Origin of the sequence: Kaistella palustris DSM 21579, from assembly GCF_000422265.1 — a bacterium.
Classification (GTDB): domain Bacteria; phylum Bacteroidota; class Bacteroidia; order Flavobacteriales; family Weeksellaceae; genus Kaistella; species Kaistella palustris.
Map to the genome: position 1 here is coordinate 200,091 of NZ_KE383812.1, position 230,686 is coordinate 430,776.

Here is a 230,686-nt window from a genome sequence, read left to right on the forward strand (position 1 = left end):
AATTCAAAAATTAATCGAAGCGAAAACCGGATAGCGCATCCCGATTTTTAATCGGGACGATCATAGGTTCGAATACTATCGCGCTCACTTAAAAGACTGAGAATTTTCCCGGTCTTTTTTTATTTAAATTTTTCCGCCATGTTTACCTGCTATTCAAAAAAGAATTGGAAAGCCTAATCTGGTTAGAAAGTTTCATCAATTTTTTCTGCTAAACCTGTTTAATGATTGAAAAATCATTAATAAGAAAAAAAGGCCACCGATATTTCAGAGGCCTTAACAATTTTATGTAAACGGATACTTTTAAAAGGTAGTATTGATATTTAGGGTAAAACCGGTATTCTCCGGAACCATTCTGCAGACTCCACCGACGCAAAGCAGACCGCCCCGCTGTCTGCCGTAAGAGGCCTGTATACGTGTTGAGTTTTTCCGAAAAACGCCGCCAAATGTGTAATAATGCATTTGTTTGTCTGCTTCTTCATTATCATAATTATACATATCACTTACAAAAACCGACCAGTTCTTTTTAAAATTATACTCGGTGAGTCCCGCAGCCCAGTTTCTGTACGAGGAATCCGCCCACTGATGCTGCAGTTCAACTTTAAGGGAACTTTTATTAATTTTAAAAATATTATCCCAAACTGCAGTTGTGGCAAACACGCGTCCGGAGGTTTCCTGAATGCGGTCGGTATTATAATCCTGATAGATGTAAATCAACGCCGTATTCCATGTACTGGAAAATCTTTTTCTGATATCTACATTGAAATCGGAATAATAACGCTCGCCCAAAGCAAATGTTTCTGTTTCTACCGTGTTATAATCCTCGTAGGTGCGGTATTTACCTTTCAGTCCGTACCAGTTCGCAAAATTAAGCGCAATATCAGTTCCGTACTTTCCGCCCAGAGCCGTACCTTTTTTCAACTGATAATTAAGGTCAAACTGCGAACCTATTTCGCCCGCTTTCCTTTGGGGGAAAAAAGTGAGTTGCGGCTGCGACTGATACACATAAATATTCGCAAGACTGTAATCATACTGTTTAGTTAACGCCGGTGTATAATTCAACAGTGCCTGATTATATTGATTGCCAACCATTTCGCGGTCTGAGTAAAAATTAAAATTCTCCAGACGTCTTAACGTACCGCTGAAGCCAAGTCCTTTTTTAGCAAAACCCAAAACCAAGTTCATGGCATTCCCCGAATACACGTTGGTTGGATCTACCAAAGTCGCCATTTTTATCACGTCTTTTGATTTGTACAGATATTCTGCATTCAGGTAAAAGTCGCGGTATTCATTATTAAGCCGTACGCCGTAAATGTTTACATCGGCAGGAGCGTTTATAAAATTGGGATCTACAGCTTCGTGCTTATTTACAAAACTCATCCCAAGATTTGATTCAAATTTGTCTGTACCCAGAGCTGTGGCCAGCTGAAACTCGGTGTCCAAAGCGGCAATATTGGCATCAGAAAAATCAAAACCCATCCCAATTCTCTGTTTTCCGTACAAAGCTTTTACATTTACAAAATGACCGGGTGTAGAATATTTTACGCGCGCTCCTACCAGCGAATTTGCAATTCCCAACTGCCGGTCTTCCCAGGTTCTAAGCGCCAAACCCGAACCGAATTGCTCATAGAAATGACCAAGCGTTACATCAAGTCCTTTGTCATTGTTGTAATTTACATAATAGGTTCCCAGATTTACATCTTTGAAACCGGGATAATAGTTTAGCAACGCTTTCGGTTCATAAGATTCTACCTGAGCGCCCACCGTAAAATGCTTATACCGGTAAGTCATGGTGAGATATGTATTGGATCGAAACCGGTCCTGCGCTTCCGTTTCGTCTAATTTAATCTTGGCATCATCTACATAATATTGGTTATTGGATTCCAGACTCGCATTAAACTGGGCGTGAATAGCTGTTTGTGCACATAAATAGACCAGAGGCAGTAAAATTTTCTTCATACGGATTATTGGATCTGTTTCAGTTTTTCAAATAATTCATCTTCATCTCCGGGTGCATAGCCCACATGGGAATACACGAGTTTGTTTTTGAAATAAACAAGTGTTGTCGGTACATTATTCACGTTAAGTTGCCGCTTGATGGTCTGCGACGGATCGAAAAGTACCTGATCAAAATTCCAGTTTTTACCGTTCACTACAGTTTTTACTTTATTCACGGTTCGGGGATCATCTGTAGAAACTGCCACAAAATCGAAATCGCGTTCCGCTTTCCAGTCATCAAGTTTTTCATTAATGCTGATAAGTTCCTCCATACATGGCAGGCACCACGTAGCCCAGAAACTGAGTACCAGGGGTTTTTCGTTACTCATCGTCTTCAAGGCAATATATTCACCCTTCAGATTTTTAGCAGAAATATTTTCAATGGATTGCGCGTTTAAGACAGCACAAAAACAAAATGCCAGAATCAGCAGCGTTTTTTTCATAGTCAGAAAATTAATTTGGATTATTCGGATTTTTAAAAACACGAAACTATTAATAATATCTTATACATTCAAAGAGAATTGCCATTTTATTTCAATTTTTAATATCAATAATAAAGTTTGCGATAATTTTATGAAATAATGTGCGGTTTTTTATAAAAATACGTATTTTTACCACAATGTTTAAAGTGCGATTTATACCATGAAGAAACTTCTACCTTTCCTATTTTTGTTTGCGTTATTGTTAAATTCCTGTGCAGGATCTGATAGTGATGAAGGACGCAATATCGTGACCTACGTGAAACTTTCGGCCGCAGAAAATTCGGTGTTGTTGGGGAATTCGGTAAAGTTTACCCTGACGGACAATTTGAATAATGATGTGACCCAGGAAGCCACTTTTTTTGTCGATGGCAGTGAACTTAGCGGCAACTATTTCGTTCCGGTGAAAACGGGCGAATATCAAATCACAGGAAAATATAAAACCTTCAGCAGTAAACCTTTAACAATAAAATCCATTGCGCTTACCGGAGTCAATTTCGTGCACCGTATACTCTATGAAGACTTTACAGGTACGTGGTGTGGCAACTGCCCCATCGCAAGTGCGCGGTTTGAGAAACTTACTGAACAGAATAACAAAGCGGTTTTCGTGGGAATTCACGGTCCGACTGTGGGAACAGATCCATTTACAAATGCTGCAGGCACTGCGATAATCAACAATTTGGGGATCTGGGCCTACCCTACTATTTTAATAAATCACAAGCAGGAGTGGAGCACAGCTAATAACAACTATACCGATGTCTCATTTGCGCTGCAATACATAAAACCTTACAGTAAGATCGGTATCGCCGTAACAACCAAGCTGGAGGGCAACACGCTTTCCGGCGAATATAATATTGCCTTTGCAGAAAACTACAGCAACCTGAAAACCATGGTTTATGTGGTAGAAGACAATATTGTGTACCCGCAGCATAATTACTTTAACGGCTCCGGTGGAAAACCCATTCTTTACGGGGGCGTTCCTATCATTGAAAACTACAGCAACCACAATGTGCTCCGCGCTCTGCTTACCGCTGCGACCGGAGATGCGATTCCTTCTGCGAACACGCAGAATAATACCACCTATCACAAAAATTTCAGCTTTGGAATACCAGGCGGTTTCAATATAGAAAACATGAAAATTATCGTCGCAGTATTTAATGATCAAAACGAAGTACTCAACGTAAGAGAAGCTTTGCCGAATACAACCAATGCACTGGAAACTTTATAAAAAACAACAGAAAAATTTGATATTATGAAAAAAGTCTTACTCCTTTCAACACTATTGGGATTTGCAGTTTTAAACGCGCAAATGCTGGTTAAGAAGCTGGATGGTACAATTATTAATGATGGCGCGGTATACTCTTATAATACCTACGATACAGACGAAAGTATGCTCAATTTTACGGTTGTAAATACTTCTGCGACACAGAATATTTCAGTAAAAGTTCTGGCAGAAACATTTAACAATACTGCTGGTGAAAACTTCGAATTCTGTTTCGGAGGAAACTGTATGCCTTTTGTAATGCTCGGTTTTAATTATCCGCCAAACGGTTATACCATTGCTCCCGGCTCCGATTCAGGTGATTCCGACCACTTCTGGAACAAAATGGATTATGCTGATCCCATGAGCATTACCTTTAAAATTTATCAGGTTGATGAATTCCAGAATGAAATTGGTACACCGGTACGTGTGACCTACGCCTACGACAAAATGTTGGCGGTAAATAATGTGAATGCTGCGAAAGAAGTTATTTTAAAGAGCACGATCGTAAATAACAGCATCGAATTATCTTCAAAAAACGACACTACTTTCCAGCTGTTTGATATGAATGGAAAACTGGTAAAAAAAGGAACCTTAAAATCCGGAGAAAATTCGATCAACGTTCAGAATTTGACAGCTGGGATTTACATCTTCAATACCCAAAACACAGGCGGCAAAAGCCAGACACAAAAAATAATTAAGAAATAGCATTCACCACCAAATCACAATGTATTAATTATGACAAAACTCTATACTATTGCGGCGGCTTTTCTGCTTGCGTCGTCACTACACGCGCAGGTGCATTATTCGCAGAATTTTGAGACAGTGGATTTTTCCACATGGACAAATTCGGATCTCGACGGCGACGGCAAGAAATTCGCTTTGGTGAATGCCAGCAGCGTTTATCCGACGGCAGGTTTTGGAACCAAAACCCTGATCTCCTATTCTTACCAGAACACTGCATTAACACCTAATAATTTAATCACCTCCACTCCGATCACCTTGCCGGCGGGCACCAACAATTTATTCTTAAAATTTCAGGTGGCCTCGTATGATGGTGATTATGGTGCGGAACATTATGCGATTTACTTATCACCTACAAATATTCCCTCAGAAGTTCTTGCAACAACTCCCGTAAAAGAAGAAACACTGCCGTTTGAAGGTGGTTTGCATGAGGCGACCGTAGATGTTTCCGCTTACGCAGGGCAAACGGTTTATCTTTCATTCCGGCATTTCAATACGGTTGATATGTATTATCTTTTGTTTGATAATGTTACCGTAGAGACATTAGCACAGAATAATTCCAAGTTAGTTTCCTCAAAAATTGACAAATACATCTTGGCCGGTTCCCAGAACGATCTGAAATATACAGTAAAAAACGCCGGTGCAAATCCAATAACCTCTGTAGAACTTAACTGGAACGATGGTACGGACCACATTGCCACCGTCGCTGCCAATATCGCACCAGGTGCCTCAGCAGTTATCACCCATCCGACTAAAGTAAGCTATACAGATATAGCTTCTAAAAATTTCAGTTTGAACATTACCAAAGTTAACAATGTGGCAGATTCCGATCCTACAGACAACATAGGTACTGCTTCAACTTCGGTAGCATCGCAAATTGTGGCCAAAAAAGTTTTGTTGGAAGAAGGAACCGGAACCTGGTGTGGATGGTGCCCAAGAGGCATGGTGGGCTTAGATAAAGTGAACCAGGATTATCCTGATGATCAGATCACAATAGCAATTCATAATAATGATCCCATGGCAGTTGCAGCGTATAATTCGGGCGCCGCATTTTCGGGCTTCCCCGGAATGAATGTGGACAGGGAAATGAAAAATGTTGACCCGGGCCCAGATGGTATCGACGGTTATGTTACAGCCAGAAAAAACCTTCCGACACCTGTAAAGTTAACGGGTGAATACAGCATAACAGGTTCAGAACTTACAGCAACTGTAAACAGTAAATTCTTCATCAATAATCCAAATGCAAATTATAAAATGGCAGTGGTTGTGGTTGAAGATGGTGTGAAAGGCACTGCGAGTTCATACAATCAACGTAACTATTATTCCGGCGGCGGCGAAGGACCTATGGGCGGTTACGAAAGCAAGCCCGATCCTGTGCCTGCGTCTCAAATGGTTTATAACCACGTTGGCAGAGCATTGCTGGGAGGATATAACGGCCAGGCCGGATCGGTACCTACTTCTATTACAGATGGTTCTACGGCGAGCTACACTTTTAATTACACCATCCCCGCCACTTCCATTGCAGATAATATGGGTGCTGTTCTGTTACTGATTGACGGCAACGACGGTACGATCGTAAACGTTGCGAAACTTACCAAAACTAACCTGGCAGCCAATGATGTCACAAAAACCGGTGCCAATATTTCCATTTACCCGAATCCTGCCAAGTCTGAATTCAATATCAAAGTCGCTGAAGACGGCAAATACGCGGTAAGTATTTACGACATGACAGGCCGCGAAATAAAAAATTACGGCACACGGACTTCAAGTTTCAAAACAATAAACCTTGGCGTAAATCTGACTCCCGGCAAATATTTGGTCAACATTACCAAAGACGGTGTCTCATTCACCAAAGAATTATTAATTAAGTAAACCAAACAAAGTATAATTATTATGAAAAAAATTTACTTTCTGGCAGCAATGTTTTTCTTCGCCAGCAATGCATCTGCCAACGTATACGCTGGAAATTCAGCCACGCCCTCTTCGGGTAAAAGCCCGCAGACCCTTGCAGGCGGCGACGTACAGCTGTTAAGCGTAAAGCTGACTAAATTTATGGTCGCAGGTGACCAAACGATGATTAAGGTTACATTAAAAAATAATGGAACCACTAACATCACTTCCGTAGAATTGAACTGGAATGATGGTACCGGAGACCACAAACAAAGAGTGGTGGCGTATTTAAATGTAGGTCAGCAAAGAGAGATTGCGCACCCCGTGCCACTCACCGCCGACGGTTCTGTAATAGAAACTAAAAATGTTACCGTCACCGTTACTCAGGTAAATGACGGTCCCGATACAAACCCTGCGGATAATACACAACAGGCTCCCATAAGTATCGTTTCCCAGTCAATTTCGAAAAAAGTTATTTTCGAGGAAGGAACAGGAACATGGTGCGGTTGGTGTCCAAGAGGAATGGTTGCGCTGGATGCTGTGAACCAACAATACCCCGATGATCAGATCAGTATTGCAGTTCACAATAACGATCCAATGGTACTGGCACCGTATAATGCAGGTGCAGCATTTTCCGGATTTCCGGGAATGAACGTTGACCGGGAATTAAAGGGTGTTGACATCAATCCAAACAGTATTGGCAATTACGTGACGACCAGAAAGCAGCTGCTTTCGCCCGCACAGCTGACCGGAGACTTCAGTATCACCGGTTCAACCCTGTCTGCGAACGTAAATGCTAAATTCCTTATCAACAACCCAAATACAAATTACAGACTTGCTGTAGTTATTGTTGAAGATGGCGTGAAAGGCACTGCAAACGGATACAGACAGAGCAATTACTACTCAGGTGGCGGAAATGGACCGATGGGTGGATTTGAAAATCTACCAAACCCGGTTCCTGCTGCGCAAATGGTTTATGATCACGTGGGACGCGCTTTACTTGGTGGGTATAACGGTGAAGTAAACTCAGTTCCGGCTGCCATTACTGATGGTCAGAATGTCGGATATACTTTCGAATATACAGTTCCAGCAGAATATATTAAAGATAATATCCACGCCGTACTCCTGCTTATCGACAGCAGCGACGGAACTATTCTGGATGGTGCTAAACTGACAAAAACCAATCTGGCTGTTAATGATACCAAAGCAAATGCAGCAGAATATACCATTTATCCAAACCCTGCTAAAACTGATTTTAATCTAAAATTCCCTGCAAACGGGACTTATACTGTTACAGTTTATGATATGAATGGTCGCGAAGTCAAGAATTCCGGTGCCGTTAATGTAATGAACAAAACAGCTCTTTTAACCATTAAACTGCTGCCGGGTAAATATTTTGTAAATATTTCCAAAGACGGAAAATCAGTAACAAAAGACTTACTGGTAAAATAATTTCTCCGGATTTAATTAAAAGCTGTCTCACACGTGCGAGGCAGCTTTTTTTCTTTTAAAGGTGACTAAACATTTCGAAACTTTTGAAAAGCTCAAAAACTGCTGCGGTCAACTATATTTCTTCATGTTCTGTTCATTGCTTAAATTTGATTCCGCATAAATCCACAATATGTCTTTAGATATACAAAATCTTACCAAAAAGTTTGGCAACCAGACTGCCCTGAACAACATTAATATAAGCATCAGCGACACCGAAATTATCGGTTTGCTGGGTCCAAACGGCGCAGGAAAATCTACGCTGATGAAATCCATTGTCGGTGCGCTGAAAATCGAGGAAGGCGCAATTATTTTTAATGGAAAGAATATTGTGGAACACGAAATTGAATGCAAAAGAAGAATGGGTTTTCTGCCCGAAAACAATCCACTTTATCCCGAAATGTACGTAAAGGAATATTTGGCATTCGTGGCCGATATTCATCAGGTTTCGAAAGAAAGGATCGATGAAGTGATAGAACTGGTTGGCATCACACCTGAAAAATCAAAAAAGATCTCTCAACTTTCCAAAGGATATAAACAGAGAGTCGGCCTCGCACAGGCAATTCTGCATGCGCCGGATTTGCTGATTCTCGATGAGCCCACTAATGGCCTGGATCCCAACCAAATCCTCGAAATAAGAAACGTGATCCGCCAGATCGGGCAGGAAAAAACGGTAATTCTTTCCACACATATCATGCAGGAAGTGGAGGCGCTTTGCTCACGCGTGATTCTCATACACGAAGGAAACATCATTCAGGATTCCCCTGTGCGTGAGTTTAAGGGAAAGTATGAGAGTCTGGAAGAAGCTTTCGCCAACTACACGCACTCATAAAAAAACCCTGCAACCAATAAGTTACAGGGCATCAAAATCGTAATCAAACTGTTACATTTTCTCAATATTGTCGGTAAGTGAGTTGAGGAAATTCTGGAGCGGTTTTTCGACCATCATTTTAATGAAAGGATTAAATTTCCCCTCAAAAAGCAACTGTACAGAAGTTTGGTTTTCGCTAACAGGTTCCATGGCGCCACGCAGAGAAAAATCCAGACTTGAGCTTGCAGATTTGAGCACCACTTCGTTTTCGGACACATTTTCGATCTGCAGTGCGATTTCGGGCATGCCTTTTAAACTGAATTTAAAACCGTTGTCCCGCGCTTCAAAACTCTGGAGTGAATCAGGCATCAAATTTTTATAATCTGAAGGATTTTTTAACATTTCTGTCAGTTCTTTGGCGGATTTATTAACAATAATTTTACGTCCTTCTAAATTCATTTTTATATTTTTGTATTAAATAAAGCGCTACAAATGTATAAAGTTTTTGTGAATGAAAAAAAATTAACTTTAAGTAAATACCCCGAAGACATTCAAAAAAACTTACGTTTCGAAGGATTTGCGACTCTGGAAATCGCCGTAGATCTGTTAGAAAACACTTCCTGTCCCGAGATGAATGTATATGGCGAAAACATAGAGGAGATTTGGGAGGATTTTACACACATGTTCAAAGTTATAGAAGCTGCCGGCGGTTTGGTCAGCAATAAAAATAACGAAATACTGTTCATACGCCGCCTGGGCAAATGGGATCTTCCGAAAGGAAAAGTAGAAAAAGGAGAATCGCTGGAACAGGCCGCACTGCGCGAAGTTGAAGAAGAAACAGGTTTGCGGGAACTTATTCTGGAGGAATTCTTAAACAATACTTTCCACATTTATAAAGAAAGAAACGGTGAAAAAATCCTGAAAACCACGTACTGGTTCCGGATGAATCATGTAGGTGACGAAACTCCCGTACCGCAGACCGAAGAGGGCATCTCCGCCGTTTGCTGGAAAGACCGGAGGACAATCACCGCCGATGTCTTACCCGAAACCTTCAACAACATTAAATTAATACTGGACGATTACTGGGATCTTGTTTAGGAAATAAACTCCAAAATCCTTTCCAGCGCGATCCCGCGGGAGCCCTTCAATAAAACATTTTCTGAATTGATTGGCTGCAGTTGAAGGAAATTTGCGAGATCTGTGGCGTTTGCAAAAGCCTGAAATTCCGAATTACACTTCTGAAAATGCGCGCCTACCGTAATAATTTCATCAAAATGCAGAGATGCTGCCAGGTTCAGAATGTCGCGGTGTTCCTTTTCGGAATCAGCTCCCAGCTCCAGCATATCGCCCATAATAACAGTTTTGGTTCCAGCGAAAGTACTGAAGTTCTTTAATGCTTCCGTCATCGAACTTGGATTGGCATTATAAGTATCCAGCACAAAGGTTTTTCCGTTTTTACGAAGGATTTGAGACCGCATATTAGTGGGTTCATAACTTTCGACCGCGTTTCTAATTTCTGTAAAATCCACGCCAAAATGCAGGCCTAAAGCGGCAGCTGCACAAAGATTAGTAAAGTTGTAATTTCCTGTGAGTCTCGACCGTGCTTTTGCTCCTTGGTAAATTAAACCCACAAAATGATCCGCTGAAAATTCCTCAAACCGGTAATCTGACGCTGCAGTACCGAAAGTTATTTTCGGACTGTAATTAATGGTCTTTTCAACCTGAACGGCATCTTTTTCGTTAACTAAAATTGTTTGCGAGTGAGTCTTCAGATAATCATATAACTCGGACTTGCCTTTAATGACTCCTTCTACACCACCAAAACCTGCAAGATGCGCTTTTCCGAAATTGGTAATGTATCCGATGTTGGGCTGTGCAAGCGCGCAAAGCTGTTCTATTTCCTGCTGATGATTGGCGCCCATTTCCACCACCGCAATTTCATGTTCCGGCTTTATAGAAAGTAAAGTCAGCGGCACACCGATGTGATTATTGAGATTTCCGAAAGTATACTGAACATTATATTTCCGGGAGAGTACAGCATGGATGAGTTCCTTGGTGGTTGTTTTACCGTTGCTTCCTGTAAGGGCGATCACGGGAATTCTCAACTGACTCCGGTGATAAAGTGCAAGCTCCTGTAAAAACTGCAGGGTGGAGGGGACGCAGAATATATTCCTGTCTATATTCTCAAATGATTTCTGCTCCACGATTACGGCAGCAGCACCATGAGCAACTGCGCTTTCGGCTTGTTCGGCCGCGTTGAAATTTTCTCCCGAAAAAGCAAAGAAGATATCGCCTTTTTCAATTTTACGGCTGTCTATTGTTACTTTCCCGGCCTGTAAAAAAAGCGGATAAAAGGTTGCTGCATTCATATTTCAAAAATAAAAAAATCCTTCTGCATAATGAGAAGGATTTACTGAATATTATATAATTTTCTTATCTCTTTGTTCTGCCTTTCGCGGTAGATTTAGCGTCCTGCGCTACACGGAAACCAACCCAGCCATAAGCTTTAGCTTCATCCCGGTATCGTCGCTGACCCGGATCCAGCCAGTAAGCTCCATCCAGCCAGGAACCGCCTTTAACCACTCTTACTTCGTTTGAAATCCTGGTTGTTCTGGATACAGGATCTTTTTGTAATACTACTCGGCCACGCTCATCTACGATAAATCTTTTCTGCTTGGAGTTGTACATATTGTATCCTGCAGTCGTGCTGTCTTCTGCCCTGCCATAACCGGCATCCAGAGAGGACTGAAAATCACCGTCGCGGAAGTTTCTGTTATCTTCTACGGTTTCTCTTTCGTAAGAGCCCGGTAGACCTTTGTAAACCAACCTTCCGTCAACAAGCGTATCGTATTTTGCAGTTTCGATTTTCTTAAAGGTACCGTCAGCATTCTTCACTACTTCCTGTGGCATATTTCCACGGTAGTAATTAAAGTCACTAGCTTCCTGATCAATGATCGGGCGGTAAATATCTGCGGTCCATTCTGCTACGTTGCCGAACATACCGTAAATTCCCAGATTGTTCGACGGATATTGTTTTACGTCGGCAGTTGTAGGCGAACCGTCATTTTTCCAGCCGGCTACACCAGAGTAGTCGCCACGTCCCTGTTTGAAATTCGCGAGATACATGCCGCGGTCTCTCCCTTTTTTACCTTTCAGTTTTTCGATTTCAGGCTGCTTGTTGGTATACAGGTTATATTCTCTTTCCTTTTGCATGCCAAGTGCGGCAAATTCCCACTCCACTTCAGTTGGAAGTCTGAATTTCTCTACAACTCCAGCCGTTGCGTTGCGGTTGGCAGCCATAATTCTTTGGTTTGAAGTTTTGATGCCGGATTTCTGCTGCAGTCTCTGCGTATTGATGTAGGCTTCCATCTCTGGATCATTCGCTTTAAATTTATCTAAATTAAAGGAATTAGGCCCCTGATTGTTGGCGTCATTGGTATAAAAATCCTTTGAAATTATACCCTGCTCCATGAGTGCTTTTTCATTTGCACGGTCGGTAAGCCAGTCACAATATCTGGAAGCCTGAAGCCACGACACTCCTACAACCGGATAATAATCATATTCCGGTCTGCGGAAATAGGTTTCAGCAAAATCGTTTCGGGAAAGTTTATTGTTCCATACAAGTGTATCAGGCAGAGCACCTGTGTAAATATCTTTAAAACTTGGATCTGATGGTGGGAAGACAAATTTCAGCCACGTTACATATTCGCGGTATTCGTAATTCGTAATTTCGGTCTCGCCTATAAAAAAAGAACTCACCTGCATTCTGCGCGGTGTATTGTTCCAGTCGTGCATTACATCATCCTTAACCAATCCCATGGTGAAGGTACCACCTTCTACATAAACCATTCCCGGCCAGCCTTTCTGTTTCTGTTGTTTTCCGGTAAAGAACCACCCTTTCTGATCGTTGGGTTTCCAGCCGGTTTTGCTTGTAAAACGCTTCGTTCCGCCGCCTTTCTTGCTGTTGCCGCCACCGCAGCTCACAAGAAAAATAGTGGTGCTTAACGCTATTAATGAAAACAACTTTATTTTATTCATAGTCTATATAGATATTCGTGGGTACAAAGAAAAAATAAAAAATTTAATAAATCAAATTAATAGATTGATTTTTTGCAAAACGTCAGCAAATTAATTTTATTGCATCATATCATTATTTATTATTTTTCGTTTAATTTGTAACCGTGAAATTTTACACCATATGAAACGCATTTTAACTATCGTTCTTTTCGGTTTATTTTTGACCTTTTCGCACGCGCAAACCATTGCTGTGAAGTGGGAAGGAACCAAAGCCATCGATTACGGAACGTATAAAGTTACCGTTCCTTATTTTAACAGTCCGGGCTTTTCTTATGAGAATGGTTCAGTTTATTACCGTGCTTCGGAAAAATATGTCGGCAGCAATCAGAAAATTACGAATCTGGTCTGGGAAAAGATTTCACCCAAAGATATTTACGATCTAAGCAGGTTCAGTATTCCCAATTCCGAAATTGCGGGAGTTGGATACTCTACAAATCCGTATACCCAGGAGAAAACCACCAACATCAGCGTATCTGCCTTAAAATTTGAAAATGATATTCTTTACCGCCTCGTTTCTTTCAGTATTGTGAAAGGCGGTCCGGAGAACGTGACGGCAAAATCCGTGTCCGAAAAACTTGGAACGACAGAAAATCCTTTAAAGTCAGGAACTTTCTATAAAATTAAGGTCGACAAATCCGGAATATTTAAAATCACCTCTAAGTTTCTGCGTGATAACGGTATTAACCCGGCGAGCATTTCCCCAAAAAATTTCCGGATTTATGGAAACGGTGGCTTAATGCTGCCTGAGCGCAATACTGATTCCCGCTATTCCGCCCTTCAGGAAGATGCAATAAAAATGCAGGGAGAAGATGACGGAGTTTGGAATGAAGATGATTACGCACTTTTCTACGCACAGGGTCCCAATGGATTTAATGTGTATAAAGCGGCCGGAAACGGCACCGGAAACCGACGGACAGAAACGCGGCTCGACACACCATCGAACTTCATCAACCTTTATGATGATTTTGCCTACTATTTTATCAATTTTGATATTGGCCCGGGCAAAAGGGTTGTAGAAGTAGATGCTGCGGCTTCCGGCCAGACCATATCCCGTTATGATGCCTATCAGTTCATTAACGAAGAAAAATACAACCTCATGAAAATCGGGCGGATCTGGACCGGTGACGCCATCAATACCACAAAAACGGTTTCATTTACCACGGGTTCAGCAATCCAGCCGACAGATATAGTACGGTTCCGCAGCAGATATGTGGCTTATCAATCGGCTGGAAATACCATGACGACTAACATTAACAATACCAATGTCCGTAATCAGGTCATTCCTTCCGCTGAAACCAACGAATATATACCGATCGTGTACAGCGGAACTACCACAGGTTTGCAGGGAAACCAGCTCACTTTCAGTTATCAGCCAAATACTGCAGCAAATCCCAATGGGAAATTTTATTTTGACTACGCCGAAGTTCAATACAAAGAAGACCTGAAATTCAACAGCAAACAAATGAATTTCCGGAGTTATGATATTGCTGAAGGAACCGGCACGACCTACACTTTTACGATGGCTGATACAAGTTCGCTGGATTATATTTGGGATGTGTCGGATGTTACAAATGCAGTGAGCAAAAAAAACAAATCCGGCAGCAGCGCGACGTTTACATTTGGCTATAATGCCAGCAGCCCGACTTTTGTAAATGAATTTGTCGCCTTCAAAAGCAGTGAAGCGTATGAACCGGCATTTGTAGGGAAAATTCCCCCACAGGATCTGTCAGGTCTGCAGAACATTGATTATGTGATGATCACGGTTCCGGAAATGATGGGACATGCACAGCGGCTTGCCACTTACTATCAGGATAAATACAGCGTGGCCGTAGTTGATGTGAATAAAATTTACAATGAGTTCAGCAGCGGCGGCAAAGACATTACAGCCATCCGCGATTTTACAACCAAACTGAATACACCAAAAGGAAAGCTGAAATATATTTTCATTTTGGGCGATGCTTCGTTTGATTACAAAGGCAAAGGAAATCCGGGATCGGATATTGTTCCGTCTTACGAAAGCGAAGAAAGCGGAAATTACTCTTCATCCTTTGTGACCGATGACTACTATGGCATGACTGCACCGCAAACCGGCGACAACCCGTCAATACTCGCAAACACACTGCCCGACGTTCCTGTGGGCCGGCTCCCAGCGGCCAATGTGTCTGAAGCAAAACTCCTCATCGATAAAACGCTTGCCTACAATAATGCGCTGCCGGGACAGTCGACACCATTTGGCGAATGGCGGATGAAACTCGATTTTGTGGTCGATGATGATGCCGATAACCAGGTGCCTTTTCATAACACGATGAACGCCTCTTTGGTCAACACGTTTGAAACAGGAACTGTACGCAACGAATATAATGTGCGGAAGTTATATCTGGATGCGTTTCCTGCGCAAACCTCTGCGGGCGGTCAGCGCTATCCGCAGGTGAACCAGGCAATTTCAAATGATGTGGGAAACAGCCTGTATCTCTTCTACTTCGGGCATGGCGGAATTAATGGTTGGGCTCAGGAAAGGGTACTTTCATCCACAGAAATCCAGAACTTTAATAATTATAACAACGTATATTCCCGTTTTCCACTGGTTTCCACCATCACCTGCGAATTTACTCTGTGGGATGATCCCAATACATTTTCTGCCGGTGAGCAGGTCATAAAATCCAAGCAGGGCGGCGCTTCGATGATGCTTACCTCCAGCCGTGCAATCGGTGTGGGTTACGGCGAGGAATTCACTACCATTTTCACCAGGAATTTATTTAAACTTGTTAATGATGACTTCGTAAATATTGGGAACGCTTTTTTACAGGCTAAATATGACAAGGGTTTACACTCCGACCACCTGAAAGTAAATTTACTTGGTGATCCTGCGACCAAATTGAGTCGCCCAAAACCGCTTCTTGTCATTGATGAAATTGAATCTCCAAATGCCGATCACCTTCAGGCGCTGGATTTTGTGAAGGTCAAAGGTCACATCAGAAAAGCAGACGGAACTGTTGACGAAAACTTTAACGGCAGAGTGGCAATAAATATTTTCGATAAAAGGATTAACAAAGAAACACTGAACAACGACAAAGACCCTAGGATGACACCTGTATTAAAATATACAGAGGAAAACGGACCTATCGTAAAGTCTTCCGGGCAGGCGGTAAACGGTGTTTTCAGCGTTGAGTTTTATGTGCCAAAAGACATCAATTATGCAGTTGGCAACGGGCGCGTTCTTGCTTACGCCGATAACAAAGTGTTCGATGTATTCGCAAACCAGGTAAAAAAAATCGGTGGTATAAATCCCGACGGGATAACCGATAACGATCCACCGAAAGTAAAACTGTATATGAACAACATCAATTTCGCCGATGGTGGAATCACGGACCAAAACCCACTTCTCCTGGCGTGTGTGACTGATGATAAAGGAATCAACTCAACCGGCTCGGGAATTGGGCACGATATTACAGTAATCCTGGATGGTAAGATCATCGATACAGTTGTTCTGAATGATTTCTACTTTTCAGGTGACGGAAACGGATGTGCAGATCCCGGCCTGAAGGATTACCAAAAAGGAAATGTGAACTACCCTTTCAGAAACCTCGCGCCCGGCGCGCACCAGCTCACATTTAAAATATGGGACATCAACAATAATTCAACAACGGCTACGTTAAACTTTATAGTTAAGGATGAGGCAGACCAGAATTTGATCGTCAATAAACTTTTAAACTGGCCCAATCCCTTCACCAATAAGACCTACGTACAGTTTGAGCACAACTGCGATGATATGCTTGATGTAAATGTGCAGATCTACACCATCACCGGTAAACTGGTAAAAACCATTACAAGTGTTGTTACCGCAGAACCTTTTTTACAGGGATACCGAACACCCAGAACAGCAATCGAATGGGACGGGAAAGATGATTTCGGAGATGCAGTGGGAAAAGGTACTTATATTTTTAAGATCTTTGCCAAAAGTCAGAATCAGGAAAAATGCAAGGGAACAGCTACAGCAGTAGAGAAAATGGTCCTGTTGAAATAAAAATATAAACGATTAAAATAGACTTTATGACATTAACTAAAAAACTTTTTTTAGGCGTAGGATTAGGAATGAGTGTAGCAGCTTATTCACAGGTTCAGCCGGTACTCACAGGCGCACCCTTCCTGAGGATTTCCCCCGATGCACGTGCAGGAGGTATGGGTGACCAGGGTGTAGCCACAACAACTGACGCTTTTTCTCAGTTCTGGAATGCGGCAAAATATCCGTTCAGCAAAACAACATCGGCGATCGGTGTTAACTATACGCCGTATTTGGGCAAACTTACCAATGACGTTTTCCTGCTTTATGGTGCGTATCACCAGTTTCTAGGTGATGAGGAAAGATCTACTATTTCCGCAAGTATCTATTATTTTAATATGGGCTCCGTAGACCTTACCGATATTGTAGGTTCGGAAGTGGTACAGCTGGGAACGGCAAAACCAAACGAGTTTTCAATTGATGTAGCTTATGGTCTGAAACTGTCGGACACCTACTCCATGGCGGTAACCGGGCGTTTTATCCGGTCGGACCTGTCCGGTGGATTTAACTCCAACAATACGCTGCAGGCGGCAAACTCTTTCGCCGTAGATGTATCCGGATATTTCATGTCTCCGAAACACGCGAGCATCAATGATTTTGAAGGTCGCGCAAAAGCAGGTTTTGCAGTGCAGAATTTAGGACCGCGGTTAGATTACACGGGAGATGATGAGTCAAGATCTTATCTGCCAACAATGGCCCGGTTAGGTGCAGGTTACGATTTGTTTATTGATGATCTGAACCGTGTGGGTGTAAACTTCGAGGCATCCAAACTTTTGGTTCCAGGTCCGGACAATACTGGTAATGTTCCCAATGTGGGTGTTATCGAAGGGATCGGAAAATCTTTCAGCAATCAGAAAAGCATGATGTTCAGCGGTGCTGTGGAATATGAATACGACAATGCATTTGCGATCCGCGGCGGTTACTTCCACGAAAGCGAGGAGCAGGGAGCAAGACAGTACGCTACAGTGGGTGTTGGCTTAAAATATCAGTCTTTTGGGCTGGATATGTCTTACCTCATCAACACATCCAAAGTAAATTCGGCACTGGACAATACCCTGAGATTTGGTTTGACCTGGAACATCGGCGAGGAATCATCGAATGCACAGGATTATTAAGCGTAAAATCTTTTATAAAATCTCGGAAAGTCTCAAGAAATTGGGACTTTTTCTTTGTTCAAAACTTGTAAATTTGTGAAATGAATTACGCCACAGAATTTAAGAAATTTGCAACGAGCCAGTACATCTTTTCAGCCGTGCGAATTACTTTGGCGATTGTAGTTCCCAGTATCATCCTTGCTCACTTTGGATTGTTAAAGGAGTATTTCCTCTTCCCGCTCGCCACCAGTTTTGTAGGACTTACCGATCAGCCGGGTCCTTTTGTACGCCGCAGAAACTCCCTGTTGCTTGCGACCGTATGTTTTCTTTTTGTTTCTGTTGTAGCAAGTCTGCTTCAAAACTTTCCCATACTTATCTATTTCGAAATCATTGTATTAGGCATGTTCTTTTCAATGCTTGGTGTTTACGGCCAGCGTTTCGCCGCGGTAGGATCCCTATCGCTTGTTGTGATGGCGATTTTTATTAATGGACATCTGACCGGTAACAATATCGTTCAGAGTTCTGTTATATTCTTTGCGGGATCGGTCTGGTATATTCTTATTTTTATGGTGGTTTCCCGGATTCAGCCTTACAAGCTCGCGGCACAGATGATCGGTGAAAACTACGTAGAACTGGCAGATTACCTCAGCATAAAATCAAAATTTTATCTGCCGGATCCCGATTTCGAAAAACTTAACATGCAACTGATCGCGCAGCAGGTAAAAATTAAAAATCTGCAGGAGGACACGCGCGAAACTGTCTTCAAAACCCGTAAAATTGTAAAGGAAGCCACCACTACCAGCCGCCTTCTTATGCTGATGTTCCTGAATTCCATAGATCTGCACGAGAAGCTGATGACCTCCGACAGTGATTACCGCAAAATTCAGAAAAACTTTGGCGACAGCGGACTGCTGATTACCTTAAGCGAATACCTGACAACTCTGGCAAATGAACTTACAAACATAGGAATCGCACTGCAGGGTGGAACAAAGGCCAAACCTCTGCGGGATATTGATGAACAGCTAGATATTGTTTTCGGGCAGTATTTCGATCTGCGAAACCGGAAACTCAACGACCAGAATCTGGAGCATTTTATGGTCCTGCGCCTCATTCTGGTGCGCATTACCGACGTGACCGAAGAACTGAAAATGATGTACAAGGTTTTCAGTTCTGACCAGAAACTCGCAAAAAGTCTTTCTACCGGTTTGGATCTCAGTGAGTTTATCCCGAGCCGCAACAAGCTTAACTTTCAGGTTTTCCGCAATAATTTTTCGCTGAAATCTTCGCAGTTCCGCCACTCGATCCGGATTGTACTTGCGCTGCTCATCGGTTATTTCATTTCAACATTTGATTTCCTGGGACTGGGACATTCCTACTGGATCCTGATTACGACCGTCGCAATTATGCGCCCGGCGTACGCAACCACCAAACACCGGAATCGGCTGCGGTTTTTCGGCACGGTTGCGGGTGCGGTATTGGCTTACGGCATGCTTATGACCATTCACAGTGGCACCTTGCTTTTTGCACTCCTCATGCTGAACATGATTTTGTGTTTCAGTTTTTTGAAGGCAAATTATTTCTGGGCGGTTTTATTTATGACCGTGTATATTTTCCTTAGTTTTAATTTTCTGCGTCCGGGAAATGTAAATATGATCTTCAAAGACCGGATCCTGGATACACTTATAGCAGGAATTGTGGTATTTGCGATTTCTTATTTTGTGCTGCCCGTCTGGGAACACACCCAAAATCTTGAGTTTATGCAGAAATCGTCAAAAAGTAATCTGCGCTATTTTGAAACTGTAATGGAGTTTTTCAAAAATAAAGATGCCTCGCTGCAGGAATATAAACTGAGCCGTAAAGATGCGATCATAGATCTGGCGAACCTTTCCGATAACTTCAACCGCATGATCTCGGATCCAAAAAATCAACAGAAAAAGATGGAGCATATTCACCAGTTCGTGAATACGGCACACCTTATTACCGCCTACACCGCCTCCTTTGCCCAATACCCCAAATCAGCCAAAGATTACCCGGAAATTGATTTTGACGGTTGGGCGCGCAAGATTTCGGCTGAACTTGGACGTACCGACAAAATCCTACATCAGGAGAAATTTGATAAAGAAATTGCAAAGGAAAGTGCGCTGCAGCCTGAGGATTCTGTGGAACGGCTGATGGAAATACGGCGCCGGGAAATCCGCGAAAACGAGATCTCGGACCGGCGCGACCAAAACCGGATCACTCACCTCACCGAGCTGAAAAACCTGCAGGAGATCCTGGAACTGATTTACGATGCCGCAAAAGAGCAGCGTAAAGGCACAGAAAAACTCGAGCCCGAAATTCAGTCTACAATAGTCAAAACGTAATTATCGAAAAATTCTACTCTCGCCGTATAAAGGTCAGAAACATTTTCATCGTGAACTCTACAAAGAATCTGGTAAGGAGAATCCAGCCGAAAAGGTTTTACTTCATAATGTTTTTTCAAAGACCAATAGTTGGAATGGTGGATTTTGTACAGACTTTCCTTTAGCGACCAGATCACCGTCAGATATGCGACTTCCTTATCTGTTTCTATAAATGCAGTTTCACTTTCCTCTACAAACTTATGCCGGATCCTTTTAATTTTTGGATTGAAGGGTTCGATATCGATTCCCACTTTATTCTTCGATATCGCCAGCGCAGCAAACGGAAAGGAATGCGTGATAGAAATTTCGAAATCATTGGGAAATAAATACGGAACTCTCTCTTTATAAAGGATCTTATGACCTGGCAATACAGATTTGAGGATTTTGCGGATGAGAAGCAATTCTTTTAGCTTTACGGGATGGTAACCTTTTACGCGTTCATGGTTTTCTTCCTCGAGCAGTGCCGCCGGATTTAAATCTTCGTGCTCATCATATTTCCAAAGCAGAATCTTCGCATTTTCATCGGAAAAATCTCTGTAAAGCGGCATATTTTGTAGTGGAGAATTTAGTTTGTAAATTTGCACAAAATTTTTGAATTAGATGAATACCACTACACAATACATTCCTTATAAAGTTAAGGACATTTCCCTCGCAGACTGGGGCAGAAAAGAAATACAGCTTGCGGAAGCTGAAATGCCCGGTTTAATGGCGATCCGCGAAGAATACGGCCCGTCTCAGCCTTTGAAGGGTGCACGGATCGCAGGCTGTCTTCACATGACGATCCAGACCGCCGTACTGATCGAAACCCTGGTTGCCCTGGGTGCCGATGTTACCTGGTCTTCCTGCAATATATTCTCCACTCAGGATCACGCAGCTGCGGCAATTGCTGCGGCAGGAATTCCTGTGTATGCCTGGAAAGGCATGAATGAAGAGGAGTTTGAGTGGTGTATCGAACAGACCATTTTCTTCGGCGAAGACAGAAAGCCATTAAACCTGATCCTGGACGATGGCGGCGACCTTACCAATATGGTTTTCGATAAATATCCGGAGCTGACGAAAGACATCAAAGGACTTTCTGAAGAAACAACCACGGGCGTTCACAGACTTTATGAAAGGATGCAGAACGGCACTTTGGTGATGCCTGCCATCAATGTAAATGATTCGGTTACAAAATCGAAATTCGATAACAAATATGGCTGTAGAGAATCCGCTGTAGATGCGGTACGTCGGGCGACTGATGTCATGTTGGCCGGTAAAAGAGTTGTTGTTTGCGGTTACGGAGATGTAGGCAAAGGTACAGCGGCGTCTTTCCGCGGCGCGGGCTCGATTGTAACGGTTACCGAGATCGATCCGATCTGCGCACTGCAGGCTGCTATGGATGGTTTTGAAGTTAAAAGACTGGAAACTGTTGTGGAAAATGCTGATATCATTATCACTACAACCGGAAACTACAATATTGTACGTGCAGAGCATTTCAGGAGAATGAAAGACAAAACCATTGTTTGTAACATCGGACACTTCGATAATGAACTTGATATGGCCTGGCTTAATGAAACTTACGGTGATACAAAAACCGAAGTGAAACCTCAGGTCGACATCTATAATATCGACGGTAAAGATATCATTATACTGGCAGAAGGCCGTTTGGTAAATTTAGGCTGTGCTACAGGACACCCTAGTTTTGTAATGAGTAACTCCTTCAGCAACCAGACCTTGGCACAAATCGAACTTTGGACCAACAGTTCGGCGTACAAAAACGAAGTGTACACATTGCCGAAAAAACTGGATGAAAAAGTAGCGATGCTCCACCTTGCGAAAATTGGTGTGGAACTGGAAACACTAAGCGACGCGCAGGCAAAATACATCGGTGTAGAAGTTGAAGGTCCGTACAAACCTGAATACTACAGATACTAAACTTTAATTTGCGAAAGCATTTTATTGATAATAAGCTTCGGATTTCCGGGGCTTTTTTTATTCCTGTTTTTAAAATTTGTCCTTTTTTAACGGAAATATAAAACAATCCTACAAGATATCTGAAATGTAGAATTCCCTCTACTGTTCAGAAAGAAAAGGTGTTTTCACGGTATTGAATAGGTGATTAAACAAGAACCATTTTTCATTAAGGAAAGTACATTTGTAATACACAAAATGAAAATGATGAAAAAAAATCTATTACTGGGATTCCTGGTATATTTTGGTATATACAATGCCCAAACAGGAATAGGCAATAACGTCACTTCAATCAGTTCCTCTGAAGCGCTCAGGATTGCATCTCCTAACAAAGGAGTTTTAGTACCGAATGTTTCAATTCCCGATTTAAATGGTCCGGCACCAGTCACCTTGCCCACAACTTCACTATTGGTATACAATACAAATACAGCTACGGGAAAGGGGTTTTACTTTTGGAATGTGACCAAATGGGAACCCTATCTGGATACCACGAATATTTATAAATATCTGAAAATACTTCGCTCCGAAAGCTTAGTATCAACCGGCGGCGTACAGGACAACACTCCAATTACAGGTGTCTCTTATACACTTGGCGAAGCACCGGCAGCACATGAGTTTCAACTGATTCCGGGACTTTCGCAAACAATCTCGCTTTATTCTCCGCAAAACTCGGTTTCTATCACGGGAAACGGCGTCGTGCAGATCAATTCCACTGCATCCGACAACACATTTATGAGTTATTCCGTAGGCCTGTTTGTAGATTCCAAGTTAGCAGGGGTCAGAAACTTTTTGATCAGCGGCAACGATACGTGCCTGTACAACGACTACAATGTCTTTTTCAATTTAAGTAATCTGTCTACCGGTGGTACTCATCTTATTGAACTTAGGGAAACACTTCGGGTTTCTGAAGTCAGCGGCCAGACGATTACCTTCGGCAGCGCACAGTCCGGATGCAGCAATCTAAGCCCACTCATGGGAAAAAGCCTGATGAATATTCAAATTTCACAACAATAAAAACACTACGATGAAAAATATATTTATCCTTTTGTTTCTGCCCGCAGCCTCCGCGCTTTTCGCGCAGGTAGGGATTAATACCACAGCGCCTGACCAGTCGGCAGCCCTGGATGTATTTGCGACAAATAAAGGCGTATCCCTTCCTTTAATCGCGCTCAGCAGTAAAACCGATGTGGCTACCGTACCTGGACCACAGGAATCCCTGCTTGTTTATAACACCAACGATGCACTTATCGGAAAAAAAGGCATTTATTTCTGGGATGGTGCAATGTGGAATTATTTCTTTAATGACCTGAACCAGATCAGTTTGTTGAATCAGACGGTATACTACTCTGCAAATTCATCCGCAGCAGAAACTTTCAGCAGATCCCCGTCCAATCAATTCTACGGATACAGCGCTCATGCGGCTGGCGAACCCCTTTCCGCACAATGGACTGTATTGGGAGGACTGACCAAAACCATCACCGTAGACCGGGCTGTAAATGATGTGCTGATGAATGCCAACGGAATGTTCCAAGCTAATAATACCTCATCTCAGAACACCAGCGGAGTCGCCACAACAGTTGGTTTTTTCGTAGATGACAAACTGGTTGATGTAAAGCCTCTTTTTCTGGATTTTCAATCTCCGTGCTCTTACAGGCAGTTTGCCACTTATGGCATCGCAAAAAATCTGAGTACAGGAACACACACCGTGAAATTCGCCATCCGGAATATTTCATCACCAGCCATCTCAACGCTGACAGTTACATATGGTGGGCCTAACCCAGGTTGCTCACCTGCCACAATTTCGAGCTTCGAAGCTGCTTTCAGCAGCACGATCATCATTAACCAACCTTATGCATTCTAAGATGAAAACACAAATATATTCAGTTTGTCTAATCCTGGCACTCAGTTTTCCGGTGAAATCACAGGTATTGATCACCTCGAACAGTTCGGGATTAACTACACCCGATGCAAGTGCAGTTCTGCAGGTGCAAGATGCAAACCGTGGTATACTTCTACCCCGAGTGCCCTTATCGGGCCCCGCGGACAACAATACAATTCTCACGCCGGTTCAGGGTCTGATCGTGTATAACACCACTCAAGGGCAACTCAACTTTCGGGATTCCAGCCAGTGGAATAAAGTATTCGAAACAGCAGACGGCCTGGCGCTCATCAAAGCAACAGAGAACTTTTCGGGAGCTTCCACGGTTAGCAATACAATCACTACATTTCCGAGCACAATGCCTTTATTTAATTTAGATGATTCCCCAACCGGCTGGACTAATCTTGGATCTGCCTCTACAATTAATGTAACAAAAGCAGTAAACACCAATTATATTATAGCAGAAGGAATGGCCCAGATTAATAATGATACGGCGACGAACCAGGAATTTCAGTTTGCCATAGGTGTATTTGTGGACGGCAAGCTAAAAATTGCCCGAAAGTATACAGCAGTAGGTAAGAATTTCGTCTGCAACTGGAAAAAATTCAGTCTGTCCGGGGTTTTCGATAACCTTTCCGTTGGTTCCCACACCGTTTCCATCTACGGCAGGAACTTACCCAAACTCACGACTGGGTACAGCTCGATTACCTACGGCGGAAATACCTCTAACTGTTCCAATATCAATAATGACATGGCCAGAATTTTTATAACAGCACAGTTAACACAATAGATTTCTCTGAACACAAATGATGATGAAACTCCGCAAACTCCTGTTTGTGGGGTTTTTTTTTCAATATCGCGAACTAACTTCTAACTCGGGACCGAACGATTTTCTTACAGAAATATTTTTGAAAATCCACCGACGAAGAAAACGCCTGATACATTTTGGAGTCAGCGATTAAATTCCTTAAATTTAGAAATGAAAAATTTCCCCGTATATTTTATTTAAAATAATTTGTTTACTGAAAAACATCTGTTTGGTGGGGGAAAATTGATAAACAAAAATAAATAAATGAAAAGACACGAAGCACTTGTACAGTTAAGCCGCGATCACCACTTTGGTCTTCTGCTATGCTGGAAATTAAAAGAAGGGTTAAAAAGGAATATTTCTCCGGAACGCATGTCGAAATATATAAACCTATTTTACCTCCAAAACTTAAAACCACATTTTACAGAAGAGGAAGAAACGATCTTCAAAGTTTTAGGTGAAGAACATCCGCTGATTAAAGAAGCTGTTTCGCAACATAACACCTTTCACGACATGGTGGAGAAAGGCTTTTTGACTCCTGAAGAAATAGAAAATTTCCGTGCTTTGCTGGAACTTCACATCAGAACCGAAGAAAGGCAGATCTTTCCCGAAATAGAAAAACAGGCGACCGATGAGCAGCTGCAAAATCTGCTAGAGCAGCACTACCCGGAACTGAAAGAACCGGATTACGATGATATATTCTGGAAAGACTGATAGACGCTACTTTTTCCGTTTGGCTTTTGACTTTGCTTTTTCCTGAGCGCGGTTTGCACCGATCTTTTTCGGAATCTTTCGGGCATGTGGACCACCCCAGTTTTCTTTTTTATTCTTGTCTTTTTTCTCGTGGAATGCACCGCCGCCTTCTTCCAGTTTTACAGTGTGGGCATTCTTCATCTGGATCTCGTCTTTTTCAGAAGCAATTTTAACCGGGTTGACCTTTACTTCGGCAGGAAAATCGCGGAAGGTCAGTTCCTTGTTCATCAGCACTTCTATTTCCAGCAACTGCGCTTCCTCTTTGCGGGTCACAAACGAAACCGCCACACCGTTTTTGTCGGCACGGCCGGTTCGCCCGATACGGTGGATATACTGTTCAGGAACATCAGGGATTTCAAAGTTAATGACATGGGTAATATCTGAAATATCCAGTCCGCGCGCCATAATATCGGTGGTGATCAGCCCGCGCACTTCGCGATTTTCAAAACTGCGCATCGCATTGAGACGGTAGTTTTGGGATTTATTGGAATGAATCACATCAAATTGTTCAGGAAAAAGTTCTTCAATTTTTGTGTGAAGTAAATCCGCGTGCTTTTTATTATTGCAAAAAATTAAAACTTTAGAAAAATCCGCATTGGTTTTCAGCAAATATTCGAGCAGATTTATTTTTGTGTTAAAGTTTTCGACTTTGTATGCGATCTGCTCAATTTTTTCCAAGGGAGTTCCTGATTTTGCGAGTGAAATTTCTACAGGTCCCGCGAAATATTCCTCCAGCAAAGCATCTACAGCTTCAGTCATTGTCGCGGAAAAAAGAATGTTCTGGCGCTTTTCCTTCATCATCTGGAAAATGTGCGTAAGCTGCGCCTTAAAACCCAAATTAAGCATTTCGTCGAATTCATCAATGATCAGTTTCTGCACTTCTTTTAGTGAAATTGCGTTATCGATGGCGAGATCCATCACGCGGCCCGGCGTGCCCACCAAAATATCGCAGCCGTCATTAAACAAAAGCTTTTGCGTATTGATGTTTTTACCGCCATAAATTCCGATAACACGCGCGGTCATATTTGCGGTTAAATTTTGCACAATTTCTGAAACCTGCACCACAAGTTCGCGCGTTGGAACCAGAATAAGAACGGTTGGATTTCCGCTTTTGTTGAATTTCCAGGATTTTAAAACAGGCAGCAGGTAGGCCAGGGTTTTTCCCGTTCCCGTTTGCGCAATTCCCATGACATCGCGCCCGGAAAGGATCGGTTTCAAACTTTTTTCCTGGATCGGAGTGGGTTCAAACAGATTTGAATCGGCGAGTACATCGAGAATTTTTTCCGGCAAACCGAAATCGGCAAAAGTCGTTTTTTCCATGGCGCAAAGATAGGTTTTTTGACAGGATTTAAATATTTTGTACTTTGGAAGCATGAGAACCTTGCTTTTTTTCGCTTTTTTTTTAATGGTTTCGTGCAACGATAAAGATAATAAAACATCAACTTCACCGGGAACGAAACCATTGCCGGATGCTGTTTCAGCTGCTAAAACACAGGACAGTTTACTGATCAAGTGGACCGATTTTTACAAAAAAGAGAATCCGGATTTTAACGCTGAGTCATTTGAACTGCAGGAAACCGTTCCTATTTCCTTCGCAGAATCATCAGTAAAAATCTTAAATGAAAAAGGGTTCAACGAAATTTACAAACCTTTTCTGATCTTTAATAAAAGCGGAAATCAGTATCTGGATTTCGACAGTTATCATTGGTTCGCAGCCAAAGACGGTTTTGCCAGCTTCAGCGCCGACCAGGAAGTTGCGCTTATCGATCTGAAAGCAAAGTCGGCAAGACAGATCGCATTCTTGGGACCATCTTATCAGGTAGAGGAAGCTTACTGGAAAGGTGATTCGGTCGCTGTAATACTTGGGAACTCATCAGAGAAAATACCTTTTAAAACCGAATTCAACTTTAATAATAATACGCGGCGATATTTTAAATATCCCGATACGCTGAATTTTGCGTCGTCTTATTATCAGTCGAGGCTAAAAGGAAAAGGGATTAAGACCGATCAGTTCTAATTATTTCTGTTCTGCCTGGTAACATTCAGATTTTATGTTACACTCATAAAAGTCCTGTTAAGATGTAACAAAAGTCTACACGGGATTGTCTTTAGAACATAAACTATTGAATGAAATTTATACTTTTTACCGCTCTATTTTTTTGCTCAGCAATCTCTACAGCACAAACGAAACACGACAGCATAAAACAAAAAAATCTGCAGGAGGTTGTTGTAATCGGTAGAAAACCGACGGTTGAAAGTAAAGCCGACCGCACGGTCTTTAATGTAGCCAACAGCTCAGTTCTGTCGGGAAACACAACATGGGAAGTGCTGAGAATGACTCCGCTGGTCAGCATCGATAATAATGACGTGATCAGGGCAGAAGGTGAAAGTGTAACAGTTTACATCAACGACAGAAAATCAATTTTCAGCGGCAAAGAATTAAAGGAGTATTTACAAACCGTTCCTGCCGAAAATCTGATGAAGATCGAAGTGATCACAAGTCCCTCTGCTAAATATGAAACTGCAGGAGAAGTGATTAATATTGTTTTGAAAAAGCTGCTGAATGAAGGCGTAAAAGGAAGTCTGACCTTCAATAATTCACAAAACGCCAAAAACTCCCAGTATTCCAACCTGAATATCAATTATCATAAAGGAAATTTCACCCAGTCCATCTCCGGCAGTTACAGCGACAATACACGGCTTTCAAAAAGTGAAAGTGAAAATTTTATTTACAACGAACGTTCATTAACCAAAATTTCAACGGAAAGCACTGAATTGGGAAAATCGCCTTCCTTTTCAACTGCCGCGGAACTTGAACTGAACGAAAAAAATACGATCGGACTCATTTCGGAATTTGCGCAAAACAACAGAAATTCTTTTGCCTCTGCTTTCGGAACTGTGTATGCAGACGGCAATCTGCAGAATTTCTATTCGCAGGAACAGAATCTCAGCGGCTATAACCGAAATCTGGGAAATAACATATTTTACAAATATTACGACAAAGAGAAAAATAAAATTTTAGATCTGAACGCGGGATTTAATTACGATTCCAATTCAGATACCAACGATCATATTTTAAACCGCAGCAATACGTTGATTCCTTCCGGAAACCGAATTATGGCCAATAATGAGAACCGGGAATATTACCTGAAAGCTGATTATTCGCAACCTTTGGGTAAATCTGAAAGTCAGTTGGAATTTGGCGGAAAAATCGATTTCAGAAATAATGTTATCCCTTACGGTTATTTTTCGCTTAGCGATAATTCGTTTGTATACGACGGAAACAGGAGCAATAACTTCCACTACAGCGAGAATCTGAATTCGGTCTATATGAACTTTTCGAAGACCTATTTTCAAAAACTCGAAACGAGAATTGGTTTGCGTTATGAGTACATTTATTATAAAATCAGGCAGGATGTTGGCGGTATTGAGAGGACAGATTCCTACGGAACATTTCTTCCCAATTTATTGCTGAAATACACATTCAGCGAAAATTACAATTTAAGTGCGACCTATAATCACAATTTGTGGCGGCCCTGGTATTCGGAATTCAATCCTTTTTTACTGCCCAATGATGACGGCACATTTTACCGCGGAAACCTGGAGCTGCAACCGAATCCAAGCGACAGGATCGGCGTGAAACTGGGATTGTTTAAAAAGTATTTTGTATCTGCCAACTATTCATTTACCGACCGGGATTATTGGGACAGTTATTTTACCGAAGACGGCAAAACCATTTCGATGCCGGTTAATTTTAATGGGAAATCCGAGCGATATTCTTTTAATCTGCATACCAACCAAACCTTCTTGAAAAATAAGCTGAACATCAATTTAAATTTCGGTCTTACTTACAGCGACAACAGTGATTTTAATAAAAGGAATGATCTGGAGATCCAAAGTTATTTTACCAATCTTAATGGCTCTTCGAATATTTCTTATACCAATCTTTTTAATAAAGACATCAACATCAACGCGTGGGTTGGCGTTTTTACACAAAACAACGGCAATACCTTCAACAATAAACCGAATGTTTTTCACAACATGTCGGCCACTAAAATATTTAAGAAACTTGGTTTAGAAACCACGCTTCGGCTGGTAAACCCTTTTGCAAAGCTGAAATTCGACAATACGACCTACGCACCGATCGGAACTTTCAGAAACCGCTCCCAACTCGACTATCACGGAATTTCGGTTTCAATCGTAAAGCGTTTCGGCAATCAGAAAGTAAAGGAAAATACAAAAACCGACGTTGAAAAAGAAAGTGGCGGCGGAAAAAATTAACAAAAAAAAAGAAGCAGAACAAGCCTGCTTCCTTATTTGTTATTTGTAATCCAGATTATTCCCACTCGATGGTTGCCGGCGGTTTGCTGGAAATATCATAGGCCACACGGTTGATGCCGCGAACTTCGTTGATGATGCGGTTCGACACATCTTCCAAAAAATCCCACGGAAGTTTACTGAATGTGGCAGTCATAAAATCGGTGGTATTTGCAGAGCGAACAACTGCGGTATATTCGTAAGTCCGCTCATCGCCCATGACGCCGACTGATTTTACAGGCAGCAAAACCACGAAAGCCTGCGAAACGGTTTCATACAGTTTGTTTTTGTACAGTTCTTCGATGAAGATGTCATCTGCCTCCTGCAGGATCCTAACTTTTTCCTCATCAACTTCTCCCAGAATCCTGATCCCCAAACCGGGACCAGGGAAAGGATGGCGGTGAACCAGATGATGCGGAATGCTGAGTTCCTCTCCTACTTTGCGAACTTCATCCTTAAAGAGTTCCCGCAAAGGTTCCAGTAACTGAAAATCCATTTCCTCGGGAAGTCCACCCACATTGTGATGCGATTTAATGACAGACGACGGTCCTTTTACGGACTGGCTTTCAATCACATCGGGGTAAATTGTTCCCTGTGCCAGGAATTTTGCACCTTCAATCTTATGTGATTCCTCATCGAAAACCGAGACAAACTCATTGCCGATGATCTTTCGTTTTTGCTCGGGATCAGAAATTCCCTGTAACTTCGACAGAAATCTTTCGGAGGCATCAATCATCTTAATCTTTAGATTGAAATGTTCGCCGTAGTTTTTCATCACCTTTTCTCCTTCCTCTTTTCGCAGAAGTCCGGTATCCACAAAAATGCACTGCAGCTGATCACCAATCGCCCTGTGAATTAAAACCGCCGCCACAGAAGAATCTACACCGCCGGAAAGTCCCAGGATCACTTTCTGGTCGCCTACTTTTGCTTTAATGGCCGCAACAGTTTCATCGATATAGTTGGTGAGTTTCCAGTTTTTGGGTGCGCTGCAAATTTGGAACACAAAATTTTCGATCATCCTTGCGCCTTCTTCGGTATGCGAAACTTCCGGGTGAAACTGTACACAGTAGATTTTTTTTGATTCATCGGAAATCGCAGATATCACATCGGTGGTTCCGTTGATCACGAATCCTTGCGGGGCGGTTTCCACTTCATCGAAATGGCTCATCCACACCGTAGAAAAACGGCTTACCCCGGAGAGTAAAGCGTTTGATTTCTGGACCTGAAGTTTGGCTTTGCCATATTCACCTTTAATTCCTTTTTTTACTTTCCCGCCTAATAAGTGCGCAGTAAGCTGCATACCGTAGCAAATTCCCAGTACAGGAATTCCCAGGTCGAAAATTGCTTTATCTACAAGATGGGCATTTTCTATATTCACCGAACTTGGTCCGCCGGAAAGAATAATTCCCGAAGGCTGCCTGGCGCTAATTTCGTCTAAAGGTGTATTAAAGGGTAATACTTCTGAGTACACGCCCAGTTCGCGAATTCGCCGGCCAATGAGCTGGTTATACTGTGATCCAAAGTCGAGGATGATGATTCCGTTTTGCATATTTTGTTATTGCTGATGAGTGGTGAGTGATGAATTATATTTAAAAGGTAAAAACGCCTTTCGGGTTGATTTAAAATGTTGTTTCTTACGTCTTTTTTTGATCTTTTCGGTTTTATTCGCAGAATTAATTCTCAGTGAAAAACCCTAGCCCTGATCGCAGCGGAAATCCCGGAAGGCCGCGCGATCCGCCGTGGCGGAGAGCGCGGACTGAGGAATTGCAGCGGAGAGCAGGAAAAAGCTCCAAAAAAAAAGACGTGAAATTTCACGCCTTCTTTTATTAAAATTTTCCGATGTCGTGGCGGTAAAAACCGTAATCGAATTTTATGGTCAGCGCATCTTTATAAACTTTGTCGCGCGCCTCCCCGTAAGTGGCGCCCGTAGCGACCAGACTTAAGACGCGGCCACCCGAGGTGAGGATCTTATCGCCAAGTGCTCTTGCGCCCGCAAACAGAACCTCACTGTTTTCTACTTTGTCGAGGTTTTTGATCTCAAATCCTGTTTCGATCACGCGCGGATATCCGCCGGAACACATCACAAGACAAACTGCTTTTTCATTTTTCCACTTAAGGTCGATCGGTTTGCCTTCCAGGCAGTCGATGATGACATCATAAAGCGAGTTTTCCATCAACGGGAAAATTACCTGCGTTTCCGGATCACCCAGGCGAAGATTATACTCCAACAGATAGGTTCCGTCAGCAGTCACCATTAATCCAAAGAAAATAAAGCCTTTGAAGTGGATGTCGGCCGCATTGAGGCCGGCAAGTGTAGGTGCCAATATGTTTTCCTGAAAATCTTTGTAATGCTCGGCCGTAAATTCCGGACTTGGTGCCACGCTTCCCATGCCGCCGGTATTTGGACCGTAGTCACCGGTCTCGGCTTTTTTGTAATCTTTTACAGGAATGCACGGAAAAAGCTCTGTTCCGTTAGCGAAAGCGATTATAGAAGCTTCAAACCCACGCAGATATTCTTCGATAACCAGCTGAATTCCGGCGTCCCCGTAAATACGCTCGATCATAAATTTGTGAATGGTGGCTTCTGCTTCGTTAAGATCCTCGGCAATCACCACGCCTTTGCCGCCGGCAAGTCCGCTGGCTTTGATCACGATTGGGAATTTCAGGTTCCTCACATAGTCGATCGCATCGTGATAAGCATCAAAAACAACCGCTTTTGCAGTTTTAATATTATTGGTCTGCATGAACTTTTTGGAGAAAGCTTTGCTGCCTTCTAAAAGTGCGGTCTTTCTGCGCGGACCGAAAATTTTGAGATTATGTTTTTTGAATTCATCTACAATCCCTTCTACCAAAGGCGCTTCGGGACCTACAATGGTAAGGTCGATCCGCTCTTTGATGGCAAAATCGCGCAGACCTTCCACACTGTCTTCATACACATTCTGTCCCAGTTTTGCAGTTGTAGGATTGCCTTTGGCAAAATACATTTTAGAAATCCGTTTATCGTCTTTCAGTTTTACAGCGATTGCTGATTCTCTACCGCCGTTTCCTACGATTAATATTTTCATGTGGTCTGTTTAATTAGAATATTACAAAATTACGAATTTGAAAACGTATTTCAAATGCAGGTCTAAATAAAAGTTATTAAATGTTGCCCTAAATACAGGTTTTCATCTACGCTCCTGCAAAGCTCCGGCCATCAGTGCAAAAAGTGGCGCATGCCGGTGAACATCATGGGAATTCCATGTTCGTTGGCGGCTTCTATGCTTTCTTCGTCACGCATGCTGCCACCGGGCTGGATGATGGCTTTTATCCCTTCCGCCGCGCAGAAATCCACCACATCACGGAACGGGAAAAACGCATCTGAAGCCAATACGAGGTCGCCGGAAAATTTTTCCTTTGCCCGTTCCACAGCCTGTTTGGTCGCCCAGATCCGGTTGACCTGACCGCCGCCGATTCCCAGTGCCTGACTGCCGTTGGAAACCACAATGGCATTTGATTTCACATATTTTACCACACGCTGCGCAAACAGCAGTGCTTTTTCCTGCTCGCCGGAAGGTTTGAAGACGGTGACCGTTTGTATATTTTCAGAAAACTGTGTATCATTATCCTGCACCAGGATTCCCCCATCGGTTTTCACCCACGTCTGACTGTCGGAAACGGGATTTTTTATTTTAATGATCCTCAGGTTTTTCTTTTTCCTTAATATTTCCAGCGCATCTTGATCAAAATCCGGTGCCATTACAATTTCCAGAAAAGTGTTATTCAGCGCTTCGGCAGTCGCGGCATCCACCGTAAAATTCATACCGATGATTCCGCCGAAAATGGATACAGGATCACACTCAAAAGTTCTTTGGTAAGTTTCCAAAGCGGAACTTCCCACGGCAACACCACACGGCGTAGAATGCTTAACCGCACAGCACGCGAGTTCTTCTTTAAACTCACTAACCACCTTCCAACACAGATCCATATCGCGCAGATTATTGAACGACAACTCTTTACCACCGAGTATCTCAAAATCTTTCATAGCGCCATTATCGGTCGTAGACACATAATATGCAGCACTCTGATGGGGATTTTCGCCGTAACGCAGATCGGAAACTTTTTTATAGGAAGCGTTCAAATATTGTGGATAAGCTTCGTCCAAAAGCATTTTGGAAATCGCCCCGTCATATGCCGAAGTCAGATTGAACACTTTTCCGGCGAGTTTCTTACGGGTTTCCAGGGTCGTATTTCCGCTTTCGGCAATTTCGTTTTGTACGGTTTCATAATCACCAACATCAGTAATGACTGTAACGGCAGTGAAATTTTTGGCTCCCGAACGCAGCATTGATGGTCCACCAATATCAATAAATTCCACTTTATCATCTAAAGAAATGTTGGAATTTGCATGTTCGAAAAAGGGGTAAAGATTCACAATGACCATATCAATCAGTCCAATTCCGTGGTCACGAACAGTTTCCATATGCTCCTCATTGGTTCGCACCGCAAGTAAACCACCGTGTACTTTTGGGTGTAAAGTTTTCACACGGCCGTCAAGCATTTCAGGGAAACCGGTGAGTTCATCGATTTGCACCGGATTTAGGCCCGCGTCTTTTAAATGTTTAAATGTTCCGCCGGTAGAAATTAATTCGTACTGGTCGGATTCTAAAAACCTTGCAAAATCTGCCAGTCCGGATTTATCGGAAACGGAGATGAGGGCTCTTTTTTTTGACATTTTCTTTCTTTTTACTTTTATTAATGGTGTTCAATTTTCTAATGACCTTCCCCTCTTTTGAAAGAGGGGTGCCGAAGGCGGGGTGTTAGTTCAATCTTTAAATAATCGGTTCCAACTTTATTTTAGTACCAGCTTTTCGTTCACGAAAAGTTTTTAATAATATAATCCTCAAGTTCTTTCATCACATTTGCTAAGTCATTCTTAATCCTGAAATCTGAAATTCTGTAAACTTTTAAATTCAAGCGCTCCAGAAAATGTCCCGCGTCACCGCAGTCTTCTTTATCGTCAACGCCTGAGCCATTGATTTCGATTACAACTCCCAAAGATTTAATATAAAAATCTACGATGTAATTCCCGATAATTCTCTGTCTGTCAAAATCAATATTATGAAATCCGCTATTCCGAACTTGTTTCCAAAATAAAACTTCCGACAGTATATAGCCTTTTCTTAGGCTTCTTGCTTTGGCCAAAAGTTCCTTATTCTTGGGAAGAACATCTATTTTTCTACGAAAAATTTCTATCCCATTAATATGCGTCAAGAGTTTTTTTTCCATAATAAAAGATACTTCCTCGGTTTAAACTTCAGCTTCTTTGGAAATTGCGGTACCGAGTGCTTGTTAAATCAGGTTACTTAGCTCAAATAATTTTCTCCCAAGTTTGTATGCAAATTTCATTTAATATACCCGGTCAAATCCAATTTCAACTTTTCACTGAATAGGATTACCGACACTTGGCGTCACATTGTTTTTATTCTTAATAGTTATCTAAATCATAAGAAGAATGTTAACATATTCCTATTAAAAAGCATACACACCCCGTCCTTCGGACACCCCTCTTTCTAGAGGGGAAATTTCAGCACTTTATCAATCGCTTCCGGAAAAATCTCAAATTCTACATCGTGCACCTTTGCCGCCAGACTTTCTATAGTTTCATCTGCTGAAACTTCAAACGATTTCTGCAGGATAATCTCGCCTTCATCAATCCCCGAAGTCACAAAGTGCACGGTAGCACCACTTTGTTTTTCCCCGCCCTCTAAAACCGCTCGGTGTACGTGCGTTCCCCACATTCCTTTCCCTCCAAATTTTGGTAATAATGCGGGGTGTATATTGATGATCTTTCCCGAAAATGATTCACAAAACTCTTTATTTAAGATCGACAGAAAACCTGCAAGAACAATAAGATCTGTATCTGGCGGCAAAATACTTTTTAAATCTGCTGAAAATGCTTCCCCACGAGGAATGAGATGTGCAGCAATCTGGTGATCTTTGGCACGCTCCAAACCCAAACACTGCCGGTCGGCAACGACCATAGAAATTTTAGCATCCCCGATTTCACCGCTATCAACGCCGTCTATTATCCTTTGCAAATTCGTTCCGGTTCCGGATACTAAAACAACAATATTTTTCATTTAAAATAATAAACCATTAATCATTATTAAAGGTCACCGCAGTATTTAAACAGTTCTTTTAAATTTGGTGAAGAAATTCAATTATTAAAAGCTAACCATTCACCAACTGGTTATCTTCGGTCATGTCAGATTAATTTTATTTTCTCTGCGTCTTCTGTAATTTCCCCTATTTCATACGCATCTGCAATCAGATCAAGCACTTTTTCGGCGCGGTGTGCATCTACAACCACCACCATTCCGACGCCCATATTGAAGGTTCCATACATTTCCGTACGGTCAATCTGCCCCCGTTTTTCAAGTTCCAGCATTACAGCGGGAATTTTAATTGTAGAAGTATTGATCTCTGCACACAGATTTTCCGGAATTATACGTGGTATATTTTCGATAATTCCGCCGCCGGTAACATGTGCGATTCCACAAACATCCATCTCTTCCAGAATTTTACGGATCGGTTGATAGTATAACTTTGTAGGCTCAAGAAGTGTTTCATACAGAGGTTTTTCTTCAAAAATTTCATTAAAATCAGTAAAAATCTTTCTAACCAGTGAAAATCCGTTGGAGTGGAAACCGGAGCTTGGCAATGCAATGATTTTACAGCCTTTTTTAATACCTGAACCGTCGATAATACGGTCTTTTTCTACAATGCCTACACAAAATCCCGCCACATCATAATCGCCTGGATTGTACATTCCCGGCATTTCCGCGGTTTCACCGCCAATCAGTGCGCAGCCGTTATCTTTGCAGGCCTCTACCATTCCAAGTACAATCTCGGCAGCAATTTCAGAATCCAGTTTTCCGCAGGCTAAATAATCCAGAAAGAACAGCGGTTTCGCACCATGACAGATAATATCATTTGCGCACATAGCAAAACAGTCGATGCCGATGGAGTCATATTTTCTGGCATCCAGCGCAATCTTCAGTTTTGTGCCTACACCGTCGGTTCCGCTTACAAGTACGGGATTCCGGTAACCGCCGATCTCGTAGAAAGCACCGAAACTTCCCAAATTATTGAGCACGTATTTGTTATGGGTCTGCGCAACGGCATTTTTTATTTTGTCAACGGTTTTGTAGCCTTCCTCTTTGTCGACTCCGGCGGATTTGTAGGTATTGCTCATCTTTGTTTTTTGTTTCAGGTTTAATCTCAATTTATTTTCGTGAACAAAAAAGCCGACAATCATTCAGAGAGTCGGCTTTTTTTTATATTTCGGCGTCAATTACATTTCCTGTTGGCAGGAATTTTTCTTGTGGTGAATGGAATTTCGACGTTTTCACTTTAAAAAATTTTGTTTTGCGAAAATAGGATTTTAAAATGACTTTCTGAAATCGTTTTTAAAAAACTTTAGTTCATTAATTTTTAAAAGAGAAAGTTTGAACTAAAAAGTTATTTTTGTGAAAATAAATAAAACAGTGTATGGCTTCAGGATTTTTTGCAATACTCGATGATATTGCTGCGTTGATGGATGATGTAGCAGTTTCGTCCAAAATCGCAACACGGCAGACCGCAGGAATTCTGGGCGATGACTTGGCAGTAAATGCCGAAAAAGCCACCGGTTTCCTGTCGTCCCGCGAAATCCCGGTGCTGATGAAGATTATGAAAGGTTCCTTCATCAATAAACTGATCATTTTACCGGTTGTTTTTCTGCTTCAGTTCCTTTTTCCGCCTGCGATCAAAGTTATACTGATTCTTGGCGGGCTTTATCTGGCGTACGAAGGTGTAGAAAAAATCGTTGAATTTCTCTTTCACCGAAAAAAAGAAGAGGCTGTCGTGGAGGAGATCACTGAGGATTTAACCGCTGAAAATACAAAAGTAAAATCTGCCGTAACCACGGATTTTATATTGTCGCTTGAAATTGTAATAATTGCACTCGGATCCGTAATGGGCAAAGAACTGCCTACACAGATCATCACCGTTTCTATAGTCGCTATTCTCGCTACAGTAGGAGTTTACGGCATTGTTGGCCTTATTGTACGGATGGATGATACAGGCTATAACCTCATGAAAAAATCCGGCTACAAAGGTCCATTAAATACACTGGGAGTTTTTCTTGTGAAAGCTTTGCCGATAATTATCAAAGGTTTAGCGGTGGTGGGAACAGTTGCGTTACTTTTGGTTTCCGGTGGAATTTTTGAACATAATATCGAAGCGGTTCACCATTTACTGCCTGCTGTTCCGGGAATGGCAAAACAGTTTATATATGGCATTATCGCGGGATTGATCATGGTGGCGCTCATTTCCGGCGGCAAAAAAATCTGGAGCGCCGTAAAGAAGTAAGGATAAAAAAAACGGGCGGACCCGTTTCATTTTTTAAATGACTTTCATTTTTTACGGCAATTCCATAGGAACCTCCATCAATAATATTTCAGAATCTTCTAAGGCTTCTAAATTGAATTTATCGGTTTCCCAAACTCCGAAGCCGTCTCTGGTTTCTAACGTTTGGTCTCCTACTTTTGCCGAACCCTTTAATACAAAAATGTAAACACCATTTTTTGGATCGTGTAATTTGTATTCCCTGGAAAATCCTTTTTCGAATTTCGCCATATTGAACCAGGCGTTCTGGTAAATCCACACTCCATCATCATCGGCATTTGGCGACAGAATCTGCTGAAAATCATTTAGTTTTTCACCTTCTTTAATGCTGATCTGATCGTAACGTGGCTCTACATTCATTTTGTTTGGAATGATCCAAATCTGAAGGAATTTTACAAGGCCATCTTTATTTTTGTTGTACTCGCTGTGCATTACGCCTGTTCCGGCGCTCATAACCTGAATTTCTCCGTTTCTGATAACGGCAGCCGTGCCCATAGAATCTTTATGCTCCAGATCACCTTCCAGCGGGATTGAAACAATCTCCATATCGCGGTGTGGGTGGGTGCCGAAACCCATTCCGGAAGCAACCTGATCATCATTAAGAACACGGAGTACACCGAAATTCATTCTTTCCGGATTGTAATAGTTGGCAAAGCTGAAAGTATGATGAGATTTTAGCCAGCCGTGATCCGCGTAACCGCGGGAATCTGCTTTGTGATAAACTGTTTTCATATTTTTTATTTAAATGTGAACTGTAACTCCTTAATTGTTAGACAAAAGTACAACGCTGCACATTAAATAACATTGATTTAAGATAAGAAACAAAGTATTGAGGTTGTGCAGAAAATGCAATGATTATTCCGCAAAAAAATCCGCCGTAAATGGCGGATACTAATGTTAATGAAGATCCTGTTTTTTAAAAATGGACCTGCTTAATTTCTTCTTCTATCTCCTGCGGAGTTTCATTCGCATCATTTTTTATGAGGAACATCGTTACGGCAGCGGCGATCAGCATACACACGCCACCAACAACCACGTAATCCATCGCCAGGTTTCCAAACAGATTTTTGACAACCGGCCCGCCAAAAATACCATTGATAATTTGCGGAACTACGATGAAAAAGTTGAAAATTCCCATGTAAACACCCATTTTTCTTTGCGGGATCGCATCAATCAACATTGCATATGGCATGGCTAAAATACTTGCCCAGGCAAATCCGAGTCCGACCATTGAGATCCATAGCATGTTAATATCTTTAATAAAAAACATAGAAATTAAGCCCAACCCTCCGCAAAATAAGGCCAGGGCATGCGTTTCCTTTTTACCGATCTTCTTTGCAATTGGTGTTAAAAGAAAGGCAAACGGAATGGCAAAAAGATTATAAAGTCCAAATAAATGTCCGGTTAAATCACCGGCTTTATTGAATTCCAGCGATTTGGTGTCTTCAGGCGAAAGACCAAACTGGTGGGTTGCCAAGGCGCTCGTTGTAAAAACCCACATGGTAAAAAGCGCAAACCAGGAAAAGAACTGCACAATTCCGAGTTTTTTCATTAATGTTGGAATTGCAGAAAAATCCCTGAACATCTGCGAAAATTTCGATGGTTCTGCAATACTTTCCTCGCCTGCGAATTCTGCAAATTCTTTGGGTGAATATTCCCTGGTCGTGAAAATAGTGTACAGAATAGAAATCATTAAAACTGCTGCGCCCACATAAAAGGCATAAATCACATTATCGGCTACATATCCTTCCGGTGCTACATTAGAAACGCCCAATTTCGTCAGCCAGTTCGGCATTTCAGAACCAATTACGGCACCAACACCAATTAGAATAGTCTGGATTGAAAAACCTAAAGTTCCCTGATGCTTCGGCAACATATCTCCAACTAAAGCACGGAAAGGTTCCATGGCGATATTGACGGAGAAATCCATCATCGCCAAGAAAATTACGGCTAACAGTAAAACATTCGCGGCAATAAGATGTGTAACCGACGCAGCATTTGGTAAAAGGACCAAACCGATTGCACACAAAACAGCACCAATTAAAAAGTAAGGTTTTCTGCGACCGAGTGGACTCCACGTATTATCGCCCATGTGCCCGATGATCGGCTGCACAATTAAGCCGGTGATCGGCGCTACCAGCCAAAACCAGGAAAGTTCATGAACATCAGCACCCAGATTTGCGAGGATTCTGCTGGCGTTTCCGTTCTGTAATCCGAAGGCCATTTGAATTCCGAGAAAACCCATGCTCATGTTGATGATCTGAGCGATGGAAAGGTTTGGTTTTATTTTATGAGCCATAATTTTAGTTGAGAGTTGACAGTTGACAGTTGACAGTTGATGGTTTGGAAGTTACCTCTTTAGGCCGGAAATGACAGCGTCTTCAATGGGCGTTTTTATTTTGATCACCGCTTCATTCACCTCATTTGGAATAGTTTGAGATAGAACGTATTGCCTGATCTTCCACTGGTTACCTATTTTTTCGAGAACGCCGCTGCCACGGCAGAGTTTCATTTGCGTTTCGAGCAGTTCGTCGAACCAGGCATATTTTCCGTCGGCGCTGAAAGTGATGTTTCTTTTCAGTGACGTAAAATTCCAGGGTTTCTTGCCGTCGAAAAAGGGTTTCGACCAATCCATAAATTCCTTTTTATTCCATACTTCTGTGGCGTCGGTCCCGATGTAAGTGGATTCTTCGGCGAAAAGGTCGAAATAATTATTAAAGTCGGCATTCGCCGCATAAGAATTCAGATCATCCAACACTTTGCTCACATTTTTTTTCTGAACGTTTTCATAAAAACCCTTTTTCTGGGAGAAAAGCGTGTTTGAGAAAAAAAACAGGAAGGTGACGATAGTAAGTGTAATATTTTTTTTGATTTTCATCCCTTTAATTATTGAAAGTGCCGCAAGTATGCCGGCGCCCGTTGACGGCAATTATTGAAGTTCTAAAATTAATGAAGATTTCGCGGAAACCGTCATTTTATTTTCTGGCGAAACCAAAAATTCCTTTCCGGAAATCACATCTTTGCCTTTTGTTACACCACTTAAAGATTCCGCAAACCGGCCCAGATCAAAGGTCTGTTCTTTGTCGTTATTATTAATGATGACCATTACCTTATCATTATCGTTGTAGCGGAAATATACATATACATTTTCCCGCGGCATATAATGTTTGGTTTTGCCGGAGTGAATCACTTCTTTTCCCTTTCGCCAGTTCAGTAATTTCTGCGTAAAACCGTGAAATTCTTTCTGTGCCGCAGTCTGGGTTTTAGGATCAAAGGCATTTTGGGCATCGCCTTTCCAGCCGCCGGGAAAATCTCTGCGGATGTCGGCATCACCGCCTTTATTTTTATCGCCCTGCATTCCGATTTCGGAACCGTAATAGATCTGTGGAATGCCGCGAACGGTTGCAATTAATGACATTGCCATTTTATAATAGCGCACATCATCTTTAAAAATTTCGTTGAATCTTTCAGTATCATGATTTTCGAAAAAGACTAAAATATTATTGATGTTTGGATACAAAAAATCATTGCCGAAAGAATTGTACAGTTTCATCATGCCACTGTCCCAACTTTCCTGCTCTTTTAATGCATTTGGCAAATCTGTATAAAGTGGAAAATCCATAACCGAGGGCAGGTAAGAGTTGTAATTTTCGATCTCTGCGATCTTGGAATCTTTCTGCCAGAAAGAAATGTGTGCGGGATTCTGCATCCAGGCTTCGCCGACAATATTAAAATTAGGGTACTCATCGGTGATTGCCTTAGCCCATTTTGCCATAGCAATCTTATCGTTGTAAGGATAAGTATCGACGCGTAAGCCGCCAAGTTCCGCATATTCGATCCACCAGATCGCATTTTGCGTGAGATATTTTAAAACCAAGGGATTGCTTTGATTAAGATCCGGCATCGTCGTATCGAACCAGCCGTTCAGAGCTTCCTTCTTATCGATTTCTGCAATGTTGGTATCGAACTGGGAAGTAATTCTGTAGTTGGATCTTTTGAAACCATACTTGCCTTCGCCATCTTTGAACTGATGGATCCAGTCCTGCGTTGGCAGATCCTGAATCATCCAGTGAGAGATTCCCCAGTGATTCGTTACGTAATCCTGTATGAGCATCATTCCTCTTTTCTGAAGGTCCCGCGAAAGTTCGAGATATTCTTCGTTGGTTCCGTAGCGGCCGTCGATTTTGTAGAGATCGGTCTGGGCGTATCCGTGGTAAGAAGTTTTCTTTTCATTGTCTTCATTGGCAGGGGTAAGCCAAAGCGCCGTGACTCCGAGATTCTGCAAATAATCCAAATTATTTATGATACCGCGCAAATCTCCACCATGTCTGCCGCTGGGTAAATTTCGGTTTACTTTTTCAGTCAAATCCGGCTGCGAGTCGTTGGAAAGATCACCATTTGCAAACCGATCGGGCATAATAAGATACATGACATCTTTTGATGAAAATGAGTTTCGGCCGGCAGAGTGGGGATTTCGCTTTTTGAGCTCGTAGGTATAAGAATCAACTGTTTTCTTTCCATTTTTGAAGTTAATTTTAAAGGAAGAATTATTTACCCCGTTCGTATTTACGGTAATGAAAACGTAATTAGGATTTTCGGTTTTTGTGAGGTCCTGCACTTTGATATTATCTGAGAGTTCGACCTGATATTTTGCGATATCCTTACCGTAAACCAAGATCTGCAGTTCAGGATTTTTCATTCCGTGCCACCAGAAGGCGGGTTCCACTTTTTGAATTTGGGCGAATGAAATCGCCGCTACTAAAAGAAGGAGAAATATTATGTGCTTTTTCATAAGTTACTTTTTAAAATAACCCTGTCAAGTTTTGAACCTTGACAAGGTTGTTCAGAACATATCTGTTATTTTTAAAACTTTGTTTTACAATATAAACTTTAATAAGCAGACCGGAATTGCCAGCCCCGATTGCAACGGTATCCTTTTGTGCAGCAACGCGGAACAAAAGATATAGTGGAAAGCGGGATTAAGCTCCTGGAAAATACTTCTAACAACCACCCCGTCAAAATTCTCCGAATTTCGCCACCCCTCCAAAGGAGGGGAATTTCTAACTCGGCCGTATTATTTCGCGGGCTCCAGGGAAATTGCATAACCGCCGCTGCGTGCCAGTTTCATGGGAAGTTTCGATTTGTTGGTCACCGTTTTTTTGTAGATTTTATAAGACTGTGGATTCTTGATGTAATCGGCATCATCGCCGTCGGCGTAAACTGTGGCTATGTATTTTTTACCTTTTGGCAGGAAGGCGAAATCTACGGTGTAATTCCTGGCATTCTCATCTGTAATTCCGCCGACAAACCACTCATCTTTTCCTTTGGTTTTGCGCGCGGTATGAATGTAATCACCCGGTTCGGCAGACAGAATTACGGTGTCATCCCAATCGAGCGCGACATCTTTGATGAACTGAAAAGCATCCATATGTCTGGCGTAATTTTCGGGCAGGTCGGCGGCCATTTGCAGCGGAGAATACATGACCACGTACAGCGCCAACTGTTTTGCCAAGGTCGTTTTCACAAATCGGGTGTCGCCCGGGAAATAGTAATCCAGTTTTGTCTGAAAAATCCCCGGCGTATAATCCATCGGGCCGCCCATAAACCTGGTAAAAGGCAAGATGGTCTGGTGATCGGGATTATTTCCGCCAAAGGCTTCGAATTCCGTTCCGCGGGCAGCTTCGGCACCGATCCAGTTCGGGTAAGTTCTGCTGAGACCTGTAGGGCGGATGGATTCGTGAGAGTTGACCATAATTTTGTAATCATTGGCTTTTTCTACAATTCTTTGGTAATGGTTGATGGTCCATTGCGAAAAATGGTGCTCGCCGCGTGGAATAATATTGCCGACATAACCTGTTTTTACAGATTCGTAACCGTATTTGTTCATGAGTTTAAAAGCATCGTCGGCCCATCTTTCATAATTGGTGGCAGAACCGGAAGTTTCGTGGTGCATCATCAGTCTGATGTTTTTTGAATGCGCGTAATCATTCAGCATTTTAATATCAAAATCCGGATAGGGTGTGATGAAATCGAAAACAAATTCTTTGCTGTGGCCGAACCAGTCTTCCCAGCCGGTGTTCCAGCCTTCCACAAGTAAAGCATCGAAACCGTTTGCAGAGGCAAAGTCGATGTATTCTTTGACCTTGGTGTTATTAGCAGCGTGTTTACCGTTGGGCGTCAGTTTAGAAAAATCAGTTTTGCCAATATGTACGTTATTCGCGGTGGAATAAGACCAGTTAGATTTTCCGATGATCATTTCCCACCAGACGCCCATGTATTTTGTCGGGTGAATGTAGGAAGTGTCTTTATATTGCGTAGGTTCGTTTAAGTTGAAGATCATTTTTGAAGCCAGAACCTCTTCCGCTTTCGGTGATACGATAATGGTTCGCCAGGGCGATACCGCAGGTGTTTGGATGTAACCTTTAGCGCCCTGGCCATCGGGAGTTAAATGGGTTTTGAATTTGAAGTTTTTGGCGTCGAGTTCCAGATTTGCGGCGGCATAGTTTATGAGAGCCGCTTCGGAAATGTTCATGTACAATTGGTCCTTACCTTCTTTTTTAAGCATTAAAGGCATTTGCACCGCGTTTTTAATTAAAGTCTGCGAGGCGTTACCATCGTAGGAAGTTGGCCATTTTGCGGGCACCTCAGAGAGATTTGAGGTTTGCGTTTGATATTCTTCGGTATCATAATCTCCGGCCATCCACCATGCTTTCATATCTGTAGGCAGGTCGATTTCGGAATCTTCCTCTTTAATGACGAAATAATTCAGATTTTTCTGTTCCGGAAATTCATACCTGAAACCTAAACCATCATTAAACAGACGGAATTTCACTACGATATACCTGTCATTTGCCGGCTGATTCAGGGTAACTGCGAGCTCATTATAATGATTGACATACGATTTCTTTTCGCCCATCACCGGTTGCCAGGTTTCATTTTTAGAATCATATTTTTCCGCTGTTTTTGTAAAACCGTTATCTAAATCTTTGCCCTGCTGATTTTTATTTTCTATTTCCGAAGCGAACTGAATATCGCCGTCTTTCAACAGTCTTAATCCTAATTTAGAATCTTCAATCACCGTTTTACCCTGATATTTTAAATCGTAATACGGAACTCCTTCCTTTAAGTGAAAGTTCATTTCAAATTTTCCGTCGGGGGATTTTAGCGCCTGTGCATTGAGAGTGAAACTTCCTAACAGAAGGAAAAGTACAGATATTTTTATATTTTTCATAATGATTTTTTCGAATCAATAAAATTAAAGAAAATGGCAGTGAAAAGCAATTATTTACAGTCTCTTTCTTATTTGCATAAAAAAAAACTGCTGCTAAAAAAGCAACAGTTTCATTTCTATCAAATTAAAAAATTCTTATTGAGGAGTTACCTTATAAGTTCCCAATTTTATGTTGGCGGTAATTTTGTACATCGCGTTACCACCGCTGTATTTTATGTTATCATTGTCGCCTTTGGGACCGAGGAAACCTGAGTTTCCGCCGGTATGGATATTCGCCCATTCCAAATCGCCCCAGGCCTGCTGACCGATAAATTTAAATTCAGAATTATCCGGAATTGCGATCGTATATTCGTATATGCCATCGCCAACCTGCTCCATTGGGATCGCAGTTGCAGCATCCCAACCCTGAAGTGAACCTACCAGATAAATATTGGTCGGTAAGGCAGGGATCGCCGAAGGAGTAACGGTAATGTCACGCGAATTCTGGTCGATTGTAATTTTGTAAAGTCCGGAATTGCCTGTGAATTTAATATTCTCGCTTCCTGAAGGTTCCAGGTTTGCTGACCATGTTGCAAAATACTTGTAAGAATCATTGATCCCAGAAGCATTTAAGCTGTAGTTAATCGGATTCCAGTCCATCTGCCCCAGAAAACGGAATTCACCGTTGTTTTCGAGGTAAGTATAGATTTCAGAAATCTCGTTATTTTGGTTCAGCAGCTGTGCATGAGGCGCATCCCAACCCACTGCAGTTCCGCCACCTACAAGATAGAAAGGTACGTATGCGGGTTGGTAAGGAGTTACCTTAAATGTTACCACGTCGGAAGTTTTGGTAATTGTTCCACCCGCGGACACAGTTGTTGCCGTCACCCGGATATCCATTTCAGATGCTACACCGACAGGCAAGCCCAGTTTCAGTACGGCGTCATTCAGATCAAAATTGGTCCAGACCAGCTCCTGTACATTCTGGGTAGTTCCGGCGGATACAAAATCACTTGAGCCTTTCGGTGCGATCTCCACATTGTAGTCTGCATTTACGCCATACATATAATCCACCCACGTTACGGTAGTTGCTGTAGCCAATGGATTCGCAGCATCCAAAACCAAATTGAGTCCTGCGGTTGGGTTGGTGATCACAGGTTTATCAACCGGATAAGGTGTGATATTAAATGAAACCGTGTTGGATACCAGTTTTGAACCATCGGTTGCGGGCACTTCAACCCTGAAATACACCTGCTTTGCTTCATAAGGTGAAAAACCTGCCTGCAGCAATGCATTATTGAGTTCACCAACAGTCACAGCGAAAGTATGGTCTTTGGTGGTACCAAATGTAACCGGAGTTTTAAAGTCTTCGGTTGCCGACATCATAATGGTATAGTTCTGGGTAGATCCCACACTTTCGTCCCATACAAGGCGGAATGTATTATTCTCCATGGTTGGATACAGCACGTTGCTTCCCAAACTCGTATCATAAAGTTTAAAGGAAGGTTCCGGTGAACCTGTGATGGCGAAATCATCATTTCTACACGAAGTTAAAAACATGGGTATCAAAAGAGATACAAGTAAAAATTTTAATATATTTTTCATAGTGGTTCGTGTTATAATTTAACGATTGAGTAAGTTCCGGCTTTCAGATTCACGGTTACTTTGTAATTGGAACCGTCGCCCTCGAAAGCTATATTTCCGTTGTCGCCTTTTGGTCCAAGGAAACCGGAATTTCCTGAGTTATCTTTCAGGATATTTCCCCATTCCAAATTACCCCAGGATTTCTGGCCAAGGAATTTAAATTCTGTACCTGCACCTAAAGTAGTGGTGTACTCAAAAACTCCTGTAGCCGTTTTGGTCATTTCCAACGGGTTGGCTTCGTTCCAGCCATTTACAGTACCTACCATATAAACTGCAGGAACATCATAATCAAATACCGGCGAAGCAGAAATATCCAAAGTCTGTTTTCCTGTTGCCGCATCAATAGTAATTTTATAAATTCCGGTCGCGCCGCTGAATTTCATATTTTCCTCGCCGTCTGCAGAAATTGTCGCCGGAACCTGCTTGAAGTATTTGTAATCATCTTTAATTCCGGGCGCATCAATACTGTAATTGATAGGATTCCAGTCCTGCTGGCCCAAAAATCTGAACGATTTACCCTGTTCCAAATAGGTATAAATATAAGAAAAGCTCGATTCCTTGTAAAGCAGCTGTGCATTCTGAGAAGTCCAGCCCACATAAGAAGCATCACCTACCAGATAGAAGGAAGGATAAACCAATTCATACGGAGTCACCATCATAGTGGTCACGTTGGATGTCGCAGTTAAAAAACGTGGAGTGGTTCCCAAAAAGGAAATCACCCGCAAATACATCTTACCGGCTACATTAGCAGGAAGACCAATCGCCTGGGCAGCTTTATTCAGCTGTTCTGCGGAATAAGTAACCGTTCTCACAGACTGGTTTACAGTTCCCAGTTCATAAGGTGCAGTAAATTCGGCATCGCCGGACGCCTGTATCGCATAACTTACTTCGGTTGGAGCCGAATAAGTTGCAGTTTGCCACGCCAGCGTAACAGCAGGGTTATTGGCAAAGTTACCGTCTAGAACAACCGATTCCGCAGAAAGGTCCAAAATCATAGGAGCTCCCTGGTTTTCGACTGTCAACATATCTCGATCCGAACACGCATAAATGCTGAAAACCGCAATTAGCGCCAGAATCATTTTTGTGAAAATATTTTTTTTCATTTTAAATTCAATTTAAATATTAATAACCGGAATTCTGCTCAAGGTTAGGATTTGCAATAATATCTTTTGCAGGGATCGGGTACAGATTGCGGTAACTTGCCACAGAAGCGCCGTCTTTTACACCTCCTTTCCAGGGCCATAAGTAATCACCTGTGGTGAATTTTCCGAAACGGATAAGATCTGTTCTTCTGGTCATTTCCCAACTAAGTTCACGTGCTCTTTCATCAAGAATATTGCTTAGCGTGATGGAAGTAAAAGGAACCGCGTGGGCTCTTGTCCGGATCGCATTCACGTAATTCAAAGCTGTAGTGGCTGAACCGTTTCCGCCGCGCAGCGTTGCCTCAGCATACATTAAATATATATCTGCCAATCGGTAAAGTGGCATATCGGCATCTACGTAGTTCCCGCCCGGATCATTTCCAGGCTGCCCGTTGCTTTTTATGTTTTTGTATTTAATGAAAGCATAACCATCGGTAAATGCGCCTAGATCATTGATCTCCAAATTCTGGCCATCGGTAAAGAATCTTCCTCTGACGTCGGAACCATCCGCAGGAAACAATCCTACAAAGGCTTTGGTCGTTCTTAAACCACCCCAACCTCCGGTAGGAATCCCGAATGCTACAGGATCCATCTTGGCACCACCAACTGCAGCGTGAACCATATAAGTAGTACCGCCATTGGTTCTGGTATTTACGCCATCAAAATTGATTGAAAGGATGTTCTCGGGATTATTAACGTCATTGTCTGCAAGGAAAAGACTTTCGTAGCTGATGTCTTTCGGGATTGTGTTATCCGGATTATTTGGGTCATCAACCTGAATAATTTTATTCTTTAAAGAATATCCGGCAGCAATAACTTTGCTGGTGTAGGTAATAACCTCATTGTTCCGGGCCTGACCTGTATAAACAGTTGAATTTAGATAAAGTCTTGACAGGAGCGACCACGCAGCGGCTTTGTCTGCTCTTCCGTACTGGTTCGTTCTGGGATCTTTTAATTCATCAGCACATGCAAGCAGTTCGGCCTCAACATATTTAAAAAGGTCAGCTCTTACGATTCGTTGCGGCGGGGTTGTAGATCCCGGCAAGAAGTTCTCGTCCACAAAAGGAACGTTCCCAAAAAGATCCAGCGCGTGATAGTACGACTGAGCCCTCAGGAATTTCGCTTCTGCACGCATATATTTGGCTTCTTTCAGATTGTCGCCGGTTATACCGTTTGCGGCAAGTTTTTCGTCGCTTGTATTTCTGATGAACTCGTTGGCAGTAGCGATTTCTGTAAAAATTCTGTAATACAGGCCACCGATGAATTCGTTGGATGAATCCCAGCTCATTTTGTGAATGGTTTGCAAAGTACCATCATTCCAGCCAATTACAGCTTCATCCGTAGGGATCACCTGCATGGTGAACAGCAGTCGTGTATATTGCGAGAAACCACCATCAATTCCATTGATATCGGAACTACCGTCGCCGCCTTCCTGTCCGCCTACAGCTAAACCGCCATAAACTTTTGCCAAAGCATTGGGATAATTTGCAAAATCTGAATAAACACTCAGGGAAGTAACATCTGTGATAGGCTCTCTGCGGAGATCATCCACACAGGATACTGCCGAAAACAACATTATGGCAGAAGCTGCTCCCGCAATAATATTTCTAAAATTTATTTTATTTGATTTCATTTTTTGTTTTAATTAAAATTGAAAATTAAGACCTAGTGAGTACACTCTCGGCATTTGATAGTAACCGTTGTCGATTCCATTGAATACTTCAGGATCAATTCCTGTGTAGTCTGTAATCACGAATACGTTCTGTGCCATGGCGTAAACTCTCAGGTTACTGCCCGCTCCCATAAACTGACCAAAGTTATAACCAAGGTTCACATTATCGAGTCTGAAGAACGAAGCGTCTTCCACAAAAATATCGGAATAATACTGTGGAACCGCAAACTTATAATTCACTGCTGATGAATAAACGTTTTGTAAATAATCATTTGTAGATGCAGACTGCAAAGAACTGTTGGCTGCAGGGTTATTGTATACATAATTGCCTAAAACCGCTCTGGCACTTAAACCAAAATCCCAGTTTTTGTGTGTGAGCTTGGTATTAAAACCCAGGATCGCATCCGGTGTGGTAGATTTGTAGTAGTACATATCATTTGCATTTACGACGCCGTCCTGGTTTCGGTCTGCATATACTCCCGACATCGGTTTGCCGCTGGAATCATAAAGCTGCTGATATACAAGGAATGAGTTTGGCGCATGACCTACTGCCTGAGCCTGGATCGTATTTCCTACCCCGCCGGAAATTCCACCGACCGGAATAAGGAATGTGTCATTGGCCTGTGCAAGAAGGTTGGTGATCTCGGGTTGGTAGTGCGTCGCATTGAAGCTTACCTCCCACGTAGTGTTCTCGTTTTTCACAGGAACTACAGTGATTGATCCTTCAATACCTTTGTTCTCCATATTACCCACGTTCAGTAAGTTGTGGTTACTTAAATCACCTGCTGCGATAGGAGAATCTACAAGAAGATCTTTAGTTTTCTTCTGGAAGATATCGATCGATCCTGTAATTCTGTTATTGATGAAACCAAAATCCAAACCTAAATTTTCGGTGGTAGTCGTTTCCCACGTGAGGTTTGGGTTGTAAATATTCGCGCGGTACATATTGTAAAAATTAGTCCCGAACTGGTAAAGTGCACCGGTTGCACTCAGGTTATAGGCAGCAAATGCCGGATAGTTGTTTGGATTATTTCCTACACCCAATTCCTGCTGACCTGTTTTACCCCAGCCCGCTCTCAGTTTAAGTGTGCTGATGGCAGAAACGTCTTTCAGGAAGTTTTCTTCGTTGATTTTCCACGCTGCAGAAACTCCTGGGAAATTTCCCCAGACATTATCTAAAGTGCCGTTGTAAAAACGTGAAGAGCCATCTCTTCTTATCGAAGCCGATACGATGTATTTGTTATCAATAGTAAAGATTGCACGGCCGTAGAACGAAAGCAGGGTATTGTTGGTTTCAAAGTCTTTACCTACCGTATTTTCGCCGGTTCCCTTAAAAGTTGCCGCACCGGGAATGCTTGTATAGAAATCCTGATAAGCGTAACCCGCGGTTAGATCAACGCCTGTATTAATTGCGTTGATGGTTTTAGTATAGTTAAAATAAGTTTCCAGCAACTTATTTTTCTTCTCCATCGTATATTGGCTAACACTGCCTTTGTCATTGAAACCTGCTCTGTAGAGGGCATTGACTTTTTTCTGACCTGTACTTTTGGTATAATCATAACCGGCATTCACATTAAAATGAAGATCCGGCAGGAAATGCAGTTTATAATCCAACTGCACATTCCCAAGTCCGCGCCATACCGAAGAAACATCATGAATTCCATTTAACAGAGAAATGGGGTTTGAATTGGAGTTCGCATTGAAACCTGAACCCAAAAGCCACTCATAGTAACCTCCGTAATTAGAATTACCCGAGTATACATCCTGCGTAGGATCGAAGTATGTCGCATTGTTGATGACTCCGCCGTCTACAAATCGGTTATCGGTAAAAGTACCTTTCAGATTTACGTTCACGGTCAAGTGGTTATCAAATAATTTTGGGCTTAAGTTTAAACCTGCAGAGCTTCTCCGGAAATTATTTGTTTTTACGATACCGTTCTGCTCATTGTACCCAAGCGACAGTCTGTACGGCAATTTTTTAATACCGCCCGAAAGCGCAATATTATTGTCAGTTCCCCAGGCAGCCTGATAGATCAGATCCTGCCAGTTCGTATTGGCAGTTCCTAAACGGTCTTTATAAGAATCAGCGGCGTAAGAATTTACGAAATCCCTGAACTGATCACCCGTCAGCACATCAGCTTCGCCCATTTTTGTGGAAACCGACGCAAGGCTTGAAAAGTTAACTTTCAGTCTTCCTGCCGAACCTTTTTTGGTAGTGATCAAAATAACACCATTGGTAGCTCTGTTACCATAAATGGCTGTAGATGACGCATCTTTCAGAATGTCGAAAGTCTCGATGTCATTTGGGTTGATCAGCGAAAGCGGATCCGAAGCACCGTTGACACCAGTAAAATCCTGTGGAACTCCATCGATAACGATCAGCGGAGAATTGCTACCGTTCAAAGAAGAAGTACCTCGCACCCGGATAGATGATCCTGCACCCGGCGCACCACTGTTTGACGTAATTTGAACACCGGGCGTTTTCCCCTGGATCAACTGCGCAGGAGAAGTGGCTCCACCGTTAAAATCTTTCGAAGAAATAGAAGAGATCGAACCGGTTACGTCGGTTTTCTTCTGTTTCCCATAACCAATCAGCACAACCTGCTCTATATCGGCGGTCTTAACTGAATCTTGGGTTTGTGCCTGTAACATTGATCCCGCGAATAGTAAAAAAGCGGGCGCAATTTTCAAAACTGTCGTATAGTTTCTCACAAAAATAAAATTTAGGATTAATATTTAGTACATATCAACTGCTCGTAAAGAAGCGTTGCAATTTAAACAATTTTCCACCCATTTTTCGAATATTGGTAATAATCTTCAGTTTTACTGACTTGAATCATATAAGGAACGTTAATTTTAAACTAAACAACGCCCTGTTTAAGAAATTTTATAACGCTGGCCGCACTTATTTATTTGATTTTATCCCGAAGTTAAACCACCGTTTAACAAATTATGATCGCTGTCCCTGGGATTTGCTCCGAATTAAAAAACAGAAACCCTTATCTTTGCAAAAATTAAGAAAAATGAGGTCAGGAAAAAAATTAATAACCGCTGCATTGCCCTACGCCAACGGTCCTGTTCATATCGGTCATTTAGCGGGAGTTTATATTCCGGCGGATGTATATGCGAGGTTTCAGCGCAGGCTCGGCAGCGAGGTTGCCTTTATCTGTGGTTCCGATGAACACGGAATTCCAATTACCATACGCGCCAAAAAGGAAAACGTAACTCCTCAGGATATTGTTGATAAATACCATGCGGTTATCAGGAAATCGTTTGCCGACCTCGGGATTTCCTTTGATGAATATTCGCGGACAACTTCTGAAAAGCATCGCGAAGTAAGTCAGGATTTCTTTACAACACTTTATAATAAAGGCAAATTCTCCGAAGAAACCTCTGAGCAGTATTTCGATGAGCAGGCCGGGGAATTTTTGGCAGACCGCTATATCGTGGGAACCTGCCCAAACTGCGGCAATGAAAACGCTTACGGTGATCAGTGCGAGAAATGTGGCACTACCCTTTCGCCATCAGAACTGATCAATCCAAAGTCGATGTTGAGCGGAAATGTTCCTGTTCTTAAGGAAACCAAGAACTGGTATCTGCCGCTTAACGAATACGAAGATTTCTTGAATGAATGGATCATCGAAGGTCATAAAAACGACTGGAAACCAAATGTATACGGTCAGGTAAAATCCTGGCTGACAGAAGGTTTGAAATCACGGGCCATGACGCGTGACCTGAACTGGGGCGTTCCCGTTCCCCTGCCTGATGCCGAAGGAAAAGTGCTTTATGTTTGGTTTGATGCGCCTATCGGATATATTTCGTTCACCCAGGAATGGGCAGAAAAGACCGGCAAAAACTGGAAAGATTACTGGCAAAATGAAGAGACGGAACTCATCCATTTCATCGGGAAAGATAATATCGTATTTCACTGTATCATTTTTCCGGCAATGATGAAAGCCCACGGCGACTATGTAATGCCGACCAATGTGCCGGCCTTTGAATTCCTGAATTTAGAAAATGAAAAAATTTCCACCTCCCGGAACTGGGCGGTTTGGGCACACGAATATATTGAAGAGTTTCCCGGCCAGCAGGATGTTTTGCGCTACACGCTGCTTTCATCGGCGCCGGAAACCAAAGACAACAATTTTACGTGGAAGGATTTCCAGACCAAAAACAATTCAGAATTGGTGGGAATTTTCGGAAACTTTATTAACAGAGTTGCCGTTTTGATCCATAAATATTACGACGGAGTTGTTCCTGCCAGTAATGAAAATGCTGAGGAATTAAATGAAATCACCAAAGCAGCGACAGAAATTGAAAATTTCCTGGAACATTATGAATTCAGAAATGCTTTAACTTCAATGATGAATCTGGCCCGTTTTGGAAACCAATACCTTCAGATCGAAGAACCCTGGAAAACAATTAAAGACAATCCGGAAAAAGCCGCAGGCTCATTATTTGTCGCAGCACAGATTGCAGTGGGATTGGCACAGATCTGTGAGCCATTCTTACCTTTCAGCGCGGAAAAATTACAGAAAATGTTTAGCGTTCCGCAATTAAGTTGGGAAGAAATTAAGAGTCAAAAAATATTGATCCCAACCGGCCATCTTATTAATCCGGCGGAATTATTATTCTCAAAAATTGAAGATGAAACCATTGAATTTCAAATTCAGAAATTAGAGAACACCAAAGAATCCAACAAAAAAACAAATCCAAAAGCCAACCCGATGAAAGAAGAAATTCAGTTTGACGATTTTACCAAAATAGATTTACGAACTGCCACTATCTTGACTGCTGAAAAAGTAGAGAAAGCAGACAAACTTTTAAAATTCTCTGTAGACACGGGCGTCGACGTGAGAACGGTAGTTTCCGGTGTTGCTGAAAGTTTCGCACCTGAAGAATGTGTGGGGAAACAGGTGATGATTTTATTAAATCTCGCACCACGCAAAATCAGGGGGATCGAGTCTCAGGGAATGCTACTTTTAACAAACAACGCCGACGGAAAATTGGTGTTTGTAACTCCTACTGAAACTGTTGAAAACGGTGTTGAGATTGGATAATCGCTTTCTCTTTACTGTATTTTTTTTTCGCAAAGGCGCAGTGAAAACTTTTCTGATTCGAAGGTTTTTGCACTGCTTTTAAGGATGCGAGGACGTTTCACTTAGCAAAAACAATAAATACAAAAAGACCCGAAATTAATTCAGGTCTTTTTTCGTTAATCTTGCCAGGAAAGAGTCATCTTGCTGCAGTATTTTTTCGATTTTAAATCCATTGTTTTCCGCGGCTTTCTTCAAAGTTTCAAAGTCCAGATAAAGCCATTTAATGGGGTTTTCTGTATCGAGTTTATAGTGTACAAAATAATCTACTTCGCCATAATAGTGATCAGCCGGAACCATAAAACCCCCGTCATCTACCCGATCGTACATATAGAGAATATCTGTGCTGTCGATTAATACTTGGCCGTAATTGTTTAATAACGAATATAATTTTTTAAGGTACACATCGATCTTGTTCAAACTCTGAAAAATACCCGTTCCATTCATTAAGAGTAGAATGGTGTCGAAAGTTCCAGCTGAAAACTGAAGGATATCCGCACACACGCTGTTTCTGACACCCCGCAGTCGGCAAACCTCAATTGATTTGCGCGAAAAATCTAACGCCAGCACATCCAGCTTTCTTTCCTTTTGAAGATACAGACTGTGTGAACCTGCGCCCGCGCCAATGTCCAGCACACTGCCGTTCGCCAATGCCAGCGCTTTCTGCTCAATTTGGTTCATCTCATTATAACTTCGGAAAAAATAGGCCACCGGCAACTCGTCAATTTCTGAGATCGAGGTTTCAGTAAGCAGATCTTCGGCAGTTCCTCCGCGGTAAAAATCCCAAATTGCCTGTCCCATCAAGTCTTTCATCATAATTATTCTTTGTGCAAAAATATACAATCTCCCAGAACCGAATTTTTTGAATATTTTTATAAAAAAAACAGCATGAGAAAGATTGAAAGTTTATTTGCAGAATATGCCGAAAGCCACCGCAACAAAACCAATAAAGCCATACACTGGCTTTGCGTTCCCCTTATTTTCTGGGCAATGCTGGGATTTGTTTCACTGATTCCTTCGCCACATTTGTACATCCGGAATTTTGGTGCGGTCAGCATTGTTTCGTTAGTGGCAGTAGCGGCAGTAACCGTTTTCTATTTCCGACTTTCGGTGAGGTTAGCCATCATTATGTTGGTGATCATGATAATTTTGGAATATTTTGTGTATTCAGTGAACGTGCATATGCAGCACAGATCCTGGATATTGTTTCTCAGTGTTTTTATTATCGCCTGGATTGGCCAGTTTTACGGACATAAAATAGAAGGTAAGAAACCGAGTTTTCTGAAAGATTTGCAGTTTCTGTTGGTGGGACCCGCCTGGTTGCTGAGTTTTATCCTGAAAAAGTGCCACATTAATCTTTAAAATAAAAAACTGATTGATATTGAAGCATCTATACAGTTGTTTTAAAAAATTTAGTGTTTAATCTAAAATTATAAGTCATGAAAAAGTTTACACAAGCACTTGGGGCAGTTTTAATTCTACTTTTGGTTTTCGTTTCCTGCAGCACCCGCGAAGATGATCAGCTCGCCAATGAGCCCTTCGTCGGTACGTGGAACTGGGTCTCTACTGATGGCGGGATCGCCAATACACACGACACGCCCGAAAGTACGGGCATCACCAGAACAATGACTTTCACTGCCGATAATCATTTTAAAGTAATGGAAAATAACGTGACTGTAAATGAAGGTACTTACCAAATTACTCGCCAGGTCACAAATACGGATCACGTAGAGCGGACTTTCATAAATTTCAGCGATTATCCCGACCTAATGGTGAAAAGTGTGGATGCAAGTGATTTATTCCTGGCGGAAGATGCCAATGATGGTTTTAGCTATCATTACAGCAAATAAAAAGAAGCGATCCGGTTTGGGGTCGCTTCTTTTATAATTTTAAGATTTACTCTTTAAAATGCGTCTTTACTTTTTCTAAAAATTGCTCGTCACTCATTTTCTGATCGGTATCCAGGGTAACTTTTAAATTTTTGAACTGTGGCGTTTCTGCCAGGTGATTTTTAAACTGTTCCTGAATTGTACCCGTACCGGTGAGATAGAGTTCTTCGGTATTGGTGAGTAAATGTTCCAGGTCCTTAAAGAATTTTGCAGTATTGGTCTGCTCCACATTGTTCGCGTTTTTTTCGCTGGAATTCCCGTGCTGCACATCTCGTTTTACCGGATCGCAAAGGAAAAATTTATAGGCACATTCTATATCGTGATTTTTAACAACCGTTGCATTTTCTGAATCCATCCAGATTCCTGCTAATTTTTTTTCTGACATAATAATTTATTTCCGGCATTAAAATCAACAATAATGCAAAAGCACTGTTAAGGGTTGTTAATGTTATTTGCCAAGCACGAAGACTGCAGGAATCTTATGCAGCTGCGGTGGATCTTTATGCCACTCCTTTATGCTTCGCGTTTTGATCATTTCATTTTCAGGATCATTGATATTGGCGGCTATACACAGCTGGGTCTGCGGTGACAGAAATTTGCACAGATCCTCGAAGAGCGGGTTGTTGCGGTAAGGCGTTTCCATAAATATCTGCGAATACCCAGTTTTTTGAACCGCTTTTTCAAGATCCATGATCCGTGCTTTCTTTTCGCTCCTGTCGATGGGCAGATAACCGTGAAAAGTAAACTCCTGTCCATTGAAACCGCTGCCGATCAGCGCAAGAATGATCGATGATGGTCCATTAACAGGAATAACCTGAACATCATTTTCGTGACACCACTTTACCATCACATTTCCGGGATCGGCTATACAGGGCAAACCGGCTTCGGAGAGTAGACCAAAATCCTGCCCCTGCTTCATCAATAGCTGCGCTTCCTGTAGATCCGCTCTTTTGGAATATTTGTCAAGAATAAACAGTTTCAGATTTGGCTGGCATTTTTCGGGGGCAAAATATTTAATGACTTTGCGCGCGGTTTTTTCATTCTCCACAAAGAAATAATCGGTCTTCAGAATATACTCTTTGATCGCCGGCGCAAAATAGCTTTGTGGTGAATTTTCCGACAGGTAAGCGGGTATTAGGAAAAGCATTTTAAATGGTTTTTAAATTAATCAACTCGCGGACTGCGAAGTAAGTTCATTAGCAATATGATCCGCACCCTTGTCGAGGAGCTGATATACGTCATCAAAATCTTTTATATCGCCCCAGTAAGGATCTGGAACTTCGCGGTCGCCCAACATTAATGAAACCTTTTTGCGCTGTTCTTCAGTTTTGGCCAGAGACAACACATCTGCAAGATTTGACCGGTCCATGCAGTAAATATAATCGTAATTATCGAAATCCGCCGCGGTGAAAGGCCTCGAAGACTGTTTTGAAATATCAATACTATATTTTTTGGCGGTCTCTACAGAACGGTGGTCAGGCGCTTTTCCGGCGTGCATATCGATTGTTCCGGCGGAGTCTACAGTAAAGTTTGCGGGAAGTTTGGATTTTAAAATTCCTTCTGCAAGCGGACTTCTGCAAATATTCCCCAGGCAGACCATTAAAATTTTCATATCAGTTTCTTATTTAGCCTTAACATACAAAATAAAAAAAGGAAATCGTAAAATTTCCTTTTTAACTTTTTTATCTCCGCAAAAACTACTGTCTTATTTTTTCGCCGAGTTCTTTCACATATTTCTTCAGTTCCTTGTCAATCTTAGAAACATCTTTTATTGTATCACACGCATACATTACGGTTGAGTGATCTTTGCCGCCCATTTCCTCGCCAATTTTTGTAAAGGTGGCGTTGGTAAGTTCCTTGGCAAAATACATAGCGAGCTGCCTTGGAAGTGCAATTTCGCGTTTCCTTGTTTTTGAAAGAAGCTGCTCGCGCTGAATACCGAAATATTCGCAAACCACATCCTGAATATAAGGAATGTTGATGACCTTTTTCTGGTTTGCTGCGATCTTGTTGATGGTTTCCTTTAAAAGCTCCAGACTTAATTCGGATTTGTAGATCGTAGAATAGGCGATCACAGAATTGATGACGCCGATCAGTTCCCGCACATTGGTTTTAACTTCCGACGCAAGAAAATCGAGCATATCTTCAGTAAGTACAATTCCGTCGCGGCTTAGTTTATCAACTATGATTTTTCTACGCGTATCAAAATCCGGTGATTTAATTTCTGCCGACAGTCCCCATTTAAAACGGGAAACAATACGGTCCTGAATATCCAGAATATCTACCGGCGCTTTATCAGACGTCAATATGATCTGTTTGCCGTTCTGGTGCAGGTAATCGAAAATATGGAAGAAACTGTCCTGCGTAGATTTTTTACCGGACAGAAACTGAATGTCATCAATAATAAGGACATCTACCATTTGATAGAAATGGGCAAATTCTGTTTGTTTATGCGCTTTTGCTGCAGACACAAACTGCTGTATGAATTTCTCGGAAGAAAGGTAAAGAACGACTTTGTCGGGATAAGAATTCTTCACTTCCAATCCTACAGCATGGCCCAAGTGGGTTTTTCCCACACCGTAGCCGCCGTACAGGAACAATGGGTTGAAAGCTGTTGCACCCGGTCTTTTTGCAATCGATTTCGCGACTGTAGATGCAAATTTGTTGCTTTCGCCTTCCACATAATTATCAAAAGAGAAATCAGCTTTCAGGTTGGAATCGATATTTACTTTCTTCATTCCCGGGATCACGAACGGATTGATCAGATTGGTTGGGAAAGAAGGCGGCATAGTTTCCTGCATTTTCGGCGTAGGAATGCTCTTGCCTTTCACGTTCACCGTGATCGGCGCTTCCTGGCCGCTCGGTTTATTTTCCATGACAGAATACCAAAGCTTCACGCCTTTTCCGATATTCTTTTTTAAAGCAGATGAAAGTAAAGAAAGATAATTGTCCTCTATATATTCTTTATAAAAATCACTCGGCACCAAAAGTGTCAAGTTGTTATCAACCAGCGAGACAGGACGCACATTATCAAAAAGTAAGTCAAAGGAGTTTTCTAATTTTTTCAGGTCTGTATTGTCCTCTGCAGCGTTTAGATTATCCCGCATAAACAGTAGACAATTTTCCCAGATAAGTGTTAAATTTTCGTTCATTTGCTTTAGTAATTTGGCCTCCAGATTTGGATTGTGGCGAGTAGACAAATATCGAGTTTATAATCCTCAAAAAAAAATAATTGCAGTATTGATTATTAACAAATATATTTGTATGATTAATTTAAAACTTAAAAATGATACACACAACTCATTCAATACGAGTACGTTATGGCGAAACAGATCCCATGAAATATGTGTACTATGGCAACTACGCAGAATATTTTGAGGTGGCCCGTGTGGAGCTTTTTCGCGGTCTCGGTATTCCGTATGATGAGATTGAAAACCAGGGAATTTGGCTGCCCGTTTCGGAGTACAGCATTAAATATCTGAAGCCTGCTTTGTATGACCAAATTCTGCAAATCCACACCTACATCAAAAAACTGCCCGGCGTGAAAATTGAGTTTGAATATGAAATTTATAACAGTTCTAAACAGAAAATCACAGAAGCAAAAACCACCTTGTTTTTTCTGGATTCTGCCAAAAATAAAATCATAAAATGCCCTGATTTTTTAATGGATCTGCTTGTTAAAAACTGGAGGACTTAGAGCAAACTTCCCGCTTCGAGTTCGTAAGGTTCTTTGTCTTTTTCAAAAATACGCGTAAGTTCACTGCCCTGTACCGTGGTTCTTTCGCCAATTTTTCGGATCCAGTTTCCTTCCCTCAGACCGACAACCCTGGTGTTATTTTGGGTAAGAAATTCCAAGATACGGGTTTCCCGCGTTTCGCCGTTGTGTTTTAATTCCGGATTTGGATCGAGGTAATGCGGATTTATATTAAAAGGAACAAGGCCCATAGTTTCAAAACTCGGCGGGTAAACGATCGGCATATCGTTGGTAGTTTTCATATTAATGCCACCAATATTGGAGCCGGCACTTGTCCCCAGATAAGGCTTCCCTTTTTCTACATTTTCTTTTAACACGCGCATCAGACCTTCTTCGTGCAGCGTTTTTACTAAGAGAAATGTATTGCCGCCACCTGTAAAATAACCTTGTGCTTCATTAAGCGCTTTCTTTTTGTCAGAAAATTCGTGCAGACCTCGAACACCGATTTCAAACTGCGCAAAAAACTCCTTAACTCTAAGTGTATAATCTTCGTGCGAAACTCCGCCCGGCCGCGCAAACGGGACGAAGATGATTTCACCAATACCGTTATAAAGTTCTGCAATCTCAGCAGTTAAATATTCCAGATATTTTCCGCCATAAAGCGTCGAGGTCGATGCAAGTATAATATTCATAAAATCTTCATTAAGAAAGAGCAAATGTATTTAAATTATTAATGATCTCTTAACTGCAGAAGTTTATTTCAGGGAAAGGAAACAGTGGTTTTTTGCTGAAGGAAAAAATCAATTCAGCAGAATATTCATTTAATAAAAAAATAGATGATTTTTGTCAATTTTTTGTTAATAAATTAAAAATATGATTTAATATCATAATTTGAATATATCTTTGCATAGAAATTAACAACAAAAAGCAATATGAAAAATTACACAGTTATCGGCCTTTTTCCAAGTCAGGAAAACGCCACAGCACTCTCTCAAAGTTTAGAAAAATCCGGAATTCAGAACGAGGATTACATTATATATAAGACCGAAAAGAAAATCATGACCGGTGAAAAACGCAATTTCTGGAAAAAACTGCTCGGCGCCCAGGAAACACCGGACCATTCACGAATCGATAAACTGATTACCAGCGTGGCTGTTCGCAGTGAAGCCGAACTGGATTCGATCAGAAAATCTTTCAGGCAAAATGAAGTGGTTCATATTTACGAGTTTCAGGACATGACTTTAGATGAAGCCAAAAACCTGGATTATGTAAAGAAAATAGTGGAACTGCGGGCAAAATCACAAATCTACGCGATGCCCCGAACAACACTTTCCAGAAAAGGAAACTCCGAAGGCATCAGCACAGAAGTAAAAGCATAATATCAATTTAATTTTTTCATTACAGAAAAATCTACGCTTTGGGTGTGGATTTTTTTGGTTAAAAACCATGGTACACGATTTTACCGGTCCACTTTTTTGCACGAACTTTTTTTAGGTTCAAAAGATTTCGCCCTCATATAATTTTATCGCCGAACCTGCCGTTCTATATATTCTTCTGCAAACTAACCGACATGAAAAAACTTTTACTGCTTACGGTACTTTCCCCGCTTTTCTCTTTTGCACAGGACATTTCATTAAACCTGAAAAGAGACATGTATCCGCTGTACATTATTAATGGGATCATTTCAAATGAGGTGCAGTCCAAACTTCTGAAACCTACTGATATTTCGTCCGTAAGCATCTATAAATCCGACAGTTTACCGGAAAATCTTACAAGTTTCAAAAATTTTGCAAGCGACGGAATTGTGGAGATTTCATTAAAGGAAAAAGAAGAAAACCCCACAGTTTCACTGGCACATCTGAATAAGAAAAACAGTCTGGATGAAATAAATCCTGTATACATCAACGGAACTTTGCTGCTGAATACCGACACCAAAGTGCTGGAAGAAGCCATCATCAAAACAGAGGTGATAGAAAATAAAGGCCAGAAATTCCTGAATATCTGGACCGTTGCACCGAAGAGCTCGAAAGCGGTTTCCTGAACAAACCGGCAGTCTATCCGATTACGGGATTTTTTCAGCTTACAAGGAAAATCAGCTATTCTTTTCTGAATTTGAGATTCTTCCCGGCGATTTTCAGGAAATATACGCCGGTCGGCAGCTCTTTCACACTGATCATATTTCCGGCTGTATATTTTCCTTTTTTAATGATTTGGCCGCTGACACTGTAAATTATAAATTCCTGATTCACAGCAATTCCTTTTAGAAGAAAGGCGTTGTGAACAGGATTGGGATAAAGTAATACTTCATCCTTCTGACCTGAAAACACCGCCAGTGCCGGATCAAAAACCACCACCGAATTCTTTTCAATGATCTGACATTCTTTATTGAATTCCACTGCCGCCACCGGAAAATTTACCGTTTTTGAAAATGCCTGACTATTGGAAGTATTTTCTAAAATAAGTTCGGCTGTTTCGCCGTTTGTGCCTGTAACAGTTACCGGCAGCGGTAATTCGAAAAAATTTACTGAAGGATCGCTCTGGCTTTGCGAAACAAGAAATTGCACATTGGGATTTCCTGCAGCTTGATTCCATTTTATAATATAACCCGGATAACCTTCGCCATAAATCCAGTCATTAAAGAATTCCGTAAAATCTTTTCCCGTGGATTGCAGGATCTGATTTTTAAAATCTTCGGTTTTTGCATATTGGTACGCAAATGCAGGATTTGCGGTGTAATCTTTTAACATCTGATAAAATGCGGCGTCGCCCAAAATCCATTTCATCATTCTAAGAACAAAACCCCCTTTCACGTAGGTCAGCCGGCCATTAAATACGGTGGAGACATTGGATAGATCACTGTCGGCTACGTAAATTCTACCATTTGGCAAACTCGTAATATTGCTTATCTGACCAGCCAGATGCGCCATAAATTCACCGTGAGTCATCAGATTTTTTTCAAAGATGAGCTGCTCTGCGAAGGTGGCAAAACCTTCGTTTAGCCAGGCATCATTCCACGCGCCGCAGGTAATTTTATCACCAAACCACTGATGGGCAAGTTCGTGCGCAATTGTCGATCTGGCGAATGAATTCATCGACGACATGGTCTGATGCTCCATGGCCGCACCATTCACAGCAAATTCCATGTGGCCGTATTTTTCCGCAGAAAAAGGATATGGCCCAAAGTAAGTTTCAAAAACAGTCATTGCTTCTTTGGTCCACTCCAGATTACTTTGCACTGCAGGCGAGGACGACGTGTCGGGATACAGGTAATTGAGATAGGGAAAAGATGAGTTGCCGATCTCGCCATTTGTTTTAATGAAATCACCAAGCGAGAAAGCAATAAGATATGCAGCAGTAGGATATTGTGTACGCCAAAAGGTAAGCTTTTTATTTCCCGGCAGCACAGTTTCAGACATGAGCTTTCCGTTTGCGCCTACACTGTATTGCGCCGGGGCCGTAATTTTAAGATCAAACGAGTCAATCTTATCATTCATGCTCTGTTTTGTAGGAAACCAGTTTTGTGCGCCGTAAGGTTCGGAGAGTGTGGACAAAACCGGACTTCCGTTGTGCGTGCCCGCGTAGAAAGAAGTTCCCGCTGAACTGTCCGGCACACCAGAATATTTTATTGTAAGCGAATCAAGCACATGGGCGGGCAACGCTGTATTAAAATTTATTTTCAGTTCTTTTGTCGGCAACTGCTCAAAAGTCAGCGCTGCACCGTGATAAGTGACCTGCGAAACTGTGAGCAAATTTGTGAGGTCGAAATAAATTTGTGAGAAGGATTCACTTGGCAGGAAATGCGAGGTTACTGTACCTGAAATAAATAGCTGTGCCGGATCCAGATCTGCCTCCAGTCGCTGGTATTTCAGATCGTAATTCAGCGTATTCGGATTGATGTTGAAATTGATCATTTTCCGGTAAGCGCCAACTTCTCTGTTGATAAGATTTTGATCTGCATGATTTTGCGCGAAAGTGAAAGCGAAACAGAAAATGCCTAAAACCGAAAAGTAAAATTTTTTCATCAGTTTAAATTTAATTTAAAGATAAAAAAAACACCTGACAATCAGCCGGATGTTATGGTTTTAATGCTGTAAAATGGTTCTCATACTGTTTGACAAGATTACTATCTGTACTTATCTTTCCACTTTTTGCGCAGTTCTTCTGCAATTTTGTTTTCTGTGCTGTTTTTTCCCGGCGTATAAAAAGTGGTTCCTTTAATGTCCTCGGGCAGAAATTCCTGGTCTACAAAATTTCCCGCTTGCGAATGCGCGTAACCGTAATCTTTGCCGTAATCCAGATCCTTCATCAGTTTCGTAGGCGCATTCCTCAGATGCAAAGGCACAGGCAGGTTCCCGGTTTTCTTTACAAAAGACATCGCTTCGTTAATTGCTGTGTAGGTGGAATTGCTTTTCGGTGATACCGCAAGATACACCGCAGTCTGACTCAATATGATCCGCGCTTCGGGATTACCGATCATATTAACCGCCTGAAAACAGTTGTTCGCCATGATCAGAGCGTTTGGATTTGCGAGACCGATATCCTCCGAGGCCAGAATTACCATTCGCCTTGCAATAAATTTTATGTCTTCGCCACCCACCAACATTCGTGCGAGCCAATACACGGCACCATTTGGATCGGAGCCGCGCATGGATTTGATGAAGGCGGAAATAATGTCGTAGTGCTGTTCGCCGTTTTTATCATACAGCGCCATTGTTTCCTGCAAGACTTCGAGCACATCTTTGTTGGTAATGGTTTTCTTTTTTAAACTCTTAAAGTGGTTCAGTACATTTTCCACTGAATTAATGAGTTTTCTCGCATCGCCACCGGAGTACTGTATAAAGGCTTCTTTGTCTTTAATGGAAAAGGCAGTTCCTTCAACTTCATTGAACTTGTTTAATGAAATTTCCGCCAGCTCCTCCAGTTTTTCGAAGCTCAGGGATTTTAACACGTACACCTGACTTCGGGAAAGCAACGCTGAAACAACCTCGAAAGAAGGATTTTCCGTAGTAGCACCAATTAGTACGATCCAGCCTTTTTCCACCGCATGCAGCAGTGAATCCTGCTGTGATTTATTAAACCGGTGAATCTCATCAATAAACAGAATCGGGGATTTCCCGGAAAAGAGGTTTTGCTTTTTGGCTTCTTCTATAACCTCACGCACATCTTTTACACCGCTCGAAACGGCCGAAAGTTTAAAGAATTTACGCCCGGATTTTTCTGATATGATTTCTGCAAGCGTGGTTTTTCCCGTTCCCGGCGGCCCCCAAAGGATGAGCGAATTGAGTGCATCATTCTCGAGCATTTTCCGCACAGTTCCGTTCTTTCCGGTGAGGTGTTCCTGGCCCAGAACCTCATCCAGCGTTTTCGGACGTAGTTTTTCAGCAAGTGGTGTATTGGAGCTCAAAATAGATTCAGATTTTTGATAGGAGGTAATTCTGTAAGCGTAAGATAAAACAGAAACTTAAAGCAAATTTAAACTATTTGGTTATTTTTGCAACTCCATGTTCAACAAAATCATCACTTTTCCACTGGTCGTTCTCATCAAAATCTATCAGTGGTTTATATCGCCGATTTTACCCAGCAGCTGCCGGTACGAGCCAACCTGCTCCAGTTATATGGTGGAAGCACTGCAGGTTCACGGCATTTTTAAAGGCTTCTGGCTGGGCCTGAAAAGAATTGGGCGCTGCCATCCGTGGGGCGGTAGCGGCGATGATCCCGTGCCTCCGAAAGCAATATAATAAAGATATTTTGCTGCTTAAAACATTAAACCGATAAATTTTAGATATTAAAATTATGCTGAATTTTTTATACACGACGTGGGATCCATCCACCGGGATTCATTTGGGACCTGTAACACTGCACTATTACAGCCTTATGTTTATTCTGGCCTTTGGTCTCGGTTATGCCATCATGACGAAGATCTACAAGATTGACAATGTAAATACCAATTATGTGGAGCCGCTTTTTACATGGACGCTGATCGGTACCATTTTCGGAGCCAGACTCGGCCACGTAATTTTTTATCAGCCCGAACTTTTTCAGCAGGATTTCTGGTCGGTTTTCCTGCCGATCCAAACGAAACCCGAATTTAAATTTACAGGTTTCTCCGGTCTGGCCAGTCATGGGGCCACCATTGCGCTGATTTTTACCACACTTTATTATTCCTATAAAATCATTAAGAAAAATCCTTTCTGGGTATACGACCGGATCGGTATTGTAGTAGCTCTCGGCGGCGCTTTTGTCCGTATCGGCAACTTTTTCAACTCCGAAATCATCGGTAAGCCGGCACCTGAAAATTCCCCTTTCGCGGTTTTATTTCCTCAGCAAAGTTCCGAATACGGCAGCATTGTTCCGCGCTACCCTACGCAACTCTTCGAGGCTGCAGGCTATTTTCTGCTTTTCGTGCTGTTGTGGATCCTTTACCGCTACACCAATAAGAAATATCAGCAGGGCTGGCTTTTTGGGCTGTTCTTCATTATTCTTTGGGCAGTAAGGTTCTTTGTGGAGTTTTTAAAAGAACCGCAGGGTGATGAATTTATTCACTTCGCCGGTTTAAATACAGGTCAGGTCCTTTCAATACCGTTTATGATTGCAGGTTTTGTAATCATGTTCACAGCTAGGAACAGACCGATTACCGCAGAAGAAAATGCAAAACCGGAATAAGCTTTAATTTATAATAAATTCATCCTTTTCATTTATTGAAAGGGATTTTTTTTGAAAGGTATTTGAAAACATTTCCGAGTTCATTTATCAGATCACCTGGCAGCATGGCTTCTTTTGAGAACTTCTCTGCTGCGAGATCACCCGCTGCGCCATGCAGCCACACACCAAACAGGGCGGCGTCGCGGGGCGAATAATCCTGCGCAAGCAGAGAGGTGATCACGCCAAGCAGCGCATCGCCGCTGCCACCTTTTGCCATTCCGGAATTTCCGGTGGTATTGTAGTAAACCTTCATTTCGGGAGTTACGACCTGCGTATGGTGATCTTTCAAAACGATGTAGATCGCAAGTTCGCAGGCTTTTTGCCGCGCCAGTTCTAAACGCTCGAAAGAATTTGCAGTCTCACCAAAAAGCCGTTGAAATTCTTTGGGATGCGGCGTAATGATTGAATCCTTCGGAACAGCTTTTAAATATTCCGGATTTTCAGCAATGATATTCAGTGCATCGGCATCAATTACCAGCGGTTTTTCATAGGTTTTTAAAAAAGATAAAAATGCGGCGACAGTTTTTTCTGATGTACCAAGTCCCGGTCCAATCCCAGCTGCAGCATTTTCTTCAACAAAAAATTCTGTGAGTTCCGTTTTACCACCCGATACGAACATCGCTTCGGGACAGGAGATCTGCAGAATTTCATATCCACAGGTTGGCGCCAGCGTTACAGTAAGACCGCTCCCCGTTTTCAGAGCGGCTTTTGTAGCCAGAACTGCGGCTCCCATTTTTCCGAAACTTCCCGCGGCTATAAGTGTTTTGCCAAATGTTCCCTTGTGCGAAAAGTCATCGCGTTTCCTGTAAATCTTCTGAATCAGGTCTTCATCAATTGTGAAATATGGCGTTTTTTCTTTATTAATGAATTCGGCACTTAGTCCAATATCCAGCAGGTGAACTTCGCCGCAGAATTTTCCGCTTTCAAAATGCAGAAAACTTCTCCTCCAGAACTGAAAGGTCAGCGTATAATCGGCTTTAAAAATAACCGCGGAATGGGACACGAGCTGATCGGCAAGCAACCCGGAGGGGATATCAACAGAAATTTTTGGTACCTGCGCCGCATTCAGCTTTTCGATCACCGTTGCCAACCAACCTTCAATCTTGCGGTTCAGGCCTGTACCTAACAATGCATCAATAATTACAGACGTTTCACTAAACTGGAAAGTCTCCGCTTCCTTAATATCCAGAAAGGCTACACCTTCCACCGCTTTTAAGCGTTTAAGATGATGGGAGGCAGAATCCGATAAGTCTGCAGCAAAATCTCCAAATACAATTACATTCCGGCATCTATCCGCAAGAATACGTGCGAGTGCAAAACCATCACCACCATTATTTCCGTTACCACAAAAAATACAGAATTTTTCATTTCCGGTAAATCTCGCAGAGATCCAGTCTGCACAGGCTGTAGCCGCGCGCTCCATTAAATCAACCTCACCAACAGGTTCGTGCTGAATGGTAGACGCATCACATTGTCGGATTTGAGCTGCCGTAAAAACTTTCATCGTAAGTGTATTTAAACATTAAATTTAAGAATAATAAAAGCCCAATTACACTTATTGTGCAGAAAATATGATTTTTAAATGAATGTTCTAAAAAATATATACATTTGTTACATAAACATTAAAATATAAAACAATGGGATTTGTAAAGGAATTTAAAGCATTTGCGTTCAAAGGTAACGTGGTGGATTTGGCTGTCGCAGTGATCATTGGTGCGGCCTTTGGAAAAATCGTAACGTCGCTGGTTGAGGATGTAATAACACCGCTGCTGCTGAATCCGGCCTTAAAAGCAGCCGGCGCCGAAAATATTGCGAAACTTTCCTGGAACGGAGTCACTTACGGCAATTTCCTCTCTGCGGTGATCAGCTTCCTCTGTATTGCAATCGTGTTGTTTATCATCGTCAAAGCGGCAAACAAAGTTACAGGTCCCGCAGAAGTTCCGGCCCCGGCCGGTCCTACAAAGGAAGAAGAACTTCTGACCGAGATCAGGGATTTATTAAAAACTAGATGATCTTATTTTAGTTCTATCACGGTACGGAACTGTGAGGTTTTTGGTATACTGCGAACTGCAGATTCCGCTTTTGCCGAAGTGTGATCTCAAAAAAAATGAACGTCTCCACAAGCGTTCATTTTTTATATTATTAAATTGTATTTAGTGAACCTGCAGAATACTGCTGATCTGTTCCGCAAGCGAAATGCCAATGCGGTCCTGCGCTTCAAGCGTCGAAGCGCCGGTATGCGGAGAAAGCGAAATTTTCGGGTGATTCAGAATTTCTTTTGAAGGCGTTGGCTCGTGACTAAAAACATCCAGACCGGCAAAAGCAACCTTCCCCGAACTGAGCGCAGAAAGTAAAGCCTCCTCATTGATCACACCGCCGCGCGAGCAGTTGATGACCGCTACCCCGTTTTTCATCAGGGCAAATTCTTTTTCTCCGATTACAGCACCATTCTTTTGTGCAGGAACGTGAAGCGTGATGAAATCGGCATGTTTCAGAACACCTTCCAGCGGCTCCGTTTCAATATCTACGTTGATGAACTGATTGTTATAGAATTTCACTTTGATGCTCGCACGGCCCACATTGCTGTCTGCAGCGATCACACGCATACCCAGTCCCAGCGCAATGCGCGCCACTTCCTGCCCAATGCGCCCCATACCGATGATACCAATGGTTTTGCCACGAAGTTCGATCCCGTTGGAATAAGATTTTTTTAACTGCGCAAACTGGCTGTCGCCAACAGCCGGCATTTTTCTGTTTGAATCCTGCAAAAATCTGGCGCCCGAAAACAAATGCGCAAACACCAGTTCGGCCACCGATTCCGATGATGCCGCGGGCGTATTGATTACATGGATATTTTTGGAGCGTGCATAATCCACGTCAATATTATCCATGCCCACTCCGCCACGGCCGATGATCTGGAGCGACGGGCACGCGTCAATGAGCTCTTTGCGCACTTCGGTAGTGCTTCTCACGAGCAGTGTTTTTATTTTATATTCGTTGATGTAGCCGATCAGAAAATCCTGAGGGACCTTTTGGGTAATCACGTTGAAACCCTTGGCGGTAAGCGCCTCTATTCCGGACTGATCTAAACCGTCATTTGCAAGTACATTCATCTTTTTAGTCTTTAAAAACTTCTATGGTTACCTGTTTCTCGACCATATCTGTAAATTTCCCTTTATATCTTGTGGCTTTTACAAGGTGGTTATCGATCCAGTGGTAGTTGCCGCCACGCGGTTTGCCGCATAAAACACTGTGGTATTTAAAACCGTGCTTATCGAGCCAGTCGATGGTGATCTGTTTTAAATTTTCGGTTCGTGAGGTAAAAAAGCAGATAATGTGACCTTGGTCGTACCAGCGGTTAATGGTTTCCAGCGCATCCGGATAAGGCTTACAGTCGATCATTCTTTCAGGTTCCTCGTTGGGAACATCGTCGGTAATGGTGCCGTCGATATCAATGAGGTAATTCTTTATATCGCCTTTCAGCAGCGGACTCATGTGGTCCTTATATTCTAACTCCATCCCAAAAATTTTAAGAGGCAAAAGTACGATATTTCACCTATCCGCTGTAAATTATTTATAACCAGCATCTTATTTTTGGGCAAGCCCGCGCCTGCGCTGTTTCCCGGGCGCGGGCCGGGCTTTCCGCTGCAATTCCTCGCCCTTGCCCTGCGGGCAAGGGCTCCGGGATTTCCGCTGCAATCCCTCTTGCAGCAATTATATAAAAATTAAATTTACGGTTCTTATAAAAATTTCAGCAGGATTCTTTTTGTTTTTTCCTTTTGAAACATGCTTCAAAATCCGCCACCTTGCCAAAGTTTTCATAAAAATTTGAGTACATGACTATTTAAACTTAATTTTGTGTACTATGGAAGAACAGGTAGTTTTAGTCTCCGAAAAGGATGAAGTTCTGGGTCTGATGGACAAAATGCAGGCACATGAAAATGGGATTCTGCACCGCGCTTTTTCGGTGTTTTTATTTAATGACAAAGGGGAAATGCTTCTGCAGAAACGCTCGGCCACCAAATACCACTCACCCAACCAATGGACCAACGCGGTCTGCTCTCACCCACGAGCACACGAAACTTATCTGGAAGGCGCCAAACGCCGCATGAAGGAGGAACTTGGCATTGAAGCAGAACTGAGTCCAAAATTCCATTTCCTGTACAAGGCAGATGTGGGCCAGAATCTTTGGGAACATGAACTAGACCATGTATTTACCGGCGATTTTAACGGAGAAGTTCAGCTGAATCCTGAAGAGGTTTCTGAAGTCCGGTTCATCACCATGCAGGACCTCGAAAACGAAATGACGCAAAATCCCGGAAATTTCACCGAGTGGTTCAAGATCATTTTAAAGGAATACAAACAACACTTATAAATAGATTTAATAGACCGGAAAAAACCTTCGGGAAAACAGGGATTGTGGTCCTAGCCCCGATTGCAACGGCATACCGCCCAAGCGGTATACAGTGGAAAGCGGGTACACACTTCGATACAGCACAAATCCCGGTGCTCCTGAAAAAACGCAATAATTAATTAAAAGATATAAAATGAACAAGACGGCTTTGTACGAAAAACACGTTTCTCTGGGTGCCAAAATGGTGCCTTTTGCAGGTTTCGATATGCCTGTGCAATATTCCGGCGTCACCGAAGAGCATTTTGCAGTGCGCGAAAAAGTGGGCATTTTTGATGTGTCGCACATGGGACAGTTTTTTGTGGAAGGCCCGGCGGCAAAAGATCTGCTGCAGTTTGTAGGCACCAATAATGTAAACACGCTGGAGGACGGTAAAGCGCAGTACACCTGTCTGCCCAACGGTAACGGCGGAATCGTAGATGATCTTATCGTGTATAAAATGTCTGATGAAAAATATTTTGTAGTGGTCAATGCCAGCAATATCGAAAAAGACTGGAACCATATTTCAAAATACAACGAAAAATTCGGTGCGAAACTCACCAATGTCTCGGACGACATGTCGCTGATTGCAATTCAGGGTCCGAAAGCTACGGAAACTTTGCAGAAACTTACAGATACTGATCTTTCCGCTCTGCCCTACTATCATTTCACCGTGGGAACGGTCGCGGGTGTGGAAGATGTTATTATTTCAAATACAGGTTACACCGGGAGCGGTGGTTTCGAGATTTACTTCAAAAATATAAGCGCCGTAAAGATCTGGGAAGCACTTACCCAAGCCGGCGAAGAATTCGGCATCATGCCCTGCGGTCTGGCCGCGCGCGATACCCTGCGACTGGAAAAAGGCTTCTGCCTCTACGGCAATGATATCGACGACACCACCTCACCACTCGAAGCCGGTTTAGGATGGATCACCAAATTTGATAAAGATTTTGTGGATAAGGAATTTCTCGCGAACCAAAAAGAAGAAGGAATAACCAGAAAGCTGGTCGGCTTCGAAATGCAGGAAAAAGCAATTCCACGGCACGATTATCTGATATTTGATGCAGAGGGTCAGGAGATTGGAAAAGTTACTTCCGGCACCATGAGTCCGATGAAAAAGATAGGGATTGGTTTGGCGTACGTTGCAAAGTCGCACATCAAGCCAGACTCCGAAATTTTCATTCAGATCAGGAATAAGAATATTCCTGCGAAAGTGGTGAAAACTCCATTTGTATAAATAAGAAATCCAGCGAGAAGCAGGCAGAACAAGTGCCTGCTTTTTTTATGTGGCATTATTTTCGCACGCCTTTTCATCAACAAAAAAAATAAATTATGTCTTATATTAACAGAAGCATTGCAGGTTTAGCCGGCTCCCTGGCGCTGACCGGCGTTCATCAGCTATTTAAAAAGTGTCTGGATGGCGCTCCCAATCTGGATCAGGTGGGTGAAAAAGCAGTTGAAGCAACACTTGAGAAACTCGACGCACCAAAAACCGATGAAGAAGAAGTCTTTGCCGCGGCGATGACGGGAAATATCCTTTCGAATGCGTTGCTGTTCTCCACACTCGCCACATCTACCAATACCACGCAGATCATTGGAAAAACACTGGGAACGGGACTTTTGGGCGCGGCCGGAACCTTAGGTCTGGCCGATCAGTTGTTGGGCAAGAATGAAGCAACCAACACCGACCAGAAAAAATGGATGACCACGGGTTATTATCTTCTCGGTGCAATCGTAAGTATCAGCGTGTACAATTTACTGGAAAGCAGAAAAAGCAAATAAGCGCACCCCATAGAAAACAAACGGCGTCAGAAAATTTCTGCCGCCGTTTTAGGTAATAATTGGAATCTTGAAGTTTACTTCACTTCAATTCTCTTCTGCATCTGGGTCTGCGTTTCTTTCTTCGGAACGGTAATCTTCAGGATCCCGTCTTCGTATGTTGCTTCTATATTTTCATGTTCAACCACATCGGGCAATGTAAATGAGCGTTGGAAAGAGCTGTAGTTGAACTCACGGCGGGAAAAGGTGCCGTTGTCATCTTTCTCTTCATTTTCAGCTTGTTTTTCGCTGGAAATGGTGAGGATATCTCTTTCAAGATTTACATTAAAGTCATCTTTTTTCATTCCCGGTGCAGCGACCTGAATTTCGAAAGCACGTTCCGTATCTTTTACATTTACTGAGGGTGCGGTAATTCCGGTATTTGAAAAACCGGAGTTGTTGAAGTCGAATAATTCTTTGGTAAAGAAATCATCAAAAAAATTATTTCTTCTCATTAAACCAGTCATAGCATTTAATTTTTAAGGTTAAACATTAGTTGATTTGTAAAAGACTTCACCAAAAAGATACCATGCGGAATATACTGACAGGATTTCATAAACAACTAAGGTTCTGGAATTTATGTCAGGAATTCACGGTTGAATTCTGTGGGAAACTGAAATTTTGACAGAAACTATTTTGGAACGTGCTGAAAGCAGAATCTATTGCCGATCTGGGTATTCCTTTTGCAACGTAAGCCTTTCTTTGTTATTCCGCGGCATTGTTCTGTTTGTCCTACGCCTGGCGTTTTCTTCGGTGGCGTAGTGCCAGGACCTGAACGGTAAGGTGGCCGGCAGATTTTACAGGGCTGCAAACCGTTTTGAACTGCCTTGTCAAAGGCTAAAGCGGAGGAAACATTTTTCACCATTCTGCAGCTGCTCAAATGATACTTCGCGCCCGAAGGTGTTTTATAAACGGTCTGCGCAGATAAACCGACCGACATTAGAAATAAGAAAAAAACTTTAAGCATTTATAAATTGTTCCAGATTTCCGACCGTTTGTTTGTCATTACCAACAAAGATGAGTTCATCTGTCAGAAAAACCGGTCTTTTCAGAAAAGAATAGTGAGTCAAAAGGAGTTTTTTATAATCCAATTCTGTTAAGTTGTTCACATCAATACTGCGGGCTTTGAGCTGCGTGGATCTTCGGCTGAAAAGTGCTTCATAGGATTTGGTGTGTGCATACATCTCCGCGAGTTCCTTTTCAGTTAAAGGTGCGCTTTTAAGTTCGCGAAATTCCCAGTCTTTAAGATCAAACCTTTTCAGGATCTTCATACAGGTGTTACACGTTTTTAAATAAAATACCTTTTGCATATTTCAAATTTACCTATAAATTCAGGATTTTGGAAATTAATATTTACCTTTAAAAAAATAAAAATCAATGCAGCAGAAAACGGTTTTCCAGTTTATATCCGAACCCAGCGACGTAAATTACGGCGGCAATGTACATGGCGGCAGCGTAATGAAGTGGATCGACCAGGCCGGTTATGCATGCGCAAGTTCCTGGAGCTCGAGCTATTGCGTGACTGTTTATGTAGGGGGAATCAGGTTTTATTCGCCCATCAAGATCGGGCATATCGTAAAAGTGGAAGCCGAAGTCATCTACACCGGAAAAACGAGCATGCACATTGCGATCAATGTATTTTCCCGCAATATCAAAAGGAAGGATTTTGAAAAGAAAACGCACTGCATCATTGTTTTTGTCGCGGTAGACGACGATGGGAATTCCGTAGAAGTTCCAAAATTCAGTCCTGAAAACGAGCAGGAAAATCAGATGGAAAAATACGCCGTGAAGTTGATGGACCTGCGGAAACAGATCGAGGAAGAGATGAAACCGTTTATGTAGGGCTAAACTTTTTCGTAAAACCCCAAAATTTTAAAGTCCATAAAAACAGAAACTCCTTTCAGCACTGAAAGGAGTTTTCTTAAATAGTTGTTTGGAGTATTTATCTCGCGATATTCACCGCTCTCGTTTCGCGGATCACGGTAACGCGAACCTGACCAGGATAAGTTAATTCGTTCTGGATTTTTTCTGAAATGTCATACGAAAGCTGAGACGACTGATCATCATTGATGCGTCCGCTCTCAACCATCACACGGAGTTCGCGCCCTGCCTGGATCGCGTAGGCACTGGAAACACCGTCGAAACTTAGCGCTGCGGCTTCCAGATCTTTCAGTCTCTGGATATAAGACTCCAACACCTGACGTCTTGCCCCCGGTCTCGCGCCGGAGATCGCATCAGCTACCTGAATGATTGGCGACAATAAAGAGATCATTTCCACTTCGTCATGGTGCGCACCAATGGCGTTAACTACCTCGGGATTCTCACCGTATTTTTCTGCCCACTGCATACCGAGTAATGCGTGTGGCAATTCAGATTCCTGTTCCGGAACTTTTCCTATATCGTGGAGTAAGCCTGCTCTTTTGGCCAGTTTCACATTCAGCCCGAGTTCTGCTGCCATCGTCGCGGCGATATTCGCTACTTCCCGGGAGTGCTGCAAAAGGTTTTGCCCATAAGAGGAACGGAATTTCATGCGTCCCACGATCTTTACCAATTCAGGGTGAAGCCCGTGAACTCCAAGGTCGATCACCGTTCTTTTTCCGACTTCTATGATTTCCTCTTCAATCTGGCGTTTGGTTTTGTCGACAACTTCCTCAATTCTTGCAGGGTGAATTCTGCCGTCGGTCACCAAACGGTGAAGTGAAAGTCTTGCAATTTCCCGTCGGACCGGATCGAAACAGGAAAGAAGGATCGCTTCCGGTGTATCATCTACGATGATCTCTACGCCTGTAGCTGCTTCTAATGCACGGATATTCCGACCTTCGCGGCCAATAATACGTCCCTTTACCTCATCGGATTCAATATTAAATACAGAAACTGAATTTTCGATTGCCTGTTCAGTTCCAATCCGCTGAATGGTCTGGATGACAATTTTCTTAGCTTCCTGCTTCGCATTGAGGTGCGCTTCCTCCATAATGCTTTGTACGTGAGCCTGGGCGCGGGTTTTGGCCTCTGCTTTCAGCGCTTCTACAAGTTCATGTTTGGCATCTTCGGCAGAATAGCCGGAGATTTTTTCAAGGATCTCCACTTTCTGCGCCACTACAGCATTCAATTCCTGCTGTTTGCGCTCTATGATTTCATTTTTCTTGCTGTAATCAGCGATCTGGCGGTCAAGATCTTTCTCAAGTTTTCCTGTTCTGCTCAGATCATCATTTAGCTTCTGCTCTTTATCTTTTACCCTTTTTTCAGCATCCAGCATTTTTTTCTCGCGCAACTGAATATCAGCATCGTGCTGGGATTTCAGTTCCATAAATTTTTCCTTGGCCTGCAGATGCTTCTCTTTTCTGATGGATTCTGCCTGGTCTTTTGCTTTTTCCAAAAGGTTATCCGCATTTTTCTTGGCATCGTCGATAATGAATTTGGCTTTTGTATTCAGCGAGCTTTTGGAAAATACCATTCCCGCGACTGCACCGATCAAAAGACAAACAATGCCGACTAAAACAGCTATCATTGTTGTTGTCATATATTTCTATTTTTAATGTTCATAATTTTATTTTATTAGGTTATTCACTATTTTTAAAGTCCTGCTTCGATATTTAAATCTATCAGGTTAATGATAAGTTTATGAAGGAACTTCAGTCAAAAAAAAAGCCCACAACAGTTCACTGATATAGAGTAAACTCCTAATCAACACGATTTGAACTGATTTTCACTTTCTGTAATCCGAGCAAGTCGGCACGCCATTAAGTGAACATTCGTCCGGTTATTGTTTAGCGTTGAGTTTACCTGTAATGTGTTAGAACCATTGTAGGCAGTTATTTTCGGAAAAGAAAAATCTACTTTTCCATTTCTTCCAGCAGGCTGTTGAGCTGTTTCAACCGCTCGCAGGAGGCATTAATATTTTTTTCGTTAGTGATCTGCGCTACTTCGGCATTGGTTCCCAGTTTCAGGGCACACATGGCCAAAGCATCCTGTTTATCTCTAACATCAAAATTTTGTTCAAAATCTTTAATCATCGCTTCAATGGTTTTACCGACTTTGCGGAGTGTTTCTTCCTCTGCGGAAGGCACATTCAGTGGGTAATTTCTGCCGGCAATGTTGATGGTAATTCTTCTTACTTCCATTACAAACCGGTGTTTTGAAGTTCTGCAATACAGTGATCCACTTCTTTTATCAACCTGTTGATGTGGTTTTTCATCAGGCGGTTATGCGCGGGATTACCGGATATTGCGGAATAAAGTTTTATATTTTTCTGTTCTTCTGCTAAAACCTGATTTTTCTTTTTCTCCTCATCATACCGCTGCTTCATTTCTTCGTGCTCCTTTGCCAGTTCCAGATATTTTTCGGTAAGATTCTGATAATTTTTCCGAATGACCAATATCTTTTTTTCTAAAACCAAAAAATTATTTTCTAAATCTGTGAGCATTTTCAGGCTTAATTAATTCTAACTAAGTAGCAAAAATATAAAATTTAAATTTGAATTTGGGACTATTGAAAAAGTAATTTTGGAAACAGGACGCAAATCACCAGCACAATTCACGCCGGAGAGTTTAAAAAGGAAAAAAACAGTGATTTACTCGAACTTTAAAACAAACATAAGTGCGCGAGTTTTTGCACCCGAAATTGCAGCAGACCAGTATGGCGGTGTATCCGGATTGTCAGCTACCATTTCATTATTCATCATAAAAGTACCGCGGAAACCGGGCGTAAGTTTAAATCGGCTGAAGTAAAACTGTATTCCTATTTCTGCAGACCATGCGAAATTGCTCGATGTGGTGCGAAACAGGCCTTGGGAATTGTCATCGGCGGCAGTGCTGTTGGACTGCAGATTCAGCAGCCAGTTCACACCCGCAGCGGCATAGGGCCGGGAATTATACCATCTGTCACCATGAATTTCGATCAGAAATGGCAGGTCCACATAAGTTGATTTTACATTTCGAACTTTATCTGCATCGGTCAGTTCTCTGGGCGTAAAAGCCGGATATTGTGTCGTACCGGCAGCGTACTTGTCGTTACTTTGCGTATCGAACATTATTTCGCGTTCCACGAACTGCAGACCTGGCTCGAAGCGGAGATCAAAATTATCATTCAACCGAAACTTTCCAATTAAACCTGCACCGAAACTGTATGAAGATTTGGTCTGAACAAGGCTTTTCTGCCGGTCCATTCCATATTTGGGATCCAGCACAAGTTTGTAATCAAAGTTGTTTCCGGCAAGGTAAAATCCGTAACTGAATTTCTGGTTATCGAAACCCTCCAGATTATCCATACGGTCTTTGGTTCGGAACAGCTGTGCACTGGCGAGGCCGGCAATACAAACTGCAGTCAGGATATTCGTCTTCAATAATGTGTTCCGCATATTACTTTGTTGCCTTATAAATGGTTGCGATTCCGAAACTTAATTTTTTGTATTCCACGTTTTTGAAACCTGTTGCCAAAAGAATGTTTTTCATTTTTTCGCCAAAAGGAAAAGCATTTACTGAATCCGGAAGATAGGTATATGCCCTGCTGTCTTTGGAGATCAGTCTGCCGATTCGCGGCAGGATATTCTTAAAATAAAACATATAAAAAGGACTCAGAATTCCTTCGACCTTAGAAAATTCAAGTATAAAAACGCTTTTATTTTCTTTCACCACACGTCTTAATTCCGCCAGACCTTTTTCCAGGTTCTCAAAATTTCTAACTCCAAATGCAACGCAAACAGCATCAAATTTATTGTTTTCGAAAGGCAAATCTTCGGCATCACCTTTCTGCATGGATATTTTATCGTTCAGTTTAAGTCTCGCAATTTTCTCAATTCCTACATTAAGCATGAGTTGTGACAGGTCGAGACCCACAACCTTCGCGCCAGTTCCTTTCTGCACGGCAACAGCGAGATCACCGGTTCCGGTGGCCACATCCAACACGATTTGCGGCTGGTCTTTATTCATCCATTTCACCAGCGTGTTCCGCCAGAGAACATCAATCTTCAAAGAAAGGACGTGGTTCAACAGATCGTACTTTGGCGCAATATTATCGAACATTTCTTCGACTTCGCGCTTTTTGCCGGCCTCTGTATTGTATGGGGTTACCTGTTTCAAGTGGTGATTTTTAAAATTTGTAATAGTCCTTATAATAATTTAAGAAATCCTGTTTTCGGAAAATCTTTTTGCGCGATTCAACCGCCTGTACATTTTTTATTACTTTGTCGTAATCTTCGTCCACATTAAAGTAAAAATCATCTGTATATAATTTATAGAAATGCTCGGGTGCATTCAGATAATTCTTCTGATCGATCACTGTGGCTTTTCTTGCGGCGAGTAAAGAATCCTTGTTGAGATTATAGCCGTAAAACTGTTCATTAATATAATAATCCTGGTGTGCAATATTGAGTAAACCTCGGTCTTTATTTACCACAAAGCCAGAATCATAAAGCGGTTTTTTCTGCGCGTCGAAAACTTTTATCTGGTTTTTTCCTTTGTTGAGATCTACTTTTACCTGTTGTCCGGACGCTATGATGTTCTCGGCGCCGTTGTTAATTTTAAAGTAGAATGTATTTTCTGTCGGATTATCGACAAGGTAATAATTCTTCTTCGCCAGAAACAGAAAGTAAATTCCAAAGGCCAGTATAACTGTTAAAACCGAAATAATCAGCCCTTTTGTGGACGCGCTTAACTTCATAAATTTATAAAAAAACTTTTGCAAATTTAATAATAATTTTGTTTTATCCCGATACAATATAATTGTTAACTTTGCGCTAAATTTTGCAATAAAATATGCCCAACACAATCATAATAGGTTCCGGAAGTTACATTCCTACACAGGTTATCGGCAAAGACCATTTCATGAATTCTGTTTTTTATACAGATGAAGGCGACAAGATTACCAAACCTAATGAAGAAGTCATTCAAAAATTCGTAGATATTACCGAAATTGAAAACCGCAGATACCTTGAAGATGACGAATTGAATTCTGATCTTGGATACCGTGCGGCAAAAGAGGCGATTTCTGATGCCAACATAGACCCTGAATCGTTGGATTACATCATTTACGCCAGCAATTTTGGTGAGGTAGGAAAGAACGGCCATTCGAATTTTATGCCTTCCATGTCTGCGAGACTTAAAAACAAACTTGGCATCACCAACAGAAAGTGTATCAATTACGACATGATCTTCGGATGTCCAGGCTGGGTTGAAGCCATGATTCTGGCCGATACTTTAATTAAAGCGCAAAAAGCAACCACAATTCTTGTCGTGGGTTCCGAAACACTGAGTCGGGTTACAGATCCTTACGACAGAAATAAAATGATCTTTGCTGATGGCGCCGGCGCTGTAGTGGTAAAGGCAACCGATGAGGAAAACGTAGGAATTATAGCAGACAACACAGTGTGCGACAACAGTGCCGAACTTAACTATCTGGAGCACGCCCCATCATTAAAAAAAGATGAAGACCGAAACGCCATGTATATCCGCATGCACGGCCGTAAGATCTATGAATATGCGCTGAAATATGTGCCCGATGCCATCAAGGAAACCATTGATAAAGCAGGATTAACATTAGATGATATCGATAAGATCCTCATCCATCAGGCCAACGCCAAAATGGATTATGCCATGATCAGCCGACTGCATAAACTGTACGGTAAAACCGGTTATGATCACGATATTGCACCAATGACGATTCAGCAGTATGGCAATTCTTCGGTAGCCACGATTCCCACTATGTTTGACTTGATCATTAAAGGAAAAATGGAAGGCCAGCAATTCAAAGAGAAGTCAAACATACTTTTTGCTTCTGTAGGTGCCGGAATGAATATTAACGCGCTTGTCTACAGATTTCCTTAATCATTAATAAAAAATAAAGAAGAAGCACAAATTTGATTTTTGTGCTTTTTTGTTGAAGATAATATATGTTAAAAAATTTTCTCATCGCGACAGGAATTCTATTCCTTCTGGAATTTTATGTCTTCGGAGCTATAAAAACTGTGACTGCCAATTCATGGATACGGGCAGGTTACTGGATTTTTACTGCGTTGATCTACGGGTTTTTCGTTTTCGAACTGTTAAATATCAGCCGCTCGGATCCACGGCCACAACGCATGCAGATCGCTGTTTCGATTTTTTTAATGTTTATACTGCCAAAACTCTTCATCGCATTTTTTATGCTTCTTGATGATTTAGGCCGCGTTTTTACTTATGCGATCCATTCTGCCTCACATGCAGAAACCGTATATCCGGGGCGGCGGAAATTTCTAAGTATCGCCGGTCTGGGGCTGGCCGCAATTTTCTCGGGGTTGATCCTGGATGGAATTGTTTTGGGTAAATACCGCCACCGCGTAAGAAAAGTAAAACTGAAGCTGGCAGGTCTTCCGTCGGCATTTAAAGGGTATAAAGTGCTGCAGATCTCCGATGTGCACAGCGGGAGTTTTCTGCATCCCGAAAAACTTCAGCACGCAGTCGACCTTATCAATGCGCAGAACGCTGATCTGGTGGTTTTCACCGGTGACATGGTCAATAACTTCGCTGAGGAATTCAGACCTTTTGTTCCGATGTTCTCGACCATTAAAGCAAAAGACGGTAAATTTTCGATTCTGGGAAATCATGATTATGGTGATTACGCAGAATGGAATTCCCCCGAAGAAAAAGCGCAGAATATTCCCAAACTTACGGCGCTGCAACAGCAGGCAGGATTTAAGATGCTTCGCAATGAGCATACTTTCATTGAAAAAAACAGCCAGAAACTTTATATTCTCGGTGTTGAAAACTGGGGCGAAAAACCATTTCCGCAGTTCGGCGATCTGAACAAGGCCTCTGCAGGCGTACCGCCGCAAGCCGCTAAAATCCTGCTGAGTCACGATCCAACCCATTTTGATGCGATCGTAAAGAAACATCCGTCGAATGTTCAGCTTACACTTTCGGGACATACACACGGCATGCAGTTCGGTCTTGATCTGAAGAATGTGCGCTGGTCGCCGGTACAGTACAGGTATAAAAAATGGGCAGACCTCTACGAAAGCGAAGGGAAATTGCTGTACGTAAACCGTGGTTTCGGCGTAATCGGTTATCCGGGTCGTGTAGGAATAGAACCGGAAATCACTTTATTTGAACTGAGTTAACGGTTTTTTAGTATGATTTCTTTTCACCAGGCCTCAGAAAATGACATTGAAACTTTGCGGGATCTTGCCGAACGATCCTGGCAAAGCGCCTATGCGGAGATACTTTCGCCACAACAGATCGCGTACATGCTCGAAAATATGTATTCACCTTCTGCCCTTTTAAATGATCTTCAGAATACGAACTACCGCTATTTTTTAATTAAAGACCACAACTCTGCTTTGGGCTTTATCGGTTTTGAATTCCATTATGAAAGAGTTACCACCAAACTTCACCGAATTTATCTACTCGCTCAAGCAAAAGGCAAAGGCATTGGAAAAAATGCGCTGGAATTTTTGAAGAACCAGGCCAGTGACGTAAACGACAGAAGGATCATACTGAATGTAAACAAGAACAATCCCGCGCAACATTTTTACAAAGCACAGGGATTCAGCGTTTATGCAGAAGGTATTTTCGATATTGGATCCGGTTTTGTGATGGATGACTATCTGATGGAACTCATTCTTTGAACCGCATTTTTCCGGCGTGCTGTTTTTTTTGGTATGATTTTAGGTTCCTCTGAATTATAACTATTAAAAAATAAAATTATGACACGCATTAATTTACTCTCAAAGATTCAAATGTTTGCCCTGGCAGCAATGGCAAATTTCGCTGTGGTTCTTGTAAAAGCGCAGGAGAAAGCACCTGATTTAAAAGTAGACCTCGATGTAAACAAAGGCGATAACATGGGCGCTGACTGGATGAGCAATCCTCTGGTTTGGGTAATCGGAGCACTTGTACTGATCATCATCATTGCAATGGTTGCCAGAGGCGGAGGAAATAAAGCGTAGTATTACACTTATATAAAGCAAATCCCGAAAATTAATTTTTTTCGGGATTTTTTGTTTTTGTTAAAGACCTGCGAACTACAGCGCCAGCGCTTTTTGATATGCATTTTCAATACCTGCGGGATTTTTACCACCCGCAGTTGCAAAACCGGCATTGCCGCCACCGCCGCCCTGAATTTCTTTTGCCAACTCCTTCACAATACTGCCGGCATTGTAGGTGTTTTCCAAATCAGCAGAAACTCCTACCGTAATCAAAGGTTTTGAATCGGCATCCGAAATTACGACAACCAAAGCGTTGTCCATTTCTTTCTTCAGTTGAAAGACAATATCCTTAACACTTGCTGCGTCCAGAGACACCTTTTTTACGAGCAGCATTTTATCACCGGACTGCACGAAATCACTTTTCCAGTTTGCAGTTTCGCCCTTTGCCTGTGCTTTTTTTAATGAGTCGATTTCGGATTTCAGCGTTGTGTTTTCGTCGAGCAGTTTCTGCACAGATTTCGCAAGATCCTTTGATTTCAAAATGATGGAAATCTCCTTCATTTGATTTTCGAGCTCACTGTAATATTCTGCAGATTTATCGCCGGAGATCGCTTCTATCCTGCGAATTCCCGCTGCCGTGGAACTTTCGTTACGGATCTTGAAATGACCAATCTCGCCGGTGGCTTTCACATGCGTTCCACCGCAAAGCTCACGCGACGAACCAAACTGTATCATGCGCACTTTATCACCGTATTTTTCACCAAACAGAGCCATTGCGCCTTTTTCCATGGCTTCAGCAATCGGAATTTCACGGAATTCTTCCAACGCTATATTTTCCTTGATCTTAGCATTCACTTTCTCTTCCACAAGCTTTAGATCCTCGTCGCTCATTTTAGAAAAATGCGAAAAATCGAAGCGCAGGTAATCGGGCCCTACAAATGAACCTTTCTGTTCCACGTGCGTGCCCAAAACCTCGCGCAGCGCCTCATGTAACAAATGCGTAACCGAGTGGTTGGCCTGTGTATTTTTCCGTTCCGAAGAATTGACTTTCGCGTAAAATACCGCACCCGCATCTTTTGGCAGATCTTTAATTAAAGAAATGATGAGATTATTTTCTTTTTTAGTTTCTAAAACTTCAATGATCTCTGCGCAGTCTGTAATATTAAATACATTTGGTGCCGAAATATCGAAACCTTCAGCATAACTTGGGATCAGTATTCCCTTGTCTCCGATCTGGCCGCCACCTTCCGGGTAAAACGGCGATTTCGATAACACGATTTGGTAAAATTCACCTTCCTTGTTTTCTATTTTTCGGTAACGCGTGATATAAGTTTCGGTTTCTGTCTGATCATAACCCACAAAGGATTCAGGTTTTTCCTCCAGAATAACCCAGTCGTGAACTTTCTGCGCCGAAGATTTTTTCGAACGCTGTTTCTGCTTTGTCATTTCTTCTTCAAAACCCTGCTCATCAACGGTCAGTTTTTTTTCTTCGGCAATGATTCGCGACAGGTCGGCCGGGAAACCATAAGTATCATAAAGTTCGAAAACGGCAGCACCCGGCAGCGTAGATTCATTCCGTGACAGTGTTTCACCGATTACGAGATCAATTCTCTTCAGGCCGTGTTCAATTGTTTTCAGGAAAGATGTTTCCTCTTCTTTAATGACTTCTGTAACGAGTTTTTCCTGCTTCACAAGCTCGGGGAAAAATCCGCCCATTTCATTTTTAAGGATGGCCACGAGTTTATAAAGAAATGCTTCTTTCATATCCAGAAAACGGTAGGAATAGGAAATCGCGCGCCGCAGGATCCTGCGGATTACATACCCTGCACCACCATTAGACGGCAACTGGCCATCGGCGATTGCAAAAGCTACTGCGCGGATATGGTCGACCACCACGCGGATGGCGATGTCTTTCTCATTTTCCAGGACCGCGGTATATTTCTTACCGGAAAGTTCCTCCACCTTAGCGATCAAAGGCGTAAAAACATCCGTATCGTAATTTGATTTTTTATTTTGAAGTGCCATGCAAAGCCGCTCGAAACCCATTCCGGTATCGACGTGCCGTTGCGGTAATTTTTCCAGACTACCATCGGCTTTACGGTTGAATTCCATAAAAACAAGATTCCAGATTTCCACAACCTGCGGATGATCGTTGTTTACAAGCTCAAGGCCCGAAACAAGTGTTTTTTCCTCATCCGAACGCAGATCGACGTGAATTTCGGAGCACGGGCCACACGGTCCGCTCTCGCCCATTTCCCAGAAATTATCTTTTTTATTTCCGTTGATGATCCGGTCTTCTGCGATATGGGATTTCCAGAAATTGTACGCTTCCTCATCGCGACCGAGATTTTCCGAAGCATCACCTTCAAAAACAGTAACATATAAATTTTCTTTCGGGATTTTATACACTTCAGTAAGCAGTTCCCAGGCAAAACCGATGGCTTCCTTTTTAAAGTAATCACCAAACGACCAGTTTCCCAGCATCTCAAACATCGTGTGGTGATAAGTGTCGCGACCTACATCATCCAGATCATTGTGTTTTCCCGAAACGCGCAGACATTTTTGCGTATCGGCGATTCTGGGCGCACGTGGCTCGCGGTATCCCAAAAAATAATCTTTAAACTGCGTCATGCCGGAATTCGAGAACATCAGTGTAGGATCATCCTTCAGCACGATGGGCGCAGACGGCACTATAAGATGTTCTTTTTCTTTAAAATAATCTAAAAACTGCTGTCTTATCTGTTGGGAAGTCATCATTAAAATAGGCTTTTATAGTTGGCATCACGGCATTTTCGTGAGCACGCAAATTTAAGGAAATAATCACAAAAATTTCAGGTAATATTTGGCGTCGTGTTTTGGATATTTTAGGTTTAAAAGCGACAGCTCCGCATGAAAAATCCGCGCTTTTAAAAAAGGACGGATTTACTGATTTTTTATTTTGCCAACCGGGATCATTTCTGTTCAAGAGCCTTTATGAAAATCTGAAGATTTACCTCATCTTTGATTATTCCGTTTGCGAGTGGCAACTGAAACTTCACTCCAAAATCTTCGCGCTTAACGTCTTTCGGCTGTGTAGCAATACTTATTTCGCCATCTTTCACCGACACATTGGCGTGGAACTGTACCGGTTTGGTGATTCCTTTTATGGTCAGATTTCCATCGAGAACTGTATTGTAATCGCTGCCTGCGGCATTTTCGGCGACGCCGGTAATCTCGTAGGAAGCGGTTGGAAATTTTTCAACCTCGAAAAAATCACCGCTTTTCAGGTGGGTGTTCAGTTTATTCAGATTTTCAGCATCATCTTTCAGGTCCACAGATGTTAAAGTCGTCATGTCAGCAACAAATTTTCCGCTCTCCAGTTTCCCGTCTTTCACAGTTACGTCGCCGCTTTCGAACCGAATTGTTCCAAAATGACTCGTATTGTCGGACTTCACCACTTTGAATCCGCGCCATTCAATCTTGCTGTTGAGCGTATCTACCGCATACACACTGCCGTCTTTGGTTACAGTAGTTTCGTTACTCTCGCTGGTCAGGGGCTTGTCCTTGCCACAGGAAATCAGGAATGCTCCTGCAAATACGGCGGCTAAAACTGTAGCTGTGAGAACTTTTTTCATCAATGAATCTTATTTAATGGTTGCCGTGCTAAAATAACAAAAAATTCAATAGTAAAGGGCAAAATCCTTATTTTTGCCGTATGCTTTTGGAAATTAAAAATTTAGATTTTTCGCACAACGAAGAGAACAGTCTTTTCCGGAATTTCAATCTGCAGATCGTTGCCGGAAAGGTAGTGGCGCTGGCCGGCGAAAGCGGCTGCGGAAAATCCACACTTCTCAATTTAATTTACGGGCTCCTTGACCGGCAGAAGGGTGAAATTATTTTCGATGGCAGGTTAATTTTCGGACCCGAAAAAAACATTGTTCCGGGCGAAAGCGACATGAAACTCGTGGCGCAGAATTACGATCTGATGCCTTACGTCACCGTTGCCGAGAATGTGGGCAAATTTATCTCCAACATTAATTTAAAGGAGAAGAAAGAAAAAGTAACTGAACTGTTGCAAGTGGTTGGCCTGGAAATGTACGCTGATGTATTGCCGAAATACCTGAGCGGTGGCCAACAGCAGCGCGTGGCGTTGGCGCGCGCACTTTCTGTTTTACCCAAACTTCTGCTGCTTGACGAACCTTTCAGCAATCTGGATTTTTCGCGAAAGATCGAACTTCGTGAGCGGCTTTTTAATTTTGTTAAAGAAAAGAACATTTCACTGCTGATTTCCACACATGAGATTCAGGAAATCATGCCGTGGCTGGATCGGATCGTGGTCTTGCAGCAAGGGCGGCTCATTCAGAACGACAGCGCCGAGGAAACGTATAAGCAGCCGTACAACGCATACGTTGCTGCATTGTTTGGTGAAATCAACATTTTCACAGATGAAGAAAAGGCCAAATTTAACCTGTCGAAAAATATTTGGTATGCGCCTGAAATAAAGATTTCTGCCGATGGTCAGGAAGCCCAGGTTCTGGAAAGCCGTTTTTCCGGCAATCATTACTGGAACAAAGTTTTGCTGGATGATAAACCACTTGTCATCTATACGCCCGGACCAATCTCCGGTCAGGTAAAACTTCAATTTTGAAGAGAAGGCAAACAAGAAATACGAATTGAAAAAGTACAGGCAATCTGTTGACAAAAGTCATTTTGCTTTTTTACTTTCGAAAATATTCTTAGCTTTGTTCTTTACAACGTAAGGAAATTTTTGGTTAATTCTCTTTCTGCCCCTGAGACGAAATTAGTGCAGTTCATCTGTACAACCAAGTCTTTGAAATGGAACACTGTCCAAATTTTTCCTTTTTCTTTTTTTGAATTATGCCTTTTTTACAAACTCAGATTTCAGTGCCATAGAACCGAAGCCATCGATTTTGCAGTCGATATTATGATCGCTGTCCGGGCGAAGTCGGATATTTTTCACTTTGGTTCCGGCTTTCACGGGTTTTGGCGCACCTTTTACGGGAAGATCCTTTACCACTACTACTGTATCGCCATCCTGCAGTTCGTTTCCGTTGGCATCTAATATTTTATCTTCTTCCGCTGTTTCGCCTGGTTTCCATTCATTGAAGCACTGGGAACAAACCATCAACCCATCCTGTTCGTAGGTGAATTCGGAATCACACTTCGGACAATTTATAGTATCGCTCATTGTATTAATTTGTGCAAAGATATTATTAATAGACACACTCTACAAGCAATACAACGCTGGTGCTTCACAAACAAAATAAACTAACTGCAATCAGGCTTTACGGGAGCAAAGGAGTCTGCGCCCCGGCTTGAACGGAAATCCACGGTGCTGCGCAAAGCGGCACCGTGATTGGGAGTGGAAGACGGAAATGTGCGCCCAAATCCCAAACATGTAATTAGGTATAAAAACCTTATTTTTGCAAAATTGTAGCCCGGAGATTCGAGGCGCATTAACCAACAAATAAATCCTAATGGAACTCATTCACAGAAACTTACTGATCGGAATTCACGACGCACTGCAGGAAACATTTTTCGAAGACCGGAAATATGCAGACAAAGTGGTGGAAAGACTACTGAAAAGCCACAAACAATGGGGCAGCGAAGACCGAAAAGTTGTTGCACAGATCTTCTACGACATCATCCGCTGGAAAAAACGGCTGGAATATTATATGGGCGAAGGCGCAAAGCCCACGAACATTTATAAAATGATCCTCGCCTATTGCCTCTGGACCAAAACACACTACAAGAAATTTGAAGAGTTCGACGGTATAAAAACCGCTGACATCATCAATAAGCTGAAGAAAAACACCGTTCCTACGAAGGCAATTGAACACTCGATCCCCGAATGGCTGGCTGAAACCCTTGAAAAAGAATTGGGCAGGAAATGGGAAAAAGAAATGAGTGCGCTGAACGAACAGGCACCGACGGTACTGCGTGTAAATACATTGAAAACAACAGCCAGAGAACTGATCTCTGATCTGCGCGATGAAAATGTGGAAGCATTCGCGGTTCACAATTATCCCGATGCCGTGCAGCTGCAGGAAAAGAAAAACGTGTTTTTAACTTCTGCCTTCAAAGACGGACTTTTTGAAGTTCAGGATGCCTCTTCACAGAAAATCGGTGAACTTCTCGACGTTAGAGAAGGCATGCGCGTGGTGGATGTCTGCGCGGGCGCAGGCGGAAAAACGCTGCATTTGGCGTCGCTGATGAAAAACAAAGGTCAGATCATCGCACTCGATATATATGAATGGAAACTCGCGGAACTGAAAAGACGCGCAAAACGAGCTGGAGCGCACAATATTGAAACGCGCTTTATCGACGACAATAAAGTCATTAAAAGACTGCATGGCACCGCCGACCGCCTGCTCATCGACTCGCCGTGTTCCGGCTTGGGTGTCTTAAAAAGAAATCCCGATTCCAAATGGAAAATCGATCAGCAATTCATCGACCGCATTAAAAAAGAACAGCAGGAAATTTTGCAGGATTATTCTAAGATTTTGAAAAAAGGCGGAAAAATGATTTACGCAACCTGTTCTATTTTGCCGAGTGAAAACAACGAACAGGTAGAACTTTTCCTGAAGAACAACGAAGGATATTCGCTCATCAAGGAGGAAAAGATGATGCCGAGCGAAGGTTTCGATGGGTTTTATATGGCGTTGATCGAGAGAAAAGCCTGATTTTTCAGGAGCAGAAAATTTTAAGATTTTCCGAAGGGTACGCCCGCTGTACGTTACAATTCCTCGGTGCGGCTGGCGCCGCGCCTGCGGGATTTTCACTGCCATCGGGGCTAGAATTGAGGTTTCATTTTATTCCGCGGGGAAGTAGAAAAACGATGCGCTATTTTCGGGCGCAGTCATTTTCAGTGGAGAATTTTATAGATAGCGTTCCTACGGAACGCCTGCGTTACCCCCTCACGCAGTTTTTTAAACACAGATAGCGTTCCTACGGAACGCGTGCGCAATTACCAATTCTTTGTTACACAGATGGCGTTTCTACGGAACGCTTTTTTACACTCATACAACTACGCTACACAGATAGCGTTCCTACGGAACGCGTGCGCAAATTGCAAATTCTTTGTTACACATATAGCGTTCCTACGGAACGCTTTATTGTACGGCGCAATCAAACAGATGCAACACAGATGGCGTTCCTACTGAACGTCTTTTGCCGAGGTAATTAAATATTTCACACAGAAAGCGTTCCTGCGAAACACCTCTTTTACACTTCAAGCAACTTCTTTATAAAGATAGCGTTCCTACGGAACGCGTGCGCAATTACCAATTCTTTGTTACACAGATGGCGTTCCTACGGAACGCCGAGCTACAGCAGCACTGTTTTCGATTACCGAACTCAACGTTCTATCGGCAATACTTAGCCGGAAAAAAAACCCAACTGTACTTTAAATTAAAAAAAAAGAGATGCCACCCACAATAGTTTTTATTTTTGTTCCCTGTTGCAGTACGCTTCTTGCTTAGAAAGGTGCATGAATCGCAAAGAATTTATACAGACAGGCAGCCTCGGCGTTGCGGCACTTTTCTTTTTGGGCAGCAGCAGTTTATTTGGAAACACTCCCCATCCGGGAAATCAGAACCGGGAAAATAAAACCATCATACTGCAAAAAGATACCGTTATCATTGGTTCCGGTTATGGCGGTTCTGTCGCAGCATTGCGTTTGTGCGAAAAAAATATTCCCGTAACACTTCTCGAAATGGGTTTAAACTGGGAAAAATCGGGTGAAAAATTTTCCACCATGATCAATCCGGGACATTCTGCAGCCTGGTTAAAATCAAAAACGATCGCGCCTTTTTTCAATCTTTTCAGTTTAGAAAAATTTACAGGAGCTTTAGACCGACTCGATTTTGAACATATCAAAATCTGGCTTGGTCGCGGAGTTGGAGGCGGTTCTCTCGTCAACGGCGGAATGGCAGTAACGCCGAAAAAAGAATATTTCCGGGAAATTTTCCCGACTTTAGATACTGAAAAATTTTACTCCACATATTTTCCTTTAGCCAATAAAGAACTCAAAACAAATGTCGCTTCGGAAGAATTTTTAGAAGATTGCGACTTTTATAAATTTACCAGAGTCGGGGAAGAAGAGGCAAAAAAAGCCGGGTTTAAAACTGTTTGTGTTCCAAATGTGTACGATTTTAAATATATGGAAAAGGAATATAAAAATGAAGTTCCACGTTCCGCTTTAGCCGGAGAAGTGATTTATGGAAATAATCACGGCAAAAATTCTCTGGACAAAACCTACCTGAAAAAAGCTTCTGACACGGGAAATTTAGAAATTCTGGATCTTCATCAGGTGAACTACATCACGCAAAATCCGGACAAAACTTATTCGCTGGATGTTTCGGTTATCAATACAAAAGGTGAGGAAATTCAGCACAAGATCATCAACACAAAAAAATTAATTCTTTCCGCCGGAACAATGGGTTCAAACGAATTGCTCCTCAAATCAAATGCGAAAACTCAGTTTCCCATCGATGAAAATGTGGGCAAAGAATGGGGAAATAATGGAAATTTTATGACGGGAAGAAATTGGGTCAAAGCATTTTCGGGCGGAACCGGATTTCAGCAATCCACCATTCCTGTTGGCGGAATTGATCATTGGGAAGATGAAAAAAAACCATTTTTTGTGGAAATCGCACCTTTACCGATGGGAATGAATGTGGCGACTTCACTTTATTTAATGGTGAATAAATTGAAAAAATTTGGCGACGTAAAATATGATCTGAAAACCGACAAGCTTCAATTAAACTGGAACGAATCGCACACTGAACATATGAAAGACAACGCAAAATATTTTCTGCGAACCATGAATAAAGCCAATGGTGGAACAAGATCGCACCTGCTTTTTGACAATGGTTTCGGTGCAGATGTTTGCTATCATCCTTTGGGTGGAATTGTTTTGGGAAAAGCGACAGACAATTTCGGAAGATTAAATGGTCATGAAAATTTTTACGTCGTGGATGGCTCTTTAATTCCGGGAACAATTGGCGTGAATCCTTTCATAACCATTACTGCCCTTGCAGAATATTGTATGGAAGAAATTCTGGAAAAGGATTTTAGTTAACTTTTTTTTAAATTTTTAGATATAAAAAACACTTCCAAATCGGAAGTGTTTTTGATTTTAAAAATAGAAGAAATCTCTAATTCTTAATAAATTTAGAGTTCACCACACCACTTTCTGTGTAGATTTTAATCAGATACATTCCTTTCATCAGATTCGAAACCGAAACGTTTTTCGCTTTACCGTCAGCAGATATTACCAGCTTCCCGCTCAGGTCAAAAATCGCTATTTTAGAAATCTTTTGCTGGGTTTCGATATTTAGAATATCGGATGTTGGGTTTGGATAAAGTGTGGTGACAAAAGCTTTTGTTTCCCCTGAAGCAAGAATCCGGGATTGTGTAACAGCGATTGTTTTAGAAGAAACACCTGTTCCGGAAATCATCACGTTGGCGGTGCGGTCCACACCCGAAACATTTGCCGTGGCCAACATGATGATTTTTGCGTCACCATTTCCGTTGATTGAATTTTTAAAATTATTTTTTTCAGTTAAACTCATGAACGAAAGATTCAGCCAGGACTGATCACTGCCGGCAATCCAATCTACGTTATTTAGAAGATCGAAACTGAAAGTGTTGCTGTTATCGGGATCGTTCCCAATGGTAATATTGTTGAGCTGTAAGTAATCTTTCGTCGGTGTTAAATAGTACGTGTCTAAATCACCAAAAGTCGCAATATACATGCTGGAAGCCCTGTTGTACGCAATCGGATAATTTAAAAGGTTATCTTGAGTGGTGAAACCGGTCACATTTATTTTATCATTACCCATAACATCAATAAAGTTGGAACCGTAGGGCGCAAAATCTACAGGTTTGAAATATTTCAGATTACCGGAAGTATCAAGTTTCATTAAAACTTTGTTTCCAGAAACCGCATCGAAAGTGTATTCTGTACCGTTAAGGTTGAGTTTATCCTTAGCGTAAAAATACGAATAGACGTTTTTATTCTCATCCAGTTCTATATTCGTATAAGCGCCCGTGTTAGCCTGGCTGGTGTGAAAGGGTTCCTGCCATATCACATTTCCTGCCGTAGAAACCTTTGCCACAAAAGGCATATATGTTACATTGGGATAAATTCTGGGTACCGGAAGTAAATCGAGTCCGACAAAATCTGTGTTTTTGTCCGCAAAATAATTTCCCATAACTACAAAATCACTGCCGTCGAAAACGACATCATTTGGCCACGCATAATTATAGTTAGCGGAATTGGCGTAGAAATTTTTGCCCCAGATCACATTTCCGGAATTATTAAATTTCAGCATAAGGTGATCTGTGTGATCCGAATTGGTAGGAATCGTAATTCCATCGAAGACATAGTCGTCACCGGAATAATTGATAGGCTCAGAGAAAACATACAAATTATTCTGTGCATCGAATACAGGAATAAAAGAGTAAATACCTACATCATAACTTTTGCCGTAAATATAATCACCGGCCGCACCAAGTTTAACCATTGAGAGATTTCCCTGCATTTGATGGCCATCTAACATAAAACCCCCATCGCCCACAATGTAAACATCGCCATTTCCATCGGTTGTAACACTTGCGCGCAGCGATTCGGAGCCTGCAAATTGTTTGGTCCACAGAAGCAGGCCCTCTTTGTCTACTTTTATCAGAACTTTTTCATTTGGTTGCATCTGCGCGGTGAAATTCACCACAGTTCCTGCAGCGTCTGTAAATGAAGAATTATAACCCCCAAGATTGGCCAGCAACAAAAGGTTATCATATTTATCAACAGCTGCAAAGTCGCCTGAAATTCCTAGTTCTCCTTTGCCGCAGTCACGCGTAAAAGTCGCGAACCACTTCGGTAAACCATCAGCCCCCAATCGGGTGACCGCACGCGAAAACATGCCCGGCTCCATACCATATTGCTTGCCAAAAAAGTTCGCGCTGCCTTCTGCGAGAGCGGTTACGAACATATCGCTTTTAGCAGAGGAGAGATGCTTCTGGAATTGATAAGAGAAAGTTCCACCCACTGCGGCATTCTTTGCTTTTGTCCACATTTGACTGCCCGTGGTCGCTTGACGTATGGATGTGACGAAAACCCTTTTGTTTAGCACGATCGTTTCCGAATATTGATTTTTATTCGAGCTCAATTTAAATCCGTAAAAAAGAGGCTGCGCTCCGCCCACATAATTTCCGGCATTATCGGACTGTAACAGAAAAGAGTAAGGCAGATTTGCCGAAGCCGGGTCAGGCGTAGTGATTGAAGAATTGGAATTAGTAAAACCGGCCGCAATTCTATTCCGGTCATTAGCGGAAATTAAAAGATTAAAGCCCGCGGAAGTCGCAATAAGTTTAGATGAAAAAAAATCCGCCCTTGGGAAAGAACCGGCATCTCTGCTAAAAGCCCCGGAGGAACGGAAAAAATCTACGGTTTGGAGGTTAGCATCTATTTTTGCCGTAAAGTAATAAAGCTTATTATAATCAAAGGAAGCATTAGGATTGTACGTATAAGACACGGTCTGGTTTCCTGCGATAAGATTTAGTGCGGATTTATTAAAACCTGTGAAAATCAACTTTTCATCGCTGCCAAAAGTGATCTCGCTAATGACGGGCGAAATGGTGTCTTCTGACGTTTTACAGGCAGCCGTGAAGTTTGCATTCTTATCACCCTTTACGATGAAAGCTGTGCGGTAGGAGATAATTTCTGAACCCAAAACTACGTCGCTGAGATTGGCTGCTCCCGAGATATATAAATCAGAATTGCGCAAAGCGACAGACTGAATCTCTGCACCATAATTTTTTTCAAAAATAAGTGTTCCTGTTTGATCATTAAGCCTCGTCAGTTTATTGTTGTTGACTATAAAAGTGTCTACACCATCACTTACCACTTTAGTTCGCGACAAAGAATTATAACCGTTCTCGAAGTATTGCACCCAGACTGCATTACCGCCCGGATTAATTTTCATTAAAAAAGCATCATTCGGATTTGCAGACGTAACCGTTTCAGCGCCCGCCGTAAGGCTTCCTTTAAATTGCCCGAAAACATATAAATTCTCAGCAGCGTCTACAGAAACATATCTCGGCGTTACGATGCCGTTTGCTCCGGCATTAAAAGTTTTAAACCATACATTGGATCCGCCTGTAGCGTCCGATTTCAAAATAAACAGGTCATCCAAACCAACAGATGTTGCAGACAAACCATCAAAGCCCACTTCCGAGGAATTCATGGTGCCGATATGGTATGCAAAGTTGTCTGAGAGTTCTACCAAAGAAAGTTCGCTGCCTCTCACCGTATTCAACTGGAATAATCTGGTATTCGACGGCGCAGTTTGCGAAAATGAAAGTGTTGAGAAAACACAGAGGAGCAGTAGGGAGAGTATATTTTTGGTCATTTTATAATTTTTAGAGCGATAATAATTTAGTTTTTCATAAATTTAGAGTTAACAACGCCCTTTTCGGTGTACAGCTTGATCAGGTACATTCCTTTAGTAAGAAGCGCTACAGAAACCTGTTTGGTACCTCCGTCGGCAGTTTTTAAAAGTTTTCCGCTTAGGTCGAAGATTTCTATTTTCGAAATTCTCTGCTGGGTTTCGATATTTAAAATGTCTGAAGTGGGATTTGGATATAAGGTGGTGACAAAAGCTTTTGTTTCTCCTGTCGCTAAAATTCCTGACTGAGTAACAGCGATTGTCTTGGCAGCCACAGCGCCGTCTCCGGAGAGTAAAACATTAGCAGTTCTCGTGGCGCCTGTATTATTTGTTTCCGCAGTTAATGAGATTTTTGCATCGCCAAAATCAGAAATTGTATTTGAAGGTGCATTTTTCTCGGCGAGTTTTATAAAAGTTAAACTCAGCCGGGACTGATCGCTTGCTGCAGTCCAGTTAACATTGTTGACTGAATCAAAAGAAAAAACATTGTTATTTTCTGGATTATTGGTTATTTCTACGTTAGATAGACTTAGGAAATTGTCTTCAGCCGTAAGATATTTTGAATCTAAATTGCCAAATGTCGCCAGATAATATTTTGGACTGGCAGTATTGGTTAGCGTATAATTTAAAAAACTGTTCTGCCACGTTACTGCGCTTACATTCAACTTGTCGTTCCCCATAACATCAATACTTCTGGAATGGTAATAGTTTACACCTGCGCCGCTTTCTCCGCCCGAATCTACCGCTCGCAGATATTTAACATTTCCGTTGGAGTCAAATTTTGTAAGTACTTTATTCCCTGCAACTGCATCGAACACATATTCTGTATTATCGAAAAATATTTTATCTTTAAAATTGAAGTAACCATAGATATTTTTATTTTCATCTACATTAATATTTGTGTAAAAACCTGAACTTGTGCTTTTCGACGTTGCTATCGCTTTCTGCCAGATCACATTGCCTGAAAAATCAATTTTAGCGATAAAACCCTGCACGTTCGAAGTCAAATATGTTGCAGGTATTAGCACATTCCCAAGTCCTACATAGTTCTCATCGGTAACCGAATCTTTAAATAAATTTCCCATTACTACGAAGTGAGTTCCATCACATACCGCATCATTCATCCAGCTGTAAGAGAATTTCGCGTTATCTGTATAGAAGTTTTTGCCCCAGATCACATTTCCATCTGCATTAAATTTCAACATAATATTATCCAGCGCATTTGGATTAGACGCGATAGTAACTCCATCAAAAACATAAGAAATTATTGTTGAATCATTCATCGGTTCTGTAAAGACATATAGATTATCCTGGGAATCGAGCACCGGGATAAACTGGAACGTCTGCAAACCGTACGATTTACTATACAGAATATTTCCAGTGTCGCCGTTCAATTTCAGAATGAATGTTTTGCCGAGATACATCCCGTCGGTCGCAGTACCTTCACCGCCCACTCCCACTACATAAATATTACCACTACTGTCGGCTATTAAGGAGGCAGCGATACAGTTGGCAATTTGTTTAGTCCAAATTTTGTTTCCGTTTTTATCTAATCTCACAATGATTTTTTGGAAATTATTTCCATTATTAAATGTAAAATTTTCGACGATTTCGGCAGCATCTGTGAACGCAGAACTGGGTGATGACGTGTTAAAAACTACTGTAATATTATCTTGCGGATCAACACAGGCGAAATCCGACCTCACATTGCTGCTGACATAATTATCATCCTGACCGATGAATTTTGCATGCCAGATCGGAATGCCGTCTTTTCCTATTCTGGTAATATATTTTGTATTAAAGATATTGGCAGCTTGCCCGTAATAATTATATCCACCATTTGAACTGACGGTTTGATAAATTTCATCTGGTGCTGAAGTAAGATGTTTTATAAAAGAATTGGCATAATATCCCTGCGTTTTAGTCGGCTGAAATAACCGCGTATTTGGCGGAGCAGTTTGCGAAAACATCAATGTTGAGAAAACACAGATGAACAGTAGGGAGAGGAAATTTCTTTTCATAAATAAATTTCGGTAAATATATTGTTTTATACCCCTCAACCTAATATTTTTCGCATCAGTCACAGGATTTACGATTCTAACTTAAAATTTTCCTTTTATAAAAATAATACGCGAAAAATATTAACCTATTTGTGTTTTTTCTTTTCTTTTGTAAAGTTTTACAATATGTTTGCAACAGAATATTAATTATTAATCATCAACCCATTATAGATATGTGTGGAATTGTATGTCTCTTCGACGCCAAACAGAAAACCGAAATTCTAAGACCGCAGGTTTTAGAAATGTCCAAGAAAATCAGACATCGCGGTCCGGACTGGAGCGGGATTTTCCAGAATGAAAAAGTAATTTTCTCCCATGAAAGATTGGCAATTGTAGATCCAACTTCCGGGAAACAGCCACTTTTTTCGAAAGACAAAAAAATCGTTTTAGCCGTTAATGGTGAAATCTATAACCACCGTGAGTTACGTCTGGAGTTCCCGGCATATGATTTTCAAACTGAATCTGATTGCGAAGTCATCATTCCTTTATTTCAGAAATATGGAAAAAATTTCGTGGATAAACTGAACGGAATTTTCGCCTTTGCGATTTACGATATCGAAAATGATGTTTATTTTGTAGCGAGAGATCATATGGGAATTTGTCCTCTTTATCAAGGTTGGGACAAAAACGGAAATTATTACGTAGCTTCAGAATTAAAAGCATTGGAAGGCGTTTGCAAAACCATCGAAAATTTTTTACCGGGACATTTTCTTTTCAGTCTTGATGGCTACGAAATGCAGCAATGGTACAAAAGAGATTGGGAAGATTTTGAAAACGTAAAAGACAATAAAACTGACATTGCAGAACTGCGAAAAGCTCTGGAAGACGCAGTTCACCGACAATTAATGAGCGATGTTCCTTATGGAGTTTTACTTTCGGGCGGTTTGGATTCGTCTATTATTTCCGCAGTTACGGCAAAATATTCCCGAAACAGAATTGAAAGTGGCGATACGCAGGAAGCTTGGTATCCACGTTTGCACAGTTTCGCAGTTGGTTTGGAAGGAAGTCCGGATTTGGCAGCGTCAAAAAAAGTTGCCGATCATATTGGTTCCATCCATCACGAAGTTCATTTCACCGTTCAGGAAGGTTTAGACGCAGTTCGCGACGTCATTTATCATTTGGAAACCTATGATGTGACGACGATTCGAGCTTCAACTCCGATGTATTTATTGGCAAGAGTCATTAAATCGATGGGTATAAAAATGGTGCTTTCGGGAGAAGGTGCTGATGAAATTTTCGGCGGCTATTTATATTTTCACAAAGCGCCAAACGCAAAAGAATTCCACGAAGAAAACGTTCGAAAACTGAACAAACTTCATCTTTATGATTGTTTAAGAGCCAACAAATCCTTGATGAGTTGGGGAATTGAAGGCAGAGTTCCTTTCTTAGATAAAGAATTTATGGATGTTGCGATGCGCCTGAATACAAAAGATAAAATGGTAGCTGCACACGAACCGAAAATTGAAAAATGGGTTCTTCGAAAAGCTTTCGAAGATCTATTGCCGGAAAATATTACGTGGCGACAAAAAGAACAGTTCTCTGATGGAGTTGGATATTCCTGGATCGATTCTTTGAAAGAAGTTGCAGACAAAGAAATTTCGGATGAAATGATGACGAATGCGAAATTCCGGTTTCCATTAAATACTCCTCAAAATAAAGAAGAATACCGTTACCGCACCATTTTTGAAGAACATTTTCCAAGTGAAACTGCGGCTGCAACTGTTCCGTCTGTTCCTTCCGTTGCGTGTTCTACGCCAATTGCTTTGGAATGGGACGAAGCTTTTAAAAATGCAAACGATCCAAGTGGAAGAGCGGTTTTATCGGTGCATGAGGATTCCTATTAGTAAAAAAGAAATCTTTTTTAAAAACCTGCCGTTGACTTCGGCAGGTTTTTTTCATGCTAAAGATTTTATCCACAAATTTTTTCTTTTTATCTAAATCTTACAGCATGTCTACAGATCTCCACATTTTCCACAAAACAATTTCACAGGAAGACTACGATGCGGCGGCGAAATTCCTGAACCTGCTTTATACGCCGGAGCGTGTCGCAAAACTCGTAGAAGGACTTAAGAAAAGTCCGGTCCAGGTGAATAAAGCAGTGGACATTCTACGCGCCGCTGAGTTGGAGCTCCTGCCCATCGAGAATCCCAACGTTCAGAAAAACCTTTTCAAAGCCAGAAAGAACGAAAAAATGGCGCCGGTCGTTTTAGTCCGAGGCGAACATAAACTAATTGTTGCCGACGGTTACCACAGGATTTGTACCGCATATTACCTGCGCGAAGATGTGGAAATTCCCTTTATTATCGCTTAAGGAATCTATAATTTTAAATTAAAGCAGTTTATTACGCAGTCAAAACTTATATATGAACTTTGCACCTTTTCCGAACGCCGATTCGCCCATTAAAAAATATCTGCCCATCATTCTGGCGACGTCCATTTTTATGCAGATGCTGGATTCTACTATTTTGAATACCTCCCTGCCCTCCATTGCGAAAGATCTGCAGGAATCTCCACTTAATATGCAGAACGCCATCATCAGTTACGTTCTTACACTCGCACTGTTTATGCCGGTCAGCGGTTTTCTGGCGGATAAGTTTGGGACCAAAAAAGTTTTTCTGTTTTCACTGGTCCTTTTTATTTTGGGTTCTCTTTTTTGTGCTTTGTCTCAAAATCTTACACAACTTGTACTCGCACGGATCGTACAGGGACTTGGCGGAAGTTTAATGACGCCTGTCGGCAGGCTTGCATTAATAAAAACGTATGAAAAGAATGAACTTGTAAAGGCGATGAATTACGCCATCATTCCGGCACTCATCGGGCCGGTGCTGGGACCGTTGGTTGGCGGATATATGGTGGATTATCTTTCCTGGCACTGGATTTTTCTGATCAATATTCCCATTGGTCTGGCCGGGATATTTCTTTCGCTGAAATTTATGCCGGACTACAAATCGAGCGAAATTTCCTTTGATTTGAAAGGCTTTCTGATTTTTGCCTCCGCCTCGCTTCTGCTGTCAGTATCGCTGGAAATGCTTGGGAATGCAAGACATACAACGCTGATCCTCCTCATATTTACTTTGGGATTTCTGATGATCTATTATTACTACAAACATGCAAAGAAAACGCGCAATCCCATCTTTCCGCTCAACCTCTTTAAAGTAAGAACTTTCCGCGTGGGAATTATAGGAAATCTGGCGACACGTCTGGGAATCAGTTCCGTACCGCTCCTGCTCCCGCTTATGGTACAGATCGCGTATGGTGAAAGTGCGGTGGTTTCGGGCTGGATCGTGGCTCCCATGGCACTCACCGCCATGGTGGGGAAATCGATTGTCATTAAGATCCTCGATTTTTTCGGCTATCGCAGTACGCTTATGACCAATACATTCATCATCGGAATATTAATTACCTGTCTGGGAATTCCGGGGATCAACACTTCCATTTACTGGTTTATACCGATCATTTCAGTACTTGGTTTTTTTAATTCCATTCAGTTTACTGCAATGAATACGATTGCGATTGCCGATCTGCGCCAGTCGCATACAAGCAGCGGAAATTCCCTGCTCGCCGTAAACCAGCAACTTGCTTTGGGTTTTGGTATTGCTTTGGGACTTATTATCTTAAAGCTTCTGGAAAATAATTCAGTATTTATTGGCGGCGATACTCATCAGGCTTTCCGTTATACATTTTATATTGTGGGATCTTTGACGGTTTTATCTGGTGTTGTTTTCCGGAGACTGCACTCCAAAGATGGCGACAATATGAAATCGCAGATCTAAATTCCGGCGGCAGTTTTTCTTCACTTTTCCTGAAGTTTCCGGCATGTTCAGAAGTCTCAAATACTTCCTGAAGAGGAAAGAATCATCCATTAAGGAGCGATATTTTAATACTAAAATATTCCTTTTTTCAAATGTTTGTTCGTGGTATAGAAACCATTAAAAGAAAATATCAAAATCATTCATTATAAATAAGATAGCCATATTAGACAGAATAAATGATAACCGTCGGTTTTAATTCCTAACTTTATTTCATTAATAAAAATAAAAATCATGGACGACAGGAAAAAACTTACGAGACAGACCGGCGCACCCGTTCCGGATAATCAGAACACGCAAACCGCAGGACCAAGAGGTCCGTTACTGATGCAGGATTTTTGGTTTTTGGAAAAAATGGCCAATTTCGACAGAGAAGTCATTCCTGAAAGAAGAATGCATGCCAAAGGTTCCGGTGCTTTCGGCACTTTTACCGTAACACATGATATTACGCAATATTCCAAAGCCAGCATCTTCAGCGAAATTGGAAAGAAAACAGATTTGTTTGCGCGCTTTTCAACAGTTGCAGGCGAAAGAGGCGCCGCCGACGCCGAAAGAGATATCCGCGGTTTTGCTTTAAAGTTTTATACCGATGAAGGAATTTGGGATATGGTCGGCAATAACACACCGGTTTTCTTTTTCCGCGATCCCATGAAATTTCCCGATCTGAACCACGCCGTAAAACGCGATCCGAAAACCAATATGCGCGATGCCAACAACAACTGGGATTTCTGGACCTTACTGCCCGAGGCGCTCCACCAGGTGACCATTCTGATGAGTGACCGCGGACTGCCGCACGGCTATCGCCACATGCACGGTTTCAGCAGCCACACTTACAGTTTCATTAATAAAGACAATGTTCGGCATTGGGCAAAATTCCATTTCAGAACCCAGCAGGGAATTGAAAACCTGACCGATGAAGAAGCCGGAAAAATAATCGCTGCAGACCGCGAATCAGCGCAGCGTGATCTCTTTGAAAATATTGAAAAAGGCAATTTTCCGAAATGGAAAATGTATGTACAGATCATGACCGAAGAACAGGCCAAAACCTACCGTTTTCACCCGTTCGATCTCACGAAAGTTTGGTCGAAAAAAGATTTCCCTTTAATTGAAGTCGGCGAATTCGAACTCAATAAAAACGCAGAAAATTATTTTGCTGATGTAGAACAGGCCGCCTTTAATCCCACCAATATTGTTACCGGCATCGGATTTTCTCCCGACAAAATGTTGCAGGGAAGACTGTTTTCCTACGGTGATGCACAAAGATATCGACTGGGTGTAAATCATTATCAAATCCCCGTAAACCAACCGAGATGTCCTTATCACGCTTTTCACCGCGACGGTCAAATGCGCGTGGATGGAAATTATGGCGCCACAAAACATTATGAACCAAACAGTTTCGGCGAATGGCAGGAACAGCCTTCCGCAAAAGAGCCGCCCCTGGAACTTTCCGGCGACGCGTATGCACATAACTTTAGAGATGATGACGACGATTATTATACCCAGCCCGGCGACCTTTACCGCATCATCAAAAAAGACGGCAAGGAACAATTGCTTTTCAACAATACCGCGGCGAATGTAGGTAATGCTGAGAAATTCATCCAGATCCGCCATATCCGGAACTGCTACAAAGCAGATCCTGAATACGGTGAAGGTGTAGCAAAAGCACTGGGAATGAGCATGGATGAAGTGAACAGTTTTGATCTGACGCCATACGATAAGTGGGCACCGAAAAAATCGATGTAATTGAAAATTTTAAAAAGTGGAAAGATATCTTTACTAATGACTTTCCACTCTTTTTTAAATTTACCCGCACTTTAAAAATAAAAATATGACAAAAGGAAGGCTCGAAGCTTTCAGCGACGGCGTTCTCGCCATCATCATCACCATCATGGTTTTGGGTTTGCAAATCCCCGGCGGCCACTCTTTTGAAGATCTGAAACCGCTGTTCTTTAAATTCCTGTCGTACCTCTTTAGTTTTATTTATGTAGGAATTTACTGGAATAATCACCACCATCTTTTTCAGGCGACCAAGCGCGTCAACGGCAAAATACTGTGGGCTAATCTGCATCTTCTGTTTTGGCTGTCGGTGCTTCCTTTTGCCACTTCGTGGATGGGCGAAAATAATTTTGCTGAAAACCCGGTGGCACTTTATGGTTTTGTATTATTAATGGCGGCTGTGGCCTTTAATATGCTCGAGAAATTCTGTGTTCAGAGCGACGGATACGATTCTGCCATCGCCAAAGCGCTTCGGTCGACACTCAAGGAAAAACTTTCGATCCTGTTCTATGCTTCGGGCGTTGGTCTGTCTTTTGTTTTTCCTGTCGTGGCCGTGATCTTGTATTATGTAGTCGCGATGATGTGGATCATTCCGGATCTTCGGATCGAAAAAACCTTAGAATAACTTTTAAAAATAGAAATATGAGCGAAGTAAAACTCAACGGAAACAACTTTGAACTTTTTGTAGATGGTGCAAAAGCGGGTGAAATGACTTTTCAGAAGAAAGATGACGGATCAATTGACATTGTCCATACCCAGGTCGATGAGAAATATTCGGGTCAGGGGTTGGGAAAAGAACTTGTAAAAGCAGGAACCGATTACGCCAAATCCCAAAATCTGAAAGTGACAGCATCCTGTCCATATGCACACAAAGTGATTTCATCGACACCAGAATTTCAGTAATTTGCAAATGTGATATTGGAATCTTTCAATAACAGCAAACCTTTCTGTCAAGCAGAAAGGTTTTTTATGTATAAATATGAAGCTAGGGCGTTTTCATACTAAAACATCCGATTCTGAAGGGATTTGTGTTTGAAATAAAGACCTTTAATGCTGTAATTAATAATCCATAAAATACTGAAAGAAGCGGCAATATTCCGACTGGCAATAAATTGTTTACGGCCGGTCGTATGGCTCCGAAATCACCTCAAAAAAACTATATTTGTCAAAATTTTTAAAAATAAATTCTATGAATCCCATCGTGTTGCTGTTGATCATCGTTGCCTATTTTGCACTTTTGCTCTGGGTAGCTTACCGAACCGGAAAAAACAGTAACAACGAGAGTTTCTTCATCGGAAACCGAAAAAGTAACTGGATGCTTGTGGCTTTTGGGATGATCGGAACTTCACTTTCGGGCGTAACATTTGTGTCGGTTCCGGGTGCGGTTGGTGCGGATTCCTTTCATTATCTGCAGATTACGATCGGTTATCTGATAGGATATGTTATTATCGCTTACGTACTTTTGCCACTGTATTACCGCCTGAAACTCACGTCAATCTACGGTTACCTGCAGGAACGAATGGGACAGATTTCCTATAAATCCGGTGCCTGGATCTTTATCGTTTCGCGTTTGGTCGGTGCAACAGCGCGGCTTTATCTCGTTGTAAATATTCTGCAGCTTGCTATTTTAGACAGTTTTGGTGTCCCATTTATCGTAACCACGCTGGTTATACTGGCAATGATCATTCTTTATACTTACGAAGGCGGCGTGAAAACCATTGTGTGGACCGATACGCTGCAAACCACCTGTATGCTGTTAGGCCTTATTATATGTTCAGTATATATGATGAATCACCTTGGATTAAATTTCACCGACAGCATCACGCAAATGCAGAAATCCGGTTACACAGAAATCTTTAACATAGATGTAAACAGTAAGGCTTTCTTCTTCAAACAGGTATTGGCAGGCGCTTTCATCACCATAACAATGACGGGGATCGATCAGGAGATGATGCAGAAATCGCTGTCGGTAACTAAACTGAAAGATTCGCAGAAAAATATGGTTACACTGGGATTTGTACTTGTGCTGGTAATTTCCCTCTTTCTTTTTATGGGTGGGCTGCTGCACCTTTACGGGCAAACTGAGCATGTGGTAAGTTCCGGCGACCAACTATTTCCCGATATTGCGCTTAACCACATGCCGCCATTTATTTCGGTAATATTTATCATCGCGCTGATCTCCGCGCTTTTTCCGAGTGCCGATGGTGCAATGACCGCTTTAACCTCATCACTCTGTATTGATATTTTCGGCTTGAAGGAGAAAAAAATTTCCGATAAAGCACAGGAGAAGTTCCGGAAACGCATTCACCTCATTGTGGCGTTTTCATTTTTAATCATGGTGATCATCTTTAAACTGATCAATGACAATTCGATGATCGGTCTGATCCTGAAGCTCGCAGGCTTCACCTACGGTCCGCTTCTTGGCTTATTTGCTTTCGGAATTTTTACAAAATTCCGTGTTCAGGACAGACTTGTGCCATATGTCTGTATTGCGGCGCCGGTGATTTCGTATTTCATCGATAAGTTTCAGGAAAATATTTTCGGTGATTTCAAGATCGGTTTGGAACTGCTCATCATTAATGGTTTGCTTACTTTTCTTGGGTTGTGGTTGATAAGGAAGAAATAAAAACTTTTAATATATAATTCACTGCTCCGTAGTACTGCTTTTGTTATATTTGTAACAAAACCAAAACACAACTATGGATTTGAAAATTAAACTCCAGCAGTTGCATCAGCGAGTAGATGCATTAAAAGACCAAATTAATACTGAGGAAGCTACAAAAAATGCTTTTGTAATGCCTTTTATCCAAATTTTAGGCTACGATATATTTAATCCTACTGAGGTAATTCCAGAATATATTTGTGACATTGGAACAAAAAAGGGTGAAAAAATTGATTATGTCATTAAAAAAGATAATGAACCGATCTTCATTATTGAATGCAAACACTGGAAAGAAAATGCCGATGCTCATAATTCCCAACTTCACAGATATTATCACGTCTCCAGAGCTAGATTCGGAGTGCTTACCAATGGGCATACATATAACTTTTATACCGATTTGGAGAAGCCTAATATCATGGACGAAAAACCGTTCTTTACTTTGGATCTAAGCGATTTGAAAGATTCATCATTAAAAATACTAGAAAACTTTACCAAGACAGACTATAACCTTGAGAGTATTTTGGATTCTGCAGAAGCAATGAAATACATTAAGGCCATTAGAAAAGAGTTCGAAAAAGAACTTGTTGAACCAAGTGATGAGTTGGTTAAATTATTGGTAAATAAATTTTACGAAAAGCCACTCACAGCCTCTAGAATGGTCACTTTCCGGGAATACACAAAAAGGGCAATCGTTAATTCCATTAATGAATCAATAAGTATACGGCTAAAATCTGCACTGAGTATTAATGATGATATTAGCAAAACACCTCCAAAACCGATTGATGAAAACATTGATTCAAACGCTGATGTACCAAAATACATTACGACTGAAGATGAACTGGAGGGATATCAAATCGTTAAAGCTATTCTCCGCGAAAAAATTTCTTCAGATCGAATCGCTTATAGAGATACTCAATCATACTTCGGTATTTTGCTGGATGATAATAACAGAAAACCAATTGCCAGGCTACATTTTAACTCTGCAAATAAATACATTGAACTTTTCCATAAAGGAAAGGATCATGGGGAAAAGATACTTTTAAATTCTCTTGATGAAATTTATGAGAGTAGAACCGAGCTTCACCTGACTCTAGCAAATTATTGATTACTTTAAATCGATCTCAAACCTTAGATCAAATCCTGCCCAAAAGCGGGATTTTTCATTTCCCAAACCCATCTAAAATCCGTAAATTCGCCTGCAAATAAATCATGATAATGAGTAAATCGATTGAAGAGCTGAAATCGCTGACAACACAGATCAGAAGAGACATTTTGCGAATGGTACACGCCGTAAATTCCGGTCATCCCGGTGGCAGTCTGGGCTGTACCGAATATTTCGCCGCCCTGTACGGCAAAGTGATGAACTACAAACTGCCCTTCACTATGAAAGGCAAAAACGAAGACCTTTTCTTCCTTTCCAACGGCCACATTTCGCCCGTCTTTTACTCCACTTTAGCCCGGTTCGGATTCTTTCCCGTTTCAGAACTCGCCACCTTCCGCAAACTCGATTCCAGACTGCAGGGTCACCCGACCACGCACGAGGGTTTACCCGGCGTTCGCGTAGCTTCAGGATCTCTGGGCCAGGGATTATCCGTCGCAATCGGTGCTGCTCTCGGAAAAAAACTCGACGGCGACAAAAGCCTCATTTATACCATGCAGGGCGATGGCGAACTTCAGGAAGGTCAGAACTGGGAAGCCTTCATGTACGCTGCAGCCAAAAAAGTCGATAACATTATTGCAACCATCGATTACAACGGCAGACAGATCGACGGCGATACCGATGATGTTTTGAATCTTGGCGACCTACACGCAAAGCTCGAAGCTTTCGGCTGGAAAGTCCTCAACGAAAAAAATGGTAACGATCTGGAAGCGGTTATCGCGATCCTGGAAAGAGCCAAAGCAGAAACCGGTCAGGGAAAACCAGTAGTGATTTTGCTCAACACAGAAATGGGATTTGGCGTTGATTATATGGTCGGAACCCACGCCTGGCACGGGAAAGCACCCAACGATGAGCAACTCGACACGGCCTTCAAACAATTATATTTAGAAGCACCGGCGGATTATTAAACTCATTTGGGCAGACATTTGACGTTGTCGAATGCGCCTTTTAAATTTTTTTATGGCAGACATTTCCGTCTGAGTTTATCCTGAGCTTGTCGAAGGACTCCCGCTTTTTTAATTGCTGGCTTCGACAGGCTCAGCCACCAATTAAAAAGAGCTCCACTCAGGCCGGGCTGCAGATCAGTTATCATAAAAAACTTGTTATTAAAAGCAAATATCTGTAATTAGCAATAGATTACATTCTTTGCGAACATTGCTAAGTGAAATTGAAGATTCGACGAAGTCAAACGCCTTTGCGAACGTAATTAAAAGCATGTAGTTAAAGAGAACTTTGCGCCCTTTGCGTTAAAATTTTTATTAGTTAAAAACGGAAATACAAATTAAAATTCGAAGAAATTCGAGAAATCAAAACATCAAAATGAAACCGCAAGGTTCCATAACAAAAAAGTAAAAATCCTCATGAAATATACTTATACAGAACAAAAAGATACAAGAAGCGGATTCGGCGCTGGATTAGCAGAATTGGCAGATAAAAACCCAAATGTCGTAGCACTTTGTGCAGACCTTATCGGATCTTTGAAAATGGAGAAATTCATTGAAAAAGCACCGGAACGTTTTTTCCAGGTCGGGATTGCTGAAGCCAACATGATGGGAATCGCAGCCGGTTTAACCATCAACGGAAAAATTCCTTTTACCGGAACTTTCGCCAACTTCTCTACTTCAAGAGTTTATGACCAGATTCGTCAGTCAATCGCTTACTCCAATAAAAATGTAAAAATTTGTGCTTCCCATGCAGGATTAACTCTGGGTGAAGATGGCGCAACACACCAGGTTTTAGAAGACATCGGAATGATGAAAATGCTTCCCGGAATGACTGTGATCAACACTTGTGATTACAACCAAACCAAAGCAGCAACATTGGCAATCGCAGATTTCGAAGGACCGGTTTATTTAAGATTCGGACGACCGGTTGTTCCGGTATTCATTCCGGAAGATATGCCTTTCGAAATCGGAAAAGGAATTATGCTTCAGGAAGGAACCGACGTCACCATCGTAGCAACCGGACATTTAGTTTGGGAATCTTTATTGGCAGCAGATGCTTTAGAGAAAGAAGGAATTTCTTGTGAAGTCATCAACATTCACACGATCAAACCTTTAGACGAAGAAATCATTTTAAAATCGGTAGAAAAAACAGGAAGAATCGTAACAGCCGAAGAACACAACTACATCGGTGGATTAGGCGAATCCGTTGCCGGAATGTTGTCCAGAAAAAGACCAACCATCCAGGAATTCGTAGCTGTAAATGACACTTTTGGAGAATCTGCAACCCCAGCAGAATTAATGAAGAAATACGGAATTGATTCGGATGCGGTACAAGCAGCGGTGAAAAGGATTATGAAGAGATAATTTCAAAAAGACGAAGAGATGATAGATCGCTACGCTTTTAGAAAATAGACCAATCCACTGATGATTTCAGTGGATTTTTTTGTAAAACATTTCCAGTTAACTATTATACCCCACGCTGCCGCACGAATCCTTTCGTGTGGTTTTTAGAATTTAAAAATTTTAAAAGGTAAATTTAGAAGTTTTGATTTTTCAAAATTTAAATTATGTAAATTTGAATTAAATATTTGGACAAAATGAATTTAGAAGCACGTAAAATATCACTGGTTCAGGAGTTTTTGAGAACTGATAACGAAAAGTTGATCGCTGCTTTAGAAAATTTACTTTACAAAACAAAAACTGAATTTTTTGAAGAGAATTTGAAACCAATGTCTTTGGCAGATTTCAATAAAGAAATTGATAAAGCCATCAATGATGACGAAAACAATCGTCTTATTCCAGCAGAAGATCTAAAGGAAAAAATCCAGAAATGGAATTAGAATTTTTATGGACTCAATTTGCAAAAGACAAACTGCAGGATATTTCTGATTACTACAAGGTAAAGTAGGAACTAAAACTTCAAGAATAGTAACTACAGAAGCGTTGACCCGCCAATCAATTTAAATAAGAATCCCAGAATTAGGCCGAAGAGGAGTTGTTGAAAGACCGCTTACCGGAATTTAGACCTTTGGTATCAACAAATTACAAAATAATCTGTTACATCAATTTTGAAACGAAGAGAATTGTTATTGCAAATGTTTTTGATGTAAGACAAAATCCTGAAAAACTACAGAAAACAAAATATTAAAACCCTGCAGCTCGAACCCGATTCCATTTAGGTTAGCCTTGTCAGGGATCCCCAATCCTTTCAAATCTGTAATTGTAAACCGAAACGCTTCGCAAAAAAGCCGACAGAATTCGAATTCAAAAATTGAATTTGATAAAATATACTTTGCCAAAGCTCATTTCTAATTTCCCGCCGTACTTTTGCTTTCTAAAACTTCTTTATGGAGCTCGCCATTCCCTTCAACTACAGCATTTGGATTTTTATTGCTTCCGTGGTTTTGCTGTGGCATTTCAGCAAAAAACTTTCTTCCGTTGTTAATTTTATCGATGATCAGTTCAGGCTGGGAAGTTCTTTTGGCGGCACCATAATTTTATCGGTCGTCACCAATCTGCCCGAAATTGCCATTACCATCAGCGGCGCTCTGAAAGGAAATATTGATCTGGCAGTGGGTAATATTCTTGGCGGTATTGTAATCCAGTCCATGCTTCTGGTTCTTTTTGATTTTGCTTCCCGCAAAGAAAAAGCGCCACTGAGTACGCTGGTAAGCAACAAAGCCAGTATTGTTCAGGGACTATTTCTGATCATCATTCTCGTGCTCGTTATTTTAGGGAAAGAGATTACATCTTCAGGTTTAATTTTCCGGACCACACCGCCGGAACTGCTGATCTTGATTTCCTGGATCACCGGCATCATCATCCTGAAAAAAGTACAGCCTAAAAAAGAACCTGCAGTAATTAAAAACGCAAAATCCAGCCAGAATAAAATGACGCGCAGATCCGCCATCGTCTGGCTCATAGGAATCTCAGCGGTCATATTGGTGTTTGGTGTTCTGCTGGAAGATACCGGAAACACCATTGCGGCAAAGTTTGGGATGAATGGTTTGATCTTCGGTGCCACCGTTCTTGCCTTCGTCACGTCGCTGCCTGAAATTTCAAGCGGACTGGCCTTCGTGAAACAGAAAACTTATCAGCCGATCATCAGTGATATATTTGGCGGAAATGCCTTTCTCCCGGTTTTATTTTTAGCCGCGACGGTGATCACCAATAAACCGATTCTGCCGAAAGCAAAAAATGTCGATCTCTATCTGACGGTGATTGCCATTCTGATTACTTCAATTTATTTGATTGGGATGGTTTTGAAAATACCGCGCCGCAAAAGGGGTTTGGGTATTGATTCCTGGATCGTTTTAGGCCTTTATATTCTCTCGGTTTTGGGGATGGTGTTTGCGCTGCGAACCTGAAAAAGCCGCCGCCAATTTTTTTTGAACATTTCTAAGAAATCAGTTCTGGAAGGTCTTCGCTAAAAAGTAATTAAATTTCTGGCCGTTTAAGCTCAGTTTCAAAAAATCACTTTTAAAAGATATATTTTAAAATCGCTAATTTTATAATCCTCAATTTCTGAAAACGCTCCTATGTCAACTCCTGAAAAACCTGTACTGTACACCATCGGTCATTCCACGCGAACGATCGAAGAATTTCTGGACCTGCTTTTTTCATTTGACATTAAAATTCTTGCCGATATACGCAGGCTGCCGGGCTCACGAAAGTTTCCACAGTTCGATCAGGATCAGCTGAAAAAATCCCTGGAGGAAAACGGGATCGAATATATTTATCTGGAAGATCTTGGTGGCCGGCGAAAACCTTCCGCAAAGTCGGTGAATACCGTTTGGCGCAACAAATCGTTTCAGGCGTACGCCGACTATATGGAAACTGATACTTTCGCCGAAGGTGCTGCAGAACTTGCGGTACTGGCTGCAGAAAAACCGACCGTCATCATGTGTTCGGAGGCGGTTTGGTGGCGTTGTCACCGCTCGATGGTGGCAGATTATTTTAAAGCAAAAGGCTGGGAAGTCCTGCACATCATGGCGCTTGGGAAAGCGACCGAGCATCCGTATACTTCACCGGCAAGAGTTGTTGGAGATCAGGTTTTTTACACTGAAAAATAGAAAAAATGGCTGCAGAACTTAAAATTGGTGATGAAGTGACCTGGAATTCCCAGTTTGGGCTCATCACTGGCAAAAGCGTTAAAAAGCATACCGCCGACTTTGAATTTATGGGTCGGCAACGTCGCGCCTCGGCAGATGATCCGCAATACGAAGTTCAAAGTTTTAAAACAGGAAAACTCGCGGCACACAAACCCTCAGCCTTAAAAAAATCAGGAGGTTCAGCGTAAACCTGCATCATCTTTATGCACTGTAACCACCGACACAAATTTATAAAACATAAGATTTAGTCCGTTTAGCAAGGTGTTTTTTAAATTTTTTTACTTATGAACTTCAAAAAATAATGCTGAATTAACCTTGACAAGGTTTTTTAAAAAGAAAGTTTCAAAAAGAAAGTTCAATAAACTCTGTAAAAGATTTAAAATTAGACAAAGTGCAAAAACCTCCTTAAAAAATAGATGATTTAAACTAAATTTAAAGTCGGCGAAAAAGTAAAATGCGATTCTGAAGCCGCAAAAGTTCAAGGAACAATCGATAACCTTGTCAAGGTTTGAAACCTTGACAAGGTTGCGCAAGAAGAAAAAGAGGTGAATTTAAAATACGAGGATTTCATAACTATGTCAGGATTTGGAACCTTGACAAGGTTGTGCAAGAAGAAACGAGATCGGCTTAAAATACGAGGATTTCAGCTCTACATTTGAATTATTAATTCAGTAAGAAATAACAAAATGGAAAAAAAATTTAAAACCGGCGACAAAGTGAGCTGGAACTCCGAAACCGGCAAAGTTTCCGGGACCATCATTAAAGTGCATACCAAAGATTTCGATTACAAAGGTTACACGCACCACGCCACAGAAGACGATCCGCAGTACGAAATCAAAAGCAGCAAAACCGATCATATCGCTGCACACAAGGGTTCGGCTTTAACGAAAACAAAAGATTAAAAAATAATATGTTCGATTACCGGCTCAAGGTTTTTTATACCGTGGCACTGCGCCTGAGTTTTACCAAAGCGGCTGAGGAACTCAGTATTTCGCAACCCGCGGTCACCCGGCACATCAGGGAAATCGAAAACCAGCTCGCCACCAAACTTTTCGACCGCAACGGCACCACCATACAGCTCACCGCCAGCGGCAATGCACTATTCGCTTACGCTGAAAAAATCCGTAATCTCAGCCGTGATCTGGAATTTACCATTTCCGAACTGAACAATAAGAAAACAGGGCGGCTCAAGATTGGCGCGAGTACCACTATTGCGCAGTATATTCTGCCCGAAATCCTCGCAAATTTTAAATCACGCTATCCGGAAATCAACCTGGAACTGGCCACACACAACACCGAAGACATAACGGCCTTGCTGAAAAATGGGCGCATCGATTTGGGCCTCGTCGAAGGTGAGTCGCAGTCGTCGCTTTTTGAATATACTGTTTTCAAAGCCGATGAGATCGTGCTCGTTTGCAAATCCGGTCATCCGCTTGCTGACCAGGAACTTTCCCTTGCCAACCTTTCCAGTATTGAATTTGTGGTTCGCGAACCCGGCTCCGGCACACAGGAGTTTATACAGAACCAACTGAAAAAATCCGGTGTCGAACTTCATCAGTTAAAAATCGCGATGCAGTTAGGCAGCAGCGAAAGCATTAAGAATTATCTGCTTCATTCGGAAAGTATGGCTTTTCTTTCTGTAAATACTGTTCTTCAGGAACTTAAAAATAAACAGCTCAGCGTGGTAAAGGTCATTGATTTTCAGATCAAACGGAATTTCCATTTTATTACTTTAAAGGGCGAACACTCAGAACTCATCAGTCTGTTTCAAAAATTCGTTGGTTATAACTAATGGTTATAGCCAAAAACAAAATATGATGAAAATATGAATAGTAAATTGTGGAAATTTGCAGAAGTAAAATCATCCAACTATGCAGTCTGCCCAATCGAATTTCAAAAAAGATCATATTTTTTGTCCTGGTTTTGTTTTGTCTCTCCCCGTTTGCGTCGTCGCCGGTTGCGCTGGCTTCGGGAATTGCCTTCACGATAATTATTGGAAATCCTTACGAGCAAAATGTTCAGAGATATATTCATCTTCTGCTGCAGATTTCGATCGTCGGTTTAGGCTTTGGCCTTAAGCTGGATGAAGCCCTGCATGCGGGAAAGACCGGCGTGATCCTCACCGTTTTAAGCATTACCACGGTAATGGTTTTAGGTTATCTGCTGGGGAAACTCTTTAAAATCGAACGGCCGCTTTCTTACCTCATTTCCGTGGGAACTGCAATCTGCGGTGGCAGCGCGATTGCTGCAGTTTCGCCCATAATCAAACCGAGCACCAAGCAGATATCGCTTGCTTTGGCAATTGTATTTACGCTGAATTCCGTGGCTCTGTTTATTTATCCGCCGCTCGGGCATCTTTTAAAACTGACTCAGGAACAGTTCGGTCTGTGGTGCGCCATCGGGATTCACGATACCAGTTCGGTGGTAGGTGCTGCCAGTAAATATGGTGATGTGGCGCTGAAGGTAGCAACTACAGTTAAACTGTCGCGCGCACTTTGGATTATTCCAATGTCGCTGCTTACCATGTTTTTTTTCAAGACTAAAGGAGCTAAAGTGAAAATCCCATATTTCATCGGCTATTTTATTCTTGCGATTCTCCTTAATACCTATGTTCCAATATTCGGCGGATTGAGTGCTGTAGCCACTACTGCGGCGAAGGCCGGTCTTAATTTAACGCTGTTCTTTATCGGTTCCACCATCTCGGTACAAACTTTAAAAACAATCAGCTGGAAACCTTTGGCTCTGGCGATGATCTTATGGATCACCATCAGTGTGGGCAGTCTGTTGCTGATTATGAAATAAATTTCTGCCGCCATCGACTTTAATTTTATTGCTTTTTATTTCCTTTAATGACTTATTTCGGATTTCAGTAAATTTGCAGTACATCTTCAGATTTTAATTTCCATCAACGGAAAAATTTCTGAAAAGCACTCCACCTTTATTTACGCAAAAAAATCCCTTTGGAAAGAAAAAAGATAGTAACCCAACATTACCTGCGTCTGATCGCTGCTTCTGCCATGGTCGGTCTTGGCAGCGCGCTGCTGGCTTTTGGCCTGAAACACCTGACCGAATATTTCGAACATCACATTTTCAATACAGTACGTTCCACCAACGCCGTGCTTTTTATAGTTCTCCCAACAATAGGAATTACAGCGATTTATTATCTGCGGAAATACGCCTTTAAAAACAGAAGGAATAAAGGAATTACCGAAATTTATAAAACCCTGGACCAGCGGAAAGATCACCTGCCGCTTTTTAAAATTCCTTCGCATTTTATCAATGGATTTCTCACGGTGATATTCGGGGGCTCTACAGGTGTTGAAGTTTCTACGGTGGTCGCTACGGCCACGCTCGGGAATTATGCCTATGAGAAGGAGTTCTCGGCGAAGATGTATAAGCGTGAACTTATTTGCGCCGGAGTTGTGGCTGGTGTCGCGGTTTTGTTTACAAGTCCTATTGCGGGCTGGCTTTTTGCTCTTGAAGTTATTGCGCGCAAGATGCGTACTTCCCTTGTCATTTCGTGCACTGCTTCTGCGGCCGTAAGCTGGATCTTCATTAAATTTTTCGATTCCGAAAGAATTCTTTCCCACGCGGTGCTCAACTGGACTTATGCCGCACTGCCCTTCTTTTTGATCCTCAGCATTTTAGGAGGTATTCTGTCTGTTTATTTTACTTTTCTGGTGACGAGAATGAAGCGCCTTTTCTCTAATATTACCAATAATTTTCTACGTGTGAATATTGGTGCGGTTGCGGTCGGAAGTCTGATCTATTTCTTTCCCGCGTTATATGGTGACAGTTATCACGGTTTGCGCGAGGTGCTGCAACATCCCACAGAACTGCCGGCAATTTCTTTTATTTTCCTGTTAACCGTCGCCATTCTGAAACCGCTGGCGGCATCTTTAACTCTCGGTGCCGGTGGGGACGGTGGTGTTTTCGCGCCGAGTATTATCGGCGGGGCTTTTTTAGGACTTGCTGTAGCGTGGATCGCGAATACCTATTTCGGCACCAACCTTATTCCGGTGAACTTTGCTTTGGTTGGTGCGGCAGTTACTTTATCGGCGTCTTTGTACGCACCATTTACGTCTGTATTTCTTATCTGCAATCTTTTGCCTGATGGTTTTGTACTGTTTCTGCCAATATTGGTTTGCTGCCTGATTTCGCACCGGTTTGCAAAGATTCTTTTGCCTTACAATGTATATACCTACGATTTCTGGCTGCAGACAAAAAACGGCACTGTCTGAAAATAGAAATCCACTCCGGCAAAAAACCGGAATGGACTTCAGTAAAAAAACAGAAAATTTAGTCTAAAATGTTTTTTCGAGTTCTATTGCTTTAGGGAAAAGGATGTTATTCTCTAAATGAATATGCTTGTGAAGATCGTTTTCAAAATCCTCGAGCATTTTGTAAGTCACCTGATAAGTTCCGCAGGCATCTTCAGGAAACTGATAGTTGTTGGTTAATTTCGCAATAACTTCAAATCTTTCACCTTCCACGGTGTGCTCATCTTTCATCATCGCTACAGGACTTTCAACAGTACCGAAATGTGGTCTGTCGATAGTTTCACCTTTCTGTTTTGCAGCTACCATTTTTTTAATGAAGGGAAATAAGATCAGTTCTTCTTTCTTCATGTGTGCAGCAAGCTCCTGTGCGCTTTCTGTAAACAGTTTCGTAATCTCGAAAAGTTCCGGATGTCTGTCGCCATGAACTTTGCACAACTTGTTCAAATACTGAATAAGTACGGTAGAATTTTCTTCTACATAACGGTGATGGGTTTTTTCTACATAATCTGCCAAAAGATCCAACGGCCAGGAATTAAAATCGATATCACCGGATTTCTCTTTTCCAATATTTTCAAGGTCGCTGTACACATCAGCAACATTGTATTTCTTGTTTTCACAAGCTTCTTCTATTGTTCTGTTGCCTTTGCAGCAGAAATCAATTTTATATTTCCGGAATACGGAGGCAGCTCTGAAATCTTCTGCTACCATCTCGCCAATTGTTCTTTCTTTCGTTAACATTGTTCTGTGATTTTATATTTATAGTACAAATGTAAACATATTTTTTAATTCGGACAATTTTATCCTATTTTAATTTAAATATTTTTTAATGATGCTTTTAATCATCATAACGGCTTAGGTTTTAAAAAAAAGGATTTGAAAAAGATTATTTGAGCCAGGCCAGGCCGCTTTCCGTTTTTTGCGCGAGGTCGTAAAATGAGTATTTCTGCGTCATGAATATCAAGTTTTCGCGCACCTTCTTAAAATCATCATGTACGGGACAGGGATTGAGTTCTGAACATTTGTGAAGCCCAAGACCACAATCGGTAAAAAGTCCTTCGCCATCAAAAATGCGAACCAGGTCGTAGATTTTGATCTGTTTCTGCTTTTCGGGATCGAATATAAAGCCACCCTGTTTACCACGGTTGGATTCCAGTATATCTTCGCGGCAGAGCTGCTGAAGAATCTTTGCAGTAAATGCAATGGGTGCAGCTACAGAAGCAGCTACATCCTTTACATTTACCCGCCGCTGCTGTAAACTTTGCTGGGCAATATAAATCGTGGCTTTTATGGCGTATTCGCAGGCTTTTGAAAACATCTTCTTTATTTAAAAAATTTCCATTTCGGAATAAACGCCAGGAGACCTACGGTGATAAAGAGGAAAAGATTTGTCACATCGGTATATAAAAATGTTGAGAGATAGTAATTGTGCAGAATATAATGCAGCAGTACAGCGGCTGGAAAAATGAAAACACCAATCCTGCGGTAGAAAAATATCAGCACCAAACCCGCGATCATGAGCGCATCAACACCATAGATCAGAAAGAAATAATTCTGCGGTATATTCAGTTCCACGCGCTGCAGAAATTCATCGGTATCAATTCCGATGCCCATTAACGTAAAAATGAGCAAGGCTGCGAGCGATAAAATAAATCCCAAATCTTTTTTGGGACTTTCGTATTTAAAGTCTTCCATAACGGTAAAAATAAAAAAAACTTTCGAAGAAATCTTCAAAAGTTTTTTGTGGCACGCTGCGGTTTCTCCTTAAATGGAAACTGCGTCGATCAATCTGTTTTTATCGGAAATATATTCTTCCATAGAAATCATACTTTCTGTGCGCATAACATCCTGTATATCATCGATCTGATAGATGATACGTTTTGCATCTTCGGTATTTTTCGCCTTGATTTTGCAGAAAATATTATATTTCCCGGAAATTACGCTCGCTTCGATCACATTTGGGATCGTGGTAAGCTCTTTCAGAACTTCCTGTGTTCTGTTTGATTTGGTAAGTAGAATTCCTATGAAAGCGGTAAAGTGATAATCCAGTTTACCGTAATCAATAGTCAGTGATGAACCCAGAATAATTCCGGCGTCCTCCATCTTTTTTACTCTCACGTGAATGGTACCTGCAGAAACATCCATCTGTTTTGCGATTTCTGTAAAGGGCATTCTGGTATTTTCGACGAGAAAATCGAGGATCTTTTTGTCGATTTCGTCTAGTTGATAATTCATTGTCGTACTTTTATAAATTTACTAATACTTACTGTATAATTTTGCAAATTTACGAAAAAATATTAAAAGTAAAAGTATTCGGTAAATATTAACAACATTTAACTAAACCTTTTACTTTTGCACCTAAATCCCTATTTTAAAGTATCTTTCTTAAAAGATTCTTTTTTAAACAGCGATTTCGTTGTATTTGAATTTTTATCTTTTTTCTTTCTTTTAAAGATGGTATTAAAACTTTTACTATACACCACTCCCACTCCATAACTCTGGTTTGCACTGGCATTGGCCGCGCCCGCTCCGTTGAGGCCTATATTGGTTGGTTTAGAGTATGCACGCAATAATCTTGTACCGTCATTCTTTTTGGACCAGTCATATTCTATAATTCCTTCGCCCGAAAGGTAATCAGCGTTTGTATTTTCCGACTTCGAGATCGGAATTCCCAAGCCCGTTTTTACCGTAACCCGTGGCGAAAGTGCAATACTTACACTCGCATTGGCCCGATCGCCCGTATTGGAATTTGCATCACCGTTCAGATAATTTAAATCCACCTGAAACTCATTGCTGATGGTATTCAGTACCGAGCCGAGTTGCTTGAAAAGCATATTATAACCAGAAGTTTCCAGCGTATTGCCAAGGTTGATATCGAAAGCGGAATTACCCACATTAAAGCTGTTCATTACAAGCACAGAGCCGAACTGAATGATCTTTTCGTCTTCATTACTCATTTTCTGGGCAAGTGTGGCTTTTAAATCACTCGACACATCCTGTGCTGATATGCCCAACTCAATTTTGGGATTATCCAGAGTTTGTGTAATATGTGTTGAAAGCAGGACATTGATGGGCTGCAGACTTCCCATATTCAGGTATTGTCCGGCATTGGTTACTGTCCGCAGATAAGTTGCGTCAATATCAAGGTCCGGGGAAATGGGATCGCCATCCCAGCGGATACTGCTGCCTTTCGATATCTGGAATGTTCTGTTGAGGATCGCTTTGGATACAAAAGTTCCGTTATCTACAAAATAATCACCGTTCATTGCCACAGCACCTGCTCTTGTCATCCGGAAGCGCAGTTTCTCGGCATTACCGCGTACGGAAATATCGCCGATATCATCGCCCACAAGCACGTTTACCGTAGTACCTTTGTCAACAGACAGGGTGAAATCTACATTGATATTGGCACTTGATTTTTTCTTTTCTTCCACCGAGATCATTCCGGATTCATCGCGTTTCAAAAAACGGAGCATCTTAAATTCCTCGACGTTTGAAGTAGAATTTGAGTTGAAGGTGAATACGCTGTTATTCAGCGCCTTCATTTCCGGAGTTGTAATATTCAGCGAGGCTACGGGTCCATCAACATACAGCGTACCGGTACCGTATACGCGACCCCAGAACAGATCCAGATCTTTCTGTGTGGTATTCAGCAGCATCAGATTATCGGCACGCATCACAAGGTTGACCCCCATTGATGATAATGTCTCAAACTGTATCGCACCGGAGATGGAACCTTTGGAATTAGACCGGCCATCGCTTACGCCAATATCATTCAGGATTGCCAATCCTTTGGAAAGTGAAACTACAGTGTCATCAAAAGAGTAATCCACTCCGGTAAAATTAAGTTTTAATCCGAAATTGCTCAACGCGATATCTCCGCTGTAATCCACATCATTAAGTTTTCCGGAAATCTTTAAGGCGCCTGAAGCTTTACCTCTGATATTTCCGAAAACGCCCTTCAGGAATTCCTGAGCGAAAGCAAGGTCGAATTCCTTCATATCGGCGACCAGGTCAAGCGTTGGAGAAGAAGTATTGTTGTTGACAGTTCCCGACAGGTACAGGCTGTTATTTCCAATTATTCCGGCTTTGATGACTTTGGCTTCAATATCAAAAATATTTGGTACCGCACTTTTCTTTGCAGAAATCACCACATCTCCCATATCATTGCCATTCATAAAAATATCGGAAACAGTAAGGTCCACGAGCGGTTCCAGATTGTTTTTATCCATTCGGATATCAAAGGTTCCATTGGCTGTTCCCTGAATATCCATGCTGTTATCATCTTTGGTAAAGGCAAATATCTTGGCGATATTCAGGTTTTTTACCTCGCCTTCTGCCGAGAAGTCTTTCGCAGATTTAAATATCGATTCTTTGAGCAGAAGTTCACTTTGATCGGAATACAGCCGCAGGTTGTGAATTAGAAAGTCGCCGGTAAGTTTGCGGTACGTGATGGAATGGTCAAGACCGGCAGAAGTATCCACACTCCACGCCACGTCATTTATTTTAATGGTCGTGGGCTCAAAACGGAAGACGTAATCGCCCGAACTGTTTGTGGTTTGGTTCAGGTTTACCGCATATTCCTTCATGGTCTGCTTCACCTCCTCTTCAGGTGTGCCGAGTTTGAAATCGGCGGCGATATGCAGCAAGCTGTTGTTCTCATTTCTGCCATGCAGTGTAACATCTTTTAAGACATTGTTGTTATATTCTGCGCGGTCTACTTTTACAAAAATTTGTTCATCCAGATTTGCAGTATTGATGCGGACCATAATATTATCGACCATGGCACTGTCGTGTGTGATCTTGTCCCGCTCAGTTATTTTATAGGCGGGATTTGCTTTGGCCAGCGCCTGATCAGCATCGGTAATTTCCTCTTTTTTGGTCATCAGATATTTCAGGGACTGCGCATCGATATTCAGAATCAGGTTATTGGAATTTCCATCATAAGCGCCACTCACGGTGGCTCCATTTGGAATCCTGACATTCGGCTCAAAATAGCTGATGAGATCCTGCTTCACATCAAAATTCATTGTAAAGTTCTGGCCGCGGTATAATTTTCTCGGTGGCGGATTCACCAGTATTTTACCTAAGCCATTTTGTATCATTCCTGCAAGGTCGCCCAGATTATATTTTCCTGAAATCTGTCCGTTGACCGCACCCGGCGCATTTACATCCACTACACGGTTACCATTTTCAAAAAAGGCTTTCACTTTTGCGTTTGGAATTAAATATTTTTGTGAGGCATTATTAAAGGTCACATTTTGCAGATCAGCGTCCAGAACCAGATCATTAAGATTTGTCATTGCGATTTTGCCGTCCACATTTCCACTGACGATCTGGCTGCCTTTGCCACCGGTGAAATAGTTCAGATTTAAATACTGCACATCTGCCTTTATATCTGCCGCAATTTTAGAGGTATGGAAATCAATGAAACCGTTTACTTTTGCCTTTGCCTGTTCGTCATTAATATTTACAATGCCACGATAGGTCTTATGATCGAGCAGCCCTTCCAGATAAACGTTGTTAATTTCCCTGTTCATGATCTCCACTTTGGAGATTTGCGAACGTGTCCGGAGCCGCATGGTATTAACGTCGAAACTCTGACCCTGCACATTGAATATCCCGGAAATCAGTCCTACTTCATTATTTTTGGTAATAACAGAAGTGTTCAGATCGTTAACCTCGGCAAAACCACGGTATTTCGGCATATTCGAACTGTAATCTTCCAGATAAAAGTTGCTGATCTTCGCCTGGCCGATTCCTGTAATCAGGCGCGCATTCGGCACATAAACCTGTTTGGGAGTTACGCGTGCGGCACCGTTGAACTTTAACCGTCCAAAATCATCAGCGAAATTTTTCATCTTTGATGAAATGAAGGTCGGCATCATCGCCTTGAGATCTTTGTATGTAAAGTCCGTAGAAATGGTATTGGATTCGATCTGGAAATTACCTTTAAGCAGGTTAGAGACCTTCATTGTATTGGTGTGGATGTTGACCTGCGGGTTTCGGACCAGGAAATTATCCAGGTAAAACTTATTTAGCGGACCGGTCATATTTCCTGAGATATTGATGGGTTTATAATTATCCCAGTCGGTTACAAAATAACTGATGTCGTAGCCGCTGATCTGGCTGCCGGGCTGCATCTTCATATCCCAGCGCACGCGGTCGGCGAACTGAGACCAGGAACCGTTATTCAGACCAAACCTTATGTTGCCCTGTAGCAAACTGTGGTCTGTATTTAAAGTAAGATCTTTCAGCGACAGATAATCGGGAGTCATGGAAAGCTCGGTCGAAAATGTATCGACATAATGTGTTTTGCCCCATCTTTCTGTGTAGAAGCTCATGTTGTTGATCTGTCCAAAGATATTGCTGCCATTAACCTTGACCTGTGGCGCATGCAAATTAAACTTCGTGGCGGTTAACCATTTCCCGTCTTCACCTTCGCTGTTTTGGTTCACGATGATCACTTTTGAATCAATGATGTCAACACGCGAATTCAGCTGGAATGGTGGTTTGTTGGGATCTCTTTTTTTTCCGGATTCAAAGTTCTGGGTGTAGCGGATGAAGTTGGAAATACTGTCGCCCCTGTAAGTAATTACCTTGATGTCGGCATTGGTAAGTGAGAGTTGGTCGAAACTCAGCGCGTTGCTTTTCCCGGTGATGGCGTTGGACGCGAGTGAAATCCAGTCGGAGTTTGCACGAAATTCCCGCGCTTTGATGAACTCCATTCCTTTATAATCTTTAATGCGGAGACCTTTGATCAGGATATCGCCAAAGTAATCTACACTAACACTTTCGGTAGACATTTCTGCTTTAAAATCCTGGTTCAGAACCTGGAGCGCCTGGTTGGCAGCCCATCTTTTCGTCACATTCAGGTTGATGGCGATAAGCGCGAGAAGAACTACGGAAAGTGCGGTCCAGAAAATGATAAGAATAAGTTTTGCCCACCATTTGTAACTGGTCACATCTTTTCTGGCCTGTTTGCCAAATTCCTTAGCTGTTTCTACAGGATGCGTAATGGCGTCGGAAGCGAGCTGCGTGGCATCTTTGAGGGTTTCCTGAACCTTGCCGCTCACCTGGTCTGCTGTATGCTGCAGCTGGTCGCCAAGGTCTTCGGCAACCGACTTTTTGTTTTCGTTATCGTTATTATTCTCTAAATTTGCCATTGTTATGAGCGACTCAATAATTTTAGGTATAGAATCATCCTGCGACGACACCTCGGCAGCTGTAATACGGGGAAATAAAATCCTTTCCAACATTGCAGCCAATCAGGAGATCCACAATGAATATGGCGGTGTAGTTCCCGAACTCGCTTCCCGTGCGCATCAGCAAAACATCATTCCCGTGGTCCAGAAGTCTGTGAGGAAAGCAAATATACAACAAAAAGATATTTGTGCTGTCGGTTTTACGCGTGGTCCGGGACTTTTGGGTTCGCTCCTTGTCGGCACTTCATTTGCAAAATCTCTGGCAATGAGTTTACAGGTTCCCTTAATTGAGGTTAACCACCTGCAAGCCCATATTTTAGCCCATTTCATCGACGATGCAAATTTAATGCCTCCCAAATTCCCTTTCCTGTGTCTCACAGTTTCCGGCGGACATACCATGATCGTACTCGTGAGAGATTATTTTGACATGGAGATCATCGGAAAAACCATCGACGATGCAGCCGGTGAAGCATTCGACAAAATCGGGAAGATCTTCGATCTTGATTATCCCGCCGGACCTATTGTCGACCGTTTGGCCAAAGAAGGAAACAGCAGTGCTTTTCAGTTCAGCAAACCCCGTATCGACAACTATAATTATTCGTTCAGCGGTGTAAAGACTTCCGTTTTATATTTTATTCAGAAAGAAATTCATAAGAATCCGGATTTTATTAAAGAAAACCTGAGAGACCTCTGTGCCTCGGTGCAGAAAACAATCGTAGAAATTCTAATGCATAAACTAGAAAAAGCGGCAAACGATCTTCAGGTCAATGAAATCGCAATCGCAGGCGGCGTGTCGGCAAATTCAGGACTGCGGCAAGCCATGAAAGACAGGGCAGAAAAACTCGGCTGGAACATTTACATCCCAAAATTCGAATACACGACTGATAATGCTGCAATGATTGCAATGGTGGCAAAACTGAAGTTTGACCGCGGTGAATTCGCAGACCTTTCGGTATCGGCCACAGCGCGGTATGATATCGAGGAAAGCTTTAAAAAGAACAGTCAAATCCTGGATTAATCAACTGAAAACATCCTGATGAAAATTTTACTGGAAGAAAAAATTCTCGGCACACACTCCAAAAAAAGTTCGCGCTATTACTGGATACTGGAAACGGTGACCGCAAAACGACCTCCTTCTGACCGGGGAAATGACTTTGAGGCGACCAGTTCTGAAAAAGGATACATTCAGGATATAAAAGCGGAAATCATCGAAAAGATGAATTCCGAAAATGTTTTCAGCTTCCCCTATACACCAAAAGAAGGCGACTATCTGGCCATCAAAAACAATTTGCGGAAATTTGAATATCTGAATCTGATTTTTATCAACGACAAATGGATTGAAGAAATATTTCCGTGCAGCTACCGGGAATGCGATACCGACATGTACAGCACACTGAAAACCGGTGTGGCCTTTTTCAGCGACAGTGTGGCATAAAAGCGCACTATGCCGAACATCTTTTATTAATAAAATCCGAAGTTCAGATGAAATTATTTTACGGAGAAATCTCAGATAACCAAGTATTTATTGACGCTGAAGAGCAAACACACATTGTGAAAGTCTTGCGCATGCGCGACGGAGAAGATATTTTTGTAACAGACGGAAAAGGTAAACTCGCAAAAGGAAATCTAAAGCTAGAAGGTAAAAAAGTCCTGCTGGAAACAAAAGAAATAAACAGCAATCTGCCGAACTTCTCGCCCCAACTTCATATTGCGATAGCGCCGACTAAAAATATAGACCGTATTGAATTTTTTCTGGAGAAAGCCACCGAAATGGGAATCTGTGAAGTTACCTTTCTACAAACCGAGCAGACCGAACGCAAAAATATCAACATCGACAAACTGCGGAAACAAAGCATTGCCGCCTCCAAGCAAAGTCTGAGATTTCACTTTCCGAAAGTTAACGGTTTGCTGAAATTTTCTGATTTTATTAAAAACGTTGATCCGGCAAATACCTTTGTGGCCCATTGTAATGAAAATCTTATAAGATTTGATCTGAAAGAACTCCAGCACAATCAAAACATGAGACAGCAGAAAATCACTTTTCTCATTGGTCCTGAAGGTGATTTTTCTGAGAAGGAAATTCAGCTGCTCGCAGAAAAAGGAGTTAAAGCCGTGTCACTCGGCAAGCAGCGCCTGCGTACCGAAACCGCGGGTATATTTGTAGCGGCCTGGAATTATGGACTGATGGACTGAGCGCATGATAAAACTTTTCATAACAAAGTTTTATGTTCACCAAGAAATTTCGCCAGGATCTGTTTTCCACTTTTGATGGAGTTTACGGCCCAGCGCACCTTCATTTCCCAAAGCTTTTCTTCCGTAAGCTTATAATTGATACCTGAAGCGATCAGTTTCTGCTTCATGGCGTACACGCAAATCGCCGCGGCGACAGATACATTGAAACTCTGTGTAAAACCGTACATCGGAATAGCCAAAGTTTCATCGGCGAAATTTAAAATCTCATCTGTTACACCTTCGGCTTCTGTACCGAATACGAGCGCCACGGGATCTGTAAGCTGAAAATCCGGTAAAAGCGTGGCATTTTTTTCGGGTGATACCGCCACAATCCTGTACCCGCGGTTTTTTATTTCCTTTAATGATTCCAGCGTGTGTGGCAGACGCTCCACTTCCACCCAGGTTTCCGCTCCTTTGGTCACGCGGAGATTGGGATTAAATTCGTGCTCACTTTCCATAGCCACGATTTTATGAAAGCCACAGGCTTCGACCGAGCGCACAATCGCCGCGGCATTACGGAACTGAAAAACATCTTCGATTACCGGCAACACGAAACCGGAACTTTCGGGCGCAATACGGTTAATCTTTTGGAGTCTTTCGTCGGTAAGGAACTGCTGAAGATAATGGAAGATTTCGCGGTTTTTCATGAGGGTAAAATTAGGGATTTATTTGGAAAGCGGGTTGGGGCGCGAGCGAAGCGAGCGCCGAAAAGTATAGCTGGAAAAAAGTGTAATTAAATAATTCTGAGAAGACTTTAAACTTGGAAGTTGTCGCGAGCGAAGCGAGCGCCGAAAAGTATAGCTGGAACAAAGTGTAATTAAATAATTCTGGGAAGACTTTAAATTTGGAAGTTGGCGCGAGCGAAGCGAGCGCCGAAAAGTATAGCTGGAACAAAGTGTAATTAAATAATTCTGGGAAGACTTTAAATTTGGAAGTTGGCGCGAGCGAAGCGAGCGCCGAAAAGTATAGCTGGAACAAAGTGTAATTAAATCATTCTGGGAAGACTTTAAACTTGGAAGTTGGCGCGAGCGAAGCGAGCGCCGAAAAGAGTGGCAACCTAAACGCGAAGTAAGATTCTGTAAAGCTTAGAGTAACGGCCGCTGTTTAATCACAAATTCAGGACCTGTGCGCGGAGCTTTTATTTGAGGTAATTGTTCAGCGCTGTTAGAGCTTCGAGCTCTAACAGCGCTCTATATGCGCTTCATTTTCGCGGGAGGGATCGCAGCGGAAATCCCGGACCCGCCCGCGGGGAGGAATTGCAGCGTAGAGCCCGGTTTTTTAGATTCTGCCGCGGCTGCCGCCGCGGCAAAATCTAAAAAACTCGCCCTAATACTACACGCCATTATTCTGCAAAATACACTATTTTTGAGCCCATGAAAAGAAAAGTACTTCTGATTTATACCGGCGGCACGATCGGCATGGAGAAGGATTATGAAACCGGCAGTCTTCAGGCTTTTGATTTTGGAAATATTTTTAAAAAAATACCCGAAATGAAACTGCTCGAATGTGAGGTTTCCGTGCACCCTTTTAAAAAACCGCTTGACTCCTCGGATATGGGTCCCGAAGAATGGAAAATTATTGCCAATTACATAGGTAAAAATTATCATAATTTTGATGGTTTCCTGATTCTGCACGGCACCGATACGATGTCTTATACCGCCTCTGCGCTGAGTTTCATGCTGAAAAATTTGGGGAAACCTGTAATACTGACCGGTTCTCAACTGCCGATCGGTGATCTGCGCACCGATGCAAAGGAAAATCTGCTCACCAGCTTGAATTACGCCAGTCTCTACGAAAACGGAAACGCTGTCATTCAGGAAGTGGCCGTCTATTTTGAATATAAACTCCTGCGCGGAAACCGTACGCTCAAATATTCAGCGGAATATTTTGACGCGTATCAGACGCCAAACTATCCGGTTTTGGGCCAATCAGGCGTGCATTTGAATATACAGAAAGATTTTTTGTGGCGAAACACGACATCTGAACCTTTCCACGTTGACAACCACATCTCCCAGGAGGTATTCTTCTGGCGCATTTTTCCCGGTATGCATTTGAATCATTTTTCAGAAATGCCAAAAGTGAAGGTACTCATCCTGCAAGTCTTTGGCTCCGGGACGATTTTCAATACGCAGAAAACGCAAACTATGCTTCAGAATCTGCGAAAACAGGGAACTGAAATCGTAGTGATCTCGCAGTGCGTTTCAGGCGGCATAACTTTTGGGAAATATTCGAATTCCAATATTTTCACAAAAATAGGTGCGATAAGCGGTCGCGACATCACGGCCGAAAGTGCACTCACCAAAGCGATGCATCTGCTTGACAATCCTAAATATGAAGGAACTTTCGCCGAAAACTTTGCCAAGAATCTCTGTGGTGAAGTATCAGTTGAAACACATGCTGAACACTATTGAAATAACTTTTTCAAAAAATCAAGATTCTGTTTTTAGAAGTCAATAAATTACGCTATTTTTGCAGTCTTCAATTAGAGAGGTGTCCGAGTGGTTGAAGGAGCTACCCTGGAAAGGTAGTATACGGGTAACTGTATCGTGGGTTCGAATCCCATCCTCTCTGCAATATTTTCAATAACCTGCTGTTTTCAGTGGGTTATTTTTTTTAGCTTTACTTAAAGTTTTCACTGATTGTCGTGGTCGTGAATCTATCATATACCGCCCCTGAATAGATGAAATAAAAATAAAATCTTTGATGATTTAAAAAAGCCCATTATTTGCGAAAGCGCGTTACATCTACTTCCGGCATTAAATCTTTCCCAAATTCGATATGTTCGAAAAGTTCACGTGCGAAATAACAGCCGTTTAAAATTCCGCGCGCACCCAGACCATTATAGACGAAATAATTGAGGTGTTCCGGATGATGACCTAAAATGGGCCGCCGGTCTTTTACAGTAGGGCGAAAACCGTAATTCACTTCCACGGTCTTAAAATCATGGAGATAAAAAGCTACCAGGCTTTCTTTCAGTTCCACTTCTTTAAAATCATCAATTTCATTTTCCCTTTCGTTCGGATCATAAGTACCACCGTAATAGTGAAAGTCATCATTTAACGGAAAAAGAAAATGCTTCTTTTTGATCGTGTATCTATTGGTTGGTTTTTGCTCAAGCTGAACTTTCAAGTGATGACCTTTATTAGGAATCACAGGTATGTCGCAGAAAAAAGGATTATCCCTGACTCCCATTCCTTCGCAAAAAACTATATTTTTAAATTTAACATCCTTATATTGATCTCCGGAAATCGATTCGTGATAAAAGCGCTCATTAATCAGAATGTACTTTTCTGAAAGATATTTCAGAAAATCAGTAAAAAAATCATCTACATTTACTCGTGCAGATTTCTGTACAGCCCCTGTTCCAAATGGATTTTCTACGACATCCAGCTGCTCGAAACATGGATCAAGAAAAGGCCGCAGTTCCTCGGTTTGTGACTTTTTCAGCCAGAGCTCTTTTTCGCTCTCATCGTGAAAAATCCGATGAATCCGCTCGTTGACAAGATAGTTTTTACCGGTATATATTGCAATTTCGGCCATAGTTTGGCTGAGAAAGTCTATCTGTTCTTCAGCGAGCCAAAACGTGGTAAATTTCTTCAGCACAACCGGATTTACAATACCTGCAGAAATATGGGAAGCACTTTTCAAACCTTCAGAATACATTATGAAAGACTTGCCATGCTGCAGCAGCTGATGCGCAAAAAAAACGCCCGCATAACCCCCGCCAACAATTATATAATCAACATTTTTCATTTTCATTTTACAAAAGTTTTCAGAAAAAAACCTGAGCAAAAATACTCAGGTTTTTATTGTTCTTGACAGGAACTCTTAGTAATTCCACATGTCATTCTCCATCTGAAGGATTTGCGCTTTGATGGCTTCACTTTCTTCAAGCTGTGCATCGGCATCGCGCGGAATGTAATCCTTGATCACGCCGTTGCCTAAACCGTTATCCGATTTATATATCACCGTTGAAAACCGGCGCGCATTGAGCAAATCATCAAAAGTAATATCGGAAGAGAGATTTTTATTATTGAAAACTACAGAATTTGCAAGAACTTCCCGCGCATCCGGATAATATACCCAGAAGAGGTCGATCAGTTCATCTTTTGAGGCTAACGGCTGACCGTCGGGTCCATACTGTCCCATTGTGGCAGGATCCTGACCCATAGCCGCAATCCCAAGAAGGCGGTATTTCATCTGGCTGTCGCGACGATCGATGTACCACATTCCCTTGATTTTCAGAACTTTTACATTTTCAGTCTTGGTTTCGTATACATTAGTATATTCCTTCTTTTCCTCTTCCGTTAATGTGCCGGTTTCGTTAAGTCTGTCAATACCGGCATCGCTCATCACCGCGTTTTTAATTCTTGCCTGGATGGCTTCGGGATCGAGACGGACAGTGAACAGTTCATCATCATAAACTTCTTTAATCCGCCCATCGTTAATGGCATCGAAAAGAATTTGATAAAGTGATTTGTTCTGAGAAACCAAACCGTCTTCATTATGGTAAAACGGCTGATTCAACTTGTCATTCATGTCGATGATCTCCCAAACGACCATACTTTTCAGAATGTCTTTGTCTTCGATGAAACCATATTTTAAAGGAGTTACCTTGGTTGAAACCATAGAGTCTCCCTGCTTGATCATACCAAGTTCGCGGTATTTTCTAAAGGATTCCGGAGATTTTGCATTCAGGATCGACATTGAGTTGATCGGAGTATCATCGACCTCACCACCTGCTGCGGGAAGTTCCTCTGCAGGAATCTCTACAACCGGAGCTTCCATTTCCGCTTTTGGAGCAGGAGCGGTAGTTTTGGCTTTCTTTCTGGGTTTTTTCTTGGTCTGTGCGCCAGCAACGCTGAAACTTAAAGCAAGAACTATTAATAAGACCTTTTTCATTCTGAATATTTTAAAAACTATAGAAGAGTTCTTCTATCGATTACCAACGTATTTATTGTACGTTTATTATCACGTTTCCGATGTTTTTTAATTGTTGGTTACCAAGCCCCGATGCGGTTGCCTGAATGTTGAACACGTATGCAATATCACCTGCGCGCAAACCTTTGGTCAGGTTTGAAACGGCACCCAAGGAATTTCCGTTTACAAGCATCGCTGCTTTGCCCGGCACTTTAAACATAAAGCTGTTCACCGTAAAACTAACCGGGAAATCAAAGTCCGGCATATCTGCTGTTACATGCTGGTTCGGAATTGAACTTGCCGGCATGGAAACCACATTTTTACCCTGAATCTCACCGATTGGCGGCGGCACGTTTTTAATTCTGAAAGGGAATGCCTGCGAAATCAGACCGCCTTTTGGATCACGTCCGGAAATGGTAAGTGTAACTGTATTACCTCCACCAGGAGTTACCGTCCATTTTCCGCCACCACCACTCACAGAAGCTCCTGCAGCAGATAAGGATATTCCCGACATGTCTGCACCTAAGATGGAACCTGAAATAGGATTCGGTAAACCACGGTACAACACATTCATTTTATCAGCGGTTAAGATTGCGCCTTTCTGAGCTTTCAGTTCCTGAGCTCCGGCGATTACTTTATAGGTATGATCGTAGGTCAAAGGTATTTCTTTTCCGTTTACATCTTTAAATGAAATTGTTCCGCGGAAACTGTGGTCACCCAGAGTTCCTGTATTTAAAGTCGTGGTTCCCTGACCATTCACTACAGTTAAGCCCGGCATCGAAAGTCCCGGAACATTGCTTGAATAATTTCCAATGGATACTTTGGCAGGTGCGCTCTCACCCTGAATTACAGTTGTAGGAGCAGAAACTATTGCCTGGTATGCGTCAAACTTGATATCCGCATCTACTTTTTCCTGAAGCATTACAGAAAGTGCATCGCCCTGAATACCTCTGGCAGACGACTGAATCACTTCCAAATTAGAAAGTGCAGCGATCAAAGGCTGGTTATAAAACTTATACTGCACCCAGTTCTTACCGTTTTTCTTTTGAGGAAATTCGGAAACCATCTGCTGGTTCGTACGTTTGATCAGTTCGTTCATTAATTTATTTCCCGCAAAAGTCTGAGTAATATAACTTTTGAAAGCGTCGATCTTTGCTTTCAGATCCTGCGCTTTTTTAGAGGGAATATTTTCATCGCCACCATTAAAGAAAAGATTTGTAGAGGGTTCTGTATTGTTCAGCGCGGCGAAACTTTCCTGGATTTCCTCTTTCTGATCGTATTCTGCCTCCTTACTTAATTCGATCTTTAAGCCTTCGATATAAGTTACAAGGTCATTAGCTTTAGCTTCAAGGCCGCGATAATTGTTCAGCGGTGTTTCAAAAGTTTCCGGTGTATTTTTAGCCTTTGCTTCTAAAGTCTGCTTGAAGATGGAGTTGTTATTTTCTGTCAGTGTTCTGGTATCTTCCAAAGATCCCGTGGTATCTTTGTAAGAGCGAATGATCTCCTGATCGATCTGCATTGCAAGCATTGCAATGAAAACCAGATACATCAAGTTGATCATCTTCTGACGAGGCGTCTGTTTTCCCTGTGCCATTTTTTAGTAAATTTTGTTAATAGTTTAAATTTTTAAATCTAAATGGTAAGGAATTAAGATTTCATCGCGCTGAGCATACCGCCGTAAACTCTGTTAAGACTGTTAAGGTTTGAAGTTAATCCGGATAATTCTTCGTTGAATTTCGCAGAGTGTGCAGCAGATTTCTGCATGTCTTCTACGTATTTTTTGCTGTATTCTGTCTGGGATTTACCGTGCTCCAACTGCAGTGCGTAGAGCGCATTCATGCTTTCGAGATGACTTGATGCCAATAAAAGCTGGTCATTGTATTTTTGGGTAGATCCTGTAACATCTACAGTTTGGTTGATCTGATCTACAGAATTGGAAAATTTGTCGATTCCTGTTCGCAGTCTTTCGAATAAGCTCACGTCGAGTTTCGCATCCTGCAACATTTTGTCTAATCTGTCTGAAAGTGAAGTTTCCAGTTCCTTAACTTCTGCAGACTGTAGTGTCATAGAAGAATGCTTTGGATTTGGATTTGCCTCCTTGTCGAGTAACTCGGGATATACATTTTCCCAGGCGTACATTTCCTCTGATTTGGGAACATCGAATGCAAAAATGGTAAAGATGATCGCTTCAGTTATTAGACCTGCGGCAAGCATCACGTTTCCGGAAAGTGGACCTATGCTCCAGTGCGTCATCTTAAAAAGAGCACCTATAATCACGATCGCAGCACCAATTGAGTAGATGAAGTTGTATGTGGCTTCTTTAGTTTTAAACATGTGTTGAAATTTGTTTGTTGGAAATTATTGTTATTTGGTTTTTTTCTGAATTTAATTCGTTCTTTTCTTGAACTTGGCGGTTCCTTCCGGAATATCCTGCACAGTACGGAAGCCAATATAACTTCGGGCAGAATCTTTTCTTTCCCAGTCACGCGAACCGTTCATCAACAGATAACCTACATCTTTCCAAGAACCTCCTCTTACAGATTTTTTTACCTCACGGTAAGCCTGGTTAGACAGATATGGATTTAAAGTAGAAGCGAACTGATAAGTGGAGTTGTTATAAGGTGACTCAGTCCATTCGGCAACATTTCCGGCCATATCATAAAGTCCAAAACCGTTTTTACCAAACTGTTTTACCGGTGCTGTATATGTATAAGTTCCTTTCTTTTCGTCTTCAATATAATTACCGCGCTTTGGTTTAAAGTTGGCAAGGTAACAGCCGCGGTCATCCTGCAGATACGGTCCGCCCCACGGATAAGTCGCATTTTCTTTTCCACCTCTGGCCGCATATTCCCATTCCGCCTCAGTTGGAAGCCTGAATGCCATTGGTTTTTGTTTTTTCTTCTTTAATGACTCGTTGTAGTCTGATTTCAGTTTGGATTTGAAATTACAGTAAGCTCTTGCCTGATCCCAAGTCACACCTACAACCGGATAATTTTTGTACGCAGTATGCCAGAAATATCCATCATATAAAGGTTCGTTATACGCATAGTTGAAATCCTTGATCCAAACTGTGGTATCCGGGTAAACAGCGATACTTTCTTTTTTCAGATATTTTTCGCCTCGGGATTTATCTTTAACTGCAGACTCAATATCTTCCCAATTATAGGCATACTTCAGTTTGCGCGTATCGATTATTCTTTCGTTATTAATTCTTTCTGCAGGTGGAATATAAACAGATTCCAGAACTTCGGCATATTGAGCGTCCGGATATTCTGAAGTTTTCCAACGGATCGGAACACTCCAGTCAAGTTTCTTGGATTCATCATAGCCGTCTCTTCCGCCCTGCGACTCCAAAAATTCCTGATAAGCAGTTTTGTCTTCACCCGCTTTTTTAGCCAGGTAGGCAAAATCTCCAATTGAACCGCCATCTCCTGTTGAACCGCCGTCTCCTGCTGCTTCGGCTAAAAGTGTACGAACGACTGAATCCCGAACATAATTTATAAATACACGGTATTCTGCATTGGTGATCTCAGTTTCATCCATAAAAAATGATGAAACAGTAACTGTTTTTAGGTTCGCTTTTTCCGGAGTGTTTGTGAAATCCTGGTCGGCAAGTCCCATTACATAGGAACCTGCAGGTATGGCAACCATGCCGTAAGGTCTAAGTGAAACGAAGGATTTGGATTTTCCTTTAGGAACGAGTTCACCTTTTATTCCGGGTTTCCCGGCTGATGAACCTCCCCTCTTGGAACAGGAAATAATAAGGGTGGCAGACATTAATACAAGAAATATTCTTTTCATGCTATTCATTGGAAATTAAGCGGTAAATATATAATTTTTTTTAAAAAACAATTATGTTTTTTTTTGCAAAACGGAAAAACGATTGGATTATTTTATCGAATTTAACATTTATTTTATTCTACAGTTACCGATTTCGCTAAGTTTCGCGGCTGATCCACATTGGCACCGCGGTAAACTGCAATGTAGTAAGCCAATAGCTGCAAAGGAACAGATGCAATAATTGGCGAGAAACATTCTGAAGTTTCCGGAATTTCAATCACGTAATCTGAAACTGAAGAAACCTGCGTATCTCCTTTATATACAACCGCAATTACTTTACCTTTTCTTGCTTTAATTTCCTGCACGTTGCTTACGATCTTATCGTAATGCCCGATTTTTGGCGCGATGATCACAATCGGCATATTCTCATCAATCAGTGCGATGGGGCCGTGTTTCATTTCCGCCGCAGGATAACCTTCAGCATGTATATAAGATATTTCTTTCAGTTTCAGGGCACCTTCCAACGCTGACGGGAAGTTATACCCTCTTCCCAAATAAAGGAAGTGCTGCGCATCGACGAAATGTTTTGCTATTTCTTTGGTGATCTCATGAGTGCTTTCCAAAACTTCCTCAACTTTTTTCGGTAAAGTATCCAATTCTGTAATTAACCTCATGAATTCCTGATTGCTCAGATTACCATTGTGTTTCCCCAATTTCAACGCGATGAGCGAAAGTACGGTAAGCTGCGAGGTAAATGCTTTTGTAGAAGCAACGCCGATCTCGGGACCAGCATGGGTATATGAACCTGCATCTGTAACTCTGGAGATCGATGAATCGACCACATTACAGATTCCGTACACAAACGCACCTTTCTCTTTTGCCATTTTAATCGCGGCCATGGTGTCGGCAGTTTCACCGGACTGGGAAATTGCAATGACCACATCTTTTTCGGTAATGATCGGATTCCGGTACCTGAATTCAGAAGCGTATTCGACCTCTACCGGAATTCGCGCGTATTCTTCAATCAGATATTCGCCGATAAGTCCAGCGTGCCACGATGTACCACAGGCAATAATTGTAATTTTCTGCGCCTGGTTCAAACGTTCCAGGTGATCCCAGATTCCCGCCATTTTTATAATTCCTTCTTCAACAAGTAAGCGTCCGCGTAAAGTATCGTGGATAGATTTTGGCTGTTCGAAGATTTCCTTCAACATGAAATGTTCGTAACCTCCTTTTTCGATCTGCTCCAAACTCAGCTTTAATTCCTGAACCTGCGGCGCAATCTTTTCATTATCCTTGATATTTCTGATGTCAACACCTTTATCCAAAGAAATGGTAGCCATATGGCCTTCTTCAAGATATACTGCTTCTTTAGTAAATTCAACAAAAGGTGATGCATCCGAAGCTATAAAATACTCGCCGTTGCCCAACCCTATTGCCAGAGGCGAACCCAGCCGCGCTACGACCAGCAGTCCCGGGAAATCTGCATGCATTACTGTAATTGCATAAGCTCCGTAAACTTCATTTAAAGCATATCGAACCGCAGTTGGAAAATCAATATCGATATTGATATCCATAAAATACTGAATAAGGTTGACCAAAATTTCGGTATCGGTTTCCGACTGAAATGTAAATCCTTTTTCAGTAAGCATTATTTTTATAGTATCATAATTTTCTATAATACCGTTGTGAACCAAAGCGATCTTACCGTTATTTGAAAGGTGCGGATGCGAGTTTCTGTCGCTGGGAACACCATGTGTCGCCCATCTGGTATGGCCCATACCGACTTGAGCTTTCCCGCGCAAATTTTCGGAAATAGCCACAAGATCATCGACCTTACCTTTGGTCTTAGCAACTTCGAACCGGCGATCCTCTCCCTCTAATACGATTCCTGCACTGTCATAACCACGATATTCCAACCTGCGAAGGCCATTGATTACAACTTCATAAGCATCCTGAAATCCCGTATATCCGACTATACCACACATATTTTAACTCTTTTTATATTATTATTTTTTTCCGTAAGTCAGAATAAGCTTTGCGCTTTTCTCGTTACCAGGTTCTGTTCCCACAAATACAACTCTGTATGGTGTATAAGTTCGGGTATTGAAATTTTGCGATCCAAGTGAAGGATAGGACGCTCCCAATAAATTTCCGTCCACATCAGTAGTGTACTGTCCTACATTAGCAATAAAATGCCCGGTTTGCGGATTTTGTAATTCTATGATGTTCTTGAAGGTCTGCGTAATGCCGATATCATAATATGCAGGATTTGCATTAAGGTCGTGACCTTTTACAAGGTTATAGACGCCGGTATAAGCAAGTGTACGCATATCATCAAGGAAAGTGTCCAGACCTTTTTGTTTCACTACGAAATAGTCTGGTTTTTTGTATGCATTGTTCCATGTGGCAACATCGGTATAGATCCGCAGTTTTGCCGAAATGATCCCGATTTTTTGAGTGTCGTACAAATCCCGCACTGCTGCAATGGTTTCACCCGGGATCCGCAGACCAATACCGGGACCGCCCATTCCCTGCATATAGAGTTTTGGCGCACCATTGATGGTATCCTGTACAAGATTTGCAGATGGCGTACCTGCTCTGTCGAAAGTAATCTGGTTGAAATGCGTATTAGAAGAACCCAAGTCAAGTATAAAATTACCTGCTTCACGGGTAGTTGTACTTCCATCAACCTTGTCTTTTTTGTAATACAGGTTAATGACTACGCTATTGGGATCAAAGCTGAAAATATAACCGTCGTTCTCGTTAACCGATAATTTAATTCCGCGGAAATAACGGATAAATGAGGCTGCATCCGTCAGGTCAGGTGAAGAACCTTTCTTAATGATCTTATTCTGAAAAAATGTAGAATCCAACGGGATCCTGATCGATGGTTCACGCTTATAAAGTTCGGTATTGTCGGCATCTTTTGTAATGACCACAGCACTGATGTCCCCTTTAAAAACCGTGGAACCGATTAAACTGCCGGTCGTTACGGATCTGTTGGATCTGATTTGGTCGGTATTTGCACCAAGAAAATCCGTTACCTCATTCACTTTTATATTGAAGACCGTTTTGGAATTAAGCTTCGTTTTACCATATTTAGTTACAGGATAAGTGCTTACTACCTTTTTCGCAGGCACTGCACCATCCGGGTATACATAATCATCAACAGTAGTGGTAGTAACAGAATCTGCCGGGTAAGTTGGCTTTAATACCAAAACAGCAGAATCCAAAACAGGGTTAGTTCCAAAATCCGGGGCGTAAGAAGACAGCCGAACCTGCGACACATACGCAGATTTCTGCAGCCCAAACTGAGGCTCATCAAAAGCACCTAAGGTCGCACTCTGCAGGCGCGCCGCATCTGTACGTATAGAATCACCATTATCTACATTATAGGCAATAACAGGATATGAACTTTCGGTACCCACAGCACCATTCTGAAAAAACTGGGATCCGAGCTGATCCGCATCCGGCTCACAACTCCACAGGATTACACTCCCAATTACCAATGCTGCGGTAATTTTGAATAATTTTTCTATCTTATTTATCATTAAAAATTAAATTGATTTGTATAATTTATCGAAAGATTCGCTATCCAGATATTCGGATTTGGCGGTTTTTGTATTGGCGAAAGCCTGGTCGAGATTATCCTGAAGGAACTCATCACCTTTATGTACCACGTCGACCAGATCCATACTTTCGATAACGAACTGCTGAAAACTTGGCTTTTTAAACGCAGCAAGACCGGTAATATTGTCGAACTTCAGTTTTTCTTCAATAGAATCCGAAAGTGGCTGATCCTCTTCATTATAAACGGAAAGTACGAGTTTGGAATCGTTGAAGTAAGAATCGTTTTTGTAGAAGGTCTTGAGGTAAATCGGGATGAAAGAAGCCATCCAGCCGTTTAAATGAATCACATCGGGCACCCAGTTCAGCTTTTTGATTGTTTCTATCACACCTCTGGCAAAGAAAATGGCGCGCTCATCATTATCTGTGAACGTTTCTCCATCGTCTTCGTTATAAAACTCTTTTCTTTTGAAATACTCTTCATTATCAATGAAATACACCTGCAGACGCTCGCCGGGAAGCGAAGCTACTTTGATGATTAACGGCTGATCAAGATCATTAATAATAATATTCATCCCCGAGAGGCGAATAACTTCGTGAAGCTGAAATTTACGTTCACTGATCTGTCCAAATTTGGGCATGAAAACCCTCACGTCATTACCGTCCTGATGCATCTTTAATGCCATTTTGTTTACCATGGCTCCGATGTTGCTTTCTTCCTGATACGGGAACATCTGGGTCGTGACATATAAAATCTTTTGATTCGGCATAAATTCTTTCGTTGTTCGTGTACTTGCAGAAAATTCTACAGCGCAAAATTACGAAATTTTAATGTAATATTTTTTAATTAACATTAATTAAGAATTATAAACGTATCACGCAAGTTGCGGGTGAAAAATATTTTTTTTCAAGCATTCTTTTTTTCCCGGAAAAACTTACTTTTACCCTGCTAATAATAAACTATGGAAATTTTCAGAAACAAAGAGCCGCTCCGTGCGTATGTGGAACGGCAGAAGGAAATGGGAAAAAAGATCGGGTTTGCACCCACCATGGGCGCTCTCCACAGAGGCCACATTTCCCTGTATGAAGTGGCGCGCAAGGAGAATGACCTGGTCATCTCATCTATATTTGTAAATCCCACACAGTTTAACAATGCCACAGATCTGGAAAAATATCCGCGCGATATCGAAAGAGATTTGAAAATATTAAAAGCAAGCGGTTTTGTAGATGCAGTTTACGTGCCGCAGACCACAGATTTATATCCCGATAAAGTGGAAAGCAAATCCTATGATTTCGAAGGACTGGAAACCGAGATGGAGGGCAAATCCCGCCCCGGGCATTTTGATGGCGTGGGAACTGTGGTAGAAGAACTTTTCCGGCAGGTGAGGCCAGACAATGCTTACTTTGGCGAAAAGGATTTTCAGCAGCTTGCGATCATCAAAAAGCTTGTTGCGATTTTAAAACTTCCGGTGAAGATCCATGGCGTATCCATTTACCGTGAAGAAAATGGTCTTGCGATGAGTTCCCGCAACCAAAGGTTAAGCAAACCACAGAAAGAAGCCGCCAAGGTGCTTCACCAGACGCTCCTGAAAGTGAATGACTGGTTTCGGATCATCACTGTTCCCGAAATTTATGACAGAGTTAAAGATATATTTGATGATCAGGCAGGAATGGCCTTGGAATATTTTGAGATTGCGGACGAGGACACCCTAAAGGAGACCGATTTTTTCTACAAAGGGCACAATTACCGCGCTTTCATCGTGGTGAACGTGGGAGATGTGCGGCTTATCGATAACCTGCATCTGGACTGATGCCGGATTGGACCTCCGTTTTTGAAACATACATTCGTTCTTTCAAAAATAGAATTTTAGAAAAAATTAAAAGTCTTCCGTTGCGGGAAGACTTTTAAACACCAAATCACAAAAATATTAATATGAAAAAAAAATTACTTCTTGCAAAGTAATTTTGTGACCCGGCTGGGATTCGAACCCAGGACCCATACATTAAAAGTGTATTGCTCTACCAGCTGAGCTACCGAGTCAAATGAAAATTTCAGATTTTAAATTATAATTTAAGTATGCAAAACAAAACTTAAAATATACCCAATCATTTAAAATTTAAAATTCAACATTTAAAATTTTTGGTGCCTGCGACTGGACTCGAACCAGCACATCCATAGGAAACCACCCCCTCAAGATGGCGTGTCTACCAATTTCACCACGCAGGCAAAAAAAAACCGTCACGTCGTTAAAAAACGAGACGGAGTTATTTTGCTTGTGACCCGGCTGGGATTCGAACCCAGGACCCATACATTAAAAGTGTATTGCTCTACCAGCTGAGCTACCGAGTCGGCCACATTTATAAAACAAATAATCCGGAGGTTGAACCTGCTTACTTTCTGTTTTTAAAGTGGTGCAAAGATAAGGATATTTTTAAATTTTCAAAATATTTTTAGTAATTTGTAGAAAAGTTTAACATGAAAATTTCTCTAATTGGATACATGGGCAGCGGTAAATCACACGTTGCCAAAATATTGAGCCGGGAAATGCAGATAAAATTAATTGATCTCGACAGGCAAATTTCTTCGAAAAATAATCTCACAATCCCCGAAATCTTCGAAAAGAGAGGCGAAATATACTTTAGAAAAGAGGAAAGGGAAACCCTGGAAGAAGTTTTGGCCGATCCCGAAGATCTTATTTTAAGTCCGGGCGGTGGTACACCTGCATACTTCAACAATATGGAACTGCTCAACCGGCACACCGAAAGTATTTTTCTGCGCACCTCGGTGATGACGCTTACCGAACGGCTGCTGCGAAATAAAGACCGGCGCCCGCTCATCGCTAAAATTCCGCCGGAAGGTCTTCCGGAATTTATTGCCAAACATTTATTCGAAAGAAATGCATTTTACGCACAGGCAAAATTTACAGTGGATACAGACCGCAAGACCATCGATCAGATTGTAGCGGAGATCAAAAAACTGTTTTAATCCTCAACTTCGCGGAAAAACAAATCCCAGTCACCGCTGTCGTCGGCCTCCGTTGGTTCACCTTCAATATAATCATCCATTGCTCTGCGGTCTTTCTTGGTAGGCCGGCCTTCACCTTTGATGCGGTAGTAATCCTGAGTCAGTTTACGCTGCTGCAGAATTTCGTACTGTTCTTTATCCGTTTTATCTTCTATAAACAGCGGTACGAGTTTTGGCCCTACTCTGCTCTTGGGAATATCTAAGATTTTTATCTGATAGTCGATCTGGTTTTTGCGCACCTTTACAACATCACCTGGATGTACCTCGCGCGATGATTTTACAACCTGTGTTCCTACTGAAACCCTGTTTTTCTTAATCTCATCAGCGGCAATACTGCGGGTTTTATAAAATCGGACACACCATAAAAATTTATCGATTCTCATATTTTATTTATACTTTTGCTGCATTAAAAATTTTAAGCAATTTAATGATAAAATTCAAAATGAAAAAGACATTCCTGTATCTTGCTTTGGCATCACTCACCATCGTGTCCTGCCGAAAGGATGTTGAAGAAATAATTCCCGAAGTAAGTATAGAAACCCAGAACACATATGATGATCAGGCCGCACAGGCTTTTTTACAAAATCATTACCTCGACGAAAAAGGAAACCTGCAGGATCTGGTTGCTACAGATACAGTGCATGTAAAGCTGGCTGATATGATTCCAGCGCCGGTAACTTTGCCTTCAGGTGTAATTTACCTCGTTCGCGCAGGTGCGCAACCCGATCCCGGCACGCCGGTCGGCACGTACGATGAACTTCATTTAATGAGTGCCTCTTATTCTTACTTAGCCGAGGAGTTCGAGGGGAAAGCACGCTTTGGTCCGCCATCCCTTTTCAGAAATACCATTTCCGGTACCGGCATCCCGGAGACTGATCCTTCGTATTACTATGTAAAGAAAAGCGTTTTGGAAAAGGCAACATACGCTCCTGCAAAAGAGCGTAAATATTACGAGATCGAAGGATTTCAGGAAGGTTTAAAGCATTTCGCCGCGTTTAACTTGCCTGATGAGAGTAACTATAACCTTCAGGGTGTGATCATTGTACCGTCCAGAGCTGCGTTTGCACGGGACGAACATTATAACTACACCGGAATCAGTTACCGAAACCGCAGTTTTGTTTTTAATTTCCAGATTTACAAAAGTATTTTTTCAGCAGAGCCGCGATAAACTATGAAACACCACAATAACTTCGATTTTCTGCGGTTTTTATTCGCGTTTTTAGTTGTTATTGGTCACACGATCATTTTAAGTGGCCGGCCGGAATTTCAAAACGATTTTTTTGCCGCTATGCCGAATTACAGTGTTTTCTGCTTTTTTATCATCAGCGGTTTTCTGATTTATTCGAGTTTCGATAAATTTAAAGATATTAGAAAATATACCATCAACAGAGCGAGAAGGATACTTCCCGCTTATTTTTTTGTGGTCATATTCTTTTCCTTCTTTCTGTATTTTTTTTCGGATCTTACTGTGAAGCAGTATTTCTCAGCTGAATGGATAAAATATCTGGCGGCGAATCTGGCTTTCATGAACTTCTTTAAACCGTGTTTAAATGATGTTTTTAATGGAAATCTCACATGCGCCGTCAATGGTTCACTTTGGACGATCAAGGTTGAACTCATGTTTTATATTTTTATACCTTTTTTGTTTTTGCTGTTACAAACAAAAAAACGGTACTCAAAAAATATAATACTTATTTCGATCTATGCACTTTCAATCACCTACTCCGCAATACTGCTGCACAACGGGAAACATGAGCTCGCCAGGCAGTTACCGGGAGTATTAAGTTATTTCTGCACCGGGATCCTGCTGTATGTGAATGCGGATTTTTTTAAAAGAAAAATTAATGTGCTGCTGCCTTTTGCAGTGCTGGCAGTTATTTTGGAAAAAGGTGTTTTCTCACAGAATTTATTCACTCCGTTTGCTTTAGGTATCTGTATATTCTGGTTCGCGTACCTGAATGTTCCGCTAAAAAAGTTCGCGAAGTATGGTGACTTTTCTTACGGCGTATATTTGGTTCACTTTCCAATTGTTCAGATCTTTGTACAGGAGAGGTTATTCGAAAAATATTCTTTCGCAGCGTTTTTTGCCTGCTTATTTCTGGTGGTGCTCTCCTCAGTTTTTATATGGAACGTTATAGAAAAACCGATGCTGAAGAGGAAGTTTAATCATAAATCTGTTGTATAACCGCTAATGAAACAGGTTCCCGAAAGCCCTCGTAATGAAGCTGGTAGTACTGCATCAGCGAATCTATCATTTTTTTTCTGATGTTTCTGGAGAGTTTTATTTGATAGATGTTTTCCTCAGCAATATAGTTTTTCCAGACACCGGAAAGTTCTTCATCAAATAACTGTGCACTCTGCACCGAGCCAAAATTTCCCTCTTCAGGATTTAAAAAAGGTAAATCAGAATGCAGCGGAGAAATGCCCTGCTTTTGCAGGATTTTGAAAACCAATCCGATATGCGCATCCAAATTTTTCCGGTAAAGCTGGCCAAGAAAGTTTGATATTTCCGTGTAAATTGCCGCATGATTCTGTTCTTCCCTCAAAACCTGGTGTAGAAAATCTGCGGCAAAAAAAAGTATGGAATTTATATTTATGTCACTGTATTCGTAGGTACTGTTTACAGTTTCTATTTTGGAAATGGTTTGCAGCGAATTTCTACTTCGCGCGGAATTGAGCGTGATCTGCATTTCGCGGAGCGGAAATAAAAAGGATTTTTTTTTATTTCGCGGCGCATAGATTTTAGAGATAAAAAAACTTTGGTAGCCATGCTTTTCTGAAAAACAGTTCACAACTGCTCCATCATCGCCATATCTTACATGCGAAAGTAAATAACAAATGAGGGTGGTCATTAATTTACGACTGCGATTTTAGCAGTGGCTGTATCGGTACCGTCTGCATTGGTCATTAAAAGGAAATAAATGCCTGAAGCTACCCGAACGCCACGGTGGTTGTTAAGATCCCACTCATAATAGCCCCCGCGCGAAACTGCCTGATGAACCAAATTACCCGCGGCATCAGTAATGCGGATATTTGTTTTCTGAGCCAGACCTCTTATGCTGACATTCCCTTTAAAGTTGGAGTACACAACGGGATTCGGATAGACCAGTACATCTCCGAAATTTTCCGTAACCTGCAGTACGTCCCCCTGGTACACCATCACACCATCCAGGGTAACAAAGTACACTTTTCCGGTTTTATTATCCACTTTAATATCTGTGACACTGTTACTTGGCAGCGGTGAATTTTCTTTGGTAAAATGCCTGATCGTCTGCTCCCCCGTGGAACTTAGATAAAACACACCGCCATCATCAATAGAAACCCATTTCTGGTTTCCGGCATCTACTTCTATCTGAAGTACATTACTGTCGCGGAAAAGTTCCTCGCCCACTCCGTTTTCCTCAATGATGATCGGCTCGGCCTGCGGATTGTCGTCACTTAGGATTGCCGATGGATTACCGATTATTCTTACGCCCACACGCGTACCGATCCAGATATTGTCATTTTTATCAATTGTTGCAGCGACTACCCCATCCGCAGGAAGATTGTTGGATTTGCGCAGAATCTTAAAACGGTCATCATTAAGTGAAGACGGCGTATTGTTATAATCATATATGATTAAACCGCCGCCAGTGAAAACGGGATCCGGAATGTATAAAATACCATTTTTTGTAAAGGGTTTTTGTGCGCGGCCTGCCGTTACAACATTTACCAAAGAAAAACTGTCTGTTGCAGCATTATAAAGATAAAAGCCTGTCTTGTTATCGTTAAGGGCTTCGGAAACAAACAGCTGATTGTTCTCATCAAAAGTTAACCCTATTGATAGGTTTAAAAATCCACCTGTACTCGCATAAATTTTAGCCAGCTGGCCATTATCCATTTTATAGATTCCTTTTGTACCGTCAAAAGAAGTATAATTTACAAAAAAAACTTCGTTGGGCTTGGCTGGATTTATAACCGCATCAAGGACATTATAATTAACGTTTGTGTTTTTAAAAAGGTCGGGGTAATTCCATTTAAGTCCATCAAAATAATAATAACCTAAATTCCGGTATACCGGCACGTTAAATGCATCTCGGCCACCCGTAGAAACCGCAAGCTTATCGCCCTGTATATCGATTTTGTAAGAGATATTACTGTATGGCCCGTCCGGTTTGATCGATTCACCATTTTCATTTTTAATGCCGGATACTTTTGTTCCTGCATAGATTTTACCGGTCGTATAAAATCCCGTGTTCACCACCTCATCGGCGCTGTATGATTTTATAAAATTTCCCGAAAGATCGAAAATGTAGACAATGCCGGAATCAGCAACAATCAGGTTTTGAAGTGTAACCACTACATCCTGCACATTTGAAAATGATTGCGGCAAAGCTGAAAATGATGCACCATCACCATATTTCACAGTATTGGCATTTGCATACGCAAGAACGGAGCCGCCGGCGATTTGGGTAAAACTCCCTGCTTCTACGGTTTTCCAGCCAATCTCAGGATTTGAATATATGGGGAAATTAATATCCATCACGTGAGATTTTAATCCTGTGGGTGTCACTACGTACACCGTGTCGCCCGTGATGGTGGCCTCGAGTGCTTTTTCGAAACCGCTGCTGACGGTAAAGAACGCAGAATCACCAAACTCCTTCCTGTCCAGATTGTATATTGAGACTCCATAGTCAACGGATATTACCGCCTTGTTTCCCGTAATTGAAATATGGTTGATCACTTTACTGCCGTTATAACCCGAAGCCAGCGGAATATCAACTACATACGTGATACCTTCCGGCGTAATTACGTCCATTGAACCATTTTGGTATCCCACGAGACCTGTTTTTGTCTCAGGATTATAATCGTACGCGGTAATCTTTACATCATGAAGACCGTTTGCTTTGGAAAGTTTTGTGAGCTCACCTGTAGCAGGTGTATAGAAAAATATTCCGCTGTCTGTTGCTGCAATAAGTTTCCCGTTATCTTCGCGGATCGCCAGAACATTGTTATAGGAGAACAGATCCGTCCATTTGCTCGATGAAATAATCTGCGCAGGAAGACTCAGCGTGAACAGCAGGAAAAGGAACGGTAATATTTTTTTCATCTTTATTAAACTATAATAGTATCATCTATAACTTGATTATGCCATGAAATATTTTTCACAGATTTATTGCGGTCAAAATAAAAATCGAGTTTCCCCAATAACAGACCTGCCCAGCCGACCTGATTTACAAGTACATTTTTACCTTTACGGTTGAGGAATGTTTGAGGTTCCGGCAGAAAAGTATGCGTGTGACCACCCAGAATCAGATCAATACCATCGGTTTTTGCGGCAAGGATCTTATCGCTGACTTTATTGGGAGCATCTTTATAATCATATCCAATATGCGAAAGGCAAATAACCAGATCGCATTTCTGTTCATTTCTTAAGAAATCTGCGTAATGCTGCGCTGTTTCGATGGGGTCGTGATAAACTGTTTCGCCATAATCTTTTTTGCCCACAAGCCCAGCCAACTCGATTCCGACACCAAAAATTCCGACTTTAATTCCGTTTTTATTAAAAACTTTATAAGGGATCGTGTGCCCGTCGAGTATGGTATTTTTAAAATCGTAGTTTGAGCAGATAAAAGGAAATTTTGCATTGGGCTGCACTTTTTTAAAACCTTCCAGACCATTGTCGAAATCGTGATTTCCCATTGTAGAGGCATCATAACCCATCATCGACATAAGTTTTAATTCCAGTTCACCACCAAAAAAATTAAAATACGGCGTTCCCTGAAATGTATCGCCGGAATCCAACAGAAGCACGTTGCTTTCTTCAGTTCTTATTTTCTGAATTAGCGCAGCGCGGCGTGCAAATCCACCCTGATTCGGGTTTCGGGTATAACTTTCATCAAACGGTTCAATTCGGCTGTGCTGGTCGTTGGTATGTAGAATGGTGAGTTTGCGTTCCGTGGGTGCATTTATCTGCGCAAGATTTTCGGCGGACAATAAACCGGGCGCCAAACTAAACGCCAGAGTGCCACCGCCAAGAGTTTTCAGAAACTGTTGTCTGTTCATCGCTTTACTGTTTTTTGTTTTTAAAGTTGATGCGCACATCTGTAGGAGCAATAATTTCCGGTGTTGCCTTAAATTTCTCCAGGAAGAGATCGCGCAGTTTAATACCGGTGGGAATCATTTCACCTTTCCCAAAGAAAGTCATATTATCACCGCCCAAAGCCAGATAATCCGACGTCGCGATGTAGTAAGCTTTCAAGGGATCAACTTCTTTCCCGTTGATGAGTTCCTTTACGGTCATGCCGTTTTCAGTTTCAATATATAAATGGGAAATTGGGTTATTCTTCTGCGTTTTCAGGTAATAATCGAAAAGTCCTTTCAGGTCAGCACCTTTCATCTTCACAATGATCACTTCATTTTCGAAAGGCATTACTTCATAAATACTTTTGGTTAGGATATCGCCCGCACCAATCGTAGAGCGGATGCCCCCAATATTTATAACCGCCGCATCCACACCGTTCGGAAGTCCGTTTGATTTCGCCCACTCATCGGCACCTTCAAAAGTATAATCTGCCAACAGATTGCCCAGATTACTGTTATCGCCGTTTTTATTTAAATCTACTGAAGTATAGGAAATCTTTTTATTCATTTTTCCTTCCAGTTCTTCTTTGTAGGGTTTTACCACTGCGGTTATATCAGAATCTTCCGGTAAAGCCGGCGCTATAGAAATATTCTTTTCGGTCTGTATATTGGCAATGTTCAGAGGAACTTTGCAAGCTGTGAGGGACAGCGCTGCCAGACCGATTAAAAGAATTTTGTTTTTCATAAAAGTAATAATCTAGTGTTGCAAATATAGAGATATGAATATAAAGTTCGGATTTTTTTTAATAATTTCTCGCATTAAATTTCGTATTTTTGAAACATTAATTTTATAAGAATGAGCAATTTAAAAGGAGTTGGCGTAGCGCTTGTAACGCCGTTTAATGAAGATTTATCTGTTGATTTTGATTCGCTGAAAAAATTGGTGGATTACAACATAGAAAACGGCACGGACTATCTTGTGGTCCTCGGAACTACTGCCGAAGCAGCTACCCTTTCGACTGAAGAAAAAGAGCAGGTGATTGCACATATCATTAAATATAACAATAAACGTGTGCCATTGGTCTTAGGAATTGGCGGTAATAATACCATGGAAGTAAAAAAGCAGATTGAAACCACTGATCTTTCTGATTTTGAAGCAGTACTTTCCGTTTCCCCTTATTATAACAGACCAAATCAGGAAGGGCTTTACCAACACTACAAAGTTCTGGCGGAAACCGGCAAAAAGATCATCATCTACAACGTTCCCTCGCGCACCGGACAAAACATTGAGGCAGCAACTACTTTGAGACTGGCAAAGGAATTCCCGAATCTGATCATGATCAAAGAAGCAGCACCAAATATTTTGCAGTATTTTGATATTTTACGTCAAAAACCAGAGAATTTCAATTTGGTTTCCGGTGATGATGAATATACGCTTCCCGTAACACTGGCGGGTGGAAACGGCGTAATTTCTGTAATTGGACAGGCTTACCCGAAAGATTTTTCAACAATGGTTCAGCTCGCTTTCGAAGGGAAAGTGAAAGAAGCGTACGAAATCCATAATAAACTGGTCGAGATTACAAGACTGATTTTTGCCGAAGGAAACCCCGCAGGAATAAAAACAGTTTTGGCGCAGAAAGGCATTGTAAAGAATTACTTGCGACTTCCCTTAGTCGTTGCCAGCGACGGTTTACAGCAAAAAATAAAATCAGAAATGGCAAATATATAAGTTGATCGCCACCAGCTAAATTAAAGGTCTTTGCAAAAAGATCTTTTTTTTATTCAATGTCTTCAGATATTAGCGCTTTAAAGTAAGCCGAACATTTGGCTAAGTGCGTGCCGTACCACGAAAACGCTTCACCATCAACAGGAATAATTTTTGCAGTCGGCAGCACATCCTGCAGCTCGCCGGCGTGCTTTTCATTAAACGGAAAAGGTTCCGAAGAAAGAAAAATGTAATCTGCACCGCTCATTTCCCCCACCGAAATTTCGGGATAACGCGTTCTGCATCCAAACATATTTTCGAAGCCAAGTTTTTCTATAATGTCGTGAATGAAAGTATCCGAACCCACGGTCATATAAGGATTTTTCCAGATGAGATAGGCTACTTTTTTAGGTTGATCAACATTAAAACCGGAAAAAACCCCGTCAATTTTTCTGTTGTAGTTTTCAGCCGTTTCCCGCTTGTTCATGAGTTTTCCTAAATGGGTAAGGAAACTCCTGTTGTCTTCCAAAGTTGCAATATCGGTTACCCAAACTTTGAAATCTCTCATAAGTTCTTCAACCTGAAACTGATCATTCTCCTCCTTACTGGCGAGAATCAGATCTGGATTCAAAGCCTTAATTTTTTCCAGATGAAGGTTTTTGGTTCCGCCAATGACCTGTACATTTTTCACCTCCTGCGCCGGATGAATACAGAATTTCGTTCTGCCCACTACATCTTCGGAAGTGAGTCCAAAATCGAAAAGTGCTTCCGTGAGACTGGGAACAAGAGAAACTATCTTCATATCAGGAATTTAGAACAGAAAAAACAAAATCAAAGCATTTTACCCGAAAGAAGTAAACCGGCAATGGTAAAATAAATGATCAATCCGGTCACATCCACCAGAGTTGCCACAAACGGCGCGGAAGAAGTTGCAGGATCCAGCTTCAGGCGTTTCAGTACAAAAGGGATCATGGAGCCCGAGAGTGTTCCCCACAAAACGATCAGCACCAAAGAAAATGAAATACTTAAGGCCACAAAAACCCAGTGTTCACCGTAATCGAAAAGCCCCGATTCCTGCCAGACCGCGATCCTTATAAACCCAATTATTCCCAGAATTCCGCCGAGGCAAAGACCGGAAACGATTTCCTTGCGCATCACATACCACCAGTCTTTCAGCGTGATTTCCTGCAGAGCCATAGCGCGGATGATTAATGTTGCGGCCTGTGAACCCGAATTTCCACCACTCGAAATAATAAGGGGTACAAAAAGTGCCAAAACCACGGCTTTCTCAATTTCTTTTTCGTAGAAACCCATCGCCGACGCCGTAAGCATTTCAGAGAAAAAAAGAATCACAAGCCAGGTAGCTCTTTTCTTGATCATTTCCGTCCATGAAGTTTGAATGTATGGCAGATCCAACGCTTCCAAACCCCCGAATTTCTGAATATCCTCGGTATTCTGTGATTCGATCTGATCCAGAATGTCATCGATCGTTACAATTCCAACGAGTACACCGGCTTCGGTAACGATGGGCAGTGCAGTGCGGTCATATTTTTCGAAGTACTGCACGGCATCTTCCTTTGATGTTTTTGTAGAAATGGCCACGAAATGATTATCCGTGATATCGGAAATCGGCGTATCTTCTTCTGCCAGCAGTAAAGCGCCAATTGCGATATCATCAATCAACTTGTTGCGCTCATCAACTACATAAAGGTGGTTCATTGTTTCCATCTTTTTCCCCACTTTTTTTATCTGCTCCAGGCACCTCTTCACCGTCCATTCCTTACGGATCTGGATGTAATAGGGCGTCATAAGACGGGCAATGGAATCGGAATCGTAACCCAAAAGCTTCAGCGCGATACGCCGTTCCTGCGGATTAAGATGATTAATGGAGTATTTGATAAGCTCGTCGGGAAAATCTTCAAACAAGGCAGTCCTGTCATCCGGAGTCATGGCGTTCAGGATCTCAGAGACCTCATCACTGCCAATGCTGCGAATGGTTTCCTCCTGAAAATCCGGATCCAGGTGCGAGAAAACATCGGCTTTATATTGCTTGGGAACCTTCAGAAACGCAAGCAGCCGCTGATCGGCGTGTAGACCGCTGAGCGTTTCGGCAATATCCGCAGGGTTGAAGATGAGTTCCTTATTTTGCAAGCCTTATTTTTTAGTACTGCAAAATTAACTCAAAAAGTGAAGATTAACGAATAATCCCCGAAAAATTAAATCAAAACAGGTTTGCATCTGCCGTGGGAGCACCGGTCTTGGTTCTGGTTCGGGCGAGATATTTAGTCATATTTTGTATGGCGCCGGCTGTTCCTATTTTAATGGAATTTTCGGCTGAACCTAAAAGTCGCGCATTCTTTTTATAGGTATCGTAACTGGTTTCGGTCAGTAAATTTCCAGAGGCATCATAAAGCTTCATGCTGATGATCACCTGATTTGAAAAAATATATTTACCGAAACCTACTTTAAAATATTTGACCTTGGGAACTACGGCAAGCTCCGCATTATTGTTTATGCAAAACTCTTTGATTACAGAAGCCTGCACAGAATCGAATGGCATCGGCGAATCTACACGAAGCATTTTGAGGTTTCGGATGTGATTTTCTTTTTCGGAAACAGCTGCGTAAAAGGCTGTGTAGGTCGGTTCGCGAATTTCGAGGATATCGGGAAAGATTTCGGGATTAAAGTACAGAATGTTCTGGATCTTCGCATTTTTTGCTGAAGCAAAGGTCGGTATAACGGCTGAGCGGCAACCTGTCAGCGAAATTATCATTAAAGAAAAAAATGATAAAAAGTAGAAATTTTTCATTATCGTGTGTGGTTACAAAAATACTGCCATTCGACGGAATATCAATAAAAATTTTAAGAAATCTTTAACATTTATAAATCATTTATTTTGAGCTGAAAATCAGGAATTTATTTTTCGCGTTAAGAAATTAGTTGTACTTTTGCAGCCGTTACATAATAATCATTAAAATAATATTGGAATGTACTTAACAACTGACAAGAAGAAAGAAATCTTCGGAAAACATGGAAAGTCTGATACAGACACCGGAAGCGCAGAGGGACAGATTGCCCTTTTTACCTTCAGAATCAACCACCTTTCAGGTCACCTGAAAAAAAACCACAAAGATTATGCGACTGAGCGTTCTTTGGTACTTTTGGTAGGTAAAAGAAAAGCACTTTTAGATTATCTTAAGAAAAAAGATATTACTCGATACAGAGCTATTATTGCAGAACTTGGTTTGAGAAAATAATCTCATTTCACCACACAAAAAAAGCAGTCCATAACGGATTGCTTTTTTTTATTCAGTTAAACGAGGTTCTTCTAAACCCTGCCCCGTGTAAAAAGATTCACAACCGCGAGCAAAACAATAGCACCGATCGTACCTGTAAGGATTTCGCCTACAACGCCGTCGCCAAGTCTGCCGCCCAGCAGCCAGTATCCGATAAAACCACCGACGATACCAACTACGATATTACCGATGAGGCCAAGACTTCCGCCTTTAAAGATTTGCGAACCCAGCCAACCTGCGATTGCTCCAATAATGAGTGTCCATAAAATTCCCATAATTTTAAATTTTTAAATGTTAATTATTTGTTGTCTGGTAACATTCCAATTTTGTGCCGAAAATTTTTCCGATTGCCCTGCGTCGCGCCTTTGCAAAGTTTATGGACATATTTTTTATTCAGAGTTTACCTTTACACTTTATAAAGACTTATTCTACTTCCGGCTGAAAACTCATTTTACAGTTAATGAATTCCGGGAAAATTAAATTGCAATACCCTATTATGCAACTTCCCGATGCACTCGCGAAAATTCCGTACATTTGCCCACGAAAATTTAAATAGATTAAATACTAACTGCACTCAATACGGAGTGCCAAAGACGAACAAATTTTATGAATGCTCCACAAGCAATTATTGAAAAAATTCAATTAAGCGATGGCAGAGAAATCACCATCGAAACGGGAAAACTGGCCAAGCAGGCCAACGGATCCGTTGTAGTAAAAATGGGTGGCACCATGCTCCTGGCCACAGTTGTAGCCAGCAAAGAGGCAAAGGAAGGTGTAGACTTTCTGCCACTGACAGTAGATTACAGAGAGAAATTTTACTCCGCAGGTAAAATTCCCGGAAATTTTTTCAGGAGAGAAGCAAGACCATCTGATGAAGAAATTTTAACAATGAGATTAGTCGACCGTGTTTTACGTCCGCTTTTCCCATCAGATTTTCATGCAGAAGTTCAGGTGATGATCTCCCTGATTTCTTATGATAAGGAATGTATGCCGGAATCTTTGGCCGGACTGGCAGCATCTGCAGCGATCGCACTCACTGATATTCCTTTCAACGGACCAATGTCTGAAGTAACTGTTGCCAGAATCGACGGAAATCTTGTTGTAAACCCAAGTATGGAAAATTTAGCGAAAGCAGATTTAAATATTATGGTTGGTGCAACAAAAGATTCTATCGTAATGGTAGAAGGTGAAATGGAAGAAATTTCTGAACAGGAAATGATCGAAGCGATTAAATTTGCACACGAAGAAATTAAAGTTCAGGTTGCCGCACAGGAAAGATTAGCCGAGAAAGTTGGCAAATCACTACCAAAAAGAGAATACAGCCACGAGAACCACAACGAAGAAATTCGTGAGAAAGTTTGGGCTCAGACTTATGATAAAGTTTATGAGGTTGCAAAATCTCCTTCAGCAAAAGAAGAAAGACATGAAAACTTCCAGGCAGTTCTGGAAGAATTCCTGGCACAATATTCCGAAGAGGAATTAGAGGAAGTGAAGCCATTCGCAAAAATCTATTTCCACGACGTGGAAAAAGAAGCGATGCGCCAAATGATCCTTAACGACAAGATCCGTCTGGACGGCAGAACACCGGAAACCATTCGCCCGATCTGGTCAGAAGTTGATTATTTACCGGGAGCACACGGTTCTGCGATCTTTACAAGAGGAGAAACTCAGTCATTGACTGCAGTAACTTTAGGTTCTGTAAAAGACGCCAACATGGTGGACACGGTTGCCATTAATTATGATCAAAAATTCTTCCTACACTATAACTTCCCACCATTCTCAACCGGTGAAGCAAGACCTTTAAGAGGAACTTCAAGAAGAGAAGTAGGTCACGGAAACTTAGCTCAAAGAGCTTTAGCGAAAATGATCCCTACAGAAAATCCTTACACCATCCGTATCGTTTCTGATATTTTAGAATCAAACGGTTCGTCTTCAATGGCGACGGTTTGTGCCGGAACTTTAGCTTTAATGGATGCCGGTGTTCAGATTTCAAAACCGGTTTCGGGAATTGCGATGGGCTTGGTAACCGATCCAAAATCCGGTAAATTCACCGTACTTTCTGATATATTAGGTGATGAAGATCACTTAGGTGATATGGACTTTAAAGTAACAGGAACTGCAGACGGAATTACGGCTTGCCAGATGGACATCAAAGTAGAAGGTCTGACCATGGACATCATGGAAAAAGCGCTACTTCAGGCGAAAGACGGAAGACTGCACATCCTTAACGAATTACTGAAAACACTTGACGCACCAAGACCGGACGTGAAACCGCACGCACCGAAAATGGAAGTTCTGGAAGTTCCAAAAGACTTCATCGGCGCCATCATCGGACCTGGAGGAAAGATCATTCAGCAGATGCAGAAAGATTTCGAAACCGTTATCGCGATTGAAGAAATCGGTGAAATCGGCAGAATCGAGATTTCAGGTGTGAACAGAGAGAACATCAACGCAACCATTGCAGCGATCAACGAGATCTGTTTCGTTCCTGTAATCGGAAGCGTGTACAACGGTAAAGTTGTGAAAGTAATGGATTTCGGTGCATTCGTAGCGATTGCGAAAGGTACCGAAGGTTTACTGCACATCTCCGAGATCGAATGGAGACGCCTCGACAATGTTCCATACAATGAAGGCGACATGGTAGAAGTAAAATTCATGGGTTACGATGACCGTAAGAAAATGAAACTTTCACGCAAGGTTTTATTGGAAAGACCTCCAAGAGAAGAACGTCCGCAAGGTGACAGACCTCAAAACAATGACCGGCCAAGACGCGATAACAGTCGTGACAACCGTGACAACCGCGGTAACCGCGACAACAACGGTCCAAGAGGCGACAAACGTGAAGGAAACCAAAATGGCGGAAATAACAGACCTCAGCAAGACTCGCAATCCAGCGAGCGTTCGGCCGGCGAAGATAATTTCAAGCCTTTAAACGAAGGTGAGAATCCAGGTAACGAGAAGCCGGAAGGTTTCTAACAAACAGAAATATAATTAGTGATCCGCTGAATTTTTTCAGCGGATTTTTTTTATGGTTTAAGCTTCCCGCGCTCGCGAAGTGCTGGCTAGAAACGGTATTTTATGATAATACAAATTTGCCCAATTCGTCATCGATGCTTAAGCCATCTATTCCTATGAAGGCACAAAGAGATTAATTCGCTGATTGTCGGCAGAAGTATTACTGGGTTTAGCGCGTTTGTTTAAAATTAATAACCTGAAAACAAGTTGTTTTTTCTAAAAATCAATTGTTCTTTTTCTTGTAGAGAATAAGATTTTCCCTAATGTAATATGCCTTTGAAGAGCCGAGATTAATCATCAAATTTAAAAACCATAAGAATTCATCCAATAATGAGTCATCTTCTTTGATGGTTTTAAACTTGTTTTTAAAACTACTCATTACTAATTTTTCTCCATAATAATAATTTATTTCAACCATCTTATTAATATCAGATTTTAAATGCTTAGTTAAAATTTTAATCCCATAAGGCATTAAACTTTGAAAACCAATACCAGATAAAAGTTGCATTAAAGAACTTATATTAACATAATTAAGTTTCTCTATTTTTTTTAAATAAATATTTGATCTTGTTTCGTCCTGTAATATTATCCAATTATCTGCGTCAGACTTCCAATTGCCATAAAATAGAAATTCTTGATTGAATAATTTTGTTTCATATTTAACTTTTGAATAAAGTATTTCCCAATAGACCCATAAATTATCTAACATTTTTTCAGAGTCGCTATTGCTATCAACTTTGTAATAGAACCATTGTATTATTTCTTTGATAAATTTTATAACATCATATTGTTCACGGTTTTCAGGTTTAAAATTAATCCCTTTATCTATTATAAACTCAACAAATAGTTTTGCATTTTCATTTGAAGGAATTTCAAAAAGAAAATCAACAATAATTCCTTTGATAGAAGATCCTATTTTATGATAAATATATCTTTCTTTTCCAAATAAATAAGATTCGATTTGGGCACTAAATACTTTCTCAAGAAAGTTGTACGAAAAATTATATTCTTTATAAATCGGGAAAATATGTAATGCTTTATCTAAATCCCAGTGAGAATATTTGAGGTAAGTTAGATCTGTAAACTCATAATCTTTATCATTCTGCTGAATAAAATCTAAAATTTCTCTTTCTTCATTTTGATTTTTTTTTATTTCTTTTTCTGAATATTGAACGTGTTTTTTATATTTTTTGTTAAATTCAGAATATAAAATTAATCCTATGAAACAATTATAAGCAAATTGGTAATCTATGTCCCAAACAACTTTATTAAATGATTTATGAAGATTTTTTAAATGATGGTCTTTTTCAGGATGAATATCTCTGAGAAACAAAAAAATAAGATTTCTAATTTCATCAATTCTTATGTCATTAAATTTATTTTTAAATAAGAGTAAATTAGGTAGTGAATGATATATCGAGTCGTTATCATAGATACTTACTTTAGAATAAAGATTTTCATAATCGCGCTCATTTGTTTTCCTTTCATATAGTTCTTTAGCAATTTTTAAAATCGTATCAATACAAAATTCAAATTCATCATCGTTTATTTTACTGCTAAACAAATCCAATCCTAATGTTGCCAAAGTACCTACTGGAAATACATTAAAAAAGTCTAATTTGGATTTGTCATAATTTTGGTAATATTTAAAACTTTCTTTCCAATATTCATAAGAAACATTTTCTTCTGACTTCTTTTGAAATGTTTGTGCAATCCATAATGTATATTTTGAATATTCATTCTGAAAATCACTTTGTATTTCATTACGCTGCATTTCCTTTTCTAAAGAAGCATCGACTGAATAATTAGGAGATATTTGTATAACTTTTTTACCTTCATGTTCAACTTCTTCTATTTTTTGTTTTCTACGATCGATTTCGGATAATAATTTTAAAAAGTAAACATCTTGTTTGTCATGTTTATATTCTAAAGTATCAATCATTTCAAAAATTCTTCCATCTAAATTTCCATAGAATAACTGATATTGAATTAAGAAGCCTGTTAAACCCTTATGATATTTTTGTCTATGCTCCCATTTCAATGCTTCTTTTCTTTCATTATCACATAAATCTGCTTCCCAAGAATAATTCGGCAATCCGAGTAATGATCCTGCCATAAATTCATTCGACCATCTATTTCTATCCCAATCGAAAATATGCTTGTCAGACAAAAGGGGTAAAAATTTATCTCCTACTTTTGTAGGATAAGCCATAGTTATACTTGAAAGAACAGAAACAAGAATTACAGAGTTAGATTTTGTGTATATATCATCAAAAAATGTCTGAATTAATTCATTAGCTTTCTCTGATTCGATCTCCCCTATTTCATGTAAATATCTTTCCAAAGCAACAACTATTGATTGCAATAAATATGGAACAGTGGTATTTCCGCCTCGATTTACAGACCACAAATAAGTAGATCCATAAATTGAATAACTTTTGTTGTTATATAAAATTTCAATTGTTTTTATATCATCTGCAGTCCTTGCAAAACCATCATCTTTTAAAAAATCTGATTTAACATAATATTCAACACAGTAATTTGTAAATTCTATAATAAAATCTAATGCTTTCCAAGGATTAGTTTTGAGAAGTTTAAAAACGAATGTTTGATAAGCGCTTTGGGGAAAATAACTAAAATCATGTCTAGTAGTTAAACCGAAATGTTGTTCTATCCCGGAATCATGATGTTCAAAGCCAAACCGACTTCTAGATTTAACTTTTATATATTTCCATTTAAAATTGGCAAGTTTTATAAGTTCATCGGGAAATAATTCTGGTAATGTACCTGAATGGAAATGAGATAAAGCATATTGCGCCTGTTTTCTCTTTCTATCTTTTATTTTGTAATTTTCTTCTGCATCTTTAATAAATAAATTATCAAGTAATACTTTTATTTCCACAGGAATGTATTTTGTCAATTTATACAGTAATTTTATTCCTTTTTCTGTTAAAGAACTGCTTTCACCTGCATTCATCCAATCTGCCCCTTCCTCAAAATTATTTAGAATCGTGTCAACAATTTTACCTACATACTTTGGTGTATCTAAATGGGTAATTGTTCCAAAATATAAAATGTTTTCCCAGTCATATAAAAATCTTAATATTTGAACGTCTATTCCTGAAATCTCGTCAATATTTTCAAACAAAAATTTTATGACAACGTCCCACCCCTTATTATTGGGACATTGATTAAAATCTTTCCCACTAATTTTAAGTAAGTGGATTACTTTTTTAAGTAGATTTAAATCATCTTCTAGAAGTTCATCTTTATTCTCAATAAAAAATTTATTACATAAGTCAGACTTAATTATTGCGATTAAAATCTCATCTTTCCAATGGTTTTCAATTGATGCATTGTTAATTGTTTCAATCACAAAGTTATAAATCCAATTTTCAGATTCTTCTACTTTAGATTCAATCCATAATCTATATCCTCTTCTGATAGCAGGTTCATTAGACAGTAAATCATAAAAAATATTAATTTTAGGATTGTTAACTTTTAAATTATTTATATACTTAATCAATCCCCAATCCTCAAATATATCGTGTGATGGAGCATATAATTCGTTTTCCTCAAACAAAATTCCATCGGATTTCAATCTATGTATAATATCTGAATCAAATTCTTTTACAGTTGTTAGTAGGGTAAGATTTTTTGCCCTCTTCACAACAACATCAATAAATGTGTTTTGTCTATTTTGTTCAAAAAGTATATTACTTCCACCAACCACATTATTCCAAAGCTGCTTTTTAAACTCGGTAATATTAATGACAGATAAATCTTCATCTGTCACTGAAATTAGTTTTTCAGCTAAGGAAAGATATTTCGGAATTCTAACAATTTCGGAAAGATGTTCATTTTTTACAATGGAATCTAGTGCAGGTATATATTTAACAAAGTGTTCCAATTCTTCGATAGTAAGTGGCGGGACTTTTATTATTGTTGAATTATTCTGTAATAATTTTTTGTCGACATAATTAAATAGTAATTTATCTAAAGCATAACTCCTACAAGAAGTAATCAATTTTACAGTCTTATTTTCTGCTAAAATTGTCATTAATTCTTTAAATGCTTCCGCATCTCCTTCCAACAATTTCTCAAAACTGTCTATATAAATTAACTTATTAGGAAACTCTTTAAACTCATTAAATATTTCTGTAATACTTATAGAAACACTTATTTCGTGCAACGTGTTTAAAAGAGAACTTCTTAAGAATTGATCTGCTGCGAAAGATATTATACAAGTGTTTTCAAGTGATTCCAGAATTTGTTTCGCATATGCAGATTTACCTGAGCCTGCTTCTCCGTCGATGAATATAAATTGGTTTTTATTCAACAACTCTGCAATAGATAACTGAGTAAGATTTCGTCCTATTTGCACGCCCGATATATCTGATTGAATTTTATTTATAACATTTTTGGTTTGTTCAATTATGCTTTTTAATTTTTCTTCCTTATTTTCAAGATTTATAATAATTTTCTGAATAAAATTATTGTCGCCATTTACAAAATCTCCACCTTCAGTTTTAATTATAGAACTATCAATTTTATTTTTGTCAACTTGCACTTTTATGATATTTGGTTATTGTCCCCAGTTATAAAATTCCCACCTCCTGTATTCACATTGCCCGTAACTACATTTTTACTATTTGCTATAACATTGCTGATTTTCGGCAAATTTTGTAAAATATCTTTTAAAAATTTTTCATTTTCCGGATTATCTTCTATCGAGTTCTCTACAATTGTTTTGACAGCATTTTGATGATCGACACTTTCAGGTTTATCTACTAAATTTTTTAAAGCATTTTTTGGTTCGCCATATTTAAAGAATAAAGATTTTAGCCAACTAATACTTCCATTTGTTAAACTTTCACTACTCGTTTCGACGATTTTCTCTGCACCTTTTTTGGCCATTTCTATTAAGAAAGGGTATAATACTGCTAATGATGAAATTGTTATTGGGTCCATAAACTTATTTTTAATTAGTTTTCTAAAATTAATAATAAAAATCAAAGTACTACCAATAAAACCAAAAAACCACCTCTCTCAAGGTGGTTTCCATTATTTTAAATTTGTTCAAATCTCGCCTGGAAAAACCGCAGGTATTTCGGTTCGTAGATCATTTTCAAACCTTTGATGGAATTTCGTCGTTCATAAACTCTGGCGGTAGATTCCGCGATCACATCCATGTGCGCCTGGGTATAGACGCGGCGGGGAACGGTAAAACGCACGAGTTCCAGTTTCGGATAGTGATTTTCGCCGTTGGATTTCCTTCCGGCTGAAACAATTCCTCTTTCCATGGTCCGTATTCCGGCATCCAGATAAATTTCCGCTGCTAAGGTCTGCGCCGGAAATTCATCCTGCGACAGATGTGGTAAAAACTGTTTCGCATCCACAAAAATCCCATGCCCGCCAATAGGTTTTACAATCGGCACACCGAATTCCCGCATTTTATCGCCCAGATAAAATACCTGACCTATTCTGGCTTTCATGTGTTCATCCTGCACACTTTCGTGAATACCAATCGCCATCGCTTCCATATCTCTTCCCGCCATACCGCCGTAGGTATGAAGTCCCTCATAAACAACGACCATATTGCGCGCTTCTTCGAAAATACCTTCATCACGCAAAGCCAGGAATCCACCAATGTTTACAAGCGCATCTTTTTTCCCGCTAAAGGTGGCGCCGTCTGTTAAACTGCAGATTTCCTTCACGATTTCCGCGATGGTTTTCAAACGGTAACCTTCTTCTTTTTGCTGGATGAAAAAAGCATTTTCCGCAATACGCGTCATATCGAGCATGACCTTAATGCCTTTCTTTTCCGTATATTTCCGGACTTCTTTCAGATTGGCCATACTTACGGGCTGCCCACCTGCCAGGTTTACGGTCACTGCCACGCAGAGATACGGAATTTTTTCCGCGCCAAATTCCTCAACAAGTTTATCTAGTTTATTAAGATCGACATTTCCTTTAAAGGGAAAATCCGACGTGGAATCATGTGCTTCATCAATAATTACATCGTGGAAAATCCCGCCCGCCAGTTCCTGGTGAAGTCTCGTAGTTGTAAAATACATATTTCCCGGCACGATATCTCCGGCTTTGATCATGATTTGTGAAAGAATATTTTCCGCACCACGACCCTGATGTGTGGGAATCAGATACGGATAACCGTAAACCTCTGCGACGGCTTTTTCGAGGTTGTAATAATTCTTACTTCCCGCATAAGCTTCGTCACCGTGCATCATGCCGCTCCACTGATCATCGCTCATTGCGTTGGTTCCGCTATCCGTGAGCAGGTCGATATATACATCTTCGGATTTTAGGAGAAAAGTGTTATAACCGGCTTCGGCCAAAGCTTTTTTCCGTTGTTCAGGTGTCGTCATTTTGAGCAGTTCCACCATTTTAATTTTATACGGTTCTGCCCAACTGTTTCTTTTTGGTACCATTTTTTAAGTTTCTTTTTAAAGTGTTTTTGTTTTTTTATTAAAGGCGTCGGCGCCTTCGGGACAAAGTGCTGAAAAAGAAACTCAGGTCGGTTTTCGAAGAAATTTTTTGTAGAGAATCATGGTAAACTGATCCCGAAAAGATTCAGAATATTTCAGGACTTTCAGTTCGGCGTCTTTCATACCACGATTATATAAACAAAGATAGCGATTGTGGGCACGCAGAAAATGTGATTATACTCATACGGAAGCCTTATACTTTCATCAAAAATTGCCTTTGATTCAGACTTACAGCTCATTCAAAAGAAGCTTCAACGCGGAAATGATCCGTCATAGTTCTACAGCTAAACTTTAAATAAAATCATAAAGCCCATTTTTCCAGCCGAGAATCTTAGAAGAATCGGCGCCCAGCCAGCTTTTCAAGACGGTCGCATATACTTTCCGGAAATCTTCAGTATAGATCAGGTCACCATCATTCAGTTTCTGAAGGTCCGGCAATGCATTAAGCAATCCTTTCTTTTTTAAACCGCCGGAAGCGAAAAACATCTGATTCGCAGTACCGTGATCCGTTCCTTTGCTCGCATTTTGGGAAACCCTTCGGCCAAATTCCGAAAAAGTCATTAATAATACATCTTCAAACCTTCCATTGGATTTCAGGTCCTGAACAAACGCTTTCACGGCCTCATTGATCTGCGTAAAAAGCTGTGTCTGTCTTTGGTTTTGATTCACATGCGTATCGAAACTCCCAATAGACAGATAGTACACTTTGGTGTTGATATCTGAATTAATAAGTGAGGAAACAGTGCGGAAATCTTTTGCCAAAGCGGAATCCGGATAAGTCGCGCTGCTGGCCTTTGCCTTGCTCTTCGCGAAAATATATCCGGCATTATCAATGGTGGAACCCATGGTCTGGTAGAGATATTCTACCGTTTCGTCGGCGTGGTTGTGGGAGTCGTAAAGTGATTTAAAATACTTTTCCTGAGAGGTTTCGTAAAGTCTTTTCGGTTCTTTGAAGGCGAAAGCTTTTTTATTTTTTCCCTTTAAGGTCAAACTCAACATGTCGTCGATTTCCAGTGCCTGCGTGGGATGTGCGCAGTCGTAGCAAGCTTCATCCAGATAGCGCCCGACCCAGCCGGTTTCCAGAAACTCATCGCTTCTGCTCGCAGACTGCCAGATATCCATACTTCGGAAATGCGATTTGTCCGGATTTGGGTAACCGACATTATTCAAAACGGCCAGTTCACCGTTATCAAAAAGCTCTTTAAAATAACTCAGCGAGGGATTAATGCCGGCTTCCTCCGTTAAAGACAGTGAATCAGTGATCGCGATTGCAGATCTTTCCCTAAAGTAAATATCATTTCGCGCCGGAATGACTGTATTCAAACCATCGTTTCCACCCGTCAATTGAAGGATAACGAGAATACGTTTTTCACGATCAACTGCCTCAGGCAGAGCCATTGCTTTTAAAAAATTCGGCATCATGAGCGAAGCTGTTGCCAACGAGGATATTTTGAGGAAGTCGCGTCTTTTAAGTAACATAACTGGAGATTTGAGATGGGAGATGTGAGATGTGAGATGGTGAGAAGTGAGATATGAGATATGAGATATGAGAAAAGTAAATTTTAAACTTGGATTTCCTTCCGTTTAACAAAGCTGATATTCCGGCGTCGACATTACGTTGATGATTTCCTGTTTCACAGAACTGTCCGAAAATTTCTGAACCGTATCCTTTGAAAGTGAGGCACTTTTCTGCAGGAGCAATTCCTCGATATTTCTGTTTTTAAAAACAGACTCAACCAAATTCCAGTCGATGGTGATATTTGGGTTCTTAAAATTTTTCGCGGAATTAATTGCGGTTTTCATGCCCATTTCTATATCGTCGTCACTTTTTGGTTCCAGTTCCAAAGGCCGCAGCCCCGACCAGATCTGCGGCATCTGAAGCCGCACCATCAATGTAGAACTGTCGATCCAGGATTTCCCCGAAGGCCAGCCCGCTACATTCGGCGGATACAGCAGCATTTGCCCCAAAAGTTTCTGGTAGACAATTAAATTTTCGGGTTTCCCAATCTTCATCGGCAGGATCCGCAGCATACCGACCATCAGTTCAACCGGCGATTTAATTTTTGCACCGATATTATCTTCTGCGTAGAACCATTTGGCCGTAAATATTTCCGAGAGCAACTTTTTAATATCGTAATTCGAGGCGTAAAATTTTTCACTCAAATCATTTATAATGGATGTGTTCAATTTTTCATTAACAAAAAATCTGTAAATTTTGGAAACGATGAACCGCGAAGTTGCTTTTTGTTCCAGGATTATTCTCAGAATATCACTGCCATCGAAATTTCCGGTTTTGCCGAGAAAGGTTTTTGGTCCGAAATCGTGCGTTTTGGGGCGCTCGAAAAAAGTTCCTTCAGGTCCGAAACTCCAGCCTGTAAAAGCTCTCGCACCTTCCTGAACATCTTTTTCTGAATAATTCCCGCGTCCCATAGTGAAAAGCTCCATGACCTCGCGCGCAAAATTTTCATTGGGATGGTCCTTTTTGTTTTGCTGATTATTCAGGAACTGAAGCATTGCCGGACTTTGCGAAACCGCCTTCAAAAGCTCACCGAAATTACCGAGCGCATTTTCGCGGATGGTATTCAGCAACTGTAAATTAAAGAGGGAATTGTTGGTGCGGCAGGCAAAATGGCCGTGCCAGAAAAAAGCCATCTTTTCGCGGAGCTGATCTTCGGACTGAACCATTTGATTGAGGAACTTCAAATTGAGTTCTATATTGCTGCGGCGGTTTTTCCTGGCGGCTTCTTTTTTCGAGGCGGCATCCAGATTACCGAACTTTTTATAATCAAGATTTTCAGTGGGTTCGCTGAGCTGCAGAGGCTGAAAAGGATAAGTTGAAGATAAACTTTTCCCGATTTCCTGCAGCGAAAGTTGCTTTGAATTTTCTATCTGCGAAAGACGCGGTCCAAAACCCGCCCGCCAAAGTAAGTGATTATTTTTCTGGAGCGCTGAAACAGTCATCGGATTATTTCAACCTTTGATGACAGGAATAAAACAAGGTTAAAGCAAAATCTCCGGATTTTAAAAACTTAAAAATCGCTTACGGAGGCGCCGTAGTATTCCTTTAAGATATTTTCGAAAACCTTTTCTACCGGAAGAATTTCCTCAATTAAAGCGGAAACCTGTCCGATCTCAAGTTCGCCTTCCTCCAGGTCGCCTTCGAACATGCCGCGTTTGGACCGCGCTCTGCCAAGTGTTTCTTTTAAGGCATCGACATTGCGACCGGTCTCATACAGTTTTTCGAGATCGTGGTAGAATTTATTTTTGACCATTCTTACGGGCGCAAGTTCCTTTAAGGTTAAATGAGTATCGCCTTCATTCAGCGAAATGATCTTATTTTTCCAGTCATGGTGTGAACTTGCTTCCTGCGTGGCAGCGAAGCGCGAACCGATCTGCACACCATCTGCGCCCAAGATCATCGCTGCTTTCATTTGCGAGCCTAAGGCAATGCCACCCGCTGCAATCAGCGGTGTTGAAATATGTTTCCGGACGTTTGGGATAAGACAAAAAGTTGTAGTCTCATCGCGCCCGTTATGGCCGCCGGCTTCAAATCCTTCCGCAACAACCGCATCTACACCTGCCTGCTCACATTTAAGGGCGAACTTTGTGGAGGAAACGACGTGAGCCACTTTCAAACCTTCTTTCTGAAGGGTTTCAGTATAGGTTTTGGGATTTCCGGCTGAAGTGAAAACGACCTTTACTTTTTCTTCAAGGATTATGTTAATGACTTCATCAAGGTTTGGGTAAAGCATAGGCACATTTACACCGAAAGGTTTATCTGTCGCGGCTTTGCATTTCTGTATATTTTCGCGTAGAGTATCGGGATACATACTTCCGGCTCCAATAAGACCTAAACCGCCGTTATTCGATACCGCTGAAGCCAGACGCCAACCGGAATGCCAGATCATGCCACCCTGAATAATTGGATATTTGATCTGAAATAAACCGGTAATCCGGTTTTGATTTTGCGACATGTCCTTCAGCTTTTTTGCAGCTCCGAAATCTATAAAACTACTCATTGGGTAAATTTAGAGAATAAATGAGAAAAAGAAAAGTGGAAGCCAAAAATTTCCCGTGCGAATACGACCTTGAATACTGGCATTTGCATTCCCGGCGAACGCCATTAAGAAAGACAAAAAAAAATCTCCGTCAAAAAAAACGGAGATCTTATATTTTAGTTTGAGGCTGATACTTTTCGCCAGTCTGTTTTAAAAGTACAGTTCTTATAACGGTCATTAATGGAGATAAAAACATTTGGCAGTTTTTCTTTCACCCATTTCTCTACCATTTCATTTTTCTTTTTATTTAAAGCCATCTGCTTGATCCTGTCATAATCGGTCGCGATATCCAGCTGGTGCGCAGCGATCACGTCATCGATCTTTACAATTGAAACTGCTTTTCTGTCCTGCGGCACGGTTTCTTCGAAAACTTCGGTGATATCACCTTTATTTAAACCTGCAATCTGATAGGCGATCGTAGGCGGAAGATTCAGTTTTTCAAGCTTATCGGAACCGTCTTCTGCGGTCAGAACGCCGGCGTTGAATTTCGTGTGTTTATCATCGGAAAAGCGGAAAGCTGCATCTTTAAAAGTCATTTTCCCTTCTGTGATCAAAGTTCGGATGCTGTCGAGTTCTTTCTTAGCCGAGGCGATCTCTTCTGCGTTGGGTTCGGCTTTTAGTAAAATATGTCGCGCATCGTACTGCTTTCCGCTTTTTTTCACGAGTTGTATAAGGTGATAGCCAAAATCGGATTCTACGGGATCAGAAATTTCACCTTCCTGCAGATTTAGGGCGGCAGCTTCGAATGGTTTTACCATTTTCCCTTTGGAAATATTGGTGTACAATCCACCTTTCGCGGCAGAACCGGGATCTTCGGAATAAATCCTTGCCTGACTTTCAAAGGATTCGCCTGCCAAGATATCGGCCTTTATTTTGTTGAGGCGTGCAATGATCTCATCTTTATGCGCATCAGTAAGTTTGGGATACATCATAATTTGCGAGAGACTCACTTCATCTTTAACTTCGGGGAGCTGTGATTTATAGGTGGTAAAGAAATCGGTTACCTCGTTTGGCGTTACGTCGGCTTTATCGGTGATACGGCCGTATTTCATCTGTCCGTAATAATTATCGGCATCAATTTTCTCGATGGCGTTTTTCATTTCAAAAGAAGTCCGGAATTTGTACGTAGCGAGCATTGTTTTCTCATCGGGGAACTGCCCCAGGATCTGATTGTACTTTAATCCTGCCTGCTCTTTGATGGCAGCCGACCGGTTTTCGATGAGGGTATCGCGCTTAGCTTCGTAGATCAACAGCTTATTGCTCACAATACTTTCTATGAATTCACATTTATCAGAAACATCTGCGCCCTGCTGCTTCGCATAATTGGCCTGGTCCTCGATATCGGATTCCAAAATAATTTCGTCGCCTACGACCACGGCAATACCGTCGACCAGATCCCCGGTTTTTAACTGGGCGTTCATCTTTACGCCAAAAAATCCAAGTATAAAAGTAAGTAGTAAAGCGAATTTTATGTTTCTGTTCATGTTCAATTTTTATCGATTTGCAAAATTATCATTCTTAGGGAGATAAGCTGCATGTTTTATTATAATTATTTCTTAAAATTAGCCTCCAGATCGCTTATAAATTCAGGCTGCACCACGATATTGGTTTTTGCCCGCTGCTGCGCGATGAGCTCCTGCAGTTTCTGTTCAGTTACCGCATCTTTCAGCATCTCGGCAGAATCACTCTCCGACATTTGTGAAGGCGTAAGAATCTTATCAATGGCGATCACAAGAGAGCGGGCTTCCATTTTGGTTTGGTGAACTCCGGTTTTAAACGGCACTTTGTATTTTGTAAATACATCGGCGTTTTCTGACATTTCACCTTTTTCAAAATGAACCAGGATCTGTTTTTTATCGTTGAGCTTACCGTAATATTTCGCATTCAGCGCGTCCCATTTCTTTGGATCTTTAATGCTTTTGGTGATTTCCGGGATCAGGCTGTCATCGGCAATTATGGCCACGCGGCCTTCTGCCCTGTTCCCCCACATAAAGTCACCTTTGTTTTTATTGTAATACGCCGTAAGCCACTCTGGATGTTTTGCAATTTCATCATTCAGATAGTTCGAGAAAACGTAGCCTGAATACAGTTCTTTTTTATATTTATTCAGTTCTGTTTTGATGGCTTTCTGATTGGTAAAATCCAAACTGTAGAAACGCATCAGATCCTGCGACTGCAAACCCGAAAGTGCATCGCTCCAGAAAGCCGGTGTCATTTTTTTGGCCTCAGCCTTTTTGTCACCGATCAGTTTTTTCACGTCGGCAATGGTGGTCTTATAATTTTTGTACTGGTAAAGAACAGCCGCATCTTTGGCCGCACTGAAAGCCTGATAAGATTTCTTGACCTGGGCAAATTCCGGAAACTCCTTATAGCTCTGGTCTTTCTTAATGTAGGCCAGCATTTTATCCTGAAGGATCTCAGCGTATAAAGAAGCGTTCAGATCGCGCAGAAAGAAATCGCGGTTTTTCTCCGTCAACACATAAGGTTCTACATTATAGATGGTGAAAATAAAGTAATTATCACCATAAAGTATGGGCTCGGGTGTATAAAATCCGCCTTTTTTACCTTTCAGCATTTCATAGACATCCTTCGGAAGTGTGGGCGAACCCATAATCATACCGCCATTTTCCTTTTCCTGCTCGTTGGCGCCATACATCTTTGCGACCTCCTGAAAGCTTTTTCCGGTTTTTAACTCGGCGTAGATTTTGTTTCTCATCTCTTCGGATTTCTCATTTTTAGGATAAGAAATTGTTCCGAAGATCATATAGCCCAAACTTGGGCGTGAATCTAAAACTTTCGCAAAGGTTGCATAAGTAGTGGCATCGGTAAGTTTAGTGAATGTATTGTTCGGCAGCGATTTCAACTCTTCGTACAGTTTACTGTCCACGCTTCCCGGTTTTATGAAAATTGGTGCAGGATCGGTTTTCGCGTACCTGGTGATCGCCTCTTCCATCGTCATTTTTCCCGATTTCACATCATTGTAGACCTGTGTGTAGTTTGTGGTGTCGCCGGCTTCCTTCCGAACCAGAAAGATCTGAACCTCCCTTTCGGTCTGGTTATCTTTCATATAGGAATTCAGAACAGGATCGATAATTTCTTTTGGAAAAAAGAATTGTTTGCGCAATTCCCTCTCCTTATCACCCATTTTTTCACGGAAAGCAGCAGTGGTATCCACTTTTTTCTCGGCAGCAAACTGCTGTAGCAGCAAAAAATCCTGCGTGGAACCGATCGTTTTTTCAATACCGTTATGATCTAATCCGTATTTATACTCTTTTTTGAAATCAGCCAGTGAAATGCTGTCTTTCCCAATGATCATATATTGTGCAGACAAAACATTGGCAACAAAAACCACCATGGCAGTGGCAAATAATCTTTTCATAAATATGTCAGGTTAGGAGTTTGAAGAGAAGTTTTCAGTTTTTGGATATTTGAGCGCAACCGGAACAGCACGGTTAAACGTTTACCTCAAACGTGGTAAGGTCCTTAAAATTATTAATCCGCGCAACTATTTCACTTTCGGTAATTTCCTGCAGCCTTTCGGTACCGAATTTTTCAACGGTGAATGAAGCCATGGCAGAACCAACGCTTAACGCAGATTTCATGGTTTCGAAACTGAAATCCTCCTTTTTAGCAAGATAAGAGGCAAAACCACCCGCAAAAGTATCGCCCGCACCGGTCGGATCAAAAACCTCTTCAAGTGGCAAAGCCGGTATTGCGAAAATTTTTCCGTCATGGAAAAGTAATGCGCCGTGCTCACCTTTTTTAATGATTACAAAATCAGGACCCATTTCGTGGATTTTTTTAGCAGCTTTTACCAAGGAATATTCACCGGAAAGCTGTCGAGCCTCTTCATCATTAATGGTGATCACATCTGTTTTTGCAATTACACGCATTAGATCATCCCATGCAGAATCCATCCAGAAATTCATGGTATCCAGGATTACGACCTGCGGGCGGTTGGTCATTCGCTCCAACACAGTCATTTGAACAGCGGGATGAAGGTTGCCCAACAACAGAATTTCCGCGTCCTGCATGGAAGCCGGAATTTTAGGATCGAAATGTTCCAGCACATTCACTTCTGTAACCAGCGTATCGCGCGAGTTGAGGTCGTTGTGATATTTACCGCTCCAGAAAAAAGTTTTTCCATCTTTCACGATTTCAATACCTTCAATATTTACCCCTCTGCGGGAAAGCATATCCAGATCAGATTGTGGAAAATCGCCACCCACAATTGAAACAATACCGGAATCTACACCCAATACGGAAGACGCCAGCGTAATATAGGTGGCGGCACCGCCAAGGATTTTATCTGTTTTTCCGAAAGGCGTTTCAATGGCATCAAAAGCGACTGAACCTACAACTAATAATTTCATTAATGATTTAATTTAAATTTAAAATTTCTAAATTCTCCGGTTTCATTTCCACTCGAATGTATCGATGAGGTGAAGGAGATCTTTTTTGATATAATCAACGGCCGGCGCCAAAGAATCAGGTTTCGGCCGTGAGTTAAAATAGAGGTTTGCGGTGACGTAATGCTTCGTGGAATCTGTCACAAAAAACTGCAGATTCGAGGCTGAGGGACCTTTCAGTTCATAGAAATTTCCGAACACTTTCCGTTCCGGATAACTGAAGGTCTTAGTATCGATCGAGCTGGCTTTTATGGTATGTTCGTACACCATTTTCTCAGATTCCTTCACATGCAGATCCAGGTCGTTATTCACGGGGAAGTAAGTGATAAATACTTTCGCCTTCATTTTCGGATAGTCAATATAATACCAGCAGGGATTTTTTGCATCTTCAATCTTTGCAAAAGTGGAATATTCAAACCCGAAATTACAGGGCGATGAAAATTTGGAATAAGTTGGTGCAGGATATTCTAACCGGAGTTCACCTGAAGGTTTCGGCTGCGTTTCCTTCGCACAGGAAAGTACAGCGAGCCCTAAAAAAGTGAAAGCGAGTTTTTTAAACATTTTGCAAAAATACGAATTAGTTTTAATTTTTAACCGACGCTTCGGGTGTGCGCGGGATATTTGTTTTAATGATTTTAATCCTGTCGGAAATGTAACGCAAGATAATCCTGAAGAGGTTTCGGGAAAGATTTACCCTGCGACTCGGAAAAACTTACTGTTTGAAAACCGTTTACTCTTTCGAAATCCTGAAACAGCGTCGCACTGGGTACACTTACGCCGGTCAGATGAATTGTAAGGTTTTTGTGCGTGAGCTTGTGGAAGATGGTTTTTCCGGTTGTGCAGAAACTTTCGAAGTCATTGGGAATCTGAGTGGGGAATTCATAGAGTTTCTTCCAGATAAAGTCTTCGCCGCGTTGCCGTATCAGGAATTTATCTTTAAAGTGAACGAAATAGTAAAACAGTTCCAGATCGCTGACTTTGGTTTTTTTTGTTTTTACAGGGAACAGCGGGATTTTCCCGAGTTGAAATGCTGCGCAGTCGTTATTTAAAGGACACTCACCACACAGTGGATTTCGCGGTTTACAGATTCCGGAGCCGAGATCCATCATGGCTTCATTAAAATGTCCGGCTTCTTCATCGGGCATCATTCGCACAGCCAGGTCCGAAAAATAATCAAATGCTTTGGAAGCTGATATATCAAAATCATCGGCAAAGACACGCGATAAAACTCTGTAGAAATTCCCGTCGACCGCTGCGATCTTCTTTCCGAAACAGATGCTTGATATTGCTGCAGCGGTATACTTGCCTACGCCTTTTAAACTTAGAATATCGTTGTAATCGGTCGGAAATTCGCCATTGAACTCATCCCTGATCTGTTGCGCTGCTTTATGCAGATTCAAAGCGCGGGAATAGTAGCCGAGACCTTTCCAATACAGTAAAACCTCATCGGTTTCAGCTTCGGCCAGGGAGCGGACTTCGGGGAAGCGCGCAATAAAATTCTGATAATGGACTAAACCCTGCTCAATGCGGGTTTGCTGAAAGATGATTTCGCAGATCCAGATATGGTAGGGATCACTGGTTTTCCGAAAGGGTAAATCGCGGCCATGGATCCGATACCAATCCAGCAGTTTCTTACCAACATAAAGAAAATCAGCATTTTGATTTTTTGTTTTCAAAAATAGTTATTATATTTGCACACCAAAAATATAAATAAAAAAAGGAAATGACAAAGGCAGAATTGGTTAACACCATCTCAAATAAATTGGGAACTGAAAAGAATGAAACTCAGAAAGTTGTAGAAGCATTCATGCAGGAAATTAGAACTGCAATGTATGGTGGGGAAAATGTTTATTTAAGAGGTTTCGGTTCGTTCGTCATCAAAACCAGAGCTGCAAAAACGGGAAGAAACATCAGCAAAAACACTGCAATCGAAATTCCTGCACACAATATTCCGGCTTTTAAACCTTCCAAGACTTTTGTGGAAAAAGTAAAAACCAAAGTAGCAGTTAAATAACAAACAACGAATATATAAGTTTACACATTAAAAATTAAATTATGCCAAGCGGAAAGAAAAGAAAGAGACACAAGGTTGCCACTCACAAAAGAAAGAAAAGAAGAAGAGCGAACAGACACAAGAAAAAATAATCTCTTCGCGATTTACAATATAACGATATAGTTGGTGTTTTTATATGTTTAAAAATTTCACCGACTATATTTTTGTTTTTAAGTAAGATGGTGTTTACCCAAATTCCTTGCCCTCCTGAGCAAACCGAAGCGGCTTACATATAATTTATAACAGCCGGAAAACTGGTCCAGAACCGCAACGCATAAAATGTATTTTATGTTTGGGAATTACTGAATCTCCGGGTTTCTACATCTTTAATTCCTTAGTAATACAATGAAGAAAGAACTGATAATTTCACATGAAGATGCAAAATCAAAAATAGCCCTTCTGGAAGACGGGCGCCTTTTCGAGCTCCATGAACAGGAGGACAAAAGCGATTTCGTAGTAGGTGATTTATTTATCGGTAAGGTAAAAAAGCTTGCACCCAACCTAAACGCTGCTTTTGTTAGCATTGGTTATGAGAAAGATGCCTTCCTGCATTACCAGGATCTTGGGCCGCAATTTCTCACTTATAAAAAGTTTCTGAAGGATACTGTTTCCAAGAAACAGCACACCTCGTCGCTGAAAAACTTCGAGATTCAACCCGAAATTCACAAAAACGGCCTCATCGATAAAGTTCTGGCGAAAGACGACAGCGTAATTCTGCAGATTACCAAAGAGCCGATTTCAACGAAAGGTCCGCGCATCTCTACACAGATCTCACTCACAGGGCGTTTCCTGGTCTTGATCCCTTTTGACAAAAGCGTTTCCATTTCCAAAAAGATCGCCAGCGCTGAAGAAAGAGAACGCCTCCGCACACTCATCGAAAGCATTAAGCCCGAAGGTTTTGGCGTGATCATACGCACGGTTGCCGAAGGAAAAAAAGTCGCCGAACTGCATAACGACATGAATCAGCTCATCCAGAAATGGGAGACTACCTTCAAGAATCTGCAGAAAAGCAAGGTCCCGAGCAAAATCCTCAGCGAGCAGGATAAAGCCTCGTCGATCCTGCGCGATAATTTTAATTCAGATTTCGTTTCAATAATTTGTGATGATGAGCAGATGGTTGATGATATGCGGAATTACCTGGAAGTAATTGCTCCTGAAAGAAAAAACATCGTTCAGTTTTACGACAAACCTATTCCGCTGATGGAATATTACAATGTCGAAAAACAGCTGAAACAAAGTTTCGGGAAACACGTAAACATCCCCAGTTCCAAAGGCGCTTACCTCGTCATCGAGCATACCGAAGCCCTACATGTGGTTGATGTAAATTCCGGTAATAATATTTCATCCGCCGGCAACAATTCCAACAAAGAACATGCGCTGCATGTGAACAAAATGGCGGCAACGGAAATTGCACGTCAGCTGCGGCTCCGCGACATGGGTGGCATCATCGTCGTGGATTTTATCGATATGTCGAATCCCGACCACCGCCGCGACCTTTATGAGCATTTAAAAGCCGAAATGGCGCGTGACAAAGCCCGCCACAAAATTTTGCCGCCAAGCAAATTTGGTCTTATACAGCTGACCAGACAAAGAACCCGGCCGGAAAACCAAATCGAAACAAAAGAAGAGAATCCGAATATCGACGGTGAAATCCTGGCGCCAATCGTAGTGGTGGAGCGTATGGAAGAAGTCATCCGCAACATCATTCAATCCGAAAAGGGAAAAATATTTCTTCACGCCCACCCTTTCGTAGAAGCGTATCTTACCAAAGGTCTTGTGAGCATTCAGACAAAATGGTATTTGAAATACAAAAAATGGGTCACCATTATCCCGCGGGATTCCTTCAAGTACCTGGAATACAAAGTGCTGAATTCCAAAAAAGAAGAATTAATGAGCTATTCCAATTAACCGGACAGCCACATTACACCAAACATCAACTCCTGAATTCTCGGGAGGTTTTTTTTTAAAGGTTTCGGGATTTATGTGGAGAATAGTTTTGGTAAATAAATTAACCTTTCTTTAAAACAGAATAAATATTCTATTTTGTAAATTTGAAAATGGAGATTTTCGGAAGAGATTTATTAAAAAAGATACAGAACGCGGAACTGCTGGGCGAAAATGCGCACTGCATATATTCGCCGCCTTACCGCCCTATTTTTTCCTATGACGAGATCCTGACACGCAACCCAAAATTTGCAGCCGTAAATATTCTGCTGTATTTAAAGGATAATGAATGGTATTTCCCCCTGATGGTAAGAAGTACGAACGAGCGCGACCGACACAGTGGACAGATCTCGCTTCCCGGTGGCAAAAAAGAGGAGTTTGATGAGAATTTTGAACAGACTGCAAAACGCGAAACTGCTGAGGAAATGGGCATCGAAGAATATTATAACAGGATCATCCGCGAGATGTCGCCCATTTATATTCCGCCAAGTAATTTCTACGTACGGACTTTTGTGTCTTACACGCGAAAAAATCCGGTTTTCACCCTGCAGAAAACCGAGGCGGTGGAACTCATAGAATTTCCTGTCACCACTTTACTCAGTCTTTCAGAAACACCGGAAATGATGGTTTTGCCGAGTTCCCGCGGTGTGGAAGTTCCGGTGATAAATTTTAACGGGTATATTATCTGGGGCGCAACTTCAATGATACTGAGTGAATTCAGTTACTTGCTGAAAAATTTGTAAATTCGCGGCTTATGGCGAAGAAAAACATTTTTACCGATGCATTCGGTAATATTTATTTCCTGAAAAGACTGATCATTTTCGTTTTGGGAATGATTTCTTACAGAAGGTTCAACGGTTTTAACAAACTTAAGATCAGCGGAACCGAAAATCTGGTAGACCTGCCGGATTCCAACGTACTCTTTGTCTCCAATCACCAAACATACTTTGCGGATGTTGCGGCCATGTACCACGCTTTCTGCGCGGTAAACAACGGTTACCTCAACACCATCAAGAATCCGATTTATCTGCTGAATCCCAAAGTGGATTTCTATTATGTTGCTGCGGAAGAAACCATGAATAAAGGGCTGATGACCAAGATATTTAAACTTGCCGGCGCAGTGACCGTAAAAAGAACATGGCGCGCTGAAGGTCACGATGTGAACAGAATGGTCGACCTGACGGAAGTAGAAAATATAATGAAAGCGCTGGATAATGGTTGGGTGATCACCTTCCCGCAGGGAACAACTTCCGCTTACGCACAAGGCCGAAAAGGAACAGCGAAACTTGTAAAAAACCAGAGACCATTAGTAATACCCATAAAGATCGACGGTTTTCGCCGTGCTTTTGATAAGAAAGGTTTGCGCGTAAAAGTGACCGGCGTAAAACCTACCATGGAGTTTAAAAAACCGCTCGACATTGATTATGACAAAGATGATGCACACAGCATCATGAAAAAAATCATGGTCGCTATAGAACAAACCGAGGAATTTAACGTTTTACATGATTACGATCTGGAGCTTAAAGCCCAGAAACAGGAGACTGAACAATAAACAACAGCAAATGAAGAACCTAATTTTTGTTTTTTTAACCTTATTATTGGCAGGTTGTACAAGTCAGAAGAAGTATTCGGATTTCGATTACAGTTATGCAAGAAGCGGCGGTATTGCACCGATCTACGAAAACCTTTACATCAAGGGAAATTCAGCGCATTATATGTTTGAAGGTCAGGGAAAGAAATACAAAAAAGATTTTAAGGTCACCGCGCAGGAACTGTCGGATATTCAGACTGCGATCAGCGCGAATAAATTCCGCAGCATTCAGGAAGATTATAAAAAGGTTTACGACAATATCTCGACGATAATTAAGGTAAAACACGGCGATAACTCTTCAGTAAAAAGCGATGCTTCATTTATCATGGAAAAGGATAAACCGCGCTGGGAAAATGTAGTTGCAGTATTCCGCCAGGTTATCGAAGCCCACGTTCCCGCTTCTGCCCAAAATAAATAACAGATTTATGGCGACGCTCTCGAACATCCTCGATTATTCTTCCGGTAAAACGCGCGTATTGATTTACAGTACGCATTCTTCCATCTCAAAGCTCGTACTTCAAACTTTAGCAGACGCCGGCCGGAACGTTGATTTTTTTTTAGCTGATGGAACTTTTAAAAAAGAGGAAAACGATTTTGTAATCCTGGAAACAGCAGATGTATATAAAGCCGCACAGTTTGAGCCCACAATTATGTTTGCGTCGAATGAAATGTCTGTTGAGGATATACTTTCGGTTTCCAGAAACATTACACCTGGTGGCGCACTTATTTTTCCACTTACGATGGAAAATGATCTGGATGATTCAGCGAATTTCTTCCGGAAACTCCCTTTTTCTGCGGCAACAGTTGAAAATAAAAACGGCCGGTTTTTTCTCAGTACCGAAATGGGTCCCGTTCCACTTGCCACAAAAGAGGAAATCCTTTTTCAAAATTTCGACGGCATACAGATATTACTCCAGCAATTTGGAGTTTTGGCCGGCGATTTTTTCGAGGTTCTGCTGACTTTCGAGTAAGACTTTAAAGCTCTTTGTAATTGTCTTATTGAAGTTTGAAATTTTCAGTAAATTTACCTTACCTCAAAATCAAACAAAATGAGATATCACCATTCCGGGAAATTTCCCCAGAAAAGACATACCATATTTAAATCCGACGACGATAAATTCTACTACGAACAGCTTTTCGGTACCGAAGGTTTCCATGGTATTTCGTCTCTGCTTTACCATATTCACAGACCTACGCAAATCAGGTCGATCAGCGAACCAAAGGATGTAACGCCCAAAATTGCAGTTGCAAAAAATGTGACGCCCCGCATGTTCAAAGGTATGAATGTGACGGCTGAAGACGATTTTCTGGAAAGCCGCAAAGTGATGATGCTGAACAGTGACCTGAAAATGGGTTTGGCAAAACCGAGAAAATCCCCTGATTACTTTTATAAAAATGCCGAGTGCGATGAGCTCTTTTTCGTGCACGAGGGAAGCGGCACCTTAAAAACTTTTGTGGGAAATCTCGAGTTTTCGGTGGGCGATTATCTGATTATTCCGCGGGGAACCATTTACCAGATGGATTTTCATACCGAGAAAAATGTATTTCTCTTTATTGAAAGTCATTCGCCGATATATACGCCAAAACGCTACAGAAATGAGTTTGGTCAGCTGCTGGAACATTCGCCCTTCTGCGAGCGGGATATTGTGCCGCCGACTTTTGTGGAACCCATCGATGAAAAAGGAAATTTCCTCATTAAAGTAAAAAAAGAAAACCAGGTCTGGGATTTTATTTATGCCACACATCCTTTTGATGTTGTCGGCTGGGACGGATATTTTTACCCGTTTAAATTCAATATCAAAAACTTCGAGCCGATCACCGGTCGCGTTCACTTACCGCCGCCGATCCACCAGACTTTTGAAGCGCACAATTTTGTGGTGTGCTCCTTCTGTGCAAGAATGTATGACTACCATCCGCAGGCAATTCCGGCGCCTTACAACCACTCCAACATCGATTCCGACGAAGTTCTCTTTTATACAGAAGGTGATTTTATGAGCCGCAATCATATTGATCTGATGGATTTTACGCTGCACCCGGGCGGTATTGTTCACGGTCCTCACCCCGGCGCTATGGAAAGAAGCATCGGCAAGAAATCCACTGAGGAATATGCGGTGATGGTCGATCCTTTCAGACCTTTTCAGTTGACGGAAGAAGCGATAAAAGTTGAAGATCCCACGTACAAGACTTCGTGGCTGGATAAGGAGGAAAATCAGCTGGAAGACCGCTCACAGGAATAAGAAAACCGAAAAACCAAAGCCGACATCTGCTGTTGGCTTTTTTTATTTTTAAAAATTTCAGGCTGAAAAATAAAGCTGAAAAGTTCGGGAAAACTGATTTTCCTCATTTCGGCTTGCGGCAATTATAAGTAAATTTGAAACTAATTAGTAAATCATTAACCTTAAAATATTACAATGAGTCAATACGTCAGTGCCGAGGAAGCTGTTTCACTTATACAAACTGGCAACCGTCTTTTTTCTCATGGCAGTGCCTGCACCCCGAATCTTTTTATAGATGAACTTGCCCGCCAGGCACCGCGCCTGCGGGACGTGGAGTTCGTTTCCATCACGCAGCAGGGAAATGTGGAGATCACAAAACCGCAGTATAAAGACAGTTTTTATATCAATTCACTTTTTGTGTCCACGCCAGTACGCGAGGCTGTAAACTCCGAACGCGGCGATTTTGTTCCGGTTTTTTTAAGTGAGATCCCTACACTTTTTAAAAAAGACATTCTTCCCTTAGACGTGGCAATGGTTACGGTTTCGCCACCAGACCAGCATGGTTACTGCACGCTCGGCACGTCCGTGGATGTAGCCCGAAGCGCTGTAGACACGGCAAAGACTGTCATTGCTCAGGTAAATCCACGCATGCCTAGGACTCATGGCGACGGTATGATTCACATTTCTAAAATTGATAAACTGGTTTGGCACGAAGAAGAACTCCTGACTGTAGACTATGGCGCAAAAGTAGGCGAAGAAGAACTGCAGATCGGCAGAAATGTAGCGGAACTCATCGACGACCGCTCAACGCTGCAAATGGGGATCGGCACTATTCCGGATGCGGTTTTGAAATGCCTGCACAATCACAAAGATCTCGGCATTCATACCGAAATGATCAGCGACGGAATTGTAGATCTTGTGGCAAAAGATATTGTAAACAATAAGTACAAGGGCACCCACAGTAACAGAACGATTACGAGTTTTGCTTTTGGCACCCGGAAATTATACGATTATATTAATGACAATCCTGCCTTTTCTTTTATGGATGTGGAGCACGTGAATTATCCCATCAACATTATGAAAAATAAAAAAATGGTGGCGATCAACTCTGCAATAGAGATCGATCTGACAGGTCAGGTTTGCGCAGATTCCATAGGAACCTTTCAGTTCAGCGGAATTGGCGGGCAAATGGATTTTATGCGTGGTGCTGCGCTTTCAGAAGGTGGAAAACCCATTATTGCGATTTCCTCCAGAACAAAAAAAGGTGTGCCGCGGATCGTACCGTTTTTAAAACCCGGCGCCGGCGTTGTAACCACAAGAGGTCATATCCACTGGGTTGTTACCGAATTTGGTGCGGTAAATCTCTACGGCAAAAGTTTAAAACAAAGAGCGAAAGCACTTATCAGCATTTCCCACCCCGATGACCGTGAAATGCTGGAGAAGGCGACTTGCGAAAGATTCAAATGCTGACCGACCAAATCCTGAACTGTTTTCAGGATTTTTTGTTTATAAAACTCAATACATTAGGTGGCACCACCTATTATTGCTGCAATCCTTTAAAGAAAAGATAACGCAAATATTTTCCCGAAGCGCGCATTTCACGGTCATCGCAAGGATGTATTTTTGGATGTACACAGTACCTTTTTCCGTGGGCGAATAGGATGTGTTTTTATAAAACCCAAAATTTTTGTACTTTGGCATATCTAAAAATATGAAAATGTCAACACTTACTTTCGCCGAAAAAATAGCACAGGCAGAGAATTTCCTTCCGATCAACGGAACAGATTATATTGAATTTTATGTAGGAAACGCCAAGCAGGCGGCTCACTTTTACAAAACCGCTTTCGGCTTTCAGTCGGTCGCTTATGCAGGTCCTGAAACGGGTGTTCGCGACAGGGCTTCCTATGTGGTACAGCAGGGCAAGATTCGGCTTGTACTCACTTCCGGTTTAAATTCTGACTCCCCGATCTGCGAACATCAGAAAAAACATGGCGATGGTGTGAAAGTTCTGGCACTTTGGGTTGATGACGCTTACTCCGCTTTTGAAGAAACCACCAGGCGCGGTGCAAAACCTTACCTTGAACCTAAAACTATTACCGACGAACACGGTGAAGTCCGTATGTCGGGGATCTATACTTACGGTGAAACCGTGCACATGTTTATCGAAAGGAAAAACTATAACGGCGAATTTATGCCGGGTTTCAGAAAGTGGGAAAGCGCATATAACCCAACCGAGGTAGGACTGCTCTACGTGGATCACTGCGTGGGAAATGTAGATTGGAACCGCATGATTCCCGTGGTGAAATGGTATGAAGACGTGATGGGATTTGTAAATATTTTAAGTTTTGATGACAAACAGATCAACACCGAATATTCTGCCCTCATGTCAAAAGTCATGAGCAACGGTAATGGTTTTGCAAAGTTCCCGATAAATGAGCCCGCGGAAGGAAAAAGAAAATCTCAGGTAGAGGAATATCTGGATTTTTACGAAGGTGAAGGCGTGCAGCACATTGCGGTAGCTACGAAAGATATCGTAAAAACCGTGACCGAACTCAAAGCCCGCGGCATAGAATTTTTACCTGCGCCGCCGGATGCATACTACGACATGGTTCCCGAGCGTGTGGGCACGATCGATGAAGATATTAAAACACTTTCCGACCTGGGAATCCTGATCGACTGTGACGAAGAAGGTTATCTGCTTCAGATCTTTACAAAACCTGTGGAGGACCGCCCCACACTTTTCTATGAGATCATCGAGCGGCATGGTGCGCAGAGTTTTGGCGCGGGAAATTTCAAGGCCTTGTTCGAAGCTTTGGAAAAAGAACAGGAACGCAGAGGGAATCTTTAATAAAAACTAACCCGCAGGTTTCGGTATCACACGACTTTCAGCTCAAATACAATTATTATGAAAAAAATACTTTCGCTAACTATATTCTGCATTTGTGCAGGAATGGCAAGTGCGCAATATGGTACCGTAAATGCGATACTGGACCGTCTGGAGGCGCGCAGAGGTATTAATCAAGATCTGAAAGATGTAAATATCGACGATGCGAAATTTGTTTTGATTAAGGATTTCGATGACCATACAGAACGGAGTTTCATCATCATCAAAGGTAATTTGGCGACGTATGTCGAAATGTTTGATGATAAGAAAACCGGTGAGAGTTCGTCGAACGTATTTTCCGGTGACGTGGTGCGCACGGAACACAATCTCATTTCACTGCGTGCAGATAAACTGGAAGGTGAGAAAATTGCGCTTCCGGTGACCAAAACGCTGCTGATGACTAAGCAGAAGAAAATCCTTTATTTAGTAGATGTTAATACAAAGGATCGCTGGGTTGAAGAAAGCGCCCTCACTAAAAAATAAAACTCTTCAATAACTAAAAAGGTTTAGATTACAATTGCATCTGTACTCTGAACCTTTACTTTTAAAAATAAAAATATCAATGAGATCATTTATAAACTACAGTTCAGACTCAGACTTTTCAATTCACAATATCCCTTTTGGCGTTGCGGTTTTCGAAAATGAATATATTGCTTGCTGTACAAGGATCGGCGATATGGTGATCGATCTGGCCACGCTTTATGATTATGGCTTTTTCGATGATATTGCAGGTTTTGATGAAAATGTTTTCGAATCATACACGCTGAATGAGTTTATAGAACTCGGAAAACCGGTGACAAACGCAGTGCGCCTTAAAATTCAGGAAATTCTGGGCGAAGACTCGAAACTCGCTTCGGATGAAAAAACCATCGCAGAATGCTTTTACAATATAAGCCAGGTAAAAATGATGATGCCGGTGCACGTACCGAATTACACCGATTTCTACAGCAGTATAGAACATGCCACCAACGTCGGTAAAATGTTTCGCGGCGAAGACAATGCGTTGCTGCCGAACTGGAAACATCTGCCGGTCGGTTATCATGGCCGTGCTTCCTCTATCGTCATTTCCGGCACGGATATCATTCGCCCAAAAGGGCAGATGAAACCACCGGAAGCCGACACGCCGGTATTTGGCGCATGCAGGCAATTGGATTTTGAACTGGAAATGGCTTTTATTGTCAACACCAATACAGAGATGGGCGACAGTATTTCGGTTGCAGACGCTGAAGATGCAATTTTCGGCATGGTTTTATTTAATGACTGGTCGGCACGCGATATCCAAAGTTGGGAATACGTTCCTTTAGGTCCGTTTCTCGGGAAAAACTTTGGCAGTTCCGTATCGCCCTGGGTAGTGACGCTGGAAGCGCTTGACCCTTTCCGCACCACATCTCCGGTTCAAAACCCCGAAGTACTGGATTACCTGAAATTTGAAGGTGACAAAAACTTCGACATCAACCTGCAGGTTTATTTACAGCCAGAAAATGGTGCAGAAACCTTGATCAGCAGCAGCAACTATAAATTTATGTACTGGAATATGGCGCAGCAACTCGCCCACCACACCGTAAATGGCTGTAATGTGGAAGTCGGTGATATGTACGCGTCGGGCACAATTTCCGGCGAAAATCCAGATTCATTTGGCTCCATGCTCGAATTAACCTGGCGCGGCACAAAACCATTGTACCTGGAAGACGGCCAGGAACGGAAATTTATCAATGACAATGATACGGTAATCATGCGCGGTTATGGAGAGAAGGAAGGCGTAAGAGTTGGTTTTGGCGAGGTTTCCGGAAAAATATTGCCGGCAAATTAAGGAAACCACAAAGGTTTTGCTTTACACATAAGTTTTTTCTAAGTTTCTATTACAGCAAACATCAGCACACATTACAATGGAGATAACTCAGAAATATATCAATGAATTAACATACAAAATCACAGGTGCCTGTATTGAAGTTCATAAAATTTTGGGTCCCGGGCTTTTCGAAAATGTATATCACGAGTGTTTAGAAAAAGAATTTGAATTACTTGGATTGGCATTTCAATCTGAACTTCAGATTCCATTAAATTATAAAGGAAAAATAATCAAATGTTTCGTAAAATGTGATTTTTTAATAGAAGGTCAAATTGTGTTAGAGATAAAATCCATTTCAGATTTAAATAATGTTCATCGTGCTCAAACAATAAATTATATGAATTTATTAAAAGTTCCCAAGTCGATCTTAGTTAATTTCAATGTTAATAATTTATATTACGAAGGTCATGAAACTTTCGTTAGTAGCTATTTCGCAAATCTAAAATGAGACTATTTTCAGTAATGTGAACTACAATATTTTCAAAGCATAAAACTAAAAGCCCTGATGTGACTCATGTGTTAAAAACAACACAATCCGTACATAATATGAAAACACTCGCTCCTGAAGATTTAAATAACTTCGACCTTCAGACTCTGCTTCAGACCGCAATTGCACCGCGCCCGATCGCGCTGGCTTCAACGGTTGGGAAAGATGGCCACATCAACCTGAGTCCGTTCAGCTTTTTCAATATGTTCAGCTCAAATCCGCCGGTAGTTATTTTTTCGCCGGCGCGCAGAGTGCGCGATAATACCACCAAACACACGCTGGAAAACGTGCTGGAGGTACCGGAAGCCGTTATAGGAATTGTAAATTACAGCATCGTACAGCAAATTTCACTGGCTTCCACCGAATATGCAAAAGAACAGAATGAATTTGTGAAAGCCGGACTTACCATGAAAGATGCGGAACTTGTAGCACCAAAGCTCATCGAAGAATGCCCTGTAAATCTGGAATGTAAGGTACTGGAAGTTAAACATCTGGGTAAAAAAGGCGGCGCAGGCAATCTGATCATCTGCGAAGTTGTGAAAATTCACGTTCGCGAAGAATACTTAGATGAAAACGGAAAACTTGACCAGATCAAACTCGATCTTGTGGCGCGCCTGGGCAGCAACTGGTACGCCCGGAATAATGAAAACAACCTGTTTGAAGTTCCAAAACCATTAATAACGAAAGGCATAGGCTTCGACAGATTGCCGCAGGAAATCAGGTTCAGTACTATTTTCACCGGAAATGACCTCGGCATGCTCGCGAATACCGAAAATCTGCCCGACGGGAAATATTCTTCGGATGAAGAAATTCACCGGGAGGCTCAAAAACTTTTGGCTGACCATAAAATCAATGAAGCCTGGCAGGCCTTAAAGCAGCAATAACAGCCAGAAGGACGGCAAATCCATTATTTAAATTAAGCAATCACGTATGAAAGACCGTCCACACCAAGCAGCGAAACACGACTTTCAGGTCGAAAGACTCATATTTTTCAGTGATGCCGTTTTTGCCATTGCGATCACATTACTGGTCATCGATCTAAAAGTCCCAAAAATCGAAGGAGCCATTTCAGACCAAAATTTCATGATTGCCTTAGCACATGAACTGCCCCAACTCAGCGGCTTTATTCTGAGTTTTTTCATCATCGGATTATATTGGACCGTGCATCACAATATTTTCGGATATGTAATTCGAAATTCTACCAAACTGGTTTGGATCAATCTGGTTTTTCTGTTTACAATAGCTTTAATGCCTTTTTCAACGGCTGTTTACAGTGAATATTCCTTTTCCGGGAAATACAATAACTTACTTGCGCCATTCGGTGTATACGTCATCAATATCGGCTTGATCGGACTGATGAATTATATTTTGAACCGCTACATTTTCGATCCAAAAAATAAAGCCGCCGAAGGATTTTCGTCCAACTATGTAAAATTCGGGAAACTGCGCGCCATCGCAATACCGGCCGTTTTTGCCTTTGCCCTGCTGGTCGGTTTCTTTGATGTAAATATAGGCCGTATGATGCTGTTTCTCATTCCTGTAGTAATGGTTATCCTGCACAGAAAGCAGAAGAAAGAGGAACAGAAGCACATCCACGGCTTTCAAAAATGACCAGCCGGATATGATTTTCGTATTCCATTTTTTCCGTGATACAATTGTAACAAACTGAATTTCAAACGGATTTGGAAATATCATAAAAATTTCGTATATTAAAAATATTACCGAAGGCGCCCGGCCAGCGGTTGAATTAAGTGAGAGACACTTGGTTCTGAATCATTTTTAAAAATTTACCGTATGAATACAAAATTTAATGAACTGCAAAATGCGAAAGCTAAAAACTGTGTCACCATAATTTTAAACACGCACCGTACTTTGCCGGACAATGAGAAAGATCCACTATTGCTTAAGAATTTACTGAAAGATGCAGAAGAGCAGCTGCTGAATTCTTTGCCTAAAAAAGACGCTGATTCAATCCTCGATAAACTCACAGATCTTGAAGCGGCGATCGATCACCGGCACAACCTGGAAAGCCTGTTGCTGTTCGTAAATGCAGAACTCGGAATTTCGGAATACGTTCGCCTGCCGTTTGGTGTAACCAACCGTGTTGTTATCGGTGACCGATTTGCAACCCGCGACCTGCTGCGTGCCCGGAATAAAACAACCGGCTACTACGTTTTGGTCTTAAGCCAGCAGAAAATACGCTTTATGGAAGCTGAGAACAGCCGGCTTGTAAAGGAGTTTACTGAACCCTTCCCTGTCATCAATACAGACTTCCAACCGGAAGTTGGGGTTGAAGGTTCAAATGCGAACCGACAGACCAATCTAATCGCAGAGTTCTTCAACCGGACAGATAAAGAAGTGAATAAGATCCGTGCAACGAAAAAGCTTCCCGTTCTTATTTGCAGCGAAGAAGAAAATTATTACGAATATTTAAAAATTGCTGATGAAAAAGACAGTATTTATCAGACTTTTGTAAAAGGTAACCGCCTTGACGAAAAAGCCGAATCACTCGTAGAAAATGCCTGGCCACTTGTAAAGGAACATATTAAGGATGCTAATCTGAAAAAGTTGCAAAATGTTAAAGATGATCCCATAGCGCACAACCTGATCACCGACATCACCGAGATTTACCGCGCCGTGCAGGAAGGCCGCGTGCAGACATTATTCGTAGAGGCGGAAAACACGCAACCCGCAAAAGTCGAAAACAGTGCTGTAACCCTGCTCAATTCAAATGACAAGCTCTCTGGCGCCACAACTGCAGATATCTACGATGATCTTCTTCAGATGAATACCGAAAAAGGTGGAGACGCAGTCTTTTTACCAGCCGGTTCCTTAAAAGACTGGAACGGTTTGGGAGCGCTCCTGAGATATTAATAAAATCCTCAACCGGTTTCCCCGCACCTGTTTAAAGATGCTTCCTCAGGAAATCTATTGAAAGCTCAGTCGCTGTCTGCAGATCTGCAGGCAGCGATTTTTCTGTCCATGGTTCCGAAGCGCCAAATGTGTGATTCGCACCTTCAATCAGTTTAAGTTCCGATGTTTTGCACCATTCGTTGAGCAGTAAAGCTTCCTTATCTTTTACAGCATCATCTTCCGTTCCCTGGATTATTAAAAAAGGTTTTTCCAGATGTTGCGCTGCGTACTGAACATCGAAACGGGTTTCATTTTGCTCAAAATCTTCAAAAAACTGAAAATAATGCGGCATCTGCTGGTGTGTTCTTTTATTTTCAGAATACATTACGCCGGAGGTTTTCCAGTCGTCAAACCGCTGCTGCGAGGGGAAACGGTAACGGAAATTACTTACGCCGGCCAGCGTTACAAGTGCTTTTACACGCTCGTCTTCAAAAGCTTTTATCACCGTTATGCCGCCGCCACGGCTGTGACCGATCACCGCGACCTTATTCCCGTCAACATTTTCTTCCTTTAAAAAGTGGTTTAGAACTGTGTCGTAATCGGACATTTCCTTACTGAAGTTATTATTTCCAAAAGCTTCAAGATCTGCAAATTCTTGGGGTTTGTCGGGCGTGGTTCCGTTGTGCGAAAAATTAAATTTCACAAAAAAGAAGCCGGCTTCCGCAAATTTTTCCGCCATCAGCTCCCAGGCTCCCCAATCTTTATATCCTTTGTAACCGTGTGCAAAAATTACGAGCGGCAGCTTTTGCTCGTTTATAGGGTAAAAAGCATCAGCCAGAAAATCGCGTGTTGCACTGTTATTGAGTTTTATATTTTTCTCCGATTTAATGTTTTCCATTTTTTAATGATTTTCAGGATTATTGGCGCCAACCAAAATTACTCAATTTATGGGCGCACAACCGCTACATATTTGTAACTTTCAATAAAGTTTGCATTTTTAAAGTTTAGTTTCTCTCAAAAACAATTTCATCAAACGCAAATACTATTACGTATTAGGTGTTGTCGTAAAAATCACATCTAATCAGCGGCAGCTTCATTTTCGAAAGCAACCAAATAAAAAAACGCCTGAAAAAAATTCAGACGTTTCAAATTTTACCAGATCTTAATTCTTTGTTCCGGTGCTTTGTAAAGCGCATCACCCGGTTTAATGTCGAAGGCGGTATAAAACGCATCCTGATTTACCAACGGTGCAAAAGCCCGGAAATATCCCGGCGAGTGTGGATCGGTTTTCACCTGGTTTACCATATATTTTTCCGTAGATTTTGTTCTCCAGACTGTGGCCCAACTCATAAAGAAGCGCTGATCCTGCGTAAATCCGCTGATCTTCCCGGGATTGCCATGATCTTTCAGGTACATCTGCAGTGCAGTATAAGCCACTGCTACACCACCAAGGTCGCCAATGTTTTCACCGCTCGTAAATTTCCCATTAATGAAACTGCCTTTTACAGGCTCATAAGCATTGTACTGGTTTGCGAGTTCACCCACTTTGGCATCGAAATTCTTACGGTCCACATCAGTCCACCAGTTATTCAGATTTCCATCACCATCGAAGCGGGAGCCGGAATCATCGAAACCGTGTGAAATTTCGTGGCCAATCACCGCACCGATCCCTCCAAAATTCACGGCCGGATCTGCCTTAAAGTTAAAGAAAGGCGGCTGTAAAATTGCGGCTGGGAAAACAATTTCGTTATTGGAACCACTGTAATACGCGTTCACTGTTTGCGGCGACATTCCCCACTCGGTTTTATCTACAGGCTGACCAACTTTCGCAAGATTTTTGGCATACTGCCACGCAGTGATATTCTGTAGGTTCTTATAGTAAGTTCCACCTTCATCTTTACCTGCAAGCGTCAGTTTAGAATAATCTTTCCACTGATCCGGATATGCAATCTTTACCGAGAATTTTGAAAGTTTTTCCTGGGCTTTCACTTTGGTTTCAGGCGACATCCAGTCATTGTCGGCAATATGTTGTTTGAAGGATTTCTTCAGATAATCGATGTAGGTTTCCATTTGCTGCTTAGCTTCGGCAGGAAAGTATTTTTCCACATATAATTTCCCGAATGCTTCGCCCAAAACGCCATTGATCACTCCCAAGCCACGTTTATTCATAGCTCGCTGCTCCTGCTGTCCCTGTAAATATTTCGAATAGAAATCAAAATAAATATCGTCCAGATCTTTGCTGAGATTCCCCGCGTTTGATGAGATCATGCGTGCCTTCATATATTCTTTAAGCAGAGGAAGCGTGCGCTCATTCATCCACGAATCCATATTTTGATAATACTTCAGTTCGCTTACGATCACTTTATCAGTTTTCACACCCGCATCGCTCAAATACGCAGGCAAATTCACATGCGTGACCAGTTTTGAAAGTTCGGTCAGCGTTTTCGGGTTATACCGAAGGTTTGCATCGCGGTTCTGCTCGTTGGTCAACAGATCCTGCGCGAGTTTTTTCTCAAAATCCACCACACGCTGGGCAGTCTGATCTGAGTTGCTGTAACCTACGGCGCCGAAAAGCTTGGCAAGGTAATTTTTATATTCGGCTAAAGTTTTGGTGTTAGCCTCGTTTTCTTTCTGATAATAGTCGCGGCCCAAACCTAGAGATGCACCGCCAAGATACACGGCGTTCATGTTTGAGTTCTTCATATCTGCGCCCACGCGCCACGCGTAAAAAGGATTATCGCCTGTTTTAGTAGCTTCGGTAAGATATTTCTGGAGTTGCGCTACATTTTTAATATCATCGATCTTTTGAAGATCAGCTTTTATAGGATTTATTCCGTCGGCATTTCTTTTGTCCCAGTCCATAAAAGTGCCGTAGAGGTTCTGGATTTTCTGCCCTTCGGAATCGGGTGCAAATTTATCCGTAAGGATCTTATTCAGGATATCAAGCGACGAGTTGTCCACGTCTTCGCGCAACGCGTTGAAGCTGCCCCAGCTTGATTTATCGGCAGGAATCTCTGCAGTTTTCATCCAGTTGCCATTAACATAATTAAAGAAATCATCTTGTGGGCGAACAGTTGTATCCATAAATGAAAGGTTCAGACCTTCATCAGCAACTTCTGCATTTCCTACGGAAGACTGCGTAGTTTCGGGTGTTGCGCTTTTAGTCGTGGTACAGGAATTAAGATATACTATTCCCGAAAAAGCGAGTACCGCCAGTGTCAGTTTTTTCATAAAGTAGTGGTTCATTTTTGATTAAAATCAAAGATAGGGAAATTTTCGGTGCAGAAAAAGGTCTGGTGGAAAGGTCTGCAGCTCAGGCGACCGATTTTCTGCTCACAAAAAATCACCCGGCAATGCGGGTGATATATTTATTAAATTAAAAAAAATTTTACCAGATCTTAACTCTGTCTTCCGGCGCTTTGTAAAGTTTATCGCCTTCCTTCACATCAAACGCTTTGTAGAAAGCATCTGTATTTACGAGCGGAACGAAAGCTCTGTATAATCCCGGTGAATGTTCATTGGTTTTGATCTGATTTACAAGTGCAGCTTCTTTTTGAAGTGTTCGCCAAACAGTAGCCCAGTTCATAAAGAAACGCTGATCCTGTGTGTAACCGCTGATCAGTCCCGGATTACCATGGTCTTTAAGATACATCTGAAGTGCATCATAAGAAATATTAACACCTCCTAAATCAGCAATATTTTCGCCATTGGTAAAAGTACCGTTCAGGAAAGTTCCTTTTACAGGTTCGTATTTGTCATACTGTGCCGCAAGGGCTTTGGTGACTTTTTCGAAATTGGTTTTATCTGCAGGCGTCCACCAGTCTACAAGGTTTCCTTCGGCATCGAACTGCGCGCCGGAATCATCGAAACCATGTGTCATCTCGTGACCGATCACTGCACCGATCCCACCAAAATTTACCGCCGCATCTGCTTTTGGATTAAAGAATGGCGGCTGAAGTATTGCGGCAGGAAAAACGATCTCGTTATTAAGCGGATTATAGTATGCATTCACCGTTTGCGGAGTCATTCCCCACTCTGTTCTGTCTACCGGTTTGCCGATCTTGTCCAGATCTTTCTGATACTGCCATGCTGCTACGTTCAGCAGGTTTTGATAAAGCGAGCCACCGTCTGCCTCGGAGTTTATGGTAAGTTTTGAGTAGTCTTTCCACTTATCCGGGTAAGCTACTTTTACGGTGAATGTATTGAGTTTTGCCAGGGCTTTTTCTTTGGTCACCGGCGACATCCATGCAAGATTGTTGATGTGCGAAGCGAAACTTTTTTTCAGGTAACCGATGAGTTCAACCATCTGCGATTTGGCTTCTGCAGGGAAATACTTCTCAACGTATAATTTCCCGAAAGCTTCGCCTAAAACGCCGTTAATGAGTTCATAACCACGCTTGTTCTGTGCTCTCTGTTCCTGCTGACCACGCAAATATTTACCGTAAAAATTAAACTTCTTCTGATCCAGGTCCTGGCTTAAATGGCTTGCACTGCCTGAAAGCTTATGAAATTTCATATAGTCTTTGATCAGCGGCAAATTTTTAGTATTCAGAAACTTATCTAAATTCTGATAATATTTCAGTTCGCCTACAATTACCCGGTCAGCATCAACGCCAACAGCCGTAAGATATTTCGGCAGGTCTACATTCTTCACCATCTTGGCAAGTTGCGCGCGGGTTTCGGGGTTGTACTGCAAGGTCGCATCACGGATCTGCTCATTGGTAAGGTAAGTCTGCGCGATGCTCTTCTCGAAGTTTACTATATTTTGTGCTGTGGCGGATGAATTTTTATAACCCAAAACATCCAGCATAGATGCTACATATTTGGCGTATTCTGCAAGAGCTTCGGTATTCTTGGTGTTCTGCTTCTGGTAATAATCCCTGCCCATTCCCAGCGTAGCATCATCCATATACACTGCATTCATTTTAGAATCTTTCAGATCACCTTGAACTTCCCAGCCATAAAAAGGGTTTTCGCCGATTTTTGTCGCCTCGATGAGATAGTTCTGCAGATCGCTCATATTTTTAATGGCGTCGATCTTTGTAAGATCCTTTTGGATTGGTGCCAGACCATCGGCATTTCGTTTATCCATGTCCATGTACGTGGCGTACAGGTCCTGAATTTTTTTACCTTCGCTGCCTTCTGCAAATTTATCATTCAGAAGAGAATTCAGAATGGTCATCGAATTATTGTCGGTGTCTTCTGCAAGTTTGTTAAAACTTCCCCAGGTTGATTTATCCGAAGGGATCACGGCTGTTTTCATCCAGTTCCCGTTCACGAAATTGTAAAAATCATCCTGCGGGCGTACAGATTTATCGAAAGTGGTAAAGTCTAAACCGTGGTCTGTAATTTCTTTTGGTGTTTCCATAGGAGTAGCCGGAGTTTCCGGTGAGGGTGGTGTTTTGGTAGCGCACGAGCTGAGTGCGACCATTCCTGCGAAGGCAAGAACACTTATATTGAATTTTTTCATAGGTGAATTTTAATGAATAGGTAGAAAAAAAAGCTAAATTGTTTCAATAGTATAAAAAATAATTCAAGTCATGCGTATTAAAAGTTATTCTTGATCATTTTATCCTGAAAACCGGAAAAGAAGATCAGAGCGCATAACCCGCCGAGGAACGCCGCAAATATATCAGTCTGGGTATCCCAGATGTAGCCCTGTGTACCGAGAAAACTGTCGCCGGAATCACCAGAAAATACAGAAACTGCCCATTCCAGCAGTTCATAAGTTCCGCTGATGGCAAGCACAATGCACATAACGAGGAACGGTAGCCAGGAGATTTTATTAAGCACTTTTTTTCGGATCAGAATTTCGCGCGCTATCAAGGCAGGCGAAAATCCCTGAACAAAATGCCCGATCTTATCGTAGTTGTTTCGGTTGCCACCCAGAAAATTATTCATCCAACGGAAACCCGGCACTTCTGCATATGTAAAATGCGCACCGAGAAGGAGCACCAGAAAATGGAGAAATATAACACAGTAAACGAAGTTGCTGAATTCAAACTTCCGGAAAATAGCAAGCGCTAAAATTCCCAGAAACACCGGAAAAGCCTCAAGCCACCAGGTGAAACTTTCCTTTGCGCCCACAAAGGAAAACAGGACTGCGACAACGGTAAGTAAGAGTAAGATATATTTGAGCCTCATTTTATGAGTTTGCCTTCACCAAAATTTCAATGAGATCCTGAAGCACCCTTTGCGAAACAAAATTCGCAAAATCATTGCGCTCGAGATGCGGCAGAAAAAGCCGGTTTGTCTTTTCAAAATCTTTGACCCGAATGGAATAATACACCAAGCCGACCTCATTTCCAAAATCATCGGGATCGGGACCTGAAACACCGGTTGTTGAAAGGGCAATATCTGTATCGAAAAGTTTGCGGCAGCCCAGCGTCATTTGCTGCGCCACTTCTGCGGACACTACGGTTTTTTCCTGCACGGTTTTTTCGGAAACGCCAAGTATTTTGATCTTTTTCTGGGTTTCATACGGAATGATGCCGCCCAGAAACAAAGCCGAAAGTCCCGGAACCGAAGTAATAAGCCGCGCGAGTTCACCACCGGTGCAACTTTCTGCCGTAGAAATGGTAAGCTTTTTGGCGAGTAAGATTTCTTTCAGGATTTCCTGGATTTCATTTCCGGTCCAGGAAATAACTTTTTCGCCGATGAGCGGTTTCAGCTTTTCTGATTCCAGATCGAGTTGTTTTTCAAGCGTCCGCGCATCGTTTCCTACGGCTGTTAAGCGAAGTTTCACGCGGTTACCGATCGGCAGGTAAGAGAGCGAAATATTTTCCGGCAGCGCAAGTTCCCAGTCTTCAATGGTTAAAGCCAAGAGACTCTCGGGGAAATGCACCACAGAAATCATACGGGAAACAATCTGGCTGAGTGAAAATTTTTCTTTAAGGTAAGGTATGATTTTATCTTTTATTAAAGGTTTTACCTCATACGGAACGCCCGGCAAACAGATGGCGATCTTACCACCTCCCTCAATAAGCTGGCAGGGTGCGGAGCCGTTTTCGTTCTGAAATATTTTTGCCCTGCTTAGAACAACCGCCTGGTTACGGTTAATTTCGAGAAGATTTTCGCGGTTGCGTTTGATTAAATAGCGGCGTAAATGCGCGAATGTCTGCCCGTCGAATTCAAGTTCATCATTAAAGAATTCGGCGAAGGCAATTTTGGTCTTGTCATCTTTTGTAGGTCCCAGACCGCCGGTTGTAATTACAATATCGCCAAGGTTAAAAGCGTGCTTTAAAGTTTTTTTAATGGTTTCGAAAGAATCGGAAACGGTAAAGATCTGTACCACGGGAATCCCGATGTTTTTTAACTGGTTGGCGATGTAATTGGAATTGGTATCCACGGTGTTCCCCGAAAGAATTTCGTCGCCAATGGTTATGAGCACTGCTTTCATTGAAATATATATCATGTAAAATTAAAGAATTATTCTACCGGTCTGCCACAAGTTTCCGAAAAAAAAGCCAACAAATTCTGTGCAGAAAAAAGAACTTTTTTCATGTGGTTCAATTATTGTTGAGATAAGGCAGGGCTTGCCGGAAAAAAACGAAACTGGATTATAGCCCCGGTTGAACGGCCTATCTGAGCTCTCCCGCTGCGCGGCAGCGCAACGGGAAGCGAGTAGTGAAAACGGGTACAGTTTTCGGAAAGTGCCCACTCCCGATGCTCCAAAAAAAACATTAAATAAAATACATATGATTACCTTAATTCCTGACGTTCCCGACAACGTAGCCGCGTTTAAAGCGACCGGCGATATTACCAAAGAAGATTTCGAAAACCTGGTGATTCCTACGGTAGAAGCCAAAACGAACACTTTCGGTGAACTTAATTACCTGTTTTATATAGATACCGACCTGGATCAGTTTACACTTGGCGCCTGGTTTCAGGATGCACTGCTGGGTTTAAAAAACCTGATCAACTGGAATCGCGCAGCAATTGTAACGGACAAGAAAAGTGTGCAGCGCTTTACAGATATCTTCAGTGTGGTGATGCCCGGCGAGTTTAAATCCTTCCCAAAAGAAGATCTGGAAAATGCCCTGTTTTGGTGCGCCAATGGAAATGAAATCAACGATTAAACCTAAATCTAAAAATATGTCAACAGAAAATTTAACCCAAACCGAAGCGGTAAAAAAACTGAAAGAACTCTCGGAAAGTGCACGCGTCTGCATGTTCTGCACAGAACTGGATACGTTACCGATCGCGGCCAGACCTATGAGTCTGCGCGAAACCGACGACGAGGGAAATATGTGGTTCATCAGCAATTCTGAGAGCAACAAAAACTTCGAGATCAGGGAGGATAACCGTGTGCAGCTGTACTTTATGAATAATGGCAGTTCAGAATATTTGTCGGTATATGGCAAAGCGTACATTTATAAAGACCAGAATATGATCGAAGATAAGTGCCCGCCTATTGCAAAAGCCTAGTTCGAAGATGGAAAAGACGATCCAAACGTTTCGGTAATCCGCGTGCAGCCGCAGGAAACGTACTACTGGGATACCAAAGCCGGAAAACTTGTTTCTATGCTGAGTTTTGCTGCAGCGGCTGTTACCGGCAACAAATCCGATAATGATGATGGTGTGGAAGGAAACCTGAATGTATAATTAAACAAATAAAAAATATTATGAAACCGGACTTAGGAATTACAGTCAAAAATTTAAATGCCGTAAATGCGTTGCTGAACAAAGTTTTGGCAGACGCAAATGTACTTTACATTAAACTCAGGAAATTTCACTGGAATCTCTCGGGTGACAATTTTATGGAACTGCACCTGCTTTTTGAAGATCAATACCAAAAAGTTGCTGAAGCCGCCGATGCCGTGGCAGAAAGAATCAGCACGCTTGGGGGCGAAGCAATTGGAACTACCACCGAATTCGCCAAGGAATCTCAGCTGCAGGAGAATCCCGGGAAACTTCCCGATACGCAGGGAATGCTGAAAGAACTTGTGAATGACCACGAATCTATCGTAAAATCACTGAGAAAATACGTGGACGATACAGAAGAGAAATATGAGGATAAAGGAACGTCTGATTTCTTAACAGCACTGATGCAGGCACATGAAAAAATGGCGTGGAAACTTCGAAAATATTTCAAAACTTCATAAGTAACTTTTTTAAAGGTAATGTTAATGAAACATCAATTCCTGATAAACAGATTCCCCGGTTTTTACCGGGGAATTTTATTGTACGAAAACGTGTTGATACTTTAGCGAAAGATTTCCTTTAGAAACGCGCTCATATCACTCCAGGATCTTTCATCAGCTGTTTTATTGTAAGCGATCTTCATATTAAATTTTCTGCCCAGCGCCGTGGAACCCGGGTTGGTAAAGGAGTGCAGGGCATTTGGGTAATTTATAAAAGTATATTTCACCTTCGCCGAATCCATTTCTTTTTTAAAGGCCGCGATTTCTTCTGCGGAAACGTAGGAATCGGCTTCGCCATTGCAGATCAGCATCGGCACGCGGTTATTCCTGGGTTTAACTCCGGTCATCAGATTTCCGTGGAAACTTACGGCACCTTTCAGATCGCTTTCCTGCCGCGCCATATTCAGCGCCTGCGAACCACCGAAACAGTATCCGATCACCGCAATTTTTCCGTAATCCGCTTCGGGATATTTTAAAAGCTGGGCACGCGCACCGTCAAAAATAAGTTTGGCATTTACTGGAATTTTATAAAACTGTTCCGATAGAGTTGCGGCCTCTTCGGGCGTTTCTACAACTTTCCCGTCGCCATAATAATCTACTGCAAGCGCAAAATAACCAAGCCCTGCCAGTTGCTCAGCGCGTTCTTTAACGTATCCGGTAAGTCCCCACCATTCCGGAATAACCATTACCACTGGTCTTGCTTCAGCCGAACTGCTGTTAAAGGCCACAAAAGATCTGTAATTTTTGCCGTCGATATTGTAGGTGATCTCTTCTGTTTTTATTCCCTTTTTTTCTTTTGCGGCTGTTGCGGCGTTACTTTTATCGCTACATGACAAAGAAACGAGGAAAAGGAAAAGTGTAAAATATGGAATTAACTTCATCTCAGGATTTTAGCTTATAAATATACTGAAAAATGACCATAAAAAAAATACAGCCGGAAGAATCCAGCTGTATCGGGTTTGAGTTTATATAAATTAATCAAAGAAAGTTATTCTTTAATAAATTTCACAGTTTGAAGCGAGCGGTCAGTTTTTACTTTAAGAATATAAAGACCTTTATCGAGTTTAGACAGATCGATCTTACCGTTTACAACGGCTGGAGCTGAATCTACGATTTGCCCTACCATATTATAGACAGCAGCAGATTGAATTTTTTCTGTAGTGTTGATGCTGACGATATCTTTCACAGGATTTGGGTAAATACTCATTTTAGCGTTTGCCGCTACATTATGAGATGACAGATTCCCATCTGGAAGTTTTATGAAAAATCCTTTGGCATCACCTTCGGTGAAGTTGGCACCAAGCCCACCAATATATTTGCCGTCTGCGGAGATCGCGGTCGGAACCGAAAAGACAATATCCAGATCATCAAAACCTAAACCGGCAATGTAATCATTAAGATCAACTTTGCCACCTTCTTTGGTCCAGATAAATCCTCTGCCCAACAAAATGCTTTGTGTAGGATCGAAAGAAAGACCGAGAGCTGTTTTGCCGTCATCGGATATCACCGACATACTGGTAATATAATCGGGATTGTCGCTGGAAAGGAAAACAGTTCCTTCGGTTTCGTTCCAGATATAGCCTTCACCGGTGGTATTTTTTATACCGATAACGGTTTTCCCGTCGGCACTAATGGCGGAAGCTGCACCGAGTATATTCCCGTCATTATCTTTCAAAAGTTCCTGCACGCCGTTTCTCCAGATCGCGCCCTGGCGTACGCCATTGCTTGCATCCTGCCAACCTGCGACAACGGAACCGTCGGCACTTACGGCATCAGCACGTGAACTTCTGGTGGCCACGGTACTGCCTAAACCTACGATTGGCGCGCCATCCTTCCAGAATACAGCTTCACCTTTTGAGGGTGTATTCCAGGCAAATCCCACGATATTTTTCCCATTAGAGGACATTCCCCACGCCGAAGAAGTATCGCTGCCGGAGGAAACACCCAGATAACCAAGGAAATTAAATTCCTGGGTGGCTACAGTATATAAAGCGGCTTCTTCTTTATCAGCATTTGCAGGATTGGGCAGCGAAAGGGAAATTACAGTGCCATCTGCAGTAATATTTGAATTTCCGGAAACACCGTTCTCACCGGATTCAGCGATAATTAAACCGCTGTCTGCCTCAGACCACATAAAAAAGGAACTCCCGTACACATTTCCTACAGCAATCCCGTTATTAGAAATATCTGTGACCTGCACGTAACTGCCAAGATCCGTAACCTGAGCATTGGTTAAGGCGAATGAGCAAACGCCAAGAGCCAGTGTGTAAATTTTTTTCATAAGACAATAAGTTTGATTTTGATTATTACAAACCTAACTGTAATATGCGCGCTAAAAAAGAAAACCACTTGCAAAATTCACGAAATAACATAATATACAAAATACAGTCAGTTGAATATCAATCCATTAATCACAAAAATTTAACAGCGGTTACTTTTTAAACGTTCCTTTAAAACAATTAAATTACCATTAAACAAAGGAAATAACAAAGACTTAAAAAGAAAGGTGCACCCAGTAAAATTCATTTAATACCACTCAAACTTGCAAACGAAATATTTATAATTGACAAAGCACGCTGTAGTTTAAATGAGCAAATATTAAAACCGACTTTTAACCGAAACGGGAATTTTGGGCAGCAAATATTGCCACCTTTAAAAAAAAAGCAGGAACTTTTATAATCAACCTGAATTTTAATTCAGACCCAACTTTTTGTTAATGGATATGTTTTCCCGCGTGGTACGAACTGCGGACGAAAGGGGAACTTTCCACATGGCGGAAGCCTAAACTGCCGGCAAATTCTTTATATTCCGCAAATTCTTCGGGATCTACAAAGCGCTTTACAGGCAGATGCTTTTTTGTCGGCTGCAGATACTGGCCGATCGTGACGACATCTACACTGGCATTCCGAATATCTTCGATGGTGCGGAACACCTCATCTTTGGATTCACCAAGACCGAGCATCAAGCCTGTTTTGGTACGGTGCTGGCCGGCTTCTTTCAGATATTTCAACACATCGAGGCTGCGCTCGTACTTCGCCTGAATACGAACTTCGCGTGTCAGGCGTTTTACGGTTTCCATATTATGAGAAATAACTTCCGGTGCCACTTCGATCATGCGGTCCAGATGTTTTGCAATTCCCTGGAAATCCGGAATCAAGGTTTCCATGGTAGTCCCGGGAGAGATCCGGCGCACGGCATTTACCGTTTCACTCCACATGACAGAACCCATATCTTTCAGATCATCACGATCTACAGAGGTGAGAACAGCATGCTTAATTTTCATTAATTTTATAGAGCGTGCAACTTTTTCGGGTTCTTCCCAGTTCACATCCAGTGGTTTGCCGGTTTTTACGCCACAGAAACCACAGCTGCGTGTGCAGATATTTCCCAGGATCATAAACGTGGCGGTTCCCTCGCCCCAACACTCGCCCATATTAGGACAGCTCCCACTTTGGCATATCGTGTTCAGCTTATATTTATCGACAAGAGTCCGCAGTTCGCGGTAGTTTTTTCCTGTCGGAAGTTTTACGCGGATCCATTTGGGTTTTTGCAAAGGAGTATCGGGAAGCGTTTCGTTCATTTCAAATAGATAAGGTACAAATTTAGGAATTTAAGCGCAGCCCGGCTAGTCATCGAACTCATTTGTTTTCAGCAGTTCGGAAAGCACTTTCTTGGCACGCATGATGCGAACTTTTGTATTGGCGACGGTAAGCTGAAGTTCTTCTGCAATTTCCTTGATGCTTTTTTCTTCAAAGAAACGCAGGCGTATAATGTCGCGGTAATTGGAATCTAAACTTTCTATTATAGAATGGATTTGCTTTTGATCCTCCTCGGAAATAAGCAGTTCTTCGGGCGAGCGGGCGAACTGATTTTTATAATCATCAAAATTATCGGTAGAATCTTCGTTTCCGCGACTTTTCTTGCGCCAATAGTCGATCACAGAATTCTGGGCAATGGTCAGAATCCAGGTTTTAAACTGGAAGTTGGGATCGTAAAGGTCGAGCTTTGCCAGTACTTTTGAGAACACAGAAACAGTGATCTCATCTGCCACATTTTCATCCTGAACTTTCTTCATCACAAAACTGAAAACATCAATCCAAAATGAATTGATGAGTCTTGTCTGCGATTTCTGATTCTTGCTTTTGGCAAGCGCGATCAGCTCCAAAAGTTCGGTTTTTCCCATTGCAGAAACAAAGGTAAGTAATTTATCACACGTTGAATATTGCGATAAAACAGCAACAGAAAACCGCAATTCAATAAAAATCCTTACTATTGCAGTAAAGAAAAATCATTAGAATGAAAACGAAGAAAAAATATAAAAAACAGCTGTTAAAATCATTGAAAGAACTTGCAGTGGCAGAAAATACACTTTTGGAAACCATGACGAATCTAATGCTTCTGAAAGAACTTAAAGACAATAACATCTCTTTTAAAGAAGGTGACACCTTTTCTTTTGAAGACAATATCTTTGATTACAGTGAAGACAAGAATATACGCAGACTGGCAAAACTGCGTCATAAGATGCTGAAAACAATGATAAAACTGGTTGATAAAAACGATTTCAAAGACAAGGAAATTGAATTTCTGGCTTAAGTAATTTTTAGAAAAATATCAGTATATAAAAAAGTGGACATTACGTTCACTTTTTTTATTTCCCCTCTTTATAATTAATGGTATCGCTGCTTAATTTATTGTACGTCAGCACCCTGGATTTCACATTTTGATGAATAAATCAGAAGAAAATGTGGCACAGCTGAATATCAATCGATATTGCAAATTACGAATATTGATAGAAACAATAATTTCCATAGAAAAATTAAAAGATAAAGAGGTCCTTTATTATTTTTACTGCATTAAATTAGCGATATGTTTTCGAAGTCCTGTGAATATGCGATACGGGCATCTATATATGTTGCCAAGCAATCTTTGAAAGGCAGAAAGGTCAGTCAGAAAGAAATTGCGAAATGTATCGACTCACCGGAAGCCTTCACCGCGAAGATCTTACAGAAACTGACAAAAACAAATGTGCTCCGTTCTGCAAAAGGACCAAACGGCGGTTTTTTTTTAAATATACCGGAACTCGACAGTATAAAGCTGTGGCATATTATTATAGCTGTTGATGGCAACAGTTTACTCGAGGACTGCAGTTTGGGACTTCAAAAATGTAATGCACTTAAGCCCTGCGCGCTGCACTTCAGTTTTGTAAACATCCGGAAGGACATTCGCAAGACTTTGGAAGGCACATCGCTCCGCTTTCTGGCCGACGGCGCCGCCGGTACGACCGCTATCTTGAAAAGATAAATTTTCTTATAATAAAGGATGAATTCGTCCGCTAACATTATCATTTATGAATAACTCATTATTTGGAGAATCCGGGATTCAGATGACCTTACTGCTGATCTTGATACCGGTATTGGTGGGGCTGCTTATTGCCGTTGTAAAGACCTATTCCACCTACAAGAACCTGCGGAACAGGCGCAAGCTGCTTGAATTTGAGAAAAGGCTGGAGAGTCTTTCGCCGGCCGAAGAAGCGGAATACGAGCGAAGGAAACTGGAGATGGATTACATCATTCCCCAGCGCGAACTTTCAGGTTCGCTGCCGCCTGCCGATCAGCGCGGCCTGATTTCCAATGTGAATAAAATAGATGAGATCCGCTTTCTGCCGCATAAAAAAAGTCCGCTGGCGCAAAATAACATTTCGCCCGAGCTTACTAAACTTGTCCTTTATTTCCTGGGATTTTCTGTTCTGTGGCTACTTGTGGGCACCACTGTGGGAGAGTATCTGGGTATAAAATTTGTTGCGCCGGATGCGGATCATGTGAGTTGGCTGAGTTTTGGGCGACTTCGCCCGGTTCACACCAATATGGTTTTCTGGGGTTGGGCATCTTTCGCAATGGTAGGTCTTGCGTATTATGTGATCCCACGTGTAAGTAATGTTGAAGTCTTCAGTCTGAAAATCGGCTGGTACTCTTTAATATTGATGAATGCAGCAGTAATTCTGGGTTCACTTTCACTGATGTACGGCATCAATAACGGCGGCGGTGAGTATCGTGAATATATCTGGCCGATCATGGCCCTGTTCGCGATTGCAATCATTATTTCGCTGTACAATTTCCTCCGTACCATTGCCCGGCGAACAACCGAAGAAATTTATGTTTCTAACTGGTATATTGTGGCTGCAACCATGTATATTATCGTCATTCTGGTAGTGGCCTATTTGCCGTTTTGGCAACATGGGCTGGGAGAAACGATCATTCAGGGTTACTATATGCACCAGGGCGTAGGAATGTGGTTCATGTTCCTGAACCTTGGTTTAATGTATTACTTTCTGCCACAACAACTTAACCGCCCAATTTACTCGTACAGTCTGGGAATCCTCGCCTTCTGGACACAGATCTTATTTTATACCCTAATCGGAAGCCACCACTTTATATTCAGCGCAATTCCGTGGTGGATGCAGACTGTAGCTATTGTTGCCAGTGTAGGAATGGTCATTCCGGTCGTCGCGGGTACCACCAATTTTATTTTAACCTTTAACGGAAATTGGTATCAGCTGAAAACGAGCTATACCTTACCTTTTTATCTGATAGGGATTATTTTTTACTTCACCGGCTCTATGCAGGGAACAGTTGAAGCTTTCCGCTTTACCAACCTCATCTGGCACTTTACAGATTTCACGGTTGCGCACTCCCACCTTACCATGTATGGTATTATCACCTTCATGCTGTGGGCATTTATTTATACGCTGGTTCCACGGCTAACCGGCAAGGAACCACCAAAAGCCCTGGTAGGTATGCATTTTTGGTTCGCACTTTTAGGTTTATTGTTCTACACCAATTCACTGATGATCGGCTCAACCGAAAGAGGACTGCTTTGGATGGCCAAAAAACCCTTCATTGAAAGCGTAGTTGCTATGGCTCCGTTCTGGCTGTGGCGGGCGATAGGCGGCACAATGATGTGGATCTCACATTTCGTATTTGCTTACAACTTTTATAAAATGGTCAATGGCAAACCGGATATAAGAATCCCAACCACACCGACTGAAATTCTGCAGGCCAAGAGACAGCTTCAGAACACCGAATCTATTCCAACCAAATAAGACTGAACATGAAATTTTATAACAATCAAAATTTGCTTTTCGGAACTGCGCTCGCGTTCTTCTTATTTCTTACGCTGAATATCGCGATCTTGCCGGCAATTCAAAATCAGCAGGTTTACAAACCGCTGCCAGATGCGAAACCTTTAACTAAAGAAGAAAGAGCCGGCAAAGCTCTGTATGTAGCCAATGGCTGTATCGCCTGCCATACACAGCAGGTACGAAGCGTGGAAATGGATAAGGTTTTCGGAAGCCGCCCCAATATTCCGGCAGATTATGCGATGAACCAACGCATGGACGTCTGGAGAAATACAGCAAACCTGTTAGGTTCTGAGCGTACGGGCCCCGATCTTACCAATATCGGTGCACGACAACCCAGTACCGACTGGCAACTTTTGCACCTGTACCAGCCACGGGCGGTAGTTGCAGAATCGATCATGCCGGCTTACCCTTACCTTTTTGAGGAAAAGGATTATCTGGCAAAGGGCGATGTAGAAGTAAAAGTACCTGAAAAATTTCTCCGCCGTAAATTCACCAAGATTGTCGCAAAAAAAGAAGCACTCGATCTTGTGGCGTATATCCTTTCTTTAAAACAAATAAAACTGCCAGACGGAGTTGTTGCGCCGGAATTCCTGTACAAACAGAAAGAAAAAGCAGATGCAGCAGTAGCTGCAGGTAAGATGCCAGATGGTGCAGAACTGTACAACGGAAACTGTGTGGCCTGTCATCAGGCTACAGGTGAAGGATTACCGGGAGCTTTCCCACCGTTAAAAGGAAGTCCTGTCGTGACTGGTGATGATCTAAAAGTGTACGTGACCATCATTATGAAGGGTTATAACGGCAGGCCGGGGTTCGGAGTTATGCCGCCCGTTGGTACCAATGCGAATTTCACACCTGAAATGGTAACCGCGCTGATGAACCACGAAAGATCCAGTTGGGGCAACTCCGCAAAACCGGTCACTTTAGAAGAAGTTAAAAAAATCTACGACGAGATCAAGTAATCTTAAAAAACAGCATTATGAAAAACTATAAAAAAGTTATTTCCATTATATTCGTTCTCGCGGCAAACTTTGCATTTGCCTGTGAAGCGTGTAAACTGCAGCAACCAAAACTCACGCAGGGCTTTACGCACGGCGGCGGCCCCGACAGCAAGTGGGACTGGCTGATCATCGCTGTCATCGCAGTAATCACGGTCTATACCCTCATCTATTCGCTGAAATATTTGATAAAACCCGGTGAAACAGACAAGAATCACATTAAGCATTCTATATTAAACTAAACTACAAAAAATGGCACAGGAGAAAACAAACGTCGTTTTATTCATTGACGATGCCGAGCAGCCGGTGGCAGAGCTGGAAACGCCGATCGTTTTCGATTTTGACACCAGGAAACTCACGGATGGCGATCATACCCTGAGGATTGTCAGCCGTGCACCAGATGGGCGCGAAGGCATCCGGCTGATCAACTTTACCGTGAGAAACGGTCCGTCAATAAGTATCGAAGGGTTGAAAGACAATGCCACAGTCGACGGCTCTTTCCCGCTGATGATCAACGCCTATGACAAAGGCAGCCACAAAGAATTTGTAATCGAAGGCTCTGAAACACCACGAACTATACCAGTGTGGATGTGGGTTATTATCCTGATCATTACCGGTTGGAGTGCCTATTATATCATTACTTATTTTAATGGTCTTCCTTATTAGACTTTTCTGTATTTTTATAATTGTTAAAGCCGGCTTCTTTATGATTAAGAGGCCGGCTTTTTTTAAGGAAAACATGATATGGTCCTAAAGATGATACATCATCAATTAAAAATTTTAGAATTGACTGCAATCTACGTCAAAACTGAAGACCTGCTCTTCATCATTGGTGGTTATAAACTGTTTCTCTAAAACATGGGTGAGGCTATAATTTCCGCCCTCAAAATAGTAAAACCTAATTAACATATCAGACGAAGGTTTTGCGAGCAGTTGCACTGCACTCGCACCATTATTTTGCACGGTAATACTGTTGAATGTCCCACTTTCACTGTTTAAAAGCGTCGATACAATAACGGGAGGCGAGGTACAGTCTGTAATATTTAAGTTAAAATTTACCTTGATTGGTTTCCATGCGTTTACGTCACGGATATTTTCTGCTCCTGCAATCAGATTTAAATTGGATACCGGTTCAGCGATATAGCCATCCGAATTTTCAGCAGATATACAATAACTGTAGTTTTCCTTTGCAGTATCTAGAATATAGTTGAAGGGTATTGTGTAATTGCCGTTCCTGTCGGTTTTAACGCTCGCGATATCTTCTGTTTTTGTGCAGCCCATATATCCACAGAAATCCCGGTAGCTGCGCTGGACGGTTACCAAATAATCCGGCACCGGAATATTGCGCTGATAATCATAAACTTTTCCGGAGACTATAGTCCTTACTTGGAACGGTGAGCCTTCGTTTGCTGTTCTGTCTGTACAGCAAATCATAACCAATGTCAATAGCAGAATCAGAAATTTGAATATGCCTGCTTTTTCTAAAGTTTTCATATTCTCATCGTTTTCTTAAAAACCTCCTGATTTCAAATATATTTTTGAACCAAAAGCCTCCCGACTGATTCGGATTCAACATTTAAAAGAACAGGATATTACTACGCTTCACAACTTGAGCAACTCACAAAATTCACCATCAATTCCTTGGAAACTGATGAGCTTCGCTGATAATATAACGTCTTCACTCCTTTTTTCCAGGCCTCGATATAAAGGTAATTCACGTCTTTCACAGGCATAGTGGAGGGAATCTGGAGATTTAGGGACTGGGCCTGGTCAATGTACTGCTGCCTTTGTGCTGCCTGAGAAATTATTTCCATCGGGGAAATCTCACGGAATGTTTTAAAGACGGCTTTTTCCTCCTCGCTCAGTTCTTTCAACTGCTGTACAGAACCGTGGTTCAACATGATGGTTCTCCAGGTATCCTCATTGTCAATACCTTTTTCCTGAAGCAATTTTGCCAGATATTTATTCTTCCGCATAAAGTTACCTTTTGCGAGACCTGCTTTATAGTAGTTGGAAGCAAAAGGCTCTATTCCCGGCGAAGTCTGGCCCAGAATCGCTGAACTTGAGGTGGTAGGAGCAATCGCCATTGTAGTCGTATTTCGCATTCCGTATCCTTTGAGCAATTCGGGCTCGCCATAGATGTTGGCAAGCTCCTGGGAGGCCGCCAATGACTGCTCTTTAATCTGACGGAAAGCTCTGGCATTAAACTGCGTCGCCTCAAAACTTTCGAAGGGAATCATGTTTTTCTGCAGGTAAGAATGGTAACCGAGAACGCCCAAACCAAGAGCTCTGTGGCGCAACGCAAAATTTCTGGCACCAGTCAAATAATAGTTGCCCTCAGTTTTTTCAATAAATTCCGACAGTACTGCATCCAAGAAATAAATGGCAAGCTTCACGGCATCAGTATCCTTCCATTCGTCATACAATTCAAGATTCATCGAGGACAGACAGCAGATGAATGATTCTTCAGCACTTGAAGGCAGCATAATTTCCGAACACAAGTTGCTGGCATTGATGGGCAATCCTAAATCTTTATAAACCTGTGGTTTGTTCCGGTTCACATTATCTGTAAAAAGGATGTAGGGCAAACCTTTCTGCTGGCGGCTTTCCAACACACGGGCCCAAATCTTGCGCTTATCCATATCGCCGTCGATCATATCCTGCATCCAATAATCCGGCACGCAAATTCCCGTAAACAGATTCTGGATCGGACTTCCGATATCTTTAATGGACAGAAATTCTTCAATATCGCCATGATCTACATCAAGGTAAGCGGCAAAAGCACCACGGCGAACGCCACCTTGTGAAACCACGTCCATCGCGGTATCATAAAGTTTCATAAAGGATACGGCGCCTGAAGATTTTCCGTTGTCCGTCACGGCCGTTCCACGGTTCCTGAGTTCCCCAAAATAGCCGGAAGTGCCGCCACCAATTTTGGTCTGCATAATGACCTCGCCAAGTTTGTGCGTAATACCTTCGATATTATCGGGCACATGCACGTTGAAACAGGAAATCGGCAGGCCGCGCTCCGTTCCCATATTCGCCCAGACCGGCGATGAGAAACTGATCCAGCCTTTTCGGATCATCTCTTCGAAGGCCGGCTGTAACTCAGGTTTATATAATCTTTTTGCTGCGGCTGTAGTTATGCGTGATATTGCGCCATCCACAGTTTCACCTTTCAGGAGGTAGCCGCGGTTAAGCATTTGTTCAGATTCTTCGTTGAGCCACCAGATTTTCGATTGTTCTTCCATATTTTTTTTCTGTAAAATGTACATTGTACATTGTGTTTTTATTTTTTTTTCAGAAGCATCACATTGCTTTCTTCTTATTAAGTAATTACCCGCTTTCCGTTGCAATCTGCCCTTGCGCGGAGGGTCTTCATTTTTAGAAGATCCGGCTGCGCAAGGTCAGGATTTCCACTGCAATCGGGGCTAGGAGCCGGGGCGTTTTGTCTTTCGAAGTTTGAAAAACTGCGGAAAGATGTCGCGCCTTCGGCGCTTTGCGGGCGGTTGCCGATGCGGGTGATTACGCCACTTCGTGGCTTCTTTTCTATTGTCTCTTAACATGTCATCGGGTTTCACCCGATGCTGGTGATTTCGCCACTTCGTGGCTATATCTTCCCTTTTATAACGAAATTATAAAATTCTTTTGGCGCTCCCTCGCTCGCGCCTTTGTTCGACAAATTATGTCCGCTCACCTTGTCATGGTTTTAGATGATAAGAATGACGCCACTTCGTGGCTTTTTTTTCTATTGCTTCTTAACATGTCATCGGGCTGCGCCCGATGCTGATGATTACGCCACTTCGTGGCTATATCTTCCCTTTTATAACGAAATTATAAAATTCTTTTCGGCGCTCGCTGCGCTCGCGCCTTTGTTTGACAAATTATGTCCGCTCACCTTGTCATGGTTTTAGAAGATAAGGATGGCGCCACTTCGTGGCTTTTTTTATATTGCTTCTTAATATGTCATCGTGCTGCGCCCGATGCTGATGATTACACCACTTCGTGGCTATATCTTCCCTTTTATAATGAAATTATAAAATTCTTTTCGGCGTTCGCTTCGCTCGCGCCTTTGTTCGACAAATTATGTTCGCTCACCTTGTCATGGTTTTAGATGATAAGGATGGCGCCACTTCGTGGCTTTTTTTATATTGCTTCTTAACATGTCATCGGGCTGCGCCCGATGCTGATGATTACGCCACTTCGTGGCTTTTTTTCTTTCACTTTCTTTTTAGAAATCCCCGCGCCCCGACTTGAACGGAGCTCTTTTTTGTTCCTGTCTGAGCACAGGGGCGAGGACAGGAACAAAAAAAGCGGGAGTGGAAGGCGGAAATGTGCGCCCAAATATAAATTTTAAAATAAATCGTTCTCCGTAATACTCTTATCGTGTTTTGTGTAATCCACCGGTCTTTTGGCAAAAAAGTCATCCATTGAATTGGCAAAAACTTCCTCCTCAAACCAAACCATTGGCCGGTATTGTTCGGGTGTAATATTGTAGCGCGTCTGCATGCCGATTTTCTTCAAACTGTCATCAACGCGGTATTTCATAAAATTGAGCAGGTCTTCCTTACCTATATTGTCGATTTCGCCAAGCTCAAAAATCCAGTCCAGAATTTCTTCTTCAACATTGATCGAGTGATCGACCAGCGTATAAATATCATCGATATCCGAATCTGTAAGCAATTCGGGTTGCTCTTCGCGGATCTTGTTGATGAGATAAATGCCGGCATTGGCGTGAATCTGCTCATCCACGGAGGTCCAGGCGATAATATTGGATACATTTTTCATGTAACCCTTAAACCTTGTAAATGATAAAATAATTGCAAACTGCGAGAAAAGTGAAACGTTTTCGATCAGGATACTGAAAAGCAAAAGTGAGGAAACGTACTCTTTTGGCGTGGTGGAATTGGCATGACGCAAAACATTGGACAGAAAATCGATCCTTTTTTTAATCGCGGGGATTTCCACAACCTGGCCGAATGAATCGTTGTAACCAAGGACCTCCAGGAGTCGCGAGTATGCTTCGGAATGACGGAATTCGCACTCTGCGAATGTGGCACCCAAACCGTTGAGTTCAGGTTTTGGCATATGACTGTAGAGATTTCCCCAAAATGTCTTCACCGAAACTTCGATCTGCGCGATCGCCAAAAGTGCATTTTTCACCGCGTTTTTTTCGTGAGGCTCCAACTGGGACTGGAAATCCTGAACATCCGCAGTAAAATCGACCTCGGAATGAACCCAAAAAGATTTATTAATGGCTTCTACAAATTGTAGAATCTCAGGATATTCAAAGGGTTTGTAACTTACTCTTTTGTCGAAAATTCCCATATTCAGGTCGTTTTAATAAATAATATGAATAATACTTTTGGAAAACACGGTGGGTAACTTTTTCATTTTCTGACATTTAAGCAAAAGAAAACGCTGCGCCCGGAATCACCTTTCAGAAGAAGGGTGAATGACAAAAATAGAGAATAGAACCTGATCTGGAAAGGCGCAATGATTAAAAGGCTGAGGATAAGATGTAAAAGTTTTCCACAAAGACACAGAAGTGCCGCCCAGATTGACTTACAGCAGTTTGCAAAGAGATATTTGCCATTTTAGGCGGTTTGCGGCTAAACAATTCTCTGTAAAACATTACATATTAGATGAGTTACAACTAAACAGCCGGATTAATATATCCAGTGAAAATGCAGTTCATAAAAAGAAAAACGACAGCCTTTATTTAAGACTGTCGCTTTTTTCATCATTGTGTGTTGAGAATCAGGATGGTTTAGAATCCCGAGGGTTTTGGTACAGAATAGGTATTTGAAGTCCCGGCTGTCCCATTGAGGTTGGTGGATTGCGTTTGACTGATTGCTTTGGTTATGAGTTTTTTATATACCAAAAGCTGAAGCTTTATGGTGTACCGGTCCGCTCTTATGGTACCGTCATTTTCTGTAAATTTAGAATCGAGGTATCGTGCACGGACCCACCATGTTTTCTGGGAATTCGCATCGCCAGGATCGGTGGGTGCCACATAGCAGACAAAGTCCGGGCTGCCCTGATAAAAATTAGCCTGTGTGTTTGATATATTCGAATTGTGTGTCAGGTAAACCTCCAGCGTGGTCGGTACACCACCGGCGAATTTTGCCAGACTGAAACTTCGTACTGCGGCCGTAAACTCACTAGCATCAATTTTTGTGTTGTACGAAACTACACCTACGTTGGATACATTATTAAAATTTAGATTCAGCAGGTTGACCAGCGAAGAACTTTCCAGAGTAGGATCATAGATATCAAGCTTCACTGCCTGCGATGCCATGAAATTAATTGGCAATTCCAGCGGTTCTCCGGGTGACCTTAAGTAAAGCAGGTCTCCATGGGCAATTCCGTTTACATCCAGCGTCTCAGTTGGCGAGTTCGTATTGATCCTACATTTCCTCCCGAAACCTGTGCGTGGGCGCCGTAGATGCCCGCAAGTATACACAGCAAAAATATTTTTTTCATCATTTGTGTGGTGTGTTTTATTGCAGGCCAATCGGCGTATTTGTAGAAACTCCGGAATAGCTGTTAGCCTGAGTTACCGAACCGGTGTAGTTGCCCCAATCCTTTACCAGTGTTTTTTCAAACACAATGAAGGAGAGATCCCAATTTCCATTGGAATTGGTTCCAGAGGTCGTGGCATTGTTAAAATTGAGGCTGATCACATACTTGCCGTTTTTCTCCTTTACAGCTGTAAAATAAGTTCCGTAAACCGGATCACCGTTGTAGTTCGAAGCACTCATTATGGTTGCTCCACTGAAAACTCCTTCTGCCAGGCCCAGGTAATATTTACTTACCTCAAGATTGGTACTAAGTTCAACGACACTCAGTTTGTTTACGTTTTGGATCTGCACACTATACTTGTTGATGGGCCCTACATTCCGCACATCTACATCAAGCCGCTTAACCTCGCCTACCGGCGAAGATTCTGTTGACCGCACCAGAAGCCTGTAATCGCCTGTGGCAGCAACCGTATTATCAAGAATAAGGTAATTTTCCAGCAGAATATTTCCTACCACATCCAGTGCGTCACGTGGCGTTGTGGTTCCTATGCCAACCTGCGCATAGCCCGCAGCTGAGCACAACACCACCAGAGTTGTAATTAGTTTTTTCATCAGTACTGTGTGTGTTTATTTGAGGATCAAAGGTGAGGGCGCTACACCAGTGGTATTACCATTGAAATCCACATTCGTGGTGAAACTCTTGGCAAATGTCTTATCAAAAACCATGAGATTGATATCCCAAACCCCGTTACTGCTGTTTGCCGGTGGAGCAAACCCATGATAATCCGCTTTAATCCACCAGGTGCCGTTTTTTTCGTAGGTAAAGACTTGCGCTGCAGGTGAGACTTTTTTCGAGGAACCAACAACAACCGGTAAGTTGAAATTAAAGTAATTGAGCACCGCGATGTATTTCGTTGCATTGATTCGGGTATCGTACTCGTTCACCCAGTCTTTATCATTGGGGTCGGTACTTATGGTAAAGCCAATTACACCAAAAGGTGCAGGGAATGAATTCCCTCCACTGGACTGCACATTGTAGGTAGTAATCCTTTTTGCACTGCGTGATTTCAGTAAAAATGAATAGTTTTCCGTAGGTCCCAGGCTGGGAATGGTCTGGAGATTTGTGTTCTGGTCCAAAAGCAGATCTTTCGCTTTCATGGAACCTTTCACGTGTAGTCTTTGCTCCGGCTGGTCGGTATTAATACCCACATTATTCTGGTATTGCCCATAGCAGAGACTAATGGCAAAAGCCATTAAAATTAATAAAGTTTTTTTCATCATTTGTGTGTTTGAGGACAGAAAAACGGTATCTGTGTAAACCCGAATTCCTGAGAGCGAAATTAGAATTCAAAACCAGACAAACAAAAATTAAGGTGGGGACAAAAGGGGGGACAAAGTATAAACAATTGATAACCAATATATTAATTTACAAAGTCCTTTTTTCAGTTCGTTCAGTGTAAATGAAAACTCATCGGCAATTAGAAAGATTGCGGCGAGATCTGATCTTTTTCAGATACTTTCATATAAAAACCATTTTATCTAAATTTGTTTAAAACCAAACACTTAAATGATCATAAAAAATTTATTCTTTCTGCTCTGCGTATTTATATCAATGCATTCTTACGCACAGCAGATAAAAATTTTCAAATCCTTTAATTCTATAAAAGACGCCGAAAGAATTCTTCTTCAGGAGAAAACTTTTGTAAAAGATACTGTTGCCTTAAAAAATTATCTGCAGCCGCTTCTCAACAGCGCCAATCAAAGCCACCGGATTTTCTATTACGGCTTGCTGGCAAATGGCTATGCAGACTATTTTGAAAGGGACAATACGCATAGTCTGATAAACTCGCGAAAAGCTATTGAATTGGCAAAAGCTGCTGCAAACCCCGCTCTCATGGTTTGGGCGGAAATGAATTACGCAAAATACAGGTACCGTTTTAATCAGTACACGCAAATGCTTCCCGTTTTCACTTCTGCGGTAAAAACCGTGGAAAGAATGAAGCGCAGCCAAATCATTCTGCCCAATGACACTTACCGGCAGATCGCCTTTGTCATGCAGACCATAGGCGCACCAGACGAAGCTATTGCTTATTTTTTGAAAGTTAAAGATTACGTTGGTTATAACACATCTGAGAATGCAGCGATTCTGGATAATATGGGAATATGTTTTCTTCAGAAAAATGAGCTGGACCGCAGTCTGAAACTTTCCAGGGAGGCAAATGCTATTGCATCTCTCGTAAAAGATTCACTGCGGCTGGCAAAAACATTTGGCAACATCGGCAACGCACTTTTCGAAAAGAAACTGTACACGGAAGCTGAAACTGCACTGCTGAAAGACATTCAGATTTCGGAAAAGCTCGGTAACCGCAAGAACGCTATGTTTGCCTACCAACTTCTGGCGAAAAATTATATTGCACAGGGTAAGATGAAGCAGGCGCTGGCATTCTTGGACCAGGCACAGGAAGTAGCTGTCTCCAGTCCCTATTTCAAAAGCGAAGAACTAAATATTTTAAAAATGCGCCTGAAAGCGCTGGATGACAACAGCCCCGATGAACTGTCGATCCGAAAAAGAATTGCTGAACTCGAAGATTATGGTAAACAAACTGATGGCGAAACCGTAGTAAATACCGCACAACTCCTAATTCAGAAAGCCAAATACGAGAGCCAGATCGACAAAGTAAACAGCGACCTGCAGGATGCGGCTTTTCAAAAGCGGGTTTTTATCGGAGTTTTGTTTGCCCTGCTTATAATTGCATTATTTCTCTACAAATTTTTTAAGATCAAACTGAAAGTCCGCAAGCTTCAGAACGAAGAAAATCTCCTGCGCTCGGAACTGGCAAAACAGGATTACGAGCGTAAACTCTCCGAAGTTGAAGAAAGCATCTCGGCGCAGATCGAACTTCTGAAATATAAAAACACACACATTTCTGCCCTTAATTCTGAGATCGGACTTTTGAAGAAACAGGAGGAACAAAGTGCACAGGAAAAACAGGATGATCTGGAGAAACTGCTTGAAAGTCACCTGATGACCGATGAAAACTGGTCGAACTTCAAGAATGCTTTCGAAAGGAAATATCCGGGATTTTATACAGACCTCAATGAAAATTTTCCGGAACTGACTGCCTCCAACCATCGTGTGATCCTGCTTCATAAACTCAACTTTAACAATACAGAAATTGCCGGTCTCCTGGGTGTTTCGCCGGAGGCTATAAAAAAATCAAAACAGCGCCTGCGCAAAAAGCTCTCGGATCGCAAAGAAATGTTTGAGGAACTCATCACACCCTTCTACTCAAATAATTGATTTTCCTGTAACAATACTTTTCCAACGCCTACTTATAAGGTAAATCAATCCGCATCTGAATGTTATTAATAAAGGATTTACACAAATCGTACGACACGGGCAAAAGTAAACTGCATGTTCTGAAAGGCATTGACCTGCAAATCGGTGCGGGCGAATTTGTCTCGATCATGGGAAGTTCCGGCTCGGGAAAATCCACGCTTCTGAATATCATTGGTATTCTGGACGAAAAAGATTCCGGCATTTATGAACTCGACGGAATTCCTATTGAACATCTTACAGAAATAAAAGCCGCCGAGTACCGAAGTAAATTTTTGGGATTTATCTTTCAGTCCTTTAACCTAATCGGGTACAAAACCGCTCTGGAAAATGTGGCACTTCCTCTCTATTATCAGAATGTTGCCCGCAAAGAGCGCAATCAGCGCGCCCTGGATTATCTTGAAAAAGTAGGCCTGGCAGACTGGGCAGCGCATATGCCGAATGAACTCTCCGGCGGACAAAAACAAAGGGTGGCAATTGCCCGCGCTCTGATCACGGACCCCAAGGTAATTCTAGCCGATGAACCTACGGGTGCACTGGATTCCAAAACGACATATGACATTATGAAATTACTGCAGGAAATTAATAACAGCGGGAAAACCGTGATCGTAGTGACACACGAACCCGATGTGGCTGCAGAAACAAAACGCAATGTTATATTAAAAGACGGTATCATCGAAAGTGATGAATTTATCACCCAAAGAGTTTTAGCCTAATAAGACCGGCGATACTGCAATACAACCTTAAAAAACACGAAAACAAATATATGTTCGATCTGGACCGCTGGCGCGAAATTTTTGAATCGATCCGAAGTAATGTTCTGCGGACCATACTTTCGGGCTTTACAGTAGCGCTTGGACTTTATATATTTATAGTGCTTTTCGGTATTGGAACAGGTTTGAAAAATGCTTTTACCGAAGGTTTTGCGCGGGACGCCACGAATTTAATTTCAATCTTTGCAGGTAAAACATCCGTGGCATATGGCGGCCTGCAGGAAAACAGACAGGTCGTTCTGAAAAATGATGACTACAGCCAGGTCATTAAAACCGATCCGGAAAAAATTGAAAGTTCTACACCGCGATACTCCACCAACATGACAGTGAAATATGGAAAAGAAAGCGGAAGTTACCAGATCAGCGGTGCAAATCCTGATGAACAGATCATCGAAAACCGAAAAGTTACCGATGGCCGTTATATTACAAACCGTGATTTGGACCTGAAACAAAATGTAGCTGTTATCGGTAGAATGGTTCAGCGCGATCTTTTAAAAACCGGCAGCCCGATTGGGCGGGATCTGGATATTAACGGTACTTTTTTTAAAGTCATTGGAGTGTTTTCAGATGACGGCGGCGATTTTGACGAACGGATGATCACTGTTCCGATCACCACCTTGCAGCAACTTAAAAAAGGTTCGGATACGGTGAGCACGATCTTCCTGACCTATAATACCGATATGACTCCCGCGCAGGCCATTGCGTACGGAGATCAACTTCAGAAAGAGCTCAAAGCCAAGAATAAAGTTTCTCCGGATGATGAAAATGCGATCGTGGTTAGGAACAATGCCAAAAATATGGACAAGACCTTTCAGTTCCTGTTTATCATCACGCTGATCGTAGGTTTCATAGGTATGGGAACTTTGCTCGCGGGCATTATTGGGATCAGCAACATCATGGTTTATATCGTAAAAGAAAGAACCCAGGAAATCGGTGTGCGCAAAGCCATTGGGGCAAAACCAAGCAGCATCGTAGGTCTCATCATGCAGGAAAGTGTAGTTATAACTGCCATATCCGGCTTAGTGGGTGTTGGGCTCGGCGTACTTACCCTGAAACTCATCGGCGACAGTTTAGAAAAGTATTTTATTATGGATCCTTCGGTTGGCTGGGGCCTGATCGCGGTAGCTTTTATTTGCCTTATCATTTCGGGTCTTGTGGCAGGATTTGTTCCGGCCTACAGGGCGAGCCGAATAAAACCGATCGAAGCGCTGCGTGCGGAATAACGGAGTTTTGGAATGACTCAGTATTTGGGTTGTGGAGTGAATAAGTGATTGAGAAATTGTGTTTGAATTAATGAATATTTGACTTAAAAAAATAAAAAACAGAATCTGCAGAGCAACTGCATTTTTACAAAGTTCGGATGAAAATAATTTTTAAAATAGATACCTGGCAGGAAATTTATCATTCTCTTCGGAATAATAAATTGCGCACCTTTCTTACCATGATCGGTGTGGGTTGGGGTATGTTTTTGTTTGTCGCACTTCTGGGCGCCGCCAAAGGTCTGGAAAATGGTTTCGACAAGGCTTTCTCCGGCTTTGCAACGAATTCTATTTTTCTGTGGGCACAAAACACAACGATTCCGTACAACGGTTTCCCAAAAGGCAGAAAAATGGACCTGCATTTATCCGACCTGGAACTGCTGCCGCGAAAGATCAGCCAGATCGACTATATTTCCCCCCAAAGTTCGCGCGGAAAATTTGGCAGTCCAGGTGAATCTTTTTCCAGAAATGGCAAAAATGCAACTTATACATTAACAGGCGATTTTCCTATCGGCAATAAAATCTCGGAGAAAAAACTGATTTTCGGCCGGTATATTAATGATGCTGACATCAACGGAAACAAAAATGTAATCGTGATTGGCGAGGAGATTTATAAAAACTTCTTCGATGCGAAAAAAAATGAAGACCCTATCGGAAAGTCAATTACTGTAAAAGGTATTTTCTTTAATGTCATCGGCGTATTCCGCGTGAAGAAAACCGGTGGGCCCGATAATGACCAGGCAGCTTTCATTCCGTTCACCACCTACTCGAAAATGTATAACGAAGGCGATAAGGTTGGCTTCTTCGCAATCGTGAGCAAACCTGATGCTGACCTGAATGTGGTAGAAGATGAAGTAAAAAGCGAACTCAAAGCAAAATATAACGTATCGCCTGATGATACCAATGCATTCGGCAGTTTTAACCTGGGCAAGGAGTTCGGTAAACTGACCGGCTTTCTTACGGGAATGCAGATTTTAACAATTGTGGTAGGAACGCTTACAATCCTGGCGGGCGTCATTGCAATTTCGAATATCCTGCTGATCACCGTAAAAGAGCGAACCAAAGAAATCGGGATCCGCCGCGCCCTGGGCGCCAAACCGGCAGAAGTACGTAACCAGATTCTTCTAGAAAGCGTGGTGATTACTTTAACCTCCGGCATACTGGGATTTATCTTTGGAATTTTCCTGCTGATGATCGTAGATATGTTTACAAGAAACCAGGATACTTTCCCTTTTTATAATCCCACGATCAATTACGGTCAGGTTTTTGGAGCAATGGCGATCATGGTGATTTTGGGCCTTATTATAGGAATGATCCCGGCGCAGCGCGCGGTAAGAATACGGCCTATTGAAGCACTTAGATCCGAGTAGATTTTGAGTGATTGAGTTCGGGTTGGGTAAAAAAGTTGATTCCGAACTTTTAAAAATTGAAAACTTTAAATGATAAGAAAGTTTGATATAAAAAACAATCTGCGACCCGACCTGAATGGAGCTCTTTTTTGGTAGTGCAAACGGCATAAATTTTCAGCCAACGCAAAATTCCCATGCACTACCAAAAAAAGCGGGAATGGAGGGCGGATGAAGTCGCCCAAAAAAAACAGAAAAAAATAAACTGATAATATGAAAAAGAAGTTCACTGTAAAAAAAGCCATTTATATATTTCTGGGTTTGCTCCTGGTAGCGGCTTTAGGCATGGGTATTTCCTACCTGATCAAATCCAACAGTTCGGAAAGTGAGGCTTTCCTTACGCGAAAACCTGTTGTGCAAAATATGGATGACAAGGTAATGGCAACAGGCGATATCGTACCGCGCGAGGAGATCGAGATCAAACCGAATATTTCCGGCATCATCGATAAGATTCTGGTCACCGAACGCGATCATGTTACTGCCGGTCAGCTGGTAGCAACCATCAGAATTGTGCCGAGCGTGCAGACCATCAATGCAGCTCAGCAGGAAATTAACAGCGCAAACCTGCAGATCAGCAACTCCAGAATTAATATGGATACGCAGCAGAAGCAGTTTGCCATGCAGAAAAGATTATACGACCAGGGCGTGATCTCGAAACAGGAGTACATTGGCGCTCAGCAGCAGTTGCAGAGTACGCAGCAACTCCTGAAAAATGCCCAGCAGCAACTGCAGACCGCGCAGAAAAATCTGCAGATCGCGCGAACGGGCGCGACACCTGAACTTGCAAGTTTAGCCACCACGCAGATTCGTTCCAAAGCGACAGGAACCGTGCTGGAAGTTCCGGTAAAAGTCGGCAGCCAGGTAATTGAAGCCAACTCATTTAATGCCGGAACCACGATCTGCTCCATCGCGGACCTTAATTCACTGATCTTTCAGGGAACAATTGATGAGGCGCAGGCGGGCAAACTGAAGGAAGGTATGGAAATGAATATTGTGATCGGTGCACTGCAGAACAAAAGTTTCCCAGGCCGCGTGACTATGATCGCACCAAAAGGAAAAGATGAAAACGGAACGATAAAATTTCCTATCGAAGGCGACGTGTTCAATAAAACCGATGAATATATACGCGCAGGTTTTTCGGCAAATGGGGAAATCATCCTGAGTTCGCAGAAAAATGCTTTGTTGCTGGATGAATCACTGATTCAGTACGAAAAGGTAAACGGCCAGGATAAATCCTTTGTAGAAGTAAAACAACCCGACGGGAAATTTAAGAAGGTCTACGTAAAACTGGGCGCGAGCGACGGAATCAATGTGCAGATCCTCTCGGGACTTACCAAGGATTCCGAGGTGAAGGTATGGAATCCCTCAGATAAAGATAAGGAAACACTAAAAGAACAGAAAGGAAAATAGCATCTTAGTTTTTAACTGTAATAAATCCTGGCTCCGGCTGGGATTTTTTTGTTGACTTACGCACCAGCAAAACAATATTCAGGAAAAGCAGCAGAAAATCGAGCGTGATCCAGATCGCAGTTTTCATATTTTCGAATTTCATAGCGGTGATCTGGGTTTTGGCAATATCGGCAAGTTTGATGCTTTGCTTGATGTAGTTGCGGACTTCTATGATCTGATCCTGGTTTTTATTCGGCACTGAATGTTGGGAAAAATACACGAGGTCTTTTTTACCCATGAGACCGGCGATCCAAAACTCATCGGAGTTTTTCATGTCTATATATTCGATCCGGTAATAATTACTGCGGATACTACCAATATGCCGGGCTTCATATTTATCATCGGGATCGGCCCCGCTGTTGATCTTCACCATATAAAAATCAATGGGAAACGGCAGTTTGTTGACGACCTGAACGGTAAGTGAATTTTTCTGAAACTGGCTGACACTTTTACGGATGAACAAAAGTGCAAAAACAACAAGTGACAGACTCACCACAGTGATTCGGAAAGCTTTGGCCCAGATAATGAACCTGCCATATTTTACAGTGGAAAGTACCAAAGCCGAAACCAGCAAAACCGCCAGCAGCACAAACAAATAATACATGGGGTAAAGTTAAATGAAATAATTAAAACTGTCGCCTACGCGGATTGTGAAAAAAAGTACTCCTGTTATTTTTGGTTCATCCTGTGCACAGCCAGGATTTGAAAAGAGATATTTCTTACGCAAAAAGCTACAGCCGCTACCGCGAAGACACAGTAAAACGGTTTTAAATAACATTAATTGAATAAGCGTTATGCACCCTAACTGCAAATTCTTGCTGTCTTATCACTTTCTTTAAATCTCTGCCTTCCATTCTTTATAGAATTCCTCCAGAAATCTCAACATAAAATCGTGTCTTTCCGACGCGATTTTTTTTGCGGTTTCTGTATGCATAAGATCTTTCAGCAAAAGCAGCTTCTCGTAAAAATGATTGATGGTGGTACCGTTGCTTTTCTTGTAAGCTTCCTTTGTCATATCCAGTTGTGGAGGCAGCCCGGGATCGTACATTATATTATTTTTGAAGCCGCCAAAATTGAAAGTTCTGGCAATTCCGATCGCGCCAACAGCATCCAAACGGTCAGCATCCTGTACGATCTTTAATTCAACCGGGATTTCTTTCGGCGTTTCGTTCCTGTTTTTAAAGGAAATATTTTTAATGATAAATAAAACCTGCCCGATAATTTCTGATGGTACATCTTGATCAGTTAAAAATTCCGAAGAGATTTCCAGCGCCAGTGACTCATTGCCGTTATGGAATTTGGGATCGGCAATGTCGTGCAGCAGTGCAGCAATTTCTACCACATCACTATTGCAGTTTTCGTTTTCAGCAATTTTTGTAGCAAGTTTCCAGACACGTTCGGTATGAAACCAGTCATGGCCCGCTTCTGCACCGCGCAGTTTTTCCTTGACGAAGTTTACGGTATTTTCAATTAAAGGAGATGGCATATAATTTCAGTGAGAATTATTAATTTTTTCAGTTCAGGTGCCTGAGCTTTTAAGGCGTGTGCCGAATGTGAGCCGGTTAAAAACTGTTTAACACTTTTTATTTCTTAACTTCTACAAACTGATACACCATTTGCGATTTTGGATTGTAGATGACTGTACTGGCGTTTGGGAAACGCTTGATCTTATAATATTCGATGTTCTTGTCATTTTTAATGTCGTCCAGAAAACTCATGTCTATGGAATTTGCGGGAAGGAATTTCTCAAAAAAGGTGATTTTCTCAATGATCATACGGCCGTCAACTTTTTGAAAGTCTTTGTTCGATTTTCCTTCATCTGTTGTGGGTTCTTCGACCAAAGTTTTCAAGAGCACATCTTTATCGGCCACTTTGTATTTGAAAACATAAAAAGGTGTTCCGTTCGGGAACGCTACTTTTTTACCGACTACATTCTCGATCTGCAATGAATTGTCGTGGGGAAATAATTGCTGAAACTCCACATTTTCTGCGTTCACAAGTTTTCCCAATTGCTCATTTACGGTTTCCTGCACGGTTTCACGGGCTTTTTGCTCGGCTTTGTTTTTGGTTGCAGTTACAACCGTGGTAATGCTTTCTTCCACTTTCTGGCAGCATATCACAGACATCAGGACAAAAGCGCTCAGTATGGTATTTTTCATATTTTCTTTAATGTTTTATAATCTGTTCCTAATTAATTTTCGCGGTAGGAACTCAGCAGTTTATCCAGATTCAGGCTTCTTGCCGACGCATCGAAAATTTCGCGGTAAGTTCCGTGCAGAGCAATAAGTTCGTCATGCGTACCACTTTCCACGACCTGTCCTTTTTTCATCACATAAATCCTGTCCGAATCCAGGATCTGCGAAAGTGAATGGGAAATGATCACCACCGTTCGGCCTTCCTTTATAGCATCCAGCGAATTTTTGATCTGTTCGGTCGCCACGGCGTCCAGACTTGCGGTAGGTTCATCCAGAAAAATGATCGGCGGATCTTTCAGGAAAAGACGCGCAATCGCAATCCGCTGTTGCTGTCCACCGGAAAGTTGCGTGGCGTCGTGCTGATATTGCAATGGCAAATCTGCAATCTGGTCGTGTAAATAGGCTTTCTTAGCAGCTGTTTCTATTTCTTCGAAAGTTGCGTTCATATTTCCGTATCGGATGTTGTCTTCAATACTACCCTGAAATATGTGATTTTTCTGCAGAACAAGCCCTATATCGCCGCGAAGTGCTGTATTTTCGAAATCGTTTAAATTGGTATTATCAAGGAAAATGGAACCCGATTCCGGCAGATAAAACTTGCAGAGCAGATTGATCACCGTGGATTTTCCCGCGCCGCTCAGCCCAACAAGCGCAGTGGTTTTGCCGCTTTCTATGGTCATCGATACATTATCTAAAGCTTTGGAACCTTTCGGATAAGTGAAACTTACATTTTTAAGTTCAAATTTTCCTTTGATGTTTTTCTCTGTATAAGTTCCGTTGGGTTCAGTTTCGTCGTCAGCATTTAAAATATCGAAATAACCTTCTGCATAGATCATGGCATCATTCATATCATCATAAATCCTGTGCAGCTGGCGTATTGGCGATGAGACATTATTAAACAGAAGAATATGCAGCATAATTGCACCAATCGTCATCTGCTGATCGAGCACCAGAAACACAGTGAGCAGAATGATCATCACCACGCCAAACTGTTCTATAAAAGTTTTCAGACCGTCGTACACAAAATTGGTGCGGCGCGTGAACATCTGGCTCGCCATCAGCTGCATCTGCAGGTCATATTGTTTCTTACCCTCAAACTTTTCGCGTATAAAGCTTTTGATCACCATGATCGAGTTGATGAGATTGAGCAGTCCAGAAGTTTTCTGCTCCCTTTGGTTTCGCAAAGTCCGCCTTACACCGGAAAGTTTTTTTGCCTGCAGCGAACTGATGGCGAAATAAATCGGCACGACTACCGTGGAAACCAATCCGACATACACATTCTGCATATACATGATTATCAATGCAATAAACGCATTTGAGAACAGCGGCAAAATATCAATGAAAAAATTCTGGACCAGTTTTGTCAGACTTTCGATGCCACGGTCGATACGGATCTGAAGTTTTCCCGATTCGTGATTCTCATCATTAAAATATGCTACTCTGTACGTAAGAATTTTATCAATCGCCGACTGCGCCAGGACTGAACTGGTACTGATGCGAATCTTTTCGCCATAAAATTTCTGACCGAACTGAATGAAGATATTTAAAAGTTCCTTGCCAAGTAAGATGGCTGAAATTATAACCAATACGTGAATTCCCTCGGTCATTGGATCGGGCAGCTGAGTAAGTTTGGTCACCTCATCTACCGTGTATTTTAAGACCAGCGGATTGACCTGCGCCATTAAAGCACCAATGAAAGTAAGGAACAGAGTGCCGTAAATCATTACGCGGTACGGTTTTATAAACGGAACGAGCTGTTTATAGATGTGATAAAGCGTGATGGTCCTGTTGAATGGTTTCGGCATATTTCAGCTAACTTTTAATTTGGTTTTAAAAGAAAATCCATACTTATCCTTCGTACGTAAAAGTGGTAAGGTAGTGCAGGCGTTCGGTGCTGTGGGTTTTGGCGTCGGCTTCAGCGATAGCGGTTGAGTAGGAATCTGAAAGTTCCTTCTTTTGAAAAACAAAAGCGTTATTGGCCGTTTTATCCACGACTTCTTTAAAAATATGTTCGATCTCAGAATTTGAAAGTGAGGCAAAACTGATATCTTCGAAACCGTACATCAAACGCAAATTATCCACGCCGCGGAAATGTTCTTCAACAAAATCTGTAAAACGCTGTTTAGTGTCGAAATTTCCTGCCCAGATATTGTAAACCAAAGACTTTTTCTTCGGCCTGTTCAGAATGTCCTGATAGACAAAGTTTTCGCCGAGGTAAGCCTCACGAACCTGTGGATCGTTGGCGAGATCGTGCGGCAGACCTTCTTTCAAAATCCGCCCTTCAAACATAATATATGTTTTGTGCGTAATGGCGAGGGTTTGCTGTACATTGTGATCAGTAATGAGAATGCCGATATTCTTATCCACAAGACTTCGCACGATTTTCTGAATATCTTCGACCGCAATCGGATCTACACCTGCAAAAGGTTCATCGAGCAAAATAAAATTCGGACTTGTCGCCAGGCAGCGTGCGATTTCGGTCCGCCGCCTCTCACCTCCTGAAAGCAGATCACCGCGGTTTTTACGCACGTGCTGCAGAGAAAATTCTTCGATGAGTTCATCGCATTTCATCCGTTGTTCACGTTTTGAAAGTTTGGTCAGCTGCAGAACGCCCAGAATATTATCCTCGACGGAAAGTTTCCGGAATACCGAGGCTTCCTGTGCAAGATAACCGATTCCCTTTTGTGCGCGGCGGTACATGGCATCGCTGGTAATCTCCTGATTATCAAGAAAAATTTTACCGGAGGTCGGCTTTACCAGTCCCACGATCATATAAAACGACGTTGTTTTGCCGGCGCCGTTCGGACCCAGCAGGCCTACGATCTCACCCTGTGCAACTTCTACTGAAACGCCTTTCACCACCCTTTTGGGGCCGTATTCTTTTATTAAATTTTCTCCGCGTAAAATCATAAGGCAAATATATCATTTTTGTGCCAAAGTTGATGTGGCAGTAACCGAACCAAAGGCCGTGTAAACTGTGGATTAACCCATTATTTTAAAGCAAAAAAACTTATCTTCGCTCCTACAAATTTCCAGAGTTTTGAGCCTGAAAGAGAAAGAGTTTGCGAAACTGATCAAGGATAATCAGGGATTGATTATCAAAGTTTCACGTCTCTACACCAATTCTCTGGAAGATGAGCAGGATCTCTTTCAGGAAATTGTGTTACAACTTTGGCGTTCTTACGACTCATTCAAAGGGAATTCGAAAATATCGACGTGGATGTACCGCGTTGCCCTGAACACGGCCATTACACTTTTCCGAAAAAAAACAAAATCACCGCAGACCGACGAGCTGAAAGACTATCACCACCAGGATTATCTGGAAGATGATGATGAAAAACAGAATCAAATTACGCTGCTCTATAAAGTGGTGAAAATGCTTCCGAAAGTGGAAAGAGCCATTGTAATGATGTATCTTGATGATCAGCCGTACCGGGAAATTTCGGAAACTCTGGGAATTACTGAAGTCAACGCGCGCGTGAAAATGAACCGGCTGAAGAAAACTTTAAAAGAATTAATGGAAAAACATGCCTGAATTCGATATAGACCATTTTAAAAAAACCTGGCAGGAACAGCAGGTTCAGCCAAAATACGACAGCGCCGAGATCGAAGGAATGCTGAATAAATCGTCACGCAACTATGTAAAATATATTCTTGGAATCAGCGCGGTTGAATTCCTGGTGATCCTCGCACTAAATTTATATTATCTTTTTCGTGGCGATGATTCCGACAGCGTGATGAACGTGCTCTCGAAACTTGGTGTCACAAGTTCCGCAGGTTTGGAACACAGCTTCAATAATCTTTATCTGGCGCTGAAAGTCGTAAGTTTAGCAATAACTGCTTTTTTCGTCTTTCTGTTTTACCGCAACTATTCCAAAATCCATGTAGAATCGAATCTGAAAAAACTTATCCTTCAGATCATTAAATTCAAGAAAACCGTCAACCTCTTCATTCTTGCAAATATCATCCTGATGGTGCTCTTTATGGTAGTTTTGGGCGCGTTTACGCTCTGGGTCATTTCACAGCAAAACATACATTTGGATCATCCAACTCTCATCGGGTTTTACGTGGGTTTCGGTGTGATGATGGTTTTGAGCGTAGTACTTATCTGGATCTACTACCGCGTGGTCTATGGAATAATTCTGAAAAGACTCGGCAAAAACCTGATGGAACTGGAGAAAATAGAAAGACAGCAATCTTAAATTGCTGTCTCATTAATTATAGTTCTTTTCGGAGCCTTGCTACCGGAATACTCAGCTGCTCGCGGTATTTCGCAATGGTCCGCCGCGCAATGTTATAGCCTTTCTCTTTCAGAAGTCCTACCAGCGCATCGTCGGTGAGTGGTTTTCTTTTATTTTCATTGTCGATGATGTCGCAAAGGTGGTTCTTGATTTCTTTGGTCGATACTTCTTCACCGTCATCATTGGTAAGTGAATCTGAAAACAGATTTTTCAGATAGATAATTCCGCTTGGCGTATCGGCATATTTGCTTTTAACAACACGTGATATTGTAGAAATATCGAAACCGGTAATGTCTGCTACATCTTTCAGGATCATTGGTTTTAATGATTTCTCATCGCCGGTGATAAAGTACTTTTTCTGCAGCTTTACAATTGCGGAGATCGTTTGCAGCAAAGTATTCTGTCGCTGGTTGATCGCATCAATATACCATTTTGCGGCATCGAGTTTTTGCTTGATGAAAAGTGCTGCCTGCTTGTGTTCCGCCGATTTCTTGTCGTGGGAATACGTTGTAAGTATATCTTTGTACTGATCAGAAACACGCAGACTTGGCGCATTTTTACTGTTAAGTAAAGGAATTACATCAACTTCACCATTCTTAGATTCCTTGATCTGAATTACAAAATCCGGAATAATTTCCTGATTGATGGTGATTGTTTGGGTATCGAAGTTACCGCCGACTTTCGGCGACAGTTTTGAGATCACTTCCAGAGCATCCTTCAGATCTTCCTCCTCAATATCATACTTTTGAATGATCTTATTATAATGCTTATTCGAAAGCGCATCGAACTGGCTTCGCAGGATGTTTGCTGCCAAAGTCACCGCTTTATCCGCGCTTACTTTCTTCTCGATCTGTAAAAGCAGGCATTCCTGCAGACCGCGTGCGCCAACTCCGGGCGGATCCAGTTTCTGCACATAGTTCTCCAGAATATCTTCTGCTTTTTCCTTTGTCGTATAAATTCCCTGGGAAAACGCAAGATCGTCCACAATCTGCTTGATCTCGCGGCGCAAATAGCCATCGTTGTCCAGATTTCCAATGATGTATTCGGCGATCTTCAGATCATCGCCATCAATATTTACAAGATATATCTGCTCCAGTAAGTAGTCGTAAAGCGATTGGCCTTCCGTCAGCAGAGATTCGTTGTCGAACTCCTCGTCATCTGCCGAAAAGTTGCTGGAAGCAGTTTTATACGCAGGTTCATCGTCGAAAATATATTCATTAACATCAAAATCGGTATCGATGGATTCGTTGCCTTCGTCTTCATACTTATCATCTGCAGCGGCATAATCTTCTTCCTGCGTGGTTTCTTCCTGCACCTTTTCCAGCGCGGGATTTTCTTCAAGTTCGCGCTCGAGTTCCTCCTCAAACTCCAGTGTATGAAGCTGTATGAGCTTCATAAGCTGAATTTGCTGAGGAGCCAGTTTCTGGCCGAGTCGCATTTGAAGGTTTTGTTTTAACATATATAGAAGCTGTTTTCTGTTTTTTTTAAAAAATTCTGTTCCGGGTTTGAGTTACCAATTTAGTGAATAATTTAGAATTCCGCGTTGTGCGGCGTTCTTGGGAAAGGTATTACATCGCGGATGTTGGTCATTCCTGTTACGAAAAGCACAAGTCTTTCTAATCCCAACCCAAAACCGGCATGCGGGACCGAGCCGAACTTCCGGGTGTCGAGATACCACCACAGTTCCTCTTCATCCACATTCATGGTTTTCATTTTATCCTTCAAAACCGAGAATTTATCCTCGCGCTGCGACCCACCGATGATTTCGCCAATGCCCGGGAAAAGCACATCCATTGCTGCAACCGTTTTTCCGTCTTCATTCAGCTTCATGTAGAACGCCTTGATCTCCTTTGGATAATCAAACAAAACTACAGGACTTTCAAAATGCTTTTCTACCAGGAAACGCTCATGCTCACTCTGCAGGTCTGCACCCCAGTCTTCGATCGGAAACTGGAATTTGCCTTTTTTGTTCTCTTTTGAATTTTTCAGGATCTCAATCGCTTCGGTATATGAAACGCGCTTGAATCTTTTCTGAATGACATTCTGCAGTTTTTCAATAAGTCCTTCCGCAGCGCGGTCTTTCTCCGGTTTCTGCTTTTGTTCGTCGGCAAATCTTTTGTCCAGAAAATCCAGATCATCTTTGCAGTTTTCCAGCACATAACCGATGACATATTTTAAGAAATCTTCGGCAAGGTCGATGTTATCTTCAAGATTATTAAAGGCGACTTCAGGCTCCACCATCCAGAATTCCGCAAGGTGGCGTGTGGTATTCGAATTTTCTGCCCGGAATGTGGGACCGAACGTATAAACGCGGCCTAAACCCATCATGGCAGTTTCTACATTGAGCTGTCCGGAAACGGTAAGATTGGTTTTCTTTCCAAAAAAATCATCCTCATAATTAATGTCTCCTTCTTCATTTCTTGGAATATTGTCGAGGTCAAAATTTGTCACGCTGAACATCTCACCCGCGCCTTCGGCATCTGCACCGGTAATTACGGGCGTATTCATGTAGAAGAACTGGTTTTGGTTAAAGAACTGGTGGATGGCAAAACTCACCGAACTGCGTACGCGGAAAACAGCACCGAAAAGATTGGTCCTGAACCGCAAATGCGCCTGCTCACGCAGAATTTCAAGTGAATGCTTTTTGGGTTGCAGGATTGTTTTGTCTCTTTCCTCAGTAAAATTGTCGCCGAGGATGATGATTTTCTTTGCAATGATTTCTATGCTTTGTCCGGCACCCTGGCTTTCTACCACTTCGCCCAAGATTTTTAAGGAAGCGGCGGTACTGATATTCTTAAGGATATTTTCGTCGAATTTTTCAAAATCTACAACGATCTGTAGGTTATTGATGGTGGAACCGTCATTCAACGCAATAAACCTGTTGGAGCGGAACGCTCTTACCCAACCTAAAACGGTAATATCGTGGTGCAGCAGTTTCTTGTAATCTGAAAGTAATTCGTTAATTGTCGTTCTCATTCGGAGGCTTTCGTTTTCTTTAATAAAAATAAGGAATTTTATTTTATTCTGGCAGGCAGAATCAGTACATGCAAACTTACTAAAAATTGGTTTAATTTTTGATGCAGGGGAATTTTTTTCAGAAAGTATTTATCCTGTAAAAAGCAGTATTTACAAGCCTGCAGGTTTTATACAGCCATTCCGAAAAAGGAATTGCTTTCTATGCAAAAAGCGTTCGAATAAGTAAAGGTGAAAATTTTAAAGAAAACTACTCGTCTCTCTTCGAGGGAATCAGAAAAACATCCATCAAACCTTCTGGTAAAGACATTCTGATAAATTTCTCCTCCCGGTTGAGTTCCAGGATCCAGTCTTTGATGATGGGAATTACGATCTGCTTGCCGGCAAGATCCAAAAGAAAATAATGCTGACCGGTTTGATCATTGATGGATTCGATGGTCCCGCAGGTTTTGCCGTCCTCTTCGCGAATCTCAAATCCGATCACTTCGTGGTAATAAAATTTATTTCCGGTAAGTTTTGGTAAGGTCGCGAGCGGCAGATATACATCTTTGCCCAAAGTCTGGTTTACGAGCGCTTCGGTAGAATTTTTGAAGGCGATGATCAGTGTTTCGCCTTTGCTCCAGGATTGTCTGGAAACAAAAAAAGGAACCAATAATCCGTTGATGTCAACGAATATTGATTCCAGTTTATTGTACATTTCGGGTTGGTCGGTATCCAGTTTAAGATACACATTCCCCTGAAGGCCGTGTCTGCGTGTGATTTTTCCTAAAAAATAGCAATCTTCTTTACGCATGCAACAGTTTTTTTTGATTAAGCTTTAGCTTCGTCTCCTTCAGCAGTTTCGTCGGTACCTGCGATTTTTTCAGTAACGTTTGCCACGGTTTCTTTTACAGAATCCACAGCTCCGGCAACTGCAGCAGCTGCGCCGCCTAAAGTTTCCGCTACTGTTTCAACTACTGTTTTATCTTCTGCAGGCGCTTCAGCAACTTCTTCTGCAGGTGCATTTGCAGCCTCCTCGGCAGCTTTTTCTTCTGCAGCTTTTGCATCAGCGGCAGCCTGAGCTTCTGCTTTTTTAGCGTCTTCTTCAGCTTTTGCATCAGCTTCAGCTTTTGCAGCAGCGTCAACTCTCGCCTGGTTTACTTTTGATTCTGCTTCGAAAGCGGCTTTCTTAGCATCTTCTTTAGATTTAGCAAGACTGTCTTTTTTCCCCAGAACCTGTTTTTCTTTACCTTCCATCCAGGTGGTAAATCTTTTCTCAGCTTCAGCTTCATCAAAAGCACCTTTGGCAACGCCTCCAAGCAAGTGTTTTTTGTAAAGCACTCCTTTGTAAGAAAGAATCGCACGGGCTGTATCAGTTGGCTGAGCTCCGTTGTTTAACCATTTTACTGCTGAATCTACGTTAAGTTCGATCACTGCAGGGTTGGTTACAGGATTGTAAGTACCGAGTTTTTCGATGAATTTACCATCTCTGCTTGCTCTTGCATCGGCAACTACGATGTGGAAAAAAGGTTTTCCTTTTTTACCGTGTCTTTGTAATCTAATTTTTACTGACATAAATGTTTGATTTTGTGGGAACTCGTCCCGATTAATTATAAGGGTGCAAAGATAATCAAAATTATGAATTCAACAATCCGTTAATGTGATTATTTTGTGTGCCAAATCTATTTTTTCAGGAGTCGGGAACCTGCTTTCACTACTCGCTTCCCGCCGCTGCTTTCCCCGGCTCGGGAGAGCTCAAACATGCCGTTCAATCAGGACTAGGGGTTTCCGTTTTGGTTAATTGAGTTATCATTAATTCAAGACCTTTAGTAAAAGAAAAAACCTTACAAGAACAGGATCGTGTTCTATCGAAATCACTGCTTTATTGAAAAAATACCATGATCAGTGCCAAAACAAATCCGACTCCGGCGTAGATCATCCCACGACGGAATGCTTTAGATTTGAAATTAAACATCCAGAAAGAAGATATCACAAAGAAAAAAAGCACCAGTCCAAATACCGTATTCAAAGAAGCATAACGATGTTTCGATGTTGATTTATGCAACTGATTGAATTTTTCTAACACCAACGGCAATTGCATTTTAGTGTATTTTGCCTCACCCGTTTTTGCATTATAAGTTCCGTCTTTAAATGTTTTCAGTTCGCCTTCGCCAGGTTCAAATTCTACATTTCGCATCTTGATTTCTTTTGCCAGTTCCTTTTCCGTCATATTGGGTTTCAATACGATCTCGGTTTTATTTTCCTTTTTCAGGAAATTGGTATCACGGTAAATGAGCAGTACGCCGCTGAGCGCATAAACTGCCATAATTCCGGCGGCGAAATAACCTAAATAGCGGTGCGTGATCCGCATGAATGATTTGGTGTCTTTGATTTTCGACATAGTTTCCTGTTTTTTGTTTTGTTTTTTCTGCTTTTTGATAAGGAATCAAAGTTTTAATATAATAAGACCTTATAACTTGGCTAAAGCCAGTAAAATATTATTTTCAGAAAACGGGCTAAAGCCCGCTTCTTCAGAACTTTAAATATATTACCAATAAATTTCCATCTTTAATAACAGAAGTGGAAACCGAAATCTCCACTGCCATTACTCTAAAATTAAGATGATCTGAATTGTATTCTTTTAAAGTTTATACGTTAACGTTACGTAGAAATTTCTTGGTGTAATTGGGTTTACCGAATAATTCTCGTGGTAGTTATAATCCACCGCATCGAATAAGTTACCCACTTTACCCATCACAGAAAATTTATCCC

202 protein-coding genes, 4 tRNA genes and 4 pseudogenes (1 of these 210 running past the window's edge) are annotated in these 230,686 nt (G+C 41.7%); 100 read left to right on the forward strand and 110 right to left on the reverse strand.

Annotated features, from left to right (window positions below; all coding sequences use genetic code 11):
• Positions 1 to 300 precede the first annotated feature (300 nt).
• Both H562_RS0110990 and H562_RS0110995 read right to left on the reverse strand, forming a co-directional pair.
• Positions 301 to 1,956: a DUF6029 family protein gene (locus H562_RS0110990; protein ID WP_027377548.1), complete on the reverse strand. Its 1,656-nt coding sequence runs from the start codon at positions 1,954 to 1,956 to the stop codon at positions 301 to 303.
• Between the two features lie 5 nt (positions 1,957 to 1,961).
• On the reverse strand, positions 1,962 to 2,438 hold the full coding sequence (locus tag H562_RS0110995; protein ID WP_027377549.1) for a TlpA family protein disulfide reductase: 477 nt from the start codon (positions 2,436 to 2,438) through the stop codon (positions 1,962 to 1,964).
• A gap of 199 nt (positions 2,439 to 2,637) precedes the next feature.
• Here H562_RS0110995 and H562_RS0111000 point away from each other — a divergent pair, with 199 nt between their 5' ends.
• From H562_RS0111000 to H562_RS0111020, 5 genes are all read left to right on the forward strand, one after another.
• The gene (locus H562_RS0111000) at positions 2,638 to 3,702 is read left to right on the forward strand and encodes an Omp28-related outer membrane protein (protein WP_084466363.1); all 1,065 of its coding nucleotides are present in this window, start codon (positions 2,638 to 2,640) and stop codon (positions 3,700 to 3,702) included.
• A gap of 24 nt (positions 3,703 to 3,726) precedes the next feature.
• Positions 3,727 to 4,443, forward strand: a complete 717-nt coding sequence (locus tag H562_RS15040; protein WP_084466364.1) for a T9SS type A sorting domain-containing protein — start codon at positions 3,727 to 3,729, stop codon at positions 4,441 to 4,443.
• A gap of 30 nt (positions 4,444 to 4,473) precedes the next feature.
• A complete protein-coding gene (locus H562_RS0111010; RefSeq protein ID WP_027377551.1) occupies positions 4,474 to 6,351 on the forward strand; it encodes a T9SS type A sorting domain-containing protein in 1,878 nt (625 codons plus the stop codon).
• Between the two features lie 21 nt (positions 6,352 to 6,372).
• The gene (locus tag H562_RS0111015; protein ID WP_027377552.1) at positions 6,373 to 7,821 is read left to right on the forward strand and encodes an Omp28-related outer membrane protein; all 1,449 of its coding nucleotides are present in this window, start codon (positions 6,373 to 6,375) and stop codon (positions 7,819 to 7,821) included.
• 169 nt (positions 7,822 to 7,990) lie between these two features.
• Positions 7,991 to 8,689, forward strand: a complete 699-nt coding sequence (locus H562_RS0111020; RefSeq protein ID WP_027377553.1) for an ABC transporter ATP-binding protein — start codon at positions 7,991 to 7,993, stop codon at positions 8,687 to 8,689.
• A gap of 51 nt (positions 8,690 to 8,740) precedes the next feature.
• Here the strand turns inward: H562_RS0111020 and H562_RS0111025 are convergent, their stop codons facing one another.
• Positions 8,741 to 9,127 carry a hypothetical protein gene (locus tag H562_RS0111025; RefSeq protein WP_027377554.1) on the reverse strand — a complete coding sequence of 129 codons (387 nt, stop codon included), beginning with the start codon at positions 9,125 to 9,127 and terminating at the stop codon, positions 8,741 to 8,743.
• 33 nt (positions 9,128 to 9,160) lie between these two features.
• Between H562_RS0111025 and H562_RS0111030 the strand changes: the two genes are divergently transcribed.
• Positions 9,161 to 9,766: an NUDIX hydrolase gene (locus H562_RS0111030; protein WP_027377555.1), complete on the forward strand. Its 606-nt coding sequence runs from the start codon at positions 9,161 to 9,163 to the stop codon at positions 9,764 to 9,766.
• Here H562_RS0111030 and H562_RS0111035 read toward each other — a convergent pair.
• Positions 9,763 to 11,037: a UDP-N-acetylmuramoyl-tripeptide--D-alanyl-D-alanine ligase gene (locus H562_RS0111035; RefSeq protein ID WP_027377556.1), complete on the reverse strand. Its 1,275-nt coding sequence runs from the start codon at positions 11,035 to 11,037 to the stop codon at positions 9,763 to 9,765. The two genes, H562_RS0111030 and H562_RS0111035, sit on opposite strands and share 4 nt — an antisense overlap.
• Positions 11,038 to 11,101: 64 nt before the next feature.
• Positions 11,102 to 12,706, reverse strand: coding sequence for a gliding motility lipoprotein GldJ (gene gldJ / locus H562_RS0111040; protein ID WP_027377557.1), 1,605 nt, complete (start codon positions 12,704 to 12,706; stop codon positions 11,102 to 11,104).
• A 160-nt stretch (positions 12,707 to 12,866) separates the two neighbouring features.
• Here gldJ and porU point away from each other — a divergent pair, with 160 nt between their 5' ends.
• The 3 genes from porU (at position 12,867) to H562_RS15045 (ending at position 20,262) form a co-directional block, all read left to right on the forward strand.
• On the forward strand, positions 12,867 to 16,769 hold the full coding sequence (gene porU, locus H562_RS0111045; RefSeq protein ID WP_027377558.1) for a type IX secretion system sortase PorU: 3,903 nt from the start codon (positions 12,867 to 12,869) through the stop codon (positions 16,767 to 16,769).
• Positions 16,770 to 16,795: 26 nt separating this feature from the next.
• Positions 16,796 to 17,920: a type IX secretion system outer membrane channel protein PorV gene (porV, locus tag H562_RS0111050; RefSeq protein ID WP_027377559.1), complete on the forward strand. Its 1,125-nt coding sequence runs from the start codon at positions 16,796 to 16,798 to the stop codon at positions 17,918 to 17,920.
• 80 nt (positions 17,921 to 18,000) lie between these two features.
• A complete protein-coding gene (locus H562_RS15045) occupies positions 18,001 to 20,262 on the forward strand; it encodes an FUSC family protein (protein ID WP_034691102.1) in 2,262 nt (753 codons plus the stop codon).
• On the opposite strand, the gene H562_RS0111060 is transcribed toward H562_RS15045, so the two are convergent.
• Positions 20,238 to 20,849, reverse strand: a complete 612-nt coding sequence (locus H562_RS0111060) for a 4'-phosphopantetheinyl transferase family protein (protein WP_027377560.1) — start codon at positions 20,847 to 20,849, stop codon at positions 20,238 to 20,240. The two genes, H562_RS15045 and H562_RS0111060, sit on opposite strands and share 25 nt — an antisense overlap.
• Positions 20,850 to 20,901: 52 nt before the next feature.
• Between H562_RS0111060 and ahcY the strand changes: the two genes are divergently transcribed.
• The 5 genes from ahcY to H562_RS0111085 all read left to right on the forward strand — a co-directional run bounded on the left by ahcY (position 20,902) and on the right by H562_RS0111085 (position 25,652).
• Positions 20,902 to 22,215 (forward strand): adenosylhomocysteinase, encoded by a 1,314-nt coding sequence (ahcY, locus tag H562_RS0111065; protein ID WP_027377561.1) that lies wholly within the window; start codon positions 20,902 to 20,904, stop codon positions 22,213 to 22,215.
• Positions 22,216 to 22,458: 243 nt separating this feature from the next.
• Entirely contained in the window at positions 22,459 to 23,265 is an 807-nt protein-coding gene (locus H562_RS0111070) for a hypothetical protein (protein ID WP_156831994.1), read from the forward strand.
• Positions 23,266 to 23,275: 10 nt separating this feature from the next.
• Positions 23,276 to 24,112: a hypothetical protein gene (locus H562_RS0111075; RefSeq protein ID WP_027377563.1), complete on the forward strand. Its 837-nt coding sequence runs from the start codon at positions 23,276 to 23,278 to the stop codon at positions 24,110 to 24,112.
• Between the two features lies 1 nt (position 24,113).
• Positions 24,114 to 24,920, forward strand: coding sequence for a hypothetical protein (locus tag H562_RS0111080; protein WP_156831995.1), 807 nt, complete (start codon positions 24,114 to 24,116; stop codon positions 24,918 to 24,920).
• A gap of 282 nt (positions 24,921 to 25,202) precedes the next feature.
• Positions 25,203 to 25,652: a hypothetical protein gene (locus H562_RS0111085; protein WP_027377565.1), complete on the forward strand. Its 450-nt coding sequence runs from the start codon at positions 25,203 to 25,205 to the stop codon at positions 25,650 to 25,652.
• Positions 25,653 to 25,658: 6 nt separating this feature from the next.
• Here the strand turns inward: H562_RS0111085 and H562_RS0111090 are convergent, their stop codons facing one another.
• Entirely contained in the window at positions 25,659 to 27,011 is a 1,353-nt protein-coding gene (locus tag H562_RS0111090; protein WP_027377566.1) for a DEAD/DEAH box helicase, read from the reverse strand.
• Between the two features lie 52 nt (positions 27,012 to 27,063).
• Between H562_RS0111090 and H562_RS0111095 the strand changes: the two genes are divergently transcribed.
• Positions 27,064 to 27,708 carry a hypothetical protein gene (locus H562_RS0111095; protein WP_027377567.1) on the forward strand — a complete coding sequence of 215 codons (645 nt, stop codon included), beginning with the start codon at positions 27,064 to 27,066 and terminating at the stop codon, positions 27,706 to 27,708.
• A gap of 110 nt (positions 27,709 to 27,818) precedes the next feature.
• Entirely contained in the window at positions 27,819 to 29,972 is a 2,154-nt protein-coding gene (locus H562_RS0111100; protein ID WP_027377568.1) for an outer membrane beta-barrel family protein, read from the forward strand.
• Between the two features lie 55 nt (positions 29,973 to 30,027).
• On the opposite strand, the gene guaA is transcribed toward H562_RS0111100, so the two are convergent.
• The 6 genes from guaA to purM all read right to left on the reverse strand — a co-directional run bounded on the left by guaA (position 30,028) and on the right by purM (position 37,245).
• Positions 30,028 to 31,557, reverse strand: coding sequence for a glutamine-hydrolyzing GMP synthase (gene guaA / locus H562_RS0111105; protein ID WP_027377569.1), 1,530 nt, complete (start codon positions 31,555 to 31,557; stop codon positions 30,028 to 30,030).
• Between the two features lie 277 nt (positions 31,558 to 31,834).
• Positions 31,835 to 33,073 carry a phosphoribosylamine--glycine ligase gene (gene purD / locus H562_RS0111115; protein WP_027377570.1) on the reverse strand — a complete coding sequence of 413 codons (1,239 nt, stop codon included), beginning with the start codon at positions 33,071 to 33,073 and terminating at the stop codon, positions 31,835 to 31,837.
• Between the two features lie 131 nt (positions 33,074 to 33,204).
• Positions 33,205 to 34,722 carry a bifunctional phosphoribosylaminoimidazolecarboxamide formyltransferase/IMP cyclohydrolase gene (gene purH / locus H562_RS0111120; RefSeq protein WP_027377571.1) on the reverse strand — a complete coding sequence of 506 codons (1,518 nt, stop codon included), beginning with the start codon at positions 34,720 to 34,722 and terminating at the stop codon, positions 33,205 to 33,207.
• Positions 34,723 to 34,862: 140 nt separating this feature from the next.
• Positions 34,863 to 35,276: an endonuclease domain-containing protein gene (locus H562_RS0111125; protein ID WP_051190488.1), complete on the reverse strand. Its 414-nt coding sequence runs from the start codon at positions 35,274 to 35,276 to the stop codon at positions 34,863 to 34,865.
• A 284-nt stretch (positions 35,277 to 35,560) separates the two neighbouring features.
• On the reverse strand, positions 35,561 to 36,130 hold the full coding sequence (gene purN, locus H562_RS0111130; protein WP_027377573.1) for a phosphoribosylglycinamide formyltransferase: 570 nt from the start codon (positions 36,128 to 36,130) through the stop codon (positions 35,561 to 35,563).
• A gap of 125 nt (positions 36,131 to 36,255) precedes the next feature.
• Entirely contained in the window at positions 36,256 to 37,245 is a 990-nt protein-coding gene (gene purM / locus H562_RS0111135; RefSeq protein ID WP_027377574.1) for a phosphoribosylformylglycinamidine cyclo-ligase, read from the reverse strand.
• A 296-nt stretch (positions 37,246 to 37,541) separates the two neighbouring features.
• Here purM and H562_RS0111140 point away from each other — a divergent pair, with 296 nt between their 5' ends.
• Entirely contained in the window at positions 37,542 to 38,402 is an 861-nt protein-coding gene (locus H562_RS0111140) for a DUF808 family protein (RefSeq protein WP_027377575.1), read from the forward strand.
• Between the two features lie 51 nt (positions 38,403 to 38,453).
• Here the strand turns inward: H562_RS0111140 and H562_RS0111145 are convergent, their stop codons facing one another.
• From H562_RS0111145 to H562_RS0111190, 9 genes are all read right to left on the reverse strand, one after another.
• Positions 38,454 to 39,170 (reverse strand): pirin family protein, encoded by a 717-nt coding sequence (locus H562_RS0111145; protein WP_027377576.1) that lies wholly within the window; start codon positions 39,168 to 39,170, stop codon positions 38,454 to 38,456.
• Between the two features lie 184 nt (positions 39,171 to 39,354).
• Complete coding sequence (locus H562_RS0111150) at positions 39,355 to 40,737, reverse strand: MFS transporter (RefSeq protein ID WP_027377577.1); 1,383 nt, start codon at positions 40,735 to 40,737, stop codon at positions 39,355 to 39,357.
• Positions 40,738 to 40,788: 51 nt separating this feature from the next.
• Entirely contained in the window at positions 40,789 to 41,316 is a 528-nt protein-coding gene (locus H562_RS0111155; protein ID WP_034691146.1) for a nuclear transport factor 2 family protein, read from the reverse strand.
• A gap of 51 nt (positions 41,317 to 41,367) precedes the next feature.
• Positions 41,368 to 43,230 carry a glycoside hydrolase family 13 protein gene (locus H562_RS0111160; protein WP_027377579.1) on the reverse strand — a complete coding sequence of 621 codons (1,863 nt, stop codon included), beginning with the start codon at positions 43,228 to 43,230 and terminating at the stop codon, positions 41,368 to 41,370.
• A 282-nt stretch (positions 43,231 to 43,512) separates the two neighbouring features.
• Entirely contained in the window at positions 43,513 to 45,669 is a 2,157-nt protein-coding gene (locus tag H562_RS0111170) for a glycoside hydrolase family 97 protein (RefSeq protein ID WP_027377580.1), read from the reverse strand.
• A 135-nt stretch (positions 45,670 to 45,804) separates the two neighbouring features.
• Positions 45,805 to 47,253 (reverse strand): SusE domain-containing protein, encoded by a 1,449-nt coding sequence (locus tag H562_RS15050; RefSeq protein ID WP_084466365.1) that lies wholly within the window; start codon positions 47,251 to 47,253, stop codon positions 45,805 to 45,807.
• 11 nt (positions 47,254 to 47,264) lie between these two features.
• Positions 47,265 to 48,395, reverse strand: a complete 1,131-nt coding sequence (locus H562_RS0111180; RefSeq protein WP_034691105.1) for a SusE domain-containing protein — start codon at positions 48,393 to 48,395, stop codon at positions 47,265 to 47,267.
• 19 nt (positions 48,396 to 48,414) lie between these two features.
• Positions 48,415 to 50,067, reverse strand: coding sequence for a RagB/SusD family nutrient uptake outer membrane protein (locus H562_RS0111185; RefSeq protein ID WP_084466366.1), 1,653 nt, complete (start codon positions 50,065 to 50,067; stop codon positions 48,415 to 48,417).
• A 12-nt stretch (positions 50,068 to 50,079) separates the two neighbouring features.
• The gene (locus H562_RS0111190; RefSeq protein WP_027377583.1) at positions 50,080 to 52,818 is read right to left on the reverse strand and encodes a SusC/RagA family TonB-linked outer membrane protein; all 2,739 of its coding nucleotides are present in this window, start codon (positions 52,816 to 52,818) and stop codon (positions 50,080 to 50,082) included.
• Positions 52,819 to 53,129: 311 nt separating this feature from the next.
• On the opposite strand from H562_RS0111190, the gene metG reads away from it, so the two are divergent.
• Positions 53,130 to 55,166, forward strand: coding sequence for a methionine--tRNA ligase (metG, locus tag H562_RS0111195; RefSeq protein ID WP_027377584.1), 2,037 nt, complete (start codon positions 53,130 to 53,132; stop codon positions 55,164 to 55,166).
• Positions 55,167 to 55,301: 135 nt separating this feature from the next.
• Here metG and H562_RS0111200 read toward each other — a convergent pair whose 3' ends face one another.
• Entirely contained in the window at positions 55,302 to 56,015 is a 714-nt protein-coding gene (locus tag H562_RS0111200; protein ID WP_027377585.1) for a class I SAM-dependent methyltransferase, read from the reverse strand.
• Positions 56,016 to 56,090: 75 nt separating this feature from the next.
• On the opposite strand from H562_RS0111200, the gene H562_RS0111205 reads away from it, so the two are divergent.
• Positions 56,091 to 56,564 (forward strand): Mpo1 family 2-hydroxy fatty acid dioxygenase, encoded by a 474-nt coding sequence (locus tag H562_RS0111205; protein WP_027377586.1) that lies wholly within the window; start codon positions 56,091 to 56,093, stop codon positions 56,562 to 56,564.
• 77 nt (positions 56,565 to 56,641) lie between these two features.
• Positions 56,642 to 57,052 (forward strand): hypothetical protein, encoded by a 411-nt coding sequence (locus H562_RS15420; protein ID WP_051190490.1) that lies wholly within the window; start codon positions 56,642 to 56,644, stop codon positions 57,050 to 57,052.
• Positions 57,053 to 57,098: 46 nt separating this feature from the next.
• Here H562_RS15420 and H562_RS0111215 read toward each other — a convergent pair whose 3' ends face one another.
• The 4 genes from H562_RS0111215 to dnaA form a co-directional block, all read right to left on the reverse strand.
• Positions 57,099 to 57,476: a hypothetical protein gene (locus H562_RS0111215; RefSeq protein WP_027377587.1), complete on the reverse strand. Its 378-nt coding sequence runs from the start codon at positions 57,474 to 57,476 to the stop codon at positions 57,099 to 57,101.
• A 63-nt stretch (positions 57,477 to 57,539) separates the two neighbouring features.
• A complete protein-coding gene (locus H562_RS0111220) occupies positions 57,540 to 58,238 on the reverse strand; it encodes an SAM-dependent methyltransferase (protein WP_027377588.1) in 699 nt (232 codons plus the stop codon).
• A gap of 21 nt (positions 58,239 to 58,259) precedes the next feature.
• Positions 58,260 to 58,703: a low molecular weight protein-tyrosine-phosphatase gene (locus tag H562_RS0111225; RefSeq protein WP_027377589.1), complete on the reverse strand. Its 444-nt coding sequence runs from the start codon at positions 58,701 to 58,703 to the stop codon at positions 58,260 to 58,262.
• Positions 58,704 to 58,788: 85 nt separating this feature from the next.
• Entirely contained in the window at positions 58,789 to 60,243 is a 1,455-nt protein-coding gene (gene dnaA / locus H562_RS0111230) for a chromosomal replication initiator protein DnaA (RefSeq protein WP_027377590.1), read from the reverse strand.
• A gap of 134 nt (positions 60,244 to 60,377) precedes the next feature.
• Between dnaA and H562_RS0111235 the strand changes: the two genes are divergently transcribed.
• Entirely contained in the window at positions 60,378 to 60,788 is a 411-nt protein-coding gene (locus tag H562_RS0111235) for an acyl-CoA thioesterase (protein ID WP_027377591.1), read from the forward strand.
• Here H562_RS0111235 and pepE read toward each other — a convergent pair.
• Complete coding sequence (gene pepE, locus H562_RS0111240) at positions 60,785 to 61,477, reverse strand: dipeptidase PepE (protein ID WP_027377592.1); 693 nt, start codon at positions 61,475 to 61,477, stop codon at positions 60,785 to 60,787. The genes H562_RS0111235 and pepE overlap by 4 nt on opposite strands.
• A 240-nt stretch (positions 61,478 to 61,717) precedes the next feature.
• Between pepE and H562_RS0111245 the strand changes: the two genes are divergently transcribed.
• Both H562_RS0111245 and H562_RS0111250 read left to right on the forward strand, forming a co-directional pair.
• Positions 61,718 to 62,164 carry a hypothetical protein gene (locus tag H562_RS0111245; protein ID WP_027377593.1) on the forward strand — a complete coding sequence of 149 codons (447 nt, stop codon included), beginning with the start codon at positions 61,718 to 61,720 and terminating at the stop codon, positions 62,162 to 62,164.
• Positions 62,165 to 62,355: 191 nt separating this feature from the next.
• Complete coding sequence (locus H562_RS0111250) at positions 62,356 to 62,826, forward strand: hypothetical protein (RefSeq protein ID WP_027377594.1); 471 nt, start codon at positions 62,356 to 62,358, stop codon at positions 62,824 to 62,826.
• 55 nt (positions 62,827 to 62,881) lie between these two features.
• Here H562_RS0111250 and H562_RS0111255 read toward each other — a convergent pair whose 3' ends face one another.
• Entirely contained in the window at positions 62,882 to 64,807 is a 1,926-nt protein-coding gene (locus H562_RS0111255) for a M1 family aminopeptidase (RefSeq protein ID WP_027377595.1), read from the reverse strand.
• A gap of 101 nt (positions 64,808 to 64,908) precedes the next feature.
• On the reverse strand, positions 64,909 to 66,189 hold the full coding sequence (locus H562_RS0111260) for a replication-associated recombination protein A (protein ID WP_027377596.1): 1,281 nt from the start codon (positions 66,187 to 66,189) through the stop codon (positions 64,909 to 64,911).
• A 97-nt stretch (positions 66,190 to 66,286) separates the two neighbouring features.
• Between H562_RS0111260 and yidD the strand changes: the two genes are divergently transcribed.
• Together yidD and lgt are read left to right on the forward strand one after the other, a co-directional pair.
• Entirely contained in the window at positions 66,287 to 66,523 is a 237-nt protein-coding gene (yidD, locus tag H562_RS0111265) for a membrane protein insertion efficiency factor YidD (protein WP_027377597.1), read from the forward strand.
• Positions 66,524 to 66,578: 55 nt separating this feature from the next.
• Positions 66,579 to 67,448: a prolipoprotein diacylglyceryl transferase gene (gene lgt, locus H562_RS0111270; protein ID WP_027377598.1), complete on the forward strand. Its 870-nt coding sequence runs from the start codon at positions 66,579 to 66,581 to the stop codon at positions 67,446 to 67,448.
• A 28-nt stretch (positions 67,449 to 67,476) separates the two neighbouring features.
• Here the strand turns inward: lgt and H562_RS0111275 are convergent, their stop codons facing one another.
• On the reverse strand, positions 67,477 to 68,991 hold the full coding sequence (locus tag H562_RS0111275; protein ID WP_027377599.1) for a bifunctional ADP-dependent NAD(P)H-hydrate dehydratase/NAD(P)H-hydrate epimerase: 1,515 nt from the start codon (positions 68,989 to 68,991) through the stop codon (positions 67,477 to 67,479).
• Between the two features lie 133 nt (positions 68,992 to 69,124).
• Between H562_RS0111275 and mscL the strand changes: the two genes are divergently transcribed.
• Positions 69,125 to 69,499 (forward strand): large conductance mechanosensitive channel protein MscL, encoded by a 375-nt coding sequence (mscL, locus tag H562_RS0111280; protein WP_027377600.1) that lies wholly within the window; start codon positions 69,125 to 69,127, stop codon positions 69,497 to 69,499.
• Positions 69,500 to 69,640: 141 nt separating this feature from the next.
• On the opposite strand, the gene H562_RS0111285 is transcribed toward mscL, so the two are convergent.
• Together H562_RS0111285 and H562_RS0111290 are read right to left on the reverse strand one after the other, a co-directional pair.
• Positions 69,641 to 70,600: a D-2-hydroxyacid dehydrogenase gene (locus H562_RS0111285; RefSeq protein WP_027377601.1), complete on the reverse strand. Its 960-nt coding sequence runs from the start codon at positions 70,598 to 70,600 to the stop codon at positions 69,641 to 69,643.
• A gap of 4 nt (positions 70,601 to 70,604) precedes the next feature.
• Positions 70,605 to 71,006 carry an LNS2 domain-containing protein gene (locus H562_RS0111290; protein ID WP_027377602.1) on the reverse strand — a complete coding sequence of 134 codons (402 nt, stop codon included), beginning with the start codon at positions 71,004 to 71,006 and terminating at the stop codon, positions 70,605 to 70,607.
• A gap of 346 nt (positions 71,007 to 71,352) precedes the next feature.
• Here H562_RS0111290 and idi point away from each other — a divergent pair, with 346 nt between their 5' ends.
• From idi to H562_RS0111315, 3 genes are all read left to right on the forward strand, one after another.
• Entirely contained in the window at positions 71,353 to 71,862 is a 510-nt protein-coding gene (idi, locus tag H562_RS0111305; RefSeq protein WP_027377603.1) for an isopentenyl-diphosphate Delta-isomerase, read from the forward strand.
• A 172-nt stretch (positions 71,863 to 72,034) separates the two neighbouring features.
• Positions 72,035 to 73,114 (forward strand): glycine cleavage system aminomethyltransferase GcvT, encoded by a 1,080-nt coding sequence (gcvT, locus tag H562_RS0111310; protein WP_027377604.1) that lies wholly within the window; start codon positions 72,035 to 72,037, stop codon positions 73,112 to 73,114.
• Between the two features lie 95 nt (positions 73,115 to 73,209).
• Complete coding sequence (locus H562_RS0111315) at positions 73,210 to 73,659, forward strand: hypothetical protein (RefSeq protein ID WP_027377605.1); 450 nt, start codon at positions 73,210 to 73,212, stop codon at positions 73,657 to 73,659.
• A 74-nt stretch (positions 73,660 to 73,733) separates the two neighbouring features.
• On the opposite strand, the gene H562_RS0111320 is transcribed toward H562_RS0111315, so the two are convergent.
• Positions 73,734 to 74,162, reverse strand: coding sequence for an Hsp20/alpha crystallin family protein (locus H562_RS0111320; protein ID WP_027377606.1), 429 nt, complete (start codon positions 74,160 to 74,162; stop codon positions 73,734 to 73,736).
• 492 nt (positions 74,163 to 74,654) lie between these two features.
• Positions 74,655 to 75,005, reverse strand: coding sequence for an arsenate reductase family protein (locus H562_RS0111330; RefSeq protein WP_027377607.1), 351 nt, complete (start codon positions 75,003 to 75,005; stop codon positions 74,655 to 74,657).
• A gap of 67 nt (positions 75,006 to 75,072) precedes the next feature.
• On the opposite strand from H562_RS0111330, the gene H562_RS0111335 reads away from it, so the two are divergent.
• Entirely contained in the window at positions 75,073 to 75,537 is a 465-nt protein-coding gene (locus H562_RS0111335; protein WP_027377608.1) for an acyl-CoA thioesterase, read from the forward strand.
• 100 nt (positions 75,538 to 75,637) lie between these two features.
• Here the strand turns inward: H562_RS0111335 and rny are convergent, their stop codons facing one another.
• The 6 genes from rny to H562_RS0111365 all read right to left on the reverse strand — a co-directional run bounded on the left by rny (position 75,638) and on the right by H562_RS0111365 (position 80,352).
• The gene (rny, locus tag H562_RS0111340; protein ID WP_027377609.1) at positions 75,638 to 77,215 is read right to left on the reverse strand and encodes a ribonuclease Y; all 1,578 of its coding nucleotides are present in this window, start codon (positions 77,213 to 77,215) and stop codon (positions 75,638 to 75,640) included.
• 313 nt (positions 77,216 to 77,528) lie between these two features.
• Entirely contained in the window at positions 77,529 to 77,816 is a 288-nt protein-coding gene (locus H562_RS0111345) for a cell division protein ZapA (protein WP_027377610.1), read from the reverse strand.
• Positions 77,816 to 78,118 carry a hypothetical protein gene (locus tag H562_RS0111350; RefSeq protein ID WP_027377611.1) on the reverse strand — a complete coding sequence of 101 codons (303 nt, stop codon included), beginning with the start codon at positions 78,116 to 78,118 and terminating at the stop codon, positions 77,816 to 77,818. The genes H562_RS0111345 and H562_RS0111350 overlap by 1 nt, the downstream gene beginning before the upstream one ends.
• Positions 78,119 to 78,265: 147 nt before the next feature.
• Complete coding sequence (porT, locus tag H562_RS0111355; protein ID WP_027377612.1) at positions 78,266 to 79,051, reverse strand: type IX secretion/gliding motility protein PorT/SprT; 786 nt, start codon at positions 79,049 to 79,051, stop codon at positions 78,266 to 78,268.
• A 1-nt stretch (position 79,052) separates the two neighbouring features.
• Positions 79,053 to 79,772, reverse strand: coding sequence for a bifunctional demethylmenaquinone methyltransferase/2-methoxy-6-polyprenyl-1,4-benzoquinol methylase UbiE (ubiE, locus tag H562_RS0111360; protein ID WP_027377613.1), 720 nt, complete (start codon positions 79,770 to 79,772; stop codon positions 79,053 to 79,055).
• Between the two features lie 10 nt (positions 79,773 to 79,782).
• Complete coding sequence (locus H562_RS0111365; protein ID WP_027377614.1) at positions 79,783 to 80,352, reverse strand: hypothetical protein; 570 nt, start codon at positions 80,350 to 80,352, stop codon at positions 79,783 to 79,785.
• A 95-nt stretch (positions 80,353 to 80,447) separates the two neighbouring features.
• On the opposite strand from H562_RS0111365, the gene H562_RS0111370 reads away from it, so the two are divergent.
• The 4 genes from H562_RS0111370 to H562_RS0111385 all read left to right on the forward strand — a co-directional run bounded on the left by H562_RS0111370 (position 80,448) and on the right by H562_RS0111385 (position 83,614).
• On the forward strand, positions 80,448 to 81,515 hold the full coding sequence (locus H562_RS0111370) for a 3-oxoacyl-ACP synthase III family protein (protein ID WP_027377615.1): 1,068 nt from the start codon (positions 80,448 to 80,450) through the stop codon (positions 81,513 to 81,515).
• Positions 81,516 to 81,580: 65 nt separating this feature from the next.
• Positions 81,581 to 82,786, forward strand: coding sequence for a metallophosphoesterase (locus H562_RS0111375; RefSeq protein ID WP_027377616.1), 1,206 nt, complete (start codon positions 81,581 to 81,583; stop codon positions 82,784 to 82,786).
• Between the two features lie 12 nt (positions 82,787 to 82,798).
• Complete coding sequence (locus tag H562_RS0111380; RefSeq protein WP_027377617.1) at positions 82,799 to 83,293, forward strand: GNAT family N-acetyltransferase; 495 nt, start codon at positions 82,799 to 82,801, stop codon at positions 83,291 to 83,293.
• Between the two features lie 78 nt (positions 83,294 to 83,371).
• Complete coding sequence (locus H562_RS0111385) at positions 83,372 to 83,614, forward strand: hypothetical protein (protein ID WP_034691107.1); 243 nt, start codon at positions 83,372 to 83,374, stop codon at positions 83,612 to 83,614.
• 75 nt (positions 83,615 to 83,689) lie between these two features.
• Here the strand turns inward: H562_RS0111385 and alaS are convergent, their stop codons facing one another.
• Genes alaS through H562_RS0111395 form a run of 3 tightly spaced genes read right to left on the reverse strand, consistent with a single transcriptional unit; the run spans position 83,690 to position 87,207 of the window.
• Entirely contained in the window at positions 83,690 to 86,347 is a 2,658-nt protein-coding gene (gene alaS / locus H562_RS0111390) for an alanine--tRNA ligase (protein ID WP_027377619.1), read from the reverse strand.
• A complete protein-coding gene (locus H562_RS15700) occupies positions 86,304 to 86,558 on the reverse strand; it encodes a hypothetical protein (RefSeq protein WP_169463278.1) in 255 nt (84 codons plus the stop codon). The genes alaS and H562_RS15700 overlap by 44 nt, the downstream gene beginning before the upstream one ends.
• Positions 86,545 to 87,207, reverse strand: a complete 663-nt coding sequence (locus H562_RS0111395) for a YceI family protein (protein WP_027377620.1) — start codon at positions 87,205 to 87,207, stop codon at positions 86,545 to 86,547. Before H562_RS0111395 ends, H562_RS15700 begins: the two co-directional genes overlap by 14 nt.
• An 80-nt stretch (positions 87,208 to 87,287) precedes the next feature.
• On the opposite strand from H562_RS0111395, the gene H562_RS0111400 reads away from it, so the two are divergent.
• Positions 87,288 to 88,220: an ABC transporter ATP-binding protein gene (locus tag H562_RS0111400; protein ID WP_027377621.1), complete on the forward strand. Its 933-nt coding sequence runs from the start codon at positions 87,288 to 87,290 to the stop codon at positions 88,218 to 88,220.
• A 228-nt stretch (positions 88,221 to 88,448) separates the two neighbouring features.
• Here the strand turns inward: H562_RS0111400 and H562_RS0111405 are convergent, their stop codons facing one another.
• Entirely contained in the window at positions 88,449 to 88,781 is a 333-nt protein-coding gene (locus H562_RS0111405) for a zinc ribbon domain-containing protein YjdM (RefSeq protein WP_027377622.1), read from the reverse strand.
• A 289-nt stretch (positions 88,782 to 89,070) separates the two neighbouring features.
• Here H562_RS0111405 and H562_RS0111410 point away from each other — a divergent pair, with 289 nt between their 5' ends.
• Positions 89,071 to 90,276: an RsmB/NOP family class I SAM-dependent RNA methyltransferase gene (locus tag H562_RS0111410; protein ID WP_027377623.1), complete on the forward strand. Its 1,206-nt coding sequence runs from the start codon at positions 89,071 to 89,073 to the stop codon at positions 90,274 to 90,276.
• Between the two features lie 806 nt (positions 90,277 to 91,082).
• Positions 91,083 to 92,675: a GMC family oxidoreductase N-terminal domain-containing protein gene (locus H562_RS0111415; RefSeq protein WP_027377624.1), complete on the forward strand. Its 1,593-nt coding sequence runs from the start codon at positions 91,083 to 91,085 to the stop codon at positions 92,673 to 92,675.
• 76 nt (positions 92,676 to 92,751) lie between these two features.
• On the opposite strand, the gene H562_RS0111420 is transcribed toward H562_RS0111415, so the two are convergent.
• Complete coding sequence (locus H562_RS0111420; protein ID WP_084466367.1) at positions 92,752 to 96,006, reverse strand: T9SS type A sorting domain-containing protein; 3,255 nt, start codon at positions 96,004 to 96,006, stop codon at positions 92,752 to 92,754.
• Between the two features lie 26 nt (positions 96,007 to 96,032).
• Positions 96,033 to 98,063, reverse strand: a complete 2,031-nt coding sequence (locus tag H562_RS0111425; protein WP_084466368.1) for a T9SS type A sorting domain-containing protein — start codon at positions 98,061 to 98,063, stop codon at positions 96,033 to 96,035.
• Positions 98,064 to 98,275: 212 nt separating this feature from the next.
• Here H562_RS0111425 and asnB point away from each other — a divergent pair, with 212 nt between their 5' ends.
• From asnB to H562_RS0111535, 18 genes are all read left to right on the forward strand, one after another.
• Positions 98,276 to 99,946 carry an asparagine synthase B gene (asnB, locus tag H562_RS0111430; protein WP_027377627.1) on the forward strand — a complete coding sequence of 557 codons (1,671 nt, stop codon included), beginning with the start codon at positions 98,276 to 98,278 and terminating at the stop codon, positions 99,944 to 99,946.
• Between the two features lie 104 nt (positions 99,947 to 100,050).
• Complete coding sequence (locus H562_RS0111440) at positions 100,051 to 100,413, forward strand: hypothetical protein (RefSeq protein ID WP_051190491.1); 363 nt, start codon at positions 100,051 to 100,053, stop codon at positions 100,411 to 100,413.
• Between the two features lie 52 nt (positions 100,414 to 100,465).
• Complete coding sequence (locus H562_RS0111445; RefSeq protein WP_027377629.1) at positions 100,466 to 101,875, forward strand: MFS transporter; 1,410 nt, start codon at positions 100,466 to 100,468, stop codon at positions 101,873 to 101,875.
• A gap of 270 nt (positions 101,876 to 102,145) precedes the next feature.
• Positions 102,146 to 103,654, forward strand: a complete 1,509-nt coding sequence (locus H562_RS15065; RefSeq protein ID WP_034691110.1) for a catalase — start codon at positions 102,146 to 102,148, stop codon at positions 103,652 to 103,654.
• Between the two features lie 85 nt (positions 103,655 to 103,739).
• Positions 103,740 to 104,312, forward strand: coding sequence for a TMEM175 family protein (locus tag H562_RS0111460; protein WP_027377630.1), 573 nt, complete (start codon positions 103,740 to 103,742; stop codon positions 104,310 to 104,312).
• Positions 104,313 to 104,329: 17 nt separating this feature from the next.
• Positions 104,330 to 104,590 carry a GNAT family N-acetyltransferase gene (locus tag H562_RS0111465; protein ID WP_027377631.1) on the forward strand — a complete coding sequence of 87 codons (261 nt, stop codon included), beginning with the start codon at positions 104,330 to 104,332 and terminating at the stop codon, positions 104,588 to 104,590.
• A gap of 286 nt (positions 104,591 to 104,876) precedes the next feature.
• Positions 104,877 to 106,313, forward strand: coding sequence for a sodium:solute symporter (locus H562_RS0111470; protein WP_027377632.1), 1,437 nt, complete (start codon positions 104,877 to 104,879; stop codon positions 106,311 to 106,313).
• Positions 106,314 to 106,386: 73 nt separating this feature from the next.
• Positions 106,387 to 107,454, forward strand: a complete 1,068-nt coding sequence (locus H562_RS0111475) for a type I restriction endonuclease (RefSeq protein WP_027377633.1) — start codon at positions 106,387 to 106,389, stop codon at positions 107,452 to 107,454.
• A 110-nt stretch (positions 107,455 to 107,564) separates the two neighbouring features.
• Positions 107,565 to 108,416 carry a transketolase gene (locus H562_RS0111480; RefSeq protein WP_027377634.1) on the forward strand — a complete coding sequence of 284 codons (852 nt, stop codon included), beginning with the start codon at positions 107,565 to 107,567 and terminating at the stop codon, positions 108,414 to 108,416.
• A gap of 453 nt (positions 108,417 to 108,869) precedes the next feature.
• Positions 108,870 to 109,817 (forward strand): transketolase family protein, encoded by a 948-nt coding sequence (locus H562_RS0111490; protein WP_027377635.1) that lies wholly within the window; start codon positions 108,870 to 108,872, stop codon positions 109,815 to 109,817.
• A 233-nt stretch (positions 109,818 to 110,050) separates the two neighbouring features.
• The gene (locus H562_RS0111495; RefSeq protein ID WP_027377636.1) at positions 110,051 to 110,293 is read left to right on the forward strand and encodes a hypothetical protein; all 243 of its coding nucleotides are present in this window, start codon (positions 110,051 to 110,053) and stop codon (positions 110,291 to 110,293) included.
• 507 nt (positions 110,294 to 110,800) lie between these two features.
• A complete protein-coding gene (locus H562_RS0111505; RefSeq protein WP_027377637.1) occupies positions 110,801 to 111,820 on the forward strand; it encodes a sodium:calcium antiporter in 1,020 nt (339 codons plus the stop codon).
• Positions 111,821 to 111,991: 171 nt separating this feature from the next.
• Entirely contained in the window at positions 111,992 to 112,525 is a 534-nt protein-coding gene (locus tag H562_RS0111510; RefSeq protein WP_027377638.1) for a DUF488 domain-containing protein, read from the forward strand.
• 5 nt (positions 112,526 to 112,530) lie between these two features.
• The gene (locus H562_RS0111515; protein WP_034691112.1) at positions 112,531 to 112,752 is read left to right on the forward strand and encodes a hypervirulence associated TUDOR domain-containing protein; all 222 of its coding nucleotides are present in this window, start codon (positions 112,531 to 112,533) and stop codon (positions 112,750 to 112,752) included.
• Positions 112,753 to 113,250: 498 nt separating this feature from the next.
• On the forward strand, positions 113,251 to 113,466 hold the full coding sequence (locus H562_RS0111520) for a hypervirulence associated TUDOR domain-containing protein (protein ID WP_027377640.1): 216 nt from the start codon (positions 113,251 to 113,253) through the stop codon (positions 113,464 to 113,466).
• Between the two features lie 8 nt (positions 113,467 to 113,474).
• Positions 113,475 to 114,356, forward strand: coding sequence for a LysR substrate-binding domain-containing protein (locus H562_RS0111525; protein WP_027377641.1), 882 nt, complete (start codon positions 113,475 to 113,477; stop codon positions 114,354 to 114,356).
• 125 nt (positions 114,357 to 114,481) lie between these two features.
• The gene (locus H562_RS0111530) at positions 114,482 to 115,366 is read left to right on the forward strand and encodes a YeiH family protein (RefSeq protein ID WP_394330176.1); all 885 of its coding nucleotides are present in this window, start codon (positions 114,482 to 114,484) and stop codon (positions 115,364 to 115,366) included.
• Positions 115,367 to 115,524: 158 nt separating this feature from the next.
• Complete coding sequence (locus tag H562_RS0111535) at positions 115,525 to 116,805, forward strand: chloride channel protein (RefSeq protein ID WP_027377643.1); 1,281 nt, start codon at positions 115,525 to 115,527, stop codon at positions 116,803 to 116,805.
• A gap of 63 nt (positions 116,806 to 116,868) precedes the next feature.
• Here H562_RS0111535 and ric read toward each other — a convergent pair whose 3' ends face one another.
• The 5 genes from ric to H562_RS0111560 form a co-directional block, all read right to left on the reverse strand.
• A complete protein-coding gene (gene ric, locus H562_RS0111540) occupies positions 116,869 to 117,582 on the reverse strand; it encodes an iron-sulfur cluster repair di-iron protein (RefSeq protein ID WP_027377644.1) in 714 nt (237 codons plus the stop codon).
• Positions 117,583 to 117,727: 145 nt separating this feature from the next.
• A complete protein-coding gene (locus tag H562_RS0111545) occupies positions 117,728 to 118,159 on the reverse strand; it encodes an RrF2 family transcriptional regulator (RefSeq protein ID WP_027377645.1) in 432 nt (143 codons plus the stop codon).
• A gap of 5 nt (positions 118,160 to 118,164) precedes the next feature.
• Positions 118,165 to 118,536: a hypothetical protein gene (locus H562_RS0111550; protein WP_027377646.1), complete on the reverse strand. Its 372-nt coding sequence runs from the start codon at positions 118,534 to 118,536 to the stop codon at positions 118,165 to 118,167.
• A 69-nt stretch (positions 118,537 to 118,605) separates the two neighbouring features.
• Entirely contained in the window at positions 118,606 to 119,076 is a 471-nt protein-coding gene (locus H562_RS0111555; protein ID WP_027377647.1) for an Lrp/AsnC family transcriptional regulator, read from the reverse strand.
• Positions 119,077 to 119,207: 131 nt separating this feature from the next.
• On the reverse strand, positions 119,208 to 124,007 hold the full coding sequence (locus H562_RS0111560) for a translocation/assembly module TamB domain-containing protein (protein ID WP_027377648.1): 4,800 nt from the start codon (positions 124,005 to 124,007) through the stop codon (positions 119,208 to 119,210).
• A gap of 4 nt (positions 124,008 to 124,011) precedes the next feature.
• On the opposite strand from H562_RS0111560, the gene tsaD reads away from it, so the two are divergent.
• From tsaD to H562_RS0111575, 3 genes are read left to right on the forward strand one after another with little or no spacing between them, the layout of a single operon-like run.
• Positions 124,012 to 125,064, forward strand: a complete 1,053-nt coding sequence (gene tsaD, locus H562_RS0111565; protein WP_027377649.1) for a tRNA (adenosine(37)-N6)-threonylcarbamoyltransferase complex transferase subunit TsaD — start codon at positions 124,012 to 124,014, stop codon at positions 125,062 to 125,064.
• 18 nt (positions 125,065 to 125,082) lie between these two features.
• Positions 125,083 to 125,481 (forward strand): hypothetical protein, encoded by a 399-nt coding sequence (locus tag H562_RS0111570; RefSeq protein ID WP_027377650.1) that lies wholly within the window; start codon positions 125,083 to 125,085, stop codon positions 125,479 to 125,481.
• A 47-nt stretch (positions 125,482 to 125,528) separates the two neighbouring features.
• Positions 125,529 to 126,239, forward strand: a complete 711-nt coding sequence (locus tag H562_RS0111575; RefSeq protein WP_027377651.1) for an RsmE family RNA methyltransferase — start codon at positions 125,529 to 125,531, stop codon at positions 126,237 to 126,239.
• A 17-nt stretch (positions 126,240 to 126,256) separates the two neighbouring features.
• On the opposite strand, the gene H562_RS0111580 is transcribed toward H562_RS0111575, so the two are convergent.
• Positions 126,257 to 126,925 carry a TrmH family RNA methyltransferase gene (locus H562_RS0111580; RefSeq protein ID WP_027377652.1) on the reverse strand — a complete coding sequence of 223 codons (669 nt, stop codon included), beginning with the start codon at positions 126,923 to 126,925 and terminating at the stop codon, positions 126,257 to 126,259.
• Positions 126,926 to 127,651: 726 nt separating this feature from the next.
• Between H562_RS0111580 and H562_RS0111590 the strand changes: the two genes are divergently transcribed.
• Both H562_RS0111590 and H562_RS0111595 read left to right on the forward strand, forming a co-directional pair.
• Positions 127,652 to 128,689, forward strand: a complete 1,038-nt coding sequence (locus tag H562_RS0111590; RefSeq protein WP_027377654.1) for an asparaginase — start codon at positions 127,652 to 127,654, stop codon at positions 128,687 to 128,689.
• Positions 128,690 to 128,762: 73 nt separating this feature from the next.
• Positions 128,763 to 128,849 (forward strand) — tRNA-Ser (locus tag H562_RS0111595).
• 150 nt (positions 128,850 to 128,999) lie between these two features.
• Here the strand turns inward: H562_RS0111595 and H562_RS0111600 are convergent.
• From H562_RS0111600 to H562_RS0111635, 8 genes are all read right to left on the reverse strand, one after another.
• A complete protein-coding gene (locus H562_RS0111600) occupies positions 129,000 to 130,031 on the reverse strand; it encodes an NAD(P)/FAD-dependent oxidoreductase (protein WP_027377655.1) in 1,032 nt (343 codons plus the stop codon).
• Between the two features lie 75 nt (positions 130,032 to 130,106).
• The gene (porN, locus tag H562_RS0111605; RefSeq protein ID WP_051190501.1) at positions 130,107 to 130,985 is read right to left on the reverse strand and encodes a type IX secretion system ring subunit PorN/GldN; all 879 of its coding nucleotides are present in this window, start codon (positions 130,983 to 130,985) and stop codon (positions 130,107 to 130,109) included.
• 247 nt (positions 130,986 to 131,232) lie between these two features.
• Positions 131,233 to 132,792, reverse strand: a complete 1,560-nt coding sequence (gene porM, locus H562_RS0111610; protein WP_027377657.1) for a type IX secretion system motor protein PorM/GldM — start codon at positions 132,790 to 132,792, stop codon at positions 131,233 to 131,235.
• A 53-nt stretch (positions 132,793 to 132,845) separates the two neighbouring features.
• The gene (porL, locus tag H562_RS0111615) at positions 132,846 to 133,532 is read right to left on the reverse strand and encodes a type IX secretion system motor protein PorL/GldL (RefSeq protein WP_027377658.1); all 687 of its coding nucleotides are present in this window, start codon (positions 133,530 to 133,532) and stop codon (positions 132,846 to 132,848) included.
• A 51-nt stretch (positions 133,533 to 133,583) separates the two neighbouring features.
• The gene (porK, locus tag H562_RS0111620; RefSeq protein ID WP_027377659.1) at positions 133,584 to 134,999 is read right to left on the reverse strand and encodes a T9SS ring complex lipoprotein PorK/GldK; all 1,416 of its coding nucleotides are present in this window, start codon (positions 134,997 to 134,999) and stop codon (positions 133,584 to 133,586) included.
• A gap of 113 nt (positions 135,000 to 135,112) precedes the next feature.
• Positions 135,113 to 136,966, reverse strand: a complete 1,854-nt coding sequence (glmS, locus tag H562_RS0111625; protein ID WP_027377660.1) for a glutamine--fructose-6-phosphate transaminase (isomerizing) — start codon at positions 136,964 to 136,966, stop codon at positions 135,113 to 135,115.
• Positions 136,967 to 136,987: 21 nt separating this feature from the next.
• Positions 136,988 to 138,532 carry a DUF4270 family protein gene (locus H562_RS0111630; protein ID WP_027377661.1) on the reverse strand — a complete coding sequence of 515 codons (1,545 nt, stop codon included), beginning with the start codon at positions 138,530 to 138,532 and terminating at the stop codon, positions 136,988 to 136,990.
• Between the two features lie 6 nt (positions 138,533 to 138,538).
• On the reverse strand, positions 138,539 to 139,318 hold the full coding sequence (locus H562_RS0111635) for a glycogen/starch synthase (protein WP_027377662.1): 780 nt from the start codon (positions 139,316 to 139,318) through the stop codon (positions 138,539 to 138,541).
• 192 nt (positions 139,319 to 139,510) lie between these two features.
• Here H562_RS0111635 and panC point away from each other — a divergent pair, with 192 nt between their 5' ends.
• The gene (gene panC / locus H562_RS0111640) at positions 139,511 to 140,359 is read left to right on the forward strand and encodes a pantoate--beta-alanine ligase (RefSeq protein ID WP_027377663.1); all 849 of its coding nucleotides are present in this window, start codon (positions 139,511 to 139,513) and stop codon (positions 140,357 to 140,359) included.
• 157 nt (positions 140,360 to 140,516) lie between these two features.
• On the opposite strand, the gene H562_RS0111645 is transcribed toward panC, so the two are convergent.
• The 3 genes from H562_RS0111645 to H562_RS0111655 form a co-directional block, all read right to left on the reverse strand.
• Positions 140,517 to 140,589 (reverse strand) — tRNA-Lys (locus H562_RS0111645).
• Positions 140,590 to 140,689: 100 nt separating this feature from the next.
• A tRNA-Leu gene (locus H562_RS0111650) sits at positions 140,690 to 140,775 on the reverse strand.
• 50 nt (positions 140,776 to 140,825) lie between these two features.
• A tRNA-Lys gene (locus tag H562_RS0111655) sits at positions 140,826 to 140,898 on the reverse strand.
• Positions 140,899 to 141,024: 126 nt separating this feature from the next.
• On the opposite strand from H562_RS0111655, the gene H562_RS0111660 reads away from it, so the two are divergent.
• Positions 141,025 to 141,534: a shikimate kinase gene (locus H562_RS0111660; RefSeq protein WP_027377664.1), complete on the forward strand. Its 510-nt coding sequence runs from the start codon at positions 141,025 to 141,027 to the stop codon at positions 141,532 to 141,534.
• Here the strand turns inward: H562_RS0111660 and H562_RS0111665 are convergent.
• Entirely contained in the window at positions 141,531 to 141,956 is a 426-nt protein-coding gene (locus tag H562_RS0111665) for an RNA-binding S4 domain-containing protein (protein WP_027377665.1), read from the reverse strand. The two genes, H562_RS0111660 and H562_RS0111665, sit on opposite strands and share 4 nt — an antisense overlap.
• 59 nt (positions 141,957 to 142,015) lie before the next feature.
• Here H562_RS0111665 and H562_RS0111670 point away from each other — a divergent pair, with 59 nt between their 5' ends.
• Positions 142,016 to 142,741 carry a hypothetical protein gene (locus H562_RS0111670; protein WP_027377666.1) on the forward strand — a complete coding sequence of 242 codons (726 nt, stop codon included), beginning with the start codon at positions 142,016 to 142,018 and terminating at the stop codon, positions 142,739 to 142,741.
• 3 nt (positions 142,742 to 142,744) lie between these two features.
• Positions 142,745 to 143,758 carry an acyltransferase family protein gene (locus H562_RS15070; protein ID WP_051190492.1) on the forward strand — a complete coding sequence of 338 codons (1,014 nt, stop codon included), beginning with the start codon at positions 142,745 to 142,747 and terminating at the stop codon, positions 143,756 to 143,758.
• On the opposite strand, the gene recO is transcribed toward H562_RS15070, so the two are convergent.
• Genes recO through H562_RS0111695 form a run of 4 tightly spaced genes read right to left on the reverse strand, consistent with a single transcriptional unit; the run spans position 143,736 to position 148,381 of the window.
• Entirely contained in the window at positions 143,736 to 144,425 is a 690-nt protein-coding gene (recO, locus tag H562_RS0111680; RefSeq protein ID WP_027377667.1) for a DNA repair protein RecO, read from the reverse strand. The genes H562_RS15070 and recO overlap by 23 nt on opposite strands.
• A complete protein-coding gene (porZ, locus tag H562_RS0111685) occupies positions 144,425 to 146,662 on the reverse strand; it encodes a type IX secretion system anionic LPS delivery protein PorZ (RefSeq protein ID WP_027377668.1) in 2,238 nt (745 codons plus the stop codon). Before porZ ends, recO begins: the two co-directional genes overlap by 1 nt.
• Positions 146,663 to 146,667: 5 nt before the next feature.
• The gene (locus H562_RS0111690; protein WP_027377669.1) at positions 146,668 to 147,618 is read right to left on the reverse strand and encodes a bifunctional metallophosphatase/5'-nucleotidase; all 951 of its coding nucleotides are present in this window, start codon (positions 147,616 to 147,618) and stop codon (positions 146,668 to 146,670) included.
• Positions 147,619 to 147,622: 4 nt separating this feature from the next.
• Entirely contained in the window at positions 147,623 to 148,381 is a 759-nt protein-coding gene (locus tag H562_RS0111695) for a 5'-nucleotidase C-terminal domain-containing protein (RefSeq protein WP_027377670.1), read from the reverse strand.
• Positions 148,382 to 148,492: 111 nt separating this feature from the next.
• Here H562_RS0111695 and dapA point away from each other — a divergent pair, with 111 nt between their 5' ends.
• Entirely contained in the window at positions 148,493 to 149,365 is an 873-nt protein-coding gene (gene dapA / locus H562_RS0111700; protein ID WP_027377671.1) for a 4-hydroxy-tetrahydrodipicolinate synthase, read from the forward strand.
• 49 nt (positions 149,366 to 149,414) lie between these two features.
• Here dapA and H562_RS0111705 read toward each other — a convergent pair whose 3' ends face one another.
• The 3 genes from H562_RS0111705 to H562_RS0111715 form a co-directional block, all read right to left on the reverse strand.
• Entirely contained in the window at positions 149,415 to 150,143 is a 729-nt protein-coding gene (locus H562_RS0111705) for an ABC transporter substrate-binding protein (protein WP_027377672.1), read from the reverse strand.
• A gap of 29 nt (positions 150,144 to 150,172) precedes the next feature.
• Positions 150,173 to 151,492 (reverse strand): magnesium transporter, encoded by a 1,320-nt coding sequence (gene mgtE, locus H562_RS0111710; protein WP_027377673.1) that lies wholly within the window; start codon positions 151,490 to 151,492, stop codon positions 150,173 to 150,175.
• A 70-nt stretch (positions 151,493 to 151,562) separates the two neighbouring features.
• Positions 151,563 to 152,114: a pyruvate decarboxylase gene (locus tag H562_RS0111715; RefSeq protein ID WP_233701999.1), complete on the reverse strand. Its 552-nt coding sequence runs from the start codon at positions 152,112 to 152,114 to the stop codon at positions 151,563 to 151,565.
• A gap of 214 nt (positions 152,115 to 152,328) precedes the next feature.
• Between H562_RS0111715 and rpsO the strand changes: the two genes are divergently transcribed.
• Complete coding sequence (gene rpsO / locus H562_RS0111720) at positions 152,329 to 152,598, forward strand: 30S ribosomal protein S15 (protein WP_027377675.1); 270 nt, start codon at positions 152,329 to 152,331, stop codon at positions 152,596 to 152,598.
• A gap of 71 nt (positions 152,599 to 152,669) precedes the next feature.
• Here rpsO and H562_RS0111725 read toward each other — a convergent pair whose 3' ends face one another.
• Positions 152,670 to 152,912, reverse strand: coding sequence for a GlsB/YeaQ/YmgE family stress response membrane protein (locus H562_RS0111725; RefSeq protein ID WP_027377676.1), 243 nt, complete (start codon positions 152,910 to 152,912; stop codon positions 152,670 to 152,672).
• A 331-nt stretch (positions 152,913 to 153,243) separates the two neighbouring features.
• Here H562_RS0111725 and H562_RS0111730 point away from each other — a divergent pair, with 331 nt between their 5' ends.
• Together H562_RS0111730 and H562_RS15790 are read left to right on the forward strand one after the other, a co-directional pair.
• A complete protein-coding gene (locus H562_RS0111730; RefSeq protein ID WP_027377677.1) occupies positions 153,244 to 155,613 on the forward strand; it encodes a polyribonucleotide nucleotidyltransferase in 2,370 nt (789 codons plus the stop codon).
• A 64-nt stretch (positions 155,614 to 155,677) separates the two neighbouring features.
• Positions 155,678 to 155,838, forward strand: a pseudogene (locus H562_RS15790) (acyl-CoA dehydrogenase family protein); the annotation flags it as partial.
• Between the two features lie 37 nt (positions 155,839 to 155,875).
• Here the strand turns inward: H562_RS15790 and H562_RS0111735 are convergent.
• From H562_RS0111735 to mutY, 11 genes are all read right to left on the reverse strand, one after another.
• The gene (locus tag H562_RS0111735; RefSeq protein WP_027377678.1) at positions 155,876 to 160,222 is read right to left on the reverse strand and encodes an NACHT domain-containing protein; all 4,347 of its coding nucleotides are present in this window, start codon (positions 160,220 to 160,222) and stop codon (positions 155,876 to 155,878) included.
• A 2-nt stretch (positions 160,223 to 160,224) separates the two neighbouring features.
• Positions 160,225 to 160,623 (reverse strand): hypothetical protein, encoded by a 399-nt coding sequence (locus tag H562_RS0111740; RefSeq protein WP_156831997.1) that lies wholly within the window; start codon positions 160,621 to 160,623, stop codon positions 160,225 to 160,227.
• A gap of 98 nt (positions 160,624 to 160,721) precedes the next feature.
• Positions 160,722 to 162,101 (reverse strand): tyrosine phenol-lyase, encoded by a 1,380-nt coding sequence (locus tag H562_RS0111745; protein ID WP_027377680.1) that lies wholly within the window; start codon positions 162,099 to 162,101, stop codon positions 160,722 to 160,724.
• Between the two features lie 348 nt (positions 162,102 to 162,449).
• On the reverse strand, positions 162,450 to 163,637 hold the full coding sequence (locus H562_RS0111755; protein WP_027377681.1) for a DUF1501 domain-containing protein: 1,188 nt from the start codon (positions 163,635 to 163,637) through the stop codon (positions 162,450 to 162,452).
• Positions 163,638 to 163,742: 105 nt separating this feature from the next.
• The gene (locus tag H562_RS0111760) at positions 163,743 to 165,119 is read right to left on the reverse strand and encodes a DUF1800 domain-containing protein (RefSeq protein WP_027377682.1); all 1,377 of its coding nucleotides are present in this window, start codon (positions 165,117 to 165,119) and stop codon (positions 163,743 to 163,745) included.
• A gap of 68 nt (positions 165,120 to 165,187) precedes the next feature.
• The gene (locus H562_RS0111765; RefSeq protein ID WP_394330174.1) at positions 165,188 to 166,177 is read right to left on the reverse strand and encodes an NAD(P)H-dependent flavin oxidoreductase; all 990 of its coding nucleotides are present in this window, start codon (positions 166,175 to 166,177) and stop codon (positions 165,188 to 165,190) included.
• Between the two features lie 155 nt (positions 166,178 to 166,332).
• Positions 166,333 to 167,700 carry a peptidylprolyl isomerase gene (locus H562_RS0111775; RefSeq protein ID WP_027377684.1) on the reverse strand — a complete coding sequence of 456 codons (1,368 nt, stop codon included), beginning with the start codon at positions 167,698 to 167,700 and terminating at the stop codon, positions 166,333 to 166,335.
• A gap of 65 nt (positions 167,701 to 167,765) precedes the next feature.
• Complete coding sequence (locus H562_RS0111780; protein ID WP_027377685.1) at positions 167,766 to 169,595, reverse strand: hypothetical protein; 1,830 nt, start codon at positions 169,593 to 169,595, stop codon at positions 167,766 to 167,768.
• Positions 169,596 to 169,668: 73 nt separating this feature from the next.
• A complete protein-coding gene (locus tag H562_RS0111785; protein ID WP_027377686.1) occupies positions 169,669 to 170,589 on the reverse strand; it encodes a PfkB family carbohydrate kinase in 921 nt (306 codons plus the stop codon).
• A 42-nt stretch (positions 170,590 to 170,631) separates the two neighbouring features.
• Positions 170,632 to 171,186: a gliding motility lipoprotein GldD gene (gene gldD / locus H562_RS0111790; RefSeq protein WP_027377687.1), complete on the reverse strand. Its 555-nt coding sequence runs from the start codon at positions 171,184 to 171,186 to the stop codon at positions 170,632 to 170,634.
• A 74-nt stretch (positions 171,187 to 171,260) separates the two neighbouring features.
• The gene (mutY, locus tag H562_RS0111795; protein ID WP_027377688.1) at positions 171,261 to 172,301 is read right to left on the reverse strand and encodes an A/G-specific adenine glycosylase; all 1,041 of its coding nucleotides are present in this window, start codon (positions 172,299 to 172,301) and stop codon (positions 171,261 to 171,263) included.
• Positions 172,302 to 172,348: 47 nt separating this feature from the next.
• Between mutY and H562_RS0111800 the strand changes: the two genes are divergently transcribed.
• The 15 genes from H562_RS0111800 to H562_RS0111875 all read left to right on the forward strand — a co-directional run bounded on the left by H562_RS0111800 (position 172,349) and on the right by H562_RS0111875 (position 186,523).
• Positions 172,349 to 172,639, forward strand: coding sequence for an HU family DNA-binding protein (locus H562_RS0111800; protein ID WP_027377689.1), 291 nt, complete (start codon positions 172,349 to 172,351; stop codon positions 172,637 to 172,639).
• A gap of 384 nt (positions 172,640 to 173,023) precedes the next feature.
• Positions 173,024 to 174,586 (forward strand): Rne/Rng family ribonuclease, encoded by a 1,563-nt coding sequence (locus tag H562_RS0111805; protein WP_027377690.1) that lies wholly within the window; start codon positions 173,024 to 173,026, stop codon positions 174,584 to 174,586.
• A 149-nt stretch (positions 174,587 to 174,735) separates the two neighbouring features.
• On the forward strand, positions 174,736 to 175,365 hold the full coding sequence (locus H562_RS0111810; protein ID WP_027377691.1) for an NUDIX hydrolase: 630 nt from the start codon (positions 174,736 to 174,738) through the stop codon (positions 175,363 to 175,365).
• Between the two features lie 11 nt (positions 175,366 to 175,376).
• Entirely contained in the window at positions 175,377 to 176,174 is a 798-nt protein-coding gene (locus tag H562_RS0111815) for a lysophospholipid acyltransferase family protein (RefSeq protein ID WP_027377692.1), read from the forward strand.
• Between the two features lie 10 nt (positions 176,175 to 176,184).
• Positions 176,185 to 176,631 carry a hypothetical protein gene (locus H562_RS0111820; RefSeq protein WP_027377693.1) on the forward strand — a complete coding sequence of 149 codons (447 nt, stop codon included), beginning with the start codon at positions 176,185 to 176,187 and terminating at the stop codon, positions 176,629 to 176,631.
• Positions 176,632 to 176,638: 7 nt separating this feature from the next.
• Complete coding sequence (locus tag H562_RS0111825) at positions 176,639 to 177,184, forward strand: hypothetical protein (RefSeq protein WP_027377694.1); 546 nt, start codon at positions 176,639 to 176,641, stop codon at positions 177,182 to 177,184.
• Between the two features lie 78 nt (positions 177,185 to 177,262).
• Positions 177,263 to 178,450, forward strand: coding sequence for a homogentisate 1,2-dioxygenase (locus H562_RS0111830; protein ID WP_027377695.1), 1,188 nt, complete (start codon positions 177,263 to 177,265; stop codon positions 178,448 to 178,450).
• Between the two features lie 174 nt (positions 178,451 to 178,624).
• Entirely contained in the window at positions 178,625 to 179,899 is a 1,275-nt protein-coding gene (locus H562_RS0111840; RefSeq protein WP_027377696.1) for an acetyl-CoA hydrolase/transferase family protein, read from the forward strand.
• A gap of 247 nt (positions 179,900 to 180,146) precedes the next feature.
• On the forward strand, positions 180,147 to 181,277 hold the full coding sequence (gene hppD / locus H562_RS0111845) for a 4-hydroxyphenylpyruvate dioxygenase (protein ID WP_027377697.1): 1,131 nt from the start codon (positions 180,147 to 180,149) through the stop codon (positions 181,275 to 181,277).
• Between the two features lie 57 nt (positions 181,278 to 181,334).
• Positions 181,335 to 181,796, forward strand: coding sequence for a hypothetical protein (locus H562_RS0111850; RefSeq protein ID WP_027377698.1), 462 nt, complete (start codon positions 181,335 to 181,337; stop codon positions 181,794 to 181,796).
• Positions 181,797 to 181,875: 79 nt separating this feature from the next.
• The gene (fahA, locus tag H562_RS0111855; protein WP_027377699.1) at positions 181,876 to 183,123 is read left to right on the forward strand and encodes a fumarylacetoacetase; all 1,248 of its coding nucleotides are present in this window, start codon (positions 181,876 to 181,878) and stop codon (positions 183,121 to 183,123) included.
• 76 nt (positions 183,124 to 183,199) lie between these two features.
• The gene (locus tag H562_RS0111860; protein ID WP_027377700.1) at positions 183,200 to 183,610 is read left to right on the forward strand and encodes a GxxExxY protein; all 411 of its coding nucleotides are present in this window, start codon (positions 183,200 to 183,202) and stop codon (positions 183,608 to 183,610) included.
• Between the two features lie 98 nt (positions 183,611 to 183,708).
• Positions 183,709 to 184,533, forward strand: a complete 825-nt coding sequence (locus tag H562_RS0111865) for a flavin reductase family protein (protein WP_027377701.1) — start codon at positions 183,709 to 183,711, stop codon at positions 184,531 to 184,533.
• A 46-nt stretch (positions 184,534 to 184,579) separates the two neighbouring features.
• Positions 184,580 to 185,260: a TMEM175 family protein gene (locus tag H562_RS15425; protein WP_051190493.1), complete on the forward strand. Its 681-nt coding sequence runs from the start codon at positions 184,580 to 184,582 to the stop codon at positions 185,258 to 185,260.
• Between the two features lie 183 nt (positions 185,261 to 185,443).
• On the forward strand, positions 185,444 to 186,523 hold the full coding sequence (locus H562_RS0111875) for an AOC03_06830 family ribosome hibernation factor (RefSeq protein ID WP_027377702.1): 1,080 nt from the start codon (positions 185,444 to 185,446) through the stop codon (positions 186,521 to 186,523).
• Between the two features lie 31 nt (positions 186,524 to 186,554).
• Here H562_RS0111875 and H562_RS0111880 read toward each other — a convergent pair whose 3' ends face one another.
• From H562_RS0111880 to H562_RS0111905, 5 genes are all read right to left on the reverse strand, one after another.
• A complete protein-coding gene (locus tag H562_RS0111880; protein ID WP_051190494.1) occupies positions 186,555 to 187,400 on the reverse strand; it encodes an alpha/beta hydrolase family protein in 846 nt (281 codons plus the stop codon).
• A gap of 254 nt (positions 187,401 to 187,654) precedes the next feature.
• Positions 187,655 to 189,733, reverse strand: coding sequence for a M13 family metallopeptidase (locus H562_RS0111885; protein WP_027377704.1), 2,079 nt, complete (start codon positions 189,731 to 189,733; stop codon positions 187,655 to 187,657).
• A 157-nt stretch (positions 189,734 to 189,890) separates the two neighbouring features.
• Positions 189,891 to 191,972, reverse strand: coding sequence for a M13 family metallopeptidase (locus tag H562_RS0111895; RefSeq protein ID WP_027377705.1), 2,082 nt, complete (start codon positions 191,970 to 191,972; stop codon positions 189,891 to 189,893).
• 77 nt (positions 191,973 to 192,049) lie between these two features.
• Positions 192,050 to 192,646 (reverse strand): DUF2238 domain-containing protein, encoded by a 597-nt coding sequence (locus H562_RS0111900; RefSeq protein WP_027377706.1) that lies wholly within the window; start codon positions 192,644 to 192,646, stop codon positions 192,050 to 192,052.
• A gap of 1 nt (position 192,647) precedes the next feature.
• Positions 192,648 to 193,901 (reverse strand): CinA family nicotinamide mononucleotide deamidase-related protein, encoded by a 1,254-nt coding sequence (locus H562_RS0111905; RefSeq protein ID WP_027377707.1) that lies wholly within the window; start codon positions 193,899 to 193,901, stop codon positions 192,648 to 192,650.
• Between the two features lie 298 nt (positions 193,902 to 194,199).
• Here H562_RS0111905 and H562_RS0111910 point away from each other — a divergent pair, with 298 nt between their 5' ends.
• The 3 genes and pseudogenes from H562_RS0111910 (at position 194,200) to H562_RS0111920 (ending at position 195,606) form a co-directional block, all read left to right on the forward strand.
• On the forward strand, positions 194,200 to 194,580 hold the full coding sequence (locus H562_RS0111910; protein ID WP_027377708.1) for a SpoIIAA family protein: 381 nt from the start codon (positions 194,200 to 194,202) through the stop codon (positions 194,578 to 194,580).
• A gap of 16 nt (positions 194,581 to 194,596) precedes the next feature.
• A pseudogene (locus H562_RS15080) lies at positions 194,597 to 195,106 on the forward strand (pyridoxamine 5'-phosphate oxidase family protein).
• A gap of 20 nt (positions 195,107 to 195,126) precedes the next feature.
• A complete protein-coding gene (locus H562_RS0111920; RefSeq protein WP_027377709.1) occupies positions 195,127 to 195,606 on the forward strand; it encodes a Dps family protein in 480 nt (159 codons plus the stop codon).
• A gap of 101 nt (positions 195,607 to 195,707) precedes the next feature.
• Here H562_RS0111920 and H562_RS0111925 read toward each other — a convergent pair whose 3' ends face one another.
• The 4 genes from H562_RS0111925 to H562_RS0111940 all read right to left on the reverse strand — a co-directional run bounded on the left by H562_RS0111925 (position 195,708) and on the right by H562_RS0111940 (position 199,828).
• Complete coding sequence (locus tag H562_RS0111925; protein WP_027377710.1) at positions 195,708 to 196,526, reverse strand: dienelactone hydrolase family protein; 819 nt, start codon at positions 196,524 to 196,526, stop codon at positions 195,708 to 195,710.
• A gap of 107 nt (positions 196,527 to 196,633) precedes the next feature.
• Positions 196,634 to 197,926, reverse strand: a complete 1,293-nt coding sequence (locus H562_RS0111930; RefSeq protein ID WP_027377711.1) for a T9SS type A sorting domain-containing protein — start codon at positions 197,924 to 197,926, stop codon at positions 196,634 to 196,636.
• Positions 197,927 to 198,358: 432 nt separating this feature from the next.
• A complete protein-coding gene (lipA, locus tag H562_RS0111935) occupies positions 198,359 to 199,225 on the reverse strand; it encodes a lipoyl synthase (RefSeq protein WP_027377712.1) in 867 nt (288 codons plus the stop codon).
• Between the two features lie 45 nt (positions 199,226 to 199,270).
• Positions 199,271 to 199,828: an RNA polymerase sigma factor gene (locus H562_RS0111940; RefSeq protein ID WP_027377713.1), complete on the reverse strand. Its 558-nt coding sequence runs from the start codon at positions 199,826 to 199,828 to the stop codon at positions 199,271 to 199,273.
• Positions 199,829 to 199,941: 113 nt separating this feature from the next.
• Between H562_RS0111940 and H562_RS0111945 the strand changes: the two genes are divergently transcribed.
• The 6 genes from H562_RS0111945 (at position 199,942) to H562_RS0111970 (ending at position 204,444) form a co-directional block, all read left to right on the forward strand.
• Positions 199,942 to 200,238 (forward strand): hypothetical protein, encoded by a 297-nt coding sequence (locus H562_RS0111945; RefSeq protein ID WP_027377714.1) that lies wholly within the window; start codon positions 199,942 to 199,944, stop codon positions 200,236 to 200,238.
• Positions 200,239 to 200,511: 273 nt separating this feature from the next.
• Complete coding sequence (locus H562_RS0111950; RefSeq protein WP_027377715.1) at positions 200,512 to 200,946, forward strand: RrF2 family transcriptional regulator; 435 nt, start codon at positions 200,512 to 200,514, stop codon at positions 200,944 to 200,946.
• Positions 200,947 to 200,992: 46 nt separating this feature from the next.
• Entirely contained in the window at positions 200,993 to 202,744 is a 1,752-nt protein-coding gene (locus tag H562_RS15085) for a cbb3-type cytochrome c oxidase subunit I (protein WP_034691120.1), read from the forward strand.
• An 8-nt stretch (positions 202,745 to 202,752) separates the two neighbouring features.
• On the forward strand, positions 202,753 to 203,742 hold the full coding sequence (locus H562_RS0111960; protein WP_027377716.1) for a cytochrome c: 990 nt from the start codon (positions 202,753 to 202,755) through the stop codon (positions 203,740 to 203,742).
• A 17-nt stretch (positions 203,743 to 203,759) separates the two neighbouring features.
• Entirely contained in the window at positions 203,760 to 204,020 is a 261-nt protein-coding gene (locus H562_RS0111965) for a hypothetical protein (RefSeq protein ID WP_027377717.1), read from the forward strand.
• Between the two features lie 10 nt (positions 204,021 to 204,030).
• Positions 204,031 to 204,444 (forward strand): hypothetical protein, encoded by a 414-nt coding sequence (locus tag H562_RS0111970; protein WP_027377718.1) that lies wholly within the window; start codon positions 204,031 to 204,033, stop codon positions 204,442 to 204,444.
• A 114-nt stretch (positions 204,445 to 204,558) separates the two neighbouring features.
• Here H562_RS0111970 and H562_RS0111975 read toward each other — a convergent pair whose 3' ends face one another.
• Both H562_RS0111975 and H562_RS0111980 read right to left on the reverse strand, forming a co-directional pair.
• The gene (locus H562_RS0111975) at positions 204,559 to 205,272 is read right to left on the reverse strand and encodes a hypothetical protein (RefSeq protein WP_027377719.1); all 714 of its coding nucleotides are present in this window, start codon (positions 205,270 to 205,272) and stop codon (positions 204,559 to 204,561) included.
• 101 nt (positions 205,273 to 205,373) lie between these two features.
• Positions 205,374 to 207,029: a ribonucleoside-diphosphate reductase subunit alpha gene (locus H562_RS0111980; protein ID WP_027377720.1), complete on the reverse strand. Its 1,656-nt coding sequence runs from the start codon at positions 207,027 to 207,029 to the stop codon at positions 205,374 to 205,376.
• 635 nt (positions 207,030 to 207,664) lie between these two features.
• Between H562_RS0111980 and H562_RS15660 the strand changes: the two genes are divergently transcribed.
• Positions 207,665 to 207,892, forward strand: a complete 228-nt coding sequence (locus H562_RS15660; protein ID WP_156831998.1) for a hypothetical protein — start codon at positions 207,665 to 207,667, stop codon at positions 207,890 to 207,892.
• Positions 207,893 to 208,131: 239 nt separating this feature from the next.
• Here H562_RS15660 and H562_RS0111990 read toward each other — a convergent pair whose 3' ends face one another.
• From H562_RS0111990 to H562_RS0112005, 4 genes are all read right to left on the reverse strand, one after another.
• Positions 208,132 to 209,106 carry a ribonucleotide-diphosphate reductase subunit beta gene (locus tag H562_RS0111990; RefSeq protein ID WP_027377721.1) on the reverse strand — a complete coding sequence of 325 codons (975 nt, stop codon included), beginning with the start codon at positions 209,104 to 209,106 and terminating at the stop codon, positions 208,132 to 208,134.
• A 442-nt stretch (positions 209,107 to 209,548) separates the two neighbouring features.
• Positions 209,549 to 210,295, reverse strand: coding sequence for a hypothetical protein (locus tag H562_RS0111995; RefSeq protein ID WP_027377722.1), 747 nt, complete (start codon positions 210,293 to 210,295; stop codon positions 209,549 to 209,551).
• Positions 210,282 to 210,914, reverse strand: coding sequence for a hypothetical protein (locus tag H562_RS0112000; protein ID WP_027377723.1), 633 nt, complete (start codon positions 210,912 to 210,914; stop codon positions 210,282 to 210,284). The genes H562_RS0111995 and H562_RS0112000 overlap by 14 nt, the downstream gene beginning before the upstream one ends.
• Before the next feature lie 15 nt (positions 210,915 to 210,929).
• The gene (locus tag H562_RS0112005) at positions 210,930 to 211,556 is read right to left on the reverse strand and encodes a hypothetical protein (RefSeq protein WP_219729263.1); all 627 of its coding nucleotides are present in this window, start codon (positions 211,554 to 211,556) and stop codon (positions 210,930 to 210,932) included.
• A 313-nt stretch (positions 211,557 to 211,869) separates the two neighbouring features.
• On the opposite strand from H562_RS0112005, the gene H562_RS0112010 reads away from it, so the two are divergent.
• From H562_RS0112010 to H562_RS0112030, 5 genes are all read left to right on the forward strand, one after another.
• Positions 211,870 to 213,603: a tetratricopeptide repeat protein gene (locus H562_RS0112010; protein WP_027377725.1), complete on the forward strand. Its 1,734-nt coding sequence runs from the start codon at positions 211,870 to 211,872 to the stop codon at positions 213,601 to 213,603.
• A gap of 59 nt (positions 213,604 to 213,662) precedes the next feature.
• Complete coding sequence (locus H562_RS0112015; protein ID WP_027377726.1) at positions 213,663 to 214,355, forward strand: ABC transporter ATP-binding protein; 693 nt, start codon at positions 213,663 to 213,665, stop codon at positions 214,353 to 214,355.
• A 50-nt stretch (positions 214,356 to 214,405) separates the two neighbouring features.
• Positions 214,406 to 215,635 (forward strand): ABC transporter permease, encoded by a 1,230-nt coding sequence (locus H562_RS0112020; protein WP_027377727.1) that lies wholly within the window; start codon positions 214,406 to 214,408, stop codon positions 215,633 to 215,635.
• Positions 215,636 to 215,772: 137 nt separating this feature from the next.
• Positions 215,773 to 217,041 (forward strand): ABC transporter permease, encoded by a 1,269-nt coding sequence (locus tag H562_RS0112025; RefSeq protein WP_027377728.1) that lies wholly within the window; start codon positions 215,773 to 215,775, stop codon positions 217,039 to 217,041.
• Between the two features lie 249 nt (positions 217,042 to 217,290).
• Complete coding sequence (locus H562_RS0112030) at positions 217,291 to 218,487, forward strand: efflux RND transporter periplasmic adaptor subunit (protein WP_027377729.1); 1,197 nt, start codon at positions 217,291 to 217,293, stop codon at positions 218,485 to 218,487.
• A gap of 4 nt (positions 218,488 to 218,491) precedes the next feature.
• On the opposite strand, the gene H562_RS0112035 is transcribed toward H562_RS0112030, so the two are convergent.
• From H562_RS0112035 to lptB, 5 genes and pseudogenes are all read right to left on the reverse strand, one after another.
• Positions 218,492 to 219,130 (reverse strand): hypothetical protein, encoded by a 639-nt coding sequence (locus H562_RS0112035; protein ID WP_027377730.1) that lies wholly within the window; start codon positions 219,128 to 219,130, stop codon positions 218,492 to 218,494.
• 231 nt (positions 219,131 to 219,361) lie between these two features.
• Positions 219,362 to 220,012 (reverse strand): HD domain-containing protein, encoded by a 651-nt coding sequence (locus H562_RS0112045; protein WP_027377731.1) that lies wholly within the window; start codon positions 220,010 to 220,012, stop codon positions 219,362 to 219,364.
• 97 nt (positions 220,013 to 220,109) lie between these two features.
• A complete protein-coding gene (locus H562_RS0112050) occupies positions 220,110 to 220,685 on the reverse strand; it encodes a hypothetical protein (RefSeq protein ID WP_156831999.1) in 576 nt (191 codons plus the stop codon).
• A 32-nt stretch (positions 220,686 to 220,717) separates the two neighbouring features.
• Positions 220,718 to 222,445 (reverse strand): ABC transporter ATP-binding protein, encoded by a 1,728-nt coding sequence (locus H562_RS0112055; protein WP_084466375.1) that lies wholly within the window; start codon positions 222,443 to 222,445, stop codon positions 220,718 to 220,720.
• Between the two features lie 460 nt (positions 222,446 to 222,905).
• A pseudogene (gene lptB / locus H562_RS15090) lies at positions 222,906 to 223,631 on the reverse strand (LPS export ABC transporter ATP-binding protein); the annotation flags it as partial.
• A 130-nt stretch (positions 223,632 to 223,761) separates the two neighbouring features.
• Between lptB and H562_RS0112065 the strand changes: the two are divergent.
• Together H562_RS0112065 and H562_RS0112070 are read left to right on the forward strand one after the other, a co-directional pair.
• Entirely contained in the window at positions 223,762 to 224,256 is a 495-nt protein-coding gene (locus H562_RS0112065; protein WP_027377734.1) for an RNA polymerase sigma factor, read from the forward strand.
• The gene (locus H562_RS0112070; protein ID WP_027377735.1) at positions 224,249 to 224,923 is read left to right on the forward strand and encodes a beta-carotene 15,15'-monooxygenase; all 675 of its coding nucleotides are present in this window, start codon (positions 224,249 to 224,251) and stop codon (positions 224,921 to 224,923) included. The genes H562_RS0112065 and H562_RS0112070 overlap by 8 nt, the downstream gene beginning before the upstream one ends.
• Before the next feature lie 16 nt (positions 224,924 to 224,939).
• On the opposite strand, the gene rpoN is transcribed toward H562_RS0112070, so the two are convergent.
• The 6 genes and pseudogenes from rpoN to H562_RS0112100 all read right to left on the reverse strand — a co-directional run.
• Positions 224,940 to 226,421, reverse strand: coding sequence for an RNA polymerase factor sigma-54 (rpoN, locus tag H562_RS0112075; RefSeq protein WP_027377736.1), 1,482 nt, complete (start codon positions 226,419 to 226,421; stop codon positions 224,940 to 224,942).
• A 71-nt stretch (positions 226,422 to 226,492) separates the two neighbouring features.
• On the reverse strand, positions 226,493 to 227,938 hold the full coding sequence (gene asnS / locus H562_RS0112080; RefSeq protein ID WP_027377737.1) for an asparagine--tRNA ligase: 1,446 nt from the start codon (positions 227,936 to 227,938) through the stop codon (positions 226,493 to 226,495).
• A gap of 247 nt (positions 227,939 to 228,185) precedes the next feature.
• Positions 228,186 to 228,728, reverse strand: coding sequence for a ribosome maturation factor RimM (gene rimM, locus H562_RS0112085; protein WP_027377738.1), 543 nt, complete (start codon positions 228,726 to 228,728; stop codon positions 228,186 to 228,188).
• A gap of 206 nt (positions 228,729 to 228,934) precedes the next feature.
• Positions 228,935 to 229,489: pseudogene (locus H562_RS0112090) on the reverse strand (30S ribosomal protein S16); the annotation flags it as partial.
• A gap of 307 nt (positions 229,490 to 229,796) precedes the next feature.
• The gene (locus H562_RS0112095) at positions 229,797 to 230,315 is read right to left on the reverse strand and encodes a membrane protein (protein WP_027377740.1); all 519 of its coding nucleotides are present in this window, start codon (positions 230,313 to 230,315) and stop codon (positions 229,797 to 229,799) included.
• 240 nt (positions 230,316 to 230,555) lie between these two features.
• Positions 230,556 to 230,686: the final stretch of a TonB-dependent siderophore receptor gene (locus H562_RS0112100; protein ID WP_027377741.1), read on the reverse strand. The gene runs 2,068 nt beyond the window's last position; only the last 131 of its 2,199 coding nucleotides appear in the window; its start codon lies beyond the right edge, outside the window; the stop codon is at positions 230,556 to 230,558.

What these genes read in the sequence shown, in the direction of transcription:
- H562_RS0110990 (WP_027377548.1), bottom strand. Translation starts at nt 1,956, where the DNA reads ATGAAGAAAATTTTACTGCCTCTGGTCTATTTATGTGCACAAACAGCT.
- H562_RS0110995 (WP_027377549.1), bottom strand. Translation starts at nt 2,438, where the DNA reads ATGAAAAAAACGCTGCTGATTCTGGCATTTTGTTTTTGTGCTGTCTTA.
- H562_RS0111000 (WP_084466363.1), top strand. Translation starts at nt 2,638, where the DNA reads ATGAAGAAACTTCTACCTTTCCTATTTTTGTTTGCGTTATTGTTAAAT.
- H562_RS15040 (WP_084466364.1), top strand. Translation starts at nt 3,727, where the DNA reads ATGAAAAAAGTCTTACTCCTTTCAACACTATTGGGATTTGCAGTTTTA.
- H562_RS0111010 (WP_027377551.1), top strand. Translation starts at nt 4,474, where the DNA reads ATGACAAAACTCTATACTATTGCGGCGGCTTTTCTGCTTGCGTCGTCA.
- H562_RS0111015 (WP_027377552.1), top strand. Translation starts at nt 6,373, where the DNA reads ATGAAAAAAATTTACTTTCTGGCAGCAATGTTTTTCTTCGCCAGCAAT.
- H562_RS0111020 (WP_027377553.1), top strand. Translation starts at nt 7,991, where the DNA reads ATGTCTTTAGATATACAAAATCTTACCAAAAAGTTTGGCAACCAGACT.
- H562_RS0111025 (WP_027377554.1), bottom strand. Translation starts at nt 9,127, where the DNA reads ATGAATTTAGAAGGACGTAAAATTATTGTTAATAAATCCGCCAAAGAA.
- H562_RS0111030 (WP_027377555.1), top strand. Translation starts at nt 9,161, where the DNA reads ATGTATAAAGTTTTTGTGAATGAAAAAAAATTAACTTTAAGTAAATAC.
- H562_RS0111035 (WP_027377556.1), bottom strand. Translation starts at nt 11,037, where the DNA reads ATGAATGCAGCAACCTTTTATCCGCTTTTTTTACAGGCCGGGAAAGTA.
- gldJ (WP_027377557.1), bottom strand. Translation starts at nt 12,706, where the DNA reads ATGAATAAAATAAAGTTGTTTTCATTAATAGCGTTAAGCACCACTATT.
- porU (WP_027377558.1), top strand. Translation starts at nt 12,867, where the DNA reads ATGAAACGCATTTTAACTATCGTTCTTTTCGGTTTATTTTTGACCTTT.
- porV (WP_027377559.1), top strand. Translation starts at nt 16,796, where the DNA reads ATGACATTAACTAAAAAACTTTTTTTAGGCGTAGGATTAGGAATGAGT.
- H562_RS15045 (WP_034691102.1), top strand. Translation starts at nt 18,001, where the DNA reads ATGAATTACGCCACAGAATTTAAGAAATTTGCAACGAGCCAGTACATC.
- H562_RS0111060 (WP_027377560.1), bottom strand. Translation starts at nt 20,849, where the DNA reads ATGCCGCTTTACAGAGATTTTTCCGATGAAAATGCGAAGATTCTGCTT.
- ahcY (WP_027377561.1), top strand. Translation starts at nt 20,902, where the DNA reads ATGAATACCACTACACAATACATTCCTTATAAAGTTAAGGACATTTCC.
- H562_RS0111070 (WP_156831994.1), top strand. Translation starts at nt 22,459, where the DNA reads ATGAAAAAAAATCTATTACTGGGATTCCTGGTATATTTTGGTATATAC.
- H562_RS0111075 (WP_027377563.1), top strand. Translation starts at nt 23,276, where the DNA reads ATGAAAAATATATTTATCCTTTTGTTTCTGCCCGCAGCCTCCGCGCTT.
- H562_RS0111080 (WP_156831995.1), top strand. Translation starts at nt 24,114, where the DNA reads ATGAAAACACAAATATATTCAGTTTGTCTAATCCTGGCACTCAGTTTT.
- H562_RS0111085 (WP_027377565.1), top strand. Translation starts at nt 25,203, where the DNA reads ATGAAAAGACACGAAGCACTTGTACAGTTAAGCCGCGATCACCACTTT.
- H562_RS0111090 (WP_027377566.1), bottom strand. Translation starts at nt 27,011, where the DNA reads ATGGAAAAAACGACTTTTGCCGATTTCGGTTTGCCGGAAAAAATTCTC.
- H562_RS0111095 (WP_027377567.1), top strand. Translation starts at nt 27,064, where the DNA reads ATGAGAACCTTGCTTTTTTTCGCTTTTTTTTTAATGGTTTCGTGCAAC.
- H562_RS0111100 (WP_027377568.1), top strand. Translation starts at nt 27,819, where the DNA reads ATGAAATTTATACTTTTTACCGCTCTATTTTTTTGCTCAGCAATCTCT.
- guaA (WP_027377569.1), bottom strand. Translation starts at nt 31,557, where the DNA reads ATGCAAAACGGAATCATCATCCTCGACTTTGGATCACAGTATAACCAG.
- purD (WP_027377570.1), bottom strand. Translation starts at nt 33,073, where the DNA reads ATGAAAATATTAATCGTAGGAAACGGCGGTAGAGAATCAGCAATCGCT.
- purH (WP_027377571.1), bottom strand. Translation starts at nt 34,722, where the DNA reads ATGTCAAAAAAAAGAGCCCTCATCTCCGTTTCCGATAAATCCGGACTG.
- H562_RS0111125 (WP_051190488.1), bottom strand. Translation starts at nt 35,276, where the DNA reads ATGGAAAAAAAACTCTTGACGCATATTAATGGGATAGAAATTTTTCGT.
- purN (WP_027377573.1), bottom strand. Translation starts at nt 36,130, where the DNA reads ATGAAAAATATTGTTGTTTTAGTATCCGGAACCGGAACGAATTTGCAA.
- purM (WP_027377574.1), bottom strand. Translation starts at nt 37,245, where the DNA reads ATGAGCAATACCTACAAATCCGCCGGAGTCGACAAAGAGGAAGGCTAC.
- H562_RS0111140 (WP_027377575.1), top strand. Translation starts at nt 37,542, where the DNA reads ATGGCTTCAGGATTTTTTGCAATACTCGATGATATTGCTGCGTTGATG.
- H562_RS0111145 (WP_027377576.1), bottom strand. Translation starts at nt 39,170, where the DNA reads ATGAAAACAGTTTATCACAAAGCAGATTCCCGCGGTTACGCGGATCAC.
- H562_RS0111150 (WP_027377577.1), bottom strand. Translation starts at nt 40,737, where the DNA reads ATGGCTCATAAAATAAAACCAAACCTTTCCATCGCTCAGATCATCAAC.
- H562_RS0111155 (WP_034691146.1), bottom strand. Translation starts at nt 41,316, where the DNA reads ATGAAAATCAAAAAAAATATTACACTTACTATCGTCACCTTCCTGTTT.
- H562_RS0111160 (WP_027377579.1), bottom strand. Translation starts at nt 43,230, where the DNA reads ATGAAAAAGCACATAATATTTCTCCTTCTTTTAGTAGCGGCGATTTCA.
- H562_RS0111170 (WP_027377580.1), bottom strand. Translation starts at nt 45,669, where the DNA reads ATGAAAAATATAAAAATATCTGTACTTTTCCTTCTGTTAGGAAGTTTC.
- H562_RS15050 (WP_084466365.1), bottom strand. Translation starts at nt 47,253, where the DNA reads ATGAAAAATATATTAAAATTTTTACTTGTATCTCTTTTGATACCCATG.
- H562_RS0111180 (WP_034691105.1), bottom strand. Translation starts at nt 48,395, where the DNA reads ATGAAAAAAAATATTTTCACAAAAATGATTCTGGCGCTAATTGCGGTT.
- H562_RS0111185 (WP_084466366.1), bottom strand. Translation starts at nt 50,067, where the DNA reads ATGAAATCAAATAAAATAAATTTTAGAAATATTATTGCGGGAGCAGCT.
- metG (WP_027377584.1), top strand. Translation starts at nt 53,130, where the DNA reads ATGAGGTCAGGAAAAAAATTAATAACCGCTGCATTGCCCTACGCCAAC.
- H562_RS0111200 (WP_027377585.1), bottom strand. Translation starts at nt 56,015, where the DNA reads ATGAAAGACTTGATGGGACAGGCAATTTGGGATTTTTACCGCGGAGGA.
- H562_RS0111205 (WP_027377586.1), top strand. Translation starts at nt 56,091, where the DNA reads ATGAGAAAGATTGAAAGTTTATTTGCAGAATATGCCGAAAGCCACCGC.
- H562_RS15420 (WP_051190490.1), top strand. Translation starts at nt 56,642, where the DNA reads ATGAAAAAGTTTACACAAGCACTTGGGGCAGTTTTAATTCTACTTTTG.
- H562_RS0111215 (WP_027377587.1), bottom strand. Translation starts at nt 57,476, where the DNA reads ATGTCAGAAAAAAAATTAGCAGGAATCTGGATGGATTCAGAAAATGCA.
- H562_RS0111220 (WP_027377588.1), bottom strand. Translation starts at nt 58,238, where the DNA reads ATGCTTTTCCTAATACCCGCTTACCTGTCGGAAAATTCACCACAAAGC.
- H562_RS0111225 (WP_027377589.1), bottom strand. Translation starts at nt 58,703, where the DNA reads ATGAAAATTTTAATGGTCTGCCTGGGGAATATTTGCAGAAGTCCGCTT.
- dnaA (WP_027377590.1), bottom strand. Translation starts at nt 60,243, where the DNA reads ATGAACGAAAATTTAACACTTATCTGGGAAAATTGTCTACTGTTTATG.
- H562_RS0111235 (WP_027377591.1), top strand. Translation starts at nt 60,378, where the DNA reads ATGATACACACAACTCATTCAATACGAGTACGTTATGGCGAAACAGAT.
- pepE (WP_027377592.1), bottom strand. Translation starts at nt 61,477, where the DNA reads ATGAATATTATACTTGCATCGACCTCGACGCTTTATGGCGGAAAATAT.
- H562_RS0111245 (WP_027377593.1), top strand. Translation starts at nt 61,718, where the DNA reads ATGAAAAATTACACAGTTATCGGCCTTTTTCCAAGTCAGGAAAACGCC.
- H562_RS0111250 (WP_027377594.1), top strand. Translation starts at nt 62,356, where the DNA reads ATGAAAAAACTTTTACTGCTTACGGTACTTTCCCCGCTTTTCTCTTTT.
- H562_RS0111255 (WP_027377595.1), bottom strand. Translation starts at nt 64,807, where the DNA reads ATGAAAAAATTTTACTTTTCGGTTTTAGGCATTTTCTGTTTCGCTTTC.
- yidD (WP_027377597.1), top strand. Translation starts at nt 66,287, where the DNA reads ATGTTCAACAAAATCATCACTTTTCCACTGGTCGTTCTCATCAAAATC.
- lgt (WP_027377598.1), top strand. Translation starts at nt 66,579, where the DNA reads ATGCTGAATTTTTTATACACGACGTGGGATCCATCCACCGGGATTCAT.
- H562_RS0111275 (WP_027377599.1), bottom strand. Translation starts at nt 68,991, where the DNA reads ATGAAAGTTTTTACGGCAGCTCAAATCCGACAATGTGATGCGTCTACC.
- mscL (WP_027377600.1), top strand. Translation starts at nt 69,125, where the DNA reads ATGGGATTTGTAAAGGAATTTAAAGCATTTGCGTTCAAAGGTAACGTG.
- H562_RS0111285 (WP_027377601.1), bottom strand. Translation starts at nt 70,600, where the DNA reads ATGAATGTACTTGCAAATGACGGTTTAGATCAGTCCGGAATAGAGGCG.
- H562_RS0111290 (WP_027377602.1), bottom strand. Translation starts at nt 71,006, where the DNA reads ATGGAGTTAGAATATAAGGACCACATGAGTCCGCTGCTGAAAGGCGAT.
- idi (WP_027377603.1), top strand. Translation starts at nt 71,353, where the DNA reads ATGGAAGAACAGGTAGTTTTAGTCTCCGAAAAGGATGAAGTTCTGGGT.
- gcvT (WP_027377604.1), top strand. Translation starts at nt 72,035, where the DNA reads ATGAACAAGACGGCTTTGTACGAAAAACACGTTTCTCTGGGTGCCAAA.
- H562_RS0111315 (WP_027377605.1), top strand. Translation starts at nt 73,210, where the DNA reads ATGTCTTATATTAACAGAAGCATTGCAGGTTTAGCCGGCTCCCTGGCG.
- H562_RS0111320 (WP_027377606.1), bottom strand. Translation starts at nt 74,162, where the DNA reads ATGACTGGTTTAATGAGAAGAAATAATTTTTTTGATGATTTCTTTACC.
- H562_RS0111330 (WP_027377607.1), bottom strand. Translation starts at nt 75,005, where the DNA reads ATGCAAAAGGTATTTTATTTAAAAACGTGTAACACCTGTATGAAGATC.
- H562_RS0111335 (WP_027377608.1), top strand. Translation starts at nt 75,073, where the DNA reads ATGCAGCAGAAAACGGTTTTCCAGTTTATATCCGAACCCAGCGACGTA.
- rny (WP_027377609.1), bottom strand. Translation starts at nt 77,215, where the DNA reads ATGACAACAACAATGATAGCTGTTTTAGTCGGCATTGTTTGTCTTTTG.
- H562_RS0111345 (WP_027377610.1), bottom strand. Translation starts at nt 77,816, where the DNA reads ATGGAAGTAAGAAGAATTACCATCAACATTGCCGGCAGAAATTACCCA.
- H562_RS0111350 (WP_027377611.1), bottom strand. Translation starts at nt 78,118, where the DNA reads ATGCTCACAGATTTAGAAAATAATTTTTTGGTTTTAGAAAAAAAGATA.
- porT (WP_027377612.1), bottom strand. Translation starts at nt 79,051, where the DNA reads ATGCGGAACACATTATTGAAGACGAATATCCTGACTGCAGTTTGTATT.
- H562_RS0111365 (WP_027377614.1), bottom strand. Translation starts at nt 80,352, where the DNA reads ATGAAGTTAAGCGCGTCCACAAAAGGGCTGATTATTTCGGTTTTAACA.
- H562_RS0111370 (WP_027377615.1), top strand. Translation starts at nt 80,448, where the DNA reads ATGCCCAACACAATCATAATAGGTTCCGGAAGTTACATTCCTACACAG.
- H562_RS0111375 (WP_027377616.1), top strand. Translation starts at nt 81,581, where the DNA reads ATGTTAAAAAATTTTCTCATCGCGACAGGAATTCTATTCCTTCTGGAA.
- H562_RS0111380 (WP_027377617.1), top strand. Translation starts at nt 82,799, where the DNA reads ATGATTTCTTTTCACCAGGCCTCAGAAAATGACATTGAAACTTTGCGG.
- H562_RS0111385 (WP_034691107.1), top strand. Translation starts at nt 83,372, where the DNA reads ATGACACGCATTAATTTACTCTCAAAGATTCAAATGTTTGCCCTGGCA.
- alaS (WP_027377619.1), bottom strand. Translation starts at nt 86,347, where the DNA reads ATGACTTCCCAACAGATAAGACAGCAGTTTTTAGATTATTTTAAAGAA.
- H562_RS0111395 (WP_027377620.1), bottom strand. Translation starts at nt 87,207, where the DNA reads ATGAAAAAAGTTCTCACAGCTACAGTTTTAGCCGCCGTATTTGCAGGA.
- H562_RS0111400 (WP_027377621.1), top strand. Translation starts at nt 87,288, where the DNA reads ATGCTTTTGGAAATTAAAAATTTAGATTTTTCGCACAACGAAGAGAAC.
- H562_RS0111405 (WP_027377622.1), bottom strand. Translation starts at nt 88,781, where the DNA reads ATGAGCGATACTATAAATTGTCCGAAGTGTGATTCCGAATTCACCTAC.
- H562_RS0111410 (WP_027377623.1), top strand. Translation starts at nt 89,071, where the DNA reads ATGGAACTCATTCACAGAAACTTACTGATCGGAATTCACGACGCACTG.
- H562_RS0111415 (WP_027377624.1), top strand. Translation starts at nt 91,083, where the DNA reads ATGAATCGCAAAGAATTTATACAGACAGGCAGCCTCGGCGTTGCGGCA.
- H562_RS0111420 (WP_084466367.1), bottom strand. Translation starts at nt 96,006, where the DNA reads ATGACCAAAAATATACTCTCCCTACTGCTCCTCTGTGTTTTCTCAACA.
- H562_RS0111425 (WP_084466368.1), bottom strand. Translation starts at nt 98,063, where the DNA reads ATGAAAAGAAATTTCCTCTCCCTACTGTTCATCTGTGTTTTCTCAACA.
- asnB (WP_027377627.1), top strand. Translation starts at nt 98,276, where the DNA reads ATGTGTGGAATTGTATGTCTCTTCGACGCCAAACAGAAAACCGAAATT.
- H562_RS0111440 (WP_051190491.1), top strand. Translation starts at nt 100,051, where the DNA reads ATGTCTACAGATCTCCACATTTTCCACAAAACAATTTCACAGGAAGAC.
- H562_RS0111445 (WP_027377629.1), top strand. Translation starts at nt 100,466, where the DNA reads ATGAACTTTGCACCTTTTCCGAACGCCGATTCGCCCATTAAAAAATAT.
- H562_RS15065 (WP_034691110.1), top strand. Translation starts at nt 102,146, where the DNA reads ATGGACGACAGGAAAAAACTTACGAGACAGACCGGCGCACCCGTTCCG.
- H562_RS0111460 (WP_027377630.1), top strand. Translation starts at nt 103,740, where the DNA reads ATGACAAAAGGAAGGCTCGAAGCTTTCAGCGACGGCGTTCTCGCCATC.
- H562_RS0111465 (WP_027377631.1), top strand. Translation starts at nt 104,330, where the DNA reads ATGAGCGAAGTAAAACTCAACGGAAACAACTTTGAACTTTTTGTAGAT.
- H562_RS0111470 (WP_027377632.1), top strand. Translation starts at nt 104,877, where the DNA reads ATGAATCCCATCGTGTTGCTGTTGATCATCGTTGCCTATTTTGCACTT.
- H562_RS0111475 (WP_027377633.1), top strand. Translation starts at nt 106,387, where the DNA reads ATGGATTTGAAAATTAAACTCCAGCAGTTGCATCAGCGAGTAGATGCA.
- H562_RS0111480 (WP_027377634.1), top strand. Translation starts at nt 107,565, where the DNA reads ATGAGTAAATCGATTGAAGAGCTGAAATCGCTGACAACACAGATCAGA.
- H562_RS0111490 (WP_027377635.1), top strand. Translation starts at nt 108,870, where the DNA reads ATGAAATATACTTATACAGAACAAAAAGATACAAGAAGCGGATTCGGC.
- H562_RS0111495 (WP_027377636.1), top strand. Translation starts at nt 110,051, where the DNA reads ATGAATTTAGAAGCACGTAAAATATCACTGGTTCAGGAGTTTTTGAGA.
- H562_RS0111505 (WP_027377637.1), top strand. Translation starts at nt 110,801, where the DNA reads ATGGAGCTCGCCATTCCCTTCAACTACAGCATTTGGATTTTTATTGCT.
- H562_RS0111510 (WP_027377638.1), top strand. Translation starts at nt 111,992, where the DNA reads ATGTCAACTCCTGAAAAACCTGTACTGTACACCATCGGTCATTCCACG.
- H562_RS0111515 (WP_034691112.1), top strand. Translation starts at nt 112,531, where the DNA reads ATGGCTGCAGAACTTAAAATTGGTGATGAAGTGACCTGGAATTCCCAG.
- H562_RS0111520 (WP_027377640.1), top strand. Translation starts at nt 113,251, where the DNA reads ATGGAAAAAAAATTTAAAACCGGCGACAAAGTGAGCTGGAACTCCGAA.
- H562_RS0111525 (WP_027377641.1), top strand. Translation starts at nt 113,475, where the DNA reads ATGTTCGATTACCGGCTCAAGGTTTTTTATACCGTGGCACTGCGCCTG.
- ric (WP_027377644.1), bottom strand. Translation starts at nt 117,582, where the DNA reads ATGTTAACGAAAGAAAGAACAATTGGCGAGATGGTAGCAGAAGATTTC.
- H562_RS0111545 (WP_027377645.1), bottom strand. Translation starts at nt 118,159, where the DNA reads ATGTTTTCAAAAGCCTGCGAATACGCCATAAAAGCCACGATTTATATT.
- H562_RS0111550 (WP_027377646.1), bottom strand. Translation starts at nt 118,536, where the DNA reads ATGGAAGACTTTAAATACGAAAGTCCCAAAAAAGATTTGGGATTTATT.
- H562_RS0111555 (WP_027377647.1), bottom strand. Translation starts at nt 119,076, where the DNA reads ATGAATTATCAACTAGACGAAATCGACAAAAAGATCCTCGATTTTCTC.
- H562_RS0111560 (WP_027377648.1), bottom strand. Translation starts at nt 124,007, where the DNA reads ATGGCAAATTTAGAGAATAATAACGATAACGAAAACAAAAAGTCGGTT.
- tsaD (WP_027377649.1), top strand. Translation starts at nt 124,012, where the DNA reads ATGAGCGACTCAATAATTTTAGGTATAGAATCATCCTGCGACGACACC.
- H562_RS0111570 (WP_027377650.1), top strand. Translation starts at nt 125,083, where the DNA reads ATGAAAATTTTACTGGAAGAAAAAATTCTCGGCACACACTCCAAAAAA.
- H562_RS0111575 (WP_027377651.1), top strand. Translation starts at nt 125,529, where the DNA reads ATGAAATTATTTTACGGAGAAATCTCAGATAACCAAGTATTTATTGAC.
- H562_RS0111580 (WP_027377652.1), bottom strand. Translation starts at nt 126,925, where the DNA reads ATGAAAAACCGCGAAATCTTCCATTATCTTCAGCAGTTCCTTACCGAC.
- H562_RS0111590 (WP_027377654.1), top strand. Translation starts at nt 127,652, where the DNA reads ATGAAAAGAAAAGTACTTCTGATTTATACCGGCGGCACGATCGGCATG.
- H562_RS0111600 (WP_027377655.1), bottom strand. Translation starts at nt 130,031, where the DNA reads ATGAAAAATGTTGATTATATAATTGTTGGCGGGGGTTATGCGGGCGTT.
- porN (WP_051190501.1), bottom strand. Translation starts at nt 130,985, where the DNA reads ATGTCGATCCTGAATGCAAAATCTCCGGAATCCTTTAGAAAATACCGC.
- porM (WP_027377657.1), bottom strand. Translation starts at nt 132,792, where the DNA reads ATGGCACAGGGAAAACAGACGCCTCGTCAGAAGATGATCAACTTGATG.
- porL (WP_027377658.1), bottom strand. Translation starts at nt 133,532, where the DNA reads ATGTTTAAAACTAAAGAAGCCACATACAACTTCATCTACTCAATTGGT.
- porK (WP_027377659.1), bottom strand. Translation starts at nt 134,999, where the DNA reads ATGAAAAGAATATTTCTTGTATTAATGTCTGCCACCCTTATTATTTCC.
- glmS (WP_027377660.1), bottom strand. Translation starts at nt 136,966, where the DNA reads ATGTGTGGTATAGTCGGATATACGGGATTTCAGGATGCTTATGAAGTT.
- H562_RS0111630 (WP_027377661.1), bottom strand. Translation starts at nt 138,532, where the DNA reads ATGATAAATAAGATAGAAAAATTATTCAAAATTACCGCAGCATTGGTA.
- H562_RS0111635 (WP_027377662.1), bottom strand. Translation starts at nt 139,318, where the DNA reads ATGCCGAATCAAAAGATTTTATATGTCACGACCCAGATGTTCCCGTAT.
- panC (WP_027377663.1), top strand. Translation starts at nt 139,511, where the DNA reads ATGGAAATTTTCAGAAACAAAGAGCCGCTCCGTGCGTATGTGGAACGG.
- H562_RS0111660 (WP_027377664.1), top strand. Translation starts at nt 141,025, where the DNA reads ATGAAAATTTCTCTAATTGGATACATGGGCAGCGGTAAATCACACGTT.
- H562_RS0111665 (WP_027377665.1), bottom strand. Translation starts at nt 141,956, where the DNA reads ATGAGAATCGATAAATTTTTATGGTGTGTCCGATTTTATAAAACCCGC.
- H562_RS0111670 (WP_027377666.1), top strand. Translation starts at nt 142,016, where the DNA reads ATGAAAAAGACATTCCTGTATCTTGCTTTGGCATCACTCACCATCGTG.
- H562_RS15070 (WP_051190492.1), top strand. Translation starts at nt 142,745, where the DNA reads ATGAAACACCACAATAACTTCGATTTTCTGCGGTTTTTATTCGCGTTT.
- recO (WP_027377667.1), bottom strand. Translation starts at nt 144,425, where the DNA reads ATGACCACCCTCATTTGTTATTTACTTTCGCATGTAAGATATGGCGAT.
- porZ (WP_027377668.1), bottom strand. Translation starts at nt 146,662, where the DNA reads ATGAAAAAAATATTACCGTTCCTTTTCCTGCTGTTCACGCTGAGTCTT.
- H562_RS0111690 (WP_027377669.1), bottom strand. Translation starts at nt 147,618, where the DNA reads ATGAACAGACAACAGTTTCTGAAAACTCTTGGCGGTGGCACTCTGGCG.
- H562_RS0111695 (WP_027377670.1), bottom strand. Translation starts at nt 148,381, where the DNA reads ATGAAAAACAAAATTCTTTTAATCGGTCTGGCAGCGCTGTCCCTCACA.
- dapA (WP_027377671.1), top strand. Translation starts at nt 148,493, where the DNA reads ATGAGCAATTTAAAAGGAGTTGGCGTAGCGCTTGTAACGCCGTTTAAT.
- H562_RS0111705 (WP_027377672.1), bottom strand. Translation starts at nt 150,143, where the DNA reads ATGAAGATAGTTTCTCTTGTTCCCAGTCTCACGGAAGCACTTTTCGAT.
- H562_RS0111715 (WP_233701999.1), bottom strand. Translation starts at nt 152,114, where the DNA reads ATGATAATTTCGCTGACAGGTTGCCGCTCAGCCGTTATACCGACCTTT.
- rpsO (WP_027377675.1), top strand. Translation starts at nt 152,329, where the DNA reads ATGTACTTAACAACTGACAAGAAGAAAGAAATCTTCGGAAAACATGGA.
- H562_RS0111725 (WP_027377676.1), bottom strand. Translation starts at nt 152,912, where the DNA reads ATGGGAATTTTATGGACACTCATTATTGGAGCAATCGCAGGTTGGCTG.
- H562_RS0111730 (WP_027377677.1), top strand. Translation starts at nt 153,244, where the DNA reads ATGAATGCTCCACAAGCAATTATTGAAAAAATTCAATTAAGCGATGGC.
- H562_RS0111740 (WP_156831997.1), bottom strand. Translation starts at nt 160,623, where the DNA reads ATGGACCCAATAACAATTTCATCATTAGCAGTATTATACCCTTTCTTA.
- H562_RS0111745 (WP_027377680.1), bottom strand. Translation starts at nt 162,101, where the DNA reads ATGGTACCAAAAAGAAACAGTTGGGCAGAACCGTATAAAATTAAAATG.
- H562_RS0111755 (WP_027377681.1), bottom strand. Translation starts at nt 163,637, where the DNA reads ATGTTACTTAAAAGACGCGACTTCCTCAAAATATCCTCGTTGGCAACA.
- H562_RS0111760 (WP_027377682.1), bottom strand. Translation starts at nt 165,119, where the DNA reads ATGACTGTTTCAGCGCTCCAGAAAAATAATCACTTACTTTGGCGGGCG.
- H562_RS0111765 (WP_394330174.1), bottom strand. Translation starts at nt 166,177, where the DNA reads ATGAGTAGTTTTATAGATTTCGGAGCTGCAAAAAAGCTGAAGGACATG.
- H562_RS0111775 (WP_027377684.1), bottom strand. Translation starts at nt 167,700, where the DNA reads ATGAACAGAAACATAAAATTCGCTTTACTACTTACTTTTATACTTGGA.
- H562_RS0111780 (WP_027377685.1), bottom strand. Translation starts at nt 169,595, where the DNA reads ATGAAAAGATTATTTGCCACTGCCATGGTGGTTTTTGTTGCCAATGTT.
- H562_RS0111785 (WP_027377686.1), bottom strand. Translation starts at nt 170,589, where the DNA reads ATGAAATTATTAGTTGTAGGTTCAGTCGCTTTTGATGCCATTGAAACG.
- gldD (WP_027377687.1), bottom strand. Translation starts at nt 171,186, where the DNA reads ATGTTTAAAAAACTCGCTTTCACTTTTTTAGGGCTCGCTGTACTTTCC.
- H562_RS0111800 (WP_027377689.1), top strand. Translation starts at nt 172,349, where the DNA reads ATGACAAAGGCAGAATTGGTTAACACCATCTCAAATAAATTGGGAACT.
- H562_RS0111805 (WP_027377690.1), top strand. Translation starts at nt 173,024, where the DNA reads ATGAAGAAAGAACTGATAATTTCACATGAAGATGCAAAATCAAAAATA.
- H562_RS0111810 (WP_027377691.1), top strand. Translation starts at nt 174,736, where the DNA reads ATGGAGATTTTCGGAAGAGATTTATTAAAAAAGATACAGAACGCGGAA.
- H562_RS0111815 (WP_027377692.1), top strand. Translation starts at nt 175,377, where the DNA reads ATGGCGAAGAAAAACATTTTTACCGATGCATTCGGTAATATTTATTTC.
- H562_RS0111820 (WP_027377693.1), top strand. Translation starts at nt 176,185, where the DNA reads ATGAAGAACCTAATTTTTGTTTTTTTAACCTTATTATTGGCAGGTTGT.
- H562_RS0111825 (WP_027377694.1), top strand. Translation starts at nt 176,639, where the DNA reads ATGGCGACGCTCTCGAACATCCTCGATTATTCTTCCGGTAAAACGCGC.
- H562_RS0111830 (WP_027377695.1), top strand. Translation starts at nt 177,263, where the DNA reads ATGAGATATCACCATTCCGGGAAATTTCCCCAGAAAAGACATACCATA.
- H562_RS0111840 (WP_027377696.1), top strand. Translation starts at nt 178,625, where the DNA reads ATGAGTCAATACGTCAGTGCCGAGGAAGCTGTTTCACTTATACAAACT.
- hppD (WP_027377697.1), top strand. Translation starts at nt 180,147, where the DNA reads ATGTCAACACTTACTTTCGCCGAAAAAATAGCACAGGCAGAGAATTTC.
- H562_RS0111850 (WP_027377698.1), top strand. Translation starts at nt 181,335, where the DNA reads ATGAAAAAAATACTTTCGCTAACTATATTCTGCATTTGTGCAGGAATG.
- fahA (WP_027377699.1), top strand. Translation starts at nt 181,876, where the DNA reads ATGAGATCATTTATAAACTACAGTTCAGACTCAGACTTTTCAATTCAC.
- H562_RS0111860 (WP_027377700.1), top strand. Translation starts at nt 183,200, where the DNA reads ATGGAGATAACTCAGAAATATATCAATGAATTAACATACAAAATCACA.
- H562_RS0111865 (WP_027377701.1), top strand. Translation starts at nt 183,709, where the DNA reads ATGAAAACACTCGCTCCTGAAGATTTAAATAACTTCGACCTTCAGACT.
- H562_RS15425 (WP_051190493.1), top strand. Translation starts at nt 184,580, where the DNA reads ATGAAAGACCGTCCACACCAAGCAGCGAAACACGACTTTCAGGTCGAA.
- H562_RS0111875 (WP_027377702.1), top strand. Translation starts at nt 185,444, where the DNA reads ATGAATACAAAATTTAATGAACTGCAAAATGCGAAAGCTAAAAACTGT.
- H562_RS0111880 (WP_051190494.1), bottom strand. Translation starts at nt 187,400, where the DNA reads ATGGAAAACATTAAATCGGAGAAAAATATAAAACTCAATAACAGTGCA.
- H562_RS0111885 (WP_027377704.1), bottom strand. Translation starts at nt 189,733, where the DNA reads ATGAAAAAACTGACACTGGCGGTACTCGCTTTTTCGGGAATAGTATAT.
- H562_RS0111895 (WP_027377705.1), bottom strand. Translation starts at nt 191,972, where the DNA reads ATGAAAAAATTCAATATAAGTGTTCTTGCCTTCGCAGGAATGGTCGCA.
- H562_RS0111900 (WP_027377706.1), bottom strand. Translation starts at nt 192,646, where the DNA reads ATGAGGCTCAAATATATCTTACTCTTACTTACCGTTGTCGCAGTCCTG.
- H562_RS0111905 (WP_027377707.1), bottom strand. Translation starts at nt 193,901, where the DNA reads ATGAAAGCAGTGCTCATAACCATTGGCGACGAAATTCTTTCGGGGAAC.
- H562_RS0111910 (WP_027377708.1), top strand. Translation starts at nt 194,200, where the DNA reads ATGATTACCTTAATTCCTGACGTTCCCGACAACGTAGCCGCGTTTAAA.
- H562_RS0111920 (WP_027377709.1), top strand. Translation starts at nt 195,127, where the DNA reads ATGAAACCGGACTTAGGAATTACAGTCAAAAATTTAAATGCCGTAAAT.
- H562_RS0111925 (WP_027377710.1), bottom strand. Translation starts at nt 196,526, where the DNA reads ATGAAGTTAATTCCATATTTTACACTTTTCCTTTTCCTCGTTTCTTTG.
- H562_RS0111930 (WP_027377711.1), bottom strand. Translation starts at nt 197,926, where the DNA reads ATGAAAAAAATTTACACACTGGCTCTTGGCGTTTGCTCATTCGCCTTA.
- lipA (WP_027377712.1), bottom strand. Translation starts at nt 199,225, where the DNA reads ATGAACGAAACGCTTCCCGATACTCCTTTGCAAAAACCCAAATGGATC.
- H562_RS0111940 (WP_027377713.1), bottom strand. Translation starts at nt 199,828, where the DNA reads ATGGGAAAAACCGAACTTTTGGAGCTGATCGCGCTTGCCAAAAGCAAG.
- H562_RS0111945 (WP_027377714.1), top strand. Translation starts at nt 199,942, where the DNA reads ATGAAAACGAAGAAAAAATATAAAAAACAGCTGTTAAAATCATTGAAA.
- H562_RS0111950 (WP_027377715.1), top strand. Translation starts at nt 200,512, where the DNA reads ATGTTTTCGAAGTCCTGTGAATATGCGATACGGGCATCTATATATGTT.
- H562_RS15085 (WP_034691120.1), top strand. Translation starts at nt 200,993, where the DNA reads ATGAATAACTCATTATTTGGAGAATCCGGGATTCAGATGACCTTACTG.
- H562_RS0111960 (WP_027377716.1), top strand. Translation starts at nt 202,753, where the DNA reads ATGAAATTTTATAACAATCAAAATTTGCTTTTCGGAACTGCGCTCGCG.
- H562_RS0111965 (WP_027377717.1), top strand. Translation starts at nt 203,760, where the DNA reads ATGAAAAACTATAAAAAAGTTATTTCCATTATATTCGTTCTCGCGGCA.
- H562_RS0111970 (WP_027377718.1), top strand. Translation starts at nt 204,031, where the DNA reads ATGGCACAGGAGAAAACAAACGTCGTTTTATTCATTGACGATGCCGAG.
- H562_RS0111975 (WP_027377719.1), bottom strand. Translation starts at nt 205,272, where the DNA reads ATGAAAACTTTAGAAAAAGCAGGCATATTCAAATTTCTGATTCTGCTA.
- H562_RS0111980 (WP_027377720.1), bottom strand. Translation starts at nt 207,029, where the DNA reads ATGGAAGAACAATCGAAAATCTGGTGGCTCAACGAAGAATCTGAACAA.
- H562_RS15660 (WP_156831998.1), top strand. Translation starts at nt 207,665, where the DNA reads ATGTCCGCTCACCTTGTCATGGTTTTAGAAGATAAGGATGGCGCCACT.
- H562_RS0111990 (WP_027377721.1), bottom strand. Translation starts at nt 209,106, where the DNA reads ATGGGAATTTTCGACAAAAGAGTAAGTTACAAACCCTTTGAATATCCT.
- H562_RS0112000 (WP_027377723.1), bottom strand. Translation starts at nt 210,914, where the DNA reads ATGAAAAAACTAATTACAACTCTGGTGGTGTTGTGCTCAGCTGCGGGC.
- H562_RS0112005 (WP_219729263.1), bottom strand. Translation starts at nt 211,556, where the DNA reads ATGGCTTTTGCCATTAGTCTCTGCTATGGGCAATACCAGAATAATGTG.
- H562_RS0112010 (WP_027377725.1), top strand. Translation starts at nt 211,870, where the DNA reads ATGATCATAAAAAATTTATTCTTTCTGCTCTGCGTATTTATATCAATG.
- H562_RS0112015 (WP_027377726.1), top strand. Translation starts at nt 213,663, where the DNA reads ATGTTATTAATAAAGGATTTACACAAATCGTACGACACGGGCAAAAGT.
- H562_RS0112020 (WP_027377727.1), top strand. Translation starts at nt 214,406, where the DNA reads ATGTTCGATCTGGACCGCTGGCGCGAAATTTTTGAATCGATCCGAAGT.
- H562_RS0112025 (WP_027377728.1), top strand. Translation starts at nt 215,773, where the DNA reads ATGAAAATAATTTTTAAAATAGATACCTGGCAGGAAATTTATCATTCT.
- H562_RS0112030 (WP_027377729.1), top strand. Translation starts at nt 217,291, where the DNA reads ATGAAAAAGAAGTTCACTGTAAAAAAAGCCATTTATATATTTCTGGGT.
- H562_RS0112035 (WP_027377730.1), bottom strand. Translation starts at nt 219,130, where the DNA reads ATGTATTATTTGTTTGTGCTGCTGGCGGTTTTGCTGGTTTCGGCTTTG.
- H562_RS0112045 (WP_027377731.1), bottom strand. Translation starts at nt 220,012, where the DNA reads ATGCCATCTCCTTTAATTGAAAATACCGTAAACTTCGTCAAGGAAAAA.
- H562_RS0112050 (WP_156831999.1), bottom strand. Translation starts at nt 220,685, where the DNA reads ATGAAAAATACCATACTGAGCGCTTTTGTCCTGATGTCTGTGATATGC.
- H562_RS0112055 (WP_084466375.1), bottom strand. Translation starts at nt 222,445, where the DNA reads ATGATTTACGGCACTCTGTTCCTTACTTTCATTGGTGCTTTAATGGCG.
- H562_RS0112070 (WP_027377735.1), top strand. Translation starts at nt 224,249, where the DNA reads ATGCCTGAATTCGATATAGACCATTTTAAAAAAACCTGGCAGGAACAG.
- rpoN (WP_027377736.1), bottom strand. Translation starts at nt 226,421, where the DNA reads ATGTTAAAACAAAACCTTCAAATGCGACTCGGCCAGAAACTGGCTCCT.
- asnS (WP_027377737.1), bottom strand. Translation starts at nt 227,938, where the DNA reads ATGAGAACGACAATTAACGAATTACTTTCAGATTACAAGAAACTGCTG.
- rimM (WP_027377738.1), bottom strand. Translation starts at nt 228,728, where the DNA reads ATGCGTAAAGAAGATTGCTATTTTTTAGGAAAAATCACACGCAGACAC.
- H562_RS0112095 (WP_027377740.1), bottom strand. Translation starts at nt 230,315, where the DNA reads ATGTCGAAAATCAAAGACACCAAATCATTCATGCGGATCACGCACCGC.